The following is a 226,130-nucleotide window of genomic DNA, read 5'->3' on the forward strand; positions in this document are numbered from 1 at the left end:
CTAAAGCACTCGATTCCCCCAAGGAATCCCCCAAGCGTAATTGCGCAACAAAGCCGTTTGCCGGGCGCAGCAGGCCTTGAACGGCAAAATGGAGACAGCCATCGCCGCCATTTTGCCGTCGATATGGAGGTCAGTCGGCAGTCAATGGCGCTGCGAGCGCATCAGCCCATGTCTTGATCACTGCAGCTTCCTTGACCTGCCCCGGCTGGCGGGAGTGCAGCCCGTCGGAGCTGTCATTGGCATAGTCGGCCCAGCGATCGGTCTGCGTCGGATCTTCGACGGCCGCTGCAATATCGACATGGCCCGACAGCCCATAGGCGGCAAAGTTGGTCCTGATTTCGCCGTTGAACGCCTGGCGACCATCGGTTGCGCCGTTGGCATATAGCCCGGCCGGAACATTGGATCCGTTGGTCGATGGCGCCATCGTCGTCCACCATATCCGCACCTGAGGATTGATCGCCTTCGCCTTCGCGACAAAGGTCGCGATGTCCCCCAATATCTGGCTCGCCGTGCGTCCGCTGCTCATGTCGTTGACCGACCAGTTGCACAATATATCGCTGACATAGGTGACGATCCCGATCCGCAGGACCGGCCTGGCAAAGTTGCCTGCGACAAAATCCTGGATCTTGGACCCGGACCGTGCCTGCATCACATGCGGAATGCCTGCCTGTTCCAGCGCCATGCGCGCCGGCCCACCCGCCGTACCGGTGCCGGGGCCTGCATCGCCCGATACGCCGTAAAAGCGACTATCGCCGCCCACCAGCACTGTGGGGCCATGATCGGTGGCAAGGCCGATCAGCACGCCCGGCGCGCCATCGATTTGCGCCCTTGCTCCACCATCGGCAGGAAGTACGCCTGTCTGCATCAACCGGTCGATGCTGGTTGTCGTACCCCTTTGATCTTCACCTGCAGGCGTACCAGGTCCCGTCATGGGAAAGTTGGCGCGGGTGTCACCGACCAGATTATCCTTCATTGATCGGTGCCAGACCGTGGCGCCAGGCGGGAATTCGGACAGGCCAAGCGCACCGGGTACGATATCGTCCGACCAGAGCAGCCCTCCGCCGGGAATCGTGCCGATATCGCTGCCGGACCAGGTTATACGTCCGACCGCCGAGCCGATTTCCAGCGCCCGTTGAATCGATTGCGTGCTGACTGCGGTTTCGGATTGGTCGGACCCGATGATGAATGCCGCATCGGCGTAGCGCAGGGCGGTCATATGTGCGCTGGACAGCATATCCTTTATGCGCCCGCTCGTTCGCGCCGAATTCGACGTCGATACATTGCCGATGCCATAGGCGCTTTCCCCGGCGCGGATGGAGCCAAGGCGCCATAGCGCGGCCGCGCGCGCGGTCACCGGACCGCGCGCGCCATGGCCAAAGCCATATCCCAGCCGCCCCATCAGGCAAGTGCCACGATATTGGCTGCCGTTGTACCCGTGGCGCGGACGTAACGGGCGCGGACATCCAGGACCTGCCCGTCGGCGACGTGGAGGAAGCTGACGTCTGCGGTCCCGTCGACGCCCCGCAGCACGACCGTGCCACCGGTGCCGATATACAGCGCCTTTGGCACGACCGGCAATGCGTTGCTGTCATGGGGAATGACGGCATAGGGCGCGCGCGCCGATGCAATCGGATTGTCGATGAAGCTGGTATAGGGATCGGTCATCTCGCGCCTCCTGCGTAAAGAGGCGACTCACATATACCGAATCATGGTCTGTAGGACAGCAAATAGGATCGAAGTCTTTGCCGAATATATCCTATTCGGTTCAAAGAGAATTTTACTTCCAGGCTGGCGCGGTCGGGACCGGTCGCCGGACTGTGTCCCCGCGCCGACGCGTGCGTTGTTCTTCAATGGCGATGACTTCGAACAATTCGTCGGGGAAGCGGCGTGCGCGTTGACGCAATGTGTCGATGCCCGACGACAGATAGAGCGCGACGATCAGGATCATCATCGCGGACATATCGCCCAGTCCCGCAATATCCCCGGTCGCAATCCGCGCGCCACCGGCGACGATAACCAGGATCAGCATCGCTGCAAGCAGATCGGACCGACGCGAGCGGGGAAATGCGACGAGCAGCATCGGGAAAAGGACCGCGACCATGCTGAGCGACAGCCAGGACATGGTGGAGGACGACAAGTGGGCCCGATCGGTCGCCAATATGACCCCTGCGGCCAGCAGCGCCAATGCCATCAGCCCAAGCGCGCAGCGTGTGGCCAGGATGAGGGATTTTGGATTGGGGAACATGCCGTTGCTTTCGTCGCCTTGTAGTGCGGAAAACGGCATAGGCCCGACTCCCTTAAACCCGAATCACCCGTTAGGGTTAATTGGCTGAAAACCATGAATTGGCGGGGCAGGGTGCCGAGGCGCCGCGCCATATTCATGTATCGATCGGCTATTGGCCAAATTGATCGGCGCGCGAAGCGAGGAGAGCGTCATTTACAAGTGCGTCAATACCAAGTTGCGCCTTCCCAAGGACAGGCCAATCGTGCATGTCCGACCAGTCGTCCGTCACTGAGCGGGCAAGGGGGACGCGGATTGATGATCGACTGGGTGCACAGCCTTGCTGGCCTGCTCGTGGGCTTGCTCGTTGGAATAACCGGCGTGGGCGGCGGGTCGTTGATGGCACCCATCCTCATCCTGCTGGTAGGAGTCGTGCCGGCGACTGCCGTCGGGACCGACCTGTGGTTTGCTGCGATCACCAAAACCGTCGGTGGTGCCGTCCATCACCATTTTGGCAAGCCGGACTGGAGTGTGGTGCGTCGCCTGTTGATGGGCAGTCTGCCTGCGTCCATCCTGACCATCGCCTTATTGTCCAAGCTGCCCCGCAGTTCGTTCCAGAGCGACGTTATTCTTTCGGCGTTGGGCGTGTTGCTGATCATGACGGCGCTCGCAACGCTTTCGCGCCGGCGCATCCACGATTTTGCGCGCGATTTGGAGCCTGAGCGCGCGCAGCGCATTCGGCGTATGCAATGGCCATTGACGGTGCTGGCCGGGTTCATCCTGGGCGTACTCGTCACGCTGACATCGGTGGGGGCGGGCGCACTGGGGGCAACCATGCTGATCGCGCTCTATCCCATGCGTATGAAAGCGGCGCGCCTGGTGGGCACCGATATCATCCACGCCGTGCCGCTAACGGCCGTCGCCGGGCTGGGCCATCTGTGGATCGGCAACGTCGATTTCGCCTTGCTGGGTTCGCTACTGGTCGGATCGATACCGGGTATCATCGTGGGATCGCTGCTGTCGTCCAAACTGCCCGACCACCTGGTGCGGCCCGCGCTTGCGCTGGTGTTGATGCTGGTCGGCATAAAGTTGCTGGTGGGTTGATCGCTGATGCACATCGCGACATTCCTTCAGGACCTGGCGGGCGGCGGCGCGGAGCGTGTGGCCGTTCTGCTGATGAACGGGCTGGTGGCGCGGGGCGAGCGGGTCACGCTGATCCTCGCGCGGCGGGAAGGTCCCTATCTCGACGATCTCGATCCCGCCATCGAACTGGTCGATCTTGGCAATCGCCGTTCGATTTCGAGCATTCGCCCGCTCGCTCGCTGGCTTCGTTCGGCGCGACCGGATATTCTCGTCAGCCATCTCACCCATGTTAATGTCGCTGCCGCGCTGGCCAATCGGCTCGCGCGGGCCGGCATCCCGCATGTGGCTGTCGAACATAATCAGATGGGGCAGAATTACGCGCTGCTGACCAACCGATCGGTCAAGGCGGCCTATCGCCTGGCGCGGTTCGTCTATCCCGGCATTTCGCGGATCGTCAGCGTTTCGCAGGGTGTCGAGGCTGCTGTCCTGGCCTTCACGCGCGGGCGTGCGCACAATCATCAGGTGATCCATAATCCGGTCGTCACCGGCGGGCTGGTGGCGCTGTCCGCCGAAGCCCCCGAACATCGCTGGTTGACCGACGGGGCAGGCATACCCGTTTTGCTGGGCTGCGGGCGTCTGCACCATCAAAAGGGTTTCGACGTCCTGATCAGCGCCGTGCGCAAAGTGCTGGACGATCGCCCGGTCCGGCTGGTCATTCTGGGCGAAGGCCCCCTGCGCCCGCAACTGGAGGCGCAGATCAGGGCTCTGAACCTGGGCGATCATGTCGATCTGGCGGGTTTCAGCCGCAATCCTTTCGCGATGATGCGCGCTGCGGACGCCTTCATATTGTCGTCGCGTTGGGAAGGGTTGCCGACTGTATTGATCGAAGCGCTTGCCTGCGGCGCCAATATCGTTGCGACCGATTGCCCCAGCGGTCCGCTGGAAGTCCTCGATGGGGGCAAGTTCGGACGCCTTGTCCCCGTCGATGACAGCGACGCCTTGGCCAATGCGATATGCGCTGCACTCGATACGCCGTTTGATAGCGCATCGGCCACCGCGCGTGCATCCGATTTCACCCTGGATCGCGCGGTCGATAATTATATGGCGCTGATCGACCATTTGCAGCCGCAGCACGGAAAGCCGTTGCGGGGATAGTCTGCCATCGGTGGGGCCATTTGCCATGCTACCCCATAGATGCCGGCAACATGCTCTGGACACAGGCTTTGTCGCTGACAGCCGCCCGGCACGGCACTGTCGAGAATCGGACCGCATAACGCCCGATTCTCCGTGGGCCTTTTACGATTTCTTAGGCCAATGCGTCCAAATTGCGGTCCCCGGCTATGGAGCCCGCCAATGTCAGTTCGAGCAACCCTGTACAGCGATAATCGCGGCGCGCAGCGAATGCAGCTGGATCGCGCTTCGACCCTGCGCGATGACGACGACAGGCCGTTCGACGTCCAGATCGAGGATATCTCGCTCACTGGCTTTCGCATGCAATTGCCTTTCGAGATTTTGCCCGATCAGGCGATGACCATCGGCGTGCCGGGGGTAGGGATCCGGGCGGTGCGGGTGGTGCGTGTCGAAGGAGCGACCGCCGGCTGTATGTTCGTTCAGCCGCTCAACCCCGCGGAACTCGACACGATTCTCCGCTTCGACAGCGCCGTCATCCAGGAAAACTTCCAACATCAGGCCAGTCCTGCGAAAGTCGTGGAAAAGGACGATTTGCAATTGTCCGCGGAAGCTGCGGGGCTCAGTCCGCCCCAAAAACTGGCGATTGTCGCTGGCGCGGCACTGACCATCTGGTTGCTGATCGTCGCGGCCATTTCCCTCATTTAGGATTGAGGTTGTTCACTGTCGGCTTGGGTGGGGCATTGAGCGTGCGCTGGACAAAGCCGGTCGCGGTGGTGACGCCCATATTGACGGCGGTGTCGAACAGTTCAGCGGCTATGGACGGCGCGCTTTCCGCGGCGAAGGCATAGCCCGGCTGATCCCAGTATAGCCGCCGGTATATCGCCACCGCCGTGGCGCGGGGCAGCGCCCGCATGGCCCCGACAAAAAACATTGGCCTACGCCACGGTGAGGGTAATACCCCAGTTGGTCGGCCCGCCCCGATCAGCGCGATGATTGGAATAACCGCCTCGCGGGCGATAGCCGCGTCAATGAGTGCGTGAATATCTATGTTGCGCCTACGCGTGTAGAATGAGGCGAATCATTTATCCTATATAGTTTGTTGTAGGACAGGGGAAATTTGCAGTTAGCCTAGCCATCGCGGGGAATAGGTTATAGCCGAACGCTTTACGATATTATCGTAATCAGCTGCCTCCGCTATCGATGACGACTATCTTTTATAGCAAGTCGGTTCACGCTTCAGGCAGCAAAAATCGACAGCGCTTTCACCTTAGTTAGGCTGCACGACGGTTCCGCTCACCATTTGCTAAGCATCGCCGCACCACATCAGCCGCAGACACGGAAATATCTTTGACCGACAGATGAGACTTAACCCAATCTGCCGAATAGGCATCAAGCTGGGCTACGATCGAAGCATTCACAAACGATGATGTGACATCGGATATGCCAGCGAACGACAGCACAACTTTGTCACCCTTGCCGAACGCTTCGCGCAGGATGCGACCAATAACAGCGCCATCATCGGCGCTGTAGCACTGCCTAACGTGATCAAAAACCTTGATTACCATTCGAGGTCCACCCTATCTTCTTCGTCGCCGACGAAAAGGCGCGTATCAATGGCGATATCAACCAACGTGCCTGGATAGCTTCCGTTCCCGACACTCGATTGCTTACTCATTCCCTTGCTATCACGGAAACAGTAAAGATTTCCAGACAAAGAATGTAACCGAACCTTTCCGTCACAGCCAGTGATACGATCGATCAGGAGCGCCAAGCCCGCCCCCATGTTATTGGGCTGGCTTTTGGCGGTCACCCCTTCCCTTGATGCCAAGGCGATGGCGGCGGCATCCGTCATTGCTCCAAAGCGCTCTCTGATAGTTGTAGGTATACCCACCCCGAAATCCGACACCGTGATTTTTAACGTCTTGTTGTTCGGGTAGTGCTGAGCGTGAACGAACCCGGTATTTTGCTCTGAGTGGTCAACAATATTGTTGAAAAGCTCCTTCACGCATGTGCGCACACTTGTAAGGCCGTCATAAGAGACGTCGAGGATATTGGACATCCATGGAGACAGGCGCTGCTCAATCCAACCATGAGCGTTTGCGTGCTCGACCGCTGTGCAAGGAATGGTTGTCGACCTGCATGCGGCGGAAGGCCTGAGAGCGTTTTCGAGATACCGCTCAAAAAAGCCACAGTCATCAAGGTATAAGATACCGGGCCGATTCAATTTATTAAAATTTGCAAATTTGCATATGACACCCCGGTTGAGCAACCAACCTAAGGTGTTACTCAAGACCGTATATCCAGTGCCATCGATAAAATTCAGGCGCTCAAAATCGAAGATAAAGCAATCATCCGTCGGTCCGTTATATCCGACGATTTGCCGAGTGAACCTGTAGAGGGCTTGGAGGTCAAAGGTGGCTGGCACCGCCACTGTCGTTGCCATGAGTTGCCTGCCCTTCTGATGCAGTGGCGAAATGCATCCTAAGTAATTTCAAAGATCGCCGTACTGTTATGCCATTGCTGAAACGCAAACGCCGCCCCCTGCATATCGCATTGAGCGGCGGTTTTTCTTGGTCGGGACGAGAGGATTCGAACCTCCGACCCCCACACCCCCAGTGTGATGCGCTACCAGGCTGCGCTACGTCCCGACCGGAGGGCGGCCAATAGAGGCACATTGCGGAAGTTGCAAGGGATTCGATGCGGCTCTTTTGCGCCCGCCGCACATCGCCCTAATCATATTGCCTCCCCGCCTGCATCTGTGGTAGCCGCCGCGGCTTGATCCGTGGGCGCTGTATGCGTTCCGCGGCCGACAGAAACCAAGGCGCGACCTGCTTCAGGAAAGTCCCACCCATGTTCATATCGACAGCCTTTGCCCAGACTGCGGGCGGGCCAGCATCCGGCAGCGGCATATTGGTGCAGATGGCGCCGCTGGTCCTGATCTTCGTGGTATTCTATTTCCTTCTGATCCGTCCGCAACAAAAGCGGATGAAGGCGCACAAGGCCAAGATCGACGCGGTGAAAAAGGGCGACCAGGTCATCACCGGCGGCGGCCTGCTGGGCAAGGTCATGCGCGTGGACGAGATTTACGCCGAAGTCGAAATCGCGCCGGGGATGAAGGTGAAGGCGGTCAAATCGACCCTGACCGATGTGCTCGACCCGACCACCGCCAAGCCTGCGAACGACTGAGCCCAAGATGCTGAATTTTTCGCGCTGGGCGGTCTTTGCGATCATCCTGCCGCTGGCGATAGGCGTGCTGTGCGCCGTTCCCAGCTTCCTGCCGGATTCGGTCGTCAACCGGCTGCCGGGATTCATGCAGACCCGCGTGAATCTGGGCCTCGACCTGTCGGGCGGCAGCCATTTGCTGCTGGAAGCCAGCACGCAGGATGTCGCCAAGCAGCGGCTGACCAATATGGAGGAGCAGGTTCGCACCGAATTGCGCCGGGCTGATCCCCGGATTGCGATAGGCGACATCTCCAGCCGCGACGGGAAGCTGAGCTTCATGGTGCGCGAACCGTCGCAGGTGGACGCCGCGGTCGAGCGCATCCGCCAGCTGACGCAGGGCGCTGCGCTGACCGGCCAGCGCGATTTCAATGTCGAGGTGGTCAACAGCTCCACCATCGTCATCACGCCGACCAGCGCGGGCATCGCCAATGCGGTCAAGAGCGCGATGGAAGTCGCGACCGAAGTCATCCGCAAGCGCATCGACGAAATGGGCACACGCGAACCCACGATTCAGCAACAGGGCGACAATCGCATCGTCGTGCAGGTGCCGGGGTTGCAGGACCCCAAGGCGTTGAAGGACCTGCTGGGCCAGACCGCGAAGCTGGAATTCAAGCTGGTTGATTTTACCGCCAACCCCGCCGAAGTGGCGCAGGGTCGCGCGCCGGTGGGCAGCGAAGTGCTGCCCTATCCCGACAATCCATCGGGCGTGCCGCTGATCGCGGTCAAGCGGCAAGTGATGGTGTCGGGCGAGGATCTGACCGATGCGACGCAAGGCTATGACCAGAGCAACCAGGCCATCGTCAATATCCGCTTCAACGGCTCTGGCGGGCGCAAATTCGGGCAGGTGACGTCGCAGAATGTCAACCGCCCCTTTGCCATCATTCTGGACGGCAAGGTGCTGTCCGCCCCCAATATCAACGAACCGATCCTGGGCGGCAGCGCGCAGATCAGCGGCAATTTCACCGTCGAAAGCGCCAACCAGCTGGCGATCGCCCTGCGGTCGGGCAAGCTGCCGGTCGCGCTGACGGTGGTGGAGGAACGCACGGTCGGGCCGGGGCTGGGCGCCGATTCGATCCGCGCCGGGCTGATCGCGTCGATCATCGCGGTGGTCGCGGTCGCGCTCTTCATGTTCGTGAGCTATGGCCGCTTTGGCATGTATGCCAATCTGGCGGTGGCCATCAACGTGGCGGTCATTTTGGGCGTGATGGGCATGTTGGGCGCGACGCTGACGCTGCCTGGTATTGCAGGCTTCGTGCTGACCATCGGCACGGCGGTGGACGCCAACGTGCTGATCTACGAGCGTATTCGTGAGGAACGGCGACGCGGACGCAATGTCGTCCAGTCGATCGAACATGGTTACAAGGAAGCGAGCCGCACGATTTTCGAGGCGAACGTGACCCACGCCATTGCCGGTGGCATCATGCTCGCGCTCGGCTCCGGCCCGGTCAAGGGCTTTGCCATCGTGCTGCTGATCGGCATCGCGACCAGCGTGTTCACCGCCGTCACCTTCACCCGCATGGTCGTCGCCAACTGGGTGCGCCGCACCCGGCCGACGGACATCACGATATGAATTTGGTGATGCGCCTCCATCCGTTCGCCCTGAGCGAAGTCGAAGGGTTCCACCGAGCGCAGCGAGGTGTCTTCGCCTCCGCTCAGACAAAGGCTTCGACTTCGCTCAGCCCGAACGGGGTTAGGTAACGACTATGAAACTTCTGAAACTCGTCCCCGACAATACCAATATCGGCTTCGTCGCGATACGGAAATGGGCGTTTGCGCTCACCGCCCTGCTGACGGTGCTGGCGGTTGGCGCGACGGCCTATAAGGGTCTCAACATGGGCGTCGATTTTGTCGGCGGCCTGATGATCGAAGCGAAATTTCCGCAAAATGTGGAAACTGACAAGGTCCGCGCTACAATAGCCACGCTGGGCGTGGGTGAAAGCTCGCTCCAGCAGTTCGGCGATCCCAAGACGGTGCAGATCCGACTGCCCTTGCCCGAACAGGGCGGTGCTGGCGCGGCGAACGCCGTGGTGGAAAAGACCCGCAACGCCATGACCGCGCAATTCCCCGGCGTCACCTTCTCCCGCTACGACACGGTGTCGGGCAAAGTGTCGGGCGAGCTGATCCAGAATGGTGTGCTGGCCGTCGTGCTGGCGATCCTGGGCATCGCGGTGTTCAGCTGGTTCCGTTATGAATGGCAGTTCGGCGTCTCCACCTTCGTCGCGATCGTCCATGACGTGTTGATGACGCTGGGCTTTTTCGCGGTGACGCAGCTGGAGTTCGACCTCAACATCGTCGCGGCCGTGCTGACGATCGTGGGCTATTCGATCAACGACAAGATGGTGATCGACGACCGTATCCGCGAAAATATGCGCAAATATCGCAAGATGGACATGAAGGCGCTGATTGACCTGTCGGTCAACGAAACCCTGCCGCGCACGGTGATGACGTCGGTGACGATCATGCTGGCGCTGGGCGCCTTGCTGCTGTTTGGCGGCCATGTGCTGCGTGGCTTCACCGCGGCGATGATGCTGGGCATTATCGTGGGCACCTACTCGTCGGTCTATGTCTCCTCCTCGCTGCTGATCTCGCTGGGGCTGACCCCGATGTCGTCGGAGAAGAAGGCGGGCAAGACCAACATTGCTGCGCAGGCCGAACGGGTCGGCCCGCGTGACGGAGCGCAGCCCTGAGCAGCGACAAGCGCATCGGCATCGAGCTGCGCTGCGATGATAGCGGCCAGGGTCCGATCGTCACCGGCTTCCAGGGACGCGGCTTCCGGGTTCGGGACGATGTGTTCCCGACCGGCCTGCTGCTCAGCCCGGTCCGCGCGATGGCGTGGGACGATGCGCCCGCCATCGACGCGCTGACTCTCACCGCTCTGGGCGATCTGTTCGACGGCGATCCGCGGCCCGAATTTCTGCTGCTCGGCACCGGCGAGGGATTGCGCCAGCCACCTCGCGCCTTCGTCCGCGCGGTCGAGGCGCTGGGGATCGGCGTCGAGGCGATGGACAGCCGCGCCGCAGCCCGCGCCTGGGGCGTGCTGCGCGCCGAAGAACGGTGGATCGTCGCCGCGCTGCTGCCGCTCTGAGCCGACTGCTCAGGCGGGATGATTGTCCGCCATATAGTGCCAGCTCTGCCGGATCAGCGCCTCCAATACGCCCATGTCGATACCCGACAGCCGCTTGATATAGAGGCAGCCCTTGCCGCGCTTGTGCTTGCCCAGCGGCACGCAATCCTCATCCGATATGCCCGACAGATAAAGGACCAGTTCCGCCTTGCGCGGGGAAAAGGCGATACGGGACGCATCGCCTTCACGGCCGCTGTCATAGCGATAATGATAGCTGCCAAAGCCGATGATCGAGGAGCCCCACAGCTTTGGCGGCTCCCCCGACACCGCCTGCAGCAGCGCGACGAGCTTTTCCCCATCCTCGCGCCGTTCGGGCGGTTCGACCGCCGCGAGGAACACCGCTACGTCGCTATCCGTCTCGGTCGTCTTGTTGCTGTCCTTACCCATGGCTTGTCATCCCCACGTACACCGCGTAGAGGCTAGCGCGTCATCTGGGGAGTAGCCAGCCGTTCCAACGCAATAGGAACGGGCCTTATGTCAACATATTTGGCCGAGAGGCCATGGCATGGGGGACGCAGAACAATCTGCGTAAGGCGAGACCAATGGCATCGGCGCTTTTCTGTCCGGCCGGGCGGTAGGCGACGGTGGCATTGCGTCTATCACCTCCGCCCGGCCCCGGATAGTATCTGATGGAAGCCCTCTTTACCTCCGCCGCGCTCGTTGCCCTTGCTGAAATGGGGGACAAGACGCAATTGCTGGCGATGCTGCTGGCGACGCGCTTTCGCAAACCTGTGCCGATCATCCTTGGCATATTGGTCGCGACCATCGCCAATCATTTCCTCGCCGCCCTGCTGGGCCATTCGATCGCGGGCGTGCTGACGCAGGACTGGTTCCGCTATGCCGTGGCCCTGGGCTTCATCGCCATGGCCGCCTGGACTTTGGTGCCTGACAAGATCGACGAGGATGCGCCATTGAAAGCGCCGTCAAAGGCGGGCGTGTTCGTCACCACATTGGTCGCCTTCTTCCTGGTCGAGATGGGCGACAAGACGCAGGTGGCGACGATCGCGCTGGGCGCACGGTTCGACAATCTGCTCGCGGTGACGATGGGAACGACGCTGGGCATGATGCTCGCCAATGTGCCTGCCGTGCTGTTTGGCGAGGCGCTCGCGAAGAAAGTGCCGATGCGCGCGTTGCAGGTTAGCGCAGCCTTGCTGTTCCTGCTGCTGGGGCTGTGGATGATCGCCGATCTGGCGGGCTGGATCGGGTAAATTGGTTGTCAGCGCGACGCGGCTGGGGCAAGGGAATGGGTAGCATATTCCCTTTCAGACGAACGTGGGTCAGGTGATGAAAGACGATCTGGTTACGATATTCGGCGGCGGCGGCTTTGTCGGTCGTCAGGTGGCGCAGGCGTTGCTGGCGCGCGGCGCACGGGTGCGGATCGCGCAGCGTGATCCATCGAAAGCGCTGCGGGTCAAGCCACTGGGCGGGCTTGGCCAGGTGCAATTCATCGCCGCCGACATCCGCAATCCCGCCAGCGTGGTGCGGGCAGTGTCGGGCAGCGACGTCGTCATCAATCTGGTCGGCATATTGAAGGGCGATTTCGACGCCTTCCACCATGGCGGCGCGGCCAATGTCGCCACGGCGGCGGCCGACGCAGGCGTGGGCGCACTGGTGCATATGTCGGCGATCGGCGCGGATGCCGACAGTCCATCGGCCTATGGCCGATCGAAAGCCGCGGGCGAAGCGGCGGTCAAGGCCGCTTTCCCCACCGCCACCATCATCCGCCCGTCGATCATCTTCGGCGCGGAGGACCAGTTCCTCAACCGCTTCGCGCAGATCATCGCCATGCTGCCGGTGGTGCCGGTGATCGGCGGGGCGACCAGGTTCCAGCCGGTCTATGTCGCAGACGTCGCCCAAGCGATCGCCAACGCCGCCGAGCAGCCGGGCGTCCATGGCGGCCAGACCTATGAGCTGGGCGGGCCGCAGGTGCAGAGCATGACGGATATCAACCAGTGGATCGGCACGGCGACCGGCCGCAACAAGCCGCTGGTCGACGTGCCCCATGCCGCGGCGAAGCTGTTGGCCATGCTGCCGGGTGGGCCGATCACCAGCGATCAGCTGGCGATGTTGGGGCGCGACAATGTCGTGGCACCGGGGGCCAAGGGTTTTGACGCGCTGGGCATCGTCGCCACGCCGATGGCCGGGGTCGCCGACAAATGGATGGTCCGCTACCGCAAACATGGCCGCTTCGCCGGACGCGCGAGCGCCTGAATGGAATGATCCTCCCCTGCAAGGGGAGGGGGACCGTCGGCGTAGCCGATGGTGGAGGGGTGTCAGCCCATCGATAAGGCGACACCCTCCGTCAGGGCTTCGCCCTGCCACCTCCCCTTGCCGGGGAAGGACTGAACAGGAGCCTGCCTGCATATGGATCATTATCTGACCGTCATCCTGCTGGGTATTGTCGAAGGGCTGACCGAGTTTCTGCCGGTGTCCTCGACCGGGCATCTGATCCTTGCCAGCGAATTGCTGGGCTATGATGCGTCGACCTGGGCGATGTTCAATGTCGTCATCCAACTGGGGGCAATCCTGGCGGTCGTCGTCCTTTACTGGCGCACCTTCTGGGCGGTCGGCATGGGGCTGTTGCGGCGTGAGCCAGTAAGCTGGCGGTTCCTGCGCAATCTGCTGATCGCCTTCATCCCTTCCGCCATCATCGGCCTTGCTCTTCACGACTATATCGAGATTTTGCTGGGCGCGCCGCAGGTCGTCGCCTGGGCCTTGATCGTCGGCGGCGTCGCAATCCTATTGATCGAGCGGGCGGTCAAGGACCAGCGGTTCCACGGCATCGCTGATATTCCAGCCATCCGGGTGCTGGGCATCGGCCTTGTCCAGTGTATTTCCATGATCCCCGGTGTCAGCCGGTCGGGCGCGACGATCATGGGCGCGCTGATGCTGGGCGTGGAGCGGCGCACGGCGGCAGAGTTCAGCTTCTTCCTCGCCATCCCGACTATGTTGGGGGCGACGGCGCTGGAACTGATCAAGAAGGGTGATCAGATCACCAGCGCGGCGGTCGGTTGGGACAGTATCGCGCTGGGCTTTGTCGTGTCGTTCATCGTGGCGCTGCTGGTGATCCGCTGGTTCGTAGGGCTGGTGTCGAAACATGGATTCGCGCCCTTTGCCTGGTATCGAATCGTGGCGGGAATCGCCGCTTTGGTGTGGCTGGGGACAAGATAGGGCCGAAACGGTCTATTTATGGGGTAAGTTTTTGCGATTGTTTCGCAACTAGACTAGATGCAGGCCAATAATTAGTCAGTTATACTGACCTATAATGCAGAATCCGCGTGACTCCGCGGGTCTTTATGCTATGCGCGCCTCTGCAACTTGAGTCAGGGGCGAGACATGGCCGACAATCCGATGCTGAAATTCGTAGGCAAGGGACAAGCCTATCCCGACAAGCGCGATGCCGATGCCCGCGCCGACGATTTTCTGGAAATCAGCCGCAGCTTCATCCTCGACAAGGCGGAGGAGCAGGCGTCGCGCTGCTCGCAATGTGGCGTGCCTTATTGTTCAACTCACTGTCCGCTGCACAATCATATCCCCGACTGGCTGCGCCTGACTGCCGAAGGCCGCCTGCGCGAGGCCTATGAACTGTCGAACCTGACCAGCACCATGCCGGAAATCTGCGGTCGCATCTGCCCGCAGGATCGGCTGTGCGAAGGCAATTGCGTCATCGAATTTTCCGGCCATGGCGCCGTGACCATCGGCAGTGTCGAAAAATTCATCACCGACACCGCCTGGAAGGAAGGCTGGGTCGAACCGCTGGTCGCGGGCAAACCGACCGGCCAGTCGATCGGCGTGATCGGCGCGGGACCGGCAGGTCTCACCACGGCGGAATATCTGCGCGCGGCGGGGCATGAGGTGCATGTCTATGACCGGCATGATCGCGCCGGCGGGTTGCTGACCTATGGCATCCCCGGCTTCAAGCTGGAGAAGGACATTGTCATGCGCCGGGTCCAGCGTTTGAAGGATGGCGGCATCGTCTTTCACGAAAATTTCGAGGTTGGCCGTGACGCGACGCTGGAGCAACTGCGCGACAAGCATGACGCGATCCTGATCGCCACGGGCGTGTACAAGCCCCGCGACATTCGCGCGCCGGGCGTGGGCGCGCCGGGCGTGGTCAAGGCGCTCGACTATCTCACCGCTTCCAACAAGGCTGGCTTTGGCGACGATGTCCCCGAACATGCCGACGGCACGTTGCTGGCGACGGGCAAGAATGTCGTCGTGATCGGCGGCGGCGATACCGCCATGGACTGCGTCCGCACCGCGATCCGTCAAGGCGCCAAGTCGGTCAAATGTCTCTACCGTCGCGACCGGGACAATATGCCGGGATCGCAGCGCGAAGTCGCCAATGCCGAGGAAGAGGGCGTCGAATTCGTCTGGCTGACAGCCCCGATTGCCTTTGAAGGCACCGAGCATGTCACCGGCGTGAAGGTCACCAAGATGCGGCTGGGCGCACCCGACGCATCGGGCCGCCGCGCACCCGAACCCGATCCGGGCAGCGAACATACGCTGGAGGCGGACCTCGTCATCAAGGCGCTGGGCTATGACCCCGAAGAACTGCCCAAGCTGTTCGGCGCGGATGATCTGTCGGTCACCCGCTGGGGCACGCTGCGCGTCGATCACAAAACGATGATGACCAGCGTGGACGGCGTGTTCGCAGCGGGCGACATCGTGCGCGGGGCGTCTCTGGTGGTGTGGGCGATCCGCGACGGGCGCGACGTGACCGAGCATATGCACCGCTATTTGAAGGCCAAGGCGAAGGCGGCGGGCGAGAGGGTTGCGGCGTGAGGCGGGCAACGCTTCTCACAGCACTGGCAATTTTCGGATTTACTGCCGCAACCGGCTATGCTCAGACAAATCCACCAGCCGTCACTACGCCCGCTCCTGCGCGCTCCGTCCCCGCGCAAGTTGCGCCAACGCCCGAATCACGCGCGCAAGCCTTGAAGCTGGGGCAAGCGCTGAATGGCGAAGAGCTGACGAGGCGGCAGATCAACCGCCTTTATACTGTCACTATGCCAGCAGCGATCAAGCAGAAGGCCGAATATCAGGAGATGGAGAAAGTCTATCCCGGCATATCGGACGTCGCCATTCAGGCTGAGCGCGAGATTGTCGAACCGGCCAGCATGGCTCGTCTGCCTCAGATGCATCAGGCGATTGCCGATGTGTATGCCCAATATCTAACCTCTGACGATATGAACGCTATCTCAGCCTTTTATGCGACGCCAACCGGCGCAAAGGCACTGGCAGCGGCAGCCGAGGGTAGTGATTTTTCGCATATGGTCGAAAAGAATCTGGCTAGCGAAGACTCCAAAATCGAAGCCAGTGACATCAAGACTATGGTGATGGGGCATACCTCAAAGTTTCTTTCGATCCTCGATGATGAGGATCGCAGAAAGCTGGTTGCCTTTGGCTTGTCGCCCGCAGGACGGAAATGGGGCGGCATCCAGCCGGTGGTGCTGGAAACGACGGCCAATCATGCCAATCAGGGAAATGCCGAAGTCATCACGCGGGCCACAGAAAATGTCATCAAGGCCATGACGGATTTCGTGAACAAGTCCGATCAGGCACGCACTGCTAAAAAATGACGGGTCAGTGATCCAATCGGGGGGCCAGCCTCCCAAACTCAGCGGACCGGCGAATATGCGCCGCACTAGAATTGAAGGATGGACGATATGACGTCTCACCATTTCTCCTCCGAGGCCGAACGCGCCCGCATTGCCGAAGTCGGCATGTACCGCCCCGAATTTGAAGGCGATGCCTGCGGCGTTGGCCTGGTCGCCGCCACCGATGGCCGCCCCAGCCGCCGCGTGGTCGCTTCCGCGATCGACGCGCTCAAGGCGGTGTGGCACCGTGGCGCGGTGGATGCCGATGGCAAGACCGGCGATGGTGCGGGGATTCATGTCGATCTGCCGGTGCGCTTCTTTGACGATGCGATTGCGGACTCCGGCCACAAGCCGCTGCCCAATCGCCTGGCCGTCGGCATGATCTTTCTGCCGCGCACGGACCTCTCCGCCCAGGAAACCTGCCGCACCATCGTCGAGAGCGAGATCATCGACGCGGGCTATACCATCTATGGCTGGCGGCAGGTGCCGGTGGACGTGTCGGTCATCGGTGAAAAGGCGCAGCGCACGCGGCCCGAAATCGAGCAGATCATGATCGCCGGGCCGATGCCCGAAGTCCGCGATCAGGCCGAGTTCGAGAAGGACCTCTATCTGATCCGTCGCCGGATCGAGAAGCAGGTGATCGCCGCGCAGATCAACGATTTCTACGTCTGTTCGCTGTCGTGCCGCTCGATCATCTACAAGGGGCTGTTCCTGGCCGAATCGCTGTCGGTCTTCTATCCCGATTTGCAGGATGAACGGTTCGAGAGCCGGGTGGCGATCTTCCACCAGCGCTATTCGACCAACACTTTCCCGCAATGGTGGCTGGCCCAGCCGTTCCGCACGCTCGCCCATAATGGCGAGATCAATACGATCCGCGGCAACAAGAACTGGATGAAGAGCCACGAGATCAAGATGGCCAGCCTCGCGTTCGGCGAGCAGTCGGAGGATATCAAGCCGGTGATCCCGGCGGGCGCGTCCGATACTGCGGCGCTCGATGCCGTGTTCGAGGCGATTTGCCGGTCGGGGCGCGACGCGCCCACCGCCAAGCTGATGCTGGTGCCCGAAGCGTGGCAGGCCGACAGCGGCGAACTGCCCAAGGCGCATCGCGATATGTATGACTATCTCGCCTCCGTCATGGAACCGTGGGATGGTCCCGCCGCGCTGGCGATGACCGACGGGCGCTGGGTCGTGGCCGGGGTGGATCGCAACGCGCTGCGCCCGCTGCGCTACACGCTGACCGGCGACAATCTGCTGATCGTGGGTTCCGAAACCGGCATGGTCGTGGTCCCTGAAACGACGATCGTGCGCAAGGGCCGGATGGGTCCGGGCCAGATGATCGCGATCGACCTGCAGGAGGGCGAAATCTATGATGACGCCGCGATCAAGGACCGGATCGCAGGCGAGCGCCCCTATAGCGAGTTGATCAAGGATTTCATGGCGATCGGCGACCTGACCGACGCGCCGACCGCCCTGCCCGGCTGGGACAAGGCGGAGCTGACGCGGCGGCAGGTGGCGGCCAATCTGACGCTGGAGGATCTGGAACTGATCCTGGCGCCGATGGTCGAGGACGCCAAGGAAGCCATCGGCTCCATGGGTGACGACACGCCGCTGGCGGTCATTTCCGACAAGCCGCGCACGATCAGCCATTTCTTCCGCCAGAATTTTAGCCAGGTTACCAACCCGCCGATCGACCCGTTGCGCGAACGGCATGTGATGAGTCTGAAAACGCGCTTTTCCAACCTGCACAATATATTGGAGCAGGACGCGCAGAACAGCCATGTGCTGGTGCTGGAATCGCCGGTGCTGACCAGCGCCGAATGGGCGCGGTTGAAGGCCCATTTCGGCCCGGCGGTGGCGGAAATCGACTGCACCTTCCCCGCCACCGGCGGGCAGGAACAGCTGCGCGCGGCAATCGCTCGCATCCGCGAGGAGGCCGAACAGGCGGTGCGCGAAGGGCGGACCGAAATCTTCCTGACCGACGAGGGCGTCAGCGAGACACGCGCCGCGATTGCCGGCGTGCTGGCCGCAGCGGCGGTGCATACGCATCTGGTGCGCAAGGGGCTGCGGTCCTACGCGTCGATCAACGTGCGCTGTGCCGAGGCGCTCGACACTCATTATTTTGCGGTGCTGATTGGCGTGGGCGCAACCACCGTGAACGCCTATCTGGCCGAAGCCAGCATCGCCGACCGCCATGCGCGCGGCCTGTTCGGCTCGCTCGATCTGGACGCCTGTTTCGAGCGCTATCGCGTCGCGATCAACGAAGGCCTGCTCAAGATCATGTCCAAAATGGGCATCGCGGTCATCAGCAGCTATCGCGGCGGCTATAATTTCGAGGCGGTCGGCCTGTCGCGCGCGCTGGTCAACGATCTGTTCCCCGGTATGCCGGCGAAGATTTCGGGCGAGGGCTATGCCTCGCTCCATTACAGCGCGATGCTGCGCCATCAGCAGGCCTATGACGCATCGGTCGTGCGGCTGCCGATCGGCGGCTTCTATCGCCAGCGCAACGGCGGAGAGGCGCACGCTTATTCGGCGCAACTCATGCATCTGTTGCAGACGGCGGTGGCGACCGATAGCTACTCCACCTATCTGCAATTCTCGCGCGGCGTGCGCGATTTGCCGCCCGTCTATTTGCGCGACCTGATGGAGTTCAACTTCGCCCGCGAAGCCGTGCCGATCGACGAGGTGGAAGCGACCACCGAAATCCGCAAGCGCTTCGTGACGCCAGGCATGTCGCTGGGCGCGCTCAGCCCCGAAGCGCATGAAACGCTGGCGATCGCGATGAACCGCATCGGCGCGAAGGCGGTATCGGGCGAGGGCGGCGAGGATGCCGCGCGCTTCAAGCCCTATGAAAATGGCGACAATGCCAACAGCGTGATCAAGCAGATCGCTAGCGGTAGGTTCGGCGTCCATGCCGAATATCTGGCATCGGCTGAGGAGATCGAGATCAAGGTCGCGCAGGGTGCAAAGCCCGGCGAAGGCGGGCAATTGCCCGGCTTCAAGGTGACCGAGTTCATCGCCAAGCTGCGCCATTCGACGCCCGGCGTGACGCTGATTTCGCCGCCGCCGCATCATGACATCTATTCGATCGAGGATCTGGCGCAGCTCATCTATGACTGCAAGCAGATCAACCCGCGCGCGCGCGTCTGCGTCAAGCTGGTGAGCCAGGCTGGGATCGGCACGGTCGCGGCGGGCGTGGCGAAGGCCCATGCCGACGTCATCCTGATCGCGGGCCATGTCGGCGGCACCGGGGCCAGCCCACAGACCAGCATCAAATATGCCGGGACGCCATGGGAAATGGGCCTGTCCGAAGCCAATCAGGTGCTGACCCTCAACGGGCTGCGGCATCGGGTGAAGCTGCGCACCGATGGTGGCCTCAAGACCGGGCGTGACATTGTGATCGCCGCGATATTGGGTGCGGAGGAATATGGCATCGGCACTTTGTCGCTGGTCGCCATGGGCTGCATCATGGTGCGCCAGTGCCACAGCAACACCTGCCCCGTCGGCGTGTGCGTGCAGGACGAAAAACTGCGCGCCAAATTCACCGGCACGCCAGAGAAGGTCATCAACCTGATGACCTTCATTGCCGAGGAAGTGCGCGAAGTGCTGGCACGGCTGGGCTTCCGCAGCCTGGACGAGGTGATCGGGCGGACCGAGCTGTTGAAGCAGGTCAATCGTGGTGCCGAGCATCTGGACGATCTCGATCTCAACCCGATCCTTGCCAAGGTGGATGCCCCCGACGACCAGCGCCGCTTCAGCCTGAAGCAATGGCGCAATGATGTGCCCGACAGCCTGGACGCGCAGATGATGCGCGACGCCAAGGCGGTGTTCGAGCGTGGCGAGAAGATGCAGCTGACCTATACGGTGCGTAATACACACCGCGCGGTCGGCACGCGGCTGTCGTCGGCGGTGACCGACAAGTTCGGCATGTCGACCCTGGCCGACGGGCATCTGACCGTGCGGCTGCGCGGGTCTGCTGGCCAGTCGCTGGGCGCGTTCCTGTGCAAGGGGATCACGCTCGAAATCTTCGGTGACGCCAATGACTATGTTGGCAAGGGCTTGTCGGGCGGCATCATCGCCGTGCGCACGACCGTCTCCTCACCGCTGTCGTCCAAGGACAATACGATCATCGGCAACACCGTCCTCTACGGCGCGACCAGCGGTAAGCTGTTCGCGGCAGGGCAGGCCGGCGAACGCTTTGCGGTGCGCAATTCGGGCGCGCAAGTGGTGGTCGAGGGCTGCGGCGCCAATGGCTGCGAATATATGACCGGCGGTACGGCGGTGATCCTGGGCAAGACCGGCGCGAATTTCGGTGCGGGGATGACCGGCGGCATGGCCTTCATCCTGGACGAGGATGGCAGCTTCCCGTCGCGCGCCAATCCTGAAGGGATCGTCTGGCAGCGTCTGGAAAGCGCGCATTGGGAGGCGCAGGTCAAGGATTTGATCGCTCAGCACGCCAAGGCAACCGACAGCAAATGGTCCGGCACGATCCTGGAGGATTGGGACCGCTGGCGGCGCTACATATGGCAGGTGTGTCCGAAGGAGATGATCAGCCGCCTCGCCCATCCACTGAGCGATGCCCAGGCGGAGGTCGTCGCCGCCGAATAAGCGTTTAGGGGAGGGAGCCGCCTGCGGCCGTTGCGACGGTGGTGGGGACGGCTTCCGCCTGCGCGGGTAGCAGGACCGGGGGAGGCGTCGCGGCTTCTCCGGCGGCGAAGCGCGCAATCGGTTCAGGGAGTTGATGGGCCGGTGATGGCGGCGGCGGCGCGGGGAAAGCCGTGTCCGCCTCCTCCCTTTGCGCCATATAGTCGCGCACCACCGGATCGCTCGTGTCATCGATCATGCCGTCTGCGTCCAGCCCCGCCATGTCCAAAGCACTGCGCCGTTCAGCCAGGCTGGGACCGCAACCGGTGCAGCGGATTTCGCTGGGACCCCGATCGGTCGGATTGAAGGCATAATCCGATGCACCGCTGTCACCGGACTCGGTATAGACAGCGTCCGCGTCGCCCGACAGCGCGGACGATTGCGGACTGGTGACATAGGCACCAAGGCCCAGCCCCATGACCGTCGCAGCGGCCACTGTCATGCCCGATAGCATCCAATGGTGCATCGTCCTGTCTTCCATCCTCTCGCGTGCCGCTGTCAGCCCTGCGGCTCACTGCGTCCTGCCCACCGATCAATCATAACGCAGATGCAGATCGGTTGTTGCATGGCGTAAAAGCCTTTGCTAATGGCCAGCGCCTACCAGATGCCGGTCCTGCCGGTTTCCCTTTGAATGTGCGGCCATGGCGGAATTGGTAGACGCGCAACGTTGAGGTCGTTGTGGGCGAAAGCCCGTGGAAGTTCGAGTCTTCTTGGCCGCACCATTCACTTGCCTGATGCTCAGGATCAGTCGAAATTGATAATCCCCCGCCCCGCAAGGGCCGGGATAGTCGTGCATGACCGCAGGGGCTTGCGGGGTTGTGGCTCGACCGCCTATCTGACGCCACTGCGCGGGATTGACCCGCCCGACGATGAAAGGATGCCGCCATGTCCGCCATAGACTGGGACCAGCCAGCGACCATGATCGACCTGGACGGCAAAGCGCCGCTGATTGGCACGATCCGCCAGTGCGCCCAGCATTTCGCGATCTTCAAGGCCGAAGCCAAGGCACAGGCGCGCGTGCTGCTGACCCAGCCAGTCCATCGCGAAGGCCGCCGGACGCGCACCTGGCTGCTGGAACCCGATGAAATCGCCCAACTGGCCGAACGGCTGCGCGCGGAAGGCTGATCGATCCGATTTGGACGGCATAAGGCGCCTGCGCTACTTGCCTTCAGCCCGATATTTTTCCTGTCCTACAACAAACCATATGGGATAAATGATTCGCCTCATTCCACGTAGGGAGGCGCAGCATGGATATTCATAGGCTCATCGACGAAGTTATCGCCCGCGAAGGGGGCTATAGCGACCATCCGGCAGATCGTGGCGGCGCAACCAATTGGGGCATCACCCATGCGGTGGCGCGCGCCAATGGCTATGCCGGGGATATGCGATCCTTGCCGCGCGCTACGGCGGTGGCGATCTACCGGCGGCTTTACTGGGATCAGCCTGGCTACGCCTTCGTCGCAGAAACCGCGCCGTCCGTCGCCGTCGAGTTGTTCGATACAGCCGTCAACATGGGCGTTGGCACCGCGACCGGCTTTCTCCAGCGCGCGCTTAACGCGCTCAATCGCAACCAGCGCGACTATCCCGACCTGACGCTCGACCGGGCGATCGGCGCGCGGACACTCTCGGCATTGCGCGCCTTCCGGGCATTGCGGGGCAAGTCGGGTGAGGCGGTGCTGCTGAAGGCGATCGAGGCGATGCAGGGCGAACGCTATATCGCGCTGGCCGAAAGCCGTCCGGCCAACGAGGCCTTCCTATACGGCTGGCTTGCCAACCGGATCGGTTAAATGACCGTGAACGCAATTGGAAACTTGTCACGCAGGGATGGTGTGAACGTCGCCAGAAGCGCCCATTCATTCAGGATGTGAAACCCATGACAACCGACACCCCAACCAACGATCCCTGGGCCAGTCGCGCGCGGCCCGCCTTTCTCTACGTCATCTATGCGCTGCTGCTCTGGTCGCTGCCGATGGGGCTGATCGCGGGGTGGCGGCCCGACATTGCGGCGGCGATCACGGCAGGGATGCGCGACTATCTCAACGCCCTGCCCGAACCGCTCTATGCGCTGTTTGGTACCGGCTATCTGGGCTACACCGCCGCGCGCGCCTGGGGCAAGGCGAAGGGGGCTGAGCGGTAGCGCCTACGCCGCCGTGCCCCGCTCATACCAGCCGCGCGATCGCTTCACGAGGGCGACGATGGAGAGCATGACCGGCACCTCAACCAGCACGCCGACCACGGTGGCGAGGGCCGCGCCGGAGTGCAGCCCGAACAGGCTGATTGCGGCGGCCACTGCCAGTTCGAAAAAATTGGACGCGCCGATCAGTGCGGCCGGTCCCGCAACGCACCAGGCGACCCGCAAGCGGCGGCTCAGCCAATAGGCAAGGCCCGCGTTCAGATAGACCTGCAACAGGATCGGCACGGCAATCAGCGCGATGACCAGCGGCTGGGCGACGATCTGTTCGCCCTGAAAGGCAAACAGCAGCACCAGCGTGGCAAGCAGGCTGACAAGGCTAACCGGACCCAGCGCGGCGAGCAGCCGATCGAGCGCCGCCTGTCCGCCCGCCCGCAACCGCGCCCGGCGCAATCCCTGCGCAACAATAACGGGAACGACGATATAGAGACCGACCGACAGCAGCAACGTATCCCACGGCACGCTGATCGACGCGACCCCCAGCAGCAGCCCGACGATCGGCGCGAAGGCAAAGACCATGATCAGGTCGTTGAGCGCCACCTGGCTCAGCGTATAGCCGGGATCGCCATCCAGCAGGTTGGACCAGACAAACACCATCGCGGTGCAGGGCGCAGCGGCCAGCAGGATCAGCCCCGCAATATAGGACGGCCCCTGCCCGGCAGGCAGGAATGGCGCGAAGAGATAGCCGATGAAGACAGTGCCGAGCAACGCCATGGAGAAAGGCTTGATCGCCCAGTTGATGAACAGCGTCACCCCCACGCCGCGCCAGTGCCGCCGCACGCTGCCCAGCGCGGCAAAGTCGATCCTTAGCAGCATCGGTATGATCATCAGCCAGATCAGCGCCGCGACGGGCAGGTTGACGCGGGCGACCTCCGCCCCCGCGATCAGCGCGAAGGCGGACGGAAACAGCTGCCCCAGCCCGATCCCCACGACGATGCACAGCGCGACCCAGAGGCTGAGATAGCGTTCAAACAGCGACATCAGGCCGCCCCCACCACGTCGCCATCTTCCTTGACGAAGGGCGTGGGTAGCGGATGGGGCAGCAGGTCCAGCACCGCTTCGGACGGACGGCACAGCCGCACGCCCTTGGGCGACACGACCAGCGGGCGGTTGATCAATATCGGGTGCGCCATCATCGCGTCGATCAGCGCCGCGTCGGACAGGCTCTCGTCGGCCAGGCCCAGATCGGCAAAGGGGGTTCCCTTCTCCCGCAGCAAAGCGCGCGGCGTGATCCCAGCGCGGGCGATGAGCTGTTCCAGCAAGGCCCGCGACGGTGGGGTCTGGAGATACTCGACGACATGCGGCTCGATCCCGGCATGGCGGATCATCGCCAGCGTGTTGCGCGACGTGCCGCAGGCGGGGTTATGATAGATGATGATGTCGGTGGCCAAGGGGGTTTCCTTTGGGTCAGCAGCAGGGGGAGAGTTCAGCAACGATCGGGGCGCACAGGGTGGCGTTGCCCCCGCAGCAATCTTTGAGCAGGAACAGGGTCAGCGCTCCCAGCGCGTCCAGGTCTGCGCGGTAATGGACCGACCGGCTATGCCGCTCCGACCGCACAAGACCTGCACGGGACAGGATGGCCAGATGGGACGACATGGTATTTTGCGGCACCCCGACCAGCCGGGCGATCTCGCCCGCGGGCAGGCCATCGGGTTCATGACGCACGAGCAGTCGAAAACTGTCGAGCCGTGTGGACTGGGCAAGGGCGGCCAGAGCAGCGATGGCGGATTCATTTTCCATATATCCAGATAAATGGATATATAAAGTCAATCAAGTCATTTTCGCAAAACAGCCTCGATGGAGGAGAAACGCAAATGAGAGGGGCCGCCGGGTCAAAGCCCGACGGCCCATCATGTGCATGGTCAGCGGCCGGAAGTGCCGCCCAGGGGAAACGCTTAGTGGGAAACTAAGGTCGCGCTATCTTCTCCACGGGGAGACGGCCTGTATGTCGGCGCGCTTTATCTCGCGATGTGGAGGAAGATCGACGGCGTGGCGTCGCTCAGCGGCGCGTTCCCCGAATGGACTTGACCGACCCCATTGCTGAACCATGAGACATCGGATCACCTCCTTTCGCTATGTTGAAGCCCGTTATGGCCGACTTCGACTGCGCTTCGTGCGGCCACGGGATGGAATGTGAATCAGACGGGCTGCATGATCAAGACTTGTATTATTCTTTTTTCGAATCATACTTTCGCGTCCGCAAGTTCGGCCAATGTCGCTATCCGCGACAATCTTCGATCACGCGCGATACTTCCGGCCAAGCGGGGACGATCAGCGGTTCCAGCCCGACCACCTCGACCGCGAATTTACCCCGGCTGTAGGCGATTTGATCCAGCGCCGTGTCGGCAGCGGCGCGGACGGCGATGGTTTGCGGCGTCGGTGCAATCGATGCGGTTGCGGGCCAGCTGGTCGCGCCATAGCTGGTCCGTATCGTCATCGTCCCCTGACCCGCGCCGGTGCGCATGATGCTGATCCGGCGTGAAGCCCGATCACAGCGGATAGTCAGGCGGGTGTCGGCAGGGGTCGGACCGAACCGGGCGATCGACATGGCTGCGTCGGATTGCCAGCGCCAGTCGCCCGGCGCAGTCGCGCGATACTGCCATTCGCTGGCCTGCGGCGCAGCGGACGTGGCAGGTTGGGTCGGCGCGGGAGTCGGGGTTGGCCGGGGCGCGGGGGTTGGCGCTGGATTGACTTGGCGCGGCGCAGGTCCGACGCAGGAACCAAGCAGGATGAGGAAGGGCGCGGCGAGGGCAAGGTTTGTGGTAAAGCGCATCGCCCACCCATGCCTGCACGACGCGGGCGGCTCAACCGGAAAAGGATGAGCGGAGAAGGGGCGAGGTCAGGCTGGGCTGCTTCAAGGCTTGCCGCTGCCGATATTGACACCACGCACCCGAATCGCTAGGGCGCGGACATCCCGACACGCTGGTGAGCGGCAGTGCTTCGCGCACTGGCCGTCTTTTTTGCGTCCGGGGGTATACATCGGTTGCGCATCCACGCCAAGGATTGCTCAACCCTGACGCTTTGAGATGGGGTGACGCCAATCGCCCCGTGGAGCAGGAGATTTATTGACCATGGCACGTATTGCGGGTGTTAACATCCCGACCAACAAGCGCGTAATCATCGCGCTCACCTACATTCACGGCATCGGCCGCAAGACCGCCGTCGACATCGCCACGAAGCTGGGTATCGACCACAGCCGCCGCGTGCAGGACCTGTCGGACGCCGAAGTGCTGCAGATCCGTGAAACGATCGACGCCGACCTGACCGTCGAGGGTGATCTTCGCCGCAACACCGCGATGAACATCAAGCGCCTGATGGACCTGGCCTGCTATCGCGGCCTGCGTCATCGTAAGGGTCTGCCGGTTCGTGGCCAGCGTACGCACACCAACGCCCGCACCCGCAAGGGCAAGGCCAAGGCGATCGCAGGCAAGAAGAAGTAAGGGTCTGAGGGCGGGCTTTCCAGTCTCGCCCTCCCGGCTTCTTTTATCAGCATTTCGAGTAGGATAGAGCAAAATGGCACGCGAACCCCAGCGCATTAAGCGCCGTGAGCGCAAGAACATCTCGGCGGGCGTGGCACACGTCAACGCCAGCTTCAACAACACCATGGTGACCATCACCGACGCCCAGGGCAACGCGATTTCCTGGTCCTCGGCTGGCATGATGGGCTTCAAGGGCAGCCGCAAGTCGACCCCGTACGCCGCTCAGGTGTGCGCGGAAGATGCCGGCCGCAAGGCCGCCGAACATGGCGTCCGTACCCTGGAAGTCGAAGTCAAGGGTCCGGGTTCGGGTCGTGAATCGGCCCTGCGCGCCTTGCAGGCCGTGGGTTTCCACATCACCTCCATCCGCGACGTGACGCCGATCCCGCATAACGGCGTGCGTCCGTCCAAGCGCCGCCGCGTCTAAATTCGGCTGAGCGATATGGCGGGCGGCGGACGCGCCGCCCGTTACCCGTCTGCATCGGCCGCAACGTCCTGTCGGGTCCAGGATCATAAGCGTTTCGGCCACATCCCCAGGGGAATTACATGACTGTCAACATGAAGAACTGGCAGGAATTGAAGAAGCCCAACGCGCTGGAAATCAAGCCAACCAGCGACGGCAAGCGCAAGGCGACCTTCGTCGCCGAGCCACTAGAGCGCGGCTTCGGCCTGACGCTTGGCAACGCGCTGCGCCGGGTTCTTCTTTCCTCGCTTCAGGGCGCGGCGGTCACCTCGATCAAGATCGAGAACGTCCTGCATGAATTCTCGTCGCTCGCCGGCGTGCGTGAAGATGTCACCGACATCGTCCTCAACATCAAGCAGGTCGCGCTGCGGATGGAAGGCGATGGTCCCAAGCGGCTCCAGCTGTCGGCCACCGGCCCGGCCGTGGTCAAGGCTGGCGACATCAGCGTTGTCGGCGACATTGAAGTGATGAACCCGGACCTGGTGATCTGTCACCTCGACCAGGGCGCAACGCTGAACATGGAACTGACCGCGGATGTCGGCAAGGGCTATGTCCCCGCTGTCGCCAACCGTCCCGCAGACGCGCCCATCGGCCTCATTCCGATCGACGCGCTCTACTCGCCGGTTCGTCAGGTCGCCTACAAGGTGGACAACACGCGCGTTGGCCAGGAACTGGACTATGACAAGCTGTCGCTGACCGTCGAGACCGACGGCACCGTCACGCCGGAGGACGCGGTCGCTTTTGCCGCGCGCATCCTGCAGGACCAGCTCCAGCTGTTCGTCCATTTCGAGGACGCGCTGCCTACCGCCGCACCGTCGCAGGGCGGCCATGCGGTCGCATCGGCTTCGGAAGGCGAAAGCGACACCAACCAGATCAACCGCTACCTTCTCAAGAAGGTGGACGAGCTGGAACTGTCGGTCCGCAGCGCCAACTGCCTCAAGAACGACAACATCATCTATATCGGCGATCTGGTCCAAAAGACCGAAGCCGAGATGCTGCGTACCCCCAATTTCGGCCGCAAGTCGCTGAACGAAATCAAGGAAGTGCTGTCGTCCATGGGCCTGCGCCTGGGCATGGACATCCCCGGCTGGCCGCCTGAGAATATCGAGGAAATGGCCAAGAAGCTCGAACAAGAGCTGCTCGGATAAAAAGCTCCGTCATCCCCGCGAAGGCGGGGACCCATCTCCCGGCCTTGCGCTTGGGGATGGGTTCGGAGATGGGTTCCCGCCTTCGCGGGGATGACGAACAAATGGCGGCCACGTCACCGCCTGGTCTGGGCTACCTGAAACGGGCCCTTAACGAACGAAGGAATGAAATATGCGTCATAGAATGGGTCAACGTCGTCTTCAGCGCGCCACCGGCCACCGCGTCGCCCTGCTGCGCAACCTCGCCGCCTCGCTGATCAAGCATGAGCAGATCCTGACCACCACGCCCAAGGCGAAGGAACTGCGTCCCTATGTGGAAAAGCTGATCACGCTGGCGAAGAAGGGTGGCCTGTCCAACCGTCGCCTGGCCGACGCCCGCCTGAAAGACGATGCGCAGCTGGCCAAGCTGTTTGAAGTTCTGGCCGAGCGCTACAAGGATCGCAACGGCGGCTATACCCGCGTGATCAAGGCCGGCATCCGCGCGTCGGACGCCGCGCCGATCGCTATCATCGAACTGGTCGACCGTGACGTCAGCGCCAAGGGTCAGGACAGCGGCCCGGTGCAGACCGCCGACGAGGATGAATACGAAGCCGCCTGATTGGTGCGGTCCTCCTGAAGGGGACTGGATGCTTTACCGACAGGCCGTGGCTCTTTAGGAGCCACGGCCTGTTTTGTTTGATAAAAAGAGACGGAAAGAGGATGCGCGTCACGGCTCGCTTGTTCCTGCTGCCGCTGCTGCTGGCGGCCAGCCCGGTTCTTGCCGGGCCGGAGGCGGCTGTCATCGACGCGGCCGGACAGGGCTTGCGCTATCCGGTCGCGAAGCGCCTTGATCTGGTCGAGGATCATTTCGGCGTGAAGGTCGCCGATCCCTATCGCTGGCTGGAAAATGACCTGCGCGCAGACCCCGCGGTGCGGGAATGGGTTGCTGAGGAAAATGCGCTGACCCGCCGCTATATTGACGGATTGCCTGGCCGCGCGGCGCTCAAGAAGCGAATGCAGGCGCTCCTCTCGCATGGCCGCTACACTGTCCCGCGCAAGGCGGGCGGGCGCTATTTCTACGGCTATAATAAGGGCCTCCAGAACCAGACCCCGCTCTATGTGCGGGAAGGGCTGGAGGGACCTCAGCGTTTGCTGATCGACCCCAATGACTGGGCGAAGGACGGGGCAAGTGCGCTGGCCGAATGGACACCTTCGCCGGACGGACGCACGCTGGCCTTCGCAGTGCAAGAGGCCGGGAGCGACTGGCGGACGCTGCGGCTGCTGGAGGTGGACACGGGCAAAGTGCTGGACGACCGCATCGACTGGGTCAAATTTTCGACCCTTGCCTGGGACGGGCGCGGCGAGGGCTTCTTCTATTCCCGCTACCCCGCGCCGCAGGGAGACACGGCTTTCCGGTCCGCCAATGAGGATCAGCAGCTATTCTATCATCGCGTTGGCACCGCGCAGGCACAGGATCAGCTGATCTACGCCACGCCCGACCGCCCGAAGCTGAGCCATACCGCGCAGGTCACCAATGACGGACGCTGGCTGGTGATCAGTTCCTTCGAGGGGATCGATCCGCGCCGCGAAGTCCATGTCGCGGCGCTGGACGGCGGGCCAGTAAAGCCACGCCGGCTGGTCAAGGGGCCAGTGCAGGACTGGCGGCTGATCGGCAGCCGGGGATCGACCCTCTTTTTCATCACAGACGATCATGCGCCCCGATTGCGTGTGGTGACGCTCGACGCGGCGCAGCCAAGGCGCAAGCCGCAACTGGTGGTCGCCGAGCGCGCCGATGCACTGGCGGGCGGGTCGCTGGTCGGCAACCGGCTGATCCTGGCCTATATGACGCAGGCCGAAACCATTGCCGAACTGGTCGAACTGGACGGGCGCAAGGTAGGCGATGTACCCTTGCCCGGCATGGGGACGGCAGCTGGCTTTGGCGGGCGCGATGGCGACCCGGAGACATTTTTCAGCTTTTCGGGCTTCACCACCCCGTCCAGCATCTACCGCTTCGATACATCCACCCTGCAAAGCCACCTGTTCGCGCAGCCCGACCTGCCCTTCAACCCCGATGATTTCGGGGTGGAGCAGATCAGCTATGTGTCCAAGGATGGCACCCGTGTGCCGATGACGGTGATCCGCAAGAAGGCGCTGGCCGACAGGGCGATCGCGGCGCCGACCATCCTTTACGGCTATGGCGGCTTCAACATCAGCCTGACGCCGGGCTATTCGGCGACACGGCTGGCCTGGCTGGAGCAGGGCGGGGTCTATGCCATCGCCAATCTGCGCGGTGGCGGCGAATTCGGCAAAGCATGGCATGAGGCCGGACGTGGCCCAAACAAGCAAAATGTGTTCGACGATTTCATCGCCGCGGCCGAATATCTCAAGGCCAACGGCTATACCACGCCCGACGGGCTGGCGATCGAGGGCCGCTCCAATGGTGGCCTGCTCGTCGGCACAGTGGTCAACCAGCGACCCGACCTATTCGCCGCTGCCCTGCCTGCCGTGGGCGTGATGGACATGCTGCGCTTTGATCGTTTCACCGCCGGGCGCTACTGGGTCGATGATTATGGATCGCCGGGCCGGGCGGAGGATTTTCCGCTGCTTTACGGCTATTCGCCCTATCACAACATCCTGTCGGGCAACGATTATCCCGCGATCCTGGTCACCACCGCCGATACCGACGACCGGGTGGTTCCCGCCCACAGTTTCAAATATGCCGCTGCCCTGCAGGCTGCGGACGTGGGCAGCCGACCCAGGTTGCTGCGTGTCGAAACCCGCGCGGGCCATGGTGCAGGCAAGCCGATCGACAAGCTGATCGACGAATATGCCGACAGCTATGCCTTTCTGGCGTCCTTTACGGGGTTGAAGATCAGCACCGATCCGCGATAATCGTTCAGCCGCGCGACAGCCGGACGCGGATAGAGACCGTTTGACCGCAGGAGATAGACATATGGGCAAGACGCGCTGGATGACAGGATCGCTGGTGGGGCTGGCTCTGCTGGTGGGCAGCATCGCTCCGGCGCAGGCGCGTCCGCGCTATGATCGGGGCCATGATCGGGGCTGGGGTCATCACCATCGTGATCGCGGCAATGGCTTTGGTTTCGGCGATGCCGTCGGCGTTGCCGCTTTGATCGGTGCGGTGGCGATCGTCGCCTCCTCCATGTCGAAGGACAAGAAGGCTGCGCGCAATAGCGACGATGCCGCACCCCCGCCCGCCAACGACACTGACTATGGCGCGGATGTCAGGCGCGACGATGATTTTTCCGATATTGCCTCGGCCAATGGCGCTCAGGACCAGATGACCGATGCCTGCGCGGTCGCCGCGCGTGATGAGGCGCAGGGCCAGAATGGCGGCTATGCAGAGGTGCGGCGCATGGATGAACCGCGCGCCGCGCAGGACGGCTATAATATCGACGGCGAGGTTGAATCCCGCGCCAGTTATCGCGCCCCCACCGGCACCACCCGCCGCTTCACCTGCTCGATCAAGGATGGCCGCGTGGCGCAGGTCTATCTGAGTCGCGATGTCGTGATGCAATAGGCCGCAGCGATGCATCGCCATCCTCCGTCGCGCCATGTCCTGGCCTTTGGCCTGGCGGCGCTGGCGGGGATGGTCGATGCCTTGGGGTTGCTCAAGCTGGGCGGGTTGTTCGTGTCCTTCATGAGCGGCAATTCGACCCGGATGGCAGTCGGCATCGCGACCGAGCCGACGCTGGCATGGGCGGCGATCGGGCTGATCGGGGCATTTGTCGGCGGGGTATTTGCCGGTGCGTTGCTGGCGCGGGCCGCCGGGCGATGGCGCAAGCAGGCCGTGCTGGGACTGGTGCTGGCGCTGTTGACCATGGCGGCATCGCTTGCCGGATCGGCTGGCGACGGCTTGACCCTGCTGATGGCGGCGGCGATGGGCGCGGTGAACAATGTGTTCCAGCGCGATGGCGAGGTGAGCATCGGCGTCACCTATATGACCGGTGCGCTGGTGAAGCTGGGGCAGGCACTGGCCAGCGCCGTGGCCGGTGGCCCGGCTCTTGGCTGGCTACCCCATTTATTGCTTTGGCTGGGCCTTGTCGCGGGGGCCGTGGCTGGCGCTTTGCTATTTGGACGGATGGATCTTGGCGCATTATGGGTCGCTTGCGGCTGGTGCGTGCTGTTGCTGGCGTGGAGCCTCTGGTTGGGACCGTTGCCGCGCGCCGGTCGCTTGGCATGACCGCTCAACCGCTCTAGGCGGTGTCCCATGCCCGCCACGCTCCTCCCCCGCCGCAACGCGGCCATTGCCTTCATTCTGGTGACGGCGCTGCTCGACGTCATGTCGATGGGGATCATCATCCCGGTGCTGCCGCAACTCATCGAATCGCTGTCCGGCTCCAGCAGCGCGGCGGGCCTGTGGAATGGCGTGTTCGTGGCGCTGTGGGCGGGGATGCAGTTCATCTGTTCGCCGATCATCGGGTCACTCTCCGACCGGTTCGGGCGGCGGCCCGTCATCCTCGTGTCGGTATGTGGCCTGGCGCTCGACTATGTGCTGATGGCACTCGCACCCAATCTATGGTGGCTGGCGCTGGGGCGGATATTGGCCGGTGTCACCTCGTCCAGTTTCACCTCTGTCTTTGCCTATATGGCCGACATCACCCAACCCGAAGACCGCGCGCGCGGTTATGGCCTGATCGGCGCAGCGTTCAGCGGCGGCTTTGTCGCCGGGCCGCTGCTCGGCGGCATACTGGGCGAGATTTCGTTGCGCGCGCCCTTCTGGGCGGCGGCGGGGCTGTCGGGACTGGCGTTCCTCTATGGTGTGATCGTCCTGCCCGAATCGTTGCCGCGCGAAAAGCGGATGGCCTTCTCCTGGGGCCGCGCCAATCCGTTCGGCGCGCTCACCCTGCTACGCTCCCACCCGGAGCTGTCGAGCCTGGCAATCGTCAATTTCCTGCTCTATTTTGCCCATCATCTCTTCTCTGCCGTGTTCGTCCTCTACGCCGGGGATCGTTATGGCTGGGGGGCGTGGCAGGTCGGCAGCCTGCTCGCCATGGTCGGGTTGCTCGATATGGGCGTGCAGGGCTTGCTGGTGGGACCAGTGGTCAAGCGGCTGGGCGACCGGGCGACGATGGTGACGGGGCTGGCCTTCGGTGCGGTCGGCATCGCCTGCATGGGGCTGGCACCGACCGGGTGGCTGTTCGTCGCCGCGATGCTGCCCAATGCGCTGTGGGGGCTGGCGATGCCAACGATCCAGTCGCTGATGACCCGGCGCGTGTCCGAATCCGAACAAGGCCAGTTGCAGGGCGCGAATAACAGCGTCGGCAGCATCGCGGGCATCGTATCGCCGCTCTTATTTGGCGGCGTCTATGCGCTGTCGGTCGGCGGCAATCCGATGCTGCCCTACATCGGCAGCGCCTTCCTGATCGCGGCGGTCGTTCTGGGCAGTGCGGCGCTGCTGGGATGGGCCGCGGGCCGCGGGCTGGAAGACGACGCGGCCTAGGTCGCGAAAACTGGACATATCGGGGCCGGGCGACTAACCGGGCGCGAATCCCTTCCACCGCTCGACATAAAGGCGATTCGATGACGCTGCCCCTTCAGGATTCCATCCTTATCGTGGACTTCGGCAGCCAGGTGACCCAGCTCATCGCCCGGCGCGTGCGCGAAGCGGGGGTCTATTCCGAAATCGCCCCGTTCAACAGCGCGGAACAAGCCTTTGCCCGGATGCAGCCCAAGGGCGTGATCCTGTCGGGCGGGCCATCCTCGGTCATGTGGGAAGACTCCCCGCGCGCGCCACAGGCCATTTTCGACGCAGGCGTGCCGGTGCTGGGTATCTGTTACGGTCAGCAGACGATGATGCAGCAGCTGGGCGGCAATGTCGAAGGCGGCGAGAGCGGCGAATTTGGCCGCGCCTTCATTGAGGTGAAGAAGCCCTGCGCGCTGTTCGACGGCCTGTGGGCGCCGGGTGAAAAGCATCAGGTGTGGATGAGCCATGGCGACAAGGTGACCCAGCTGGCCGACGGGTTCGAGGTCGTCGCCATTAGCGAGGGCGCGCCCTTTGCCGTCACCGCCAATGAAGCCAGGCGCTTCTACGCGACCCAGTTCCACCCTGAAGTCGTCCACACCCCCGATGGCGGCAAGCTGCTCGCCAATTTCGTCCGCCATGTGTGTGGGCTGGCGGGCGACTGGACCATGGCGGAGTTTCGGGCGACCAAGATCGCTGAAATCCGCGCCCAGGTTGGTTCCGGCCGGGTGATTTGCGGCCTGTCGGGCGGGGTCGACAGCGCGGTTGCGGCCGTGCTGATCCATGAGGCGATCGGCGACCAGCTCACCTGCGTGTTCGTCGACCATGGCCTGATGCGGTTGGGCGAGGCCGAACAGGTCGTCACCCTGTTCCGTGAACATTATGGCATCAAGCTTGTCCATGTGAACGCCGAGGATCGCTTTCTGGGCGGCCTTGCGGGCCTGACCGACCCGGAAAGGAAGCGGAAGTTCATCGGCGGCGAATTCATCGCCGTGTTCGAAGAGGAAGCCGCGAAGATCGGTGGTGCCGATTTCCTGGCGCAAGGGACGCTCTATCCCGATGTGATCGAGAGCGTCAGCTTCACCGGCGGCCCCAGCGTGACGATCAAGTCGCACCACAATGTCGGTGGGCTGCCCGAACGCATGAACATGAAGCTGGTCGAGCCCTTACGCGAACTGTTCAAGGATGAAGTGCGCGTGCTGGGCCGGGAACTGGGCCTGCCGGAGATTTTCGTGGGTCGTCATCCCTTCCCAGGTCCGGGCCTTGCCATTCGCATCCCCGGCGAAGTGACCAAGGAGCGGTGCGATATCTTGCGCAAGGCCGATGCGGTTTATCTGGAGGAAATCCGCAACGCGGGCCTTTACGACGCGATCTGGCAGGCCTTTGCCGTGCTGCTCCCCGTCCGCACCGTGGGCGTCATGGGCGATCTGCGCACCTATGACAGCGTCTGCGCGTTGCGCGCAGTTACGTCGACCGATGGCATGACCGCGGACATCTACCCGTTTGATGCCGCTTTCCTGAGCCGCGTCGCGACCCGGATCATCAATGAGGTGAAGGGCATCAACCGCGTCGTCTATGACTATACGTCCAAGCCGCCGGGAACCATTGAGTGGGAATAAGTCGCTGCAGCGGTGGAGGCTGACATGATCAGCGCCGATCTCGGCCACCCCGTCTATCGGGACATGCCGACCACCATTTTCGAACATATGTCGGCGCTGGCGCGTGAGACCGGGGCGATCAATCTGGGGCAGGGTTTTCCCGATGCGCCGGGCCCAGCGGACATTTTGAACGTGGCGGCCGATGCGCTGCTGAGCCGCTCCAACCAATATCCGCCGATGGCCGGCCTGCCGGAATTGCGCGCGGCGGTAGCGGGCCATTATGCGGCGCATCAGGGGCTGGCGTTGACCGCGCAGGAGGTGATCGTCACATCCGGCGCGACCGAGGCGATTGCCGCGACCTTGCTGGCGCTGGTGCAGCCGGGCGATGAAGTGCTGTTGCTGGCTCCGCTCTACGACGCCTATCTGCCGCTGATCGAGCGGGCGGGCGGCGTGGCGAAGGTCGTGCGGCTGACCCCGCCGGAATGGCGGATTACGCAAACGGCGCTGGAGGCGGCGGCGTCGCCACGCACCCGCTTCCTGCTCATGAACAACCCGGTCAATCCCACTGGCATCGTCCTGCGTGAGGGCGAGCTAGCGCTGCTGGCGCGTTTCTGCGTCGATCGCGATCTGATCGCCATTTGTGACGAGGTGTGGGAGCATCTGACCTATGATGGCGTGCGCCATCATCCGCTGATGGCACAACCGGGGATGCGTGAGCGGACGGTGAAGATTGGGTCGGCGGGCAAGATATTCTCGCTCACTGGCTGGAAGGTCGGCTGGATGTGCGCCGCCCCGCCGATTGCGACGTTGCTGGCGCGGGCGCACCAGTTTTTGACCTTCACAACCCCGCCCAACCTGCAATGGGCGGTCGCCAAGGGGCTGGCCAAGCCGGCCTTATGGTTTGACGCGATGCGGGCGGACTATCAGGCGTCGCGCGACCGGCTGGTGACGGGATTGACCGATGCAGGATTCGTCCTGCTGCCCAGCCAGGCGACATGGTTTGTCTGCGTCGATCTGCCCGCCAGTGGCATCGCCATGGATGACGTCGCCTTTTGTGAACGCATCGTACATGAGGCCGGGGTGGCGGCGATCCCGATCTCCGCTTTCTATCCCGACGAACCCGTCACCCATCTGGTCCGGCTGTGCTTTTCCAAGGCGGACGAAGTGCTGGATGAAGCGGTAGCGCGGCTGGCCGCGTTTCGCCAACGGGCGGTTGCGGCGGGTGGCGAAGGGCGCTAAGTTCCCTTTTCGTTCCAGAAGGGCTGTTCATGGAAATCCTGCCGATCCTGTTGATTGTCGTTGCGCTGCTGGTGGGACTCGGTGTCGGCTGGCTGTTGCGGGGCAAGGCGCTTGGGCCGTTGATGGCGGAAAAGACGGACCTTGTGGGTCGGTTGGACCTGACGACCAGCCAGCGCAACGCTGCGATCAGTGAGCTGGCAGTGGAGAAGGAGCGGGTCGCGCAAGCGGCAGCGGCGGCGCTACGGTTGGAGACGGCGCAGGCTGCCCTGACCCAGCGGCTCGACGCGGTGCAAGCCGAACGCGAGGCGGCGTTGCGCGAACTGGCGGCGCTCCAGTCCGATACGCAGGCGCGCGCGGAAGCGTTCGAGGCGCAGATCGTGGCGCTGCGCGATGCCAAGGAGCAATTGTCGGCCCAGTTCAGCGAGATTGGCGGCAAGCTGCTGGGGGAAGCGCAAAAGACTTTCCTCGACCGTGCGGACCAGCGTTTTGCCCAGGCGAATGAGAAGAGCGAGGCGCAGCTCAAGACATTGTTGTCGCCGGTGGAAACCACGCTCAAACGCTATGAGGAAGGGTTGCAGCGGGTCGAGAAAGACCGCGTCGGCAGCTATGCCGAACTGCGCGAGGCGGTGAACCAGGTCCAGCTGGGGCAGGGGCAGGTCCGCGACGAAACCGCCAAGCTGGTCAACGCGCTGCGCGCTGCGCCCAAGACGCGCGGCCGCTGGGGTGAGCAGCAGTTCAAGAATCTGATCGAGACGGCCGGGCTGTCCCCTTTCGTCGATTTCAGCGAGGAAGTGTCGGTCACGGTCGAAGATGGCCGTCTCAGGCCCGACTTCATCATCCGCCTGCCTGGCGACCAGCAGATGGTCGTGGACGTCAAATGCTCGCTGGTCGCCTATCTCAATGCCGTCGATCAGGTCGATCCGGCAATCCGCGACGCGCATATGGCCGACCATGCCCGCGCGATGCGCACCCATGCCGACGCGCTGGGGCGCAAGGCCTATTGGGAGCAGTTCGACAAGGCGCCCGATTTCGTCATCATGTATGTGCCGGGCGACAATTTCGTCACCGCCGCGCTGGAAGCGGACATGGACCTGTGGGAACGGGCGGCCAAGAACCGGGTCATCATTTGCGGTCCCGCGACCTTCCTGCCGCTGGCGCGCACGCTGGCGGGATATTGGCGGCAGGCCAAGTTGCAGGATCAGGCGCGGCAGGTCGGGCAACTGGGCAAGGAGCTGTATGAGCGGCTGGCGGCGGCGGCGGGATCGCTCAAAAAACTGGGCAACCGGCTGCATGGGGCGGTCGGTGACTATAACGCCTTTGTCGGCAGCTTTGAGAGCCGGGTGCTGGTGACCGGACGCAAGCTGCGCGACCTCAATATCGAGACGGGTGGCAAGGAACTGGAGGAACTGGCACCGGTCGATGCACTGGTGCGCGATCCGGCGTCGGCGGAGGCGCTGCGGGCGCTGCCGGATGCGGTGGAGTAGAATTTGCCTGCACACCGTTCGTTTCGAGCGTAGTCGAGAAACGCGGACACAGCGCAGCGTTTCTCGACTACGCTCGAAACGAACGGATGTTTTGTTAGCCGCCTGTCGTTGCCCCACTCGCCGCCCGCACACCCGCCCGGTTGCGGCGGGCGAGTTCGCGTTTCAGATCTTCCGGGCGCGGGGCGACGAGGAAGCCGAAGCTGACCGTGCCTTCCTTGGTTTCGACCACATGGTGCAGCCGGTGCGCCTGGACGATGCGCTTCATATAGCGGGAGCGGGCGACGTAGCGGTTCTTCACCCGCTGGTGGACGATGATGTCGTGGAAGCCCAGGTAAATCGCGCCATAGGCAGCAATCCCCGCGCCGCAGGCGGTGGCCAGATTGCCCCAGCCCCATTGCACGCCGCCCAGCAGCAGGATGATCGAGGGCAAAGCGAAGATCACGAAGTAGAGGTCGTTGGCTTCCCAAAACCCCAAGCGCGGACGGTGGTGACTGGCGTGCAGAAACCAGCCCGGCCCGTGCATCACCCAGCGGTGCATGACATAGGCAAAGCCCTCCATCGCAGCGACGGTGGCGATAAAGACTAGGGCAGGCAGCAGGATCGACATGGCATCCATATAGGCGGGCAGCGGCGACGGCGCGACCCGTAAAGCTACGGGGTGGCCGAAAGGTCGGGGGCGGGCGATGGCATGGGCGCGGTCGCGGCGTGGATCACTCGCTGGGGATAGGGGATGATGATGCCGTTGTCCCTGAACAAATGCCACAGCCGGTTGAGGACGTCGGACTTCACATTGCTGACGCCGCCCTCCGGGTCGCTGATCCACACCAAAATCTCATGATCCACGCGGCTGTCGCCAAAGCCGATCAGCCAGACATTGGGTTCGGGTTCGCGCAGCACGCGCTGGCAGTCAAGCGCGGCTTGCCGCATCAGGCTCTGCGCAAGCGTCAGGTCGCAATCATAGCCGACCCCCACGGGGATGCGGACGCGGACGTTGCGGTCGGAATAGGACCAGTTCTCCACCTCCTGCGTCATGAGGTTTTCGTTGGGGATCAGATGTTCCTTGCCGTCACGGGTGATGACGCTAACGGCGCGGACGCCGATCTTGTTCACCCAGCCGAAACTGTCGCCCACGACGATGACGTCGCCGGGTTTGATCGAGCGGTCCATCAACAGGATGATCCCGGCGATCAAATTGCCGAAGGTCTTTTGCAGGCCGAAACCGACGGCCAGACCTAGCGCGCCGGAAAAGACGGCGAAGGCGGTCAGGTCGATGCCCAGCAGATCGACGCCGATGAAGAAGGCGGCGACGATGACGGCGATGGCGGCGAGCTTTTGCGCCAGCAGCTTCTGGGTCGGGTCAAAGCCGTCGGTATGGTCGATCGACCGGCCGATCAGCCGGTTGGCGAGGCGGACGAGGGCGAAGAGGGCGACGCAGGTGGCGGCGATCGACAGCAGGCCAAGCAGGGTGACGCGCCGCTTGCCCAGGCTAATGCCCACCGTGTCGAGCATCGCGCCGACCGGGGCAAGGCCGCCGCTGGTGCCGGACACGATGCTGAGGAACAGCAGCAGCGCCAACGGCAGTACCGCCCAGCGCGGGATGGCAAGGGTACGCAGGGCGTATACAGCGAGGAGCGCGACCGAGAGGCCAAGGGCGATGCCGAGGATGAGATGGCCGACTGAATTGTGGGGCCAGAAGGCAGCGGCGATGCCGATCAGCAATGCCGACAGCGCATAGCGCAACATCGCCCGCAGCCGCTCGGTAAAGGCCGGTCCCATGACATGGGTGCGGGGATGCAGGCGCGGGGCGATGAAGCGGGCGAAACCGGCAGCAGCGAGATGGAGCAGCAGCGCAAGGGCGAGGGCGATCAGCGGATGGATGATGCCGCTGTCGTCCGGCACATGGGCCAGCAACCAGTCGATGCCGGGCATCATCCCTAACCCCCGTCGCGGACGGCGCGGAAGCGGGTGAGACCGGCGGCGAGATCGGCGATCAGGTCAGCGGTATCTTCCAGCCCGATATGGAGGCGGACGGCTGGCCCATGTGCCTGCCAGACTGTCGCGCTGCGGTAGCGGGCGGGATCGACCGGGAGGGCCAGGCTCTCAAAGCCGCCCCAGCTATAGCCGATACCGAAATGGGAGAGGCCGTCGATCAGGGCAGCGCGGGCCGCTTCGTCGCCGCCATTGAGGGTGAAGCTGAACAGGCCGGTCGATCCGCTGAAATCGCGTTGCCACAGGGCGTGGCCGGGGCAATCGGGCAAAGCGGGGTGGAGGACGCGGGCGACCTCTGGCTGGTCCTTCAGCCAATGGGCGATGGCAAGGGCGCTGTCCTGATGCTGCTTCAGGCGCACGCCCAGCGTCCGCAGTCCGCGCGAGGCGAGCCAGGCATCGTCGGGGCTGACCATCTGGCCGAAGAGATAGGCGGTCTGGCGGATTTTGGCGAACCAATGGTCGTTGGCGGTGACGCTGCCCATCATGACGTCGCTATGGCCGACGATATATTTGGTGCAGGCCAGGATGGCGATATCGACGCCGTGGGACAGGGCCGGGAAATAGAGCGGGGTCGCCCATGTGTTGTCAGCCAGGGTAACGACGCCATGCTGGCGGGCCAGCGCGGTGATGGCGGGGATGTCCTGCACCTCGAAGGTCAGGCTGCCGGGGCTTTCGAGGAAGAGGGCGCGGACCCGTTCATCGGCTAAGCCGACACTGAGCTGGACAATGTCACAGGGATCGTAAAATATCGTTTCGATACCGTAATTATCAAGCATCTGCGTGCAGAAATTGCGGGTAGGGTCATAGGCGCTGTCGACCATCAGCAATTTGTCGCCGGGCTTCAGCACCGCCATCAGCGCGCAGGCGATCGCCGCGACGCCCGACGGGAATAGCATCGTCCCCGCCGCGCCCGGCTCCATTTCGGTGAGCGCGTCGGCGAGACTCCAGGCGGTCGGCGTCCCCTTGCGCCCGTAGAAGAGCCGCTCATGCGTGCTGCTGCCTGCCGCGCGGCGCAGATGGGCGACGTCATCATAAAGGATGGTCGAGGCGCGCCAGACCGGCGGGCTGACAATCGCGCCGGGCTGGCCGGGCATACCGGTCCATTCGGGCTTGCGGCCCGCCTGCGCCAGCTTCGTCAGCGGCTTGCGGTCATCATCGTCGCTCATGCCGGGCCGGTCGCCTTGGGCGTGGCGGGATCAAAACCCCATTCGGACCAGCTGCCGTCATACAGGGTGACGTCGCGCTGCCCCAGCAGTTCGAGGCCCGCCAGCAGGATGGCGGCGGTGACCCCGCTGCCGCAGGTGGTGATAACCGGGCGATCAAGGTCGATCCCGGCATCCGTGACTAGCTGACGCAATTCGTCGCCCTTCTTCATGCTGTTGTCCGCGTTGAACAGAGCGGAGGAGGGCAGGTTGCGTGATCCGGGGATATGGCCCGACGCCATGCCGGGGCGGGGTTCGGCTTCTTCGCCAGTGAAACGGCCTGCGCCGCGCGCGTCGAGGACTTGGGCTTGGTTGGTGGAGAGGTTGGCGATCAACTCGGCCTTGCTGCGGACCTGACCGGGTGCGCGGCGGGCGATGGCGTTGCCGGGCGTGGGAGTCGCAGGGCCGCTTTGCGTCGCGCGGCCCTCCGCCACCCATTTGGGCAGGCCGCCATCGAGGATCGCGGCGGAGACGCCAAGGCCATAGAGCCGCACCATCCACCAGCCGCGCGCGGCGCTGTGGGTCGGGCTGTTGTCATAGATAATGATGCGGCTGTCGGCGTTGATGCCCAGCGCCTGGGCGCGCTGCGTCATCAGCGCGTCGGGCGGGATCATGCCGGGGGTCGGATCGTCTGGATCGTTGAGGCTGGGCAAGTCCATGAAGGCCGCGCCGGGGATATGGGCGGCCTCAAATTCGGCGCGCGGGTCGCGCGGGGTGCCGGGCAGGAACAGGCTGGCGTCCAGGATGCACAGGTCCGGCTTGCCCAGTTGCGCGGCCAGCCAGTCGGTCGAAACGAGAATGTCCATGCGGTGCCCTTTGGCCTGATTTTCCTATCTGTAGAACGCGCAGGACAGGCAGGGAAGGGGGGTCAGGACGGGACCAGTTCACCCGCGGCGCGGGTGGCGGCGCGGCGATATTGGCGCGGTCCCTGGTCCAGGCGGAAGGGGGCGAGTCGTTCGGCGGGTGGCTCCTGTTCCTGCCCCAATATGAAGGCGCGGGCGGTGCGGCCATGGCCCAGCGGTTCGGCTTCTTCCGGTCCCCAGCGATAGCCCGCGTCAAAGGCGGCGAGCGGGATCAGCAGGCTGCGCTGACCCATCGTCACCGGCACGATCTGGTCGGGCATCAGCCGCAATTCGCCGGTCAACTGGCGCGTTTCGCCGGGCATGATCGATACGGCGGCATGGAGGGGCAGGCCGCTCTGCTGGGCGAAGAAGGACTGGAGCAAGGCCTGTTGCTCCGCGCCTGCATTGCCGATGATGCCGCGTATCAGCACATCCTGCGCGGGCGTGTCGCCGCGATTGTGGAGCAGCAGCCTATAGCCGACCGTCATCCCCATCAGCGAATAGCGCGCCTGGGTCAGGTCCAGCCCCATGTCGAGCCAGGGGCGGCCGGGCGCGTCGGGGATAGCGGCTACGGGCGCGGGTTCGGGCGTCGGCGCGGGCTGCGGAGTGGGCGCGGGTTTGGGCGGGGTTGGAACGGGGACCGGCGCGGGCGGCGCAATCTCACCTTCGGCCTCGTCATAGGCAGGTTTTTGACGGCGGCGCAGCAGGAGGGCTGCGACGATCGCCAGCAGCGCGAGCGCACCCCCGATGATCCAGGGCCAGGGGGTGGCGTCGGTCGGCGCGGGCGAGAGTGGCGCTTCCTCAGGCACCGCAGCGGTGGGGGTAGGAGCAGGCTCCCGTGCGGGTTGTGTCTCCGGCGCGGGGACCGGGCTGCTTTCATTATCGGGCGTGGTGCGTGCCGCTTCTGCTGCCGGGCGGGGGGCGGGCTGTGCCGGGGTGGCGCGTGGCGTGGGCGCTGGCGTCGGAGCAGCGCGCTGCGCCGGGGCTTGTGGCGCAGACTGGGTGGGCGCGGGTGTCGGTGTTGGCGTCACCGTGGGCGCTACCACCGGCGGAGGCGCGGTAGTCGTCGCAGGGGCGCGGAACACGTCCAGTTCCGGGCCTTGCTGGCGGGGATTGGCGGGCTGTGGCGCGCTGGAGGGCGGCAGGGTGAATACCGGCGCGGCCTCCTCCGTCTGCTGGGCATGAGCAGGCAGCGCGAGCAGCAACGGCGCGGCGAACAGGAACGAACGATGATACCCCATGGGCCGAGCCAAGGCACAAGAGCGGCTGAACCGCAAGTGAACAATGAGAGACCGATGACACCAGCCGTGCAATCGCGTAGGGGAGCGGCATGACCGATCCTGCCATGACCCCGCTCCATCTGGGCCAGACCAGCGCCCTGCCCACCCGCCCGGAAGAGGCGGTGCTGGACTATGTTCCCAACCCCCGGCCTGGCCGTACTTATCTGGTGCGCTTTGCCGTACCGGAATTCACCTCGCTTTGCCCGGTGACCGGCCAGCCCGATTTCGCGCATCTGGTAATCGACTATGCGCCCGGCGACACGATCGTCGAATCCAAGTCGCTCAAACTGTTTCTGGGGTCGTTCCGCAACCACGCCGCCTTTCATGAAGATTGCACCGTGGGGATCGGCGAACGGCTGTTTACCGAGATGAAGCCGGTGTGGCTGCGCATCGGCGGCTATTGGTATCCGCGCGGAGGGATTCCGATCGACGTGTTCTGGCAATCGGGTGCGCCGCCGCAGGATTTATGGCTGCCCGCGCAGGATGTGCCGGGCTATCGCGGGCGGGGGTGAACAAACGGATGTTGGGGGGGTGTACCTCCCACTTGTTTGACGAACGGCCAACAGGGTTCGACCAGCGACATTGTAATACCATATCATTGCGTGACCGATGCAGCGAAACCGGTTATTCCGCGTTCATCACGGTGCCGGTCCGATCGGACCCAAGCCTGCCTGACGTGTCGGAGTCTGAAACCCTATGTCGCTTGCCAAAATCCTGCCGCTGCTCATCGCAGCCGCGCCCATCGCCCTTGCCACCCCTGCTTTCGCGCAAGCTGGTCCTGCCGCTGGTATCACCACCCAATTGCCGCGCGGCGCGGTGCCCAGCCATTATGCGATCGAGGTGACGCCCGATGCGGCGAAGCTGACATTCACCGGCAAGGTGACGATCGACGTGACGGTCAGCGCGGCGATGCCCGCATTGGTGCTGAACGCTGCCGACCTGACCTTTGGCGACGTTATGCTGACCCCGGCCAAGGGCAAGGCGATCAAGGGCAGCGCCAAGGTGGATGCCGATGCGCAGACGGTGACGCTGGATTTCGGCAAGCCGCTGGCACCGGGGCAATATAAGCTCGCCATCGCCTATGCCGGTATCATCAACACGCAGGCGAACGGGCTGTTCGCGCTCGACTATGCCAATAGTGAAGGCCAGGCGAAGCGGGCGCTGTTCACCCAGTTCGAGGCACCCGACGCCCGCCGCTTCGTGCCGAGCTGGGACGAGCCAAGCTATAAGGCGACGTTCGATCTGAGCGCGGTCATCCCGACCGGCGAACTGGCGGTCGGCAATATGCCGGTCAAGACGACCAAGGATCTGGGCGGTGGCAAGACCCAGGTGACGTTCGGCACCAGCCCCAAAATGTCGTCCTACCTGCTCTTCTTTGGCCTTGGCGAACTGGAACGGGCGACGAAAATGTCGGGTGCGACCGAAGTGGGCGTGATCACCGGCAAGGGCAATAGCGGCAAGGCCGCGCTGGCGCTGGATGCGTCGGCCAGCATCCTGCCCTATTTCAACGATTATTTCGGCACCCCCTATCCGCTGCCCAAGCTCGACAATGTTGCCGGGCCGGGCCAGAGCCAGTTTTTCAGCGCGATGGAAAATTGGGGCGCGATCTTCACCTTCGAGCGCGCGCTGCTGGTCGATCCGCGCTTCACCTCCGAAGCGACCAAGCGCCGCATTTACGAAACCGTCGCGCATGAAATGGCGCATCAATGGTTTGGCGATCTGGTCACCATGGCCTGGTGGGACGATCTCTGGCTGAACGAGGGTTTCGCCAGCTGGATGGCGACCAAGGTGACCGACAAGCTGCAACCCGGCTGGGAAATGCTGCTGACCCGCGTGGACGGGCGCGAGGCGGCGATGAGCCTCGATTCGCTCGCCACCACCCATGCGGTGGTGCAGAAGATCACCACCGTCGATCAGGTCAATCAGGCGTTCGACGCGATCACTTACCAGAAGGGTGAAGCGGTCATCACCATGCTGGAGGGCTTTGCCGGCGAGGATGTGTGGAAGAACGGCATCCGCAGCTATATGAAGGCGCACGCCTACGGCAACACCGTGACCGATGACCTTTGGAAGGCGGTCGAGGGTGCCGGAGCCAAGGGGCTAGTGAGCATCGCCCATGATTTTACCAGCCAGCCGGGCATCCCGCTGGTCACGGTGGAGAGCGCCCAATGTCAGGGCGGGCAGACCGTGCTGAACCTGTCGCAGGGCGAATATAGCCGCGATGCGAAGGGCAAGACACCGCTCAAATGGAATGTGCCGGTGTTGGCGCAGACCATTGGTGGCGCGCCGCAGCGGCTGATCTTGGCTGGCAAGGGGCAGATGGTGCTGCCGGGCTGCGGTGCCTATGTCGTCAATGCCGGGCAGACGGGCTATTATCGCTCGCTCTATCCCGCCGCCAATGTGCAGGCTCTGGCGAAGGATTTTACCAAGCTGGCGTCGATCGACCAGACCGGCCTGCTGGCGGATAATTTCCAGCTGGGGCTGGGCGGTTATCAGCCGATCGGGCTGGCGCTGGACCTGATCGACGCGGTGCCGGTTTCGGCCAGCCCCGCCGTGCTGGCGGAGGTGCCGGGCTATCTCGACAGTGCCTATGCCATGCTGGAGGGCGACAAGGCGGCGCAGGCGAAGGTTGCGGCCTATGCGTCGGCCAAGCTGACTCCGGCGCTGAGCGCGATCGGCTATGACGCCAAGGCGGGCGAGGGGCCGCAGGTGCCGGTGCTGCGGTCAGCGCTGGTCTCCACGCTGGGTGATATGGGTGACAAGGCGGTGGTGGCGGAGGCCAACCGGCGCTTTGCCGCGCTGGCAAGCGATCCCGCCGCGCTCGACGGGCCGCTGCGCAATGTGTGGCTGGCGATCATCGCCAAGAACGCGGATCAGGCGACCTGGGACAGATTGCGGGTGATGGCCAAGGGAGCGAAGAGCGACCTGGAGAAGAGCAGCCTGTTCGCGCTGCTGGGCGCGGCGAAGGATGAGGGGCTGGGTGCCAAGGCGCTCGATCTGGCGCTGACCGACGAACCGGGCAAGACCACCAGCGCGGCGATCATTGCGCAGGTGGGGGCCGAGCATCCGATGCTGGCGGTCGATTATGTGCTGGCGCACCGCGCGCAATATGAGGCGCTGATCGACGTGTCGGCGCGGAGCCAAGCACTGGCGCGGCTGGGCGGCGGATCGGCTGATCCGGCGATGGCGACCAAGCTGGATGCTTATGCGACCCAATATCTGACGCCCGAATCGCGCAAGGTGGTGGATCGCTCCATCGCCGCGATCAAGACGCGGATCGAGACGCGGAGCCGGCTCAAGGCACCGCTGGCGGCCTGGTTTGCGGGGAAGTAGCACAATCTCCTCCCCTCCCTTTTAGGGAGGGGCTGGGGGTGGGTGGCGAGCGTAGCGAGCCTCTTTCGGAGGCACCCACCCCTAACCCCTCCCTGGAAGGGAGGGGGATAAGATTGATTAAAACCCCAATGCCTTCATAATATCGTCCCACGCGACCAGCTTGAAATTCTGCGCGGCGGCTGCGTTGTGGCCGTCCTGTGCGATGAACAGGCCGCCGGGGAATTGCGGGCCGAAATCGCCCAGCATCAGGTCGATGCCGTCGGTTTCTTCCGATCCGCCAATCGTGCCATCGACCACGCGGAAGCGACCGACATAGGCGTCGTCGGACAGGCGATAGGCGACATAGGCATTGTCGCCCTGGCTGGAGACGAGGACATAGCCGTCCTTCTCGCCCATGGGGGCGATGGCGACGCCTTCGGCATCCATGACCAGATTTTTGCCGTCCGCCGCCGCGATCTGCACCGGCGTGGTTGGGCCGGTCGCGCGGGCGTCGAAGCGCCAGAGGCCGACATCTTCCTCTGCGACATAGAGGCGGTTGGTGCGGTCATCGACGGCGCAGCCTTCCGACTGGGTGCCCAGTTTCAGGGTGCGGACGACGCGGCCCGTGGGCGTCGCCCCGGACGTGTCGAGCGCGACCTGATTGATCGTGCCGTCCTTCAGCACGATGAAGGCATAGAGGCCCGCGGCGTCCGACCCCATGCAGATGCCATAGGCTTCGCCCGCGCCGCCTTCGACCTTGCCCAGCGCAGTCAGCTTGGCGGTGGCGGGGTCGAGCCGGAACAGGGCGATCTTCGCGCTGGTGACGGCGTTGCGGTCGCTGGCGGCCACCAGGATGCCGCGCTGGCCGTTGATGGTCACTCCGTCCTTCAGATCGACATTATTGACCCGGCCCGCGTCCAGAAAGTCGCGCACCTTGCCGTCTAGCCCATAGACATAGAGGCCCGCTTTCTTGTCGGTCCCCACGATCAGGCTGGCGGCCGGGTTCGCCGCGTTGCGCCAGATCGCCGGATCGTCCGCTGCATCGGCATTGGTGGTGCCTACCGGCGTGGTTTCGCCGCGCGCAGTTACGGAGGCAGCAGGCGTGGCATTGGCGATGCGAACAGCGACAGGGACTTCGGTTTCAACAGTGCTACAGGCCGACAATGTAATGAAAGTGAAACAGTAAATCATCGAACTGTAATATTTATTTCGCGATATAGTCACCAATGCCTCCTAGCGGCCCATTCAGACGGGCTAGATACAAGAGATAGTCCGATCGTCAATGTATCTGTTAAATGACAGGGGGACTATATGGTCGCGAATAAGTGGCTGATGCTGGGTTGTGCTTCGCTTGCACTGATGTCGGCACCCGCCGGTGCGCAGGCACCTGCTGCCGCTGAGGACGTTGCGCGGACGGACGGGCCGATCACCCAGGCCGCCGACATCGTCGTCATTGCCGGGATCGGCTATCGCGACCGCACCGACACCCCCGAACCCGTGCTGAAATATGGCACCGACTATTTCCAGCGCTTCGAACCGCTGACCGCCGGTGACGCGCTCAAGCGCGTGCCGTCCGTCACTTTCCTGTCGGACGTGATCGAAAGCGACGCGCCGCGTTTGCGCGGTCTGCCGCCGGGTTACACGCAGATTTTGATCAATGGCGAGCGCGTGCCGGGTGCCAGCGCCGATCGCAGCTTCTTCCTCGATCGCATCCCCGCCGAACTGATCTCCAGCGTCGAAATCGTCCGCTCCTCCTCCGCGCGTCGCACTGGTGATGCCGTCGCAGGCACGCTCAACATCAACCTGCGCGACGGCTATGAGCTGAACGGTGGCTATGTTCGCGCGGGCGGGCTTTATTATGATGACAAGGAAATCGAGCCGAGCCTGGGTCTGGTCTGGGGCGGTCAAGTTGGTCCCGGCCGACTGCTGCTGGGCGCGAATTTGCAGGGGCGGCACAACCCCAAGCAGAAGAAGAGCCTGCGCTATGGCGATTCGCCGGAAAACAACGCCGATTACGCCACCGACGATTTCGACAATCGCGAGGACCAGAGCGATACCCGCGATGGCAAGGATTACAGCTTCAACGGCACATATGAGATTGACGCTGGCGACACCAATTTCAAGCTGAACGGCTTTTATGTAAAGACCGACCGGACGGAAACCGAGCGCAGCTTCGAATATAATAGCGCCACCGGCACGCCGGGGCCGGTCAGCGTCGATGATGAAGATGATACAACCCCGCGTCTGTTGAGCGACAACGCCAATGTCGCCAAGATCGACCAGGAGAATTTCTCGATCGACGGCAAGCTGTCGCATCAGTGGGCGGCGGGCAAGACGTCGGTGCGGGTGGGCTATGCACAGTTCATCGAGGATCGCCGCGAAACCGAATATGAACTCGGATTCGACGAGGACGAGGCCGAAGTGGAGGGCGCGCTTACCCTCAACGACATCAAGGACCGGGAATTTTCGGTCAAGCTGGAGCATGAAGTCCCGCTCGGCGAAACGATGAAGTTCGTGTTTGGCGGCTTTTATCAGGACAAGAACCGCCGCACCGGCATCATCGAAGGCGAGGTTGAAGGGACAGGGGCGTTCGTTTGGGATCAGTTCAGTCAGAACCCGACCGGTCTGGTTGGCGATTTCGAGGATATTGAAACGACCGCCGACGTCCGCATCAAGGAGAGGCGCCGCGATGTCTTTGCCCTGGTCGAGGGGGATACCGGCAGCCTGAAGTGGGAAGCGGGCGTCCGTTACGAGCACACCAAGGTGCGCGTGGCCGACCTGATCAACGACGATGACTTCGCCAACCAGAGCAACAGCTATGGCGAATTACTGCCGTCGGCCTCGTTCAAATATTCGCTGACCGACCATGACCGGATCATCGGATCGTTCGCGCGCACGCTGCGCCGGCCGCAATTCGATTATATTTCACCGGTCTTGTATGAAGAAGAAGTGGGCGACAGCGACCTGCTGGGCAATCCGGCGCTTGATCCGGAAACAGCCTGGGGCTTTGATATCGGCTATGAACATCGCATGGGATCGGGCGGCATTTTCGGCGTCAACTTCTTCTATCGCGACGTCAAGAATCTGATCGAGCTGACCAATACCGGCGAAGAAGGGTCGGAAGGCGAAGGCACATTCGTCTATCAGCCGATGAATGTCGGCAATGGCAAGGTGTGGGGCGTGGAGTTCGACCTGTCGACCGATCTGGGTTTTGTGGGCCTGCCCAACACCGGCATTTTCGGCAATCTCTCGCTGCTGGACAGCAAGATTACCGACGTGATCGGCGAACGGCGGTTCAACGACCAGTCGAAATATGTCTATAATTTCGGCTTTATCCAGGATTTCCCACAAGCAGGCGCGGCGTTCGGCGCGACCTATCGCAAGCAGGGCAGCGCCTTTGGCCGGGTGATCGCGGAGGAAGTGACCACCACCTATGGCGCGGACCTGGAAATCTTCGTCGAAAAGCGGATCGGCAAGACCTTCACGATCCGCGCGGTTGGGTCCAACCTGCTGAACGGGGCCAAGCGCGAGACGTTCAACAAGTTCGACAATCTGGCCGACCAGATCGACCGCGATTTCGACGAATATGAGCTGGAAAGCGAAAAGGCGGGACCCGTGTTCCAGATCATGGCGCGTTACGCCTTCTGATCTTCGGTCTGCTTCGCAAAAAAGGGGGGCTGCGGTGGACGCAGCCCCCCTTTTTTGCGTCAGGCGGCGGTGTTGAGATAGGCCGCAACGGCATCGACGCTGTCGCCCACCGTATCGACCGCTTCCTCCAGCTCTTCGCGCGACACGTCGAACCGGCGGGTCCAGTATTCGACGGCGTCGGCATCATCCAGGCTGACTTGGCTGGCCTCTGACGGCCCTGCCTGGCTTTGGTCGTTGATCATCGTTGCGCCCGTCTGCTGAGTCTTCTCAAAGCATCAGCAATGCACAAATGGCGATCCATGTCCGCTTCCCTTTAGGACAGGTTTTGGCCTTCAGGACAGGGGAGCGGAGGCCCAGCGGCGCAGCTTGAGGTAGAGGCCGCCGATCACCAGCGCAAAGACGAGGATGGAGAGCGGCACCGCCCAATGGCTTTCGCCGACCAGCGCCAGCGGTGCGTCGCTGTCCGTCGCCGCGACGATCCCGGCGAAGGCGACGCCGAACAGGCTTTCGCCGACGATGAAGCCGGTGGCCATCAGCACGCCCATCCGCTCGGCAAATTCCGGGTGCGCCTGACGCAGCGCCCAGCGATTATAGAGGTGGCCGATGACCGCACCGACCGGGATCAGCAGGGTCAGCGCCATTGGCAGATAGATGCCCATGCCGACCGCCAGCGGTGGCAGGCGCAGCTTGCCCGCCTTGCCCAGCAGTTCGTCCACCAGCACCACGACCGCGCCGATGCCCGCGCCGATGCCGATCAAGCCCCAGTCGAGATCGCCGCCCAGCACGCCCTTGGCCAGCGCAGAGATAAGCGCGGCCTGCGGGGCGGGCAGGGCGTTGGGTCCGGCACCCGGAGCACCGGCAAAGCCAAAGGCGCTATTGAGCAGGTCCAGCACGGGTGGGATCACCAGCGCGCCGAACAATACGCCCAGGATCAGCGCGATCTGCTGCTTCCACGGGGTCGCACCGACCAGCTGGCCGGTCTTGAGGTCCTGGAGATTGTCGTTGGAGATGGTGGCGATGCCGAACACGATGGCGGTGGTGAACAGGGCATAGGCGACCAGTGCCTGACTGCGATCCGGGTCGCCGCCCGATCCGTAGATCGCCGCCAGCATCAGCGATGCGCCCAGCACGGCCAGGATGCCGACGCCCGAAATCGGGCTGTTCGACGCGCCGATCAGGCCCGCCATATAGCCGCAGACCGAGGCGATGACGATGCCCGCGACCAGCACATAGGCCAAAGTCAGCGCGATCACCGGAATGGGGTTGGCCGCGATCGGGCCGCCCTGCGCGAAAATCCACAGCAGGACGCCGATAGGCAGCATCGAGGCGATAATGGTGCCGCCGACAATGCCGATCGGCAGGTCGCGCTCGGTCAGTTCCAGCAGCCCGGCATTGCCCGCCTTGCGCGTGGCATTGGCGACAAGGGCGGAGCGGATGCCGCTGATGATGGGACCAAGTATCTTGAGCAGGGTCCAGATGGCGGCGACGCCGATCGTCCCCGCGCCAATGAAGCGCGCCTTCATGCGAAAGGTGGTGCCGACCAGGTCTGCCAGATCCGCGCCCGCTGGGACGGGCGTGGTCAGATAGGGGACGATGCCGACCCAACTGATCAGCAGGCCCACGAACATGGCAACGCCGACCGACAGGCCGACCAGATGGCCGACACCGATCAGCGCCATGGAGAAGCTCGTGGACATCGACGTCGCGCCGGTGCCGAATTTGAAGAAGGTGGCAGCTTCTTCGGCCAGCAGCTTCGTTTTGGCGATGATGGAGAAGGCGGCGGCGGCCAGCGCGCTCAGCAGGATGGCGGACAGGCCGCGCTTATTCTCTTCCTCGCCAAGCCGCGATCCGGCCCCGACTTTGAGCACCTCGGCGGCAGCGACGCCTTCGGGATAGGGCAGGTCCGATCCGGTGACGAGCGCACGGCGCAGCGGCACCGAATACATGACCCCCAATATGCCGCCCAGCGCGATGGTGCAGGCGGACAGCCAGTAGGGGAAGCCCTGCCACCAGCCGATGATGACGAGGCCGGGCAGCACGAAGATGATGGCGGACAAGGTGCCCGCTGCCGATGCGATGGTCTGGACGATGTTGTTTTCCAGGATCGTGCCGGTGGCGAACAGGCGCAGCACCGCCATGGAGATGACGGCGGCAGGAATCGAGGTGGCGAAGGTCAGGCCGATCTTGAGGCCCAGATAGACGTTGGCGGCGGTGAAGATCAGGGTGATGAGCGCGCCGAGGATGACCCCGCGCAGCGTCAGTTCGGCCATCGCGCTGGCCTGTGCCTTCTCCATTGTCACCCTGAATCCCCTTGGCTTGGCGCTTGTCGTTGGAACTTGTAATAATGTTGCTTGGTTTTGGATCAATCGGAAAGTGCGATCGGGCGGTTTATGACGCCTTTCTTGTCGCGCCCGCGCCAGGCGCGACGCGATCGAGCCAATTGTCGATCAGCTGCGTCCAGCGCTGATAGCCCCGTGGGTTCATGTGCAGCCCGTCGGGGCGAAACAGCGAGGCGTCGGGCAGGCCGTCGCGCGCCAGCAGCACGCTGCCGACATCGAGATAGGTGAAGCGATCCGCCCCGGCGCGCTCGGCAATCGCCTGGTTGACCGCCGCCATTTTGGGCCGCAGCGTCCAGCGGATCGGGCTGGGCTTCAACCACAGGAAAGCGATCGGCGCGCGCGGATAATCGGTGCGCAACCGTCTCAGCAGGGTCAATATGTCGTCGGCAACCTTGCCTGGGCTGGCGCCTGCGGCCAGATCATTTTCGCCGACATAGACGATGATCGTGGCGGGTGGGACGGGCGGCAGCAGGCGGCGATAATGGCGCAGCACATCGGGCGTGCTGGCCCCGCCAAAGCCGCGATTGACGGTGGGAATGTCGATAAAGCTGCCCGCTATGTCCCACAGGCGGATGCTGCTACTGCCCAGGAACAGGGTCGCGCCGTCCACCGGCGGGCTGGTGGCATTGGCTTTGGCAAAGGCCTCAATTTCCCGCGCGAAGGGGAAGGCCGGGTCGGCATTGGGCGGCCGGTCCTGCGCCTGCGCGCTGCCCGCGCCGGGCAGCGCGAGCGCCAGCAGCAAGGCTGCGACCGCCCTAGTGGCGATGGAGCGGGCGCAGGCGATATTTGCCGTCCGCATAGGCACCGAACATGCCGGTAATGGCGGGATGATCGACCGGCTCGTCGCTGTCGTCGTTGACCAGATTCTGCTGGCTGACATAGGCGACATAGCTGGATTCGCCATTTTCGGCGAGCAGGTGGTAGAAGGGCTGTTCCTTGTCCGGCCGCGCATGTTCGGGGATGGCGTCATACCATTCCTCGCTATTGGCGAACACCGGATCAATGTCGAACACGACGCCACGAAAGCCGAACAGGCGGTGCTTGACGACGTCGCCAATGCTGAAGCGGGCATGGACAATCGGCGGGGCGGTGACGCCAGTGCCGAAAATCTGAATCGTGTTTCTCATATGTCCAATTTAGGACTGTTCGCCTGTCACACAAGAAAAATACCGACAAGGCTGCTTGGCAAGGCAGGAATCATTCGCTAATGGCCGCGCTCGACCCGGTTGGGACGCGCTTTTCCTGTGCGAAAAGCCGCATGTCCCGGCCTTCTGCGGAGAGGTGGCAGAGTGGTCGAATGCACCGCACTCGAAATGCGGCGTGCCGGTGACGGTACCCAGGGTTCGAATCCCTGCCTCTCCGCCAATAGCCTGTCCTTCCACATCCGTTCCGAATCACAAAACTCCAGCTTTTCTGCGGCTTTCAGGGTGATTCGTATCCACTTGCATCCCTGCCCGTCCACCGGTGACCGATTGGAAATGTGGGAAAGAATGTGGGAGAGTTGGCGGCATGGGAAAGCTCTCCGCTACCGCTGTGAAAGCAGCAACGCGCCCTGGGCGGCTCGGCGATGGCGACGGCCTGTTTCTTATGATTCAGCCCAGTGGCGGCAAGAGCTGGGTGTGTCGAGTGCAGAAGAATGGCACCCGGCGCGACTTTGGTCTGGGCAGTGTATCCAAGGTGTCGCTGGCGACAGCCGGGAGCGGGTACGGGAAATCCGCACCTGGGTCGAGCTTGGACTGGACCCGATATTTGAACGGCGCAAAGCGCGGGAATTCCCACTTTTCGGCAGGCGTCCGCCAGGGTGATTGCTGCCAACAGCAAGACATGGCGGAACGAAAAGCATGAAAAACTAGAAACCTATGTGTTTCCTCAGATCGGCGACTTACGGGTTCATGAGATCGTCGGCCCGATGATCCGGAACCTGTTATCCGACATCTGGCTCACCAAACCAGAGACAGCGCGACGGGGCCGGCAGCGTATCGGCACCGTTCTCGATTGAGCTTACGCCTCGGGCTATCGTGAGACTGAAGCGCCGATGCGCGCGATCACGAAGGGCTTCCTCGACAGCCCAGGCAGGATGGGCACTTCGCGGCTATGCCTTATGCGAAGGTAGCGAAGGCAAGGCAGGCAATGGGCGCTCGATCCTGACCTTGAGCCGACCCTGCGCCGGATGGGCGAGCGTGGCGACATCATCCGCACTCTGAACCGCGCCCTGCGCGAGGCAGGCATCGCCCGGCCGCCGCAGGACCATGCACTGTTCGACAGCTGCGATCCGGCAGCCACACCGATCATCGACGGTATCGATGGCCGTAGCCACTATGCCGATATCGGCTGTCCATGCCAAGGGCGCGATCCTGCGCCTCTCGCCCCGCCCGGCAGACATCCACGCGGTCGATCGTACCGTTGCTGCCATCGCCAGTCAGCATGACGGCAAGTACAGCGTCGATATCCACCTGCGCCATGATCCCGCAATGAGCGAGAGCGGCGCCCAGGCGCATGTCCGCCGCCTTGAAGCCATGCGCCGTTCGATCGGCAGGCCCGAGCTGCTGGCGGACGGGACGTGGCAGGTCGGCCCCGATCATCTCGCCGATGCGCCGGTCCATGAGCAGCGACAGGGGCTTAAAGCACCGGTGATCATCGAGACGCTGACGCACGGGCCGCTCGATCAGCTGCCTGCCCATGATGGCGAAACCTGGCTCGATCGCCAGCTGACCGCCGCCACGCCCGAGCCCTTGCAGCGCGGCTTTGGGGCAGAGGTGCGCGGGGCGATACAGCAGCGGCGGCAATGGCTGGTTGAACAGCAGCTGGCCGAGGGTGAAGAGGGCGTCACGCGCTATCGCCGGAACATGCTGCAACTGCTCCAGCGGCGTGAGCTCGATCGCGTGATCACGGGCATCGAGCAGGACACCGGCCTTGTCCATCGCCAGCTCCATGCCGACGCTCCCATCGAAGGCCTCTGTCGCCGCGCCGTGCAGGTCGGCGACCAGCGCTATGCGCTGATCGAGAAGAGCCGCGAGTTCAGCCTGGTGTCCTGGCGGCCGGTGCTCGATCGCGCGGTCGGCAAATCCGTCTCGGGCATCATGCGTGCCGAGGGCATCAGCTGGACCATCGGCATCGGGACGCGTGGTTGGGCATCAGCTGAACGAGGCTCCCTTGGATGGCCCCTGGCGGCACCACAGAGCCGCTGTCCATCGGCGGCCGCAGGCGCGATCCTGCCAAGCGAAAGGATCGTCGCGCATGAAGGCGTTCAAGAACAGCCTCGCGGCAGGATCGCGTGCTGCCATTGCATTGAATGTGAGAAAGGACGCACTATCTTTGTCCTGTCAGTCTTCCCTCCTTGAGTGACACCTCCCTGAACTTCGGCCCCGTCAGCGCATCGCGCGGCGGGGCTTTTTTTACCTGTACTGGTGGTCGGGGCAGTTAAGATTTACGGCGATAGGTGGGACATTCGCGACAGTCAGCTTTGGACAGATTAACGCACGAAGCAGTCATTATTCACGCCCTGAAAGCGCCGCTGCTCATTGGAAACACTTTCTTGCCATTAGCTTGGCAGAGATTATTGGGCATCAGGTGCGCTTTGTTGGATCGTAACCGCAGCGTCAGACCCTAGCGCCAGCAACAGCAGCGCCGACAGGCTGCACATGGGAATGACTGCCCACAGGAAAATCTGGTAACTTTGCGTCAGATCGTAAATGATATTGGCAGCCATGGGCGCCATGCCGTTGGCGAAGAGCAGAAAACCGTTGATCGCGCCGAACAGCGTGCCGAAGTTGTGCAGGCCGAAATGGCGCGCAGCAAGATAGGCGCAGGCGTCCAGTTCGGTGCCGACTGACAGGCCCAGGATGAGAAACGCCGCCATGGCTGCGCCCGATGAACCGGGCATGGCAAGCAGAAGGGCGACCGACAGGATCGGCGTCGATACGCTAATCGCCGAGATCCTATGCGGGTTCAGCCGATCGAGCAGATAGCCGCCACCTAGGCGACCAACCAGCGACCCAACGCCGATAAGACCGGCAATGGCGGGCGCCTGTGTCGCCATGAATCCCTGCGCCACAAGGATCGGCACGGCATTGGACGTCAGGGCGCAGACCGCCAGCGCATAGAGGGTGACGCCTGTCGCCAATTTGATGAAGGCGGGTAACGCCAATCCCTGCCTGAGGCTGGCTCCCAATGCGGCGATCGGCATCGATCGGGTAGTTGCGCCAGCGCCCCGGCGCGCATCATCCGTCGCGCTGCGCAGGAACAGCCAAGCGAGCGGGAATATGACCGCCGCGTAGATCAGCCCGACGCCGACATAGGCACCGCGCCATCCCTGCTGGATGACCAGAAAGCCGACCAATGGCGGTGTAATCGCGGCGCACAGGCTGGCGCCGCACAAGGTGATGGCCAAAGCAATACCTCGCCGTTCGACGAACAGGCTGGTGACCGCTGCGGTCCAGATGGTGGGAATGACCAGCATGTCGCACAGGCCCAATATGACCCACAGCAAGGCCCATGAGGCGATGTCCGATGTCGCCAATGACAATGCGCCAAGCGCGGTACAGTAAAGCAAGATGCCCGCAAGCCCGATCCGCCGTGGCCCCAATTGATCGACCGCCCGACCGACCAGCGGCGCAGCAAACAGCCCGATGATGGCGATGATCAGCGGCCCGCTGGATATCTGCGATCGGGTCCAGCCAAATTCTTGTTCCAAAGGCACGATCATCACGCCCAGCGAATAGCTATGGGTCGCCGACAGCAAGATGCCGGCAAGACAGGGAATCAGGACGGTCCCATGGCGACGCAGTTCGCCCGCGCCAGATGGTGATTTGGTGGTCATGCCGATATCCCGGATGGAAAAGTGGAGGCCAAAAGCCAGGCGGCCATGGTTCGCGACAATGGGCGAACCGGCAATGATCGGAGAGGCACAGCCGCTTGACGACGACAGGCCATGTTAGGCGCGATGACGGCGAAAGGCGCGCGGGGTCAGGCCGGTCCAGCGCTTGAAGGCGCGGCCAAAGCTGGTCTGTTCGGTATAGCCCAGTCGGTCGGCAACTTCATCGATCGCCATGGGTGTCTGGCTTAGATAGATGCGAGCGAGTTGCTCGCGCTGCTCTTCGACCAAGTCAGAGAAACGCAGGCCATGGGCGGCAAGGCGGCTTTGAAGGGTGCGGACCGAAAGACCCAATTGTTCGGCGCATCGTTCCACCGAACAATTGCCCGCAGGCAACGCGCCCCGGACGTAGCTGCGGGTGCGTTCGCCCATGTCCGCGCGGTTGAGTATCCGCAGGCGGGCGAGATAGCCACCAAGCAGCCGATAGACGAGGCGATTGGCGCTGGTGATCGGCAGGTCCAGCATGGCGGCAGAAAAAACGATGGTGTTGCGTTCGGCACGATGGCTGACCGGCGCACCGATCAGACTTTCGATCTGGAGTAAATCATGGGGGATGGCGTCGATCGACAACTGTACCCCGGCTGGCCGAAAACGCCCTGCGCTGACCACTCGAAGCAAGGTGAGGATCAGCATCATCGCCTGGTAGTTGGCCTGGACATTGAAACCGACATCGGCACGGACCGTCCAGCGCAGTTCAGCGGTCGGGCTCTGCTCCACCAGTTCAAGCTGTGCTTCGGGCGAGTGGGCCACGGGGAGATAATTGATGAGGCACATCATGACCGAGCGCATGTCCGGCGCAGCGCGGCAGACTGCAGTGACACTGCCAAACACATCGGCATCCTGGGTCGCGGCGAGGTGCAGGCCAAAGATCGGATCGTCAAACTGGACGCTGCAATATTCAAACATGGCGGCAACCTGCTGACACGAGACATGGCCGTCAGGATTGGCCAGCGCCCGTGGATCAAGGCCATGCTGCCGGAGGATGCGGTGCGGCGCCCCTCCCCTGCTGCGGATGAATTCGGAAAAACCGCGCAGGTTGGCCGCACGCATGGAGCCGGCAGCGGGCACCGCTTCGAGCGGTCCGGCGAGGCCGAAGAAATAATCCTGGTCCTCCATGCCGATCCTCCAACCCGGACAGCGAAGCGGACATAGCTGCGCTGGTATAATCGGATTCATATCATATCGAAAAAGCTGCACCTAATGCCAATACAGCCGGTCGGTCCTGTGTCATTTTCCCAGCCAAGAACAGAGCAGAAGGAGACGGGCATGGCCAAGGCAACAGCCGCGGAGCTGAAGCGCGATGCTGCGCAATTTGTCCGGTACGAAAAAGATCGGGCGCGCCGGATCGCGACCGTCACCTTCGATCGACCGGAAAAGGCGAACACCACGACGATCGGGATGCGGCTGCTGTTCGGCGAAATCGTCCATAAGGCGAATATCGACGATGATGTGAAGGTACTGGTGATCCGTGGCGAAGGCCAGGATCTTGGATCTGGCGGTGACATTAACGAACATGGCGACATGTATCTGAACCCTGGCGAGGATGATAATTTCCTCCCCGACCTGGAGATTGACGACCCGGACGTGCGCTATCCGCCACCCGGTTCCTATCGCTTCCTTCACGGCCTGACCGACCATTATGCCAAGGGCTATGCCGGCAACCGGCCGTTGCAGGAATTCAAGAAGATCAGCATCGTGGAGGCCAAGGGCTATTGCTATGGCTGGCATTTCTACCAGTGCGCCGACGCTGACCTGATCGTGTCTTCGGACGATGCGCTGTTTGGCCATCCGTCCTTCCGCTACGCCGGATGGGGACCACGCATGTGGCAATGGCTGGAAATGGTCGGCATCCGCCGCTTTTCCGAGATGCTGTTCACCGGTCGCCCCTTCACCGCTGCAGAGATGATGGACTGTAATTTCGTCAACAGCGTCGTTCCGCGTGACCGGCTGGAGGCGGAGACGGACAAATATGCAGATGCCTGCAGCCGCACCCGACCGATGGACGTGGTGGTCGCGCAAAAGACCTTCATCGAAGCCTATAAGCAGTATCGTGGCGAATATATGGGCAGCCTGATGACCGGCTGGCTGGAAGGCATGTTGCCGCTAATGAAGAATGATCATGCGGGCGACATTGATCTGGGCGCGGGCGGTTTCGACCAGGGCATCGCCCATGCCGTCAAGAATAACGACCTCAATTATCCCCCGGAGTGGCGGCTGAGCCGCGCCGGGCGCGCGAAACGCTAAAGAAGAGAGGAGCCTGACCATGATCGAGACCCTCTTTGCGATTGATCGGGGCAATTATCGCGACTGCCAGCGCCTGTTCCGGGGCGAGCGGGAACAGGAATATTATCTGGGCGACTATTGGATGGAGGAAGGCTCCGTTATCGACGTCAGCGCCCGGCGCAAGCCCGCCGGACCCAGCGCCGTCATCCTGCTGCGATCGGCCACCCGGCTGTTCTTCCGCCGGACGCGCCAGCATGTGCGCAAGGATGGCACTGACCTGTCGGTATTGTGGTTCGTCAAGCGTGGCCGCTTGTTGCTGAGCAACCAGATGGGCAGTCGTAGCGCGCAATGCGGCGACATGCTGATTACCCGGTCGATATCCCCCTTCCTGATCGAATGTCAGCCGGATGGGCATGGCGTGCATGAGGTGCTGCACGTGACCGTGCCGACCCATGTACTGCGCGGGCTGATCGACTGCGATGCGAGCGCCGGGCTGCTATTATCGACCCAGCGGCCGGAACTGGCGATGGCGGACGCCATATTGACCGGCCTGTTCCAGCGCGAAGGCGATCTGGCCGAAGAGACGACTCGCATATTGGTCGAGGCGGCGCTGGCGGTGATCGGACAGGGACTGCGTGGCGATAGCAGCGTCATGCAGCCCCGCCAGTCCGTTGCGGAGAAGCGCTTTGCCGACGTGCAGCGCTTCGTCGAGGTGCATCTGTCCGACCCCGGCCTGTCGGCAGCGATGACCGCGCGGGGATGCGGTATTTCGCCGCGCTATCTAACGACGCTGCTCCAGCAGAATGGCACCAGCTTTTCGCAACTGATCTGGGACCAGCGGCTGGAACAGGCGCGCAAGTGGATGGCGCGGGCTGACGCAGGCAGCATTTCGATCAGCGAGATTGCCTATGGCGTGGGCTTCAAGAGCCCGGCCCATTTCAGCCGCATGTTCAAGCGCACCTACAAGCGCAACCCAAGCGACTATCGATTGGACGCCTGCGCGGCACGAGCGATTGCCGCGGCCCCATGCGCTGTTCCATCCGGCGTCCTGCACTGAGGGAGAGCAAGACATGACCGTGCAAGGCGCAATCATCCAACCGCCCGTCATCATCAGCAATGAAGCCTATGTGTCGCAAGCCTATGCCGACATGGAAGCGCAGAAATTATGGCCCAAAGTCTGGCAGATCGCGTGCCGGGAGGAGGAAATTCCGCACGTCGGCGATTTCGTCACCTACGACATTGTGGACGATTCCATCATCGTCGTGCGTGCCGCGCCCGACCGGATTGCCGCCTATTTCAACGTCTGTCGTCATCGTGGGCGGCAATTGACGGAAGGGTGCGGCCATGCCCGCAAACTGGTGTGCAAATTCCATGCGTGGAGCTGGGATTTGGACGGCAATAATATCGGCGTGGTCCGCAAGGATGGCTGGGGCGACAGCCTGAAAGATGATGATCTTCGGCTGCGCGACGTGCGCGTCGACAGCTGGGGTGGATGGGTGTTCGTGTGCATGGACCCGGACGCGCCGTCGCTCGCGGACTATCTGGCACCCGCCGCGGCTATGCTCGATCCGTTCGAGCTGGACAAGATGCGCTATCGCTGGCGGCAATGGCTGCACTTCCCGTGCAACTGGAAGGTCGCGATCGAGGCATTCAACGAGGGCTATCATGTTGCAGGAACTCACCCGCAACTGACCAAATATTCGCCCAAACCGACCTGGAGTGACGGGCGGGGCATCCACGGTGTGTTCGGATCGCAATCGCGCGAAGGCACGGGCGGCGCGACGGCGGGGGCGGCGGGAGCGCCAGACATGCGGCGCGGGCTGGCTGACTCTCTCAACCAGTTGTGGGAGGAAGTGAACGGCACGACCACCGAAACCATGGTGCGCGTCGCCAACCTGCTGGTGGAGGAATTGCCCGAAGGCACGTCGCCGCAGGACGTGCAGATGCACCTGATGAAGCGGACAGTGGAGGAGGACGCCAGGCGCGGGGTGAACTGGCCCCGGATCGATCCGGCGCATTTCGCGGCGGCGGGCAATGTGTGGCATATTTTTCCCAACACCGTCATCATCCACGGGCCGACCTTTGCGCTCTGCTATCGCGCGCGGCCCGACGGGCGCGACCCCAATAACTGTATCTTCGAAGTCTACACGCTGGAGCGTTTCCCCGAAGGACAGGAGCCAAAACCGGAAAACCTGCACAAGCCCGACATAGACGAGGCCAGTTGGCGCAAAGTGTTGTGCCAGGATTTTTCCAACATGGGGGCAGTGCAGCGCGGCCTTCGTTCGCGCGGGTTCGACGGGTTGCGACCCAGTCCGGTCGAGGAACGTGCCATCATCAATTTTCATCGCGTGCTGGCCGATTATCTGGGCACCGGCGCGCCGCAACCGATAGAATGAGGGAGCCATCATGGCCGATATGGAAATGACCAATGCCAGCGCTGTGCTGGACACGAGCGACGTCGATCAATGGGTCGGCAAGCCCGTTATCTTTGCCGAGATGTGGGATCCGTGCAATGCGACCGATATTCGCCGCTGGGTGCAGGCCATGGACTATCCCAACCCGGTGCACTGGGACGAGAATTTTGCGCGCGCGTCACGGTTTGGCGGCATTGTCGCGCCGCAAAGTTTCACCGTGGCGATGGATTATGGCCATGGCTGTCATCCCGCCTGCGTGGGGAAAGTGCCCGGCACGCACCTGATCTTCGCGGGGGAAGAATGGTGGTTTTACGGAACCCCAGTCCGCCCTGGCGACAAGTTGACCCAGAGCCGCCGTTTCGATGGCTATTCGATTTCCGAAACGGGCTTTGCCGGGCCGGCCATGTTCGCGCGCGGCGACACCATCCATCGCAACCAGCACGGCGCACTGGTTGCCAAGGAGCAGGCGACCGCGATCCGCTATCTCGTCGAGGAAGCCAATAAGCGTGGCGTCTATGGCAAGGAAAAGCGCAACCCCAAGCGCTGGGCCAAGGAGGATGTCTTGGAAATCCACAGGCTTCGGCACGAATGGATAATGTCCAATCGCCAGGGCATATCCCCCGCCTATGGCGACGTGAAGGTCGGCGACCGGCTGCCGCGCCGCGTGATCGGGCCGCATTCGGTCATATCCTTCGCCAATGAATGTCGTGCGCACCGTCAGAACATTTGGGGTACATGGCGCTGGAACGTGCCGGAAGGCGTGTATGATCCGGCGCGCGAGGATGCCGGCTTCGGCGCGGACATGAGTTACGACCATGACGCGCGCAAGATTGACCCGCGCATGGGCGACGGCCTTTATCACGGGCCGTCATCGGGCCATATCAATGCCGAGAAGGCCGAAAATGTCGGCATGGGCGGCGCCTATGGTTATGGCGCATCGATGAATGCCTGGCATCTGGACACGGTTGCCTATTGGGCAGGCCTTGAAGGCTATGTCTGGCACAGCAAGACGCAGTTCCGATCCCCCGCCTTTGAAGGCGATGTCACCTATGTCGATGGCGAGGTGGTGGAAAAGATCGACCGTTCGCCCTTCGGGATGCCGGTGGTCAAGATACGCACGGTGATGACGACACAGGATGGCGACGAAATCCTGAAAGGCACCGCCCAGGTGGAGTTGCCCTATTGAGCACGGCGCTTTCCTACGTGCGCGGACTGCCGCTGGGCGAGGAGCCGGGGCAAGCCGCACACACGATTCCGGCCTATCTGGAGGAGGTGCGCGCGCTCTATGGGGCGCGCGATGCCGTTATCATGCGGACCCAGCATCAGCGGATCTGCTGGAGCTATGACGAGCTTCACGCCCGGTCGGTCGCAGTTGCCAAGGCGCTGATCGCGGCGGGCATGGGCAAGGATGCCCGTATCGGCGTGCTGATGGCCAATCGGCCGGAATATCTGGCCTGTGTATTCGGCATCGCCATGGCAGGCGGTGTGACTGTCGCCCTCAGCACCTTTTCCACGCCGGACGAACTGGCGCATCTGATCCGCGCATCAGCGGTCGAGGCGCTGTTTTTCGATACGCGCGTGTTGAAAAAGGACTTTGCAGCGATGCTGGCGCCGATCGATGACCTGCCGTTCCTGAACCATCTGATACAGCTCGACAGTGTGACTGATGCGGCCCCGGCCGCAGGCCATTTTGAAAGCTGGGACGATTTTCTGTCCGGCGGCGCGTATGTCGCCGACAGCATCGTCACCGCAAGGGCAGCCAGCGTGACGCCATGCGATATTGGCGGCATTTTCTTTTCGTCAGGGACGACCAGCCTGCCCAAGGGCATCATCCACAGCCAGCGTGCCTTCTGCATCCAGTGGTGGCGGTGGCCGCGCGTGTTTGCGATGCACGAACCGGTGACGAGTTGGACAGGCAATGGCCTATTCTGGTCGGGCAATATCAGCCTGGTGATCGGGACGGCATTGTCCACGGGCGGCGCGGCAGTGTTGCAACCCGTGTTCGACGCGGGCGCGGCGCTCGCAGTGATCGAGCAGGAGCGGGTCACATTCCTGACCGGACGACCGCACCAATGGGCGCGGGTGCAAGCGGCGGACAACTGGGCCAGTGCGGATCTTTCCAGTCTGAAATATGTGACCAAGGGCGAGTTGATCGGCGAGCATCCCACAGTGCGGACCGACTGGACGACGCCGATGGCGTTCGGCACGACCGAGACGATGACGATCTGCACCGCCTTCGACGCGGAAACGTCAGAGGCCGACTATGCTGGCAGCGCTGGCGCGCCCCTGCCGGGCAATATCCTGAAAATCGTTGATCCGGTGACGCGGGCGATCGTCCCGATAGGTGAGCATGGCGAAATGTGCATCAAGGGACCGACACTGATGTCGGGCTATCTGGGTAAGGCACCAGAGGATTGTTTCGACGAGGATGGTTATTATCGCACGGGTGACGGCGGGCGGGTCGATGCGCAGGGTCGCTTCTTCTGGGAAGGGCGGCTGACCGACATGATCAAGACCGGAGGGGCCAATGTCGCGCCGGAGGAAGTGGACGCTGCCATCGCCGCCTATCCCGGCGTCAAGCGCAGCCAGACCGTGGGCGTGCCGGACAATTTGCTGGGTGAGATGGTGGTAGCCTGCATCGTTCCGATCGACGGCGTCACCATCGTGGAGGACATGCTGATTGCGCATCTCAAGACCCAGATGGCGAGCTTCAAAGTACCGCGGCGGGTGCTGCTGCTGGACGATGCGGAATTTGCGCTGACAGGGAATGAGAAGGCCAAGGCAGCGGATATTCGTGCCGTGGCGGTGGCGAAACTCGCGAGCGTCTAAGGCGCGATTTCGATCGCGTCGCCGTTGATGCGCAGCTGATAGGTGCGGATCGGCGCCTTGGCGGGCGGGTTCATGGCGTGGCCGGTTTCCAGGTTGAAGCGGGCACCATGGACCGGGCAGGCAATCCAGCCCGCGCGGATGCGACCGCAGGCAAGCGGCTCGTCGGCGTGCGAACAGCGGTTGGCGATGGCGAACAGGCGGCCATTGCTATGGCAGATCAGGACGCTTTGCCCGTCAAATTCGACGACTTTGACGGAACCGGGCGGCACGTCGGCGAGATGGGCGACTGGGGTGAAGGTAAGGATGCTCATCCGCTTCTATCACCACAGCACCGCACAAGCCGCAATCAGCGGTAATGGCGTGCGCGCACCGGTGCAAGCCATCCTGCCGAGCCGGTCATTCCGGTTCCCTGCTTCCGCCCCGATAACCGGCGAAGGAGAGTTGCCCCAGGAGAGCCAGAGCCGTGAGTGAGGATTATTATCAGCACGCCTATGTGACCACCGACTGGCGGCGTGCCATGGCGGAGATCGGCGCGATTCAGGGCATTGGCCATTATATGGAAATGCCGGACGCTGAGTTCGACACCGGGCAAAACCGTCAGGCGGTGGCGCATTTTGCGCTGGCCAACCGGCATGGCGTGCAGTTCGAGATCATCCAACCCCTGTCGGGTGATATCAGCGTCTATCAATGGGGGCTGCCCGACAAAGGCTATGCCACGCGTTTCCACCATCTGGGGCGGCATTTTTCTGATCGGGCCATCTTCGATGCCGAAGTCGCGACCGCCAAGGCACGCTGGGCGATGCCGATCGCATGGGATACGATGGGCGGCACTTATGCCTATTTCGATGCGCGGGACGATCTAGGCCATTATCTGGAATATTATTGCTTTCCCGACGGTTCGCATCTCGACGCAGTGCCGAGCTTCTGATGGAAAGCTTCGATCTTGTCGTCGTGGGTTCCGGTGCGGCGGGCGCGATGGCGGCGCTGCGCGGTGCGGAGCTGGGCCTGTCGGTCCTGATCGTGGAGAAGGCGCACAAATTTGGCGGCACGTCGGCGACATCTGGCGGCGTCATGTGGGTACCGGACCACGGCCTGAACGGTGATATGGGCGACAGCGCGGAGGAGGCGCTGCGTTACCTGCATACGGTCATACAGGTGCCGGTCGATGAGGCGCGCCTGAGCGCCTATGTCGCGCAGGCGCCGGCGATGTTGCGGTTCCTGAAAGACAGCGGCGTGCCTGTCGCGGCGGCAGCCTGGCCCGACTATTTTCCCGAAGCGCCGGGTGCACGAGCCGACCGATCGGTCATCTGCCCGACCTTCGACGGGCGTGAACTGGGCGACCTACGCTATCCGCTGATGCGCGAGCAATATAGCCGATTCAAGCTGTTCCACCGCTATGCGATGGACCTGACCGAAACCTTCGCGCTGATGATGCAGCATCGCGGCTGGCGCTTTACCGCTGCGAAGGTGATTGCGCGCTACTGGCTCGACATAGGCGCGCGGCGCGTGTCGGCGCGCGACCGGCGCTTTACCCAGGGTGCCGGTTTGATGGGCGCGCTGTACCGGCAGGTGTTTGCGCGCGGGGTGGAATTGCAGCTGGAGACGGCGCTGGAGTCGCTGGCGGTGGATGAGGCGGGCGTCGTGACGGGCGTGACCGTACGCCGGTTCGGCCAGAGCCGGACGATCAGCGCGCGCCATGGCGTGGTGCTCGCCGCCGGTGGCTTTGAATGGAATCAGGCGCTGCGTGACCGTTTCTATCCGGTGCCTGGCCTCACCCGACACAGTTCTACCCCGGAGGATGCCAATCGCGGCGAGGCGCTGATCGCGGCGGAAACGGTTGGCGCGTCGGTCGCCCATGTCGACCAGGGTTGGTGGATACCGACCATGATCCTGCCTGCCCCCAAGGCGTCCAATTTCCACGAAATCCATCAGGCGGCCTTCGATGTCGGGCGGCCATGGAGCGTATGCGTCAACCGAAACGGCGTGCGCTTCGTCAACGAAGCGACCGGCTATGACCGGTTCGGGCAGGCCATGGTGGAGGACCATTTGCGCACCGGGGCAAACATGCCCTGCTGGCTGATATTCGACGCAAAATTCCGCGCGAAGTTCAGCGCGGGCGGACTAATGCCGACAGTCCACACGCCAGATCGCCGCATCCCCGACCATTGGTGGGACCATTATGTGTTCCGTGCCGGGTCGATTGCTGAACTGTCAGACAAAATTGGCGTGCCGCGACAGGCGCTAGAGCAAACCGTGGAGGCCATGAACGGCTATGCCTTCACCGGCGTCGATCCTGAATTTGGGCGCGGCGGCAATATCTATGATCGCTTCTTCGGCGATCCGACGGTCACGCCCAACCCCAATCTGGGGCCGATCGACACTGCGCCCTATTATGCAGTGCCGATCAACAATGGCGATCTGGGCACCAAGGGAGGATTGCGCTGCGACGCGCAGGCGCGCGTGCTGGACGGCGCGGGGCAACCGATCGCGCATCTCTATGCCGCGGGCAATTGCGCGGCCAGTCCCTTTGGCGATTGCTATCCGGGCGCTGGCGGGACGATCGGCCCGGCACTCACTTTCGGCTTTGTTGCGGCCAATGACATCGCCGCACGGGCGCATAATCAAGGAAAGACAGAATGACGGAATCTCAGGTCGCGATCGTGACCGGCGCAGCGGGCGGCATTGGCGAGGCGATCGTGCGATGCCTGGTCGAACAGGGCGTAGCCGTGGTCGGCACCGGACGCACCATGACGAAGCTGGAGGCATTGGCAGCGACATTGCCGAGTGGCGCGCGTTTCAGTGCCATCGCGGCCGACATGGCGGACGACTCGGCACCGCGTATGATCGTCGATCATGCGATCGCGACATTCGGCAGGGTCGATTATCTCGTCAACAATGCTGGCTCAGGCGCATGGGCCGCCGTTCACGAAACGAGCGACGCGGTGCTCGACGAGGTGATAGACCTGTCGCTGCGCGCGCCGTTCCGCCTGTGTCGCGAAGTATTGCCGCATATGGGCAAGGGGTGCGCAATCGTCACGATCGGTTCGACCTTTGGCATTATGGGTGGCATGGATGGCGGCATTTATTGTGCAGTCAAGGCGGCCTTGACCGGCCTGACGCAGACGATGGCGGCGCAATATGGCGAACGCGGCATCCGTTCCAACATCGTCGCGCCGACGGTGGTGCGAACAGCCATGACCGACGCCGCATGGGAGTATCCCGCGTTTCAGCGGATCAATCAGGGGCTGACCCCCTTTTACCGTGACTGCCTGCCCGATGATGTCGCGAACGCCGTGGCGTTCCTCTGTTCCGACAAGGCCGAATTCATCAATGGCCAGGTGATCGCCGTGGATGGTGGCTGGTCGACGACGCGGATGATCAACAGCCGGTTCCTGCCTCAATAGGCGATTTTGCGGGCCACCAGATCGGCGAGTTCTGCCTCGCCGAGGCCCAGCAGGTCGCCATAGACATAAGCATTATGTTCGCCCAGCAGCGGGGCGCCCCTTTCGATGGGCGCTTCGTCGGGTGCCATGCGCCAGCCCGGACTGATGACCGGGCGCACATCTCCACGCGTGTCAGTGACAAGGCGATATGCGCCGAGCGACCAGAGCGCCTCACTGCCAATAAGGTCGAGCGAGGACTGGCTTTTATAGGCTGGCACGCCCGCCATCAAAAGTGCTTCGGAAAGCGTATCGGCGTCATGTGTGATAGTAATCGCGGCGATGACTGCATCCAGTTCGGCGCTGTGGCCGCCCCGACTAGCATGATCGGCAAACTGGGCGTCCTGCCCCAGCGCGGACGCGCCAAGCGTTTCGACCAGCGCCGTCCATTCATCATCGTTTGCCACAGCGATGCTGATCCATTGGCCATCGATGCAGGGATAGCAGCCATGCGGGGCCATGTCGGCATGGGCGTTGGCCTGCGCACGCGGCAGATCGCCGGTCAGGCCATAGGCGAACAGGCTGTCCCCGATCATGGTCGAGAGGGTTTCGACCGCCGACAGATCGATAAACTGCCCCTCCCCCCTGGTTTCGCGATGGTGGAGCGCGGCGACGATGGCCAGCGCGGCCGATGCGCCGACGGTGGAATCGCCATAGCGGATGTTCATGCCAGCAGGCGTTTCGCCTTCATGGCCGACCAGCGCATTGAGGCCGCCCAGCGCCGCAAAACAGGGCGCATAGCCGGTCTGATAACCAAGCGGACCGTCCGTGCCGTACATTTTGATCGAAAGCTGGATGATGTCCGGGCGAATGGCGCGCACCGCATCATAGGACAGGCCCGATCGTTCCATGGCACCGGGGCGCAAATTGTCGATCAGCACGTCCGACATAGCAATCATGCGGCGGAGATAGGCCATGCCTTCGTCCGACTTCATGTCGACCTGAACGCTCAGCACTTGCTGGTTGATGCTGCGGAAATAGGGCGCGCTGTCGATGTCTACACCGCCATAGGCGCGCATTTCATCGAGATTGGCGCGGCTTTCGACCTTGATGACTTCCGCGCCGAGAAAAGCGAGCAGCTTGCCTGCATAGGGACCAGCCCAGACCTTGGTGATTTCCAGCACGCGGATGCCCGTCAGCGGACCGGTGCGGTTCATGCCGCTTCCCCCTGATGCGCGCCGGGTGCGGGCGCATGGGCGTGGATAAGGACAGGGGATGCGCTCATACGGTAGGGGACGGTCGGATAGGTGATGCCGTCCAGCGACTGGAAATAGCCGCGATGGGCATATTGGCGATGGTTCACAATATCGGCGGCGGTGTTGACCTGCACCAATGGGACGCCCGCCTGCTGCGCCGCGTCCGACACGGCGCCCTTCGGCTGATGGACGATCCATGGGCGAAAATGGTCGCGAAATTCGGCCACGCGATCGGGCGTGCAATGATATTCCAACCAGTCGTCGGGAAAGGCAGTTGCCCAGTCGGGATTGCCCATCAACGCGCACAGGCCGCGCCAATGCGCGCGCGTCGTCATCAACAGATAGACATGGCCGTCGGCGCAAGCGAAGGCTGCGCCCGGACCGCCCATATCATAGCGGGTGCGTTCGGGACCGGGGTCCGCATCGCCCGCGAGCATCCGACCCAGCACGGCGTCAGCCCGCGAAAGCTGGACGGCCACTTCGCTGATGTCGATGGCCTGCCCCTTGCCGGTCCGGCGTCTGGCGAACAGCGAAGCTGCGACGCAGAGTGCCGCTTCGATCCCCGCCTCATAATCGCTCATGAAGCGGCCAGCGCCTTGCAACGGGGGTTTGTTCGCGGAGCTTTCGCTGGGGGTGTGCCAGGCCCAGCCGCCCGCATTCATGACGTTGATCGGACGGGCAATCTGCCAGTGTGATGGCGCGGCCTGACCGAAGGGGGTGATGGCGCAGTGAACCAGATCGGGCAGGCTGCCAAGGGACAGGCTATGGGCGGCAGTCCAGTCGGGCTGATGATCGTCGATCAGCGCATCCGCGCGCGCCAGCAGACGATCGAGCAAGACGCGGTCGCTCGGTCGATCTAGATCGAGCAGCACCGATTTCTTGTTGCTGTTGAGATAGCGGAAGAGCGTGCTTTGCCCCTCATGGAACGGCCCCATGGCGCGAGTTGGCGCGCCGCCTGGGGGTTCGACCTTGATCACCTCCGCCCCGAAATCAGCGAGCAGGCGCGCGCCATATTCGCCGCAGACCCGCTCCGCCGTTTCGATGATCATCATCCCGGCAAGCGCTGTCACGGCTGGTGGACCAGCGCATAGTCGCCCGCATCGTCCACGCGTGCCTGCCAGCCGGGATAGACAACGATGGTGGTAAAGACTTCTTCGATGATCGCGGGGCCGGTAACCCGCGCGCCTGGGACGAGCGCCGGGCCTTTGAAGATGGCGACGTCGGCAAACCCAGTGCCCAAATTGGCGCGGCGATGCCCGGCGGGGACCGGTTCGAGCGTGGAGGCTAAAAAGCCGCCGCTGGCCGGGGGCATGGGGGTTGCGACATGGGCGGCCAGACGGACACCGGTAATTTCCGGCAATTCGCCTTCGCGGATATGGCCATATTCGGCCATGTGTCGGGCGTTGAAAGCAGCAATGGCGCGGTCGGACAGGCTATCGTCCACGAAGGACAGGTCATTCAAACCCGAGCTTTCATGCAAGTCGAAGGTCAGCGCCCAGTTCTGCCCGCCGTAGCGCATGTTGAGTCGCCATGTCGCCTGAATAGCCTCTGCGTCAAAGCCCGCCCCCGTGAAGTGCGCCCCGGCATTGTCGGCCAATTCTCCCCACAATAGACGCAATTGGTCAAGGTCCAACGCATCGACGGGAGCAGTGCAGGAGCGTTCTTCGTCAATGCTGGGATGGGCCACCAGCGTGCCGAGCGCCGAGAATGTGGGCGACGCCTTTGGCACCAGCACATGGGTGATGCCCAGTTCCTGCGCCTGAATCGCGGCAAAGGCAGGCCCGTTGCCGCCATAGGCCAGCATGACCATATCGGCCGGATCGATTCCCTTGGCCGCCGTGGTGCGCCGCACCGCTTGCGTCATATTGGCGTTGACCAGCCGCCAACAATCGAACGCCGCCTGCTCTGCGTCATAGCCCATCTGCGCGCCCATGGCGGCGAAGGCTTCGCGAACGCCTTCATCGCGCAGGCGGAAGCTGCCGCCGGCAAAGCCTTCGCCGGTCGAAAGGATGCCCAGCATCAGCAGAGCGTCGGTGATGGTGGGCTGGAGGCCGCCGCGCCCGTAGCAGATCGGGCCTGGGACAGACCCCGCCGATGCGGGGCCGACCTTGAGTTCGCCCTTGTCAACATGGCAGATCGAACCGCCACCGGCGCCCAGTGTTTCGACCTGCACCATTGGCACGCCGACCAGATAGCGGTGGTGCATGTTCCACCCTGCTTCGGCTGGGGCTGCGCCGTCGATCACCACCGACATGTCATAGCTGGTGCCGCCCATATCGACGCAGAGCAGGTTCCGATGGCCCTTCGCTCCGCCAACATGGGCCGACGCCATGACTCCACCCGCCGGGCCGGACGCCAGCACGCGGATCGGCGCGGCGGCGATATAGTCGCGGGTCATCACTCCGCCCGACGCCTGCATCACCATGAGTTGGTGCGGATAGCCTGCCTGTGCGAGCCGTTCGACGAGCCGTTCGAGATAGGCGTTCACGCGCGGCGCGACATAGGCGTTCACGACCGTGGTGCTAATCCGGTCATATTCCGGCGCGCGCGACAATATGCGGTGGCCCAGCGACACCGGCACGCCGGGCATTTCTTCTTCCACGATCTGCGCGGCGCGGCGTTCATGATCGCCATTCACATGGGCGAAGATCAGGCCGACGGCGACGGATTCGACCCCCTGCTTGCGGAATTTATCACAGGCATCGCGCACGGCCTGCTCGTCCAGTTCCCGGTGGATGCTGCCGTCGGCGAGGACGCGTTCGGGGATGGTCAGGCGGCGGCGGCGCGGGACGATGGGCTGGGGCGGTTCCAGTCGCACGTCCCAGATGCTTTCCTTGAACCCGCGGCGATATTCCATTTCATCGCGGAATCCTTCGGTGGTGAGCAGCCCGGTGACCGCACCGTTCATCTCGATCAGCGTATTGTCGGCTACAGTCGTGCCATGGACGATGGCGTCGCACCGCGCGAGGAAATCGCCGAGGGAAAGACCCTGACCCGCCGCCAAGGTGGCAAGGCCGCTCATGACGCCTTCGGAACGGTCATGCGGCGTGCTGAGATTTTTGTGGAGAATGACGTCGCTGCCCTTGAGCATCGCGAAGTCGGTGAAGGTGCCGCCAATATCTATGCCAATGCGGTAGGTCATGCCGCCATCCGCTCCCCGCGCAGCGCGGCGGTGGCCGCATGGTCCACGTTCAGGCTATAGTCCGTCAGGCTGCCGGTCAGGACGACACCATAGCGGTCGCGCGCGGCATCGACGCTGACCAGTTCGTCTAGTACATCCTCGCACACCGCCTGCGGATCGCGCAGGAGGGCGGGACCGAAGCCCGCACCGCCGCCATGTTGGTAAGCGATCACCGCCCCTGCAGGCAGTTGCGCGCGGGCGGTCAGTTCGACGCGGTATTCCTGGTCCGTCCCGACCTGGAAATGATTGACGTAGGGGGTGCCATCATCACCGCCTTCCAGCCCGCTGATGGGGTGATCATGGCTGACCATCCACGCCATGGCGAGCGCCGGTTCGAGTATCTGCTTGACGTTGCGGCTGCCGGGCATCCCGCGCCAGCGCCCCGCCCCGCCGCTGTCGGTGACGAGTTCGCGACTGGTGTTGATCACCGGAAAACGGCTTTCGCCGTCCTCCGCCTGTGACAGCAGCAGGTTGCCGAGCGAAACCGGGCAACTGCCCCAGCCGTCAATCCCCTGCACCGCCGACACGTCCATAGACCGGCAATCGACGCCCTGATCCATCCACATCTGGCCGCGCGGATCAAAGCCGATGACGGCGTTGGGCATCCCGATCTTATACACTTGCGGCGCGGACCGCTCCGGCGCGACCTTCGACAGGGCGACGCACACCGCTTCGGTAATTTCGCAAGCCGGGTGGAAGGAGCCGAGTGCGGCGGGCTTGTTGGGCGGGGGATGGGCGATGCAGCCTTCGGGCAGGATGATGTCCACGGCGTTGAACAACCCTTCATTCTTGACGATGTCCGGGTCGATGGTGGAGGCGATCTGGGTCATGATATAGCCGCGCGAATTGGCAAAAGTGTTCCACACCCCGACCAGATCCTGCCGGTCGTCCGTGCCGTTCAAGTCAACGGTCAATTGGTCGCCCGCGATGGTGCAGGCGACATGAACGCGGACATCCTTCGTGCCGACCGTGTCATGGTCGATATGAACGGTCGCTTCATAGGTGCCATCGCGCCAGTCTGATACCACTTGACGCATCTGGCGCTCGGATGTCTCGATCGCCTGGTTGACGGCGGCGCGGACGACGTTACTGCCCCATTTGTCGAGTATAGCGCGGATCGAGGCGCTCGCTTTTTCCACAGCGCCGATCATGGCGGCAAGATCGCCTGCAAAGCTGGGAAACCGGTTATTGCGTTCGAGCAAATAGATGGAGTCCCGCCGCTTTTCGCCGCGATGAACGAGTTTTAGGCAGGGAATGGCCAGCCCTTCGGTGAAAATGTCGGTCGCGTCGAGGGTGAAGCCGCCGGGGTCTTTCCCGCCCGTATCCCCCTGATGCGCCTGGAGCGCCTGGATCAGCACCAGTTCGCCCGCCGCGTCATAGACAGGGGCATAGACATTATAGTCGGGCAGATGGCCGCCGCCATGATCGGGATCGTTTCCGACGAACACGTCGCCCGGCCCCCAGTCGAAATTGTCCTGCTGCATCAGGCCGTAGCGCACCGTTAGCTGTGACACGAAGGTCAGATGCGGCGTGCCGATCGACCCCATGGCCAGCCGCCCATGCGCATCGACGATTGCCGCGTTGCGCTCGTTCGACTGGTTGATGATCGGGGAAGAGGCTGCCCGGCCCAAATGGGTTGTAGCCTCATAACAAACGGTTTCCAGCGCGCCGCGAATGATGTTGGCGGTGACAGGATCAATGTTGATGGTGGTGGGCAAAGGCGCGCGTCTGGCGGCCAGCCTGGCGTTCAGTTCGAAGGACATGGGCTTCCTCAGCGCGTAGGACGATGGGGTGGCATCGCGACATAGCGATCGACCGCCTGCTCGAAATGGCGGATACGGATTTCCTGATAATTACCCAGCGTCAGGCCGCGCTTGGCCGACGCTTCCAGCCCTTCCTGCTGAAGGAAGAGGTTGTCGGTGTCCTGGTCCAATATCTTGCCGAAACCGGCATCCATGCCCGGCGCGTCGCAAAAGCTTTGCTCGTCGGTCAGGATGATCGGTTCGGCAGGTTCCGGGCACTGTCCGTCCGACGGTACCGGACGCATGAAGAACACTTCAAAAATGCAGCGGCGGTGATCCCTGGGGTCCGGGCGGAAACGATAGACCATGGGCAGCGATACGCCGGGGAAGAGATAGGTGTTGGGGAAGATCGTATAGGAGAAGCAGTCGAGCATCTCGCTGTCCGAGGTCGCTGACAGATCGCTGCCTGTCGCCTGGCCGAACATGCCGCGGAACATATCCGCCATCGCCTGCCGCGCGGTGCCGTCGCCAACAGTAGGCCGGTCGTTGCTCAGGACGGACGCATCGCCAACCGTGAACTGGTCGAGAATATCCTGTTCGGAAAAGCGCCCCTCCAAATGCGGCGAGGCTACGCCGAGACAGGAGATGAAGCGATTAACATGATCGCCATAGACGTCATATTGGGTGTTGGCGTCCGCGTTCGACGGGGCGACCTGCGGGTGCGTCTCGATCACATGATAGGCCTCCATGAAAGCCTCGACCGTCAATTTCCAGTTGGCCGGAAAGCTTTTCTGCACATGGAGGTGGATATAGCGGTCCTCCAGCTTCCAGGCGCTGATATGGGCGAGCGCATTGGGGCCAAGATACGCCTCAAGGCTGGGTGCTGCAGGGTCCATGTTGATCCAGACAAAGCCGCCCAATGTCTGGACGCGGGCCTGGGGCAGGCTGTTATTGGCGGGATCGACATGGGGGAAGTCCCATGGGCAGACGATGCCCTTGCTGCTGCCGTCGATATTCCAGCTCCAGCCATGGAAGCTGCATTTGAACTCGCTGGCAAAGCCCGCCGAGCCGGATGCGCGCAATTTGGTACCGCGGTGGAGGCAGGCGTTGACATAGGCGCGGATGTCATCGGGCGCGACGCGGGTGATGATCAGGCTGTAGCGCCCGATGTCATAAACCTGATAGTCTCCAACCTCCGGGATATGTTCTTCCCGGCAGGCAAATTGCCAGGTGCGCGTCCAAAGGCTTTCCATTTCTCGACGGGCATAATCGGGGTCTATATAGCGGTCGTTCGATACATCCTCGCTGCCCAGAAAAGCATAGGATTCCGATCGGACCCAGCCGGGCGCGGCGATCCTGTCGCGTGCGATGATGTTCTGTGTGCTGATCGCCGGGCAGCGGGCGTCGCCCGGTTCGATCGGGCCGGATTCCATGTTCATGCAACTCTCCGTTGGTCAGAGGCGGCAGGCGTGCAGAGGCCGGGCGCGATGCTGTGGATCGCCCCGTCCTTCATCACCATCGCCAGCCGGTTTTTGTCTTGAAGGATTGTGACGTCGGCTATCGGATCGCCATCCACCAGCAGCATGTCGGCGAGCGCGCCGGGCGTTAGCGTGCCAAGGTCGCCCTCGTCCCGCATCGCCTGCCCGCCATTGCGAGTGGCGCAGGTGAGCGCGCCGGGCGCATCATAGCCATAATAATCCATCAGCAATTTGATATCGCGGGCATTGGTCCCCTGCCGATTCCAGGCGAGGCCATAGTCGCCGCCGATAAGGTGACGGATGCCGCGTTTGCGCAGCTGGGTATGCGTGTTGACCGATTGCTCGATCAGGGCGGGGATGCCCATGGCTTCGGCCACGGCGCGCGGAATCCACGGTTCGCCATAATGGATCATGCTGTGGAACAGGCCGATGGACGGCGCGATGACAATGCGATCGCGCGCTTCCTCCAGCATGTCGAGCATCTCGTCATCGGCATATTCGACATGGAACAGGCCATCGACCCCGGCGCGGATGCAATGCTTGGTCCCTTCGATAGAGCGGCTGTGGGCGTTCACCTTGCGACCGAAAGCATGGGCAGTATCGACCGCCATCTTCACTTCCTCGAACGACATAGGGGTGACGTGCGCTGGGCTGCCGGGATAGAAGGGATCGCCCGACACATCGAGTTTGATATTGTCGCACCCCTCGCGGATCGCGAGGCGGACAGCCTTGCGCATTTCTTCTGGACCATCGACGATGCAGCTGATGCCGATGCGCGGATTATGCAGCTTGCTTTCGTCGCCCATGCCGCCGGTGACGGTGATTTCGGTCGATCCGGCACGGATGCGGGGGCCGGGAATATGGCCCGCGTCGACCGCATCGCGAACGGCGACATCCAGCTTCAGCTTGGCTGCCGACGCGCCATAGCAACTGGTAAACCCCTGATCGAGCAACCGTTTGGCCATACGCGCGGTGATGAGCGTGTGGGCTTCGGGCGAGGGGCTGATCAGATCCTCTGTGGAAGCCGCGTCGCCGAAGGATATGTGGGCATGGCCTTCGGTCAAGCCGGGCATCAAGGTCAGGCCAGTGCCGTCGATGATCTGGTCGGCCGGGGGGAACGGCGCTGCTGCGCTGGCCATCACTGACCGGATGCGATTGTCCTCAACCAGCAAGACACCTGCAAATGGCGAGGCGCCGGTAGCGTCCCAGATGGTGGCATTGGTGATGAGTGTGGTCGGCAAGATGACATCCTTTCCTGCCGATCAGACTATGCCCTTGCCGCCTGCGGCCCAATGACTGCACGCGTACTTGGCGTTTCCTCTCTGCGCGCGAGAGCCTGCCGCGCCAGTCAAGCCGGTGCGCGGCACCATGCCTTTCCGTGTGTGCTGCCATCAGCCATTCTGCCGGGCAAAAGGAGAATATAGTCGATGGTGCAGGTCACCTTTGTGGATGTGAATGGCTTGGAGCGGCAGGTCGATGGCGGGTCCGGGGACCAGTCCCTGATGGAACTGGCCAAGGCAAACGGGATTGACGGGATTGCCGCCGATTGTGGCGGTGCCTGTTCCTGCGCGACCTGCCTGGTGCATATCGGCCCGGACTGGGTCGAACGAACGGGGCAGCCCGACGATATCGAATTTGCGATGCTGGACATGGTGGCGGACGTCGCGACCGCCAGCAGCCGTCTGGCGTGCCAGATACGCCTGACGGAAGCACTCGATGGGCTGCGCGTCGTAGTGGCACAACAATGAACGAGGATCAGTCAATGACCAACGTAGCGGAACGCGACCTGCTCGCAACCGGATCGATGACCGATCCGCTGATATCGGCACGGCCTCGTGACTTCTACGCAGCGATGCGTCGGGACGACCCGATCCATTGGGACGAGAAGCTGGGCATGTATCTGGTGTCGCGATATGAGGATATCGCGACGATCCAGCAGGATCCAATCACTTTTTCGGTGAACAAGGGCTATCACACGCAGCAGGCCAAGGGGTTCCAGCAGGAATTTCAGGAGATATTGGAGCGTGAGGGCGGCGGTTACTTCCCCGACGCGATCATGTCCGACCCGCCCTATCACACGCGCATCCGCAAGCTGATGGAGAAGGCCTTTACCGCCCACCGCGTGAAGGCGCTGGAACCGCGGATCGAGAAGGTGGTCGTCGACCTGATCGACAGCGTCGCGGCGCGGGGCGAGGCCGACGCCATCCATGATTTCGCTGTGCCGCTGACGGTGCGAATCATCTGCGAGCAGCTGGGGCTGGACTGGGACATGAAGGACCGCATCCAGCGATGGTCGATCGCGGTAACGGCGCAGATCGGGCGGATGCAGGATCGCGAACAGATGCTGGGTCATGCGCGCGAGATTTGCGACCTGCAACATTATCTGATCGCCAAGATGCAGGAACGGCAGGCTGATCCGCGCGAGGACATGATTTCCGATCTGGTGTACGCCCGCGATGCCGATGGCGAGGGGCTGAGCTTTGCCGAGGCGGTGTCGCTGGTTCGCGCGCTGTTGATCGCGGGCAACGAGACGACGGCGACGGCGCTAGGCAATCTGTTCTACATTCTCGCTACCCGACCGGAAATCGCCAAATTATTGCAGGAGTCGGCCGATGACGACCGGCTCATGAACCGCTTTGTCGAGGAATTGTTGCGGATCGAGCCGCCAGTGCGGGGTCTTTCGCGCATGACCACCAGGGAGGTTGAGCTGGGCGGGCGGATATTGCCGGCCGGCGCGCACCTGCTGCTGATGTATGCGTCGGCCAACGATCAGGAGGATGTGTTCCCTAAGCCCCGCGACTTCGACCTGAACCGGCCCAATATCGGGCGGCATCTGTCCTTTGGCGGGGGCGTCCATCGCTGCGTCGGACTGGCGCTGGCCCGCATGGAGATCAAGGTCGCTGCGCGCGAGATCGTCAAGCGCATCGGCGATATCGAACTGGCCATTGCAGAGGCGGATATCCGCTATCTGCCCACAGTGGCGACGCAATCGATCGAGCGGCTACCGATCCGTTTCACGCGCCGGGGCTGAGCATCATGGCAGGAGAATTAGCGGGCAAGGTCGCCATCATCACCGGCGGTGCGGGTGGCATAGGCCGGGCGACAGTGGAATTGTTCGTTGCCGAAGGCGCGAAAGTCGTGATCGCTGACGTTGACGCAGCGGCAGGCGAGGCGCTGGCGGCAGAAATGGGACCGGCCGCGATGTTCCAAGCGACGGACGTGTCGCAGCGCGAACAGGTCCAAGCCCTGATCGACCGTGCCGTTACCGACTTTGGCAGGCTGCATATCCTGTTCAACAATGCCGGTATCAGCTGCGTACCCTTCCCGCACTTCATTGACGACAGGCTGGACGATTTTCAGCGGGTGATGGGCGTCAATCTGCTGGGGCCGATGCTGGGAACGCAGATTGCCGCGCGGCACATGAAGGATCATGGCGACGGCGTCATCTTGAACAATGCGTCTATCGCCGGGATACTCGCAGGGCAGGCGATGATGAGCTATCGCGCGTCCAAAGCGGGGCTGATCCAGTTTTCCAAGTCGGCCGCGATCGATCTGGCCCAATATGGCATCCGGGTGAACTGCCTGGTGCCCGGCCACATCCGCACCAATCTTTCCTCCTTCCGGGCGGAAGGCGCCGAGGCAGATGTTGCGGCAAAAGTCGATGCCGCGATCGACGCGGTCTATCTGTCGAACCAGCCGCTCAAGCGCCGGGGGCAGCCCGACGATGTTGCCCAGGCGGCGCTGTTCCTGGCGAGCGATCGCGCGTTGCAGATTACCGGCATCACTTTGCCGGTAGAAGGCGGCGTTGTTGCGGGCGATCCGGTCAATCATCTAGAAGAGATATTGGCCGCAAGGGCGATCGCCCTGCCCGGATAAGACCAGCGCGCGCCGCCCGTTCCTGCACAAATATCATGCTGTCCGGGCCGTCCCGGCAGGTGCACTGCTGCGTCGTCGGCCAGACAGAATAGCCTTGATGCAGCGGGCATGGCCGCTTGATCAGGCAGGCACTAGTGGGACTTCGCGGTCGCTCACCTCCGACGGCTTGGTAGGGTGGTGCCGGTCCAGACCAAGAAACCGATGGCCAACATCGGCACCCTGGGCCGCTACAGGGAGAGATGCCATGACAATTATACAAGCTTTTCGCGCGCCGCGCGAACATCGCATGACCAGTGCGGCCCTGGCGATGGCCACCGCCTTGCTGACCATGCCCGCCCAGGCGCAGGATATGTCGGCTCCGCAAAGCGGCGGGCTGGAAGAGATTGTCGTCACGGCGCAGCGGCGGGAAGAAAATCTTCAGAATGTGCCGATCGCGGTGACCGCGATTACGGCGGATGCGCTGGAGAGTGGGGGCATCGGCGGCACCACCAGCTTGCCGCAGGCGGTGCCGAGCGTCCAGCTGACCCGGTCTGGCCCGTCGGGCATATTTTTCGTGCGCGGCGTGGGCAACACCAGCGGCGGCACCGGTGAGGAAGGGGCGAATGCGATCTATGTCGATGGCGTCTACCTGCCCGACCTTGGCCAGACCGTCTTTCGCTTCAACAATATCGAACGGATCGAGGTGCTGAAAGGACCACAGGGCACTTTGTTCGGTCGTAATGCGTCCGGTGGCCTGATCAACGTGATTACGCGCGAACCAGGCCGCGATGTCGTAGTGAAAGGGCAGGTCGGGATTGCCAATTATGAAAGCTATAGCGGTCAGCTATATGCGACCGGTCCGCTGACCGATACGCTGAGCGCCGATATAGCGCTAACCGGCACGCGGCAGGTCGATGGCTGGGGCCGCAATCTGGCGACCGGGCGCAAGGTCGGTTTTGGCTGGCACTGGGGCGCGCGCTCAAAGGCGGTCTGGCGACCCAATGACCGGACGAAAATCATGGTGTCAGGGGAATATGGCAAGTCAGACGATGATTTCGCGTCCATCTTTCATATTCCCGAAGGATCGGTCGGTACCGGCGGCACACAATTCCCCGGCGACTATAATACGAACACATCCGCCTATCAGCGTGTGCGCCAGCGCATCTATGGCTTCAACCTGACCGCAGAATTCGATCTGGATTGGGCGACACTGACCAGCATTACGGGATTTCGCGGTAACAAGACCCGCAGCGGGCTTGACCCCGATGGTGCGCAATTGCCGCTGGCGCGCTATGCAATCCATTCCGAGACGGATTCCTTTCAAGAGGAAATCCGCCTGTCGTCCAACGATACCGAACCGCTTAGCTGGCAGACGGGCCTGTTCTTTTTGCGCAACAAGGCCGCATTGGTGAATCAGCAGCAGCGTGGCACAGCCTTTGGTGGCGTGGACGCCGGATCGGACCTGTCGGCATCGATGCGGACGCAATCCTATGCCGCCTTTGCCGAGGCGACCTATGCTGTGACGCCGTCCACCCATGTCACGGCGGGATTACGCTATACTCGCGATGACCGCACCCTGCGTGGCGAGCAGAAGCCTGTCGGGCTGGTGCCGGGAACGCCCCAGTTCATAGGCCAGTCGCTCGCGCCGCGCACGGACTCTCTGACCTATGGCAAATTCACCTACCGGCTGGCGATCCGCCAGGATCTGAACAACGACATCAATGTCTATGCGTCCTATAATCGGGGTTTCAAGTCGGGCCTTTGGGCGTTGCAGTCACCAGCAAATCCGCCGGTCGATCCGCAATTTATCGACGCCTATGAAGTCGGCCTGAAGACCGAATGGTTCGACAGACGGCTACGCCTGAACCTGTCGGTCTATCATTATGATATCAGCGACTATCAGGTCCGCGCCGCGGTGACGCTGGGCGCGCAGCCAACATTATTGAACGCTGCGTCGGTCGATGTGGACGGCATAGAGGCGGAATTCGAGGCCGCGCCGATTGACGGGCTGCGCCTGTTCGGGTCGGCAACGCTGATGCGTTCCAAATTCGCAGATTTTCCGTTTGCGCCCTTCACCTATCCCCGTCCTGCCGCCTGCACGCCGGCGGGTCCGGCAGCCGGTCAGACCACAGGTGCAGCGACGGGCGGCAACCTGACGTGTCTGGGCAGCGCAAAGGGTAATGACACGCCGCTGGCGCCGCGCTTCGCCGCCAATATCGGCGCATCCTATACCGCCGATCTTGGCAATGGGCGCGAACTGCAGCTTTCGACGCTCTACAGCTATAATGATGGCTATTATTTCGAGGTCGACAATCGGCTGCGACAGGAGGCCTTCGGGATCGTCAACGGATCGATTGAATTCCGGCCGTCATCACGCTGGGGTGTCGAATTGTGGGTCAGGAACCTGACCGATGCGCGATATCATGTCCAGAAGCTGGGCAGCGCGCTGGGCGATCTAGCTGTGCCTGCGGCACCCCGCGCTTATGGGCTGAACGTTAAATTTGGTCTTTAGGAAGCGATGAAGGCGAAATCCACTCGCTAGGCAGTCTCCTTTTTCCAACAAGCTGAGATAGGCCAGCCGGACACACTTGGTTGGAGCGCGAAGCCATAGACAGGAGGACTGCCACTTTTTTTAGGGGAAAAGCGAGCGCGAGAGTTACAAAAATGGGGAATGTTCGGTGCTGGAAAGGGGCAATCGCGTTGCTAGCGTCCGGTAAGGGTCGACACCGGTAGGCGGGTCTGGGACATCGCGGCCCCTTGGGAAGCGCGGCATTGAGCAGTTGCAGCCGTCAAAACTTCTCAGGGCCGCCACCTAGACCGCCGACCGTTCATTCGTTCTGACAGCACCTCACTAAATGGGCATGAAAATATGCAAGACGGCCTCTTGAAAGCCCCCCAAGACCGACGCGACACCAGAATATTTTGAGATAATCTCACTTTACAACATATAATATATGAGTATTTCGGAGGCAGGTTGCCAAAGGGTCGCTCATGCAAATGAAGATTATGCGATATGGGGCACCATCTTCCCCGTCGCCGAAACGCGCTTTCGACAATGCCGCCGCCATATTCCTCGACTGGGATGGCTGTGTGATGATCGGCAACACTCTGATCCCGGCGGCGAAGACGCTATTGGAACGGCATGCGGATCGTATCGTCATTCTGTCCAACAATTCGACGCACCTGCCCGAAGATTTCACGCGCATATTGAACCAGGCGAATGTCCATATCCCGCCGGACCGCATCATCCTAGCCGGTGCGGAAGCGGTACGCCTGGCCATGCAGACGCCGGAGGCGCGCACCCTGCTGCTCGGAACGACCCGTATCAAGGCCTATGCACGGCAGATGGGGCTGACACTTGTGCGGGACGAGCCGGATCAGATCTTGCTGACGCGCGACACGCGCTTTACCTATGCGAAATTATGCCGTGCAGGCAACGCGCTGCAGCGAGGCGCGAAGCTGATCGTCGCCAATGTGGATACCACGCATCCCGGACCTGATGGCCATATCGTGCCGGAAACCGGGGCGATACTCGCCGCCTTGCTGGCCTGTGTACCGACCGCCCCAATGGTAACGGTTGGCAAACCCGGCCCCCTCCTGTTCGCGCGCGCTTGCGAAGTCGCGGGCGTCGCCGCGCATCAGGCCGTGATGATCGGCGATAATCCGCAGACCGACGGAAAGGGCGCGACCGATTATGGTGTCTACCCGATACTCATCGGGCCGGATGCCGGGCTGACACTGAACGACATCCTCAACTGGTAAGCTGCGCTGCGCCTCAAAAGCGTTTGATTGACAGCACATCGAACGTCTGGCGCAGCGTCTCTGTCGAGCGTTCATAATCCGCAAGCGCCAGGGCGGCGATCAGCGCATCGACCACGCAGAGCTGCGCGATCCGGCTGGTCATCGCCTCGGTCCGAAAACTAGTCTCCCGCGCCATGGTGAACAGGACCAGATCGGCATAAGCCTGGATCGGCGATCGGGCGAAATTGGTGATGACGATAGTCTTCGCACCCGCTTCCCTGGCCAGCCGCGTGGCCGCAACCGTCTCATGCGTGGCACCGCTGTGCGAGATGGTCAGCACGACGACGTCGGGGTCGCATCGCGATGCGCAGATCGCCTGCACATGGCTATCGACCACCACCCGCGCGTCGAGGCCGATGCGCAGCATGCGATAATGCGTGTCCTCGGCGATCGGTGCGGAGGAGCCGATGCCATAGACCTCCACGCGCTTGGCCGCGCGAATCATGTCGACCGCACGGGACAGCGCGGTGGGATCCAGCACTGACAGCGAATCGCGCAAGGCCTGTATGCCGGAATGAAATACTTTCCGGCAGATCGTGTCCATGTCGTCATCGCGCGTGACATCTTCGTGGATGAACTGGACCGGTTGCACGATTTCCTGGGCCAGGCTGAGTTTCATCTGCTGGAAGCCGGACAGACCGATGCCACGACAGAAATTGATGATGCTGCCTTCGCTCACGCCCGTCTCTTCGGACAGTTCGGTCACCGACATGCCGACGATCTTTTCGGGCTGGGCGAGGATATAATCGGCGATCCGGCTCGCCCCCTTCGCCATGCCCGGCTGGGCCACGCGGATGCGATTGAGCGTGTTGTCGATGGGACCATTGTCGGTGGTCGGAAGGGCACGGCGTTTGGGGGTGGGGGCTGTCATGATAGTCCTGAATGGCGAGCGCGGGCGCACACCACCTCTAACAGCATTTCGTTACCCTGCAAAATTGAGTGTAGTTTAATCGCGTTCAATGCTGCGCCCTATCTCGCCGCAGCAAGCTCATTTTTAACGCGCTATAAAATTGAGTAACATTCATTCAACTGTCACATCGGACTCCTACTTGACCCCTGCAAGCGGTTGACGCGCTGCAGCATCGAGTCGGTTCCAAGACACGCTGCTGCCGCGGCAACCCGAACATTTTGGGGGTATTGTCATGGTGAAACATTCACGTCCTTACGGTCGATCGAAATTCGGCGCGGTGCATCTTGGCCTGTTGCTGGGGGCCAGCCTGCTGCCGACGATGGCCATCGCCCAGGCACCCGCCACTGCGGAAGCAGCGGCCGATGCCGAGGCTGCTGCTTCGTCGATCATCGTGACCGGCCAGCGCGTCGAGGCGACCAAAGTGGCGGCCGATGCCATCGCCTTTGGCAACAATATCCAGATCGTCAGTTCCGAAGCGATCGCTGCAAGCGGTGCCAGCAACTTCGCGGAACTGGCCCAGTTCCTCATCAAGGGCGCCAATATCGGTTATTCGCCGGATGAAGGCGAATATACCATTCGCCTGGACGGCGGCGGCGACCGCGACACGCTCGTCGTCCTCGATGGCGTGCCGCTTTACGACCGTGGCCCGGCGCTGGAAGATATTTGGGGGTCGACGACGATCGACCCGCATATGATCGAACGGGTCGAAGTGTTCCGCGGCGGCAACAGCCTGTTCTTCGGATCGAACGGCGGGATCGGCGTCATCAGCCTGGTCACCAAGCGTCCCGATGGCACCAACAAGGTGGAATTGGGCGCAAGCTATGGCGAGTTCAATTCCCGCGAATTGTGGGGCAATGCCAAATTCGCGCTGGACGCCGAAGGACGGCATAGTGTCATGGTCTATGGCAGCAGCCAGCAGACGGACGGACCGCGCATTTTCGCGCCGGAAAGCTATGTCGACAACGTCGCCAAGGCTGGCGGCATCCAGAAATATCCGCTCAACCGCAACAATATCGGCATCAAATATCTCTGGAAGATCGATGACGACACGAATTTCCGGCTCAACGGTCAATATACCCAGATCGAATTTCAGGATCCGTTCCCGGACAATGAAACCTTCTCGCCGAACCGGGTCCGCTACCCGATCATAGATTTCTCGATCGACCGGCGCTGGTCGGACGCCATCTACACCGAACTGACCGGCTATTGGAGCAACCCACGGCTCAACAATACCGAAACCTTCGCCGAAACCTGCACCAACCGCGCAGGGTGCGTCGATGTAAAGGGCCGGCCGATCCGCTTCGGCGACGCCACGGGCCGGTCGACTCCTTATCCTAACAAGGGTTTCGGCGCGGACTCCAAGGTCGGCGGCTTTCAGGAGCGCGGTCTGAATTTCCGCAATACCTTCACCTTCCCCAAGCTGGTGGAGTTCGTCGCGGGGGTGCAGGTCGTCTCCTACAAGGATGACTCCGATCCGGTCTTCCCGGTCGGCGATGCCTCTACGACGATCACGGGTCTCTATCTGGACGCCCGGCCGGTCATCCCTTTCAGCCCGGACACCAAGATTTCACTCGCGGTCCGCACCGATTTCGCCAAAAGCTTCGATTCCAAGACCATCTGGAAATTCGGCTTCCGCCAGCCGATCGGCCCCTTCTACATTCGCGGCAACGGCGGCACATCCTACAGCCTGCCGCGCACCAACGAACTTTTCTCGGTCAGTCCGACCCAGGTCGGCAATCCGAACCTGCAGACCGAAACGACCGAAACCTATAATGGCGCGGTCGGGTTCAGCAAAGCCTTCGGAGGCGTGCAGATCAATGCCGAAGTTGGGGCGTTCCGCACCGACATCAGCAACCGTATCCAGGGCACCTCCGGCCTGACGCCCAACACATGGTTCAACAACAGCGCCGTCACCGAAATCCGGGGCATCACGGCGGACATGGATTTCATCCTGGGCAAGCAGTTCACGGCCAACATCAACTACACCAAGCAGCGGGCGCGCCTCGCAGGCACCGATCTCCAGATCAACGAGACGCCGGAATATATGATCACCGGCAATGTGGCCTGGCACAGCGCCAATGAACGGTTCCATGTCACCTTGCTGCCGCGCTATCAGGGGCCGGAATATGCGACGGGCGGCGGTAACGTCCGCCAACCCGATGGCAGCATGGCCGCCCGGTTCCGCAACAATTTCGGCAATTATTTCGTCATGAACGGGTCGATCGCCTATTGGGCGGGCGACGAGCGGCAGCATCGCTTCCAGCTTCGCGTCGTCAACATCACCAACACCAAATATGCCGAACGCTATGGCTACGGCAATATGCGCTTCAGTTCGGCGTTCCTGCGCGGCGAAATTGCGTCGAACAGCGACGCCTATTTCTATGGCTATGAGTTCGAGGGCAAGCCCCGCGCAGTCTACGCCTCCTTCACCACCAGCTTCTGATCGCCCGCATGAACGCGCATTCACCGCCATGTCACAGCTCACGCCTATCCCGTCCGCCGCTCCGGCGGAGCGGGATAGGAAGGATGTGCATATGAAACGGTGGATCATCGCGGCGATCTTGGTGCTGATGGCGGGCGGGGTCGGCCTGTTCTGGGCGACCCGGCAAAGCCAGAAGACGGAAGCCTTGCACGTTCTACTCATTCCCGCCGATGGCGGCACGGAAAGCGGCACGCTGGCGGACTACCAGCCGATCTTCAACGCCGTGTCCCGTAACACCGGCCTGACCTTCGACCTGAAGGTCGCGCAATCCTACGGCGCGGTGGTCGAGGGGATGTGCAACGGCGCGGCCGACATCGCCTTTGTCGGCCCCGTAACCTATCTGCAGGCGAAGGATCGCGGTTGCGCCGAGCTGCTGGCGGTCGCCGTCAAATCCGGTGCCTCGGTCTATTATGCCGGATTATTCGCGCGCAAGGATGCCGCTATTGCCTCTACGGTCGACGTGCGTGGCAAGCGCGTGGCCTTTGGTGATGTCAATTCGACCTCTTCCTTCGTCTTTCCGATGACGATGTTGATGGATGCGGGGATCGATCCGGCCAAGGATCTGAAAGAGGTCCGCCTGACGGGCAGCCATGCCAGCAGCCTCGCCGCCTTGTTGCAGGGGCAGGTCGATGTCGCCGCCCTCTCCTTCGAAAGCTATGAAAAGGCGGTGCGGGAGAATGTGCCGGGCGTTCGCGATGTGAAGGTCATCGCGCGCAGCGATCCCATCCCCTACCCGCCCTTGGTCGTGAACAGCAAACTACCGGCCGCTACCCGCAACCAGCTGCAATCCGCGTTCCAGAATATTGCCCATGAACCGGGCATCACGCCAGAGATGATCCGGGGTTATGGCGGCGGTCAGGTCGATGGCTATGACGCCCATTTCCCCGCCGCCAAATTCACCCCCGCCGCGCAGAAGATGGCGATGGTCAGCGATGCGCTGAAGGCGGAAATCCTCAAGAAGTCGGCGCAACGATGATGGATATCCGGTTCGATAACAGCATGGTTCACTATCCCGACGGCACATGCGCGCTGGACGGTGTGTCCTTCACTGTTCCGGCGGGGCAATTTTGTGTCGTGCTGGGCCACTCTGGTGCCGGAAAGTCCACCCTGCTGCGCACCGTCAATGGCTTGTCCGCTATAACCGGCGGGCGCGTAGTGGTGGGCGGCAAGCCTGTCGATCGCAAGACCCTGCCCTTTTTGCGTCGTCGGATCGGCATGGTTCACCAACATTATGGCCTGACTGCCAGGGCCAGCGTGGCCACCAATGTGATGGCGGGCGCGGTGCCTGCCATGCCCTTTTGGCGAGCGCTGTCGGGCTTTTACACCCCGGCCTTGCAGGACAAGGCTTGTACCCTCATCGCCGCTGTCGGTCTGGACGAAGCGCATCTCGCCCGCCGTGCCGATCGGCTGTCGGGTGGCCAGCAACAGCGCGTCGGCATCGCGCGGGCCTTCATGCTGGACCCCGCCATCATCCTGGCCGACGAACCGGTCGCCAGCCTCGATCCCCGGCTCAGCCGCGAAGTGCTGGATCTGTTGCGGACACAGGCGCGCGAGCGCGGCGCGACCGTGTTGTGCAGCCTGCATCAAGTCGATCTGGCGCGCGATTATGCCGACCGGATCGTCGCCCTACAGGGCGGCCGGGTCGTGTTCGACGGGCCGCCCGCCATGTTCGATGACTATGACGCCAAGCGCATCTACGCAAAGCAGGATGCCGCCGCGCCGGTCCAGGCGGTGCTGGCATGACCGCGCAGGCGCGCACCCGCTGGTCCTACCCGCGCCCCTATGGCAGCGGCACGATCCTGGCGCTGATCGGCGCGGCCCTGCTGCTGTGGTACACGGGCCAGCGCGTCGAAATCGACCGGATGGTCATGATGACGACGCAGGCCGTTGCCGTGCAATTCGGCCTGGCCGAGCAATCGCAGGTCGCCGACGGCCTTGGCAACGCCATCGGCCAACTCGTCCCCATCCAACTGTCCGAACGGCAGGAGGTCAGCCGGATTGAGGGTTTCGATCCAACCGACCTGCCATTCCTCTCCCATATAGAGGTCGTCGAACGCCGCGCCGAAACGCTCAATCCGCAAACGATGCGGATGGAAAGCCGCCCGGTCCGCACGACCTATCTGGTGCAACCGCTGGGCTATGTCTGGCTGGTCGCGGCCAAGATGCTGGAGACGCTGGAAATCGCGCTCTGGGGTACGATCGTCGCCATCCTCATCGGCTTTCCGCTGGCATTGCTGGGCGCGCGCAACATGATGCGCTTTGCAGCCATCCGCATGATCGCGCGCGGCATCATCGGCTTTTGCCGCGCCATTCCCGAACTGGTCAGCGCCCTGTTTCTCGTCATCGCCTATGGTTTCGGACCGATCGCAGGCATATTGGCGCTCGGCCTCTACGGCGCCGGGTTCCTGGGCAAATTCTATGCCGACGACGCCGAAAATGCCGACCCCCGGCCGCAGGAAGCCCTGACCGCCATCGGCGCGGGCAAGATGCTGATGTGGCGCTATGCCATCCTGCCGCAGGTGCTACCCCAATATATCGCCTACACCCTCTATATACTCGACCGGAATGTCCGCATGGCGACCGTCATCGGGCTGGTGGGTGCAGGCGGCATCGGTCAGGAACTCAAGGGCCGCTACGACATGTATGAATATGGCCATGTCGGCACCATCCTGATCGCCATCTTCATCGTCGTCCTGCTGCTGGATCGCAGCGCCGGACGGCTGCGCAAATCCCTTTTGTAAATCCCCATCTTATCGATCGGAGCGGCCATGTCCCTGAAGAACAGACGCGATTTCCTCAAGACCGCCAGCGTGGCGGGGACCATGGCGGCCATGCCGGGCAGCATCGGGCGGGCGCTGGCCATCGCGCCCAAGCGCGTGACCGGCACGATCAAGGACGTGAAGCATATCGTCATCCTGATGCAGGAAAACCGGTCGTTCGATCATTATTTCGGCACGTTGAAAGGGGTGCGGGGTTTTGGCGATCGCCATCCTATCCCCTTGCCCGACAATCGCCCGGTCTGGTGGCAATCCAACGGCGCGCGCGATCTGCCGCCCTTCCATCTGGATACGGAGCGGACCAACGCGCTCAAGGTTCCGGGCACGCCGCATAGCTTCTCCGACGCGCAAGCCGCCTGGAATCAAGGCAAATTCGGCCTGTGGCCCAAATATAAGACCGACTATTCGATGGGCTATTACAAGCGCGACGACATCCCGTTCCAGTTCGCGCTCGCTGAAGCCTTTACCATTTGCGACGCCTATCATTGTTCGGTCACCAGCGGCACCGACCCAAACCGCATCGTCTTCTGGTCCGGCTCCAGCTTCGATCCCGCTATCGCGGCCAAGGGCGTAAATTGCCAAGACACGCATTCGGAGCCCAACAATCTGCGCTGCTGGATCAAGGGTGCGCTGCCGGAGCCTGGCTATACCTATGCCGGCAATGCGCTCGAATGGGCGACCATCCCCGAAGTGCTGGAGGCTGCCGGGGTCGACTGGCGCATCTATCAGGACCCCAATGATAACTGGACCGGCGCGATGCACGGCGGCCTGGCCTTCAAGGGGTTCCGCGATGCCAGGCCGGAATCCGGCCTCTACCAGCGCGGCATGAGCGCGTTTTCGCTCGAACGGTTCGCGCAGGATGTGAAGGATGGGACGCTGCCTGCCGTGTCCTGGGTACTGCCGCCCAAGGAGCGATCGGAACATCCCAGCGCATCCACCCCGATCGAAGGTGCAGCCTTCACAGCGGAAGTCCTTGACGCACTGACCGCCAACCCGGAGGTTTGGAGCCAGACTGTCTTTTTTCAGACGTTCGATGAAAATGACGGGCTGTTCGACCATGTGCCGCCGCCAGCGCCGCCTTCCTATAATCGCGACGGTACGATGGCGGGCAAGGCGACGCTCGATCTGGCGGGCGAATATTTCGACGACCATGAGGACAAATATACGTCGCGCGATGACAATGTGAGCGGCACGACGCGCCCTTGGGGGCTTGGCCCGCGCGTGCCCATGTATGTCGTTTCGCCATGGAGCCGGGGTGGCTGGGTCAATAGCGAAATATTCGATCACACATCAGTCGGCCAGTTCCTCGAAAAGCGCTTCGGGATCACGATCCCTGGTATCAGTCCGTGGCATCGCGCCGTCTGTGGCGATCTGACCAGTTGCTTCGATTTCACGCAGAGCGGTGACGCGACCGTCCCCGACCTGCCCGATGTCAGCGCCGCCAGCGCGATCCTGGCCGAGCATCTGACCCGTCCTAAAGCGCTGCCGCCCCGCGCGCCGCAGGATATGTATCAGGAAGCGGGCATCCGCCGCTCGCGCGCCCTGCCTTACATCCTCCACGTCGATGCCGTTGCGACGAAGGACGCACTCACCCTGACATTCACCAATGAAGGACGGGCCGGTGCCGTCTTCCATGTCTATGACAGGCACAGGCTGGATCATATTCCCCGCCGCTACACGGTGGAAGCAGGCAAATCCTTGAATGACCAATGGACGGCCGACGATCAGGGCCGCTTCGACCTCATCGTGCTTGGCCCCAACGGCTTCGTGCGGGGCTTCACCGGCGATCTGCTGCAAGCCGCCGCCGCACCCATCCTCACCGCCCGTTATGATGCAGCGGGCAAGGCCATGCGCCTGCGCCTCGCATCCGATGGATCGACCCCCGCGCGCGTCACATTGGGCAAGGACGCCTATGGGGTCCAGGCCGACAGGGCGATCATGGTGATCGGCGGCAGCAGCACGAGCGAACGCTGGCCGGTGGGCAAGAGCGAAGACTGGTATGATCTGACCGTCGCCATGGCGGGCATGGACATCCGCCTTGCCGGGCGGGTCGAAACTGGACGCCACGGCATCAGCGACCCGCTCATGCGGGCCTGAGGCTGAATAAGGGCAAGCAAGAACGGATCGATACCCACGTCCAACGTCAGCGCGCAAATTAGGCGCGCTGACGCCGTCATTTTTATCACGCAGCGTCGACGAGCACAATTTCGCTGTCTTCGATCGCTGTCACGCGGATCACGTCGAGGTCGCTGATCGCGGCACCGTCGCGTGCGTTGACACGCACGTCGTCGATGCTGATTGCGCCCGTGGCGGGCACCAGATAGGCCTTGCGGTCCCGCCCCAGCGGATATTCGGCGCTTTCACCTGCCTTCAATGTCGCCGCGACGATGCGGGCATCGGTGCGGATCGGCAAGGCGTCGTTATCATTCTCATAGCCTGACGCCAGCGTCACGAACTGGCCCGACCGCTCGCCCCTGGGGAAGGGCTTGGCACCCCAGCTGGGCGCTTCGCCGTCACGGGTAGGGACAATCCAGATTTGGAAGATCCTGGTGGTCACGTCCTCCAGATTATATTCGCTGTGGCGCACGCCCGTGCCCGCGCTCATCACCTGTACGTCACCAGCTTCGGTCCGGCCCTTGTTGCCGAGGCTGTCCTCATGGGTGATCGCCCCTTCACGGACATAGGTGATGATTTCCATGTCGCGATGGGGGTGCGGCGGGAAGCCAGTGTGGGGCGCAATAGTGTCGTCATTCCACACGCGCAGATTGCCCCAGTGCATACGGGCAGGGTCGTGATAGCCAGCGAACGAGAAATGATGCTTGGCGTCCAGCCAGCCATGGTTGGCGCCGCCGAGACTGTCATAGGGGCGAAGTTCGATCATGTCGGTATCTCCAGTGTAGGCGGCGATGTGCCGCCCTGTTGGAGATGCTTTTATCGCTTGCGAGCCTGTCCGCTCAGAGGGATAAAAGCGGACGAAACGTTCGAGGAAATCGAAAAGTGAACAGGCCAGGCACGCCGACCTTCGACCAGCTGCGCATATTTCTGACGATCGTGGACACGGGCAGTTTTGCCGCCGCCGGACGCCGGCTCAACCGCGCCGTATCGGTCATCAGCTATGGCATCGCCAATCTGGAGGCGCAGCTTGGCCTGATTCTGTTCGAGCGGGAGGGCACGCGCAAGCCCGTACTGACGGTCGCGGGCCGGGCGTTGCTGGCGGAAGCACGCAGCATATCGCACGGCATGGACGGGCTGCGCGCCAAGGTGAAGGGGCTGCTCGACGGGCTGGAGGCGGAGGTCGATTTCGCCGTCGATGTGATGCTGCCAGCCGAGCGGCTGGGCAAGGTGTTGCGCGCCTTCGCCGCTGAATTCCCGACCGTGCAGTTGCGCCTGCATGTCGAGGCGCTGGGCGCGATCACCGCGATGGTGCTGGACCGGCGGGCAGTCGTCGGGCTTTCGGGTCCGCTCGCGGCCGGGGTCGATGGGGTGGAGTGCGTCGCGGCGGGATCGGTGCCGATGGTACCGGTCGCCGCGCCCGATCATCCGCTGGGCCGGATGGAACGTATCCCGCCGGGCGCGGGGCGCGATTATACCCAGCTGGTGCTGACCGACCGCTCCCGCTTTACCGAGGGACAGGATTATTCGGTGATGAGTCCCAAGACCTGGCGTCTGGCCGATCTGGGGGCCAAGCACGCGCTGCTGCGCGAGGGAGTAGGCTGGGGCAACATGCCGCTGCCGATGATCGAGCCGGACCTGATCGACGGGTCGCTGATACGGTTGGCCATGCCGGATCACACTGGCGGCATGTATCGGTTCGCGGGCGTGTGGCGGCGCGATACGCCGCCCGGCCCGGCTGCCTCTTGGTTGCTCGACCAGTTCGTTGCGCTGGGCCGCGATGACAAGGCGCTGGAGGGGATGGGCGATGTCTGATCAGAGCAGGGGCGGCGGCATGCCTTCCGGTCGGCTGGAGGCCTTCACCGATGGCGTCGTCGCTATCATCATCACAATCATGGTGCTGGAACTGAAAGTGCCGCGCGACGGCAGCCTGGCCGCGCTGTCCGACAGCCTGCCGATCCTGCTCGCCTATATCCTCTCTTTCGTCAATGTCGGGCTTTACTGGAACAATCACCATCATCTTCTGCACGCGACCGACCGGATCGACGGTAAGGTGTTGTGGGCCAACCTGTTTCTGCTGTTTTGGCTCAGCCTCGTCCCTTTCGTCATCCGCTGGCTGGACGCGAGCGGCTTTTCGCCGATGGCGACGGCCTCCTATGGTGTAGTGCTGGCGATGGCGGCGATCGGTTACGAGCTGACCGAGCGGGCCATCATCGCCTGCAACGGCGCACAGTCCGCGTTGGCCCGCGCGGTGGGATCGGATCGCAAGGGCAAGATCACCCTCGCCCTCTACGCCATCGCGGTGCCAGCCGCCTTCTTCGCGCGGCCGGTGGCGATAGCACTCTACATCTTTGTCCTGCTGCCCTGGCTTGTCCCCGACCGGCGGATCGAGCGCGCGCTGAGCGACTAGGCGGCGGCGCTTTCACCCGCTGCCGGATGCGCCATGCAGGCCAGCGTGCCGGCGAGGACGAGGAAACCGGCAAGCAACAGCGGCAGGACGAGGCCACCATGCGTCACGAGCCACGCACCGATGGCTGCGCCCAGAAAGATCGCCGCGATGCTGCCGATACGCCGCGCCCGGTTGGGGTTTGTACCGCCCGCAAGACTGGAATCGGCGGCCAGTCCGGTGACTGTTAGCGTCAAGACCGTGGTCGTCAGATCCGGCACTTTCAACTGGCGGATGGTCGCGTTGCGGAAACCCATGGCAAGGCCAGTCAGAGCGATGATCGCAAAGACCTTATACCCCGGCGACTGGCTGGCGACATCGAAGCCGACAGCTACACCGGCTGCAATCCATAGCAGCGCCGCCTCCACCAGCGCGGCGACGAACAGCCAGCCGCGCAGCGGCAGTCCCGCATGATGCTTGCCCACTCGCCCCGCCACCAGCGCGCCAATCATGAAAAAGGCGATAGCCGCCAGATAGGGCGCCACGCGAAAACCGGGCGTGCCTGCCGCAGCGAAGCCCAGGAATACAATGTTGCCGGTCATGTTGGCGGTGAACACCTTGCCAAGGCCAAGCACCGAGATGGCATCGACGAGGCCGGTGGTGACGGACAGCAACAGCAGCAGCCAGGGCAAGGGCGAAGCGGTGGATTTGGACGGGGTCATGGCGGTCTCCTGCAACAGATGTTCGGTCGAGACGGGCTTAACGGACCGGATGCTGCCTTCTCAGTCGAATAAGATAATCCGTTATGTTCGATGAATCGGAAAAGATCAGAAGCGAAAATTGCTTTCCAGCCCCAGCATCAGGATGGTCCGAGCTGGACCGGTCTGCCGGATGAAGACGCCCGGCGCGAAGGCGGAGAAGGACGTGGACAATTCCCATTCCGGGCTGGCCTGCCACGCCACCGACATTTCAGCCTCCTCGCCGATGAAGCGCGCATCGCTGTTTCCCGCCGCGCGGATCAGGTTGCCGGGTATGTCATAGACGCCGTCGCCCTGGCTGTAGCGCCAATAGGCCATGGCTGCGACGCTGGCCGACACGCCGCCGCCCAGATTGAAGCCAACACGCGGATTGACGCTGACAATGTTGGTCGGACCGACAGGGGAGAGTTCACCGAAATATTTGCCCTTCGGAAACAGGGCGTTGAAGGTGCCAAGATGACCGTCCGCCGGATCGCGATCCCCGCTGACGATGTTGAAGCGCAGGGTGGCAGCTGGCGACAGCGGCAGCGCGGGGAAATCGCGGCCGACTTCCGTGCCCAGCGTCCAGGCGGCGATGCGCTGGCCATCATAGGTGCCGAACTGGTAAAGGCCCTCGACATTCCAGCGCCAGTCACCGCGCTTGCCATGCGACCGCAGGCCGATGCTGTGCCGACGCTCGCGCCCGGTAATCCCGCCGAAGCGGGCCAACCGGTTGCGATAACCCAAATAATAGATGTCGAGTCCGGGCAGCACCGCATAAGCGCCCCACAGCGCCTTTGTGTCGGAGGTAGCGTCGTCGAAACTGGCGAGGCCCGGCTGGACTGGCTTGACCGCTAGCAAGCTGACGGTCGCCTGGCCGATCCGCACATCGGCGCGCGCACCATCGAAGGCGAGCGGGACGTTGGGACCGTAACGTGTGCCGACGATCCGTTCCGTGCCGAGCGAAAGCATTTGCCGTCCAGCCCGCAATATGACCGGGCCGATCTCCGCTTGCGCAAATCCCTGTAGCAGATCGATGCGGCTCTGGTCGATCGGACCGGCGGAGGGGGCCACGCCGACCGCATAGGCAGCGATCGGCTGCACGAAGGCCCGGAATTTGCCGACATGCAGGTCGGCATAGGGCATCGCGCGCAGCCACAAATAGCTGTCGTTGGGCGCATCTGCGCCGCCCCACAAATTGTTGCGATAGCTTTCGCTGCGGGCGCGCAGTTCGATGCCGGTGGAGAGCCATGCATCGCCGCCCAGTGGGACATATTTGAAATCCTCGGTCCATCGTCCGGCGCGATTGTCGGGATTGGCCAGCTTGCCCCAATCCTCGTCATAGCGGGTGTTGGTGAGCGTGGGCGGCTGCCACGGCTCGCCGCTTTGTCCGAGCGCGGGCGTCGCGACGCAAGCCAGCAGGAACAGCAGGCTACGCACGCGTGCGCAGCCGCCGGGGCGAGAGGATGGCAACAAGGACGAATCCACCGACCAGACCCAGATGCTCGAAAAAGGCGTTGGTCGCCATGAAGCGATCCTGCCCGTCCATCGTCCAGAAGGCGTTGGCGACGATGGCTGCGAGCAGGGTGAATACGCCCAGCTTCCCTGCACCCAGCCACGCCAGTCGATCGGCGAGGATGAGGACTGGGCCGACCAGTTCCACGGCGATCGTTGCGGCGGCGAAGAGCGTAGCGGGCTGCATCCCGAAATGCGCCTGCTCCGCTACCGCGCCCGGCCAGTCGGTGAGCTTCATGATGCCGCCGAGCAGATAAGGACTAGTCAGCGCAAGGCGGGCGAGGAAGGCCGTGCCGGGCCAGTCGAGCAGGACGGCAAGGATGCGGGGATTGTCGACGGACATGGCAATTCTCCTCCGTTCGCGCGGTGTCGATCACAGCGCGTTGACGGCAATGGGTTGGCTTCCTTGGCTCCTCCCTTTCCGGGGAGAGGTGCGTTCAGACGGCCCAGCAGCCGCAGCCGAGCGATCCCCAGAAGCTCTGGACATCGGCGGCAGTGACGTTCGCACCCAATGCGGCGGCATGGTCGTGGCCATGGACATTGCACGATGAGGCGCAACCGCAAGCCGACGCCAGCTTCTTCGCCGTTTCGTTGCGGCGATAATGGCCACCGAAGGTCGCCACCGGCGACCAGTCTGGCATCGCCTTGGGCGCAAGCGGTGCCAACGGTCCGAAATCGCCCTCACCATAGACGATCTTGCCGCCCAGCACGGTCAGGACCGAACGCAGATGCGCGATTTCATCCTCTGCCACGCTGAAATAATCGTCGGATAACAGCGCCAGGTCGGCCAGTTGTCCCGCCTTGATCTGCCCCTTTTTACCCACCTCGTTGGAGAACCATGTGTTGCGCTCGGTCCACAGGCGCAGCGCGGTTTCGCGGTCGAGCCGGTTGCGGACAGGATAGAGCGTCAGGCCACCGACGGTCTTGGACGTGACCAGCCAGGACAGCGAAACCCATGGATTATAGCTCGCAACACGGGTGGCGTCAGTACCGGCACCAACCGGGATGCCCGCCGCCATCATCTTCTTGATCGGTGGCGTCGCTTCGGCCGCTTTCGCGCCGTAGCGTTCGACGAAATATTCGCCCTGAAACGCCATGCGATGCTGCACCGCGATGCCGCCGCCCAAGGCTGCGATCCGGTCGATATTACGATCGCTGATCGTTTCGGCATGGTCGAAGAACCAGTTGAGGCCTGTGAGCGGGATGTCCTTGTTTACCTTCTCGAACACGTCGAGCGCACGGCTGATCGTCTGGTCATAGGTGGCGTGCAGCCGCCATGGCCAGCGGCGTTCGGCCAGCAGGCGGATGACCGGCTCCAGATCGCCCTCCATCTGCGGCGCCATATCCGGCCGCGCGACCCGGAAATCCTCGAAATCGGCGGCGGAATAGACCAGCATTTCGCCCGCGCCATTGTGACGATAGCTGTCGTCCCCATCGCCCGGCTTGATCTGGGTCGACCAGCTGGCAAAATCCTTCAGCTCTTCCTTCGGCTTCTGGGTGAACAGGTTGTAGGCGATGCGCAGGGTGAGTTCGCCATCCTTGTGCAGCTTGTCGATCACTTCATAATCGTCGGGATAATTTTGCGATCCGCCGCCCGCGTCGATGACGCTGGTCACACCAAGCGAGTTCAACTCGCGCATGAAATGCTTGGTGCTGTTGAGCTGATAGTCCTGGGGCAGCTTCGGCCCTTTCGCGAGGGTGGAATAGAGGATCGTCGCATTGGGCTGGGCCAGCAGCAGCCCGGTGGGATTGCCCTGCGCATCGCGCACAATCTCGCCGCCCGGCGGGTTGGGCGTATCCTTCGTATAACCCACCGCCCGCAATGCAGCAGCGTTCAGCAGCGCACGATCATAGAGGTGCAGGATGAACACCGGCGTATCGGGCGCGGCGTCATTTATCTCGGCGATGGTGGGCAGGCGCTTTTCGGCGAACTGATGTTCGGTGAAGCCGCCGACGACGCGGACCCACTGGGGCGGCGGGGTGTTCTCGGCCTGACGCTTGAGCATCGCCATCGCTTCGGACAGGCTCGGCACGCCTTCCCAGCGCAGTTCCATATTATAGTTGAGGCCGCCCCGGATGACATGGATGTGGCTGTCGATCAAACCGGGGATCAGGCGGCGGCCCTTTGCATCAATGACGGTGGCGTCCGGTGCGGCGGCAGCGCGAACCTCCTGCTCGCTCCCCACGGCCAGGAACTTGCCGCCCCTGATGGCGACGGCCTCGGCGATCGGATTCTCGCGGTCGAGGGTCGTGACCTTGGCGTTGACGAGGATGAGGTCGGTCGGGGTCATGGCGAAACTCTCCGTAGCGGTCATAAGGGGGAGGCTGGCGGCGCTGGCTAGCGCCTGTCTGCGGGTCATCATGCGCCGCGGCTCCGGTTGTCGGGCAGGTCGCCCAGCACATGACGGGCACAATCTGTCGCCACGAAACGAGTCAGTTCGGGCAGGCTGGCGAAGCGCTTTCCGACCGGGATCAGCTGTTCCCCCAGCAATATCCCCGCCAACCCGACCAGCGCGATGACCGGCGGGGCGGGAGAACGAACGCCCATCAGGCTATAGACGATGCCAACGACCAGCCCGGCACCCAGTGCAAGAAAATAGGCTTTCATGTCCGTTCTCCCTAATCTTGGCTCAGGAATGGATGAAGGCGAGGATGTCAGCGTTGAGCACGTCTGCATTCATGGTCAACATGCCGTGCGAATAGCCCTGGTAGATTTTGAGCGTGGCGTTTGGCAGGATTTCGGCCTGAAGTACCCCGGCGTTCTGGTAGGGCACGACCTGATCGTCATCGCCATGGAGCACCAGAGTCGGCACGGTGATGGCCTTCAGATCATCGGTCTGGTCGGTCTCGGAAAACGCCTTGATCCCTTCATAATGCGCAAGCGCGCTGCCCATCATGCCCTGACGCCACCAATTGTCGATGACGGCAGGTTTCACGTCTGCGCCGTCGCGGTTGAAGCCGTAGAAAGGACCGGCAGCGACATCGCGGAAGAATTGGGCGCGATTGGCGGCGAGGCCGGCGCGCAGGCCGTCGAACACATCCATCGGCAGGCCGCCGGGATAGCGATCGGTCTTCAACATGATCGGGGGAACGGCGCTGACCAGCACAGCCTTGGCCACGCGCCCCTGCGGCTGGCCGTGGCGGGCGACATAGGCCGCGACTTCGCCGCCGCCGGTCGAATGGCCGATATGGATGGCGTTGCGCAGGTCCAGATGCTCGGCCACCGCAGCGGCGTCGGCGGCATAATGGGCCATGTCATGGCCGAAATCGACTTGGGCAGAACGGCCATGGCCGCGGCGGTCATGCGCAATGACGCGGAAGCCCTTTGACAGGAAGAACAGCATCTGCGCATCCCAATCGTCCGACGAGAGCGGCCAGCCATGGTGGAACATGATCGGCTGGGCGTCCTTGCCGCCCCAATCCTTGTAGAAAATATCGACGCCGTCGGCGGTGGTGACGAAATTGCTCATGGGGAATTCCTTGCAGATAGTGGGATAGGGGCGGCCGGGATCAGCCCCGGTCGCCCGGCCGGATCAGTGCGATTCCGATGCGTTGAACATCGTCTTGGCGTATGTGATGCCAAGGCCATAGGCGCCGCCCCATTTTTTCGCGAAGCCGGTGGTCATGTCGTAGGTTTCTGTCCGTGCCCAGTCGCGCTGCAGTTCGAGCAGATATTGCAGCGAGGTCATCGGCTTGGCGCCCAGCTGGATCATCCGCTCGACGGCACGTTCATGCGCTTCCTCGGAAATGTCGCCACAGGCGTCGGAGATGAAATAGACGTCGAAACCCTGGTCAATGGCCGAGGCGACGGGGCCGACGATGCAGACCGATGTCCACAGGCCAGCGAAGATCACGCGCTCTTTGCCGATGCGGTTGACTTCGTCGATGACGGCGGCGTCTTCCCACGTATTCATCGACGTGCGGTCGAGCAGCATCTGGCCGGGAAAGGCGTCGGTGATTTCGCTGAACATCGGGCCGGAAAAGCTGTCGACGGCGACGGTGGTCAGGATGGTGGAGACTTTGAAGCCAGCGGCGGCATTGGCGACCAGCGCGGCGTTGTTGCGCAACAGTTCGGTGGAGATGGACTTGGTGGCGAAGGCCATTTGCGACTGGAAATCGATCATGATCAGCGTGTGATCATTGGCGGAAATGAGGGACTTGCCGGGCGTCGGGGTGGCGGTGATGGTCATGAGATGTCTCCGTTTTGAAGGGCGGCACCGGGGTTGTTCCGGGTGTGGATACAGCTCTAACGCTCGGCATTGTATCGAAACAGTAGGATAAATCTGTCCCTACATTTCTATTTTCCAGAACGATTGAGCGATGAAGGTTAGCCGCACCGACCATGCGGCCCATATAAGCACACGCCAATATGCCCGCCTGGTCGATGAATGGGTCACGGGAATTGGCTTGCCTAGCGAGGACTACGGCACCCATTCGCTGAGGCGCACGAAGGCATCAATCATATAAGGCGACGGGGAACCTATGTGCTGTTCAGATACTGCTCCGGCATAGGAAGATCGAAAGCACGGTTCGATATCTTGGTGTGGATGTGGAGGATGCTCTGACCTTGGGGGAAGGTACGGAAGTTTAACACTGGCTGGCTCTTTGCAAACCGGGAGCCAGCATTAACAGGTGAAACGGGGTGGATCGGCATCGGCAGTGATTTAAGGGAAAGCTGCCGGTCCGCTCCTGGATGAGCAAAACCGTTCCTTAAACGTCCACACAGGGTCGACCCTGCAAACGCCCGGCCAGAATTATTTTACACGTCGAAAGGGTATTTTCAAGATAACCGCATGAGTTGGCGTGAACAAGCGTCACACCAGCCAATGGCGTATTCCCAGCGACACGAGCAGCAGCGCCGCGACGCTTGCGGTCCATAGCCCCACGAACCAGCCCAGCCGGATCATCCGCCCGCGCATCAGTGATATCCCTCACTGCCGACCTTACCCCTGAACACCCAATAGGCCCAGGCGGTATAGGCCAGGATCACCGGCACCAGCACCGCGCCGCCCACCAGCATGAACAACTGGCTGCGATAGGGCGCTGCCGCTTCCCAGATGGTGACACGCGCCGGAATGACATAGGGCCAGATAGAGATGCCCAGCCCCAGCAGGCACAGGCCGAACAGGGCGAGCGCCCACAGAAAGGGCTGGGCATCCTTGCGCCGCGACAGGCTGCGATAGAACAGGGCCGTTACGATGACCGTCGCCAGCGGCACCTGCGCCGTGGCAAGCACGCCGGGCCAGGAGAGCCAGCGGTTCTGGTAGCTGGCTTCCAGCGTCAGCGTGGCCAGGCTGACTATGCCGATCAGAATGAGCAGCGCGATGCCCAACCGTCCGGCATAGGTCACCACTTGCCGCTGCAATCCGCCTTCGGTTTTCCAGTTGAGCCAACACGCCCCCAGCAACGCATAGCCGACCATCAGCGCCAAGCCGGTCAGCAGCGAGAAGGGCGAGAGCCATTCCCACCAGCCGCCGGAATAGGCGCGCCCTTCCACGCTGATGCCCTGAAGCAATGCACCCAGTGCCACACCCTGCGCAAAGGTGGCGACCGCCGATCCGCCAGTGAAGGCACGGTCCCACCATACGCGGTGCGCCGGGTCGCGCCACCGGAACTCGAACGCGACGCCGCGCAGGACGAGGCCGAGCAGCATCGCAATCAACGGGGCATAAAGCGCAGGCAGGATGATGGCATAGGCCAGTGGAAAGGCGGCGAGCAGACCGCCGCCGCCCAGCACCAGCCATGTTTCGTTGCCATCCCATACCGGTGCGATGCTGTTCATCGCGGTGTCGCGGTCCTTGCCCACCTTGAACAGCGGGAAAAGGATGCCGATGCCAAGGTCAAAGCCATCCATCACGACATAAGCGACGATGGCAAAGCCGATGATCCCGGCCCAGATGACAGTCAGGTCGATCATCCTTCGCCTCCTTCGATGGCGGGTGCAGGGGTGATGCCGGCGGTGCGGATCGGCGCGCCATCCAGCGCGCTTTCATGTGCCTCCGGTGGCTTCTTCATCAGGTGCAGCAGATACCAGATGCCCATGCCGAACACGCTGAAATAGACCAGCACGAAAGCCAGCAGCGATGCCGCAACCGCAGGTGCGTCGAGCGGCGATGCGCTGTTGGCGGTGCGCAGCAAGCCGTAGATGGTGAAGGGTTGCCGCCCCACCTCGGTCACGACCCACCCCGCCAGCACGGCGACAAAGCCTGCTGGCCCCATCAGCAAGGCGGCGCGGTGCAGCCATGGCCAGTCGTGCAGTTTGCCGCGCGCGCGGGCAATCAGGCTCCACAGGCCAAGGCCCAGCATCGCAAAGCCAATCCCCACCATCACCCGGAACGCCCAAAACACGATGCCGACCGGCGGCTTGTCGGCGTCCGGCACGCTGTCCAGACCCTTCATTGGCGCATTCAGATCATGTTTGAGGATCAGCGACGATGCCTTGGGGATGGAAATGGCATAATCGACCCGCCTGTTGGCGCTATCGGGGATGCCGAACAGGATCAGCGGCGCACCGTCGGGATGGCTGTCATAATGGCCTTCCATTGCCATCACCTTGACGGGCTGATGCTCCAGCGTGTTGAGGCCGTGCATGTCGCCCGCGAAGATCTGGATCGGCGCGACGATCGCGGCCATCCACATCGCCATCGAAAACATGGTGCGTGCGCCGGGGTTGGTTCGGTCCTTGAGCAGATGCCATGCGCCGACGCCGCCGACCGCAAAGGCCGTGGTCAGATAGGCGGCCAGCACGGTATGGACCAGCCGATAGGGGAAGCTGGGGTTGAAGATGATCGCGGTCCAGCTTGGGCCAGGCAGGAACTGCCCGTTTGCGCCCATCTCATAGCCGGTCGGCGTCTGCATCCAGCTGTTGACCGAAAGTATCCAGAAAGCGGAAATGAAGGTGCCGATCGCCACCGCGCAGGTCGCGGTGAAATGCAGCTTTCGCCCGACCTTGTTGATGCCGAACAGCATGACGCCCAGAAATCCCGCCTCCAGGAAGAAGGCGGTCAGCACTTCATAGGCCATGAGCGGGCCGATGACCGGCCCGGCCTTGTCGGAAAAGACCGACCAGTTGGTGCCGAACTGGTAGGACATGACGATGCCCGACACCACACCCATGGCGAATACGACAGCGAAAATCTTGAGCCAGTAGCGGAACAGATTGGCATAGACGCCCTTTCCGGTCGCCAGCCACAGCCCCTCCAGCACCATGAGGTAACTGGCCAGGCCGATGGAAAAAGCCGGGAACAGGAAGTGAAAACTGACGGTGCAGGCGAATTGCGCACGGGCGAGAAGCAGGGCGTCAAGGGAATCGAACATGGGCATGTCCTTTCGCGCTCTCTTGTAGCAGGCGCGCGGGATGAGCGGGATGGGTCAGATTGTCATGCCGGGCAGAAAGGCAGCGGCGCTGCGCCAGAGCATGTAGAACGCGACGACGAAGATCAGTACGGCGAACAAGGTGGTCAACCGACCGGTCTTGCCGCCCAGTGTCTCTGCCAGCCGCGTGCCGCCGATGCTGCCCGCGATGCCACCGACGACGAACACCGCTGCGAGAGGCCAGTCGATGAGCCCAGAGAAAGCATAGCTCGCCGCCGTCGTCAGACCAAAGGCGGTCACTGCGACCAGCGACGTGCCGACCGCCATCAGCATCGGCATCCCCGTCGAAGCGACCAGACCCGGCACGATCAGGAAACCGCCGCCAATGCCGAAAAAGCCGGAGAATAATCCCGATCCCAGCCCATAGGCGACGACCTTGGGCGCTTTCTCCCGATTGCATTCTGCCCCCGGATTGCCCGGATTGCCGCGCCCCTTCAGCATGAGCGCCCCGACGAGCAGCATGACCAGCGCAAACAACGCCAGCAGCTTGTCGCCATCGACCATCTTGCCGAAGGTGGACCCGGCGAGCGCCCCGACTATTCCCGCCGCCGCATAGATGCCGCCACAGCGCCATTTGACATGATGAGCGCGGGCATGGCTGGTTAGGCCTGCCGCCGCATTGGCCGCGACTGCTAGCGCGCTGGTGCCGATGGCGACATGGGCATTGGGCACGCCGACCAGATAGACCATCAGCGGCACGGCAAGGATCGACCCGCCGCCGCCGACCAGCCCCAGCACGAAGCCGACCAGCCCGCCGGACAGTCCGCCGAGCAGATATTGCGTCATGTCCATCATGGCCGCGCGTCGATCATCTGGGGTTTGACCATCCACTCGCGCCCCTTGAGCATACCGTGCCAATAGACTGGCGGCAGGATCGTATCCTTGAGCAGCCAGGACAGGCGGGACGGCCGGGTGCCGTCGATCAGCCAATTGGGGAAGCTGGGCATCAGCTTGCCGCCATAACCGAATTCGGCCAGCACGATCTTGCCCGCCTCCACCGTCAACGGGCAGCTGCCATAGCCGTCATAGGTTGCGACTGGCGGATCGCCGTCCAGCGCCGCCAGCGCATTGACCGCCACCACCGGCGCCTGCTTGCGCGCGGCGGCCATCGTCTTGGCATTGGAGGTCGAGCAGGCGTCGCCCAGCGAGAAAATGTCGGGATAACGCGGGTGGCGCAGCGTGGCTTCGTCCACCTCGACAAAGCCGGATGCGCCGGCAAGCGGGCTGGTGCGGATGAAATCAGGCGCGACCTGCGGTGGCACGACATGGATCATGTCGAACGGCTCCGCGACGCGCTTGACGCTTGCGCCGTCCGCCTGTTCGAAGATCGCGGTTTTTGAGGGACCGTCAATCTCGACCAGTTTCGACCCGAAATTGAGGTTGATGCCATAGCGATCGACATAGTCCATCAACGCCGGGACATAGGCCGGGACGCCGAACAATACGCCTCCGGCGGTATGAAACTGCACGTCACTGTCCGCCAGCACCCCCGACTTCTCCCAGCGATGGCACGACAGATACATCGCCTTTTGCGGCGCGCCCGCGCATTTGATCGGCATGGGCGGCTGGGTGAACAGGGCGCGTCCGCCTTTGAACTGCCGCACCAGACGGTTGGTATAGGGGGCCAAGTCATAGCGATAGTTGGACGTCACGCCATCATGCCCCAGCGCATCGGACAGACCGGGGATAGCATGCCAGTCCAGCACGATGCCGGGACACACCACCAGCACGCCATAGCTGATCCGGCGGCCATCATGCAGCACGACCTGCTTGTCGTCAGGCCGGAAACTGCTTGCCGATGCCCTGATCCATTCCGCGCCATGCGGGATCAATCCGGCCTCGCTCCGCCTGGTAAAGCCGCTGTCGAACACGCCTGCCCCCACCATCGTCCAGCCGGGCTGATAATAATGCGCCTCGCTCGGTTCGATGATGGCCAGACGAATGCCACGCCGCCGCTTGAGGGTGCTGGCGGCGGTGGCGATGCCCGCGCTGCCGCCGCCAACGATCAGGACATCGTAATGCGCCACATCCCTGGCCTGCAAAGCGCCCGCCATCTCGGCCAGCTTTTCCGCCCGCGCGCCCGATCGGCAATAGGCCAGCACTGGACCCGGCAAACTGTCGAGGACCGCCCGCATTGCCGCCGCGTCGGAATCCGTCAGTGCGCCTGCCACCGCCGGGACATAAGCAAAGCCCAATCCCGCCGCGCGTGCCGCTGCGCCAATCTCTGCCGCTGTCGGCTGGTCCGGGCCTTCGCCATCCGGCCGATTGCAAAGGATCGCGCGGAAGCCCGCCGCGCCCGCCTGCGCCACTTGGGCGCACGTCAGTTGCGGGGCGACGCTCAGCATCGGGGTCAGTTGCTTGATGTCCATGGGAAACCTCCTCAGTCCGGCGCGGGGCCGGTTATGATTTTATGGTGAAGCGATGGATCGCAATGCCGCCGAGCATGGCCAGCAAGAACGGGGCGACCGCCGAAGGGGCGAGCGACAGGCTGGCGATGGCAGGACCGGGACAAAGCCCGCCAATGCCCCAGCCGATGCCGAACAGGATCGCGCCGAGCGCCAGCTTGCCGTCGATCCCGCGTGTTTTGGGCAGGGTAAAGGCGTCGTCGGCAAAAGGTCGATCGAGCCGCTTCTGCGCGATCCACGCCAACGCCATCGGAATCATCGCCCCACCCATGACGAAGGCGAGCGTGGGATCCCATGGCCCAAGCAGATCGAGAAAGGCCCGCACCCGCATCGGATCGGCCATGCCGGAAATCGCCAGTCCCGCGCCGAACAGCGTGCCCGACAAAAGCGCCAACATGATCCGCATCAGATTGCCCCTGCCAAACGCATCAGCGCCACGGTCACAAAGCCGCTGCCCATGAACAGAGTAGTCGCCACCATCGAGCGACGCGACAGGCGCGACAGCCCGCACACGCCATGGCCGCTGGTGCAGCCCGACCCCAGCCGCGTGCCGAAGCCGACGATCAGGCCCGCGACGATCAGCAGGCCGGGCGCGGGAAAGGTCGCAGGCACGCCGCCTGACAACAATGCCACGATCCATGCGCCCAGCGGCAAGCCAATGATGAACGCTATCGCCACGCCACGCGGCGCACCACTGGTCGACAGGCCCGTCGCACGCGCCGCAAGGCCGCTGACCCCGGCGATCCGCCCCAGCCCCAGCAGCATGATCGCGGCGGCCAGCCCGATCATCAGCCCGCCGATCAGCCCTGCAACCGGCTGCGCCTCTGGAAAGGCGGGGATCATAGCTGGTTCACCGGGATCTTGAGATAGGTGACGCCATTGTCGTCAGGCGGCGGCATATGGCCCGCGCGCATATTGACCTGCACCGACGGCAGGATCAGGCGCGGCATCGCCAGCGTCGCGTCGCGCGCCTCGCGCATGGCGACGAAATCATCCTCGCTCACGCCATCATGGGCATGGATGTTGGCGCGGCGTTGCTCTGCAACCGTGGTTTCCCAGACATAATGGTCGCGGCCTACGGGCAGATAATCGTGGCACAGGAACAGCCGGGTTTCAGGCGGCAGTTGCAGCAGGCGGCGCAGCGAGCGGAACAGAGTGCGAGCATCGCCGCCGGGGAAGTCGGCGCGGGCAGTGCCGTAATCGGGCATGAACATGGTGTCGCCCACGAACACCGCATCGCCGATCACATAGGCGACGCAGGCGGGGGTATGGCCCGGCACATGCAGCACCGTGACCGCCAGGCTGCCGATCATGAACTGGTCGCCATCAGCCCAGAGATGGTCGAAGTCCGACCCGTCGCGCCGAAAATCAGCACCGGCATTGAACAGCGAACCGAACGTCCGCTGCACTTCGCAGATATACGCGCCGATCGCGATCTTCCCGCCCAGCTTCTGCTGGAGATAGGGCGCAGCCGACAGATGATCGGCATGGGCATGGGTTTCCAGATGCCAGTCGACGCTCAGCCCCTGTTCCTCGACATAGGCTATGACCGGATCGACAGCCTCATGCCCGGTGCGCCCGGCGGCGGGATCATAGGTCAGCACGCTGTCGATCACGGCGGCGCGGCGGGTTTGGGTATCATGGACCACATAGGTCACGGTGAAGGTGAGTGCATCGAAAAACGCCTTGACCACCGGTACGCCATTTCGGGCGGTAGCGATTTGGGCGTGGGCTTTGGCAAGCGCAGGGTCGGCCATGCGACTCTCCTTTAATTTCATATTTACATGAATTATGTATTTATATAATTTGTAATAGTCAAGAGCTTGCCATATCCCACGGGCAAATGCAGGAAAGCGCCATGAACGAAGTCATAACCGCCCGCCCCAATGCGCTCCGTATTGGCTCCCTCGCGCCTGATTTCCGCGCTCGTTCAACCATGGGCGATTTTCAGCTGTCGGCGCTGCGCGGCCAATGGGTGATTTTCTTTTCCCATCCGGCTGACTTCACACCGGTATGCAGCACTGAATTTGCAGCGCTCGCGCGGCGGCAAGCGGATTTTGAGGCGCTCAACTGCCGATTAGTCGGCCTGTCTGTGGATAGCCTCTATGCCCATATCGCCTGGGTCCGGGCGCTACGAGAGCTGTTCGACGTCCAGATCGCCTTCCCGATCATCGAAGACCCCAGCATGGCTGTCGGCCGTGCCTATGGCATGATCGACGATGATGCAGCGGACAGTATGACGATGCGGTCGACCTTCTTCATCGATCCGCAGGGTGTGATCCGCGCAAGCACAGCATATCCGCATAATGTCGGTCGATCAGTAAACGAGATGCTCCGCCTGTTGCACGCGTTGCAGCGCGTCGATGGCGGGACCAGCCTGACCCCGGAAGGCTGGGCGCCGGGTCAACCCGCACTGCTCCCCGCTGCCGAAAACACCGACGCTGCACCTGACTGGTTCTGTCGGCTGGAGGCCCGGCCATGAGCGCGCTTTACGAGGATCGCGAAGCCGCCACTGTTGCCGCAGAAAAGATCAAGATTTTTGCCCAACCGCAGCGGCTGATGATCCTGTCCTGCCTGCTACGCGGCGAACGCAATGTTAGCGAGATCGCCGATGTCACCGGCATCGGCCAGCCCGCGCTGAGTCAGCAATTGGCCGAATTGCGCCGCGCGGATCTGGTCCAGACGCGCAAGGAAGCCAAACAGGTCTGGTATATGCTAGCAGAAGACAATGTAGCGCTGTGCGTTGGCAATATCGAGGCGATCTTTGGCGGCGAGGGCAACCCTGAATTGCCACCAGCCGCAAAGCGCATTTTACAGTGGCCACCAGCCGACGGCGTGGCAGGTTTTGCCCGCGTCCTTTGACTTCAGCATTTCCACGCTGCGATCATAAATTGGGCTGAGCCAGTTGAGCAGCGCGTTGCTACTTCAACCCGATGCCCCATTTTAGCTCGGCTGGTTCGATACAAGTATCGCGCGTTCGGTCTTTGGCCATTGTGGCCAAAGGAGAAGTGTCATGGGATTATTGGAATTTGATTCCGCTGCTAACGAACGCAATTCGTGGGATGCAGGCCGAAAAGCTGGCGCAAAGCGCGCACTGAAGCCTCAGCAGATTTAGGCAGTCCGCTTCTTTCTGGATCAGCTTTGCAGGATTTGCGATAGGGTGCTTTTTGATCTGGCTATCGACAGCAAGTTGCGGGGCTGTGATCTGGCAGAGATCAGGATCAGCGATATCGTATGTGATCTGAAGATCCGCACACGGGCAAAGTTGGTCCAACAAAAGGCCGGACGGCCAGATCAGTTTGAACTCATGGATGACGCTCGCGCCAGCCTGCTCAGACGGCTCGATTTGCGCAGCGGTTCACTGGAGGAGTATGCTTTTCCCAGCCGCACCAACCATGCTGCCCAGGCAAGCACACGACAATATGCTCGCTCGGTCGATTAGTGGGTCACGGGAATTGGTTTGCCCGCCGCGGATTACGGAACCCATTCGCTAAGGCGTACGAAGGCCTCGATCATTCACAAAGCGGCTGGAAATCTCCGGGCGGTCCAGATTCTGCCGGGACACATGAAAGCGGACCGCGATGTTTTCTCTCAAGCCCTGAATTCCAGCCCAAGAAGGCGATCAAGCGACCATGCGCCGCCACCGTGCGCGATCAGCGGCAGCAGGATCGCGGCCCAGCTGAGATGGGTCGGCCAAGCGTCGGGATAGACGAAAATTTCGATCACCAGCGTCATGCCGAGCAGCGCGGCCGCAGCCGGACGAGTGAACAGTCCAAGCACGAGCAGGATCGGGAAGGCATGTTCCGAATAGGTAGCCGCATGCGCCGCTATTTCGGGCGACACGAACGGTAGCGCATACTCGGTGCGAAACAGCTCATAGGTGGAAGGCGTGATGGTGAGCACGCCTTCCACCTTGGTGCGGCCCGACAGGAAGAAGATAGCGGCGATGCCCAGGCGCGCGACCAGCAGTAGCAGGCTCTCCGGGATGAGCCGGGTGAACCGATCGCAAACTTTGCCATAGACGCGCATGAGGCTTTTCATCGCTCTTCTCCTTCGATGTGGGGTCTGGATCAGGCCTTGGGGGCAAGCGAACCGAAGCCCTTGGGCGTCTTGATCTTGGTGCAGGTGCCAGCCTTCACCAGCTTCCAGGCGTCGCCCTGATAGGCGATGCGTGAGGTGCCCGCGCAGCTGGTGCCGGCACCGGCCTTGCAGTCGTTCTTGCCGGCCTGGGCGACGCCATAGCATTTCTCCATCGGCTTGGCGGGCGCGGCGGCATGGGCGCTGCCAGCGGCGATGGCGAGAGCCAGGGCGGCGGCAAGGGCGGCTGGGGTGGATGTCATGTTCTGTCTCCGTGAAAGCTTGAAGGCCTCAACTGCGGCGGGAAAGTTGCTGGAACCATCCCGCCGCAGGGCGACCCTGGGAGGCCAAGCGGGCCGGGTCACGGAAGCTTCTTCGTGATGGAGGGGGAAAGCGTTACACCGGTCGCGCAAGTTGGGGCCGCAGCCATTTTCTGCCGCATCGCTGTAACCATCGGGGCCATGCCTGCGAAGAACAGTTCGGGAGTGCGTATGCGGGCGAGCGAAGAACAGCTCAGGTTATGGATGATCGGCGGCCTCGACGGGGACGCCGGTGCCCATGCCGCATTGCTCGGCGCGCTCGTCCCCCTGCTGCGATCCTTTTTCGGGCGCCGCCTCCGCGGCGCCGAAGCGGATGTCGAGGATCTTGTGCAGGATACATTGATGGCCATTCACACACGACGCGGCACATATGATCGGGCACGCCCCTTTGTCGCATGGGCCTATGCGGTCGCGCGCTACAAGATGATCGACCAGTTTCGGCGCACCCGAAGCACGGTGCCGATTGAGGGGCTTGAGGACATATTGATCGCCGAAGGGTTCGAGAATGCCTGCACCGCCCGCATGGACATCGACCGGCTGCTGGGTGGCCTGTCGCCCAAGCAGGCGCGGGCGATCCGCGCGACCAGGATCGATGGCCTTAGCACCGCGGAAGCGGCGAAGGCAGGCGGCCTCAGCGAGGCCGATGTGAAAGTATCCGTGCACCGGGGCTTGAAAGCGCTGGCCGCGCGATTGAAGGGAGACGGTTGATGCAGACTGACGACCTTATTCGATCGCTCTCTGGCCATGTCGCGCCGGTGTCACGCCATCTGGTGGAGCGCCGCGTTGCGTTGGGCGTCGGCGGCGGCTGCATCGTCACGCTGGCGGCGATCACCCTGACGCTGGGATTCCGGCCCGATCTCGGCGCGGCGATGCACAGCTTCGCCTTCTGGACGAAATGGGCCTACACCATGTCACTGGCAGGCGGCGCAATCGCCGTGACCGTGCATCTGTCGCGACCCGACGCGACGCGGTCACAATGGCTGTGGTTACTGGTGCTTCCCTTGGCACTGCTGGCAGCTGTGGCCGTGAGCGAATTGGCGCGCACACCCGTCAATGCTTGGATGCCGCTTTGGCTAGGGCTCAGCTGGAAAAAATGTTCGCTGCTGGTGGCTGGACTGTCCGTTCCGATCTTCATCGGCCTGCTCTGGGCGTTCCGCCAGTTGGCGCCGACACGTTTGCGGCTCACGGGTGCGACTGCAGGCCTGGCATCGGGCGCCTGCGCCGCGACGCTCTACGGCCTTCATTGTCCGGAGGCATCGGCGACGTTTGTGCTGACCTGGTACACGCTGGGCATGGCCATGGCAGCGCTTGCCGGTGCTTTTATCGGCCCGCGTCTGCTGCGCTGGTAGATCGGGTGTAACTATCGGGCAGCGGCCCGCGAAGAACCATTGCCATCCCGGCACCTATTCTTCGAAAGGCTATCTCCATGATCACCATCAAGTCCGGCGTCAGCATCGCCACCACCGCCGCCCTGCTCGCCATCGCGGGCGTCGCTGCATCCGGTCCCGCCATGGCCGGTCATGGCGCGAAGACCGCCCACTGCTACGGCGTCAACAGCTGCAAGGGCACGTCCGACTGCAAGACTGCCAAAAATGACTGCAAGGGCATGAACAGCTGCAAGGGCCAGGGCTTCAAGGAAATGTCCGAGAAGAAGTGCGCCGCCGCCGGTGGCAGCCTGACCGCGCCCGTCGGCCAATAATATCATCATCATCACGCTCCCGCCCCCGACGTCGAGCGTGATATCGAGGCCCGGCATCGTCCCCCGGTCGGGCCTCACTCTTTTCGGAGCGATCCTATGACCGGCGATACGACCACCCCTTTCCATGGTTTCGGCCTTGGCCTGCGCACGCCGCATTATCAGGATTTCCTGACGAACGCCGTGCCGGTGGATTTCGTCGAGGTGATCTCCGAGAATTTCATGATCGATGGCGGCAAGCCCCGCCACATCCTCGACCAGATCCGCGAGCGGCATCCTGTCGCGCTGCATGGCGTGTCGATGTCGGTAGGGTCGGCCGACGGGCTTAACCGTGACTATCTCACGCGGCTGAAGGCACTGGCCGACCATATCGATCCGCTGTTCGTGTCCGACCATCTGTGCTGGACCCGGATCGAGGGGTTCAATTCACACGACCTGCTGCCGCTGCCCTACACGGAAGAGGCGCTGGACCTGGTCTGCGCCAACATCGCGGTCGCGCAGGACGTGCTGCAACGCGCGATGCTGATCGAAAATCCATCGACCTATCTGCAATTCACCGCCGACAGCATGACCGAATGGCAGTTTCTGGACGCGATGTGCGCGCGCACCGGTTGCGCGCTGCTGCTCGACGTCAACAATATCTATGTGAGCGCCGTCAATCACGGCTTCGATCCGACCGCCTATCTCGATGGCGTACCCGCGAAACGCGTGCGGCAGATTCATCTGGCCGGACACAGCCAGGGTCGCGACCGCCTGATCGACACGCATGACCAGCCGGTGCCGCCGCCGGTATGGGCGCTCTATGCCGAAGCGTGCAGGCGCGTTGGCCCCGTCGCGACGATGATCGAGCGCGACGACGACATCCCGCCGCTCGGTGACCTGCTGGCCGAACTGGACATGGCCCGCGCCATCGCTGCGGACGACCGGAGGCGGGCGGCATGACCCTCGCCGCCATGCAGCGCGACTTTGCCGGATGGCTGACCGACCGGCCGGTGTCGATGGCGCCGTGGGTGGACGAAACCACGTCCGCCGGGCTCGCCGTCTATCACAATGCCTATCGCGTGCAGTTGGCCGATTGCCTGCGCGACACGTTCGAAAAAACGGCACTCTGGCTCGGCGACGATGCGTTCATGGCAGCCGCCCGCGTCCATATCGAAAGCACACCGCCGCATGGCTGGACGCTGGGCGTCTATGGCGACGGGTTCGACCGCATGCTATCGCGCCTCTATCCCGACGATCCCGAAGTCGCCGAACTGGCCTGGCTGGACTGGGCGCTGAGCCGGGCGTTCGAGGGAGCGGATGCCGCGCCGCTTGCGCCCGAGATACTGGCGACGGTGGATTGGGACACGGCATGCCTGAATTTCGTGCCAACCCTGCGGATCGGCGTGGCTGCGACCAATGCCGGGGCGATCTGGTCCGCGCTGGCGGCGCAAGATGATCCGCCGATGGCTGCGCCGCTGCCGCAGCCGGGCACCATGCTGGTCTGGCGTCAGGGGTTCACGCCCTGCTTCCGCACGATCGAAACGGTGGAAGCCGGCGCACTTGCCCACGTCTTAGCGGGCGCCCGCTTTGGCGCACTCTGTAGCCTGCTGGTCGAAACCCATGGCGAGGAGGTTGGCATCGCCAAAGCGGGTGCGCTGCTGGGGCAATGGATCGGCGACGGACTGATCGCCTCCATCGTCCAATAATGGCTATCGTCGCCATGCAGGGCCGCAACACAGGAGCAGGGATGGACTGGGCTTAGTCCAGGATGATGACGCTGCCCGCGAGATTGTGCAGCTTGCGCGCCTGGCTGGCGCGGGCGGCGAACGGACTTTCGAAAAATTGGACAGCGGTGGTCACGATGATCGGCGCATCCCAATTTTCCGCGTAGCGGCGCAGCTTGGCCAGGCCCGCAGCGCCCTCCTCTTCCGCGTCACTACCGGTGCCGGGGCGTTCCTTGTCCCAGTCGAAGCTGGAATGATGCTCCAGCACGGCTTCGCCCAGCCCGACATCTTCCCGGAAAATCTTGGCGGTCTGTTCGATGATTGAGGTAAAGGGGATGACGTAGATGATCCGCGCCAGGCCGTGGGTCAGGGCATGTTCCATCGCAAAGCTGAGCGAGGTCAGCGTCTTGCCGCCGCCGGTGGGCACGGTCAGGGTGAACAGACCCGGTGGTAGCGCGGCCTTGCCATTGGCATGGTCGAGTATGTCGGAGCGCAGCTTGTTGATCGGGGTGTCCGCCCAGCGATGACGGGCGAGGAAGGCGCGGACCATGTCGCGATGACGGGGTGTCAGCGTGCCGCCGCGCGGCGGTGGTTCTTCGCCGTTGGCCTTAGCATAGAAGCCTTCGGTTTCGAGGAAGTCGGCGTCGACCAGTGCGGAAAACAGCATGCGGGGCAGGAAGCATGCATCTGGCCAACGGCCGCCGCTCCCGCGATTACTGCATGTTCGTGCATGGGCCGATTGACCCTCGACCTTTTCATCAGGACCGGCGATATCGCCTTATGGTGTCCGATCGTAAAACCGTTGAATTCCTTGTTGAGCAGATGGCAGGCGGCGGCACCGTTTCAGCCAAGGCGATGTTTGGCGAATTCGGCATTTATTGCGATGGGAAAATGGTCGCATTGGTCTGCGGCGACCACCTATTCGTAAAGCCCACGGTTGGAGGGCGGGCATTCGCTGCCGGTGCGGAAGAAGCCCCTCCATACCCCGGTGCAAAGCCCTGTCTCCTGATCGACGCGGAAAAGTGGGATGACCGTGAGTGGCTTGCCGAGATCGTTCGTATCACATCTCAGGAATTGCCTGCTCCCAAGGTCAGGACCAAGCGCAAATCCGGTTGATGCAACGCCTGGCAGAAACCGGTGTTCGTTAAACGAATGTCCCCTTTTGGAACGTGGAGGTGGAGCGTTCAATGCCCGGGAAGGGTCGAAATTCACCGTATTGGAGCTGAAATTGTTCGCTGCCGTTCGCTAAAGCTTCCTGATAATCGAATAGAATTTTATGACCAGACTTATGGCTAATCGGTATAGATCGAGATAAATTGACAGTTAATGGTGGGTTCTATGTCGGACTGCCTCTCCGCCAGTTTCCCATCAAGCCATTGCTGTAACGGGGATTTGCACGATAGGGATGATGGTCCTCATGTCGTCCCTTCCCATCCTCTACAGCTTCCGCCGCTGCCCCTATGCGATCCGCGCGCGGCTAGCCTTGCTGGTGAGCGGGCAGGCGGTCGTGCTGCGCGAAGTGGTGTTGCGCGACAAGCCGGATGCACTGCGGCAGGCATCGCCCAAGGCGACGGTGCCGGTGCTGGTGTTGCCCGACGGGCAGGTGATCGACCAGAGCATCGACATCATGCGATGGGCGCTGGCACGGTCGGACCCGGAGGGGTGGCTGATGCGCGACGATGTAGGGCTGGTCGCGGCCAATGACGGCCCGTTCAAGGCGCATCTGGACCGCACCAAATATCCCGACCGCCATGGCAGCGATCCGGCGGTTCACCGCGCCGCGGCGCTTGACTGGCTGCATAGGCTCGACCGGCGGTTGGAGGGGAGCGATCAGCTATGCGGTGCGACGCGGGGGCTGGCCGATATGGCGATTGTCCCCTTCGTCCGCCAGTTCGCGGCGATCGACCCGGCCTGGTTTGCGGCACAGGCGCTGCCCCATCTGCGCCGCTGGCTCGACGGTCATTTGCAAGGCTCTCTGTTCGCCGCCGCCATGTTGCGCATCGCGCCGTGGCGCGAGGGCGACGCGTCGGTGGTTTTTGCGCCTGCAAAGGACGCGCCCGGCGATTTCTGATCTTTTCTGTGAAATATTTGCAAATGTTCCGGATAAAATCCTAACTTCTGGCAAAATATTCAGCGCAATTTAATAAAATGCCGTAAAAAACCTCGTTTTTCCGGGATTTTTTCAAACTGGCACGCCTCCTGCAAAGCTGTTGGCATGATCCAAAACGGATCGCCAACCATTGTTCAGGGAAGGACATATATCATGAAGACCATCGCTTTCACCGCCGCCATTGTGGCCGCCACCCTCGCCGTTTCGGCTGCCAGCACCCCGGCTTTCGCTCAGTCGCATGGCAGCTTTGGCAAGGCCAAGGTGACCTATGACGCCAAGACCGACCGCTATTGCTTCCGCGAAACCGTGACCGGTTCGCTGGTCCCCGTGACCCAGTGCCAGTCGAAGGCCGAATGGGCACGCAACGGCCTGACCATCAGCCGCAAGTCTAGCGTCCAGCTGGCCCAGCGCTGATGCTATCGCAGGCGCCAGCTCCTGGGGAGCGGGACCTGCCCGTAATGGAGACGGGTGGCCGGTCCTGCCAGACCGGCCTGACCCGATTCTGGCGACCATCGCCTCCGATACCCGTCATGCCCCAACATCCGTCATTTTCAGGCGATAGCCGATCCCCGGTTCGTTGCAGATGATCTGCGGTCGTTGCGGGTCTGCCTCCAGCTTCTGGCGCAGGGTGCGGACCAGTACGCGCAGATATTCGACATGATGGGCATATTCGTTGGGCCAGACCTGGTCCATGATCTGCTTGTGGGTGATCACTCGGCCGGGAAAGCGGGCGAGTTGGGCCAGCACCCCATATTCCTTGGGCGTCAGATGGATTTCCTGCCCGTCGCGGGTGACGATATGGGCCAGCAGATCGATGGCGATATTGCCGGCCTGCACCTGCGCCGCGCCGTCCGCGCGCGCCAGCCGGTTGCGCAGCGCTACCCGCACCCGCGCCAGCAGTTCGTCGGTGTCGAATGGCTTCGTCAGATAATCATCCGCGCCCAGATCGAGCGCCGCGACCTTCTCGTCCGTGGCGTCGCGCGCCGACAGGATGATCAGGGTCGTGTCCGTCTCCTTCTTGATCAGCGGCACCAGTTCCAGCCCGTCGCGATCGGGCAGGCCCAGATCGAGCAGGGTTATCGCAGGACGCACCCTGCGCAACGCCTCCATCCCCTCCCGCGCGGTCGCGGCTTCCACCGTATCATAGTCGGCGCGGGTCAGCGCGGCCTGGACCAGGCGGCGGATCTGCGGTTCGTCGTCGATGATGAGCAGGCAGTGGCGCAGGGTCATGGACTGGTTCCGTCAATGGGGGGGATCGGACAGGATGAGCGGCTGGGGCAGTATCAGGGTGAAGCAGGCACCGACCGGATCGGTCAAGGCCGGATCTGTCATTGTGCGTGCTGCAACGCTCATGCCGATGGCTTGGAGGAACGCCTCGACGATGGCATGGCCGCGGCGCAACTCCGCGCAAAAGCATTTCTGTCCTGCCCCCCAGCATTGCTTGAGCGACGTTTGTCTATAGCATCGATAGATAAGCTGCATGAGTCGGCGCGGAGGATGCATGATCGAACGGCAGGGACAGGATGGGCGCTTTGCCCGGTTGCGCGCGCGACTGGCGCAGGCGCTGTTGCGCGAACCCACGGTGATCCTGCTGGAACGGGACGCCGACGCCTTCATGCTCGCGCGCGGTCAGGGCGACCGGACCGGCCAGCCGTCTGAAGCGATCCGCTGACCCCTTCGCAACCGCAATATCCACCCTATATTGCGCCGGTCTTTCACGTTCATGCAAGGAGCCTTCATGGCCACCAACCCCCGCACCGTGACCCGCGCGGTCGATCCGCTGTTTCTGGAACGCTGGTCGCCACGCGCCTTTGATAGCTCGCCAATCCCGCAGGCGGACCTCGACACGCTGTTCGATGCGGCCCGCTGGGCGCCGTCGGCGTTTAATTATCAGCCCTGGCGCTTTCTCTATGCCCATCGCGGCAGCGCGGACTGGAGCCGGTTTCTCGGCGTCCTGCTGCCGTTCAACCAGAGCTGGGTGCAACATGCCGGCGCGCTGGTCTATGTCCTGTCCGACACGCTGACTGCCGCGCCGGGATCGGACGATTTCAAGCCGTCGCACAGCCACAGTTTCGATGCGGGCGCAGCCTGGGCCTTGCTGGCGTTGCAGGCGACCCGGCTGGGCTATCACACCCATGCGATGAGCGGGGTCGATTTCGACGCTGCGCGCACCGAGCTGGCGGTGCCGGATCGTTTCCGTATCGAGGCGGCAGTGGCGATCGGGCGGATGGGCGACAAGTCGGTCCTGCCCGAAGCCTTGCAAGCCCGCGAAATCCCCAGCGATCGCAAGCCGATAGAGACGTTCGCCCGACCGGGCAATTTCGTGGATTAAGTTCTTTGAGAATGTGCCTTCGCACATTCTGCCGCACCGGCCCGCTCCCCCACCCGGCCACCCACAATATACTGCCGTTGGGTGGACGGGTGGGGGGAGCGGGCCGGTGCGGTTCTAAAACCTCAGCCGGACTCGGCGAGCGGCAGCGTCATATCCTGCGCGACCCGCGCGCCGAGCATCCGGCCTGACAGCCAGGCCAGTTCCACCCGCGGCCCCAGCAGCCAGTCGCCGCACGCGCCCAGCCGAATATGATCGTTCCACAGCGCGCCATTGTCGGTACCGCGCGTCATGGCAAAGCGCCAGCGATGCGCGGTCAGGTGCGCCACAGGCGGCAATCCTGCACTGCCAGTCATCTGCCCCAGCGCATCGAGCAGTAGCGGACCGATGACGTGCGGACTTTCTTCCAGATGCGCCGCCGACCAGGCACCATTGGCCTGCACGACCCAGGCTTCCGGCCCGTCGCGGCCCGGCTTTGCGCTGTTGCGCGCCGCCCATGACAGGATGCCGCCGCCGCTGACATGATCGACCGGCAGATCGACCGGCTCGGCAAAGGCGATCATCGCGGTCCAACAGGGTTGCGAGCGCGCCGTCATCGCCACCCGCGCCATCGCCAGATCATGCAGGCCCAATATGGATGCGGCCTGTTCCGACGGCAGCGCGACGATCGCGGCGTCAAATGGCCCTTCAATGCCGCTGTCGAGCCGCACCCACCAGCCCGCCGAGTCGCGTTGCAGGCCATGGACATGATGCTGAAAATCCACCTGATGGGCTGCCGCCATATGGCGGATCGGCGCATTCATGGCCGGGTTGCCGATCCAGGCGTCGGCGCCGGCTTCGGGCCAGGGGACGACGACTCCGGTCGCAGCCCAGGCATCGACCTGATCGCGGAACAGCGGATCGCGCACGGTGAAATATTGCGCGCCATGGTCGAAACTGGCGGTGCCAGCGGAGGTTTCCACCCGGCGGGTCGACATGCGCCCGCCCGGCCCGCGCCCCTTGTCGAACAGCCGCACGGCGACACCATCTTCCGCCAGCCGGTCGGCGCAGGCCAGCCCTGCCATCCCTGCGCCTATGATCGCCAGCGTCACCCTGTCATGCCCCGTTTCAATAGCCCATCAGCGTAAGCAGTTCGCGGCGGCTGGCGCGATCGTCCAGGAAGCAGCCGAGCAGGCGGCTGGTCACCATGGCGACGCCGGGGGTGCGCACGCCCCGGCCGGTCATGCAGCCATGCTGCGCCTCTATCACCACGGCAACGCCATGGGGCTGAAGATGGTCCTGAATGCTCTGCGCAACTTCCGCCGTCAGCCGTTCCTGCACCTGCAACCGCCGGGCAAAGCCGTGCAGCACGCGGGCGAGTTTGGATATGCCCACTACCCGGTCGCGCGGCAGATAGGCGATCGACGCCTTGCCGGTGATCGGCGCCATATGATGTTCGCAATGCGACTGGAACGGTATGTCCTTCAGCAGCACGATCTCGTCATAGCCGCCCACTTCCTGAAACGTGCGGGACAAATGGCGACCGGGATCTTCCTCATAGCCGGTGCAATAGTCGCGCCATGCCCGGCCGACCCGCGCCGGCGTATCGCGCAAGCCTTCGCGTTCAGGGTCGTCGCCTGCCCAGCGAATCAGCGTGCGCACCGCGTCCTGCACGGCCTGCGGCACGAGCGGGCGGCCTTCATCGTCGAAGGCATAATCGCCAAGCTCGCGGGGGATGAAATTCATGGCCTTTCCCTTTCGTTCATCAGGGGCCTGTTTCAGCCTGCTTGCGGCAGGCGGGGCATTTGGGGCAACATGCCCAAAGGGGCATCGCATCCGCCGATCGCCCGCCAGTCTGTGAGTGACCATGTCCTTGTCCGAAATGATCGCCAACAGCGCGATCGCCGCCGTGATCAGCAACCCGCGCCTGCCCGACAATCCGATTGTCGAATGTAATGAAGCGTTCATCGCGCTGACCGGTTATGCGCGCGAGGAAATCGTCGGCCGCAATTGTCGCTTCCTGTCCGGCCCGGATACCGAACCCTGGCTCAGTGAGACGATCCGGTCGGGCGTGCGCGAAAGGCGGCCTGTGCTGGTGGAGATATTGAACTACCGCAAGGACGGCACGCCTTTCCGCAACGCGGTGATGGTCGCGCCGATCTTTGGCGTGGATGGCGAACTGGATTATTTCCTGGGGTCGCAAATGGCGGTGGAAACCCCGGACGTTGCCGGGGCAGAGCGATCGTCGGGCGCGCGTGAACGGATCGCCGCGCTGACATCGCGCCAGCGCGACGTGCTGATCGCGATGGCGGCGGGCAAGCTCAACAAGCAGATTGCCTGGGATCTGGGCCTGACCGAACGCACGGTGAAGATGCACCGCGCCGCGATGCTGAAAGCGCTGGGCGTCAGGACCGGCGCAGAGGGGATCAGGCTGGCGATCGAGGCTGGCTATTAGGGCGCGCCGCTAAGGGTGCAGACCCATAAATTACGAGGTCGAGATGGAGACGAAAATGGCTGGTGGGAGGGAGAGCGCGCGGCGAGATAGCGGAACTATCTTGCAAGCGTTCGACCGCTCCACCGGCCATTTTCGTCCCACCCCTCTGGGGCAGGATTGTCCGGGTTCTGTGGCGTGTCGAAGCCCTCGAACGGGCAATCTTGCCCGCTCTTCGCACTTCTCCTCCCACAGAATCCCGGACAATCCTGTCTCGATCCTCATAATTTATGGGTCTGCACCCTAATGTGGGTGCTGCTGGGCATTGCGGTGATCGTCGCCGGTTTCGTGCTGCGCTTCAACCCGCTGCTTGTCATCCTCGCGTCGGCGGTCGTCACCGGCATTGCGGCGGGGCTTGATCCGGTCGCCATCCTCGCCGCGTTCGGCAAGGCGTTCAACGAGGCGCGCTATGTCAGTATCATCTGGATTGTGTTGCCGGTCGTCGGCCTGCTGGAGGCGCACGGGTTACAGGAGCGCGCACGCGGGCTGATCGGGCGGATGCGCGGGGCAACGGTGGGCCGGTTCCTGACCGGCTATCTGCTGGTGCGGCAGGGGTTGGCCGCGGTTGGGCTGACATCGGTGGCGGGTCATGCGCAGACCGTGCGCCCGCTGGTCGCGCCGATCGCGGAGGCCGCCGCAGAACGGCAGGCGGGCGATCTGGACCATACGGAGCGCGAGAAGGTCAAGGCGATGGCGGCGGCGACCGACAATGTCGGGCTGTTCTTTGGCGAGGACATTTTCCTCGCCATCGGATCGATCCTGCTGATCAAGGGGCTGCTGGAACAATATGGCATCAGCCTTGAGCCGCTCCAGTTGTCGGTCTGGGCGATCCCGACCGCGATCGCCGCCTTCCTGATCCATGGCTTTCGGCTGTGGCGGCTCGATCGTCGCCTGAACCGGGCGGAACGGCCATGATCACGCTGCACTGGGTCTATGCGCTGGCGGGCGCGATCTTCGCCGCCTTTGCGCTGCTGGGCGTGGCCGACAAAAGCAATAAGCGCGCCCGACGAACGGCTGCTTTTTGGGCGCTGCTGGCCCTGTCGATGTGGGCCGGGGATAAGCTGGGCGACCTTGGCAATGGTGTGCTGGTGCTGGGACTGGTCGGCCTTGCGGCATCCGGGCTGGGCCGGGGCGGCGGCGCGGTGGCGGACGCTCTACGGAAGGAGCGGGCGGGGCGCTTTGGCAACGGGCTGTTCGTCATCGCGCTGGTCATTCCGGTAACCGCGCTGGTCGGTACGCTGCTGTTCAAGGAGATGCCCGGCTGGATCGATGGCAAGCAGGCGACGCTGATCGCACTGGCGCTGGGCGTGCTGATCGCGCTGGTTATGGGGTGCCTGTGGCTGCGCGCGTCGCCGGTTGAGCCGTTGCAACAGGGGCGGCGGTTGATGGACCAGGTCGGCTGGGCCGCGATTTTGCCGCAGATGCTGGCCAGTCTGGGCGCGGTATTTGCGCTGGCGGGTGTGGGCGATGCGGTCGGCGGGCTGGTCAGTCAGGCGATCCCGCAGGGCAGTCTATTAGGCGCAGTGATCGCCTATGGCCTTGGCATGGCGCTGTTCACCATCGTCATGGGCAATGCCTTTGCCGCCTTCCCGGTGATGACCGCCGCGATCGGCGTGCCGCTGCTGATCCGCACCTATCATGGCGATCCCGCGATCGTCTGCGCCATCGGGATGCTGGCGGGTTTCTGCGGCACGTTGCTGACGCCGATGGCGGCCAATTTTAACCTCGTCCCCGCCGCCTTGCTGGAACTCAAGGACAAGCATGGCGTCATAAGGCAGCAGGTCGGCACGGCCCTGCCGCTGCTCGCCGTCAATATCGCCCTCATTTACTGGCTTGCTTTCCCATGACCCATCTGACCCCCGACATGGCCAATGGCTTTGCCACGCTGACCCTGTCCCATCTGGGGCGGCGCTATCCCTATAAGATGGATCTGGTGCTGGCCGGGCCGCAGGATGCGCGCGAACCGGTCGATCATCATCCGATTTTTCACGGCAGTTTCGACTGGCATAGCTGCGTTCATGGCTGGTGGCAGGTGATGCGGCTGCTGCGCCTTTACCCGGACATGCCGCAGGCCGCTACGATCCGGGTGCAGGCCGATACGATGCTGGTGCCGGATAAGGTGGCGGGCGAACTGGCCTTCCTCGCCCGGCCGACCGCCACGGGTTTTGAGCGGCCCTATGGCTGGGCCTGGGCGCTGGCGCTGCATGGCGAACTGGCACGGCATGATGCGCCCTGGGCGGCGGCGGTGGAGCCGCTGGCGCTGGGGTTCGCGGCGCGCTTCCATGGCTTCCTGCCCAAACTCACCTATCCGCTGCGCGTCGGCACCCATTTCAACATCGCCTTCGCGCTGGTGCTGGCACTGGAATGGGCGGAAGCGCGCGATCCTGCGCTGGTGGCGTTGATCCGGGACCGGGCGCTCCACTGGTTCGGCAATGATCGCGCCTGTCAGGCGTGGGAGCCGGGCGGCGACGAATTTCTCTCGCCAGCCTTGTGCGAGGCGCTGCTGATGTGCCGCCTGCTGGCGCGGGCGGATTTTGCCGACTGGTTCCATGGCTTTCTGCCGCATTTGGCGCAGGGCGAACCGGCGACCTTATTCACCCCCGCCACCGTGTCGGACCGCAGCGATGGCAAGATCGCGCATCTCGACGGCCTGAACCTCAGCCGCGCCTGGTGCTGGCGCGCCATTGCCGCGGCGCTGGGACCGGACGACCCGGTTGCAGTGCTGGCGCTCGACGCAGCGAAACGGCATATCGCCGCCAGCCTCCCCCATGTCGCGGGCGACTATATGGGGGAACATTGGCTGGCGACCTTTGCGCTGCTGGCGCTGGAATGAGCGAGACTATCAGTCGCGCAGCAGCTCGTTGATCCCGGTCTTGGACCGGGTCTGGGCGTCCACCCGCTTGACGATCACCGCGCAATAGAGGCTGGGACCGGGTGTGCCGTCGGGCAGCGGCTTGCCGGGCAGCGATCCGGGAACGATCACCGAATAGGGCGGCACTTCGCCCATGAATATTTCGCCGGTCGCGCGGTCGATGATCTTGGTCGACTGGCCGATGAACACGCCCATCGACAGGACTGATCCCTTGCCGATGCGCACGCCTTCGACCACTTCGGACCGCGCGCCGATGAAACAGTCATCCTCGATGATGACGGGATCGGCCTGCAACGGTTCCAGCACGCCGCCAATGCCGACGCCGCCCGACAGATGGACATTCTTGCCGATCTGGGCGCAGCTGCCCACCGTCACCCAGGCGTCGACCATCGTGCCTTCATCGACGAAGGCACCGATATTGACGAAGCTGGGCATCAGGATCGCATTCTTGGCGATATGCGCGCCCGCCCGCGCGAAAGCACCGGGGACGGCACGGAACCCGGCGGCACGGAATTCCGCCTCGCCCCATCCGGCGAATTTGCTGGGTACCTTGTCCCACCAGAAACCGCCACCGGGACCGTTTTCGATCAGCGCATTGTCGTTCAGGCGGAACGAGAGCAGCACGGCTTTTTTGAGCCACTGATTGACCTGCCAGCCGCCGTCCACCGGCTCGGCGACGCGGGCCTTGCCGCTGTCCAGCAGCGCCAGCGCGTCGTTCACGGCGTCGCGCACCGCGCCTTGCGTGGTCAGGCTCACATTGGCCCGGTCCTCCCAGGCGGCGTCGATTGTGGTTTGCAGGTCGGTCATGCGCTTTCCCCAAGGATGCTGGCCAGAAAAGGCCTCAGATGGTCTGTCTCAAAATCGATAAAATCGGGATGATGATCATGATTGCCCGCTTCGGAGCCATTATTGACCCAGATGGTCGCCATGCCGATCGCCTTGGCGGGCCGCAAATTGCGGGCCATATCCTCGAAAAAGGCGGCGCGGGTCGGATCGACGCTGTGAACCCGGCACAATTCGGCATAGCCCGACGGGTCGGGCTTTGGCACATATTGGCAGGCGTGAATGTCGTGGATCAGCTCGAATGCGTCGGTCAGGCCCAGTTTCTCCAGCACACGCCCCGCATAGGTCGCATCGCCATTGGTGAAGATCAGGCGGCGGCCCGGCAGCGCGGCGATATGGGCGTTGAGATCAACGTCGACCTCCAGCCGGTCCATCGAAATGTCATGGACATAGTCAAGGAATTCGCGCGGCTCGATGCCATGATGGTGCATCAGCCCCGACAGGGTGGTGCCATGCTCCATGAAGTAGCGCTTCTGGGTTTCGCGCGCCGCCACCGGGTCGCAGCCCAGCAACCCTTGGATAAATTCGCCCATCTTCACGTCGATCAGCGCGAACAGGTCCGCCTTCGCCGGATAGAGCGTATTGTCCAGATCGAAGATCCAGGTGTCGACATGGGCCAGATCGCCAAGCATGGCCGCGCCCTAGAGCGATGCGGGTTGCAGGGCAAGGCCTCTAACCCTTCTCCCCGTGGGGGAGAAGGATACGCAGCCTTGGCCCGAAGGGCCTAGGCGAAGTTGGAAGAGGGGGATGTGTCGCTCAACACCCCAGCGGTTCGCTATCCTGATAAAAGGCCTGCACCGCCTGCCACGCCTCCTCCGCGCTTTCGACCCAGGTGATGAGGTTAAGGTCGGCAGGCGCAATCACGCCTTCATCCGCCAGCGCCTCGAAATCGACCACCCGGTTCCAGAAGGCCTTGCCGAACAGCAGGATCGGAATCGGCTTCATCTTGCCGGTCTGGATGAGGGTGAGCAGCTCGAACATCTCGTCGAACGTGCCGAACCCGCCGGGGAACACCGCCAGCGCCCGCGCGCGCAGCAGGAAATGCATCTTGCGCAGCGCAAAATAGTGGAACTGGAAACTCAGCTCCGGCGTGACGAAGCGGTTGGGTGCCTGTTCATGCGGCAGGACGATGTTCATGCCGATGGTGGTCTGGCCGACATCGGCTGCGCCGCGATTGGCCGCTTCCATGATCGAGGGGCCGCCGCCGGAACACACAACGAAGTGGCGGCATCCCGCCTCATTCACCGGATATTGCGCCGCGATGCCCGCCAGTTTGCGGGCTTCGTCATAATAATGCGCCTTCTTGCCGAGATTCTCGGCAATCCGCTTCTGTTCCGGCGTGGTCGCAGCGTCGATCCGCGCCTGCACCTGATCGGGTTCGGGGATGCGGGCGGAGCCATAGAAAACGAAGGTCGATTCGATTCGCGCCTCGTCCATCAGCAATTGCGGCTTCAACAGCTCCAGCTGGAAGCGGACCGGACGCAAATCTTCGCGCAGCAGGAATTCGGTATCCTGAAACGCCAGCCGATAGGCGCTGCTGCTGGTCTGCGGTGTGTCGATCGCCTTGCGGGCGTCCGCCGCCTCCTGACTGGCGGGGCGGAATTTACGTTCTTCAATGTCTTTTTTCGTCATCCCCACGACGTAAGGGGCGCGGATGACATTGCCAAGACGGGTTACCTACAGAATCCTCCCTTGCCGCCCATGTCGAAATGAAAATGGTCGTGATGCGCCGCGTTATAATCGGGGCTGAGGACAGTGTTGAACCGCTTGCAGGCGCTGGCATGGACGATTTTCAGGAACTGGCGCGTCTCCCGGTCGCCGCTCCAGCCCTGTTCGACACTAATCCTCCGCCCGTCCGCCAGTACGAAGGCGGCAATGTCGATCGCGTTGCTGTGCGCATGTTCGGATAATTTGCCGCTGCCTGCGATCGGGCGGCAATTATAGGTGCCAAATGTGTCGATCCGCACAATCTCCGTCCCCAATATGGAACGGGCCGCCGGTTGCACGCCATAGCGCGCCCAGGCCGCGAAATTGGCCGCCAACTGGCAGGTCATCGCCCCCAAATTGGTCGCAGGCACGCCAAAGTCGATCAGCTTGACGCTGCCCACCGCGCTGCACCCGCCGCCAAATGTCCGGTCGGGCAGCGGGGTGTAGGCAATCGCCTGCGCATTGAGCTTTGCCAGACATTGGCGCACTTCCATCGGTGGCGGCGCTGCCGGACGGACGGGTTTGGAGACTCGCGCCACCCGGCCGCGCGGCACCAGATCGCCGCCGCACGCGCTCAGCATCATCGCCATCGTCACGGCCAGCGCCGCGCCGCGAAACATTCTCATCGTCATCGCCCGCTCTTCCAACAGCGAGCCATGGTAGCAGGACAAATCTTGCCGATGGTTAACGGCGGCCACGGCTCGTCCTGTTTTTGCAACCAGCTTGACAGTTCAGCCGAAATCTCTAGTGGGGCCAGCGGGCCACGCGGTCCCAACGCCGCGCTGCTCTCTGTAAGGAGACGCTACATGACTGATTTGACTGCCGTTGACGCCACCGTTGCGCCTGCCGTAAAGCCCGCAACCCTTCCGGCCAAAAAGCCTGAGCGTCCCTTTTTCTCGTCCGGTCCCTGTGCCAAGCCTCCGGGCTGGAGCGCCGCTGCGCTCGCCACCGACTCGCTTGGCCGTTCGCACCGCAGCAAGATCGGCAAGACCCGCCTCGCATACTGCATCGACCTGATGCGCGAGCTGCTGAATCTGCCCGACACGCATCGCATCGGCATCGTGCCGGGTTCCGACACCGGCGCGTTTGAAATGGCGATGTGGACGATGCTGGGCGCCCGCCCGGTCACGACCATCGCGTGGGAAAGCTTCGGCGAAGGCTGGGTGACGGACGCTGCCAAGCAGCTGAAGCTCGACCCCACCGTGATCCGCGCCGATTATGGTCAGTTGCCCGATCTGTCGGCGGTCGATTTCAGCAACGACGTGCTGTTCACCTGGAACGGCACGACGTCGGGCGTGCGTGTGCCGAACGCTGATTTCATCCCCGCCGACCGCGAAGGCCTGACCTTCGCCGACGCGACCAGCGCGGTGTTCGCCTATGACATCGACTGGGCCAAGATCGACGTCGCCACCTTCTCCTGGCAGAAGGTGCTGGGCGGCGAGGGCGGTCATGGCGTGCTGATCCTCGGCCCCCGCGCGGTCGAACGGCTCGAAAGCTACACCCCCGCCTGGCCGCTGCCCAAGGTGTTCCGCCTGGTGTCGAAGGGCAAGCTGACCGAAGGCGTGTTCAAGGGCGAAACGATCAACACCCCCTCCATGCTGGCGGTCGAGGACGCGATCTTCGCGCTGGAATGGGGCAAGTCGATCGGCGGTGCCGCTGGCCTGATCGCCCGTAGCGACGCCAATGCCGCCGCTCTGGACAAGATCGTGGCGGAGCGCGACTGGCTGCATCATTTGGCTGCTGAACCGGAATTTCGTTCAAAGACTAGCGTTTGCCTGTTTTTGGCTTTGTTTGATCAGGACATGGTCAAGCGGTTTGCTTCCCTCCTCGAAAAGGAAGGCGCAGCGTACGATGTCGCAGGCTATCGGGACGCACCTGCGGGCTTGCGGATCTGGTGTGGGGCAACTGTCGATACGGCAGACATTGAGGCGCTTGGGCCGTGGCTGGACTGGGCATATGCTACCGTGAAGGCGGAAGAGCAGGCCAAGCACGAGGCTCCGCACTCTTAATTCGTCATTCCCGCGAAGGCGGGAACCCATCTCCCAGCCTGTCGACAGGTGCAATGGTGGGAGATGGATCCCCGCCTTCGCGGGGATGACGAGACTATTTTCCAAAGGAAATGCAGATGCCCAAAGTTCTTATCAGCGACCAGATGGACCCCCGCGCCGCCGCGATCTTCCGTGAGCGCGGCGTTGAAGTCGATGTCATCACCGGCAAGACCCCCGAAGAGTTGAAGGCCATGATCGGCCAATATGATGGCCTCGCCATTCGCAGCTCGACCAAGGTGACCAAGGACATCCTCGACGCCGCCACCAACCTGAAGGTCATCGGCCGCGCGGGCATCGGCGTCGACAATGTCGACATCCCCTATGCCAGCGCCAAGGGCGTGATCGTCATGAACACCCCGTTCGGCAACTCGATCACCACCGCCGAACATGCCATCGCGCTGATCTTCGCGCTGGCGCGCCAGATTCCCGAAGCCAATGCGCAGACCCAGCAAGGCCTGTGGCCCAAAAACGGCTTCATGGGCGTGGAAGTCACCGGCAAGGTGCTGGGCCTCATTGGCGCGGGCAATATCGGCTCGATCGTCGCCAGCCGCGCGCTGGGCCTGAAAATGAAGGTCGTCGCCTTCGATCCCTTCCTGACGCCTGAGCGCGCCGTCGAAATGGGCGTGGAAAAGGCGGATCTCGACACGTTGCTGGCGAAGGCCGACTTCATCACCCTGCACACGCCGCTGACCGACCAGACCCGCAATATCCTGAGCCGCGAAAATCTCGCCAAGACCAAGAAGGGCGTGCGCATCGTCAACTGCGCGCGTGGCGGGCTGATCGACGAAGCCGCGCTCAAGGATGCGCTCGATTCGGGTCAGGTCGCGGGTGCCGCGCTCGACGTGTTCCAGACCGAACCGGCCAAGGAATCGCCCTTGTTCGGCACCCCCAACTTCATCTGCACCCCGCATCTGGGCGCATCGACCGACGAAGCGCAGGTCAATGTCGCGCTTCAGGTCGCTGACCAGCTGTCCGACTATCTGCTCGACGGCGGCATCACCAATGCGCTCAACGTCCCCTCGCTGTCGGCCGAGGAAGCCCCCAAGCTCAAGCCCTATATGGCGATTGCCGAGAAGCTGGGCAGCCTGGTCGGCCAGTTGGAAGGCGACCAGATCACCGGCGTTGCGGTCGAGGTGGAGGGCCACGCCGCCGAACTGAACCAGAAGCCGATCACCGCCGCCGTGCTGGCGGGCCTGATGCGCGTCTATTCGGACACGGTGAACATGGTCAATGCACCCTTCCTGGCCAAGGAACGCGGCCTTGACGTGCGCGAAGTGCGCCATGACCGCGAAGGCGACTATCAGACGCTGGTGCGCGTCACCGTCACCACCGAAAGCGGTCAGCGCTCGGTCGCCGGCACTTTGTTCGGCCATGCCTCGCCGCGTCTGGTCGAACTGTTCGGCATCAAGGTGGAGGCCGATCTGGACGGCACCATGCTCTACATCGTCAACCAGGATGCGCCCGGTTTCATCGGTCGCCTGGGATCGACGCTGGGTGCAGCCGACGTCAATATCGGCACCTTCCACCTCGGCCGTCGCAACCAGGGCGGTGAAGCCGTGCTGCTGCTGTCGGTCGACGGCACCGTCACCGAACCGCTGCGCTGGGAAATCTGCAACCTGACCGGCGTGAAGCAGGTCAAGGTGCTGCGCTTCGCCTAAGCTGCTCTGAAAGCCCTCTCCCCTTGGGGAGAGGGTTGGGAGAGGGGGAGCAACGATGCGGCTGGACCCAACGCTGAAACAGCGCGCCAGACATATGCGCGCCAACCCCACCCCCGCCGAACAGAAGCTATGGCTCGCCCTGCGCGCCAACCGTTTCGAAAACCAGCAATTCACGCGCCAGACCATCATCGCGCCCTATATTGTCGATTTCGCGTCAAAGGCCGCGCGCCTCATCATCGAAGTCGATGGGGATACACATTCCGCCAAAGATCGCTATGACGCCCGGCGAACCGAATTTCTGGAATCGCTGGGGTATCGCATGATCCGTTTTGCCAATCCCGATGTCATCAGCAATATCGAGGGTGTATTGAGCGTGATTGCCGATGCGTTGCGCGTGCCCCCTCTCCCCAGCCCTCCCCCCCAAGGGGGAGGGAGCTAAGGTATGACCATGATCCCGCCCGGCCTTCTTCCCGAAGGATTATCCGACCGCCTGCCCCCGCAGGCCGAAGCCTCCGCCCGGCTTGCGCGCCGCGTTCTCGATACGGTTGCGACCCATGGTTATGAGCGGGTCATGCCGCCGCTGGCGGAGTTTGAGGATACGCTGACCCAGCGGCTCAAATCCATGCGCGCGCAGGATCTGGTCCGTGCGGTCGATCCGGTGTCGCAACGCAGCCTGGCGCTGCGGCCGGACATGACGGCGCAGGTCGGCCGCATCGCCGCGACGCGCCTCGCTACCGCGCCGCGTCCGCTGCGCCTTTCCTATGCCGGGCCGGTGATCCGCCTGAAAGCCAACCAGTTGCGGCCGGAGCGGGAGAAGTTGCAGGTCGGGGCCGAACTGATCGGGTCGGACAGCGTTGCTGCCGCAGTCGAGATCGTCAATGTCGCGATCGAGGCATTGCAGGCGGCGGGCGTCAGCGGCCTCACCATCGATTTCACCCTGCCTGATCTGATCGACATGCTGGCCGCCGGGCCGCTGCCGCTGGCGGCGGATGAACTGGAAGCCGTGCGCACCGAACTCGACGCCAAGGATGCAGGCGCGCTCGTCGCCCTTGGCCCGCAAGCCGCCGCCTATCTCCCGCTGATCGAGGCGACTGGGCCATTCCACGCCGCGATGGAGCGACTGGAAGCCTTCAACGCACAGCTGGGCGGCGCGATAGACAGCCGCATCGCGGGCCTGCGCGCCATCGCCAAACCGATCGGCTGGGACATTACCCTGACGCTCGATCCGACCGAACGGCATGGCTTTGAGTATCAGAACTGGTTTGGCTTCTCGATCTTTGCCGAAGGCTTCATCGGCGAAATCGGCCGGGGCGGCAGTTATGCCATTTTGCGCGCAGACGGGCAGGACGAACCTGCCATCGGTTTCTCGCTCTATCCCGACCCGCTGATCGACGCGGGCTTTGGTGACGAGGCACCCAAGCGCCTGTTCCTGCCGCTGGGGTCTGACGCGACCCGCGCCGCAGACCTGCGCGCCGAAGGCTGGCACACCGTCGCCGCGCTGGTGGGCGATGAGGATGGCGCGACCCTGCGCTGCTCGCACTGGCTCGATGGCGCGGAACTGCGCACTTTCTAACGGAATATCCGCGCGAGCCAGTTGTCCACGATCGCCGTGCCGGGATAGGCCGGATCGCCCATCTGCCGATTGATCTGCATATGGCCGCGCAGCCCACGGCCCTCCAATGCCTGTATCTCCACCGGCGTGCCTGCGCGTTTCAAGGCAGCGGCCAGCGCCTCCGATTGCGCCGCGCCATCGTCCCGGTCGACATGCAGGATCAGGAAAGCCGGGGCGTTGGGCCGGGCGGCATGGCGGGTCGGCGACAGCGCCTGCTGCCGCGCGAAATCCGCGCCGAACGCCTGCTCATAGGTGCCCTTCATGAACCTGAACCGGCCCGATTGCGCCATCTGCGCCGCCACATCATAGGCCGCGCCATCCAGCGGGATGATCCCACGCACGGCATCGGGCGGCAGGCCAGCCTTGGCGAAATAGCGCATGTCCGTCCCCACCAGCGCGACCAGATGCGCGCCCGCACTATGCCCCATCAGCACGATCCGGCCCGGATCGATCCCCAATGTCGCCGCGCGCTTGCGCAGGAAAGCGACGGCATCGGCGACATCCTGCGCCTGCTGTTCTACCGTGGCCCCCGGAACCAGGCGATAGTCGATCGACGCGAAATTATAGCCAAGCTGTTGATAATGAACAGATTTATACCGGCCCGTGGCATTGTCCTTGCTGCCCCGTTTCCACCCGCCGCCATGGACGAAAATCACCAACGGCTTTAATATGTTCGGCTCACTGTCGGTTTTGCCCGGCCAGAAATCGAGCGTCTGCGCCGGATCGCTGCCATAGGCCAGCACTTGCTCTCCAGGCTGCTCCCGCAACGGCGCCCCGTTGGCGGGGGACAAAAGCGACAGGCACAGGGCAAGGATCAACGCTATCCGCACGACACATCTCCACAGACGACGGAAAACCAGGATTGCGCGCCTGCATCGTCCCGTAAAGCCGCTGCCCTGTATCAAAGTGTAATCGCCCGCCGCCTTGACGCGCCCGTCCCGCGCCGCTAACCCGCGCCCGCACCGGGTGCCCCATAATTCTGTCGGGCGCCCAATCGATCCTACCGGCATGTCGAGTCCCGTCGAAGGGCATGGCCGGTCCGCGCGGCGGGCGGAGATCTGTATCCATGGCAAATGTAACCGTGATCGGCGCCCAATGGGGTGACGAGGGCAAGGGCAAGATCGTCGACTGGCTGTCGGAGCGCGCCGATGTCGTCGCCCGTTTCCAGGGCGGCCATAATGCGGGCCACACGCTCGTCGTTGGCGAGAAAGTCTATAAACTCTCGCTGCTGCCATCGGGCATCGTGCGCGGCACGCTGTCGGTCATCGGCAATGGCGTGGTGCTGGACCCCTGGCATTTCCGCGATGAAGTCGCCAAACTGACCGGGCAGGGCGTGTCGATCACGCCCGACAATCTCCAGATTGCCGAAACCTGCCCGCTGATCCTGCCCTTCCACCGTGATCTCGACGGGTTGCGCGAGGATGCGAGCGGTGCTGGCAAGATCGGCACCACCCGGCGCGGCATTGGCCCGGCCTATGAGGACAAGGTCGGCCGCCGCGCCATCCGCGTGTGTGACCTCGCCCATCTCGACGATCTCGGCCCGCAGCTGGATCGCCTGACCGCCCATCATGACGCGCTGCGCGCCGGTTTTGGCGAACCGCCGATCGACCGCGCCGCGCTGATGGCGGAACTGACGCAAATCGCCGACTTCATCCTGCCCTTCGTCAAGCCGGTCTGGCTCACCCTCAACAAGGCGAAGGCGGCGGGCAAGCGTATATTGTTCGAGGGCGCGCAGGGCACGCTGCTCGACATCGATCATGGCACCTATCCCTTCGTCACCTCCTCCAACACCGTGGCGGGTACGGCGGCCAGCGGCACCGGCCTTGGCCCCAATGCGGCAGGCTTCGTGCTGGGCATCGTCAAGGCCTATACCACCCGCGTCGGCTCCGGCCCGTTCCCCACCGAACTGGAGGACGCCACCGGCCAGCGGCTGGGCGAACGCGGCCATGAATTTGGCACCGTCACCGGGCGCAAGCGCCGCTGCGGCTGGTTCGACGCGGTGCTGGTGCGCCAGTCGATCGCAGTATCGGGTGTGACCGGCATCGCGCTGACCAAGCTCGACGTGCTGGACGGGTTCGACACGCTCAATATCTGCGTCGGCTACAAGATTGGCGACCAGACCTACGACTATCTGCCCGCCCATGCGCAGGATCAGGCCAAGGCCCAGCCCATCTACGAAACGATCGAAGGCTGGCACGACACCACCGCCGGCGCGCGCAGCTGGGCGGACCTTCCAGCGCAGGCGATCAAATATATCCGCCGGATCGAGGAACTGATCGGCTGCCCGGTCACGCTCGTATCCACCAGCCCAGAGCGCGAGGATACCATCCTGGTGCGCGATCCGTTCGCGGATTAAGGGCGATGGCCGAGAAATTCGAACGGCATAGGCAGCCCTGGACTCAGGACGAAATCCAGAAGCTGCACCTGCTGGCGAAAAAAGGCATGGGCCTTAAGGCCATCGCCAAGGCGCTGACCCGGACCGAGGAATCGACCAAGGCCCGCGCCAAGGAAGATGGTCTGAACATCGCCAAGCTGCGGTGAACTGTTGCAAATCGTCGCAAGCTTTCATTGATTTGTAGGAAATTTCCCACTACATCGACAGCAATCGAACCCGCCAGGCCTCTATCCGCAAGGATATGCACACTTGGCGGGTCTTTTTTTTCTGGCATATGTGAGACGGATGACCCGTTTCTTCGCAAAGCCCTCCCTGACCATTGATCAGCAAATCGCGCATTTGAAGATGCAAGGTATGACGGTGTCTGATGCAGCGTTGGCGCGTCACTGGCTCCAGCATGTCAGCTACTATCGGCTAAGTGCCTATTGGCTGCCGTTCGAACATCCCAAGGGACAGGCCGGCCCGCGTTTTCAAACCGGGACGTCGTTCAACCTCGTCACGGAATTATATGAGTTTGATCGACAACTGCGGCTCCTGGTGCTTGACGCGATCGAACGGATCGAAGTCGCGGTAAGAGGTGCGTGGGCTTATGCATTGGCCCATCAGGGAGGGTCGCATGAATATTTGAACGCCGCTCTATACAGCGATCGCGGCAAATTTCATGACAATCTGGCCCGTCTGGTTCGCGAGGTCGGGACTTCGCCTGAAACCTACATGGCGCATTACCGTGAAAATTACGATGATCCAGCTATGCCGCCCGTCTGGATGGTGGCCGAACTCATGTCGTTCGGGCAAATCTCGCGCTGGTATTCACTATTGTCCGACAGGGCTTTGCGGAACAACATTGCTGCGCCTTTAGGCCTGCCTGAAGTCATTATGGTGCCTCTGCTCAAACATTTGTCGATCATTCGTAACAGTTGCGCTCATCATGCACGTCTCTGGAATCGCGGTTTTCTGCTGCGGATGCGTGTGCCACAGAAACCCGCCAAACTGGCCGCATCGCTCGTTCCTCATAGCGGCGGCCCGGCACACCTCTACAACGCATTGACGCTGATACATTATATGCTGGATCGGGCGTCGCCGACTTCACTATGGAAAGCCAGGCTGATTACCCTGCTCGATACGCACCCACTCAATGACTTATCGGCCATGGGTTTCCCCGCAGACTGGCGCACACGACCATTGTGGCAGTAAACTGGCAGCTTGTTGCTTATCATATCCCGCTATCCTCCTCACCCGCCGCGATCACTGTCGCCGCGACCAGATCGCCGGTCACGTTAAGCGCGGTGCGGCACATATCGAGCAGCCGGTCGACGCCGAGCACCAGCCCGATCCCTTCAGGGGGGATGCCGACCATGCCCAATATCATCGCCACCACGGGCAGCGATCCCGCCGGCACGCCCGCCGTGCCAATGCCGCCCAAAATGCACATCATCATCACCATGACCTGCTGCGCGATGCTGAGGTCAATGCTGAAAAACTGGGCGAGGAAGATCACCGTGATCCCCTCGAACATCGCCGTGCCATTCTGGTTGGCGGTCGCGCCGATGGTCAGGACGAAGCGGGCGATGCGGCGGGGCAGGCGCAACTCCTCTTCCGCCACGCGCAACGCGGTCGGCAGGGTGGCGTTGGAGGATGCGGTGGCAAAGGCCATGACGGTGGCCTCCTGCACGGCGGCAAAGAAGCGCCAAGGCGATCGTCTGCCGATGAAGGCGATCAGCAGCGAATAGACGCCGAACATCTGGATCGCCAGCGCCAGCAGCACCACGCCAACATAGGCGGACAGGCGAATGAGCAAGTCCCAGCCGAAATGCGCGGCCAGGTTGAACATGAAGCAGGCGATGGCGATCGGGGCCAGGCGGATCACCAGCCCCATCAGCCGCATCGTCACCGCCAGCAACCCCTCCATCGCGCTCAGCAGCAATTGGGTCTGCGGCGTGCGCACCAGCATCAGCCCGATGCCGAAGAACAGGGCAAAGACCATCACCGCCAATATGTCGTTACCCGCCATGGCCGCGACGATATTGTCGGGGACGATCGCGATGAAGGCGGCCATCCCCTGCGGCGCGTCACTGCCCCGGTTCAGTATCGCCTGCGCGCCCGGTCCTGCCTCGCTCAGCATTGCCCGCGCCATCGCCGGGTCGATGCCCGCGCCCGGCCGCAACAGATCGACCACCAGCAGGCTGACGGCCACTGCAATCGCCGACACGACCAGCGTATAGACTAATGTGCGCAGCCCCACGCGGCGCAGGGCGCGGATTTCGCCCATCTCGGCAATGCCGACGATCAAAGCCGACACCAGCAACGGGATGACCAGCATGAATAATAGGCGCAGGAAAATCTGGCCGATCGGTCCTGTAACATAGGTGGTGACATGATCGACCCAGCGCGCGTCGGGCGCGGTCATATAGACGGTCAGGCCGACCACCAGCCCGATGACGAACCCGGCCAGCATCTGCCACTGGAGCGATGCCGCCGCGGTTCTTGTGCCGGTTTCAGCGCTTGGTTCGGGGCTCGTGCCGGTCAATCGCCTGTCCTTATATTACCGTAGCTGTCCAACGGCCCGACCGGGCTGCAAGTTGCACTAAAGGCCAGTCATTTCGCTATAGCATCGAGGGAGCTTTTGCGCGCCTCTTGCGTTAGCGCGGTCCTGTCCTTTGGAGACCAGCATGATCGTCGATCCCGTCCCCAGTTTACGCCGCATGGCGACAGAAGTGTGGAAGCCGCTGACCATCCTGTTCGTGTGGGACTGTGCCGTCACGATCACTTATTATGTGCTGCCGTTCAAGGCGCCCGAACTGCCGCTGACCATCTTCGGCACCGCGCTGGCGCTGTTCCTGGGGTTCCGGTCCAATTCGGCCTATCAGCGCTGGTGGGAGGGACGCACCCTTTGGGGGGCGATGATCAACGCCTCGCGCAGCCTGGCGCGCGCGACCCGCAATTTCCTGCCAGACCCGGAAGGGCGCGATTTGAAGCGGGAGATAATTCGGCGCCAGATCGCCTATGTGAACGCACTGCGCTGCCAGTTGCGCCGCCTGCCGATCGATGACGATGTCACCCGATTTCTGGAGGAAAAGGATAAGGGGCTGGCGCTGGCCCGCACCAACGCGGCCAACGGCCTGCTCGACAGCACCGGGCGGCGCATCGACATCGCCCGGCGCTCAGGGTGGATCGACACGATCCAACAGACCCAGATGGAGGCGGTGCTGGTCGACATCGCCAATGCGCAGGGCGGGATGGAGCGGCTCAAAAATACGCCGCTACCGGTGCAATATCGCTATCTGCCGACTATCTTCACCCATCTCTTCTGCCTCTTCCTGCCGATCGGGCTGGTCGAGACACTGGGGCTGGCGACGCCGCTGGGGTCCACCGTTGCAGGCCTCATGTTCCTGGCGGTGCTGCGGATCGGCGACGATCTGGTCGATCCCTTTGCCAACAGCGTGCATGACGTATCGCTCAACGCCATGTGTCGCACGATCGAGATCGACCTGCTCCAGTCCATCGGCGACCCCGCACCGGAGCCGCTCAAGCCCGTGCGCGGGGTGTTGTGGTGAGGGCTTAAACCCTCTCCCTTGAGGGAGAGGGTGTGGAGACTTGGCAGCTTGCTGCCTAGTCGTAGCTGGGAGAGGGTGTGCTGAGCCAACGCAAGCCAGCCGCCTCTGCGTCGAACCCCCTCTTCCAAGTCCGCCTAAGCGACTGCGTCGCCAAGGCTTCCTATCCTTCTCCCCAGCGGGGAGAAGGGGATTAATTCCCCTTCCGGTCGTCATCCACCATGTCGGGGGCCAGCTCCAGCCCGGCGCGGCCATGCGCGACGGTATGCGCCGGTGCTTTGGGATGGGGGACGTCGATCGGCTCCTCGACCTCCAGCATCCCTTCCCATTTGGTGATGACCGATGTGGCGATGGCATTGCCCAGCACGTTGGTGGCGGTGCGGCCCATGTCCATGAAATGATCGACCGCCAGGATGAAGGCGACCCCCTCGACCGGCAGGTCGAACTGGCCCAGCGTGGCCGCGACCACGACGAGGCTGGCGCGCGGCACAGCGGCGATGCCCTTGCTGGTCACCATCAGCACCAGCAGGATCGTGATCTGGGTCGCAATCGGCAGGTCGATGCCATAGGCCTGCGCAATGAAGATGGTCGCGAAGGTCGAATACATCATCGACCCGTCCAGGTTGAAGCTGTAGCCCAAGGGCAGCACGAAGCTGTAGATGCGGCGCGGCACGCCGAAGCGGTCCAGCTGTTCCAGCATCTTGGGATAGGCGGCTTCGGATGAGGCGGTCGAGAAGGCGATCAATATCGGTTCGCGGACATAGCGGATCAGCGTGAACATCCGCTTGCCGAGGAATATCGATCCCGCCGCGAACAGCAGCAGCCACAGTGCGCCCAGCGCAATATAGAATTCACCGATCAGCTCACCAAAGGTGACCAGCACGCCCAGCCCTTCGGTTGTCACCACCGACGCCAGCGCGCCGAACACCGCGAAGGGGGCGACGCGCATGACATAGCCGGTCACCTGCAACATCAGCTCGACCATCGATTCGATGACGGTGACGACCGGCTTGCCCTTTTCGCCGATCGCGGTCAGCGCGACGCCGACGAACAGCGAGAATACGACGATCTGGAGGATCGAATTGTCCGCCATCGCGCCGACCATGGAGGTCGGAAAGACGTGGAGGATGAAGTCGCGGAAATTGAGCGCTTCGGTATTCACGCCCGATTCCGCGCCCGACCGGACCAGGTTCAGCCCTTCGCCCGGCGCAAAGAAATTGACGAAGATCAGGCCCAAGGTCAGCGAAATCAGGCTGGCGATGACGAACCAGGCCAGCGCGCGCCCGCCGATCCGCCCCAGCGCGGCGCTGTCCCCCATATGCGCGATACCCGCGACCAGCGTGGAGAATACCAGCGGCGCGATGATCATCTTGATCAGGTGGAGAAATATGTCGGCCAGCAGGTGGAAATAGCCAGCCACATCCTTGGCCAGCGTCTTGTCGCTGCCAACCCACAGATTGGCTGCGAAGCCTACAATCACCCCCAGGACCATGCCGGTGAGAATGAAGGCCGTCAGTCTGTTACGCATCCGTGTCCCTCTAGGCCGCAGGAGCCAAGGCTCCGCGCTTCTTTTACGTCTGTCAGGCCGACACCTAACAGGCCCATGGGCCACCGGCAATCGGCGCGCGCCAAGCTGCATCAGGATAGACGAACAAGGCCCGCCTTTCCGCGCCTCGCTTCATCCGAAATGGTGGCGTCAGAAGCGTTTAGGGGTAGAGCAGACCTTCGCTCCAGCTATCGCCCGCGCGGGTGAACAGCCGCCGCTCATGCAGGCGATGCTCGCGATCCTGCCAGAATTCGATCCGCTTCGGCGTGACGCAAAAGCCCGACCAGTGCGGCGGGCGTGGCACCGGCCCACCCTCGAACCGCGCCCGTTCAGCCTCATACCGGTCCATGAATGTCTGGCGGTCGGGCAGGGGGCGGGACTGGTCGGATGCCCTGGCACCCAGCTGGCTGTCGCGGCTGCGGGTCGCGAAATAGGCGTCGGCGGTCGCATCATCGACCGGGCCGACCGGGCCTTCCACCCTGATCTGCCGCCGTGCCGATTTCCAGTGGAACAGCAAGGCCGCATGGGGATTGGCCAGCAGCTCGCCCGCCTTGCGCCCCTCAAAATTGGTGTAAAAGACAAAGCCGTCCGGGCCGTGCCCTTTCAGCAGCACCATCCGCACCGACGGATGGCCGTCGGCATCGGCTGTGGCGAGCGCCATGGCGTTGCTGTCGTTGATTTCACTCTCGCGCGCCTGGGCGTACCAGTCGTCGAACAGGGCAAAGGGATCGGTCATGCCCGGTCTTTAGGGGCGGGACGCGGCCCTGTCGATACGGGCTGACCGAAGGGGAGGGGGTGCCGGCGCGACACCCCCTCCCATCCTCAGAAGCGGAAACCCAGACCCGCCGACCAGCTGGTATAGTCGCCAGCCTTGATCAGGTTGAAGTTCAGCCGGATGAGGTCGCGGGCGTTGCGCGCCGATTCTTCGCGGCCCCTGATGCCCAGCGACAGGGTCATTTCGTGGAATGTGTTATAATAGAGCTTGTCGCCGGTATAGTTGGTCAGCGCATAGCTGGCCCGCACCGATGTATTGCGCCCGAACCCGCGGAATTTGAGCGGCAGGTCATAGGCCAGCCCGTTGCGGAATGCCCAGTTCTTAAGGCCCGGATTGACGTTATAGCCGGTAAATCCGGTGCTCATCGTCGATGTGTAGCCGATCATATTGCCGATGATCAGCCGACCCCGGCCCAGTCCGTCCAGCACATAGCGGCTGGCCACCGTGGTGGAGATCATATGGCCGAGCGAACCCAGCTGGTCCGACCCGGTAATGCCATAGCCGATCCGCGGTTCGAGCGACCAGCGCTGCGCGATCAGCGGAAATTCGACGCCGACGCCGAACTGGGCGGTCGCGGCGCGCGCGCCGTTCACTTCGGAATAGCTGACCGGCAGGTCGAATTTCAGCAGGGCGCGGCCGCCTTCGCTCAGGCGGAAGCTGCGCGCGATCCGGCCGTCCACGCGCATGAAGTCATAGCGACCGCCATCCGATGAACCGCCGCTATAATTGGCGCCGACGATCCACGGGTCGCCCGCCGTGTTGGTGCCGCCATTGGCCGCCTGTTCGATCGCCGAATCGCCCGACGACAGGTCCAGGCTGGAGCGGATCAGGCCGCTCTGCACCGAATTGGGGTTGCCCGCGAGCGGATCGACCGGCGAATAGCGCGCCAGTGATTTGAGCAGCAGGCGCACGAGCCGTTCGGCTTCGGCGCTGTCGACTTCGTCCAGATAGTCGTTGAACAGGTCGTAGGAGGACTGGCGCGTCACCCCGTTAAAGCGGTTCTGGTAGGTTTCGCCTTCCGCATCGAGCGCAGGGATAGAGATGCGGAATACCGAGCTGTTGGCATCATAAAAGCCGTAGATTGGCAGGCCGCGAAAATCGATGACGCCGCTGACCGGCAACAGATCATTATATTGCGCGCCGTACCGTTCGCGCAGGCGCTGCGGATTCAGGAAATCCTGGCCGTCATTGGCGATGTCCAGGCCATAGCTGTCGGTCAGTGTGCCACCGCCCGCCAGACCCAGCGTCACGCCGATGCGGAACAGGCTTTCCAACTGGTCGAGCTGCTCCGGCGTTGGCGGCGGCGGACCGACCTGCGCTTGCGCGGTGGTCGCGATCGGGCCGAGCATCGACAGGGCGGCCACGGCACCCCATGCAAATTTCTGAAACATGATATAACCCCCAAAATACGCGCATTCCCCACGCGCGACAGGCGGCGGCTAGCAATCGGCGGGACGGGGCGCATACCCCAACAGGGTTATGGCGGGCTTGGCACGCATCCATTGCTTGAATGTCGCGCGATCCTCCGCCACATAGTCGCCAAGTGATGCTTTTTCGCAACAGGTAAGATGATGGCCGATCCCTATTCCACATTGGGCGTCGCGCGCGGCGCGACCGACGCGGAGATCAAGTCCGCCTATCGCAAGCTGGCCAAAGAATTGCACCCCGACAAAAACCGGGACAATCCGAAGGCTGCGGAGAAATTTTCCGCCGCGACCAACGCCTATGACCTGCTGTCCGACAAGGACAAGCGCGCCCGGTTCGACCGGGGTGAAATTGACGCTGATGGCAATCCGACCGCGCCCTTCGGTTTTGGCGGCGGTGGTGGTGGCGGCTTTCGCGGCCAGCCGGGCGGCTTTGAAACGGGCGGCGCTGATTTCGGCGATATTTTTGAGGGATTGTTCGGCGGCGCGGGGCGGCGCGCGGGCGGCGGCTTTGGCCGTCAGGCACCGTTACCCAGGGGCGCCAACGTCGCATATCGGCTGGCGGTGCAATTTGCCGACGCGGCCATATTGGCGCCGCAGCGGATTACCCTGCAGGATGGCAAGACCATCGACCTGAAACTGCCAGCGGGGGTCGAAAACGGCACGCAGATGCGCCTGTCGGGCAAAGGGCAGCAGGGACCGGGCGGCGCGGGCGACGCGATCGTCACGATCGACCTGCGGCCGCACCCCTTCTTCACCCGCGACGGCGACAATGTGCGGCTCGACCTGCCGATCACGCTGGACGAAGCAGTCAGGGGCGGCAAGGTCAAGGTGCCGACTGTCGATGGCCCGGTGATGCTGGGCGTGCCCGCAGGCACGGCGTCGGGCAAGACGCTGCGGTTGCGCGGCAAGGGCTTTACCGGCAAGGACGGCACGCGCGGCGACCAGCTCGTTACCCTGATGGTCGACGTTCCCGCCGATGACCCGGCGATCCAGGCGCTGGTGGAAAATTGGCAGGACCGGCGGGCGGTGCGCGCCCATCTGGGCGTCTAGGGCGTTATCGGGCGAATGCCCATGCCTTCGCCCCTGTCGCCTGAATCCCGTCGCCACCGGATGGCGGGTCATATCCACCGCCACATCAACCGCGTCCGCCCCGGATCGCACCCATTCGAGATTTTCAAGCGGGTCGCGGTCGGCACCTATAGCGACGGGTTCATCCATGCCGGGAACCTCGCCTATCTCTCGCTGATGACGCTGTTCCCCTTCTTCATCGTCGCGGCGGCGGTGGCCAGCATCTTTGGCCGGACGCAGGATGGGGTGCAGGCGGTCAACGCCTTCCTGACCACCGTGCCGAGCGGCGTCGCCGATGTCGTGCGCCAGCCGATCAACGATGTGCTGGCCGCCCGCTCCGGCCCCTTGCTGTGGCTGGGCGCGCTGGTCGGCCTGTGGACCGTGGGCAGTCTCATTGAAACGATCCGCGACATTCTCCGCCGCGCTTACGGCACCAAAAGCACCAAGCCCTTCTGGCGCTACCGGCTGGGCGCGGTGGGCATCACGCTCGTCAGCGTGGTCGCGGTGATGTTCGCCTTCTCGTTGCAGGTCGTGATCACCGGCATCGACCAGTTTCTGCAACAGATATTGCCCTGGGCCGACGATGCGATCGCGCTGGTGGCGTCGGCCAGGCTAGTGCCGATGGGTATCGTCTGCGTCGCGCTCTGGTCCTTGTTCGTGTCGCTGACGCCGACCCTGTACAAGGATCGCCGCTTTCCCAAATGGCCTGGTGCGGTCGCCACATCGCTCTGGTGGTATGCAACGACCTTGCTGCTGCCGCCCACCCTGTCGCTGCTGGGCGGATATGACCGCACCTATGGCAGTCTGGCGGGCGTCATGATCACGCTCATTTTTTTCTTCCTAGTCGGGCTTGGCGTGGTAATTGGCGCGGAACTGAATGCGGCGCTGGCGGAATTTCCCGAAGAGGAAGAGGCCGCAGAGCCGGACACCCAAGGGAATGGAACGACGATATGAACGGCTTGATGGCAGGAAAGCGTGGCCTCATCATGGGCCTGGCCAATGACAAGTCGCTGGCCTGGGGCATTGCGAAAGCGCTGCATGAACAGGGCGCGGAACTGGCTTTCTCCTATCAGGGCGACGCGCTGGCCAAGCGGGTCCGGCCGCTTGCCGAACAGGTTGGATCAGACTTTCTGATCGACTGCGACGTTACCGACATGGACAAGTTGGACGCCGCCTTTGCGGAGATTGAGGCGCGCTGGGGCGGGCTGGATTTCGTGGTTCATGCGATCGGCTTTTCCGACAAGAATGAGCTGCGCGGCCTCTATGTCGACACCAGCCTGGAAAATTTCCTGCTGACCATGAACGTGTCTGCTTACAGTTTCGTGGCAGTCACCCGCCGCGCGCGCGCGCTGATGCCCAATGGCGGCAGCATCCTGACGCTGAGCTATTATGGCGCGGAAAAGGTCATCCCCCATTATAACGTGATGGGCGTGGCCAAGGCGGCGCTGGAAACCAGCGTCAAATATCTGGCGATGGACCTTGGCCCGGAAAATATCCGTGTCAACGCCATCTCCGCCGGGCCGATCAAGACGCTGGCCGCCAGCGGCATCGGCGATTTCCGTTACATTCTCAAATGGAACGAGCTGAATTCACCCCTGCGCCGCAACGTGACGATCGAGGATGTCGGCGGCGCAGGCCTCTATCTTCTGTCCGATCTGGCCAGTGGCGTGACCGGCGAAATCCATCATGTCGATGCCGGCTATAACGTCATCGGCATGAAGGCCGAGGACGCCCCGGACATCGCGCTGGATAAATAACTTTGACAGAGAGTTTCGCAGATTATTTATCTGTAGAAGCGCTGTTCGTTCTGTGGCATAAGCACCTCCTAACCTAATGGAGGCGCTTTATGCCTATGATAGAAGTTGATTTTGAGACATTTAAGGAAATAACCAGACGGCGACCTAACGAGGAAGTCTCTGAAGGAGATGTCGTTAAAGAGGCGCTTGGGCTGCTGCCGTTATTGGCACCAGCAACCGTCAAAGCTGCGTCGGCGGATAGCGCGTTTTGGGAAAGTGAAGGCGTCAAATTTCCAGTTGGCACCCGCTTGGAGCATCGCTTTCGGGATGGGCGGGTTGTTGAGGCCATAATATCTGAGCGCGGTGTTGAGGTAAATGGTGCGATCTATTCCGGGTTGTCTCCGGCGGGCGCGGCCATAACTAACCATCAATTGAACGGGTGGCTTTTCTGGTTTGTTCGCGATGCGGATGGTCGATTGGTCGCGGCGGACGCATTGAGGAAACGCTAATGCCGATTGTGTTTCGAGAGGCAGGGTTCCGCTTTCATTTTTACTCTAGCGAGGGTAATCCTCGGGAACCCGTGCACATTCACGTCGCAAGAGCGGGCGGGGATGTTAAGCTTTGGTTGTATCCTGAGGTGCAGATCGCCTATAATAGGCGCTTGGGGCCGAGCGAGTTAAGGGCGGTGCGAGAAATCGTCATTCGGCGGAGACAGGAAATCGAAGATGCGTGGAACAGTTTTTTCTCCAGAAGCGACCAAGGTGGAGTTTGATGAGAGTTCCATGTGGGTGACGTTGGAGGATGGACGGACGATTGGCGTTCCACTCGCTTGGTTTCCGCGACTTTTGAAAGGGAACGACGAATCGCGTGCGCGCTTCTTCCTGTCACCCAGCGGCATCCATTGGGATGAACTGGACGAAGATATTTCAATCGCTAGCCTGCTGAGTTATCGGTTGGAAACGCCTGCACCTTCACAAGCCGCATGAGTTTCAATACCTTCGGTCGCATATTCCGCTTCACCACCTGGGGCGAAAGCCATGGCCCTGCTATCGGCGCGGTCGTGGACGGCTGCCCTCCGGGGCTGGACCTGAGCGAAGCCGACATCCAGCCCTGGCTCGACCTGCGCAAGCCTGGCACGTCCAAATTCACTACCCAACGGCGCGAGGCGGACGAGGTGCGCATCCTGTCGGGCGTGTTCGAAGGGCGGACCACCGGCACGCCCATCAGCCTGATGATCGAAAATACCGACCAGCGATCGAAAGATTATTCGGACGTCGCCAAAGCCTATCGCCCCGGTCATGCCGATTATGCCTATGACGCCAAATATGGCTTTCGCGACTATCGCGGCGGTGGGCGGTCGTCCGCGCGCGAGACTGCCAGCCGGGTCGCGGCGGGCGCGGTCGCCCGTGCGGTCATCCCCGAAGTCGATATTTTCGCTTATGTCAGCGCGATTGGCGGCGATGCCATCGACTATGATAATTTCGATCCGGCGCTGATCGGGCAAAATCCCTTCTTCTGCCCGGATGCGCAGGCGGCGGTGCGCTGGGAAAAGCTGGTCGACGAAGCCCGCCTCGACGGCTCGTCGCTCGGCGCGGTGGTCGAATGTGTCGCGTCGGGCGTCCCGGCAGGCTGGGGGGCGCCACTCTATGCCAAGCTCGACAGTGAACTGGCTAGCGCGATGATGAGCATCAACGCGGTCAAGGGGGTCGAGATTGGCGACGGGTTCGCCGCCGCCAGCCTGCGCGGCGAGCAGAATGCCGATCCGATGCGACCGGGGAATGACGGCCCCATTTTCCTTGCCAACCATGCCGGTGGCATCGCCGGCGGCATTTCCACCGGGCAGCCGGTCAAGGTCCGTGTTGCGTTCAAGCCGACCAGCTCGATCCTGATCCCGGTCGAAACGGTCACGCGCGAAGGCGCGGCGTCGGACATCATCACCAAGGGACGGCATGACCCCTGCGTCGGCATTCGCGGCGTGCCGGTGGTCGAAGCGATGATGGCGCTGGTGCTGGCCGACCAGAAACTGCTCCACCGCGCCCAATGCGGCGAACGCCCCGAAACCGACTGACGCGCCAAAGCGAAGCGATCCTGCGCCGAAAAGGCAAGACGACTCGGCAAATTTAGGATAGGCTCCGTTTCAGGCCCGCCACAGGGCCAGCGGCAGAGCGTAAGCCTGGGGAACGTCACCACGCACAGCGCGGACATGACGACAAAATGTCCCTATACCGCCGCGACACGGGCCAGCCATGCACCCATGGCTGGCCCATTTCGTTATTTGGTGAGGTGCGCGGCCTGCACGGCTTTCTGGAACAGGCCAGCCAGGGCCGCGGACACATCGCTATCGGTCGTGACCTTGTAATACAGGCCTGGCGACGCACAGCTTTGCAGTGGCGGACTGATTTTTTCCGGCGCGTTCAGAAAAGGCGTGCGCACATTGCTGATCGACCAGCCGTCGGAGGCCGACTCCCACAGATATTCCGTATAGAGGACGGCAATTCTGATCCCCCTGGCTTTGATCGTGTCGCACATCGCGGTCGGCATCGGGCCCAGTTTGCGGCCCCCTGCATTTTCATCGCGCATCCCGTCTGTGATCAGGAACATGATGCTTTGGGGCGTGTCATTGCCTTTCTTGGTTCCCGTACCGGGAACGGGCATGATTGTGTTGATGCTGGTCAGGCTTGTCGTGAAGTTGGTCAGCATGTCGCTATCGTTGATGCCGCACACACGCTGGTTATTCTGGCAAACCGTCAGCAGTTGCGCCTGCGAGACCAGCCCCTTGGCCTTATCCAGATTGACAGGCTTGTCCTCAATGGAATGATAGGTCCAGTCGAAATGGCCCAGTGCCATGCGATAGGTCGCACCGTTGGCTTCGGCCGTTTCCTTGGCCACGTCCACCAGATCCTCGACCGCCGACGTTACCAGATCGCTCCGCAACGCCAGCCCCAGATCCGTCTTGGCGACATAATAATAGTCGACATATTTCCCGTTCACCATGCGGGTCTTGCCTGGATTGGTAGAGGAGGTGTTGGTTTGATGGCAGGCGAAGGCGCAGCCCCCGGTCGCGGTCGTCAGCGCCGTTAGTCCGGCCTTTGTGGCAGGCAGAGCCATGGATGGCGACGTGTCGAGCACCATGTAAAAATCGATATTGGGCGCCGTTACGCTCTTGGCGCTGGCATTGCCGCCGATGGCTATGCTGGCACTGGACAGAATAGCGCCGAAAATATTGTTCGACGCTGCTGCATAGGTCACCGTGACGTTGCGTTGCAGGGTGGGTGTGAGCGTTTCAGTAACGCTGATCTTGACGTCCTTGCCATAGATCAGGCCGTTCAGTGCCGTTGCCTGATCTTCAAAAAAGGCATTGGCACGCGTCTTGGTGTCATCCACGCTATTCTTCAACATCGGCGCGCTGACGGCGTAGAGCGCCGTCGCATCCGTGATCGCGTTCATTTTCGTCTGCAACCGCGCCGCGCGCGAATAGTCGATCACCATCCCTGCGCCAAATACCAGCGGGATCAGCGAAAATGCGAAGATCATAATCACGTTGCCGCGTTCCTGCCGCAGCAGACGCCGGGCGATGCGGACGATCCGAAACATAGCAAAATCGCGCATCATCATCTCAATTCATCGGAATGGAATCGGACCGACGCGGCAGCATGTAGATGGTGTCGGTCATGGTGATCTTTCCCAGCATGGCGGATGCCACGACTGGCTTATATTCGTAGCTGATCTCGGCCATCAGCACGCTGGACCCCTCTTCGGAAACGCTGTCCGGCAGATCGATCTTCTTGTTCTTCTTGTAGCCGTCTTTGACGGTCGATCCGTCAAAGCGCCGACTCCAGTCGACTCGTGGCTTGCCTGACGGATTGGTCGACAAATGGGTGATAGTGTAGATTCCGGCCGTCGCATCATAGGGTGCCATGACCTGGCTGGCGGCGCGCAATATGGTGTCGGTGGTCGATTCCGTGACCGAACTATATTGGGATGTCAGATCGGCGAGGGTGCGGGTTGTCACCGTGACCTTGCGCGACGCGGAAATGGCATCGGCAAGCTGGAAGCAGCCAAGATAGAGCAGAATCAGGAACGGCGCGACCAGGGCAAACTCCGTCACCGCGATGGCCCGGCTGTCGATGACGCAATGGCGGCACCATGATAATAAACGGCGCATTTCAGTACGACTCATTCTTGAAAACCAATGTCGAGACAAGCAGACGTCGACCATTTTTCATGTTGGAAAGGGCGAATCCCAATGGCCCCCCAATTGTGGGCATCTGATACATCAGGCGGATAATCACGATGTCGCCGGGGCCACCGGTAATATATTTCCAGCTATTGGTGACATTGTTTGAACTATCATAGGTCAGCGTCAACGCACTGCTGTCTATCTCTGCCATACTGTTTGCCGTGCGCACGTCGATCATAACATTGGTGCAGTCGATATATTTGGGCAGCGTTTTGCAGGTTTCCGTCTTGAACGCGGACTGGCTGATGCCATCCGCCTGGACCTGCCCCACACGAATGGTCCGGCCATTTTTTTCGACCGAGGTTTCAAGGACCTGCTGCGTGAACATGGTCAGCGTGGTCTGCATGACCGCCATGAGCAGAGCGATGAAGGGCGCGGCGATGATGGCAAATTCGATGATGGCGGCACCGCGCTGGTTGCGCAGCAACTCGGTCCGCGCGAAGGCGGAGAAAGATGATACAGACATGCGCGACCCCCAAGGCAATTTTGCCTCTCGAAGGCGCTATCATGTTTCTAAATGGTTAGAATTTGGTGAATTTGGTTAACCATAGCTGGGCGTGCTTGCCATGCGAGGGTATTATCCGCCAGTTCCGCGTGCAACGATGTACGGTTTGCCACGTTGTCGGGACACGCGGCGCCGCGATCCGGGGGACAGATACAGATGCACTTCATCACCGCGTTGCTGGGCGTGTATCGCGCGGAAATCGGCCTGTTGATCCTGGCGTTGATGTTCATCGCTTTCGTGCGCGAACGCTATTCGCCCACGGTGATCGCAGTGGTCGGAGCCTGCGCTTTTGCGCTGCTCGGCCTGCTCGACGAAAATTCGCTCTTCTCGGTCTTTTCCAACAGCGCGCCGCTGACTGTCGGGGCGATGTTCGTGCTGTCCGGGGCGCTGATCCGCACCGGGGTGATCAACCGGGTCGCGGACCTCATCATGGCGCGCGCCAAGAAACATCCACGCCTGGCGCTGGCCGAAGTGGCGTTGGGCGCAGCCGTGCTGTCGGCCTTCCTCAACAACACGCCGGTGGTCGTGCTGCTGATCCCGATCATGTTCAAACTGGCGCAGGCGACCGGCTATCCGGTCAAGAAATTGCTGATCCCGATGAACACTATCTCGGTGCTGGGCGGTTGCCTGACGCTGATTGGCACATCGACCAACCTGATCGTCGCGGGCATCGCCGCCGATCAGGGCATGGCGCCGTTCGGCATTTTCGACATCACCCTCTACGGGCTGGCGGGCGCTGCCGCCGGGATCGTTGCCCTGCTCTGCCTGTCCTTCCTGCTGCCCAGCGATCCGCCTGCCATCAGCGGAGAGACCGGCGGCACCGTGCAGGATTATCTCACCGAACTGGTGGTGCCACAGGATAGCGAACTGATCGGGCGGGAGATTGGCGCGCTCGGCCTGTTCAGCCCCTCGGTCGTCTTGCTCGGCCTCAAGCGCGGCGGAGAGATAAGGCGGCGCGAGATATTGACGGAGGAACTCCGCTCCGGCGACCGGCTGATCGTCCGCGCCGATGGCACCGCCATCATGACGCTGCGCGAATCGGGCGGGTTCGATCTGGGCGTGGCCGCCGATTCCAGCACATCGGCGCGCGAAGGCACGGTGATCGAAGCGATGGTCGCCCCCAGCCATCCTTCCATCGGGGAGCGGTTGCTGGACATTCCTTTCCTCCATGCCCTGCGCGTCCGCATCATCGGCATCCACCGGTCGCGCCATTTGCCCGGCCCTGCGCTGGCCGAAGCGCGGGTGCGCGGCGCGGACCGGTTGCTGATCGCGGGCAGCGACGACGCAATCCGATCGCTGCGGGACAATCCCCATCTGATCGGCGTCGACATCAGCCGCACCCGTGCCTTTCGCCGCAACAAGGCGTGGATCGCCATGGCGGCGATGGCGGCGGTCGTGCTGCTGTCGGCGCTCGACATGGTCGGCATCGGCATGGCGGCCTTCATCGCTGTCGGCATCATCCTCGTGACCCGCTGCATCGACCCCGAAGAAGCCTGGGCGGCGATCGACGGCGACGTGCTGATCCTGATCTTCGCGATGCTGGCGGTCGGCCTTGGGCTGGAACGGGCGGGCAGCGTCGCGTTGATGGTCGGCTGGATCACCCCGTTGCTGACCGTCGCGCCGGTCTGGTCGCTGGTGTTCATCGTCTATTTCTTCGCGCTGATCCTGTCCGAACTGCTCAGCAACAATGCGGTGGCGGCGCTGCTCACGCCGATCACCATCGCGCTGGCGCAGCAACTGGGGGTCGACCCCCGCCCGTTGATCATAGCGCTGATGATCGGCGCATCGGCCTGCTTCGCCACCCCGATCGGTTATCAGACCAATGCGCTGGTCTACGCCGCAGGCGACTATCGCTTTGCCGATTTCGTGCGGATCGGCGTGCCGATCAACATCATCGTCGGGCTGGCGGTGTGCAGCGCGCTCGTCCTACTAGGCTAGGCAGCCAATCGCGCACGGGCGGCCCTGTTCGCTCGCCCGCGCGCCCGGCATCACGGCGCTCTATCCATTGAGGAACCTGCCATGCCCAGCCTGCCTTTCACCCAGGTCGATGCCTTTGCCGACGCGCCATTCACCGGCAATCCCGCTGCCGTCATGCCGCTCGACCAGTGGCTCGATGATGCAATGCTTCAGGGCATAGCGGCGGAAAACAACCTGTCCGAAACCGCCTTCACGATTCCGACGCCCGATGACCCGGACACAGACTATGCGCTGCGCTGGTTCACCCCGACGGTGGAGGTCAAATTATGCGGCCACGCCACGCTGGCCAGCGGCCATGTGCTGATCGGCGATCGGGACGCGATCCGTTTCCGCACCCGCCATGCCGGCATATTGACGGTCGCGCGGGCCGGGGCGGGCTATGAATTGTCGCTGCCCGCATGGGAGACGCAGGCTATGCCGTTACCTGATCTGGCGGCGGGTATGGGCGGCGATGTGCTGGAAACGCGCTGGCGCGACGGCGGCTATGCCATCTTCGTCTATCGCGATGCCGCCGCGATCCGCGCCCTGACGCCCGATTTCGCCGCGCTCCGCCCGGCGGGCGACCTGCTGCTGATGGCCACCGCGCCGGGGGACGACAGCGACATTATCAGCCGGGTTTTCGTACCCGGCGGCGGGGTGGATGAAGATCCGGTGACCGGATCGGCCCATGGCCTGCTCACCCCCTATTGGGCGGCGCGACTGGGCAAAACGGCGATCAGCGCGGTGCAGGCCTCCGCGCGCGGCGGGCGATTGGGCTGCACGCTGGCGGGCGACCGGGTGATCCTGAGTGGCGGGTGCCGGACGGTGATCGAAGGGCGCTTCCTGCTTTAGCTTGGGCCGCTCGAAACGAACGGAGGTCGGGCGGGGGCTAACCCGGAAACAATCCGATAAGCCGGGCCAGCGCCGTCTTGACCGCGACCCGTTGTTCCTTGTGCGGCGACATGCCGATCCGTACGACGGTCAGCCGCTGTGACGGGGAAACCAGTATATATTGCCCATTATGGCCCACGCAGCCAAACAGGCTTGTGGGCGCCTGCCCCGGCATCAGCGCGCTCTCGCTGCTTTCCCGGTTGAGCCACAGATGCGCGCCATAGGCCGGGTTGCGCGCCGATGGCGTGGTCATGATATCGATCCATTTTTCCGGCAATATCTGGTGACCGGTCGGGCTGCGGCCATGGCGGCGGAGCAATTCGCCAAAGCGGCCATAATCGCGCGCGGTCATGTGCAGGATGCTGCCGCCGATCATCGTGCCTGCCGCGTCATATTCCGGGGTCAGGCTGGGCAGCTGGCCCGGCGCCTTCAGCCTGCCGTCGATGAACATCTGCATCGCCCGCCGTCGTGTATCGGGATCGTCGCTGTTGGTCAGCATCCGCGTCATCAGGTCGGTCAGGATCATCGTGCTGCCGGTCGAGTAGGAAAAGGTCGATCCGGGGGCATGGGCCAGCGGCTTGGCCTCGGCAAAGCCGCTCATATCCTGCGCGCCGTCGGCAAACAGCATCCGCACCGTATCGCCCGCGGGCTGCGGATCGCCATCCTCGACATGGTCCAGCCCCGACGTCATCGTCAGCAATTGGCGCAGCGTAATCCGCCCGCGCGGATCGCCCGGCTGGCGCCACGCATCGACCGGCACCGGCGCATCGAGCGCCAGCCGCCCGTCCGACACCATCAGCCCCACCAGCACCGCCGTCACGCTCTTGGCAATCGACCAGGACAGCAATTTCGTGTCCGGGCCGAAACCGGGTGCATAGCGTTCCGCAATGACCAGCCCGTCGCGCATCACCAGCAAGGCGCGCGTGTCGCCCATGTCGTTATCGTCGAACAGCGGGTCGATCGCGGCGCGCAGCGCGCCCTCGCCCACCACCGCGTCGCGCGACACGCGATAAAGCGGCTGCGGATCGGCCGCGCGCACGCTCCAAAGCCCGCCCGCGCCGACCAGCGCGGCCAGGGCCACGCCCAGACCAAGCCGCTTTACGCTGTTCCATTCCCTCTTCATAAGCCGCGGCCTTAGCCATCCCCAACCGAGTCGGGAATATGCCGGGTCGCCGGACGATCATTTATCTTGCCGTTGCGCTGCTCGTGTCGCTGCTGGTCGCGCTCGGCTGGCACTGGAAGCCGCTCAGCGCCCATGCCCAACTGGGCGCAGCCTATGGCGCGCGGCTGACCTGTTCCTGCCGCTATGTCGAAGGCCGCGCCATGGGCAGCTGCGCCGACGACAAGGAACCAGGCATGGCGTTGGTCCGGCTGACCGACCGGCCAGAGGACAAGGCCGTGGACGCCAGCGTCCCCCTGATGGCCACCCGCACCGCCCGCTTCCGCCCCGGCTGGGGCTGCCTGCTCGACCCGGTGGAGTGAACAACCTTCTCCCCGGCGGGGAGAAGGATACGAAGCCTTGGCGACGAAGGCGCCTAGGCGAAGTTGGATGAGGGGGGGCGACGCTGATGCTGCGCGCTCCCGCGAGGCCAGCGCACCCTCACCCAGCTACGACTAAGGCTGCAAGCAGCCAAGTCTGCGCAGCCCTCTCCCTTGAGGGAGAGGGATAAGGGGACGTCCGCTATACCCACCCAACCACCATCATAACGCAACACCCACTGGCCCCACCGCGCCTCAGCCGCTAAGGCTCCCCCGATGCGGCCTGACATTCCCACGCTTCTCCACGACATATTCGGCTTTCCCGCCTTTCGCGGGGTGCAGGAACAGGTGGTCGGCCGCGTCATGGCGGGGCAGCCGACGCTGGCGATCATGCCGACCGGGGCGGGCAAGTCGCTCTGCTACCAGCTGCCGTCCGCCGCGCTCGACGGCTGTTGCGTCGTCGTTTCGCCGCTGATCGCGCTGATGCACGACCAGTTGCGCGCGGCCAATGCTGTGGGCCTGCGCGCCGCCAGCCTGACCAGCGTGGACGCCGACTGGCGCGAAACGCAGGACCGCCTCCGCAATGGCGATCTCGACCTGCTCTATGTCGCCCCCGAACGCGCCAGTCAGGAGGGGTTTCGCAGCCTGCTCCGCTCGGCCAAGGTCGCGCTCTTCGCGATCGACGAAGCCCATTGCGTGTCCGAATGGGGCCATGATTTCCGCCCCGACTATCGCCTGCTCCGCCCGCTGCTGGACGAATTTCCCGACGTCCCCCGGCTGGCGCTGACCGCCACCGCCGACGCCCATACGCGCGAGGACATCCTCGTCCAACTGGGCATCCCGCGCGATGGCCTCATCATCTCCGGCTTCGACCGGCCCAATATCCGCTACGCCGTCCATCCGCGCGACGGCCTGTCCAGCCAGCTTGCTGATCTGGTCGCGATCCACCCCGGTCCCGGCATCGTCTATGCCCAGACCCGCGCAGCGACCGAGAAAATGGCAGAGACGCTGGGGCGCGGCGGCCGCCCCGTGCGCGCCTATCATGCCGGTCTCGACCCGGCGGTCCGCGCCCGCAACCAGGCTGCCTTCATCGCCAGCGAGGATATGGTGATGGTCGCCACCGTCGCCTTTGGCATGGGTATCGACAAGCCCGACGTGCGCTTTGTGGCGCACGCAGGACTGCCCAAGTCGATCGAGGGCTATTATCAGGAATCGGGCCGCGCTGGCCGCGACGGCGAGCCGGCGGTCGCGCATCTCTTCTGGGGCGCAGAGGATTTCGCCCGAGCGCGCCAGCGGATCATGGAACTCGACCCGTCCCGCCAGCAGGGTGAGCGCACCCGCATCGCCGCACTCGGCGCACTGGTGGAGACCGCCACCTGCCGCCGCGCCATATTGCTGCGCCATTTCGGCGAAACCCCGCCAGCGACCTGCGGCAATTGCGACAATTGCCTCTCACCCCCCGCCAGCGTGGACGCCACCGAAACCGCGCGCAAATATCTCTCCGCCGTCTATCGCACCGGGCAAAGCTTCGGCTCCGGCCATATCGAGGCGGTGCTGACCGGCGGCGTCACCGACAAGTTGCGCGAACGCGGCCATGACAAGATTTCGGTCTATGGCATTGTGTCGGGCGATGAAACCGCGTTGCTGCGCCCGGTATCGCGCGCGCTGCTGGTGCGCGACGCGCTGGAGACGACCGAACATGGCGGGCTGATGCTCGGCCCCAACGCCCGGCCCATCCTGCGCGGCGAGGAGGAGGTCCGCATCCTCGTGCCGCCCAGGCGCGAACGCCGCAAGCGCAACGCCCGCAACGGGGCGGAGGCCAATCCGGTCGGCGATCCGCTGTTCGACGCGCTGCGCACCTGCCGCCGCGAACTGGCGCAGGAGGCGGGCGTGCCGCCCTATGTCATCTTCCACGATTCGACCCTGCGCGAAATGGCCGAACAGCGCCCCACCAGCCTGCGCGATCTCGGCACGATCAGCGGCGTCGGGCAAAAGAAGCTCGATGCCTGGGGCGACGCTTTCCTGGCGGCGATTCGGCCGTTTTTATAGAATGGTTCGCGCAGAGGCGCAGAGGACGCAGAGATATAATCATAGATGATATGCCTCTTCTTATCTCCGCGCTCTCCGCGCCTCTGCGCGAACCAAATATCTTGAAAGCTTCGCGTCCCGCGCGCATGGCTGCGGCAAAAGGAGAACCGCCGATGTTCCGTAAACTGACCGACAGCATCCTCGTTTCCCCCCAGATCACGATCGATCAGGTGGCGGAGGCCAAGGCGCAGGGTGTGACGATGATCATCAACAACCGCCCCGATGACGAGGAGCCGGGTCAGGTCAACGGCGCGGAAACCGAAGCCGCAGCCAAGGCGGCGGGCATCGCCTATGTCGCCGTGCCGGTCGCCCATGGCGGCTTTGCGCCCTGGCAACTGGACGGCATGGCCGCCGCGCTGGAGCAGGCAGGGCAGGGCAAGACGCTCGCTTATTGCCGCTCCGGCACGCGCAGCACCTTGCTCTGGGCGCTCACCCGCGCGCGGGCAGGGGACAATGGCGACGTGCTGGCCGCGCAGGCTGCTGCCGCAGGCTATGACATCACCCCGGTGCGCCAGATCATGGACGCGCTTAAGGCGGAGTGAGCGCTGTTGAATTCCTAGGTCAACAGGATTAAATCCTATTGACCTAGGAAAGGGCCATGATGCGCACGACCCGGCAACTCAGCGTTACCTTGCCCAACGACATGGCCGACGATGTGCGGGCCAGAGTGGTGTCGGGCGAATATGCCAGCGAAAGCGAGGTCATCCGTGATGGCTTGCGGGCGTTGCGCGCGCGGGACCGGGCGGTGGACCAGTGGTTGCGTGGCGATGTTGGCCCGGCGCTGGATGCCTATCGCGCCGATTCTGCGCGCGGTATTGCGCTGGACGATATACGCGCCGACCTGACCCAACGGCATGATCAGGCGACCCCGCGCGATTGACCATGTCCTATCAGGTCGTCGTCACGCCCGAAGCGCGTATCCAACTCTACGCCATTTTCGATTATATCGCGACGGCTGCGTCGCCTGATATAGCCCGGCGTTTCACCACCGCCATTCTCGATCATATCGCGAGTTTTGCCGACTTTCCGTTACGCGGCACCCCGCGCGATGACATCCGCCCAGGTCTGCGCACCACGGCCTGGCGACGGCGCGTGACAATGGCCTATGCGGTCGAGGGCGAAACCGTCGTGTTCGTCGGCATTTTCTATGGCGGTCAGGATTTCGAAGCGCTGCTGGCCGACACCTAAGCCTGCGCAATCAGCCTTCCACCGTCACATGCTCCATCCGCGGCAACGTCCGCACCCGCGCCCGGACCCGCGCAACATCAGCGCCCGGCGCCAGGCTGATGATCGACGCATGGGCATGGGGTCCGATGCGCCAGACGTGCAGGTCGCGGATGGTCGCGCCCTCGGCCTCCACCAACGTCCGCACCTTGGCCATCAGCGCGGGTTCGGCGGTATCGAGCAGGATCGCGGCGGTATCCTTCATCAGGCCCCAGGCCCAGCGCGCAATCACCACCGCGCCCAGCAGGCCGACCGCCGGGTCCATCCATCCCCAGCCCAGATAGCGCCCGGCCAGCAGCGCCGCGATCGCCAGCACCGACGTCAGCGCATCGGTCAGCACATGCACATAGGCGGCGCGTAGGTTGTTGTCCGAATGGCCGTGGTCGTGCCCGTCATGACCATGATCATGGCTATGGTCATGCCCCAGCAGCAGCGCGCTGATGATGTTGATGACCAGCCCGACGACCGCCACCAACGTCGCCTCGCCAAAGGCGACATCGACCGGCTGAAAGAAGCGCATCCCCGATTCGATCGCGATGAACAGCGCCATGACGCCCAGCAACAGCGCGGACGCAAAGCCCGACAGATCGCCAACCTTGCCGGTGCCAAAGGTATAGCGCGGGTTGCGCGCGTGCCGCCGGGCATAGCCATAGGCCGCCGCCGCCACCGCCAGCGCGCCCGCATGGGTGGCCATATGAAAGCCATCGGCCAGCAGCGCCATCGACCCGGTGGTCCAGCCCGCGACAATCTCCACCACCATGGTCGCGGCGGTCAGCCAGACGACCCACAGGGTGCGCTTGGCATTCTCGTCATGCCCGGCGGACAGATAGATATGGTCGAAATAATGGCTGTCCTCGCCCTCCGTGGATGTGGAAGGCGGCGCATGGTCATGGCCGTGATCGTCATGCCCGTGATGATGGTGGTCCTTATGCATCGTCATTTCCCGTAGCGGCGGATCAGCGCCAGCATTTCCTCACTTGCAGCTGTGCGCTCGGCATCGGTCAGGCCGGGCCGGGCGACATGCTCACGCATGTGCTGCTCAATCAGCTCCTCCATCAAACTGCCCACCGCGCCGCGCACCGACGCCACCAGTTGCAGCGTTTCTGAACAGCCTGCGTCCCCCGTCAACTGGCGATCGACAGCAGCGATCTGCCCCGCGATCCGGCGCACCCGCGCCAGCAATTTGTCCCGATCCGCGATAATATGCATAGGATAGCCCCCTATCCTATATTTGATACACTAGCTAGAGCCTGATTTGCCAACCTCCGTTCGTTTCGAGCGAAGTCGAGAAACGTCGCGCGCAGGTTTCTCGACTTCGCTCGAAACGAACGGGGACAGGAAAACCAACGCGCGCCCGACGGCGCACCTGTCTCCAGCTGCTTCCCCAAAAACCATGCCGCCGCGCCATTTCCGTCATGGCCTTGTCCTATCGCCTCCCCTAACAGGATGGCATGACCAAGCGGGTGGAATGCGATCTGGCGATCCTTGGCGGCGGCCTTGCGGGCAGCCTGATCGCGCTCGCCTTCGCCGCGCGGCGGCCCGATGTGCGGCTGGCGCTGATCGAGCGTGACGCGGTCATTGGCGGCAATCATATCTGGTCCTTCTTCGATGGCGATGTCGTGCCGGGTGACCGCTGGCTGGTCGATCCGCTGGTCAGCCATCGCTGGCCGCAGGGCCATGAAGTCCGCTTTCCCGGCCATCATCGGCGGCTCGACACCCCCTATAACAGTGTCGCCTCGCCCCGGCTCGACGCCCATGTCCGCGCCATGCTGGGCGATGCGGTGCTGACCGGGGCGGATGCCATGTCCGTGTCACCGTCGGGCATCACCCTGGCCGACGGGCGAGAGATTGCAGCGGGCGCAGTGATCGACGCGCGTGGCGCGGGCGACCTGTCGATGCTGCGCTGCGGTTGGCAGAAATTTGTCGGCCATACGCTGCGGCTCGATGCGCCGCACGGGATCGACCGGCCGGTGATCATGGACGCGACCGTGGATCAGATCGACGGCTATCGCTTCGTCTATCTGCTGCCATGGGACGCGCGCACCATCTTCATGGAGGACACTTATTACAGCAACAGCCCGGCGCTCGACGTCGCCACGATCGGCGCGCGCATCGCCGCCTATGCGCAGGCCAAGGGCTGGCACGGCACCGTCATCCACCGCGAACAGGGGGTGCTGCCAGTCGTCCATGGCGGCGATTTCGACGCCTATTGGCCCAGCGACGATCCGGTCGCGCGCGCCGGTGTGCGCGCTGGCCTGTTTCAACCGATGACCGGCTATTCGCTCCCTGACGCGGTGCGCTTTGCCACCTGGCTGGTGGACCAGCCGCTTGATCGTCTGGCCGCCGTCACCCGCGCCCGCGCCGCTGCCCACTGGCGCAATGGCGGCTATTACCGCCTGCTCGGCAAGATGCTGTTCGGCGCGGCGCAACCCGACCAGCGCTGGCGCATCTTCGCCCGCTTCTATCGCCTGTCCGCACCGCTCATCCAGCGCTTCTATGCCGGACGCTCCACCCTTACCGACCGCATCCGCATCTTGTGCGGACGCCCCCCCGTGCCCATAAGGGATGCCATGCGAACATTGTTGAATCCGCCCGCCTGATGACCAGAAAAGCGATCGTCATCGGCGCAGGCTTTGGCGGGCTGGCGCTCGCCATCCGCCTGCAATCCGCCGGCATAGACACCACGCTGGTGGAGGCGCGCGACCGTCCCGGCGGGCGCGCCTATATGTGGGAAAAGGACGGCTTCACCTTCGACGCCGGGCCGACTGTCATCACCGATCCCGATTGCCTGTCGGAACTGTGGCGTCTGTCGGGGCATGACATGGCGCAGGACGTCACGCTGATGCCGGTCAGCCCCTTTTATCGCCTCAACTGGCGCGACGGCACCAATTTCGACTATAGCAATGACGAAGCTTCGCTGCGGACGGAGATCGCCAAGCTCGATCCCGCCGATGTCGCAGGCTATGAACGCTTCCTCGATTATGCCGCCGGCGTCTATGAGGAAGGGTATCGTAAGCTCGGCTCCGTCGCCTTCCTCGACTTCGCCTCGATGATCAAGGCCGCGCCCGCTCTTGCCAAATATCAGGCCTGGCGCTCGGTCTATTCGATCGTCTCTTCCTATGTGAAGAATGACAAGCTGCGCGAGGCGCTGTCTTTCCACACGCTTCTGGTCGGCGGCAATCCGATGAACACCAGCGCCATCTATGCGCTGATCCACAAGCTGGAAAAGGATGGCGGCGTCTGGTTCGCCAAGGGCGGGACGAACCGTCTGGTGCAGGGCATGGCGACCCATTTCGAGCGGTTGGGCGGCACATTGCGGCTGGGTGACAAGGTGACCCGGATCGAAACCCATGGCGACAAGGTCACCGCCGTCCATACCGCGTCCGGCTGGCGCGGGGAGGCGGACGCGGTCGCCAGCAATGCCGACCTGATGCACAGCTATCGCGATCTGCTGGCCCACCATCCGCGCGGGCAAAAACAGGGCGAGACACTGGCGCGCAAGCGCTGGTCGCCCAGCCTGTTCGTGCTGCATTTCGGCATCAAGGGCAGCTGGCCCGGCATCCCGCACCATATGATCCTGTTTGGGCCGCGCTATCAGGGGCTGCTGACCGACATTTACGATCATGGCGTGCTGCCGGAGGATTTCTCCCTCTATCTGCACCACCCGACCGTCACCGATCCGTCGATGGCGCCCGAAGGCCATTCGACCTTCTACGCGCTCGCCCCGGTGCCGCATATGGGCAAGCTGCCGATCGACTGGGACCAGTTCGCGCCCGCCTATGCCGAACGCATATTGGACGAGATCCAGCATCGCCTGATCCCCGACATACGTTCGCGCATCGTCACCCAATTCCATTATGCGCCGTCCGATTTCGGGCGGGATCTGAACGCGCATCTGGGCAGCGCCTTCAGCCTGGAGCCGCTACTGACCCAGAGCGCCTGGTTCCGCGCGCATAATCGCGATGACGTGATCCCCAACCTCTATCTGGTGGGCGCAGGCACGCATCCGGGCGCGGGTATCCCCGGCGTCGTCGGCAGCGCGAAGGCGACCGCGGCGCTGATGATCGACGATATGGCATCTGCAAGTTAAGTATCTGATATATAATGATAGTATCAGATATGCCATATGTGAATATGGGAAGAGTATGAAAAGATTGGCAGTCTATTGCGGATCGGCAACCCCAGCCGATCCCACTTTCATCGAAGCCGCCCGCCATGTCGGTCGCACCCTGGCCGCGCGCGGCATCGGCGTCGTCTATGGTGGTGGTCGCCTTGGCCTGATGGGCGCGGTGGCGGATGCTGCGCTGGACGCGGGGGGCGAGGTGATCGGCGTCATCCCCGAAGCGCTCGTTGGCGCGGAAGTCGCCCATCGCGGCTGCACGCAGCTGCACGTCGTCCAGACCATGCACCAGCGCAAGCAACTGTTCACCGACCTGTCGGACGGCTTCGTCACCCTGCCGGGCGGCGTCGGCACGATGGATGAGTTGTGGGAAGCGATCAGCTGGTCGCAACTGGGCTATCATCAAAAGCCGGTCGGCCTGCTCAATGTCGGCGGCTTCTATGACCAGTTGATCGGCTTCAACCGCCAGATGGTGGAGTCAGGCTTCATCCGCGCCCAACATGCGGGCATCCTGCTCCATGCCGACGGCATCGACACCCTGCTCGACGCCATGGCGGTCTATCAGCCGCACGAAACCATCTTCGCGATGAAGGCGGATCGGTTGTGATGGATCGCCCCTCCCCTTCAGGGGAGGGGTTGGGGTGGGGGAGTGCCCCAGGTGCTTTTCCCTCCCTGACCCTCGACCGCCCCGCCCTCGTCGCCCATGCCCAGGCGAGCATCGCGCGCGGCTCCAAATCCTTCGCCATGGCCTCCACCCTGTTCGACCGGCAGACGCGCGAACGCGCCTGGCTGCTCTATGCCTGGTGCCGCAAATGCGACGATATTGCCGACGGGCAGGACCATGGCGGTACGCTCACCGGCGTGACCGACGGGCAGGCGCGACTCTCGACCATCCGCGTGCTGACCGACATGGCGCTGCGGGGTGAGGCGACCGGCGACCCGGCCTTTGACGGTTTTGGCGTGGTGATGCGCGAATGTGCGATCCCCGCCCGCTATGCCCATGACCTGATCGAGGGGTTCGCGCTCGACGCCCGCGACTGGCGACCGCGCAGCCAGGACGACATGCTGCTTTATTGCTATCATGTCGCGGGTGCAGTCGGCTGCATGATGGCGGTGCTGATGGGGGTTGATCCTGACGACAGCGCGACGCTCGACCGCGCCTGCGATCTGGGACTGGCATTTCAGCTCGCCAATATCGCCCGCGACATTAGCGAGGATGAAGCGGCCGACCGCTGTTATTTGCCGCAAGAATGGCTGGCCGAAATGGACATCCCGCCCGGCGAGCATATGAAGCCATGGGTTCGCCCGCGCCTGGCCCGGCTGGGTCAGCGTATGGCAGACATGGCGGCGGCCTATGAACAAAGCGCCCGCCACGGCACCGGCGCACTCCCGCCCCGCGCGGCCTGGGCGGTGCTGGCCGCAGCAGGCATTTATGGCGACATCGCCCGCGAAGTGGCGCGGCGTGGCGAACAGGCGTGGGACCAGCGCGTCGTCACGCCCAAATCCGACAAGCTGTTATGGGTTGTGCGATCCGGCTGGCAGGTGATCGGCCGCGCCCGCCGCTGGCCCGCGACCACGCCGCGCCCAACGGGACTGTGGACCCGCCCCACCGCCTGACCCGCTTCTTCAGGACCAAAAAAAAGGCCGATGCTTTCGCATCGGCCCAAGGCATGTTCGCAGGAGGAACATAGTGGGGCGGGCGGGCCTTGTCCCTTTCGGGCGGCCCGCCCTGCCAAGTCTTACATATTATAGGCGCGCTCACCGTGGCTGGAGAGATCCAGACCCTGCTGTTCATCTTCGGCACTCGGACGCAGACCGATGGTCTTGTCGATGATGAAGAAGAGGATCGCGCTACCCACGCCGGACCATACGAGGGTCAACAGGACCGCCTTGATCTGGGTGATGACCTGACCGGAGATGCTGTAGGCCGAGGCATCGAAACCCGCCGGAAAGACGGTATAGTCGAAATAACCCTGACCGCCCAGCGCCGGAGAAGCGACGATGCCGGTGGCGATGGCGCCAACGATACCGCCGACGCAGTGGACACCGAACACGTCCAGGCTGTCGTCATAGCCGAGCTTCCCCTTCACGAAGGCGACGAAGATGTAGCAGATCGGCGAGACAACGAAGCCCAGGACAACCGAGGTCATAGGCGCGCCCAGACCCGCTGCCGGGGTGATGGCGACGAGGCCAGCGACAGCGCCGGTGACGGCACCCAGCAGCGAAGGCTTGCCATGGTGGAACTGTTCGACCAGCGCCCAGCTGACGGCAGCTGCGCAGGTGGCGACCATGGTGTTGATGAAGGCGACGCCGGTGACGGCATTGGCTTCCAGGTTGGAACCGGCGTTGAAGCCGAACCAGCCGACCCACAGCAGGCTTGCGCCGATCATGGTCATGACGAGCGAGTGCGGCGGCATGGGTTCCTTGGGGAAGCCAACGCGCTTGCCGATCATGAGGCAGCCAACCAGGCCAGCGATGCCCGCATTGATGTGGACGACGGTGCCGCCCGCGAAATCAAGCGCGCCCATGCCCCACAGGAAGCCGGTGTCGGTCGGTGCATCAGCCAGGAAGTCGGGGCCAGCCCAGTACCAGACCATGTGTGCGATCGGGAAATAGATCACGGTCAGCCAGGCGACCACGAACACGATCAGCGCCGAAAACTTCACACGTTCGGCAAAAGCGCCGACGATGAGGGCCGGGGTGATCATGGCAAAGGTCATCTGGAACACGACGAACACCAGTTCAGGCAGATAGACGTTATTGCTGAACGTCGCTGCATAAGTGGTGGCATCGACCCCCATCAGGAACGCCTTGGAGAAGTTGCCGATAAACGGATTATTGCTGGTGAAGGCGAGGCTGTAGCCCCAGCAGACCCAGACCAGGCCCGCGACCGACACGATCATGAAAACCTGCATCAGGACCGACAGCATATTCTTGCTGCGGACCAGACCGCCGTAAAAGAGGGCGAGGCCGGGGATCGACATCATCAGCACCAGAGCGGCGGAGATCAGCATCCAGGCGACGTCGCCCTTGTTGACCATGCCGGCCATGGCAGCGGCGTCAGGCGCCTTGATCGGGCCGGCAAATGCCGGCGACGCGGCGAGCAGGGTCAGGCCAAGCGCCCCCGCTACCCCGCAAAGTTTCTTGGAAAAGGTCATTATTTCCCCCTTCTTACAGCGCGGTTTCGCCGGTCTCGCCGGTGCGGATACGCACGGCCTGACCGACATCGAGGACGAAGATCTTGCCATCGCCGATGGCGCCCGAATTGGCGGCCGCCTGTGTCGCTTCCACGACGCGCGGCGCAAGGTCGTCGTCGCAGACCACCTCGATCTTGATCTTCGGGACCATGTTGGTGGAATATTCAGCGCCGCGATAGATTTCGGTCTGCCCCTTCTGGCGGCCAAAGCCCTTAACTTCGCTGACCGTCATACCTGCGATGCCGAGCGAGGAGAGTGCCTCGCGGACATCGTCAAGCTTGAACGGCTTGATGATAGCCATGACAAGTTTCATGTCGCCCCCTGTTACTGGTGTGCGGGGACTACTCAGCAAGAGCCGTGCCAATTTGTTAAACGCGGGTTAACGCGGGCTTGCGGCGCGGTGACCTGATAGACAGCGCCAAAAAAATGGGCAGCGTCGTTTCGATGCTCAAAAAATAGGCAGTATCAGCCTACCATTGCGCGCCTTCCGCAACGGCAACGGCTTCTTCGGGCAGCGTGGATCGCCCCAGCGCGACGTTGCGATGCGGGAAACGGCCAAAGCGGACGATGGTTGCGTGATGCTGCCGGGCAAAATCAATCGACCGGGTATCGCCTGCCCCTTCAAACAGGGTCAGCGACAGTTCCTGATCCTCCAGCGCCTCGCTATGCTGGAACGGCATGTAGAAGAACAGCCGCCCAGCGCCCCCGATCTGGATGTCATAGCCATGGGCAATCGCGCCGCGCGCCACCTCCCGCGCCAGCGGGTCGGTGGCATAGGCCTGCGCCGTATCGCGGGCCATGTTGCGCGGCAATTGATCGAACAGGATGACCGCAGCCAGCGCATCGTCGGCGCGGCCCAGGAAAGCGTCGGCGGGGAGAGCCTGCTTTTCGGCCCATAATGCGTGAAATCTTGCCCTACATTGATGATCAAGCGCGGGGTCATGACTGTACCAGCCAGCCTCGCCAACCTGGTTGAACCAGAAGTCGAGAATCGCCGCCGCCCAGTCGGCGGTCACGGGGTCATGGCTGTCGGTCAGCATGTTCATGAAGCTTATACCGATGACCCGCCCACCCGGTTCCGCGATCCGTAGCGGCAAAGCGTCAGGTCGCCGTGCCGCCGACCGTCAGTCCCTCCATCAGCAGGGTCGGCTGGCCGACGCCCGCAGGCACGCTCTGTCCGCCCTTGCCGCACATGCCGATGCCTTCATCCAGCGCCCAGTCATGGCCAATGCCGACCACCTTGGTCAGCGCGGTCGGCCCGTCGCCGATCAGCGTCGCGCCCTTGATAGGATCGCCCAGTCTGCCATTTTCGACCCTATAGGCCTCGGTGCAGGAAAAGACGAACTTGCCCGACACGATGTCGACCTGCCCGCCGCCAAAGCTTTTGGCAAAAATGCCCGATTTCATGCGCGACAGCAATTCTTCCGGGTCGTCATTGCCGCCTTTGATGAAGGTGTTGGTCATGCGTGGCATCGGGCCATGGGCATAGCTTTCGCGGCGACCATTGCCGGTCGGCTCGACCCCCATCAGCCGGGCGTTGAGCCGGTCCTGCATATAGCCTTTGAGGATGCCATCCTCGATCAGGATATTCTCCCGCGTCGGCGTGCCTTCATCGTCGATGGACAGCGATCCGCGACGATTGGCGATCGCGCCGTCATCGACCACGGTGACGCCCGGCGCCGCGACGCGCTGGCCGATGCGACCGGAAAAGGCGCTGGTGCCCTTGCGGTTGAAATCGCCCTCCAGCCCATGGCCGATCGCTTCATGCACCAGCACGCCGGGCCAGCCGGGGCCAAGCAGCACGGTCATTTCACCTGCCGGCGCAGCGACGGAGCGCAGATTGACCTGCGCCTGCGCCAGCGCTTCGTCGATCGCCCGGTTCCAGACGGCGGGTTCCATCACCTGATCGTAGAGATAGCGCCCGCCAATGCCGAAGCTGCCGGTCTCCCGGCGGCCATCCTCTTCCAGGATCAGTGAGACGTTGAGCCGCACCAGCGGGCGGATGTCGGTGGCGGTAAAGCCATCGGCGCGGACGATCTCCACCACCGACCAGCTCCCCGCCAGGCTGACCGACACCTGCGCGACGCGCGGATCGCGGGCGCGGGCGGCGGCGTCGATCGCGGCGCACAGCGTCACCTTCTCGGCGAAGGGGACGATTTCCAGCGGATTGGCGTCGGTATAGAGATGGCGGTTGGTGCGCTGGGGCGGGGGCGCTGCCGTGGTGGTGGCGGGATCGAGCAGGGTCAGCGTCTGCGCCGCCTTGCGGATCGCGGCTTCGCTGATGTCGTTGGCATGGGCAAAGCCGGTCATTTCGCCCGACACGCCGCGCAGGCCGAACCCGGCATCGGTCGAATAATCGGCGGTTTTCAGTCGCCCGTCATCGAAACCGAAACTCTCGCTGGCGCGATATTGCAGATAGAGTTCACCATCGTCGCAGCTTTTGAGCGCATCGGCGGTCAGGCGACGCGCGCCGTCGGGATCAAGCAGGCCGGGGCGATAGAGCAGGCCACGGGCGTCGGTGAAGTGGGCGGAGAGATCAGTCATGCCCCCGATATAGGGACGACATCATCCAGGCCCAAAGGAAAAGTTAGAGGCTGGCACCCGAAGCGATGTCGGGCAGGTTGCCGACGTCGCCGGTATCGGCAACGCCACCGGCCAGCACGAAGCGGCGGTCGCAATAGCCGCAATCGACATAGCCATGCTCGTCAATTTCCAGAAACACCCGCGGATGGCCGAGCGCGGCTGGAATATCGCCCGAACCGTCGCAGGAGACGCGGGACTTGGAGACTCGGAGGATTTCGGGCGGCTGGATCATGATCGCGGACCTAGCAGCGGCGACGCTGCGCTGCAATATGGGACAGGCGGCTACATCAGCGGCAGGCGCGGCCTTTTGCAGGGATTGTCCGTGCCGCCCTTCGCCGCCTTGGCCGCTGGCTTCCAATCGGCACAATCGCTGGCCGCCATCACCGCCAGCGGCGACAGCATCAGCAGGGCAGGGGCAATGGTGCCGCCAAGAAGGGCTGCAAAAGGCATGGCGCGATGGTGCCGCAGCGATGCTTGCCACAGGATGAACGATACGCAGGCGGTTTGATTATCGGCCTCCGCTCATGCTCGACCGTTTTGCGGGGCAGTGTCCCGAAAAACTGGTGGGCGATGACGGGCTCGAACCGCCGACATTCTCGGTGTAAACGAGACGCTCTACCAACTGAGCTAATCGCCCGCTCCTGCGGAGAAGCGTCTATCTAGGGAAAAATGCCGGGGCGTCAAGCCGGGAGTCAGGCCGTGAGCAGGCGGCGGCTGACCCCGAACCAGCGGATCAGTGCTTCGGCAGCCTCGTTGGCCAGCGCGATGAAGATGCGGCGACCGTCATGCGGATCGGCCTGTCGCTCGACCAGCCCTTTGTCGGTCAGGGTGCGAATCCAGCGCAGCGCAGTGGTGGGCGGCACGGCGGCGGCGATGCACAGGCTGGAAACGGACACGCGCTCATGTTCCAGCCTGGCGGCCAGCAGATCGAGCAGCATGTCCCAGGCGGGATCGGCGAACAGGTCGCCGGGCAGGAAATCGGCGCGGATGCGGCGGGCGCGCAGCAGGTCGCGAACCTGTGTGGCGGTGATGGCTGGCGCGTCGGTGCGCGTCGTTTCGCCGCCGATCGGGGCGAGTGCGGGCATCCCGATATAGTCGCTCGGCCGATCGGAAATACGCTGGCCCAGATCAAAGCTGGGGGTAGCCACCCGCGTCCGCTCCGTCAGCGCGTCGAGGGTGCGGGCAAGGCGACCGACTTCCTCGCTCAATTGTTGGAGCCGGGCGCTTTCGCGGTCGATTTCATGCACCTGGCCCGCCGCTGGCCGACGATCCCCGGCGGCGACCAGTGCGGCGGCCAGTTCGACCCGGTCGGGATCGCACAGCAATTGCGTATGCGGGCTGCGCAGGCAGGCGAAGGCGAGTTCGACCGTATCCCATCCGGCGACCAGGATGACCGCCATGCCAGCCTGGATCGCCTGGGTTTCCAGCTGCACCAGCAACCGTTCCAGCAGCGGGGTCATGGTGGGGCAAAAGACCAGCATCGTGTCACACTGCGCCTGAAGATCGAGCCGCACCGGCGCATCGGCCAGCGCGGTCAGCCCCAGCAGGCGGAAGCCTGCCGCCGCAGCGACCGGCTCCAGAGCGGGGGCATCGATCTGGTCGGCGATCACCAGCAGACTGGCGCGATCATCGCGCGGCGTCAGCGGTGCGCTATGGCTCGTCAGCGGCGAGGCGTAGGAAAAATCTTCCATCATGGTCCGAATCCCGTTCTAGCTTCGTTCTAAAGAATAAAGCAAGAACGGATCGATTCAGCCCTGCATATTCGCCATTTTGGACAGGGTCTGGAGCAATGGCTTCATTTGGTCATGGTAAAGGGGTGGCGGGGGCACATTTTCTGTCCAATTTGGCGGGAGGATGAAGGAAATTTCCTATTATTTTAGGACAGGGCAACATTCTCTCCAAAACGGAGTCAGTTGTCACACGGCGGTCGCGCGGGCGAATTCAATATAGAGCGCGCGTAGCCGCATCGCGACCGGGCCGGGGGTGCCGCTGCCGATGGTCTGGCCGTCGATGGTGACGACCGACTGGCACAGGGTCGATGCGCTGGTGATGAATGCCTCTTTCGCGGCCAGCGCTTGCGCGACGGTAAAGGGGCGGCGGATGACGGCCAGCCCGCTTTCGGCGGCCAGCGCCGTCAGCGCGTCGCCAGTGCAGCCCGCCAGCACCGCCTGCGAATAAGGGCGGGTAATGATGCCTTCGTCGGTGACGATGAAGGCGGTGGAGGAAGCGCCTTCGGTGACGAAGCCGTCCTCGACCAGCCAGGCTTCCTGCGCGCCCGCGTCGCGCGCGGCCTGCTTGGCCATCGCCTGGGCCAGCAGGCCAGTGCTTTTGATGTCGCGCCTTTTCCAGCGCAGGTCTGGCATCGTGGCCACCGCGATGCCGGTGGTGACGGCGGGGACGTTCAGGAAGGGCTTGTCCTGCACGAACAGGAACAGGGTCGGCGCGGTATCGGGCGAGGGCAGGAAGTCGCGGGTCGTGTCCGCGCCACGGGTGAGCTGAAGATAGACAAGGCCTTCATAGAGCGCATTGCGGGCAACGAGCTGCTTCTGCACCGCCTCAATCTCGGCAAGGCTGAACGGCAGGCCGATGCCGAGCGCGTCGGCAGAGCGTTGCAGCCGGGCGAGATGGCTGGCGCTGTCGACCAGCCCGCCATCGATCACCGCGGCGACCTCATAAATGCCGTCGGCAAACAGGAAACCGCGATCCAGCGGCGAAATCCGCGCCTGATCAAGCGGCAAAAAGGCACCATTGAGATAGGCGATCGACATGAAACGGGGCGGTCCCTGAACGGCGAATATCCCCTGCTTTTGCCGGTCGGGCGGGCAGGGTCAAGCGGCTTGGCGTCACATATTTCCTTGGCGCGGGACCGGTGATGGCCGCGGAACTTCGCTAAGTTCGCCCATATCGCGCATGAAGAATAGGCGCAAAGTCGGTCATCCGCTGGTGCGGGTTGGGGAGGGGCGGACGATGGGAAGGAGCCGCAGCGGGTATAGCAGGGGTGAGGGTCTGTAGGACAGGGTGGATGCTCCGTTTTTGCCTTCCCGCCTAAGCCGCTTTCCCCTGTAACGCCTTCTGCCGCCGCCGTTGCACGGACGATCCGATCCCCATCGCCTCGCGATATTTCGCGACCGTGCGGCGGGCTATGTCCATGCCCTTGGCGCGGAGCAGATCGACGAGGGTGTCGTCCGACAGGATGGCATGGGGTTCTTCGGCCATGATCAGCGTTTTGATGTGGCTCTTGACCGCTTCGGCGGACACCGCGCCGTCGCCTTCGGCATTGGACACGCCGCTGGTGAAGAAATATTTGAGTTCGAACTGGCCGCGCGGGCAGGAGAGATATTTGTTCGACGTTACGCGGCTGACGGTGGATTCATGCATGGCGATGGCGTCGGCGACGGTGCGCAGGGTCAGCGGCTTCAAATGCGCGACGCCCTTGCGGAAGAAATCCTCTTGGCAACGGACGATCTCGCTGGCGACCTTGATGATCGTTTTCTGCCGCTGGTCGAGCGCTTTCACCAGCCAGTTGGCGCTGGCGAGGCAGTCGGCGAGCCAGGCCTTGGCGCTCTTGTCCTGCTTGCCCGACGCCAGTTCGACATAGTAGCTGCGGTTGATGAGGACGCGAGGCAGGGTGGCGCTGTTGATCTCGATCGCCCAGCCATCGGCGGTGGGCCGCACGAACAGGTCGGGGGTGACCGGCGCGGCGCGATCGCTGGAAAAGCGCAGGCCCGGTTTGGGATCATAGCCGCGCAACTCGCGGATCATGTCGGCCATATCCTCCTCATCCACGCCGCAGATGCGGCGCAGCTGCGGCAGCGCGCCGCGCGCCAGCAGATCGAGATTGGCGAGCAATCGGGCCATGCAGGGATCGTGGCGGTCGGCCTCTTTGGCTTGCAGGGCGAGACATTCGGAGAGGGATCGCGCGCCAACCCCGGTGGGGTCGAACGTGTGGATGACGCCCAGCACCCGTTCGACATCGCAGAGCGGCAGGCCGAGCGCATGGGCGGTTTCGAGCAGATTGGCCTCCAGATAGCCCGCCGGGTCGATCTGGCCGATCAGCTGGCCCGCGACGATCAGGTCCATGCCCGACAAAGCGGCGCGGGCCTGATCCATCAGATGTTCCTGAAGGCTGGGTTCGGGATTGGCGAAACTGTCGAAATCGAGCGCTTCGCCGCTGCCGCCCGACAGCGCATCCATGCCGCTGCCGGTGCCATGGGCGCTGGCCATGCAATCGCCGGGGCCATCGTCGATGAAGGTTTCCGCGCCATAATCGACGTCGAGCGGGGAATCGCTGCCGCCCAGCCCCTGACCGATCAGGTCGTCGCTCGACCCGGTTTCCGCCGAAAGCGTCGGGCGATCGACATCGCGGTCGATGCCGTCGGGGGCGGGTATATCGTCAGGCGCGCTGCCGCTGTCGAGCAGCGGGTTCTTTTCCAGCTCACCCGCGACGAACGCCTCTATCTCCAGATTGGAGAGCGCCAGCAGCTTGATCGCCTGCTGGAGCTGCGGCGTCATCACCAGCGACTGGCTTTGGCGGATGTCGAGGCGTGGACCGAGCGCCATTAGAATAAGGTCCATTCAGGACAGTGAGCGCGTGCCACCATCATGTCAGAGCGAGAAATTCTCGCCCAAATAAAGGCGGCGGACGTCGGCATTGGCGACCAGTTCGGTCGGGCTGCCGGCAAACAGCATCTGGCCGCCATAGATGATGCAGGCGCGGTCGACGATTTCGAGCGTTTCGCGCACATTATGGTCGGTGATGAGGACGCCGATGCCGCGATTTTTAAGGTCCTTCACCAGATCGCGAATGTCGGCGATGGAGAGCGGGTCGATGCCCGCAAAAGGTTCGTCCAGCAGCACGATCGAGGGGTTGGCGGCCAGCGCGCGGGCGATTTCGCAGCGGCGCCGTTCGCCCCCCGACAGCGCCATCGCAGCCGAATCGCGCAGGCGCGTGAGGCCGAATTCGTCGAGCAGCTGTTCCAGCCGGGCGTCGCGCGCGGCGCGATCCGGCTCGGCCAGTTCCAGCACCGCGCTGATATTCTGCGCCACGGTCAGGCCACGAAAGATCGACGTTTCCTGCGGCAGATAGCCCAGGCCCAATATGGCGCGGCGATACATGGGCAGGCCGGTAATATCCTGACCATCAAGGATAATCCGGCCGCGATCGGGCCGGACCAGGCCCATGACCGAATAGAAGCAGGTCGTCTTGCCCGCGCCATTGGGGCCGAGCAGGCCGACCACTTCGCCCTTGCCCACGGTCAGCGACACGTCGGACAGGACGACGCGCTTGTCATAGCTTTTGGCGATCGAGATGACCGACAGGCCGTCGCCCAGCTCCTGCGGGGCCAGCGGGCGGTGGTCGGCGGCGGGCCGTTCCTGGGTGGTGACGTCGTGCATGGCTCGTCCATATTTGCAGCCAATGGATTGACCGCCGGTAAAAATTGACCCGCCCATGGGGCAGTTGGCATTCTTTGTGCATGGGAATGCCGCCGGGGCAAGGGGGAAAATGCCGGGCGGGGCTTTGGCGCGCCTAGCCGCGCACGGGAAGCGCCGTCTGATATTTGGTGACCGACAGCGCAAATTGCGACGATGCGCCCGCGACGGAGGGATGTTTGAGCAGGGTGCGCATCAGGAAATGCTCATAATCGGCGACGTTGGAGGCGACGACGCGCATCAGATAATCCCACTCGCCCGACATGGAATAGCATTCCATCACCTGGTCATGATCGCGCACGAACATTTCGAACGCGGCGATCGAGTCGCCGGAAAAATCCTTCATCCGCACATGGCAGAAGATGGTGACATCCTGCCCCAGCAATTGCGGATCGGCCAGCCGCACCGCGCCGCGCAGCACGCCTGCCTCCTCCAGCGCCTTCACCCTGCGCCAGCAGGACGGGCCGGTGCTGCCGACCCGTTCAGCGAGGTCTGCATTGCTGAGCGCGGCGTCGCGCTGCAACTCTGTAACGATGCGGCGATCGAGGGCGTCGAGTTCGATAAATTTCGTCATGTAATCGCAATTCTATGAAATGTAGTTACAACTATAGCCGAATAGTCGGTCATTTTGAAAAGCAATTTCGCGCCCGATTTGCGATGCTGTCGCCATGGCCGAAACCCCGCCCGATCATCCCGCGCACGCCGCGGAGGACTGGACCATCCCGCAGGACTGGGACCGCTACAGCGCGGCCGATCATGCGATGTGGGACCGATTGTTCGACCGGCAGGCGCATATGCTGCCGGGGCGGGTTGTGCCGGAATTCATCGCTGGCCTCGACATATTGCGGATGGACCAGCCGGGCATCCCGCGCTTCGACACGCTGTCGGATCGGCTGACGGCTGCGACGGGGTGGCAGGTGGTGGCGGTGCCGGGGCTGGTGCCGGACCGGATATTTTTCGATCATCTCGCCAATCGCCGCTTCCCCGCCGGGCGCTTCATCCGCACGCCGGAACAGGAAGATTATCTGGAGGAGCCGGACGTGTTTCACGACATATTCGGCCATGTCCCGCTGCTCGCCAATCCGGTGTTCGCCGATTATATGCAGGCCTATGGCCAGGGCGGGCTGCGCGCCGACGGGCTGGGCGCGATTGAGAAGCTGGCGCGGCTCTACTGGTACACGGTCGAATTCGGGCTGATCGCCACGCCGCAAGGCCTGCGCCTTTATGGCGCGGGGATCGTGTCGTCCAACGCCGAATCGCATTTCGCGCTGGAAGATCCCTCGCCCAACCGGCTGGGGTTCGATCTCCAGCGGCTGATGCGGACCCGCTACAAGATCGACGATTTCCAGCAGAGCTATTTCGTCATCGACAGTTTCGACCAGCTGTTGCGCCAGACGGTCGAGACCGATTTCGCGCCGCTTTATGCCGCGCTGGACCAGCAGAGCGATCTTAACACCGACACCATCCTGCCCGGCGACCGCATCTTTACCCGCGGGACGCAGGCCTATGCCCATAAGAAAATGCAAGAGGAGCCGATATGACTGCCAGCGCCGACAATCCCCTGGGCCTCAACGGTTTCGAGTTCGTCGAATTCACCTCGCCAGAGCCGCAAGCGATGGCTGCGCAGTTCGAGGCGCTGGGCTTTACCGCGACCCACCGGCACCCGACCAAGAATATCACCCGCTACAAGCAGGGGCGGATCAACCTGATGCTCAACCGCGACGATGCGGGTCGGGTCGCGGCGTTTCGCGGCATGCATGGCCCCTCGGCCAGCGCCATGGCGTTCCGTGTTGCCGACCCAAAGGGCGCGCTGCGATGGGCGCTGGCCAATGGCGCGCAGCCGACCGAGGAGGATGACACCGTCATCATGGGGATTGGCGGCGCGTACCTCTATTTCATGCCGGACGGGGGTGATCCCTATGCCAACTGGGCCGAGTTTCCCGGCTGGCGCGAGGCGGAGGCGCGCAACAATGTCGGCCTCGACCTGCTCGACCATCTGACCCATAATGTCCGGCGCGGGCAGATGCGGGTATGGAGCGAATTTTACCGCACCTTGTTCGGGTTCGAGGAACAGAAATTCTTTGATATTGAGGGCAAGGCGACGGGCCTGACCAGCCAGGCGATGATCGCACCGGACAAGGCGATCCGCATCCCGCTCAACGAAAGCAAGGATGACAATAGCCAGATCGAGGAATTCATCCGCGACTATCATGGTGAAGGCATCCAGCACCTCGCGCTGACCACCGACGATATCTACGCCACGGTCGAAAAACTGCGGGCGCGCGGGGTGCGGTTGCAGGACACGATCGAGACCTATTATGAACTGGTCGACAAACGCGTGCCGGGCCATGGCGAGGATTTGGAACGGTTGCGCGCGAACCGCATCCTGATCGACGGCGATGTCGAAAGCGAAGGGCTGTTGCTTCAAATCTTTACCGAGCCGATGTTCGGGCCGATCTTTTTCGAGATCATCCAGCGCAAGGGCAATGAAGGCTTTGGCAACGGTAATTTCCAGGCCTTGTTCGAGAGTATCGAACTGGACCAGATACGGCGCGGGGTGGTGAGCGTCGACGCCTGACATAAGAGACGCGAGGAGAGGATCGACATGCATTACCTCCCCGGCTGGGGCAATCATCATGTGAGCGAGGCGGTGGCCGGGGCGTTGCCGGCCGGGCGCAATTCGCCGCAGCGCGTGCCGTTCGGCCTCTATGCCGAGCAATTGTCCGGCACCGCCTTCACCGCGCCGCGTCACGAAAACCGGCGCAGCTGGCTCTACCGGCTGCGGCCCAGTGCCGGGCATCCGCCGTTCCGGCCCTATGCGCGCGAAACGCTGATCGCGTCGGGGCAGGTCGACACGCCCAACCGACTGCGCTGGAACCCGCCGCCAGCCGCCGGGGCAGGGGTGGATTTTGTCGATGGGTTGATCACCGTCGCGAGTAATGGCGACATCGGTGCGGGGACGGGCTGCGCGGTGCATCTCTATGCCGCCAGCGCGTCGATGGTCGATCGCGCCTTTTTCAGCGCTGATGGCGAGATGCTGATCCTGCCGCAGCAGGGGCGCCTGCGCATCGTTACCGAGATGGGGGTGCTGGAGGTTGCGCCGTTGCAGGTCGCGCTGATCCCGCGCGGGGTGCGCTTTCGCGTTGAACTGCCCGACGGCGCGGCGTGCGGCTATGTCTGCGAAAATCACGGGCAGCCGTTTCGCCTGCCGGACCTTGGACCGATCGGCTCCAACGGCCTCGCCAACGCCCGCGATTTCGAGGCACCGGTTGCCGCCTATGAAGATGTCGAGCGCCCGACGCAGATCGTGCAGAAATATGGCGGCACGCTCTGGGTCACCGATCTGGATCACAGCCCGTTCGATGTCGTCGCCTGGCACGGCAATCTGACGCCCTGTCGGTATGACCTGACCCGCTTCAACACGATCGGCACGGTCAGTTACGACCATCCCGATCCGTCGATCTTCACCGTGCTGACCAGCCCCAGCGATATGCCTGGCACCGCCAATGTCGATTTCGTCATCTTCCCGCCGCGCTGGATGGTGGCGGAGGATACGTTCCGCCCGCCCTGGTTCCACCGCAATGTGATGAGCGAATATATGGGTCTGCTCCAGGGCCAATATGATGCCAAGGCGGACGGCTTCGCGCCCGGCGGGGGCAGTCTCCACAACAGCATGTCGGGCCATGGGCCGGACGTCGATAGCTGGCGCAAGGCGGTGGATGCCGACCTGTCGCCCCAAAGGATAGAAGACATGATGGCGTTCATGATCGAGAGCCGTATGCCGTTCCGGCCGACCCGCTGGGCGATGGAAACGCCCTTGTTGCAGGGTGATTATGACGCCTGCTGGCAGGGCTTCCCCAAGGCGCAGCTGCCATGACGCGCTGGTGGACGACCGACGAGACGCATGATTCGGCGCGGACCAGTTGGGTCGAGAGCGCGCAGGGTCATGGTGATTTCCCGATCCAGAACCTGCCCTATGGCGTCTTTTCGCCCGCTGGCGGCGAGCCACGCATCGGCACGGCGATTGGTGACATGATCCTCGATCTCGCGGGCTGCGCTGGTGAAGGATTGATCGAAGAGGGCGGCGACACGCTGCTCCACCCCACGCTCAACGCGCTGATGGCGCTGCCGGGCGATACACGCCGCAGCCTGCGCCGGGCGATCAGCGCTTTGCTCTCCGACCCGGCGATGCAGGCGACGGTCACCTCGAATCTCCATGTCGCCCGCGATTGCACGCTGCATCTGCCCGCGCAAATCGGCGATTATAGCGACTTCTATGTCGGCATCCATCACGCCAATAATATCGGTCGCCAGTTCCGCCCGGACAATCCGCTGCTGCCCAATTATAAATATGTGCCGATCGGCTATCATGGCCGGGCCTCGTCGATCCGCCCGTCGGGTGAAGCGCTGGTGCGACCCTGCGGCCAGCGCAAGGCACCCGATGCCGACAGTCCCGTCTATGGCCCGACAGCGCGGCTGGATTATGAGCTGGAGTTGGGCGTGTGGGTCGGGCCGGGCAATGATCTGGGAAGGCCGATCGCGATCGGCGACGCAGCCGATCATATTGCGGGCTTCTGCTTGCTCAACGACTGGTCTGCGCGCGATTTTCAGGCATGGGAATATCAGCCGCTTGGGCCGTTCCTGGCCAAGAATTTCCATTCCACCATCTCGCCCTGGGTCGTCACCGCCGAAGCCATGGCCCCGTTCCGTATCGCCCAGCCAGCGCGGCCCGACGGCGATCCTGAACCCTTGCCCTATCTGGCCGATGCCGACGATCAAGCGCATGGCGCGCTTGGGCTGACGCTGGCAGTCTATCTCACCAGCGGCACGATGCGCGCGGAGGGCATGGCGCCGATGCGGCTCAGCCATGGTCCGGCCAGCAATATGTATTGGACGGTGCAGCAGATCGTCACCCACCATGCGTCCAATGGCTGCAACCTGATGCCCGGCGATCTGCTTGGCACCGGCACCATTTCCGCGCCGCTGCGAGAGGGCTTTGGTAGCCTGATGGAATTGTCGGCAGGCGGCAAGGAGCCGCTGACCCTGCCGACCGGCGAGACGCGCGCCTTTCTGGCCGATGGCGATGAGGTCATGTTGCGTGCGGTCGCGCGGGCGGATGGTTTTGTGCCGATCGGTTTTGGCGAGTGCCGGGCGCAGGTGCTACCGGCACGGGCATAGGAGGACGGCATGATCCTGCATGGCTATTATCGCTCCAGCGCCGCCTACCGGGTACGGATCGCGCTGAACCTCAAAGGCTTGGCCTATGCCGATGCCTACCACCAACTGCGGCTGGGCGAGCAGCGCGCACCGGACTATCTGGCGCTCAATCCGCAGGGGCTGGTCCCCGCGCTGGAGGTGGACGGTGCGGTGCTGACCCAGAGCATCGCCATTTGCGACTATCTCGATGAGGTCCACCCGGATCCGCCGCTACTGCCCGCCGACCCGGTCACACGGGCGCTTGTGCGCGCCTTTGCGCTGGCGATCGCGTGCGACATTCACCCGGTGCAGAATCTGAAGATATTGCGGCGGCTCCGCGCGCTGGGTCTGGATGAGGCGCAGGTGACGGGCTGGGGGCGTGAGACGATCGAGGATGGGCTGGCCGCCTGCGCGGCGCTGATCGCGGGGCGGCGCGGTCCCTATTGCTTCGGTGATCAGGTGACGCTGGCCGACATCTGCCTCGTGCCGCAACTCGTCAACGCCCGCCGCTTTGGCGCGCGCTTCGACTATGGCCGCATCCCCGCGATCGAAGCGGCCTGCCTCACGCTCCCCGCCTTTGCCCGCGCCGCGCCGGAAAACCAGCCCGACGCGGAATAGGCGTCAGTCCGAAAACAGCTTGAATTCGACCAGCCGCGTCGCTTTGCCCGCCGGTTGGGTCAGCAACAGGCGGACCTTGCTCGTGCGCACGACCGGCCAGCGCAGCGGGGTGACGCCATTGGCGATCGGGCTGCCCTTGGGCGTGGCGACGTCCTGCCAGCGATCGGCCATCCACGCCTGAAGCCGATAGGTGCGCGGCACCGCGAAACGCTGGCCATCAGCGAAGAAGGCCAGTTCTGCACGGCTGAGATCGGTGGGCTGGCCAAGGTCGATGGCATAATGTTGCTGCGCCGGGGTAGGAGCGGACGACCAGCCATTGGCCAGTTCGGGAAAAAACCATGTCCGCCCGTCAATCGCGTCATGGACATTTTCGGCGTCGCTGTTGCTGGACGCCGACCCCATCGGAAATTGGCTGCGGACCAGCTGCACCGCGCGGTTGATCGGGCGGGCGATGGTGGGGGCGGCGGCGCGGGGCAGGGGAATTTCGATACGGCCCAGCGTGTCGCGCTGGGCGACTTGCAGACCATCCACCTCGACCGCCAGCCCCTTGCCGCGCCGATAATGGCTGCCATTGGCGTCCCATGTCACCGCGATCCGGTGGCCATGATAGGGAATGTCCTGCACCCGGAACCAGCCGACCGCCTGGCTGTCGGCGGCATCAGGCAGCAGCGGATTGACCTCCAGCACATTGTCGGCGCGGGGGCGGATTCCGACCAGGCCGATCAGGATCAGGTCATTGAAACCGGAATGGAAATAATGGTGGCTGCGGTCCAGTCCGACGATCGGCCGGCCGGTTTCGGGGTGATAATCCTCCTCCAGATCGAGCTTGTCCCCCTGATAATGGAGCGCGGCATATTGACGCAGCAGCCGCATATAAGTGCTGCGCGTGATCGGGCCGGTATGGGTGCTATGGTCCAGCAGATTGGCCATGCCATGCAGCACCTGCGTCGTCTGATAGGGCCAGATGGGACCGTTCCACTGACATTCGGGGTCTTTGCCCAGATAGCGATATTGCTGCATATAATATTCGTAGCTGGCCTCGACGGTGCGCATCCCTGCCTTGCCTGCCAGCGACGCCGGATCGAGCAGATGCGCCCAGGCGGCGGCATATTTCGCATCATCGGGCACGATGTCGAACATCCAGGGCAGATAGCCGACCAGTTCCCGGTTGCGGATCGGCTGCCAGTAGCTGACAAATGCATTCTTGCGCGACTGATGCCGGTCGATGAAATGGCTGAGCCTGTCGCTCCACAGGTCGGCCAATATCCGCTGTTGCAGCGTGTCGGCACGGGCGGTGTAGGCGGCGGCCATGGCGGCGTCGCCGGTCAGCGTCGCCATCTTCGCGATCGCGCGGGCATTGGCGACCATATAGGCGTTGACCGAGGGGCGGAAGGCGTCGCCGCCCCGGAACCCGTCCTTGCCGCCCGATGCGTCGATCGAGGAGATGGTATATTCGGTCGCGTCCAGCAGCGGCTCGACGAAATATAGCCCCTTGTCGAAGTCATATTTGTCGTCCCACAGCCGGTAGATGTGGTTCATGACCGGCAGGTGCCGCACCGCCCCGGCCCGGTCGCCATCGACCAGATAGCGGCCCCAGACCGCGTCCGCCATATGATCGGTGAAATGCCGATCGTTCCCGCCGCTGCGATACATGAAGTTGATATAATCGTCGGCAAAGCGCCGGTCATTGAGCCAGCGCCCCTCGCCCAGATGAAAGCCGGTGGCGTCGTTCAGGCTGGCAAAGGGGTGGCGCTGCCAGTCGACATCGTCCAGAAACTCGGTCGAGATATAGCCGTCCGCGCCCAGATCACGCTGATGCGCACGATAAAGCTGCCAGCGATAATAATAGACCGCGTCGAGTTTCGGGTCGGCGGACTCAAAATAGGGGATGCGATCGCGATACCAGGGCGCGTCATTGCCAAAGTGCCGAGTGGCGATCGCGGCTGTGTCCATAGTCGGCGGAGGCGGCGCGGCCCCGATGCCGACCATCGCGGCCCCGGCCAGCAACAGCATCGTCATCGCGCGCATCGCATCCTCCGCAAAACAAATATGGCGGTCGTTCCGGGGTTGGAGAGAGACCCGGAACGACCGCCAGACATGGAAGGCGGCGAGGGGACGCCGCGTCCCACGGGGCGCTTAATTGAAGCTGTAGCGGACACCCAGAGCGAAGGTGCGCGCCAGCAGGGTGGTGCCCAGGTTAAACTGTTCCGGGCCGCCCACATCTTCAAACTTGTAATAGGTCTGCATCTTCGACCGGGTCAGGTTGACCGCGTCGAAGGTCAGGCCCAGGCGTTCGGTGACCTTGGCGGTCAACTGGAAGTCCAGGCTCTTTTCCGGCGCGCGCCATACGCCGATCGGGTTGGCGAACAGGCGTGCTTCGTTATTGGCCAGAAATTCCTTGCGCCAGACATAGGACAGACGCGCGCCGATCGGTCCACGTTCATAGGCGAGCGTGGCGTTATAGCTCATGTCGGACACGCCGAAGAAGGATGAGCTGGTCTGGCCGGTGACGTTGCCGTTGATGTCGACCAGCGGGATATTCTGCTTGGAATCGAGGATCGTCAGGCTGCCCTGGAACCCCAGACCTTTCAGCGGCCCAGGCAAATAGGTCGGGAAATAGGTCAGCCCCAGTTCCACGCCCTTGGATGCATTTTCCGGTCGGGTGATGAGGAAGCTGTTGGTGTTGAGGCCCGAACCCGGCACCGCGGTCAGCGAGGTGATCGGCACCACCAGCCCGTCAATTTCACGACGGAACAGGGTGGCATAGATCGCGCTGCTGCGTTCGAAATACCATTCCGCCGCCAAGTCGAAATTCTTTGACGTGGTCGGCCGCAGCCCCGGATTGCCGCGCCCGCCGGTGCCGTAACCAACATTGGTCAGGTCGCCGGTCAGCGTATAATTGGGGTTGAGGTCGGCAAAGGCCGGACGACGCAGTGTTTCACCATAGTTGAAGCGCAGGCGCAGATTGTCGAAAATCTCGTAGCGCGCGGTAAAGCTGGGCAGGAAGCGCTGCGTGCCTGATGCCGCCTGCGTCACCAGCGGCGGATTGCTGTAGCGATCGACGAAGGTGAAATTGGTATCGACCGCAACGAAGCGCACACCCGCCTGCAACTGGAGCGGGCGACCGAAGATCGAGACTTCGGCGTCAGCCTGCATATAGGCGGCCAGCGTGACTTCGTTGATGTCGAACACATCGGTCATCGTCATCTGGTCCGACAGCAGGATGCGGTCGGCATAGCGCGGATCATTCTTGTAGAGCTGACGGATGGTGTCGGCATTTTTCGACAGCCAGTAGCCGCTGGGCAGCACCCAGCTGGTCGGAATGTCGGCGCGGCCATCATAAAAGCCGCTGTTGGTGAACAATGCTTCGGCGGGCAGGGTGGACAGGTTCGCGCCCAGGCCGCCGGCATCCTGCGTGCGCACCGAATCGCGCGCCTTGCGATCGTCGTAACGGAAGCCGCCGCTGATCTTGCGGATGAAGCCTTCGTCCCACTCATAATCGCCGTCGAGCATGAAGGTCAGCGCGCTGCCCTTCGACTTGTTGGCGTTGTCGTAAAACTCGCCGATGGTCCACTGGGCGGGGTCCGCCAGCAGCGCGTCATCATCGAAATGATAGGAGGGGATGCCGCCACCGGCGTTGAAGTCGACGTCGATCGCCTTGGCGACGCGGGTGGTGCGCATCGCGATGAAGGACGTCTTGTTGGTGCTGCTCTGATAGGCGAGGTCGGCGACGATCTTGCCGCCTTCGCCGACATTCCACTTGCCGTTCAGCGCATAGACGTAGGAGTCGGTCTTGTTGGTGGCAAAATCGCCGCTGTTGAAGCCGAACACGTCGCCCGCGCGGCGCGACTTGATGATGTTGGTGCCGTCATACAGCTCGAAGGTCGAACCGGGGTTCGGACCCAGGCTGCCCCACCAGTCGGCGAAGCTGAACTGCAACGAGTTGAAGGTGTTGCCCTTGAACCCGTTGTAGAACATTTCGGCGGTATATTCCGAACTGTCATTGGGTGCCCACTGGACCGCAACGTTGAACGCGGGGCGTTCCCGCTTGCCGTACAGGTCGGAGCTGAAAATCGCGTCGCGCGAGAGATAATAGGGGACGTTGATGCCGTTGATGGGCAGCGTCGAACCGGCGGCTGATGAAAGACCGCGTTCCTGACCGGGCTGCCAGATAGTTTGGCCGGGCGCACGGCAATCGCCGGGCTGGATGCGTTCCAGCGGCACGAATGGATTGGGAGTGCCACCGCAGGTATGGTTCGGGCTGACGCTGGGCAGATTGCCTTCCGTGAGGAACGGCACCATCGCGCCCGCAGTCGTCGTCATGTCGCGGAACTTGGTGCGGGTATAGCTGCCGTTGATGAGGATGCCGATGTCGCCGATGCCGGTTTCCCAGCGGTTGCTGATCAGCAGCGCGGCGTTGGGATTATAGGTGTCGGCTTCTTCATTATAGATGCCGCGCGCCAGCGCCGACAGGGCAAAGCCGTCGAAGTCGAAGGGGCGGCGGGTCTTGACGTCGATCTGGCCAGCCAGACCGGTTTCAATCTGTTCGGCGGCGCGGGTCTTGTACACATCAACCTGACGGATCAGGTTGGCCGACAGATCCTGAAGCGCGAACGCCTGACCGGACGCGGTGAAGATGTTGCGACCGTTCAAGGTGGTCAGCGCATCGGGCAGGCCGCGGATCGAAATCGCGCCCGCTTCGCCGCCGGTGCGGTTGGTGACCTGAATGCCGGTGACGCGCTGGAGCGCTTCGATGACATTATTGTCGGGCAACTTGCCGACATCTTCGGCGACGATCGAATCGACGATCTGGACCGATTCCTTACGGACGTTGATCGCGCCGATCATCGAGGCGCGCACGCCGGTGACGACGATGTCGGCCGCGTCATCCTCTGCGGCGATCTGGGGTGCGGGGCTGGTCTGCGCCTGGGCGGTGGCGCCCAGCATCAGCGCGAACATGGATGCGGAACATAATGCGATCGGCCGACGTGCCATTTCAAATCCTCCCCTGCGGCTGGCCCATTCGCCATGCCTCAATTACTCAGACTAATTATTGCTCCGACAAATGGAGTGCAAGCGAAATTTTGTGGATGCGGCCTACAAAGGCGGTCGCGCCGTGACATTATTGCCGCAGGCTAGAGGGCGCGACGTTCCGGGCGCTTCTTGCGCGAAGGATGGGCAGGCGAAGGGCCGACCATCTATCGATGGCCGGCCCTTGTGGCTATCTATTTGTCAGAGCAGGTGAGCCGGTATCAGTCGGCGTGCCAGCGTGCCGCAGCGTCACGGCTGCGGACCAGACGAATCTGGCCATTGGCGACGCCGATCGCCTTGCCCGGCGTAGCGATGGCGGCGAAGCGGACAGTGTCGTGCCGGGCGTCGGTCAGGCGGACAAACTGGCTGCGCAGCGCAAAATCAGCGCTTTTGCTGTCGGGTTCCAGCGTGACCGCCCCGTCCTTGCCCGCGACCAGATAATGGCCGGGCATCAGGATCGGGGACAGCATGACGCTTTGCGGCCCGGCGCGGCCAGGTGTCTGGCGGAACTGGGTCTGGGCCAGAGCGGGGTTGCCCGCGATCAGACGGGTGCCGTCGTGCGCCAGCAGCAGCTTGGCGTCCGCGACCGACGCAAAGCGTTCGGGCAGCGGGCCATTGCCCACCGGCACGCCGAAATCGGGGGTGCCATCGGCGGTGTAATAGAGGCGCTGGACGCGGGTATGGCGGTCCGGGTTAAACAGCGGATCGCCCTGGATCGCCTCATAATCGCGGCCATGATAGACCAATATGTCGCGGCCCTGCTCATCCACGGTGAAGCTGTTGTGACCGGGACCGAACACGCTGGTTTCCCTGCACGTTGTGAAAACCGGCTGGGGCGATTTGGACCAGCTATTGGCGTCGAGCAGGTCGGCATTTTCGTCCGCGGTCAGCATCCCCAGACAATAGCGCGCGTCGGTGGCGCTGGCCGAATAGGTCATGAACAGGCGGCCATTGCGGTGCAGGATGGCGGGCGCTTCGGCGACCTTGTAGCCGCGAATTTCCCAGTCGAGCGTCGGCACGGTCAGGCGGGTCGCCTTGCCCGCCAGCTTCAGCGGCGATTCGAGCTTTGCTATGTACAGGTTACTGTTCGTCTCGATCCCCGGTTCGCGCTGCGCCCAGGCGAAATAGCGCTGGCCCTTGTGAACGAAGCTGGTCGAATCGAGGTTGAAACTATCCCAGGGTGCCTGGAATTGGCCGAGCAGGCTCCACTTGCCAGTTATCGGGTCCGGCCCGTCGCACAGCACCGCATAGGTGCGGATGCGGAACACATCCTCGCCCCCACCGCTGGGACCGGCGGCAAAATACATGATCCACTGGCCATTGATCTGGTGCAGTTCGGGTGCCCAGATGAAGCCGGACAAGGGGCCGGTCTTTTCATGCCGCCACAGCACCGCTTCGGTGGCGGTCGTCAGTCCCGCGATCGTCCTGGACCGGCGCAGCACCAGCCGGTCATATTCGGGTACGGAGCCGGTCAGATAATAATAGCCATCGTCATGACGGAAAACCTGCGCGTCGGCGCGCTGTTTGACGAGCGGGTTTTGCGGGCCGGCGACGGGTGCGTCGGCGACCTTGGCGCGTGCCATCATCGGCACGGCGGACAGGGCGGCGCTGCTGGCAATGAAGCCACGGCGGGACAGGGTGAAATTCATGTCATTCTCTCCGGTCGGTGCATCAATAATCGGCTTGCGGCCAGCCATCCGCGCCCCAGCGGACCGGCGCGATCCGCAGGGTGGGGGTGCCGTTCACTTGTTTGTCATAAGCGTGATAGACGACATAATCCTGGCCGTCCTTGTCATGCAGCCAGCCCGCATGGCCGGGACCACGGAAGCGTTGCTGCTCCTGAAGGTCGGCACGCAGGAAGATGCTGCCGCCGCCCTCCAGCATCGGGCTGCCATCCTTGCCCAGATAGGGACCGGTGATCGCCTTCGACCGGCCGATCACGGTGTAGTAGGTGCTGGCCGCGCCCTTGCAGCAATAATCATAGGAGGCCATCAGCCAATAATAGCCGCCATGGTCGATGATGAAGGGGGCTTCGACCGGGGCCGGGCCACCGGCGGGGGCAGGGCGGCGGGCGATGGCGACCGGCTTGGCCTTGGGATCTTTGGGCTTGCCGCTTTTGGGGTCCAGCTCGAACAGTTTGAGGCCCGTCCAGAAGCTGCCCAGCGAGAGCCAGTGGCGGCCTTCGCGGTCGATGATGAAATTGGGGTCGATCGCGTTAAAATCGTCGCTCTTGTTGGACATGACGACCAGCCCTTCGTCCCGCCACTGATAGTCGGGGGCTTTGGGGTCCAGCGTCGGACTGGTGGCAAGACCAATCGCCGATCGGTTCGATCCGAAGGTAGAGACCGAATAATAGAGGCGATAGCGGCCATCCACGAAACTGATGTCGGGCGCCCACATGCCGTCGCTGCCGGGTATTGCTTGTTTGGCCCAGTCGGGCAGCGCGGTGAAGATCGGTGCGCCTGCGGTCCAGTGAATAAGGTCGGGCGAGGTGCGCGTCTCGATCAGCCGCTTGCCATGGCCGGTGCTGAACACATGATAGATGTCGCCCTGCCGGATGATGACCGGATCATGGGTGGGCGTGAGGTCGCCGGTCAGGCGGCTGTTGAGCGTGTCGCGCGGCTGTGAAGCGGGCGGCTGGGCGCAGGCAGGGGCGGCGAGGAGGGCGATGCCCAGCCATGCCATGATCGTCGGTCGCCTCATGCAGGCCTCTCCCATATTAGGCTCCGTGCTCCCGCGCAGGCGGGAGTCCAGCTCCACGGTTTCGACTAGGCTCCCGCCTGCGCGGGAGCACGTTATTTCAGGCGGGCAGGAGCGGGCGGCGGTTCTTCTAATGTCCGCCCGCTCCAGACTTTTACTGCAACTCCAGCACCACGACCGACTTGGGCGGCAATGTGACGCTGAGAGTCCCACCGCTGACTTGCGCGCCGGTGAAGGCCACGGGCTTGACGGTGTCGGGCGCATCGAATGTATTATGCGCGTTGATCGCGCCCGCCGTCAGGATGCGGCCCGTGACGCTTGCGGCATTCAGGCCATCCAGCTTGACCGTGACCGTGTTGGGCTGGTTCGGGTCCAGGTTGGACAGGCCGACATGGACCTTGCCATCCTTACCCCGCACTGCCGATCCGCTGACCGAGGGCATCGACCATTTATCCTTGTTATACCAAGGGGTGTCGATGCTGATCGGCAATACGGTCGCGTCCTGCCAGGGTTTGTACATTTCAAACACATGATAGGTCGGCGTCAGCGCCATTTTCTTACCGTCGGTCAGGATCATCGCCTGCAACACATTCACCATCTGGGCGATGGCGGTCATCTTCACCCGGTCGGCATGACGCGCGAAAATGTCGAGATGGACCGACGCGACCAGCGCATCGCGCAGCGTATTCTGTTGACGCAGGAAGCCAGGATGCGTGCCCGGATCATCGGCATACCAGGTGCCCCATTCATCGACCGCCAGCCAGATCTTCTTGGCCGGATCATATTTGTCCATGATCGCGCTATGCTTGGTGATGAGGTCGTCCATGCGCAGCGCTTCGGCCAGGGTGTTGGCCCAGCCCGCTTCATCAAACACGGTCGAGGAGGCACGCGGCGGCCAGGAGCCGGGGATGGTGTAATAATGGAGCGACAGCGCGTCGAGCTGACCGCTCGCCACCTTCATCATCGTCTCTGTCCAGTTATAATCATCGACATTGGCACCCGCCGCGATCTTCATGATCTTGGTGCCACGCGGTGCCTTGATGAAGGTAGCGTAGCGGCGGGTGAGGTCGGCGGCATATTCGGCGCGCATATTGCCGCCACAGCCCCACAATTCATTACCCACGCCGAAATAGGGGACCGCCCACGGCTCCTTATGTCCGTTCTTCGCCCGTTCGTCGGCCAGCGTGCCGGCGGGCGAGGTCATATATTCGACCCATTCGGCCATTTCCTGCGGGGTGCCATTGCCGACATTGCCCGCAACATAGGCCTCCGCGCCGATCTGTCGGACCAGCTCGAAAAATTCATGGGTGCCGACCGTGTTCGGCTCGGTCACGCCGCCCCAATGGGTGTTGATCTTGACCGGGCGCTTGGATTTGCCGCCAATGCCTTCCCGCCAATGATATTCGTCGGCAAAGCAGCCGCCCGGCCAGCGCACCACGGGAACCGACAGGTTGCGCAGCGCCGCAATCACATCGTTGCGGAAGCCGTTGGTGTTGGGGATCGCCTTGTCATTGCCGACCCACAGCCCGCCATAAATGCCATTGCCCAGATGTTCGGCGAACTGGGTGAAGATGCGCTTGTCATAGACCGGGCCGGGGGTGGCGGCGTTGATCGTCGCGGTCGTGGGCTTGCCGCCGGTGTCGGCCTGGGCGCTGGTGGTCAGCGCAGTAGCGCAGAGCAGCAGCGCAGCCGTGGTGCGGCGCAGGGCTTTGATCATGTCGTCCTCTCCTATGATCTTAATCGTGAAATGCGTCTGTGGTCTCGCGCCGTCCGCGCAGGAAAGCGTCGGCAACCAGCCGCAGCGGATCGGTATCGACGTCCGATCGTCCGCCCCGGATCAGCGCGGCAAAGCGGCTGTAGAGACCGGGATATTCGACATCTTCGCCATGTTCGGTGCCGCTGGGCAGGTGCAGCACTGCGCCCCCCTGCGACAATTTGAGCGTCCCCGCGTCGGTTTCAACGACAATGTCCCAGCTTTGCGGCCCGGTCTGCCGCCAGTCGAGATCCATGTGAATGGGCGCGCCCCCGGTATCGCGAAAATGCAGGTCCGCCGCGATTGGCGCGGCGCGATTGTCCGGCAGGGTCAGCGTCGCGTCCTTCAGGAAGAAGGGGCGCGGCAAGATATGGGTGACGATCGACAGCGCATTGATGCCCGGATCGAATACGCCCAATCCGCCCGGCTGCCAGATCCATGCCTGACCCGGATGCCATACGCGCACATCCTCCCGCCAGACGATCGACACGCTCTGGATTTTGCGCTCGGCCAGCCAGGCGCGCGCCGGGGCGACGCCAGCGGCAAAGCGGCTGTGCCAGGCGGCAAACAGGGAAACGCCAACCTTGTCTGCCTGCGCCTGCAATGCGCCCACCTCGGCCAGCGTCGCGCCGGGCGGCTTTTCCAGAAATAGATGCACACCGCGCCCCAGCGCCTGCGCCGCCAGATCATAACGGACCTGGGGCGGGGTGCAGAGCGCGATTGCATCCACCGCCGGGCCATCGCGCAGCAGCGCATCCAGACTGGCCAGATGCGGCACCCCGTCCAGCCCGGCATCATGCGGGCTGACGGTCGCGGCCAGGCTGAAGGCGTTGTTGCCCCGGATCGCCGGGACATGCTGGTCGCGCGCAATCTTGCCGATGCCAACGATCGCAATACGGATCGGGTCCATGGGGATCAGAGCGCCTGAATGACCACTTCGACTGGTTCTGCGCGCTGCAACGGATTGCGCACCGGCAGGGTGAAGGGCGCGGCGGTGATTTCAAACACATCGCCTTCCTGCGTCGCGATGCCGTCGCTGAAGGAGAGCGTCGCGGTGCCGAAGAAATGGACATGAACGTCGCCGGGGCGGCGGAACAGATCATATTTGAAATGATGATGTTCCAGATTGGCAAAGCTGTGCGACATATTGCCCTCGCCCGACAGGAACGGCTTTTCCCAGATCGTCGCGCCATCACGCAGGATGCGGCTCGCGCCCTCGATATGTTCCGGCGGCGTGCCGACCAGCAATTCCGGGCCAAGCGCGGCCTGCCGCAGCTTGGAATGGGCGAGCCAGAGATAATTGTGCCGCTCGGTCACATGGTCGCTAAACTCGTTGGCGAGCGCCAGTCCAAGCCGATAGGGCTGGCCATCATCGCCGATAATGTAGATGCCCGCAATTTCCGGCTCCTCGCCGCCATCCTTGGCAAAGGCGGGCATGGCCAGCGGTTCGCCCGGTCCGACCAGCTGCGACCCGTCGCCCTTGTAAAACCATTCGGGCTGCTGGCCGACCGCGCCCGGCGCAGGCTTGCCACCCTCCAGCCCTTCCAGGAACATGCGCATCGAATCGGTCTGCGTTTCGACCGTTGCTGCTTCCCGGTGCATTTTGTCGCGTCCTTCGGCGGAGCCAAGATGGGTCAGGCCCGTGCCGGTCAGCTGAACATGCGCGTCATCTTCATGGTCGATCGGCGCCAGCAATTCGCCTGCCGCAAAGGCGGCTGCAATGTCGATCGCATCGCCCGTGCCGGCCGCTTCGACCGCGGCGCTCAGGCTGATGCCACGGGCAATGGCGTCGAGCGCCAGCGCGCGGATGCTGGCATAGCCCGGCACGATATGGGCGGCATCGCCCTGCGCCGCGATAACGGAGCGGACGCCGCTGGGGGCACGATGCTGCAACAGGCGCAATGTCATGAAAAAACTCTCCTCCCGCACGCCGTTCGCGGCGCTGGCTGATCCTGAATGACGAGTGATCACGCGCTCAGGCGGCTGCTGAAAACAGCGATGCTTGCACGATGACTCTTTCAATTACTCCGACATATTACAGGATGATGGTAATGGCAATGCTTCTATTCTACACCGATCCAAGCCTGATAGGCGCAAGGTGAGAGGAGCCGGAATGGGACAGGATAAGCCGTCAGCAGATGCGCAAGCCGCGGAAAATGGCGGTTCGGCCAAGGTGGCACGCGGGCCGGGCAGGCGATTGCACGGGGCCATCGCGCACAAGCTGGGCACGGCAATCTTGTCTGGCCAATATGCGCCGGGCGATGTCCTGTCGGGCGAAGTCGCCTTTGCCGAGGAACTGGACGTGTCGCGCAGCGCCTATCGGGAGGCGATCCAGGTTCTGACCGCCAAGGGACTGGTCGAAAGTCGCCCCAAGGCCGGAACACGGGTGCTGCCGCGCAATCGCTGGAACCTGCTTGACCCAGAAGTGCTGGCTTGGGCGTTTGCCGGGGAGCCGGACATCCAGTTCGTGCGCGACCTGTTCGAACTGCGCGCGATCGTCGAACCGGCCGCTGCCCGGCTGGCGGCGCAGCGGCGTGACAGGAATGACATCAAGATCATGAAGGATGCGCTGGCCGCGATGCGCCGCCATACGCTGGCGACCGATCTGGGCAGGGCGGCGGACCGCGATTTCCACAATGCGATCCTCGACGCGACCCGCAACGACGCGCTCCAGGTCCTGTCCGCCAGCATCGGCGCGGCGGTCAACTGGACCACCCAATATAAGCAGCGCGCCCGCGCCCTGCCGCGCAACCCGATCCCCGACCATGTCCGCGTGTTCGACGCGATCGTCGCGGGGGATGCAGCAGCAGCAGCGGAGGCGATGGGCGTGCTGGTCGATCTGGCGCTGGAGGACACGGCCAGCGCAATGGGGGGATAATCCTCCGCTACAAAGGGAGAAATGAAAAAGGCCGGAGCAGGTTATCCCGCTCCGGCCTTTTTTCCGAAGTGCGACCCTCGGCTTTATTCCGCTTATTCCGTGACCGGCTGGTCGGGCAGCGCATGGGTCACTTTCGATCCCCATAGCGCGTAGAACAGGATGTAGAGTTCGCACGCCGCGGTCAGCAGGAACGACCATTGCAGGCCATATTCGTCCGCCAGCTTGCCCTGCACCACCACCAGCGCGCCACCGGCGATCGCCATGATCAGCAGGCCGGAGCCTTCCTCGGTCAGCGGCCCAAGCCCCTTGATCCCCAGCGTGAAGATGGTGGGGAACATGATCGAGTGGAACAGGCCGACAAGGATCAGCGCCCACATCGCCATCGGCCCGGTGGTGAACACCGTCACCAGCATGACGATGAACGCACCGATCGAGAAGGCGGCCAGCACATGGCCAGCATCGAATTTCTGCATGATCGCAGAGCCAGCAAAACGGCCAACCATCATCCCGCCCCACAACAGGCTGAGATAATTGCCTGCCTGTTCATGGGTCAGATTGGCGATGTCGGGCTGGCTGACGAAATTGACGAACAGGTTGGCGACGCCGATTTCCGCGATCAGATAGATGAAGATTGCGGGGATGCCGAACACCAGATTGCGATGCGCCCAGAGCGAGTGCTTCTTGCGCTCCTCCTTGCTGTGGCGCGACGTCGCATTGCCCATGGCGGGCAGGGGGAAACGGGCGATGATGACGGCCAGCACCACTAAAATGACGGCAACGATGATGTAGGGCAGGATCACCGACTGCGCGTCGGCCAGACGTTCGGCTTGCGTGAGGACGACATCGCCCTGCGCCGTGCCGCCCTTCGACCGGCCCAGGATCAGATAGGCGCCGAACAAAGGCGCCAGCATCGTGCCCGCCGAATTCATCGCCTGCACCAGATTGAGGCGTGATGAGGCGGTTTCGGGCTTGCCGACCACCGCGACATAGGGGTTGGCCGCGACCTGCAACAAAGTGATGCCACTGGCGATGACGAACAGCATGACCAAAGTCACACCATAAGAAGGGATGGATGCCGCCAGCGTCATACCCGCTGCGCCCGCCGCCATGATTAGCAGCCCGATCACCATCGACTTCTGGTAGCCGACCCGCTCGATCAGCTTGGCAGACGGGATGGAGGCAAAGAAATAGGCGATGAACCAGACCGATTCGATCAGCGTCGTCTGGGTGTAGCTCAGGTCAAACACGCTGCGCAGATGCGGCAGCAGCGTATTGTTGATGACGGTGATGAAGCCCCACATGAAAAACAGGCTGGCCAGCAGGCCAAGCGCCGGGCCGTAGCGCGTGCCGGGATTATGCGTCACCGTTGGCGCGGCGGTCGAGGAAACTGGTCCTGCCATTCATCCGTCTCCGTAAAATTCCAGTGCGGCACAGCCGCTTGAGGGGTTGCATCCGCTTATTTTGTCTGAGTATATTCCCCGAAACCGCCCGTCAATGGGTCACGGTCATAAGAGGAAGCCCCATGCACAACGTCGCCACCATGAAAACAACGCTGTCATATGGAGTAGCGCTTGCGCTGACAAGCGTGTCCGCCCTCGCCGCCGAAGCCAGCCGCACCCCTGCCGGCACGTTGGCGGACGGATCCGCGGTGGAGGTTATCAGCCTGACCAACAATCAGGGCGTAACAGCGAAGATCCTGACCTATGGCGCGACGCTCCAGTCGCTGTCTGCGCCGGACAAGGATGGCAGAATCGCGGACATCCTGCTCGGCTACGACGACCTCAAAGACTATGTCGATCATCCCAATTATTTCGGTGTGACCGTGGGCCGCTATGCAAATCGCATCGCGGGCGGTGCCTTTTCGCTTGACGGCAAAGCCTATCAATTGCCGCTCAACGACAAGACCAACACACTGCACGGCGGCGGCAAGGGGTTCGACAAGCAGGTCTGGAAAGTCGCGTCAGTGAAGAGCGGACCGGTCGCGACGCTGGTGCTGACGCTGACCAGCGCGGATGGCGATTCGGGTTATCCGGGCAAGCTGGATAGCAGCGTCACTTACACGCTGGACGAAGACGGCAATCTCGGCATCATATTTGACGCCAAGACGGATAAGCCCACGATCGTCAACATGACCAACCATGCGATCTTCAATCTGGCTGGCGAAGGATCGCCGGACGGAGCGCTTGGCCATCTGCTGACGATCCCCGCCAAGGCCTATACGCCGGTCGATGCCGCGCTGATCCCGACCGGTGAGTTGAAGCCGGTGGAGGGCGGCGTGTTCGATTTTCGCGCCCCCCGCCGCGTCGCTGACGGCATTCGCGACGGGCGCGATCCGCAGATCGTTGCCGGGCGCGGCTATGACCATAATTGGGCGCTGGACAAGGGCGTGACCAAGACGCCGGAATTGGCCGCGCGGCTGGAAGACCCGGCATCGGGCCGGGTGCTGGAGGTGCTGACGACCGAGCCGGGGGTGCAATTTTACGCGGGCAATTTCCTGGACGGCACGCTGGTCGGCAAGGGCGGGCATCTCTATCGCATGGGCGACGGCATCGCGCTGGAGCCGCAGAAATTCCCCGACGCGCCCAACAAGCCCAATTTCGTGTCGGCGCGGGTTGATCCGGGCAAGCCCTATCATCATGCGATGGTCTATCGCCTCTCAGTCAAGCGCTGATCCATGGCGCAATGGCAGATGATCGAGCGCGATGTGGCTGACACGCTGGGCGAAGGGACGCTCTGGTCGGCGCGCGACAATGCGGTCTATTGGGTCGATATCCTTGCGCCCGCGCTCAACCGGCTGTCGCTTGACGGCGGTACGGTCGAACGCTGGGCGATGCCCGAACCACTGGGCTGGGTCGCCGAGCGGGCGGGCGGCGGCTTTATCGGCGGGTTCCAGAGCGGCTTCGCGACGATCAGTCTAGACCCGCTGACGATCACGCCGATCGGCGACCCGGAACCGGACCTGCCCAACAATCGCATGAATGACGGCAAAGCCGATGCGCAGGGCAATATCTGGTGCGGCACGATGGACATGGCGGAAGAACAGGACAGCGGTTCGCTGTACCGGCTGAACCCCGACCTTGTCTGGCAGCAGATGGACACGGGCTATCGCGTCCCTAACGGTCCGGCCTTTTCGCCCTGCGGGAAATGGCTCTACCATAGCGATACGGCGCGCCGGACCATGTACCGCTTTACCCGCACGGCGGACGGGATCGCCGATCGCCAGCCCTTCATCCATTTCACCGATGCGGACGGCTATCCCGACGGGATGACCGTGGATGCGGACGGGCACATCTGGGTCGCCCATTGGGGCGGCGGACGAATCAGCCGCTTCACCCCCGACGGCGCTCTGGACCGCTCCATCGACCTGCCCGCGCGACAAGTCACCAACATCACCTTCGCCGGACCCGCTCTGGACCGCATGTTCGTCAGCTCCGCCGCCATCGGCCTGGACGCGACGTCTTTTGATGGCGGCTTCTTCGAGGTTGATAGCGGTGCGCGCGGAGTGCCGACTCATCTGTTTGCGGGCTGAGGCGTGATCGATGCATGACCTTATAAAAGGCGATTGAACTGGGCGCTAGAATCTGCTTAATGCGCTTGGACAGCGTTGTCATGTCATCTCCAATGCACATAACGCTGTGATCCCGGACAGCCATGCGGCGAACTGCACGCGCCAAAGGCTGTCCGGGACGATTTTTCCCTTAACATATGTCCAGCTCACTGTCGGTTTATCAGATCCATCGCCAGCGCGACCGCGCCCAGCGGCCCGGCCTGATCCCCCAGCACTGGCGTCCGAACGATCCTCCTGATGCTGCCGGCATCGACGAAGGGCAGGTAGCCGCTCAATTGCGCCACAACCTTTTCTCGCACCCGGTCGAGCAGGTCGCTTCGACCCATGCCAACTCCGCCACCAATCAGCACCTGCCGCGCCGCCGTGGTCAGCAATATCGTGCCGACCAGTTGGGCGATGTCATGCGCCACATCGTCCCAGCGCGGATCATCCGCCGCAATTCTGTCCCCCGACACACCGAAGCGCGTCGCCAGCGCCGGGCCACTCACCAGCCCCTCGATACAATCGCCATGGAAGGGGCAGGCGCCCGCGAAGCTGTCGCCCGGCGCCCGGCGGATCAGTATATGCCCCAGTTCCGGGTGCATCGCGCCGTGCAGTGGCCTGCCATGCAGCGCAAAGCCGCCACCCAGGCCAGTGCCGATCGTCAGATAGCATAGGCAATCGGACGGCGCATCCGCCTCTGCGCCCGCCCCCCAGCGCGCCTCGGCCAGCGCCGCGCCGTTGACGTCGGTGTCGATCGCTGCCGGGCAGGGCAGGGCCGCGCTCAGCACGCCGTAAATATCCGCGCCGGTCCAGCCGGGTTTGGGAGTGGGCAGCATATGGCCGAAATCGGTCGCGTTTCGGTCCAGCCGCAGCGGGCCGAACGACCCGATGCCCAGCGCCGCGAATGGCTCTTCCGCCTGCCAGCGGGTTAGCAGTTCCACCCCCGCGCCCAGCGTTGCTGCCGGATTCGTGGTCGGGATCGTCATCCGATCGACAATCTCCCGCCCGCGCGCCCGCAGCACGACCATCTTGGTGCCGCCCAGCTCGACCCCGGCCACCAGCGGATCGCTCATGCGGCGACCCCGCCGCGATCACCGTCCAGCCAGAGGCGCAGGAAGGGCGCAAAAGTGCCGCCAAAACGGCGCTCCTCACCACCACCCCAATTGTCGATGAAGCTGGTCACGCTCAGGTCCGGCAATACCATCCAGCTATAGCTTTGCGCCGGCGCATTGGCTGGATTGGCGAACAGCAGCCCGCTGCCGTTGACCGGCCGCCAGGGACCGTGCGCGGTCGGGGCAACCATCGCGTAAAGACCGGTGGGACCGGTCGGGCCGTCGGGATTGAACACATGGCGCTGGGTCGACCAGAAGAGATAATAGCTCCCCTGATGAACGACCATATGCGGCCGTTCCAGTTCATTGTTCAGGCCATCGGCTGATAGCAGCGGCGGCGCGATCACCCAGTCATCCGGGGTTGCCGGATCAGCGCAGGCCATGCCGACCACGCCATTATAGGCGCTGGCCGATCCAGCCTGCGACGCGGCGAAGAACAAATAATGGCGGCCATCGGCGGGATCGCGGAAATAGGCCGGATCGCGGAACGCCTTGATCGTGCCGATGCCACCCCCCTCGCGGGTCGACATATAATAAGCCGGATCCATCGTGACGATTTCGGTTAGGTCGTGCCAGTCGGTCAGCCCGCCCGCTTCGCTCAGCCGGGCGCGGGCGCTGAACATCCGCTGCTCGAAACTGGGTGCGGCTTCGTCCCTGCGACCCGCTGCGGTGAAATAGAGGATTATGTCGCCGCTGGCGTCATCGCGTATCGCCGAGCCGGACCATTCGCGGCTGCCAGGCGAAAACCCATCGGGCATCGCCACGCCGACATGCGACCAGCGATCGTCTTGAAAATGGAACAGATGGATCCGCGCATGACCATGGCGCTCGTCAGGGTCGGGAAAATGCGGAGCAGCGAGCGCCATCCACAGCTGCGCCCCGTCCGCCAGTGTGATCGGCGTCCCGTCACGCTGCTGTACCGGCCAAGCATCCCAAATGTCGAGATTGTCGGCAACCGGACGGACATGATGCGCGCCGATCATCGGCGCGGTCGGCGCGTCGGGCGCGATGGCGGCGACATGCGCTGCGGTCCAACTGCTCATTCTCTCAGGCTTCCTCTCAGGGCGAGAAGGAAGGCGCCCTCAAGCGTGCAGTCCTGCCGGCGCCTTCCTCCCCAATTCCAGCCAGATGGGCACCTGACCGAAATGCTCTTTTGGACCCTGACCTGTCGGTGGTTTCGGGCCATGGAGGATGCATATAGCGTTTAGGCAAACGTTTGCAAGAAGAAAATTGCCGCGTGGTTCAGGTACGCCTTCCCGGCGTTGGCGTCGGTGGATCACGACGGGTCCAGCGCGGGGCTACGTGGACCGGCTTCCACAGATCGGGTCCCAGCAGCAGCAGCGTCATCCCCAGGCTGGCGCTGACAAAGGCAGTGGCGGCAAGCGCGAACTGCGCCAATGTGACGCCCACCGACCGGTCGACCAGCTGGTGCAGCAGCCGCCCCTGCGAGCCAAGGCTGGCGATGAGGCCTAGGCCAAGCAGGCGCAGGCCGATCCGCGCGGCGGGACGGGGATGCCAATGGGACATGAAAACCAGCCTCTGCAATGTCGAACAGGAGGCATCCCATTTACCGATGACCGCATAGCAAAACGAGAGCGGGAACGGGCAGGCCGCGTTGAAATTACGTAGGAATGGGCACGTATAGCCATGCTATGGCGCAAAATCATACGCAGATACTATGCCAAAGCGTCGTTCCTGCCATGGAGATTGAATGCATTTCCATGTCATGTCGGCGGTAAAGGGTTGAACAGGGACATATGGCGATGCAATCGCAAGCGGACGGGATTTTGGCCGAGGCGGCATCGGCCGAACATAGCGGACCGCAGGCTGGCCTGCCCACGCTGGCGCTGGGCGCGCTGGGCGTGGTGTTCGGCGATATCGGCACGTCGCCGCTCTATGCGCTCAAGGAAAGTTTCGTCGGCCATCATCCGCTCGCCGTCGATCCGCTGCATATTTATGGCGTCCTGTCGCTGATCTTCTGGACTATGATGCTGGTCGTCACGGTCAAATATGTGTTCATCGTCATGCGCGCCGACAATCATGGCGAGGGTGGCAGCATGGCGCTGTTGGCGCTGATCGGGCGGCGCATGGGGGAGACGCGCTGGACCCCGGCGATTGCGATGCTGGGCGTGCTGGCGACCGCGCTCTTCTATGGCGACGCGATCATCACCCCGGCCATCTCGGTGTTGTCGGCGGTGGAGGGGTTGACCGTGGTGCAGGCCAGCCTGACGCCGCTGGTGCTGCCTGTCGCCATCCTGATCCTGATCGGCCTGTTCCTGATCCAGCGCCACGGCACCGCGAAGGTCGGCGCGCTGTTCGGGCCGGTGATGGTCGTCTATTTTCTGGTACTGGCGGTGCTGGGTATCACAAACCTGTGGCGGCACCCGGAGATCATCGCGATCGTCAATCCGCTCTACGCGGTGCGCTTCTTCACGCTCGATCCGCACCTGGCGTTTCTGGCGTTGGGGTCGGTTGTGCTGGCGGTGACCGGGGCCGAAGCGCTCTATGCCGATATGGGTCATTTCGGGCGCAGGGCGATCAGCCTCGCCTGGCTCTATGCTGCCCTCCCGTGCCTGCTGCTCAACTATATGGGGCAGGGCGCGCTGATGCTGGACGATCCCGCGACGGCGGCCAACCCCTTCTTCCTGATGGCGCCGGAATGGGCGCGACTGCCGCTGGTGATCCTGGCCACGCTGGCGACGATCATCGCCAGCCAGGCGGTGATTTCCGGGGCATTTTCAGTGACGCAACAGGCGGTGCAGCTGGGTTTCCTGCCACGCCTGCGCATCCTCCACACCAGCGCCAGCGCGGCTGGGCAAATCTACCTGCCGCTGGTCAACCGCGTGTTACTGGTCCTCGTCATCCTGCTGGTGCTGGGCTTTGGCAGCTCGACCAATCTGGCCGCGGCCTATGGCATTGCGGTGACTGGCACGATGGTCATCACCACCGCCATGATGGGGGTGCTGACGTTCGCCGTATGGCGCTGGCACCCCCTGCTGGCGGGCGGGCTTACCGGCCTGTTCCTGATCATTGACGGCCTCTATTTCGCGTCGAACGCAACCAAGATACCCGATGGCGGCTGGTTCCCGCTGCTGGTGGCGGCCATCGCATTCGTCATCCTGACGACCTGGGCTACGGGCCGCCGGATCATGCGCGACCGGCTGCGCGACGGGGCGATGGAGCTGGAGCTGTTTATCCGATCGACGCGCGATTCGTTGCCACGGGTGCCGGGCACGGCGATCTTCCTGTCATCTACGCCCGAAGGCGTGCCGCCCGCTTTGCTTCACAATGTGAAGCACAACCGCATTCTGCATGAACGCAACATCATCCTGACGGTGCGGACGCTTGGCGTGCCGCATCTGCCGCTGGATGGCCGTGTGCAGGTGGCGGACCATGGCAATGGCTTTTACCGCCTGATCCTGCGCCACGGTTTTATGGAGGAGGTCGATATTCCCGCCTCGCTCAAGGCGGTCGGCGATTGTGGCGGGCCGATCGGGGTGGTCGACAGCAGCTATTTCCTCAGCCGCCAGACGCTGATCCCATCGCAGCGGCCCGGCATGGCGATCTGGCGGGAAAAACTGTTCGCCTGGATGATCCGCAACGCAGAAAGCCCGATGGACTTCTTCAAGCTGCCTACCAACCGCATCGTCGAACTGGGTTCGCAGGTGGAGATTTGAGATAGGGGCGCAACCCCCTTCCCTGCGCGCGGCTTCCTGCTAAAGCGCGCCCATGCTCAATCTTAACGGTATCACCGTGCGCCTTGGTGGCCGCATCATCCTCGACCGCGCCAGCGCGGCGCTTCCTCCGCGCAGCCGAGTCGGCCTGATCGGGCGCAACGGCGCGGGCAAGTCCACGCTGATGAAAGTCATGATCGGCCAGCTCGATCCTGACGATGGCAGTTGCGACATGCCGCGCGACACGCGGCTGGGCTATATTGCGCAGGAAGCCCCCAGCGGCACGGCGACCCCGTTCGAAACGGTGCTGGAGGCGGACAAGGAACGCGCCGCGCTGATGGCGGAGGCGGAGCATACCGAAGACCCCGATCGTCTGGGCCATATCTATGAGCGGCTGACCAGCATCGACGCCTATACCGCGCCCGCCCGCGCCGCGCGCATCCTGGTCGGCCTTGGCTTTGACGAGGAGATGCAGGGCCGCCCGCTCGACAGCTATTCGGGTGGCTGGAAGATGCGCGTCGCGCTTGCCTCGCTGCTCTTCTCCAACCCTGACCTGCTGCTGCTCGACGAACCCTCGAACCATCTCGACCTTGAAGCGACGATGTGGCTGGAAAATTTCCTCAAAGCCTATCGCGGCACGGTGGTCGTCATCAGCCATGAGCGCGACCTGCTCAACAATGTCGTCGATTACATCCTCCATCTGGAGGGCGGCAAGGTGACCCTCTATCCCGGCGGCTATGATGCGTTCGAGCGGCAGCGGGCCGAGCGCCTCGCCCAGCTTGAATCGGCACGGGTCAAGCAGCAGGCCGAGCGCGAGAAATTGCAGGACTATGTCGCGCGCAACTCCGCCCGCGCCTCGACCGCGAAACAGGCCCAGTCGCGCGCCAAGGCGCTGGCGCGGATGCAGCCGATTGCCGCGGCGATCGAAGATCCCACGCTGGCGTTCAGCTTTCCCAGCCCGCCCGAACTGCGCCCGCCGCTCATCACCATGGACATGGCGGCGGTCGGCTATGGCGAAACACCGATCCTGCGCCGGGTCAACCTCCGCATCGACCCGGACGACCGGCTGGCGCTGCTGGGCCGCAACGGCAATGGCAAGACGACGCTGGCCCGCCTGATCGCGGCGCAACTCGCGCCGATGGAAGGGCAGATGCAAAGCTCGTCCAAGATGCAGGTCGGCTATTTCACCCAATATCAGGTCGAAGAACTGGACGTCACCGACACGCCGCTGGAACATATGACCCGCGTGATGAAGGGCGCGACGCCCGGCGCGGTGCGGGCGCAGCTGGGGCGCTTTGGCTTTTCGGGTGAGCGGGCGATCCAGAAGGTCGGAAGCATGTCGGGTGGTGAGCGGGCGCGGCTGGCGCTGGCGCTTATCACCCGCGATGCGCCGCATCTGCTGATCCTCGATGAACCGACCAACCATCTGGACGTCGACAGTCGCGAGGCGCTGGTGCAGGCGCTCAACGATTATAATGGCGCGGTGGTGATCGTCAGCCATGACCGGCACATGATCGAACTGGTCGCCGACCGGCTGGTGCTGGTTGATGGCGGCACCGCCCAGCCGTTCGATGGCAGCCTGGAGGATTATACCGACATCGTCCTGCGCAAGGCCGACGGCAACAGCAGCAGCGACGCGCCCAAGGTCGATCGCAAGGCCGACAAGAAGGCGGCGGCTGAATGGCGGGAAAAGCAGAAGGCGCTCAAAAACGCCGTCTCGCGCGCCGAAAAGGAAATGGCGGCGCTGATCGCCGAGCGCAAACGGATCGACGCCGTGCTGTTCGATCCCAAGGCCGCGACCGGGGCGGAAGCGAAGATGACCACCAGCGAGTTGATGGTGAAGCGCGCAGGCGTGGAAAAGAAGCTGGAAGCGGCCGAAGAAATATGGATGGAAGCGGGCGCGGCGTTGGAGGCGGGCTGAGCCTTTAGCGCCCGACCAGAATGAACGGTGCCCAGATATAGGGTTGCGCTGCGTCGGGCCGACCTGACCGTATCAGTTTAAGCATCGCCTTTTGCAGGGCGACCGCGCGCGGGGTTCCCCCAGTGGCGGCTTTCACCGTTTCGAGCGTGACGAAGGCGCTGGCATCGTCACGCACCGGCCAGTGCGACACCAGCAGCGATCCTGCCCCGGCATAGCGGAACGCCTGCGCCAGCCCCGAATAGGCCGGTGCCTGCGCGCTGTCGCCCGCCGCTGTGTTACAGGCGGACAGGATCACCCAGTCCGCGCCGATCCGCATCGCCGCGACCTCCGAAGCGGTCAGCAACCCGTCGTCGCCGGTGCCGGGGGCGGGCGGGGACAGGACCAGAGCGGGTTCGGTCACCCCCTCCATCTGGCCACTGACCAGCCCGTGGGTCGCAAACAGGATGACGGAATAAGGGGCCAGATCCTGCCCGCGCAGTGCCGCCTCGCTCGCTTGCGCGCCAACCAGCAGGGTGGCGCGGTCGGTGCCGAAGCGATCCGCCACGGCGCGCAGTTCGGCCAATGATCCGGGCAGCGGCGGCAGTTGCGACAGCGCGGTCGTGTCCGCCGTGCCGCCGCGAAAATAATGGTTGGCGGCGAGCAGGACGGGCGCGGCGGGCTTGGCCGTGGTCGCAAAGGCGTCAGGCGCGCCGACGCCCAGAAAGCTCTGGTTGCGCATCGCGATCCGCTGCGGTGCCGCAGTGCTGGTGGCAAAGCCGGGCTGCACTTCGATCGCGAAGCGGCGGATCAGCCAGGGCGTATTCCGGTCCACCGCCACGACGGGCCGCTGCGGCAGCATCGCAAAGGGCAGCGAGGCGAAGGCACCGGTCGGCACAATCCGCAACGCCTTTGCCTTGCCCAGCCGGGCGAGGATCGTGGGCGTGAAAATCTGGGCATAGAGATTATGCGCCGCCGTCCGGTCGAAGCCGCTGGGGGTCATCGCGCCGCGCAGCCGGTCGACCAGTGCGACCATGGCCGCGCGCCCCAACCTCGTGCGCTCAACGGTCGCGCCATCGGCATTGACCGCCAGCAGATAGACCCCGTCAAAGGCCGGCATCACCGCCAGCAGCGCTTCATCCTGCGCCAGTCCTGCGCGCAAAGTCGCCAGGTCGGGCCGCACGCCGCCGCGCGCCTCGACCCAGCGGGGATAGTCGCGGGCGATGGCGGCGCGTTCGGCCTCGACAATATTCTCCACCGTGGCGCGGGCCAGGCGGGCGGCCTCGACATCCTTGTCGGTCGCCAGCGCCTTGAGCAGCGCGCTGTCCGCGCTGGCCAGCGCCTTCAGTCTGTCCTGCAGGGTGCGGACCCGCGCGGCGAGGGCGGGATCGGCAACGAGACGTTCGGCCACCAGCCGGTTGGCCTGGGCAATGCGCGACCCCGCCAGGATCGCCATCGCGTCCAGCGCCAGCGCCGGGTCATGCGCCTGCACCGCGATCTTGAGGATCGTGTCGAGCGCTGCCCGCTGATCTTCATTCAGGTCGCCATCATCGTCGAGCGACTGGCTTTCGCGCAGCAGTCCGGCCATTTGCCGCGCCGCCGTGACGGCATCGCCCCCCTGCGCCCAGGCCGCCAGCATCGCCGCGTTGGCCAGTGCGAAGGCAGGCGCATTGTCGATCTGCCGGGTTTCGCGCAGATAATCGGCAGCGGCTATCCGCGCAGCGTCCCCCTGCCCGGTCGCGATCAGCGCCGGGACGAGCAGCGGATAGACGCGCTGGCCCATGTCGCGATCGCTGGCCGTCGGGGTGCGGACGCGGGCCATGGCCGTGCGCGCGCGCTCGATCGCTTCGTCCGGTCGTCCCTGTGCAGCGCTGGAGAGTGCCGCGAAGGCCAATGCGCGGGCGCGTTGCGGGCTATTCTCCCCCTCCACCGCCCGAAAGCCGCGCTCCGCCTCCAGAAACAGCGGCTCTGCATCGTCATAGCGTTCCAGCGGCAGCAGCACGCCCGCCATATTATAGAGACCGAAATGGTAGAAGAGGCTCTTGGTCCCCATCGTCTCGCGCTTGATCGCGATGGCGCGCTCCATATAATCCAGGGCTTCGATCCGTCGCCCGGTGCGCGCCAGCAGCAGGCCCAGCATTTCCAGCGACCGATGATAGCTGGGATGCTTGCGATCGACATGGTCGGTCGCGGTGTTGACCGCCAGCCGCGCATATTTTTCTGCCTCTGCCATGCGCGCCGCACGGAACAGCATCTGCGCGTAGGTGTAAGTGGCGGCGACCGTGTCGGGGTGGTTGGGACCAAGGCTGGTGGTCCGCGCCTCCAGACTGGCGCGCTGGGCATCGACCGCTTCGCCATTGCGCCCCAGCCGCGACAGCGCCTGCGCATGGGAAAAGGCGATGTTGGACTTGAGCATATAGTCGGCTTCGCTGAGCGCCTTTGGCCCGACGCGGGCGAAATAGACGTCGGCATAAGCGCTCGCCTGCGCCAGCGTCTCCGCCCCGGCGGCGACATCGCCGGTCATCGACTGGACATAGCCCTTGACCGACATGCCCTCCAGCCAGGGGATGGGATAGGCGTCGCGGAACGGCGCGATCAGCGCCAGCCCCTTATCGACATTGGTGAGGGCGGAGGGGTTCTTGCCCTCAATCTGATCCATCGACCCTAGCTTGATAAGGCCGACGCCCGCCATCGGGTGCGGATGGCCCGCGACCTTGACCTTCATCCCCGCGTCGCGCAGCGCGGCCCAGGCGTCGCGGGTCTTTTGCGACATCGACTGGGCGAAATCGTCATTCTCGAACAGGGTCGTCGCTTTTTGGTCGAGCGCGCGCAAATGGGCGTGGCGCGGATCGGTGGCACTGAAGCCCGCGACCATCTGGGCGGCAACAGGCAGCGACGGCACCGCCGCCAGCGCCAGCATCATGGCTATCCTGCCTGCCCTAAGCCCCATCGCCCGTCCCCCGACTCTGCCCCTGCGACATGCTTTGCGGGCGCGGAGGCTTTGGCGTCAAGTTACAAGCGTTTGCGCCGGGACGTTACGCCAGGGACAGGCGCCAGTCCCAGCGCAGCGGATCGCCATCCATCACATCGACCCCGCGCGCGATCAGCGCGTCGCGTATCTCGTCCGACAGCGCGAAATCCTTGTCGGCGCGGGCCGCGGCACGGCGTTCGAGTTCCGCGTCAATCTCCTCCGGCATGATCTGCGCATCCTTCGGCTGCAATCGCAAGTCAGCGCGGGTCAGGGTCATGAGGTTGAGGCCCAGCGCCGCATCGAACGCCGCGATCAGGCAGAGTTTCTCATCCACCGGCACCTTCTTGAGCGCAATCGCCTCTTCCAGCAGCGGCAGCGCGCGCGGCGTCATCAGGTCGTCGCTGATCGCTGCGTCAAACTGCTCCAGCAGCGGTGCCAGCTTGGGGTGCATGTTGGCGCGCAGATAGTCGAGCCGGGGCGATTGCCACGTCACCCCTTCGGCGCGGGCCTTCAAACCCTCGACGCCCATGACCAGCCGCTTCAGACGGGTCAGCGCCGCGCCGACACCCTCCGCGCTGAATTCCAGTTCGCTGCGATAATGAGCGCCCAGGCAGAGCAGGCGATAGGCCAGTGGATGCACGCCCGCGTCGATCAGCGAAAAGAGGGTGGTGAAACCGCCCTTCGACTTGCTCATCTTGCCGCTTCGATCAACGAGGAAATTATTGTGCATCCACCAGCGTGCGCCGGTGAAGTTCGCTTCCGCCGCGCCCACGTCCGGGCCGCAGCAGGCATGGAAGGCCTGATTCTGGGCGATCTCGTTAGGATGATGGATTTCGCGATGGTCGATGCCGCCGGTATGGATGTCGAACGGGTGACCCAGCACCGCTTGCGACATGACAGAACATTCCAGGTGCCATCCCGGTGCACCCGGCCCCCAAGGGCTGTCCCATTCCATTTGCCGCTGTTCGCCGGGCGGCGACTTGCGCCAGATCGCAAAGTCGGACAGGTTGCGCTTGCCCGCGACCGGATCGATCCGGGCGTGGGCGGCATCGTCCCGCCCGCCAGCCAGCGCGCCATAATCCGGCACGGTCGCGCTGTCGAAATAGAGGCCGCTCTCCAGTTCATAGCAATGTGCCGGTGCGATTCTTTCGGCAAATGCGATCATCTGCGGCACATAGTCGGTGGCGACTGTCCATTCGCTGGGCGCGATGATGTTGAGGTCGGCGATATTCTGCTTGAACGCTTGCGTGTAATGGGCGGCAATGTCCCAGATGCTCTTGGCGCTGGTCCGTGCCGCCGCCTCCATCTTGTCGTCGCCCGCGTCGGCGTCCGATGTCAGATGGCCGACATCGGTGATGTTGATGATATGGGTGACCGACAGCCCCTTCCACAGCAAAGTCCGCCGCAGCGTGTCGGTAAAGACATAGGCGCGCAAATTGCCCAGATGGGCGTAATTATAGACGGTCGGGCCGCAGCTATAGACGCGCGCATGATTGTCCTCGATCGGCGTAAAGGCTTCGATCGTGCGGGTCAGGCTGTTGAACAGGCGCAGCGGCGCGGTGATATGCTGGTCGTCGGACATGGCGCAAAGCGATGGCGCGAAGCAGCGCGGGGGTCAATCCTCCCTGTGCGCCCCGTCCATTTGTAATAAAATGTTGCGTCGGGGGCCGCCCCTTGCACCGGTGCGTTCCTCCCCCAATATGGTTGATGCGGGCCGGGCCCCTCTGACGCGCTGGACTTCCCCCCTTGTCCAGCCGTGATGTCGGACCGCATCGGGTGCGCCCGGTGCAGGTTTTGCGGCAGTTCCCCCCTAAATGCCGCAGCAGGCCGCACCGGGCCACTCGAACCACAATTTGATGGATTGGAGTGACCCCAAGTGAATAATCGCGTTCCTTTGCCGGGCTATGGTGCGACCCGCACGGCGCAGACCGACGCCGGGCTGCGCGCGCACATGCTGGGCGTTTTCCGCAATATGGGCCTGGGCCTGGTGATCACCGGGCTGGTCGCGGCGTTCATCGGCAATACGCCGGTGCTGGCCGCCGCGATCTTCGGCACGCCGCTCAAATGGGTGGCGATCTTCGCGCCGCTGGCATTCGTGTTCTTCTTCAGCTTCCGCATCGAAAAGATGACGACGGCGGGTGCGCGCATGGCCTTCTGGGCCTTTTCCGCCGTGATGGGCGTGTCGCTGGCCAGCATCTTCCTGGTGTTCACCGGCGGCAGCATCGCGCAGGCCTTTTTCTCCGCCGCCGTCATGTTCCTCGGCATGGCGCTGTGGGGTTATACCACGCAGCGTGATCTGACGAAGATGGGCAGCTTTCTGATCATGGGCCTGATCGGCATTATCGTCGCCAGCCTGATCAACATCTTCATCGGTTCGTCGGCGATGGCGATGGTCATCTCGATCCTGGGCGTGGTGATCTTCACCGGCCTTACCGCTTGGGACACGCAGCGGATCAAGTCGGACTATTTCGCCTATGCGGGCCATGAAATGGCGGCGAAGATGCAGGTGATGGGCGCGCTGTCGCTGTACCTCAACTTCGTCAACCTGTTCCAGATGCTGCTCAGCCTGACCGGCGAGCGGGAGTAAGCGGATGCGGGACCAAGCGACCGTATCGGCGATGCTCTGCCCGGTCTGTCATGTCGGACTGGCGATGACAGACCGGCAAGGGGTCGAAATTGACTATTGCCCACAATGTCGGGGCGTTTGGCTGGACCGGGGCGAACTGGACAAGATCATCGAGCGGGCGGCGGGTGACACGGTTGCGCCCGCCCGGCCAGCGCCCTTCGCGCAGCAGAGCTACCGCCCGGACCGCGACTATCGCGACGACGGGCGGGGCTATCCCAGGAAACGAAAGAAGAGCTTTCTGGAGGAGTTGTTCGATTGATGGAAAGGCCGGTCCTGCGGGGCTGGCCTTTCCCCTATCCTCTCCCCCGTCATGCCAGCGAACGCTGGCATCCCACTTCTTCTCAATGCCCGTTGGTCGAGATGCAAGGTATCGAACAAATCAACCCATTTGGGATTGATGCTCTCAATCAATTCGACCTTCCATGCACGCTTCCACGCCTTCATCGCTTTTTCCCGCGTGATGGCGTCCATGATTGTCTCGTGCCGCTCCGCATAGACAAGCCGGTCGAGCCGATAGCGTCTGCAGAAATCCGACCCGGTGCCTTGGCGGTGCTGCATGGCGCGGTGCGGCAGGCTTGACGTCACGCCGATATAGAGCACACCGTAAGCGCGGTTTGTCATGATATAGACCCAGCCGCCCCTCATGGCGGAGAGATTGCGTCAAAAGGCAGGGAGATGCCAGCTTTCGCTGGCATGACGGAACAAATTTCCTTTCCGTCATGCCAGCGAAAGTTGGGATTTCACTTGTTCTTTGGTTCCCAGCATTTCAATGCGCCGCGCCCCAACTCGGCCCGGTGCCAATCTCCACCCCCAACGGCACGCTCAGCTTGACGATCGGTTCTGCGGCGCTTTCCATCACGCTGCGGATGACTGCGCTTGCCGCGTCCACATCGCTCTCCGGTAGCTCGAACACCAGTTCGTCATGCACCTGCAACAGCATCTTGACGCCCGGCAGCCCCGCCGCCTCCAGCGCCGGTTCCATGCGGGCCATCGCTCGCTTGATGATGTCGGCGCTGGTCCCCTGGATCGGCGCGTTGATCGCGGCGCGTTCGGCGCCCTGCCGTTCGTGCTGGATGGATGCGCGGATACGCGGGAACCATGTTTTCCGACCGAACAAAGTCTCGGTATAGCCGCGCTCCCGCGCCTTCTCGATCGTTTCGTTGATATAGATGCTGATGCCGGGGAAGCGTTCATAATATTTGGCGATCATCTCCTGCGCCTCGTCCGCGCTGATCTCCAGCCGTCCGGCCAGCCCCCAGCGCGAAATGCCGTAGAGGATCGCGAAGTTGATCGTCTTGGCCCGGCCGCGCGTGTCGCGATTGACCTCGCCGAACAGCTCTTTGGCGGTGGCGGCGTGAATATCCTCGCCCGCCGCGAACGCCTCCTTCAGTGCAGGCACATCGGCCATATGCGCGGCCAGCCGCAGCTCGATCTGGCTATAATCCGCCGCCAATATGACATTGCCGGGTTCAGCGACAAAGGCGTGACGGATCTGCCGCCCGACTTCGGTGCGGATCGGGATATTTTGCAGGTTGGGATCAGTCGAGGAAAGCCGCCCGGTCTGCGCCCCGGTCAGCGAATAGCTGGTGTGGACCCGGCCCGTATCCTTGTTGATCTGCGCCTGGAGCGCGTCGGTATAGGTGGATTTGAGTTTGGAAAGCTGCCGCCATTCCAATATTTTGCTGGCAATCGGCGCACCCTGCGCGGCCAGTTGCTCCAATATGGTGACGTCGGTGGAATAGGCACCCGATTTGCCCTTCTTGCCGCCCTTATAGCCCATCTTGTCGAACAGGATCGCGCCCAGTTGCTGGGTCGATCCGATCGCGAAGGACTGTCCCGCCAGTTCGTGAATCTCCGTCTCCAGCGCCGCGATGCCAGCGGTAAACTCGCCCGACAACCGCGCGAGATGTTCGCGATCCACCTTGATCCCGCGATGCTCCATCCGCGCGATCACCGGCACCAGCGGCCGGTCGACCAGTTCATAGACCCGGTTTGCGCCCTCATTGGCTACCCGCGTCTTGAACAGCCGCCACAGACGCAGCGTGACGTCGGCATCTTCGGCGGCATAGGCGGTCGCCTTGTCCAGCGGCACTTCGCCAAATGTGATCTGGCTCTTGCCGGTGCCAACCACCTCCTTGAAGCTGATGCACTCATGGCCAAGATGCGTGCGCGCCGCTTCGTCCATGCCATGGCCCGACAGGCTCTGTCCGGCGTCAAGGTCGAAGCTCATGACGATCGTGTCGTCAAACGGGGTGATAGCGATGTCGTGCCGGCGCAGCACGGTCATGTCATATTTGAGATTCTGCCCGACCTTGAGGACCGCATCATCCTCCAGCAGGGGTTTGAGCTTCGCCAGCACCGTCGCCAGCGGCAATTGCGCCGGCTTTTCGGCAAACATATCGCGCCCGCCATGGCCTACCGGGATGTAGCAGGCCTTGTTCGGCCCGGTCGCCATGCTGACGCCGACCAACTGGCACGACACGCAATCGAGCATGTCGGTTTCAGTGTCGACCGCTACGATCCCCTCGGCGGTGGCCTGCGCGATCCAGCGGTCGAGCGCTTCTTCGCTCACCACGGTTTCGTAGAGGCTGCGGTCGATCGGCGGTTCCTGCGGCGCGACCGGCGCGGCGACCGGTTCGCCTGTCGCGGCGGCAGCGGCGGCAACCGCGACGGCAGCGGCAGGTGCGCCGAGCCGGTTGAGCAGTGTCTTGAAGCCATGATGGGTCAGGAAATCCTGCAACGGCTCCTTGGGAATCCCCTTGAGTGTCAGATCCTCCAGCGGTTCGGGCAACTCCATGCTATCGTGCAACGCCACCAGCTTGCGCGACAGCCGCGCCATTTCGGCATGGGCGATCAGATTTTCCTGCATCTTGGACTTTTTCATCGCGGGCGCTGCTTCCAGCGCCGCCTCCAGCCCGCCATATTCGACGATCAGCTTGGCCGCCGTCTTGGGACCTATGCCCGGTACGCCGGGCACATTGTCCACGCTGTCGCCCATCAGCGCCAGCACGTCGCCCAGCAGGTGCGGCTCCACCCCGAATTTGCCGACGACATACTCCGCCCCGCGCCGCTCATTCTTCATCGTGTCATACATATCGACGCCGGGCTGGATCAGCTGCATCAGATCCTTGTCTGAGCTGACGATGGTGACATGCCATCCCGCCGCGACCGCCGCCTTGGTGTAGCTGGCGATCAGGTCGTCGGCTTCATAACCCGCTTCCTCGATACAGGGGAGGGAGAAGGCGCGGGTCGCGTCGCGGATCATGGGAAATTGCGGGATCAGATCTTCGGGCGCGGGCGGGCGGTTCGCCTTATACTGGTCGTACATGTCGTTGCGGAAGGTATGCGATCCCTTATCCAGGATGACCGCCATATGGGTCGGGCCTTCCGCCTTGCCCAACTCCTCGGCAAGCTTCCACAGCATTGTCGTATAGCCATAGACCGCGCCCACGGGCTGGCCATGCTGGTTGGTCAGCGGCGGGAGCTGGTGATAGGCGCGAAAAATATAGCCGCTGCCATCGACGAGATAGAGGTGATTCTGGGTCATGGGGAAGGGGGATAGCGGTTAAATTGCTCCCCCTCCAGCCCGGCTATCGCGGCTCGTGATTGGCTGCGACCGCCTTAGCCACCGCCTGCATCAGCGCCCAGCGTTCGGGGATGCTGACCGTAGTGCTGCCGATCATCACCGCCACCGCATAGCTGGTGCCATCGGGCGCGGTCATGATGCCGATATCGTTGAAGCCGGTGGAACGCGGCGGCAGATCCTGCCCTGTCCCGGTCTTATGCAGGTAGGACCAGCCCGGCGGCACCCCGCCCTTGATCCGCTGCGGCCCTGTCTTGGCTTCCGACATGATCGACAGCAGCAGCCGCGATGAGGTGGCGGACAGCATGTCGCCCTGTTTCAACTTGGCCAGCGCCTGGACGATCGAGGCGGGGGTCGCGCCGTCGGGCGGGCTGGCGAGATAATTGTCCAGCGCCTTCACCCGCGCCGCCATCGGCACTTTGGCGCGGGCGGCGTAGAAATTGCGCCCGATTGCATAATCCTGCCGCCAGTCGAGACCCGCCGTCGCCGATTGCAGCAGCCGTTCGCCCGGCCCGAAGCGAATGTCCTTGATCATCCGCCGCGCCAGAAAGCCGCGCACGGCGTCCGGCCCGCCGACCGCGCGCAGCAGCGTGTCGTTGGCGGTATTGTCGCTCTGGGTCATGGCCCGGCGCATCAGGTCGGAGTAGCTGGTGGTCCAGCCGCCGTCCTTGATCATCGCGGCGGATGGCTGGTGGAACAGGGTCAGGTCGTTACGGGTGATGGTGGTCGTGTCGGTCAGGCGCAGCTTGCCCCGGTCGACCGCGTCCAGGAAGGTCATCGCCACCCAGAGTTTCGACACGCTTTGCTGCGGGAAGAGCGCATTGCCGTTCCAGGCGACGGTCCAGTCCGCACCGATCCGCCGCACGGCAATACCAACCTTGCCCCGGAAGCTCTGGCCAAGATTGCGCACGACGCTGACCAGCGCGGGGGAAGGCGTTTCGGTCTGGTCGATGTCGCGATAGGGCAGCGGCGGATTGGCGACCTCACGGATCGGCCATGTATTGGTCGTTGGCTGCACCCGTTGCGGCGCGGGTGCGGCGGCCTGCGCCGGGCGCGGTTCGGGGGCGCTGACACAGGCGGACAGCGCCGCCATCAACAGGACCAGGCGCGCAGAACCGCCCCGGCGTTCATTCGATCTCATTCCATTCCCCGCACTCTATAAGCGCCATTTAGGGGCAGCCACCCGCCAAGCGGGCAAGGCTGATGCGACGAATGATTCCACAAATGCGATGTAAGGAGGCTGAACGGGGAACCGGATAGAGCAACGTCCGCTCAGTTGCGGTTAAGCGGCGGAGCGGCAATAGAGCGGCATGATGGATCAAGGCATGGACAGGCGGGCGCTACTGGGCGGGGCGCTGGCAGCGGGCGGATTGATGTGGAGCGGGACGGCGCAGGCCGCGCCCTTTGTCTCGCGCCGGATCGCGGTGACTGTGCGGGGATCGGGGCGAGATGTGCTGCTGATCCCCGGCCTCGCCAGCGGTCCGGGCATCTGGAACGGGGTGCTGGGCGCGGTGCCGGGCTATCGCTTTCATCTGATCCAGGTGCGCGGTTTTGCTGGCCTTTCGGCGGAAAGCAATGTCAGCGGCCCGCTGGTCCAGCCGCTGGCCGATGAGATCGCCCGTTACATTACAGCATCGGGCCTCAAGCGCCCGGCGATCGTTGGCCATTCGATGGGTGGTACGCTGGCGATGCTGCTGGGTCTGAAAGCTGTGGCGGGCCGGGTGATGGTGGTCGATATGCTGCCAGCCGGGGCAGCGATGGTCGGCGGCACCGCCAGTGGTCTGGGCTTTCTGGCCGATCAGCTGGGCGGCTATCTGACCGGGACGGTGGCGGGGCGGCGCTATCTGGCGCAGATGGTCGGGCAGGCACCTGGAGCTAAGGGCAGCGATCCCGATGTGATCGCCAGCGCCTTGCGCGATCTGGCCAATATTGACCTTGGCCCGCAACTTGCGCGGCTGAACGTCCCGCTGGAGGTGGTCTATGCGGTCGGCGCGGACCGCGAGCAGGCCGCCATCATCGCCAGCCGGTTCCGCACGGCCTATGCCCCCAAGAAGGATGCGGTGCTGCGGGCGATTGGTCCTAGCGGCCATATGGTCATGGCCGATCAGCCCGCGCGCTTTCATGCGACACTCGGCACTTTCCTCAAGGATATTTGACGCGCGTCAAAGCGGGTCGCGGCGGACCAGGCTAGAGCGGAGATACCGGAAGCGCTTTCAGCGCCTCCCTCCTCCTCCTCCTTCAGGCGCGGCGCCGACCCGGCGACCGCGCCGCTTTTTATGGTGCCAGCACCGTATCCACCGCAGCCTCCAGCGTTTCGGGATAGTCGAGCGTATAGTGCAACCCCCGGCTTTCCTTGCGATGGAGGGCCGAGCGGACGATCAGCCGGGCGACCTCCAGCAGGTTGCGCAGTTCAATGAGGTCCGGGGTGACGCGGAAATTGCCGTAATAATCATCGACCTCCTGCGCCAGCAGGGCGACGCGATGCTGGGCGCGTTCCAGCCGCTTGGTGGTGCGGACGATACCGACATAATCCCACATGAAGCGGCGAATTTCCTTCCAATTGTGCTGGACGATGACCTCTTCGTCGCTGTTGGTAACGCGGCTTTCGTCCCATGGCCGGATCGGCGGCGGGGCGGGCAGTTCGTCCCAATGGGCGCGGATGTGGCTGGCCGCGGCTTCCCCGAACACGAAACATTCGAGCAGCGAGTTGGACGCCAGGCGATTGGCGCCATGGAGGCCGCTTTCGGTCACTTCGCCCGCAGCATAGAGGCCGGGCAGGTCGGTGCGGCCGTCAAGATCGATCACCACCCCGCCGCAGGTATAATGCTGCGCGGGGACGACCGGGATCGGCTCCCTGGTGATGTCGATGTCCAGGTCCAGCAGCCGCGCATATATAGTCGGAAAGTGATGCTTCACAAATTCCGGCGGCTTGTGGCTGATGTCGAGATGGACATAATCCAGCCCCAGCCGCTTGATTTCATGGTCGATGGCGCGCGCCACCACGTCGCGCGGGGCCAGTTCCTCACGCGGGTCGAAGCGCGGCATGAACCGTTCGCCGCCACCTGGTACGCCGGGGGGGAGTTTCAGATGCCCGCCTTCGCCGCGCACCGCTTCGGTGATCAGGAAATTCTTGACCTCCAGATTATAGAGGCAGGTCGGGTGAAACTGGTTCATTTCCATGTTCGACACACGGCAACCCGCGCGCCAGGCCATGGCGATGCCGTCGCCGGTCGCGCCGCGCGGGGCGGTGGAGAAGAGATAGGTGCGGCCCGCGCCGCCGGTGCACAGGATCGTCGCCTTGCCGAGCAGCGCATCGACATGCTTGGTCTTTTTGTTGAAGGCATAGACGCCCCAGACATGGCCGTCGCCCGAATAGCGCTCGCCATGGCGGGAGGTGATCAGGTCGATGGCGATCAGATCCTCGACCAGCGTGATGTTCGGGTTGGCTCGTGCGGCTTTGAGCAGGGCGATCTGTACCGCATGGCCGGTGGCGTCATCGACATGGACGATGCGGCGATGGCTATGCCCGCCCTCGCGCGTCAGGTGCCAGCGGTCGCCAAAATCCTCGCCCGCGTTGAAGGGGACGCCGAGTTTGGCGAGGCGCTCGATTGCGGCGGGGGCTTCGGACACGACGAACTCGACGGTGGCGCGATCGTTCAGGCCCGCGCCCGCGACCATCGTATCTTCGACATGCGCCTCGAAACTGTCACCGGCGTCGAGTACGGCGGCAATGCCGCCCTGCGCCCAGTTGGTGGAGCCGCCATCCAGCGCGCCCTTGGCCAGCACCAGCACCTTGCGATCCTGCGCGAGGTTGATGGCCGCGGTGAGACCGGCGGCGCCGGAGCCGATGATGATGACGTCGTGGGTGGTCGTGGGCATCGTCGTCCTAGATTCTCTTTTTCCGTTCGCCCTGAGCGAAGTCGAAGGGCCGGGCCGAACGGAGTGAGGTTTTGCCTTCGCTACGCTCAGGCGAGGGCTTCGACAAGCTCAGCCCGAACGGAGACTGGAACCGCCCACCCTCACTCGGTCGCCGCCGTCAAATTCAGGAACACATCCTCCAGATCCGGGTCGCGCGTCACCACGTCGACAATCGCCAAGCCGCTGGCCTGTACGGCGCTCAGCACCTGGCCCGCATTGGCGCGGTCCTTGAGATAGGTGATCGTCAGCGTGCGGTCACCCGATTGTTCGACCTTCTCGAAACAGGGGGCGTCAGGCGCGGTCACGATGTCGCGGTCCACGGTCACCTGCACCACCTTTTCCAGTGCCATATCGACCAGTTCGCGGGTCGGCTTGTCGGCGATCAGCTTGCCATGGTTGATGATGCCGATACGGTCGCACAGTTCCTCGGCTTCTTCGAGATAATGGGTCGTGAGCACGATGGTGACACCCAGTGCGTTCAATTCGCGGACATAGGCCCAGAGCTGCTGGCGCAATTGCACGTCGACGCCTGCGGTCGGTTCGTCCAGCACCAGGATCGGCGGGCTATGCACCATCGCCTTGGCCACCAGCAGGCGGCGCTTCATGCCGCCCGACAGGGTGCGGGCATAGGCGTGTGCCTTGTCCTCCAGATGGACGGCGCGCAGCAATTCCATCGATCGGCGCTTGTCCTTGGGCACGCCATAATAGCCAGCCTGATTTTCCAGCGTCTCGAAGGGCGTGAAAAAGGGATCGAACACGATTTCCTGGGGCACGATGCCGATGGAATTTTTCGCGTTGCGCGGGTTGTTGTCGGTATCGAAGCCCCAGATGCGGGCGGTTCCCGACGTCTTGTTGACCATCCCCGCCAATATATTGATCGTGGTCGACTTGCCCGCGCCATTGGGACCGAGCAGGCCGTAAATCTGGCCGCGCGGGATCGACAGGTTGATCCCGTCGAGCGCGCGCTTGCCGCCCTTATAGACTTTGGTGAGGTTGCTGATCTCGATGGCTGGGGCTGGGGCTGGGGCGGGGGCGGGAGTGTCGGTCATGGCTCCACTCTATGGGGATCGGAGGCGGGGAAGGAAAGGGGGCGAAACGTTGATGCCGTGAGGCTTCGACACCCTCGCCCAGCTCCGACTAGGCAGCAAGCTGCCAAGTCTGCGCAACCCTCTCCCTCAAGGGAGAGGGATAAGTCGTTAAAACTCGTCGGCAATATCCATCAGGCCCAGCAGCTTGCGTGGGGCGATCTGCCGCCAGCTGTCGTGTAGCCGCTGCGCGATATGGTCCCAGTCGGTGTCGCCCAGGTCCAGGCGGATGCCGACCCAATCATTGCCGAAATAGGCGGGGCGGTAATAGCGGTCCGGGTCGGCTTCGATCAGGCTGGCCTGTTCTTCGGGGGCGGTGGTTTTTACGAGGACCGCGATGATGCCGTCGCCATGATGGTCGCGGGTGAAGTAAGCGAATTTCTTGCCCTTGACGATGCCGAAGCAGGGCATTCCGTGCGAGACGATCTCGTCCGCCTGCGGCAGGGCCAGCGCGCTTTCGCGGACCTTGTTCAGCAGCCAGTCGGGTTGGCGCTCACGGGTGACGAAGTCGGCAAGGGTGCGGGAGTAGAGCTGATGTTCGGCGATCAGGATGCGGGCGGCGAGGCTGTCTTGCGTGTCGCCGGGCAGGATTGCGACCGGGGTCTGGCCCAGCACCGGGCCGTCATCCAGCTCCGCCGTCACGATATGGACCGAGCAACCGGCATGGCTGTCGCCCGCATCGATGGCGCGCTGGTGAGTGTCCAGCCCCTTATATTTGGGCAGCAGGCTGGGGTGGATGTTGAGCATCCGGCCTTCCCAGCCGCTCACAAATTCGGGCGAGAGCAGGCGCATATAGCCTGCCAGCGCGACATAATGTGCGCCCGCCGCGCGGAGCTGAGCGTCGATGATCTGGTCGAATGCGGCGCGTTTATGGCCCTTGTGGCTGTGGCCGAAGGTGGGGATGCCCTCGGCTGCGGCCAGCGTCAGGCCGGGCGCGTCGGGGTCATTGGCGGCGACCAGCACAATCTCATAGGGGCAGTCGTCGGCCTTGGCCGCATAAAGCAGGGCCGCCATGTTGGAGCCGCGACCGGAGATCAGGACGCCGACTTTTGCCTTTTGCATAACAACATCCGTTCGGTTCGAGCGAAGTCGAGAACCCTGGCGCGACCGTTTCTCGACTTCGCTCGAAACGAACGGAGGGTGGTGATTTTATCCCAGATGCGTGGCGCGCCAGTCGGCCTTGGCGCTCCAGGTTTCGGTCGAGCCGCGCACGGTACAGCCCTTGTCGCCCGCCTGGACTTCGCCGATGCGGTGGACGGTTTCGCCTGCGGCTTCGAGCGCTGTCGTGACGCCCGCGACATGGCCTTCGTCAACGCTAAGCACCATGCCGATGCCGCAGTTGAAGGTGCGCGCCATTTCGCCCGGTTCGATATGACCCTGCGCCTGGAGGAAGGCCATCAGGCGCGACTGCTCCCACGCATCGGCATCGACCATCGCATGGCAGCCATCGGGCAGGACGCGGGGGATATTTTCCAGCAGGCCGCCGCCGGTGATGTGGGCGAGCGCATTGACCATCCCTGCGCGCACCAGCGGCAGCAGGCTTTTCACATAGATTTTCGTGGGCGCCATCAGCGCGTCGATCAGCAGCACGTCCTGATCGAAAATGGCGGGGCGATCGAGCTTCCAGCCCTTGTCAGCGGCGAGGCGGCGGACCAGCGAGAAGCCGTTGGAATGGACGCCCGACGAGCCAAGGCCCAGCAGCACGTCGCCGACCTTGACGCGATTGCCGGTCAGCGCCTTGTGCCGTTCGACCGCGCCGACGCAAAAGCCCGCCAGATCATAGTCGCCCGGCCCATACATGCCCGGCATTTCAGCGGTTTCGCCGCCGATCAGGGCGCAACCGGCGATGCGGCAGCCTTCCGCGATCCCGGCGATGACGCGCTCGGCAACGCCGCTCTCCAGCTTGCCGGTGGCATAATAGTCGAGGAAGAAAAGCGGCTCGGCCCCCTGCACGATCAGGTCGTTGGCGCACATGGCGACCAGATCGATACCCACGCCATCGTGGCGGTCATGGTCGATCGCCAGCTTCAATTTGGTGCCGACGCCGTCATTGGCCGCGACCAGCAAAGGATCGTCATAGCCTGCGGCCTTCAGGTCGAAAAAGCCGCCAAAGCCGCCCAGTTCAGCGTCGGCACCGGGGCGACGGGTCGCCTTGGCAAGCGGCGCAATGGCGCGGACAAGGGCGTTGCCGGCGGCGATGTCGACGCCAGCCTTGGCGTAGCTGTAGGATTCGTTCTCACTCATGGGGGAGCGCCCTAGAGCAAAGGCGGGGAAAACGGAACCTTCGATCTTGGCGGTTGCATCGAACCCCCGTTCACCCCCCGATCGAGTCGGGGGCAGGCTCTGAGCGAAGTCGAAGGGTTCCACCGAGCGCAGCGAGGTGCTTCACTGCGTTCAGCAGAGGGCTTCGACTTCGCTCAGCCCGAACGGGAGGGGGGTGAGGGATAGTGAAGGTTGGCGCTTGGCATCCTGGGCAAATCTCGCCAAAAGGGCGCTCGTGAGCCTGAGCCAGACCCTGAACCGCCTGTCCTTCCAGCCTGGTGCTGTCCTTCGGGCGTTGTCGCGCCCGGTCCAGATCCTTCTCGCCATCGCGATCGGCCTCGCCGCCGCCGCGCTTGTGGCGCAGATGGAAGGGGAGCGGGGCGTGCCGCCGATCGCCAGTGGCGGGGATTTCGAGGTGCGCGGGGTCAAGGTCGACGTCGTAGCCAAGGATGCCGACAGTGCGCGCTATGCCGGGTGGCGGATGGCGCAGCGGCAGGCGTGGCGGATGCTTTGGACGCGCACCCATGGGGGTGGCGGCGCGCCTGCTTTGTCCGATTCGCAGATCGAGGCGATGGTTTCGGGCATCGAGATTGATTTTGAGCAGGCGGGGCCGACCCGTTATGTCGCGACATTGGGCATATTGTTCGACCGCGCGCGCACCGGGCAATTGCTGGGCGTGTCGGGCAATGTCATGCAGTCGCCGCCCTTGCTGGTGATCCCTGTGTTGTGGGATGGCGGTTCGGCCGTGTCCTATGAACGCACCAATGAATGGCAGAAGGCCTGGGCGCGCTATCGTACCGGCGACAGTGCGATCGACTATGTGCGCGTCGCGGGATCGGTGGCGGACCCCATATTGCTGAACGCCGGGCAGACCGGGCGGCGCGGGCGCTTGTGGTGGCGGGTGCTGCTCGACCAATATGGCGCGGCGGACGTGGTGATCCCGATCGCGCGGCTGGACCGGGCCTATCCCGGTGGCCCGGTGACCGGCACCTTCACCGCGCGCTATGGCCCGGACAACAGCCTGATCGGCAGCGTGACGCTGCGCGCGTCGAACGCCAGCGGCATCGCGCAGATGCTGGACGAGGGAGCGCGGCGGATCGATGAGCTGTATATCCGTGCGCTCAACGATGGCCGTTTGCGGCCCGACCCGTCGCTGATCATCGAGGAGCCGGTCGATCCCGATGCGCTGGCGATCGAGAATGCAGCCGATGCGGTGGTAGAGACGGTCGATCTGCCGATGGCGACGGCCACCACCGGCACCACCAGTTTTGCGATCCAGTTCGATACGCCCGATGTCGGGTCGATCGGGGCCGGCGAATCGGCGGTGCGGGCGATCCCCGGTGTGCGGTCGGCATCGACCAGCAGCCTGGCGCTGGGCGGCACGTCGGTGATGCAGGTCAGTTTTGACGGCACGGTCGATATGCTGCGCAACGGGCTACAGGCGCGCGGCTATAATGTCGCCGTGTCGGGGACGACCCTGCGCATCACGCGCAGGCAGGCACCGCAGCCCACGCCCCCACCGCAGCAATGAGCCAGATCAGCCTGCCTTTCGACTGGCACGGCGCGGCCAGCGGCGGGGATTTTCTGGTCAGCGACGCCAATGCCCAGGCCGTTGCCCATCTGGAACGTTGGCGCGACTGGCCTCTGTCGGTGAGCGTGCTGACCGGGCCGCCGCTGTCGGGTCGATCGACGCTGGCACGCCATTTCGCGCAGATGAGCGGCGGCAGCGTGATCGACGATGCCCAAGGGCAGGACGAACATAGCCTATTCCATGCCTGGAACGAGGCGCAGACCAGTCATCGACCCCTGCTGATGATCGGCCATGCGCCACCCGCCAGCTGGACCGTGGCGCTGCCCGACCTGCGATCGCGGCTGGCAGCCGTGCCGCATGTTGCCATCGCAGAGCCGGACGAGGCGCTGGCGCGCGCGCTGATCGAACGCCAGCTGGGGGCGGCGGGGGCACGCTTTGCTGCCGATCTGCCCGACTGGCTTCTCCGCCGGATCGAGCGCAGCTATAGTGCGATTGCGGCGGTGACGCGGTTGCTCGATCGGGCGGCGCTGTCATCTGGTCGTAAGATTTCCGTCGCAATGGCAAAAGACTGCCTGCAAGGCGCTGGCTTTCTGCCTATAATAGCGTCCAACCCTTCCCTCGATCCGTGCGAGTGACCCCAGTGGCCGAAGCCGATCCCGCGACCAGCCTGACCCTGCCCATGGGGCGTTATTTCAACCGCGAGCTGTCCTGGCTGGCGTTCAACCAGCGCGTGCTGGAAGAGGCGATGAACCGCGCCCATCCGCTGCTGGAACGGCTGCGCTTCCTGTCGATTTCCGGGGCTAATCTGGACGAGTTTTTCTCCGTCCGGGTTGCGGGCCTCAAAGGCCAGCAGTTGCAGGATGTCGATATGTGTTCAGCCGACGGGCTGACCGCCGGGCAGCAATTGACCGCCATTGCGGCGGAAACAGACCGGCTGATGCTGGCGCAGCAGAAGGTGTGGGGCATCGTCCATGGCGAGCTGGCACAGGTGGGGATCGAGGTGGTCGGCCCGTCCAGCCCGATCGACCCGCTGGGTGAAGCCTGGCTGCGCGACCATTTCCTGAACCAGATTTTCCCGATTCTGACGCCCCAGGCGCTGGACCCGGCGCATCCCTTTCCCTTCATTCCCAATGAAGGCCTGTCGATCGTGTTCGACCTGCAACGCCTGTCGGACAAGCAGCCGATCCGCGAGCTGGTGATGATCCCCGCCTCGCTCGCCCGCTTTGTCCGTATTCCCGGCGAGCCGGCGCGCTATATGGCGCTGGAGGCCGTGGTGCGGCGCTTTTCGGGCGATCTGTTCCCCGGTTACATGGTGCGCAACAGCGGTGTGTTCCGCATCATCCGCGACAGCGATATCGAGATTGAGGAAGAGGCCGAGGATCTGGTCCGCCACTATCGCAGCGCGATCAAGCGTCGCCGCCGGGGCCGCGTCATTCGCATGGAGATAGAGGAGCGCATCCCCGAACCGGTCGAGGAGATGTTGCAGGACATGCTCCAGGGCCATGAAGCGGTGGTGGTCGAGGTGGAGGGCTTCATCGGCATCGGCGACCTGTCCGGCATCGTGGACGAGGACCGCCCCGACCTGAAGTTCGAGCCTTATGTCCCGCGGTTTCCCGAACGTATCCGCGAATATGGCGGCGACTGTTTCGCCGCGATCCGGGCCAAGGATATTGTCGTCCATCACCCCTATGAGGCGTTCGACGTTGTCGTCGCCTTCCTGAAACAGGCGGCGGTCGATCCCGATGTCGTGGCGATCAAGCAGACGCTCTATCGCGCGGGCAAGCAGTCGGCGATCATCCGCGCGCTCATTGACGCGGCGGAAGCGGGCAAGTCGGTGACCGCCGTGGTCGAGCTGAAGGCGCGGTTCGACGAAGAACAGAATCTGATGTGGGCCGACGCGCTGGAGCGGGCTGGCGTGCAGGTTGTCTATGGCTTTATCGACTGGAAAACCCACGCGAAGGTTTCGATGGTGATCCGGCGCGAGGGCGACCAGTTTCGCAGCTACTGCCATTTTGGCACCGGCAATTATCATCCGGTCACCGCCCGTATCTACACGGACCTCAGCTTCTTCACTGCCGATCCGGCCTATAGCCGCGATGCGGCGGCGCTGTTCAACTACATTACCGGCTATGTGGAGCCGCAGGGGCTGGAAAAGCTGGTCATGTCGCCGCGCAGCCTGCGCGATCATCTGTGCGCCATGGTGGACAAGGAAATCGACCATGTCCGCGCCGGTCGCCCCGGCACCATCTGGGCCAAGATGAACAGCCTGGTCGATCCGGCGCTGATCGAGAAGCTCTATGCCGCCAGCAATGCAGGCGTGCAGATCGACCTGATCGTGCGGGGCATATGCTGCCTGCGACCGGGCGTGCCGGGCATGTCGGAGAATATCCGGGTCAAGTCGGTGGTCGGCCGCTTTCTGGAACATAGCCGCATCGCCGTGTTCGGCAATGGCAAGGCGCTGCCGAACAATGGCGCGAAAGTCTATATCAGCTCGGCCGACTGGATGCCGCGCAACTTCGACCGGCGGGTCGAATTTCTGGCGCCGATCGAAAATCCGACCGTGCATGACCAGATATTGGATCAGGTGATGGTCGCCAATCTGATCGACAGCGAACAAAGCTGGACGCTCGATAGCACGGGCCATTATACCCGGCTCGATCCGGGCGACAAGCCGTTCAACCTGCACCGTTATTTCATGACCAACCCGTCGCTGTCCGGGCGCGGTGCGGCGCTGGACAATGAAGCGGTGCCGACATTGCGCCTGCGCGGGCGGACCTGACGCCCATGAATTCGATGCTCAGCCGGGTCCGCGATGTTGCGCATAATATGGCGACATCGCCCCAGCCGACGACCGGTCGCACCGCGATCATCGACATCGGCTCCAACAGCGTGCGTCTGGTGGTTTATGACGGGCCGCGCCGCATCCCCTTCATCCTGTTCAATGAAAAGGTGATGGCAGGGCTGGGCGCGGCGCTGGCGCGGACCGGACGGATCGAGCCGGAGGCGATGGAGCGGGGCCTGCGCGCCGCCGAGCGCTTTGCCCATCTGTGCCGGCAGATGAAGGTTGCCGATATACGCTGCGTTGCCACCGCGGCGGTGCGGGACGCGACCAACGGGCCGGAGTTCATCGCCCGTGCCGCCGCCATGGGCCTGACCGTGGAATTGCTGTCGGGTCGGCAGGAAGCGGTCGGCGCGGCGATGGGTGTGCTGTCGGGCATCCCTCATGCGGACGGCATCGTCGGCGATCTGGGCGGCGGCAGTCTGGAACTGGCGCGGATCAGCGACGGGCAGGTGCATGACACCATATCCCTGCCGCTGGGCGTGCTGCGCCTGCCGCAGATCCGCGCCAAGGGGCCAAGGCTGCTGGAGCGGCAGGTGACCAAGATGCTGGTCAAGGCAGGCTGGCGGCAGGAGCCTGATCTGCCCTTCTACATGGTCGGCGGGTCGTGGCGGGCGCTGGCGCGGTTCGACATGCAGCTGACCCAATTTCCGCTGCCGGTGGTGCATCAATATGACATGCCTGCCACCCGCGCCGAGCAGTTGATCCGCATCGTATCCCATGTCGATCGCGCGCGGCTGAAAGATATTCCGGGCATGAGCGGATCGCGCGTGCCGACGCTGACCGATGCGGCGGCCTTGCTGTCGGTGGTGGTGCGCCAGCTGCGGTCAAGCCGCCTGATCGTATCGGCCTATGGCCTGCGTGAAGGGTTGCTGTTCGAGGGGCTGCCGCCGGAGATTCGCGCGCATGATCCGCTGCTGGTCGCGGCCGAGGCGGAGGGGGAGGCGCAGTCGCGCTTTCGCGGCCATGGCGACCGGATCGAGCGCTGGATCGCGCCGCTGTTCGCTGATGATGCCGCCGCCGACCGCCGCATCCGCCGCGCCGCCTGCCTGCTGGCCGATGTCGGCTGGCGCGCCAATCCCGATTTCCGGGCCGAACGCGGGATGGAAATTGCGCTGCACAGCAATTGGGTGGGCATCACCGCGGCGGAGCGGGCGATGCTGGGGCAGGCGCTGTTCAGCCATTTTGGCGGTGGCACGGCGATTGCGCCGGGGCTGGAACGGCTCGCCAGTCCGCAGGCGCTGCGCCGGGCGATGCTCTGGGGGCTGGCGATCCGGCTAGCCCAGCGCCTGTCGGGCGGGGTCGAGCGACCGCTGACCCATACGCGGCTGGCGTTGCGAGACGGGCTGCTCCTGCTGGAACTCGATAGCGACGATGTGGCGCTGGGCGGCGAAGTGGTCGAACGGCGGCTGCGGCATCTGGCGCAGACGCTGGGGGTCAAATATCGGCTGGTGCGGGCTGAGGGGTAGGGGGTAAGGCGACGGGTCTAACATCCCAACCCGCCGTCATCCCGGATTGGTCCGGGATCCATTTCATAGCTGACTTTGATCATGCTCTTTCACCGTTGAGCCAATGGATGCAGGGGCAAGCCCGGCATGACGGCAAAGGGTGAGGGGCTGGTTGCAGGATTTGTCCATCCCGCGCCGCCCACCTTCCCCTGCCGCGCAATTGTGGCTAAGTCCCGGCGATGACATCTTCTCCCGCGCCGCTCAGCCGTTCGCTTTTTGGCTTTTCGATCTTTTATGGCGGCATGGTCTGCATCGCAGGCGTGCTGGGCAACAAGCAGGTGACGCTGGGGCCGGTGTCGGCGATCGGGCCTGCATTGGGGCTGGGTCCGCTGGCCGTGGAGGCGGGGATTTTCGCCTTCCTGCTGCTGGTAACGATTTCCAGCGCGGTGGCCGAGCTTCATGGTCGCGCGGTTGCCAACCGGCTGGTGCAGATCGGCTTCCTGCCGCTCATTGCCTCGATCCTGCTGTCGGTCCTGGTCCTGGCCGCGCCTGCCGCAGGCGACATGGACCCGGCGCGGGCGCAAGCCTTTGCCATGATGATGGGCGGCACACCGCGCATCTGGGCTGGCGGGATCATTGCCTATGGCGTGTCGCAGACGCTCAACGTCACCCTGTTTGCGATGCTCAAGGGCCGGGAGGGCAGCCGCCTGTTATGGCTGCGCGCGGCGGTGGCCAGCATATTGTCGCAGATCGCCGATACGTTGCTGTTCGTGACGATCGCCTTTTACGGGGTCTTTCCGATCGGCGAGTTGCTGCTGGGACAGATGCTGGCGAAGGTCGTGCTGTCTGCCCTGCTGGTGCCGCCGGTCATCTATCTGCTGGTCGGGCTGGGGCGGTGGCTGGACAGGCAATCCTGAGCGGCCGGATCGGCTAGTCCGACAGTGAAGCCGACATATGTGGCGATTTTGATATAAGTGATTAGTTAGCAAACTAATTGAATTTCTGTTTCGGGGCGGGCGGTGCAATTTGGCGGGGCGTGCCGATGGCTTCGTTATGGTCATGCCGCGTGGTTCTTGCGCGCTATCGGGTCCTGGAACCTTGCCCAACCGGTCCATTGCCCCTATGCGCCCGCGCATGACCAGTTCGCATGATCCCGTCCCGGCGCTGCTCGCCAAGGCTGAAACCCTCGTCGAGGCGCTGCCCTATATGCAGCGTTATGCGGGCAAGACGTTCGTGGTGAAATATGGCGGCCATGCGATGGGCGACCCGGAGGCGGCGCGCGATTTCGCCGAGGATGTGGTGCTGATGAAGGCGGTCGGCATCAATGTCGTGGTCGTCCATGGCGGCGGGCCGCAGATTGGCGCGATGCTCCAGAAGCTGGGGGTCGAATCGAAATTTATCGGTGGCCTGCGCGTGACCGACGCGGAAACCGCCAAGATTGCCGAAATGGTGCTGGCGGGATCGATCAACAAGGAGATCGTCGGCTGGATCGCCGGGGCTGGTGGCCGGGCGGTGGGCATTTCGGGCAAGGATGGCGGGCTGGTCGTCTGCGAAAAGGTGCTGGGCAAGCGCGAGGCGGACCCCAATTCGGGGATCGAGCGCAATGTCGATCTGGGTTTTGTCGGCGATCCGGTGAAGGTCGACCGGCGCATCCTCGACACGCTGACGCAGGATGGCATCATCCCCGTGGTCGCGCCGGTGGGCATCGGCGCGGACGGCCATACCTATAACGTCAATGCCGATACGATGGCAGGCGCGATCGCCGCGGAACTGGGTGCGTCGCGCTTTTTCCTGCTGACCGATGTGGCGGGCGTGCTGGACAAGAACAAGAATTTGCTGACGGACCTGGACCCGGCAGCCATCGAGGTGCTGCAACAGGATGGCACGATCAGCGGCGGCATGATCCCGAAGCTGGAAACCTGCGTCAAGGCGGTCGAGGGCGGGGTGGACGCTGCCGTCATCCTGGACGGGCGGGTGCCGCACGCGATGCTGCTGGAGATTTTCACCAAGCGCGGCGCGGGCACGTTGATCCGCAAATAGAGCATATATGGCCCGCAAACATTCCAAACATGGTCGCCATGATGACGTGCATCTGGACGAGGAAGAGGCTCCGGCGGTGATTCCGCCTTGTTGGCTGTGTGGCCGACCCACGGGCGAGACGATCATCTGGCATCATCCTGTGCCAAAGAGCCGGGGCGGGCGCGATGTCGTGCCGATGCATCCCATCTGCCAGCAGATGCTGATCAAGAATTTCACCAATTCCGAATTGCAGCGTCACGGCATGGACGTGGACGGGTTGCTGGCCGACCCGGCCGTGCGCAAATTTGTCGACTGGGTCGCGAACAAGGCGCCCGATTTCACTGCGACCATGACGAAGAAGCAGCGCTGAGCGTTTGTCGTTCCCCCGTCGCTGACGGAATGATGATGAAATTCGCAACGATCCCCCATTTGGAGAGCCGATCCATGTCGCTGACCCATCTTCTCGTCCCGACCTATGTGCAGATGCTCAAAGGCCTGTCCGCCTGGCTGGCGAAGGCGCAGGTTGCTGTGGGCGATGACGCTGATGCGCTGCTGTCCGCGCGGTTGGCACCCGATATGTTTCCCTTATCGACGCAGATCCGCTTTGCCTGCGTGCAGGCGCAGGAAGCGGTCTATCGGCTAAAGGGGGAGGATTTCCCGGCCTCGCTTGGCGGGCTGCTCGACGAAGGGCGCAATGGGGCGGAGCATCCCGGTTCGATCGCGGATGCCAAGGTGCGGATCGCGCAAACCGTGGCGTTGCTGGAAGCGCTCGGTCCCGATGCGCTGGATGCTGCCGCTGGCACGATGATCGCCCATGCCCTGCCCAACGGGATGATTTTGGACCTGACCGCTGAGCAATATGCGCGGGACTGGAGCCTGTCCCAATTCTATTTCCACCTGATGAGCGCCTATGCGATCCTGCGGGCCAATGGGGTGGAATTGGGGAAGGCGGACTATGTCGCGCACCTGTTCCCCACTATCCGGCCGGGGACGATGCCGACGGGCTGATCGGGAATCACGGGGCGAGCAGCCATTGCATGGCTTCCGGCTCGGTATCGAAGCAGGCCAATCCGTCGCGATTGAGGATGCGTCGCGCCTGCATCCAGGCCAGTGAACTGCCGGTGACCATGGCGAGCTTGCGGCTTTTGATGTCGCCTTCGCCCAGCACCTGCTGAAAGGCCGCGACGGCTTCCTGCGATTGCAGGCTGCAACCGGAAATGTCGCATAGCGTGACATGCTGGTTGCGCGCGCAGCCAAGCCGGGCGATGACCGGATAACGCGCCGCGCCGAACGCCCGGATCGTTTCGATGTCGAAAAAGCCCGTCAGGGTCATGCGGATCAGGTCATGGGCCGGTT

The 226,130-nt window shown here is 63.3% G+C and carries 216 protein-coding genes, 4 tRNA genes, 5 pseudogenes and 1 riboswitch (1 of these 226 running past the window's edge); of the genes and pseudogenes, 121 read left to right on the forward strand and 104 right to left on the reverse strand.

Going from position 1 to position 226,130, the window contains the following annotated elements:
• Positions 1–130: 130 nt before the first annotated feature.
• The 3 genes from ACODSR_RS07075 to ACODSR_RS07085 form a co-directional block, all read right to left on the reverse strand.
• Positions 131–1,399, reverse strand: a complete 1,269-nt coding sequence (locus ACODSR_RS07075; protein WP_489075043.1) for an SGNH/GDSL hydrolase family protein — start codon at positions 1,397–1,399, stop codon at positions 131–133.
• On the reverse strand, positions 1,399–1,665 hold the full coding sequence (locus ACODSR_RS07080) for a spike base protein, RCAP_Rcc01079 family (RefSeq protein WP_294136535.1): 267 nt from the start codon (positions 1,663–1,665) through the stop codon (positions 1,399–1,401). The genes ACODSR_RS07075 and ACODSR_RS07080 overlap by 1 nt, the downstream gene beginning before the upstream one ends.
• 112 nt (positions 1,666–1,777) lie before the next feature.
• Complete coding sequence (locus ACODSR_RS07085; protein ID WP_489075045.1) at positions 1,778–2,284, reverse strand: hypothetical protein; 507 nt, start codon at positions 2,282–2,284, stop codon at positions 1,778–1,780.
• Between the two features lie 255 nt (positions 2,285–2,539).
• Here ACODSR_RS07085 and ACODSR_RS07090 point away from each other — a divergent pair, with 255 nt between their 5' ends.
• From ACODSR_RS07090 to ACODSR_RS07100, 3 genes are all read left to right on the forward strand, one after another.
• The gene (locus tag ACODSR_RS07090) at positions 2,540–3,325 is read left to right on the forward strand and encodes a sulfite exporter TauE/SafE family protein (RefSeq protein WP_489075047.1); all 786 of its coding nucleotides are present in this window, start codon (positions 2,540–2,542) and stop codon (positions 3,323–3,325) included.
• Between the two features lie 6 nt (positions 3,326–3,331).
• Complete coding sequence (locus ACODSR_RS07095) at positions 3,332–4,459, forward strand: glycosyltransferase (protein ID WP_489075049.1); 1,128 nt, start codon at positions 3,332–3,334, stop codon at positions 4,457–4,459.
• Positions 4,460–4,657: 198 nt separating this feature from the next.
• Positions 4,658–5,140, forward strand: coding sequence for a PilZ domain-containing protein (locus ACODSR_RS07100; RefSeq protein ID WP_489075051.1), 483 nt, complete (start codon positions 4,658–4,660; stop codon positions 5,138–5,140).
• 31 nt (positions 5,141–5,171) lie between these two features.
• On the opposite strand, the pseudogene ACODSR_RS07105 reads toward ACODSR_RS07100, so the two are convergent.
• The 4 genes and pseudogenes from ACODSR_RS07105 to ACODSR_RS07120 all read right to left on the reverse strand — a co-directional run.
• Positions 5,172–5,483, reverse strand: a pseudogene (locus ACODSR_RS07105) (glycosyl hydrolase 108 family protein); the annotation flags it as partial.
• A gap of 223 nt (positions 5,484–5,706) precedes the next feature.
• A complete protein-coding gene (locus ACODSR_RS07110; RefSeq protein WP_489075053.1) occupies positions 5,707–6,000 on the reverse strand; it encodes an STAS-like domain-containing protein in 294 nt (97 codons plus the stop codon).
• A complete protein-coding gene (locus tag ACODSR_RS07115) occupies positions 5,994–6,878 on the reverse strand; it encodes an ATP-binding protein (protein WP_489075055.1) in 885 nt (294 codons plus the stop codon). Before ACODSR_RS07115 ends, ACODSR_RS07110 begins: the two co-directional genes overlap by 7 nt.
• 128 nt (positions 6,879–7,006) lie before the next feature.
• Positions 7,007–7,083 (reverse strand) — tRNA-Pro (locus tag ACODSR_RS07120).
• A gap of 202 nt (positions 7,084–7,285) precedes the next feature.
• Between ACODSR_RS07120 and yajC the strand changes: the two genes are divergently transcribed.
• The 4 genes from yajC to ACODSR_RS07140 all read left to right on the forward strand — a co-directional run bounded on the left by yajC (position 7,286) and on the right by ACODSR_RS07140 (position 10,742).
• Positions 7,286–7,621 carry a preprotein translocase subunit YajC gene (gene yajC / locus ACODSR_RS07125; protein WP_119743427.1) on the forward strand — a complete coding sequence of 112 codons (336 nt, stop codon included), beginning with the start codon at positions 7,286–7,288 and terminating at the stop codon, positions 7,619–7,621.
• A 7-nt stretch (positions 7,622–7,628) separates the two neighbouring features.
• The gene (secD, locus tag ACODSR_RS07130; protein WP_489075057.1) at positions 7,629–9,227 is read left to right on the forward strand and encodes a protein translocase subunit SecD; all 1,599 of its coding nucleotides are present in this window, start codon (positions 7,629–7,631) and stop codon (positions 9,225–9,227) included.
• Between the two features lie 133 nt (positions 9,228–9,360).
• Complete coding sequence (gene secF, locus ACODSR_RS07135) at positions 9,361–10,344, forward strand: protein translocase subunit SecF (RefSeq protein ID WP_489075059.1); 984 nt, start codon at positions 9,361–9,363, stop codon at positions 10,342–10,344.
• Between the two features lie 56 nt (positions 10,345–10,400).
• Complete coding sequence (locus tag ACODSR_RS07140) at positions 10,401–10,742, forward strand: Mth938-like domain-containing protein (protein WP_489075424.1); 342 nt, start codon at positions 10,401–10,403, stop codon at positions 10,740–10,742.
• Positions 10,743–10,751: 9 nt separating this feature from the next.
• Here ACODSR_RS07140 and ACODSR_RS07145 read toward each other — a convergent pair whose 3' ends face one another.
• Positions 10,752–11,168 carry a DUF1801 domain-containing protein gene (locus ACODSR_RS07145; RefSeq protein WP_489075061.1) on the reverse strand — a complete coding sequence of 139 codons (417 nt, stop codon included), beginning with the start codon at positions 11,166–11,168 and terminating at the stop codon, positions 10,752–10,754.
• A 33-nt stretch (positions 11,169–11,201) separates the two neighbouring features.
• Positions 11,202–11,396: riboswitch (yybP-ykoY riboswitch) on the forward strand.
• A gap of 14 nt (positions 11,397–11,410) precedes the next feature.
• Between ACODSR_RS07145 and ACODSR_RS07150 the strand changes: the two genes are divergently transcribed.
• The 6 genes from ACODSR_RS07150 (at position 11,411) to gltB (ending at position 20,986) form a co-directional block, all read left to right on the forward strand.
• Entirely contained in the window at positions 11,411–11,989 is a 579-nt protein-coding gene (locus tag ACODSR_RS07150; RefSeq protein ID WP_489075063.1) for a TMEM165/GDT1 family protein, read from the forward strand.
• A 76-nt stretch (positions 11,990–12,065) separates the two neighbouring features.
• Complete coding sequence (locus ACODSR_RS07155) at positions 12,066–12,992, forward strand: complex I NDUFA9 subunit family protein (protein WP_489075065.1); 927 nt, start codon at positions 12,066–12,068, stop codon at positions 12,990–12,992.
• A 153-nt stretch (positions 12,993–13,145) separates the two neighbouring features.
• Positions 13,146–13,952 carry an undecaprenyl-diphosphate phosphatase gene (locus tag ACODSR_RS07160; protein WP_489075067.1) on the forward strand — a complete coding sequence of 269 codons (807 nt, stop codon included), beginning with the start codon at positions 13,146–13,148 and terminating at the stop codon, positions 13,950–13,952.
• 165 nt (positions 13,953–14,117) lie between these two features.
• Positions 14,118–15,566, forward strand: coding sequence for an NAD(P)-dependent oxidoreductase (locus tag ACODSR_RS07165; RefSeq protein ID WP_489075069.1), 1,449 nt, complete (start codon positions 14,118–14,120; stop codon positions 15,564–15,566).
• On the forward strand, positions 15,563–16,363 hold the full coding sequence (locus ACODSR_RS07170; protein ID WP_489075071.1) for a DUF2059 domain-containing protein: 801 nt from the start codon (positions 15,563–15,565) through the stop codon (positions 16,361–16,363). The genes ACODSR_RS07165 and ACODSR_RS07170 overlap by 4 nt, the downstream gene beginning before the upstream one ends.
• Before the next feature lie 87 nt (positions 16,364–16,450).
• Entirely contained in the window at positions 16,451–20,986 is a 4,536-nt protein-coding gene (gene gltB / locus ACODSR_RS07175; RefSeq protein WP_489075073.1) for a glutamate synthase large subunit, read from the forward strand.
• A 4-nt stretch (positions 20,987–20,990) separates the two neighbouring features.
• Here gltB and ACODSR_RS07180 read toward each other — a convergent pair whose 3' ends face one another.
• Positions 20,991–21,464: a hypothetical protein gene (locus ACODSR_RS07180; RefSeq protein WP_489075075.1), complete on the reverse strand. Its 474-nt coding sequence runs from the start codon at positions 21,462–21,464 to the stop codon at positions 20,991–20,993.
• Positions 21,465–21,657: 193 nt separating this feature from the next.
• Here ACODSR_RS07180 and ACODSR_RS07185 point away from each other — a divergent pair.
• The 4 genes from ACODSR_RS07185 (at position 21,658) to ACODSR_RS07200 (ending at position 23,159) form a co-directional block, all read left to right on the forward strand.
• Positions 21,658–21,744, forward strand: a tRNA-Leu gene (locus ACODSR_RS07185).
• A 163-nt stretch (positions 21,745–21,907) separates the two neighbouring features.
• Positions 21,908–22,147 carry a hypothetical protein gene (locus ACODSR_RS07190; RefSeq protein WP_119743414.1) on the forward strand — a complete coding sequence of 80 codons (240 nt, stop codon included), beginning with the start codon at positions 21,908–21,910 and terminating at the stop codon, positions 22,145–22,147.
• A gap of 122 nt (positions 22,148–22,269) precedes the next feature.
• A complete protein-coding gene (locus ACODSR_RS07195; protein ID WP_489075077.1) occupies positions 22,270–22,809 on the forward strand; it encodes a glycoside hydrolase family 108 protein in 540 nt (179 codons plus the stop codon).
• Positions 22,810–22,895: 86 nt separating this feature from the next.
• Complete coding sequence (locus ACODSR_RS07200) at positions 22,896–23,159, forward strand: 3TM-type holin (RefSeq protein ID WP_489075079.1); 264 nt, start codon at positions 22,896–22,898, stop codon at positions 23,157–23,159.
• 3 nt (positions 23,160–23,162) lie between these two features.
• Here the strand turns inward: ACODSR_RS07200 and arsB are convergent, their stop codons facing one another.
• From arsB to ACODSR_RS07220, 4 genes are all read right to left on the reverse strand, one after another.
• Positions 23,163–24,194 (reverse strand): ACR3 family arsenite efflux transporter, encoded by a 1,032-nt coding sequence (gene arsB / locus ACODSR_RS07205; protein WP_489075081.1) that lies wholly within the window; start codon positions 24,192–24,194, stop codon positions 23,163–23,165.
• Positions 24,194–24,604: an arsenate reductase (glutaredoxin) gene (gene arsC / locus ACODSR_RS07210; RefSeq protein WP_489075083.1), complete on the reverse strand. Its 411-nt coding sequence runs from the start codon at positions 24,602–24,604 to the stop codon at positions 24,194–24,196. Before arsC ends, arsB begins: the two co-directional genes overlap by 1 nt.
• Before the next feature lie 16 nt (positions 24,605–24,620).
• Positions 24,621–24,953, reverse strand: a complete 333-nt coding sequence (locus ACODSR_RS07215; RefSeq protein ID WP_489075085.1) for an ArsR/SmtB family transcription factor — start codon at positions 24,951–24,953, stop codon at positions 24,621–24,623.
• Between the two features lie 478 nt (positions 24,954–25,431).
• The gene (locus tag ACODSR_RS07220; RefSeq protein ID WP_489075087.1) at positions 25,432–25,986 is read right to left on the reverse strand and encodes a hypothetical protein; all 555 of its coding nucleotides are present in this window, start codon (positions 25,984–25,986) and stop codon (positions 25,432–25,434) included.
• Positions 25,987–26,284: 298 nt separating this feature from the next.
• Here ACODSR_RS07220 and rpsM point away from each other — a divergent pair, with 298 nt between their 5' ends.
• From rpsM to ACODSR_RS07275, 11 genes are all read left to right on the forward strand, one after another.
• On the forward strand, positions 26,285–26,653 hold the full coding sequence (gene rpsM / locus ACODSR_RS07225; RefSeq protein WP_006967373.1) for a 30S ribosomal protein S13: 369 nt from the start codon (positions 26,285–26,287) through the stop codon (positions 26,651–26,653).
• Between the two features lie 73 nt (positions 26,654–26,726).
• Positions 26,727–27,116, forward strand: coding sequence for a 30S ribosomal protein S11 (gene rpsK, locus ACODSR_RS07230; protein ID WP_004208752.1), 390 nt, complete (start codon positions 26,727–26,729; stop codon positions 27,114–27,116).
• A gap of 119 nt (positions 27,117–27,235) precedes the next feature.
• The gene (locus tag ACODSR_RS07235; RefSeq protein ID WP_006967377.1) at positions 27,236–28,300 is read left to right on the forward strand and encodes a DNA-directed RNA polymerase subunit alpha; all 1,065 of its coding nucleotides are present in this window, start codon (positions 27,236–27,238) and stop codon (positions 28,298–28,300) included.
• A gap of 169 nt (positions 28,301–28,469) precedes the next feature.
• Complete coding sequence (gene rplQ, locus ACODSR_RS07240; RefSeq protein ID WP_026002152.1) at positions 28,470–28,895, forward strand: 50S ribosomal protein L17; 426 nt, start codon at positions 28,470–28,472, stop codon at positions 28,893–28,895.
• Positions 28,896–28,996: 101 nt separating this feature from the next.
• Positions 28,997–31,168, forward strand: coding sequence for a prolyl oligopeptidase family serine peptidase (locus ACODSR_RS07245; RefSeq protein WP_489075089.1), 2,172 nt, complete (start codon positions 28,997–28,999; stop codon positions 31,166–31,168).
• Positions 31,169–31,229: 61 nt separating this feature from the next.
• Positions 31,230–31,817: a hypothetical protein gene (locus tag ACODSR_RS07250; RefSeq protein ID WP_489075091.1), complete on the forward strand. Its 588-nt coding sequence runs from the start codon at positions 31,230–31,232 to the stop codon at positions 31,815–31,817.
• 9 nt (positions 31,818–31,826) lie between these two features.
• A complete protein-coding gene (locus tag ACODSR_RS07255) occupies positions 31,827–32,480 on the forward strand; it encodes a YoaK family protein (RefSeq protein WP_489075093.1) in 654 nt (217 codons plus the stop codon).
• Positions 32,481–32,507: 27 nt separating this feature from the next.
• Entirely contained in the window at positions 32,508–33,740 is a 1,233-nt protein-coding gene (locus ACODSR_RS07260) for a TCR/Tet family MFS transporter (RefSeq protein WP_489075095.1), read from the forward strand.
• Between the two features lie 80 nt (positions 33,741–33,820).
• Positions 33,821–35,380, forward strand: a complete 1,560-nt coding sequence (gene guaA, locus ACODSR_RS07265; protein ID WP_489075096.1) for a glutamine-hydrolyzing GMP synthase — start codon at positions 33,821–33,823, stop codon at positions 35,378–35,380.
• 24 nt (positions 35,381–35,404) lie between these two features.
• Entirely contained in the window at positions 35,405–36,598 is a 1,194-nt protein-coding gene (locus ACODSR_RS07270) for an aminotransferase (RefSeq protein ID WP_489075098.1), read from the forward strand.
• Positions 36,599–36,627: 29 nt separating this feature from the next.
• On the forward strand, positions 36,628–38,082 hold the full coding sequence (locus ACODSR_RS07275; RefSeq protein WP_489075100.1) for a DNA recombination protein RmuC: 1,455 nt from the start codon (positions 36,628–36,630) through the stop codon (positions 38,080–38,082).
• A gap of 94 nt (positions 38,083–38,176) precedes the next feature.
• Here ACODSR_RS07275 and ACODSR_RS07280 read toward each other — a convergent pair whose 3' ends face one another.
• From ACODSR_RS07280 to ACODSR_RS07300, 5 genes are all read right to left on the reverse strand, one after another.
• Positions 38,177–38,689, reverse strand: coding sequence for a sterol desaturase family protein (locus ACODSR_RS07280; RefSeq protein ID WP_489075102.1), 513 nt, complete (start codon positions 38,687–38,689; stop codon positions 38,177–38,179).
• Positions 38,690–38,733: 44 nt separating this feature from the next.
• The gene (locus ACODSR_RS07285) at positions 38,734–40,014 is read right to left on the reverse strand and encodes a mechanosensitive ion channel family protein (RefSeq protein ID WP_489075104.1); all 1,281 of its coding nucleotides are present in this window, start codon (positions 40,012–40,014) and stop codon (positions 38,734–38,736) included.
• 2 nt (positions 40,015–40,016) lie between these two features.
• Complete coding sequence (metC, locus tag ACODSR_RS07290) at positions 40,017–41,237, reverse strand: cystathionine beta-lyase (protein ID WP_489075106.1); 1,221 nt, start codon at positions 41,235–41,237, stop codon at positions 40,017–40,019.
• The gene (locus tag ACODSR_RS07295; protein WP_489075108.1) at positions 41,234–42,079 is read right to left on the reverse strand and encodes a sulfurtransferase; all 846 of its coding nucleotides are present in this window, start codon (positions 42,077–42,079) and stop codon (positions 41,234–41,236) included. The genes metC and ACODSR_RS07295 overlap by 4 nt, the downstream gene beginning before the upstream one ends.
• 62 nt (positions 42,080–42,141) lie before the next feature.
• Positions 42,142–43,356 (reverse strand): hypothetical protein, encoded by a 1,215-nt coding sequence (locus tag ACODSR_RS07300; RefSeq protein WP_489075110.1) that lies wholly within the window; start codon positions 43,354–43,356, stop codon positions 42,142–42,144.
• A gap of 89 nt (positions 43,357–43,445) precedes the next feature.
• On the opposite strand from ACODSR_RS07300, the gene queF reads away from it, so the two are divergent.
• The gene (queF, locus tag ACODSR_RS07305; protein ID WP_489075112.1) at positions 43,446–43,907 is read left to right on the forward strand and encodes a preQ(1) synthase; all 462 of its coding nucleotides are present in this window, start codon (positions 43,446–43,448) and stop codon (positions 43,905–43,907) included.
• 184 nt (positions 43,908–44,091) lie between these two features.
• The gene (locus tag ACODSR_RS07310) at positions 44,092–46,728 is read left to right on the forward strand and encodes a M1 family metallopeptidase (RefSeq protein WP_489075114.1); all 2,637 of its coding nucleotides are present in this window, start codon (positions 44,092–44,094) and stop codon (positions 46,726–46,728) included.
• 117 nt (positions 46,729–46,845) lie between these two features.
• Here ACODSR_RS07310 and ACODSR_RS07315 read toward each other — a convergent pair whose 3' ends face one another.
• A complete protein-coding gene (locus ACODSR_RS07315; protein ID WP_489075426.1) occupies positions 46,846–47,898 on the reverse strand; it encodes a phytase in 1,053 nt (350 codons plus the stop codon).
• A 120-nt stretch (positions 47,899–48,018) separates the two neighbouring features.
• Here ACODSR_RS07315 and ACODSR_RS07320 point away from each other — a divergent pair, with 120 nt between their 5' ends.
• Positions 48,019–50,355: a TonB-dependent receptor plug domain-containing protein gene (locus tag ACODSR_RS07320; RefSeq protein WP_489075116.1), complete on the forward strand. Its 2,337-nt coding sequence runs from the start codon at positions 48,019–48,021 to the stop codon at positions 50,353–50,355.
• Positions 50,356–50,414: 59 nt separating this feature from the next.
• On the opposite strand, the gene ACODSR_RS07325 is transcribed toward ACODSR_RS07320, so the two are convergent.
• The 4 genes from ACODSR_RS07325 to hspQ all read right to left on the reverse strand — a co-directional run bounded on the left by ACODSR_RS07325 (position 50,415) and on the right by hspQ (position 53,821).
• Complete coding sequence (locus tag ACODSR_RS07325; RefSeq protein WP_489075118.1) at positions 50,415–50,597, reverse strand: DUF3606 domain-containing protein; 183 nt, start codon at positions 50,595–50,597, stop codon at positions 50,415–50,417.
• A gap of 90 nt (positions 50,598–50,687) precedes the next feature.
• Entirely contained in the window at positions 50,688–52,649 is a 1,962-nt protein-coding gene (locus tag ACODSR_RS07330) for an OPT family oligopeptide transporter (RefSeq protein ID WP_489075428.1), read from the reverse strand.
• 94 nt (positions 52,650–52,743) lie between these two features.
• On the reverse strand, positions 52,744–53,493 hold the full coding sequence (locus tag ACODSR_RS07335) for a GDSL-type esterase/lipase family protein (protein ID WP_489075119.1): 750 nt from the start codon (positions 53,491–53,493) through the stop codon (positions 52,744–52,746).
• A complete protein-coding gene (gene hspQ, locus ACODSR_RS07340) occupies positions 53,450–53,821 on the reverse strand; it encodes a heat shock protein HspQ (protein WP_489075121.1) in 372 nt (123 codons plus the stop codon). The genes ACODSR_RS07335 and hspQ overlap by 44 nt, the downstream gene beginning before the upstream one ends.
• Positions 53,822–53,969: 148 nt before the next feature.
• Here hspQ and ACODSR_RS07345 point away from each other — a divergent pair.
• The 4 genes and pseudogenes from ACODSR_RS07345 to ACODSR_RS07360 all read left to right on the forward strand — a co-directional run.
• A tRNA-Ser gene (locus ACODSR_RS07345) sits at positions 53,970–54,059 on the forward strand.
• Between the two features lie 144 nt (positions 54,060–54,203).
• Positions 54,204–54,539, forward strand: a complete 336-nt coding sequence (locus tag ACODSR_RS07350; RefSeq protein WP_489075123.1) for an Arm DNA-binding domain-containing protein — start codon at positions 54,204–54,206, stop codon at positions 54,537–54,539.
• Positions 54,496–54,693 carry a phage integrase central domain-containing protein gene (locus ACODSR_RS07355; RefSeq protein WP_489075125.1) on the forward strand — a complete coding sequence of 66 codons (198 nt, stop codon included), beginning with the start codon at positions 54,496–54,498 and terminating at the stop codon, positions 54,691–54,693. The genes ACODSR_RS07350 and ACODSR_RS07355 overlap by 44 nt, the downstream gene beginning before the upstream one ends.
• 171 nt (positions 54,694–54,864) lie before the next feature.
• Positions 54,865–54,927, forward strand: a pseudogene (locus ACODSR_RS07360) (hypothetical protein); the annotation flags it as partial.
• Between the two features lie 55 nt (positions 54,928–54,982).
• On the opposite strand, the gene ACODSR_RS07365 reads toward ACODSR_RS07360, so the two are convergent.
• Positions 54,983–55,156 carry a hypothetical protein gene (locus ACODSR_RS07365; RefSeq protein WP_489075444.1) on the reverse strand — a complete coding sequence of 58 codons (174 nt, stop codon included), beginning with the start codon at positions 55,154–55,156 and terminating at the stop codon, positions 54,983–54,985.
• On the opposite strand from ACODSR_RS07365, the gene ACODSR_RS07370 reads away from it, so the two are divergent.
• Positions 55,076–56,035, forward strand: coding sequence for a DUF3363 domain-containing protein (locus ACODSR_RS07370; protein WP_489075430.1), 960 nt, complete (start codon positions 55,076–55,078; stop codon positions 56,033–56,035). The genes ACODSR_RS07365 and ACODSR_RS07370 overlap by 81 nt on opposite strands.
• A 215-nt stretch (positions 56,036–56,250) precedes the next feature.
• On the opposite strand, the gene ACODSR_RS07375 is transcribed toward ACODSR_RS07370, so the two are convergent.
• Positions 56,251–57,513, reverse strand: coding sequence for an MFS transporter (locus tag ACODSR_RS07375; protein WP_489075127.1), 1,263 nt, complete (start codon positions 57,511–57,513; stop codon positions 56,251–56,253).
• A gap of 114 nt (positions 57,514–57,627) precedes the next feature.
• On the reverse strand, positions 57,628–58,683 hold the full coding sequence (locus tag ACODSR_RS07380) for a helix-turn-helix transcriptional regulator (RefSeq protein ID WP_489075129.1): 1,056 nt from the start codon (positions 58,681–58,683) through the stop codon (positions 57,628–57,630).
• A gap of 150 nt (positions 58,684–58,833) precedes the next feature.
• Between ACODSR_RS07380 and ACODSR_RS07385 the strand changes: the two genes are divergently transcribed.
• From ACODSR_RS07385 to ACODSR_RS07405, 5 genes are read left to right on the forward strand one after another with little or no spacing between them, the layout of a single operon-like run.
• A complete protein-coding gene (locus ACODSR_RS07385; protein ID WP_489075131.1) occupies positions 58,834–59,811 on the forward strand; it encodes an enoyl-CoA hydratase/isomerase family protein in 978 nt (325 codons plus the stop codon).
• A gap of 19 nt (positions 59,812–59,830) precedes the next feature.
• A complete protein-coding gene (locus ACODSR_RS07390) occupies positions 59,831–60,847 on the forward strand; it encodes a helix-turn-helix transcriptional regulator (protein WP_489075133.1) in 1,017 nt (338 codons plus the stop codon).
• A gap of 13 nt (positions 60,848–60,860) precedes the next feature.
• The gene (locus ACODSR_RS07395; RefSeq protein ID WP_489075135.1) at positions 60,861–62,186 is read left to right on the forward strand and encodes an aromatic ring-hydroxylating oxygenase subunit alpha; all 1,326 of its coding nucleotides are present in this window, start codon (positions 60,861–60,863) and stop codon (positions 62,184–62,186) included.
• A gap of 10 nt (positions 62,187–62,196) precedes the next feature.
• Positions 62,197–63,390: an FAS1-like dehydratase domain-containing protein gene (locus ACODSR_RS07400; RefSeq protein ID WP_489075137.1), complete on the forward strand. Its 1,194-nt coding sequence runs from the start codon at positions 62,197–62,199 to the stop codon at positions 63,388–63,390.
• Positions 63,387–65,033, forward strand: a complete 1,647-nt coding sequence (locus ACODSR_RS07405) for a class I adenylate-forming enzyme family protein (protein WP_489075139.1) — start codon at positions 63,387–63,389, stop codon at positions 65,031–65,033. The genes ACODSR_RS07400 and ACODSR_RS07405 overlap by 4 nt, the downstream gene beginning before the upstream one ends.
• On the opposite strand, the gene ACODSR_RS07410 is transcribed toward ACODSR_RS07405, so the two are convergent.
• Positions 65,030–65,344 (reverse strand): Rieske (2Fe-2S) protein, encoded by a 315-nt coding sequence (locus tag ACODSR_RS07410; RefSeq protein ID WP_489075141.1) that lies wholly within the window; start codon positions 65,342–65,344, stop codon positions 65,030–65,032. The two genes, ACODSR_RS07405 and ACODSR_RS07410, sit on opposite strands and share 4 nt — an antisense overlap.
• A 152-nt stretch (positions 65,345–65,496) precedes the next feature.
• Between ACODSR_RS07410 and ACODSR_RS07415 the strand changes: the two genes are divergently transcribed.
• From ACODSR_RS07415 to ACODSR_RS07425, 3 genes are read left to right on the forward strand one after another with little or no spacing between them, the layout of a single operon-like run.
• Positions 65,497–65,961: a hypothetical protein gene (locus tag ACODSR_RS07415; protein ID WP_489075143.1), complete on the forward strand. Its 465-nt coding sequence runs from the start codon at positions 65,497–65,499 to the stop codon at positions 65,959–65,961.
• On the forward strand, positions 65,961–67,673 hold the full coding sequence (locus tag ACODSR_RS07420) for an FAD-dependent oxidoreductase (RefSeq protein WP_489075145.1): 1,713 nt from the start codon (positions 65,961–65,963) through the stop codon (positions 67,671–67,673). Before ACODSR_RS07415 ends, ACODSR_RS07420 begins: the two co-directional genes overlap by 1 nt.
• On the forward strand, positions 67,670–68,437 hold the full coding sequence (locus ACODSR_RS07425) for an SDR family NAD(P)-dependent oxidoreductase (RefSeq protein WP_489075147.1): 768 nt from the start codon (positions 67,670–67,672) through the stop codon (positions 68,435–68,437). The genes ACODSR_RS07420 and ACODSR_RS07425 overlap by 4 nt, the downstream gene beginning before the upstream one ends.
• On the opposite strand, the gene ACODSR_RS07430 is transcribed toward ACODSR_RS07425, so the two are convergent.
• Genes ACODSR_RS07430 through ACODSR_RS07455 form a run of 6 tightly spaced genes read right to left on the reverse strand, consistent with a single transcriptional unit; the run spans position 68,431 to position 77,311 of the window.
• Positions 68,431–69,630 carry a CaiB/BaiF CoA transferase family protein gene (locus ACODSR_RS07430; RefSeq protein ID WP_489075149.1) on the reverse strand — a complete coding sequence of 400 codons (1,200 nt, stop codon included), beginning with the start codon at positions 69,628–69,630 and terminating at the stop codon, positions 68,431–68,433. The genes ACODSR_RS07425 and ACODSR_RS07430 overlap by 7 nt on opposite strands.
• Entirely contained in the window at positions 69,627–70,721 is a 1,095-nt protein-coding gene (locus ACODSR_RS07435) for a CaiB/BaiF CoA transferase family protein (RefSeq protein ID WP_489075151.1), read from the reverse strand. The genes ACODSR_RS07430 and ACODSR_RS07435 overlap by 4 nt, the downstream gene beginning before the upstream one ends.
• A 14-nt stretch (positions 70,722–70,735) precedes the next feature.
• On the reverse strand, positions 70,736–72,811 hold the full coding sequence (locus ACODSR_RS07440; RefSeq protein ID WP_489075153.1) for a hydantoinase/oxoprolinase family protein: 2,076 nt from the start codon (positions 72,809–72,811) through the stop codon (positions 70,736–70,738).
• Positions 72,808–74,613, reverse strand: coding sequence for a hydantoinase B/oxoprolinase family protein (locus ACODSR_RS07445; RefSeq protein ID WP_489075155.1), 1,806 nt, complete (start codon positions 74,611–74,613; stop codon positions 72,808–72,810). Before ACODSR_RS07445 ends, ACODSR_RS07440 begins: the two co-directional genes overlap by 4 nt.
• A gap of 8 nt (positions 74,614–74,621) precedes the next feature.
• The gene (locus tag ACODSR_RS07450) at positions 74,622–76,031 is read right to left on the reverse strand and encodes an aromatic ring-hydroxylating oxygenase subunit alpha (RefSeq protein ID WP_489075157.1); all 1,410 of its coding nucleotides are present in this window, start codon (positions 76,029–76,031) and stop codon (positions 74,622–74,624) included.
• Complete coding sequence (locus ACODSR_RS07455; protein ID WP_489075158.1) at positions 76,028–77,311, reverse strand: metal-dependent hydrolase family protein; 1,284 nt, start codon at positions 77,309–77,311, stop codon at positions 76,028–76,030. Before ACODSR_RS07455 ends, ACODSR_RS07450 begins: the two co-directional genes overlap by 4 nt.
• A gap of 186 nt (positions 77,312–77,497) precedes the next feature.
• Here ACODSR_RS07455 and ACODSR_RS07460 point away from each other — a divergent pair, with 186 nt between their 5' ends.
• The 5 genes from ACODSR_RS07460 (at position 77,498) to ACODSR_RS07480 (ending at position 83,687) form a co-directional block, all read left to right on the forward strand.
• On the forward strand, positions 77,498–77,818 hold the full coding sequence (locus tag ACODSR_RS07460) for a 2Fe-2S iron-sulfur cluster-binding protein (RefSeq protein WP_489075160.1): 321 nt from the start codon (positions 77,498–77,500) through the stop codon (positions 77,816–77,818).
• 14 nt (positions 77,819–77,832) lie between these two features.
• Entirely contained in the window at positions 77,833–79,101 is a 1,269-nt protein-coding gene (locus ACODSR_RS07465) for a cytochrome P450 (protein ID WP_489075162.1), read from the forward strand.
• Between the two features lie 5 nt (positions 79,102–79,106).
• Complete coding sequence (locus tag ACODSR_RS07470) at positions 79,107–79,946, forward strand: SDR family NAD(P)-dependent oxidoreductase (RefSeq protein ID WP_489075164.1); 840 nt, start codon at positions 79,107–79,109, stop codon at positions 79,944–79,946.
• A 244-nt stretch (positions 79,947–80,190) separates the two neighbouring features.
• Positions 80,191–82,437, forward strand: a complete 2,247-nt coding sequence (locus tag ACODSR_RS07475) for a TonB-dependent receptor (protein WP_489075166.1) — start codon at positions 80,191–80,193, stop codon at positions 82,435–82,437.
• Between the two features lie 485 nt (positions 82,438–82,922).
• Positions 82,923–83,687, forward strand: coding sequence for an HAD-IIA family hydrolase (locus ACODSR_RS07480; protein ID WP_489075168.1), 765 nt, complete (start codon positions 82,923–82,925; stop codon positions 83,685–83,687).
• 13 nt (positions 83,688–83,700) lie between these two features.
• Here the strand turns inward: ACODSR_RS07480 and ACODSR_RS07485 are convergent, their stop codons facing one another.
• On the reverse strand, positions 83,701–84,597 hold the full coding sequence (locus ACODSR_RS07485) for a MurR/RpiR family transcriptional regulator (RefSeq protein WP_037476176.1): 897 nt from the start codon (positions 84,595–84,597) through the stop codon (positions 83,701–83,703).
• A 271-nt stretch (positions 84,598–84,868) separates the two neighbouring features.
• Here ACODSR_RS07485 and ACODSR_RS07490 point away from each other — a divergent pair, with 271 nt between their 5' ends.
• The 5 genes from ACODSR_RS07490 (at position 84,869) to ACODSR_RS07510 (ending at position 91,992) form a co-directional block, all read left to right on the forward strand.
• Positions 84,869–87,079 (forward strand): TonB-dependent receptor plug domain-containing protein, encoded by a 2,211-nt coding sequence (locus ACODSR_RS07490; protein WP_489075170.1) that lies wholly within the window; start codon positions 84,869–84,871, stop codon positions 87,077–87,079.
• A 91-nt stretch (positions 87,080–87,170) separates the two neighbouring features.
• Positions 87,171–88,094 carry a phosphate/phosphite/phosphonate ABC transporter substrate-binding protein gene (locus ACODSR_RS07495; protein ID WP_489075172.1) on the forward strand — a complete coding sequence of 308 codons (924 nt, stop codon included), beginning with the start codon at positions 87,171–87,173 and terminating at the stop codon, positions 88,092–88,094.
• Positions 88,091–88,861, forward strand: coding sequence for a phosphonate ABC transporter ATP-binding protein (locus ACODSR_RS07500; RefSeq protein WP_489075173.1), 771 nt, complete (start codon positions 88,091–88,093; stop codon positions 88,859–88,861). Before ACODSR_RS07495 ends, ACODSR_RS07500 begins: the two co-directional genes overlap by 4 nt.
• On the forward strand, positions 88,858–89,859 hold the full coding sequence (phnE, locus tag ACODSR_RS07505) for a phosphonate ABC transporter, permease protein PhnE (RefSeq protein WP_489075175.1): 1,002 nt from the start codon (positions 88,858–88,860) through the stop codon (positions 89,857–89,859). Before ACODSR_RS07500 ends, phnE begins: the two co-directional genes overlap by 4 nt.
• Positions 89,860–89,886: 27 nt before the next feature.
• Positions 89,887–91,992 carry a phosphocholine-specific phospholipase C gene (locus ACODSR_RS07510; RefSeq protein WP_489075177.1) on the forward strand — a complete coding sequence of 702 codons (2,106 nt, stop codon included), beginning with the start codon at positions 89,887–89,889 and terminating at the stop codon, positions 91,990–91,992.
• An 85-nt stretch (positions 91,993–92,077) separates the two neighbouring features.
• Here ACODSR_RS07510 and ACODSR_RS07515 read toward each other — a convergent pair whose 3' ends face one another.
• A complete protein-coding gene (locus ACODSR_RS07515) occupies positions 92,078–92,776 on the reverse strand; it encodes a pirin family protein (protein ID WP_489075179.1) in 699 nt (232 codons plus the stop codon).
• 116 nt (positions 92,777–92,892) lie between these two features.
• Between ACODSR_RS07515 and ACODSR_RS07520 the strand changes: the two genes are divergently transcribed.
• Positions 92,893–93,822 carry a LysR family transcriptional regulator gene (locus tag ACODSR_RS07520; protein WP_489075180.1) on the forward strand — a complete coding sequence of 310 codons (930 nt, stop codon included), beginning with the start codon at positions 92,893–92,895 and terminating at the stop codon, positions 93,820–93,822.
• Positions 93,815–94,417 carry a TMEM175 family protein gene (locus ACODSR_RS07525; protein WP_489075182.1) on the forward strand — a complete coding sequence of 201 codons (603 nt, stop codon included), beginning with the start codon at positions 93,815–93,817 and terminating at the stop codon, positions 94,415–94,417. The genes ACODSR_RS07520 and ACODSR_RS07525 overlap by 8 nt, the downstream gene beginning before the upstream one ends.
• Here ACODSR_RS07525 and ACODSR_RS07530 read toward each other — a convergent pair.
• From ACODSR_RS07530 to ACODSR_RS07560, 7 genes are all read right to left on the reverse strand, one after another.
• Positions 94,414–95,115, reverse strand: a complete 702-nt coding sequence (locus tag ACODSR_RS07530) for a YoaK family protein (RefSeq protein ID WP_489075184.1) — start codon at positions 95,113–95,115, stop codon at positions 94,414–94,416. The two genes, ACODSR_RS07525 and ACODSR_RS07530, sit on opposite strands and share 4 nt — an antisense overlap.
• A 105-nt stretch (positions 95,116–95,220) precedes the next feature.
• Positions 95,221–96,561: an alginate export family protein gene (locus tag ACODSR_RS07535; protein WP_489075432.1), complete on the reverse strand. Its 1,341-nt coding sequence runs from the start codon at positions 96,559–96,561 to the stop codon at positions 95,221–95,223.
• Position 96,562: 1 nt separating this feature from the next.
• Complete coding sequence (locus tag ACODSR_RS07540) at positions 96,563–96,988, reverse strand: DoxX family protein (protein WP_489075186.1); 426 nt, start codon at positions 96,986–96,988, stop codon at positions 96,563–96,565.
• Between the two features lie 94 nt (positions 96,989–97,082).
• Positions 97,083–99,008 carry an amidohydrolase gene (locus ACODSR_RS07545; RefSeq protein WP_489075188.1) on the reverse strand — a complete coding sequence of 642 codons (1,926 nt, stop codon included), beginning with the start codon at positions 99,006–99,008 and terminating at the stop codon, positions 97,083–97,085.
• The gene (locus ACODSR_RS07550) at positions 99,005–99,253 is read right to left on the reverse strand and encodes a DUF1427 family protein (protein WP_489075190.1); all 249 of its coding nucleotides are present in this window, start codon (positions 99,251–99,253) and stop codon (positions 99,005–99,007) included. Before ACODSR_RS07550 ends, ACODSR_RS07545 begins: the two co-directional genes overlap by 4 nt.
• A gap of 22 nt (positions 99,254–99,275) precedes the next feature.
• On the reverse strand, positions 99,276–100,115 hold the full coding sequence (locus ACODSR_RS07555) for an alpha/beta fold hydrolase (protein ID WP_489075192.1): 840 nt from the start codon (positions 100,113–100,115) through the stop codon (positions 99,276–99,278).
• Positions 100,116–100,178: 63 nt separating this feature from the next.
• A complete protein-coding gene (locus ACODSR_RS07560) occupies positions 100,179–100,835 on the reverse strand; it encodes an isochorismatase family protein (protein WP_489075194.1) in 657 nt (218 codons plus the stop codon).
• Positions 100,836–100,992: 157 nt separating this feature from the next.
• Here ACODSR_RS07560 and ACODSR_RS07565 point away from each other — a divergent pair.
• Positions 100,993–101,236 (forward strand): annotated as a pseudogene (locus tag ACODSR_RS07565) (tyrosine-type recombinase/integrase); the annotation flags it as partial.
• 223 nt (positions 101,237–101,459) lie between these two features.
• On the opposite strand, the gene ACODSR_RS07570 reads toward ACODSR_RS07565, so the two are convergent.
• The 8 genes from ACODSR_RS07570 to ACODSR_RS07605 are packed head-to-tail and all read right to left on the reverse strand — an operon-like array spanning position 101,460 to position 108,181.
• Positions 101,460–101,564 carry a DUF2474 family protein gene (locus tag ACODSR_RS07570; protein WP_489075196.1) on the reverse strand — a complete coding sequence of 35 codons (105 nt, stop codon included), beginning with the start codon at positions 101,562–101,564 and terminating at the stop codon, positions 101,460–101,462.
• The gene (gene cydB, locus ACODSR_RS07575) at positions 101,564–102,562 is read right to left on the reverse strand and encodes a cytochrome d ubiquinol oxidase subunit II (RefSeq protein ID WP_489075198.1); all 999 of its coding nucleotides are present in this window, start codon (positions 102,560–102,562) and stop codon (positions 101,564–101,566) included. The genes ACODSR_RS07570 and cydB overlap by 1 nt, the downstream gene beginning before the upstream one ends.
• Positions 102,559–103,962 (reverse strand): cytochrome ubiquinol oxidase subunit I, encoded by a 1,404-nt coding sequence (locus ACODSR_RS07580; RefSeq protein ID WP_489075200.1) that lies wholly within the window; start codon positions 103,960–103,962, stop codon positions 102,559–102,561. Before ACODSR_RS07580 ends, cydB begins: the two co-directional genes overlap by 4 nt.
• 54 nt (positions 103,963–104,016) lie before the next feature.
• On the reverse strand, positions 104,017–104,814 hold the full coding sequence (locus ACODSR_RS07585) for a sulfite exporter TauE/SafE family protein (RefSeq protein WP_489075202.1): 798 nt from the start codon (positions 104,812–104,814) through the stop codon (positions 104,017–104,019).
• Positions 104,811–106,388, reverse strand: a complete 1,578-nt coding sequence (locus ACODSR_RS07590) for a bifunctional protein tyrosine phosphatase family protein/NAD(P)/FAD-dependent oxidoreductase (protein ID WP_489075203.1) — start codon at positions 106,386–106,388, stop codon at positions 104,811–104,813. Before ACODSR_RS07590 ends, ACODSR_RS07585 begins: the two co-directional genes overlap by 4 nt.
• 31 nt (positions 106,389–106,419) lie before the next feature.
• Entirely contained in the window at positions 106,420–106,830 is a 411-nt protein-coding gene (locus ACODSR_RS07595; RefSeq protein WP_489075205.1) for a DUF6691 family protein, read from the reverse strand.
• A complete protein-coding gene (locus ACODSR_RS07600) occupies positions 106,830–107,267 on the reverse strand; it encodes a YeeE/YedE family protein (protein ID WP_489075206.1) in 438 nt (145 codons plus the stop codon). The genes ACODSR_RS07595 and ACODSR_RS07600 overlap by 1 nt, the downstream gene beginning before the upstream one ends.
• Positions 107,264–108,181, reverse strand: a complete 918-nt coding sequence (locus ACODSR_RS07605) for an MBL fold metallo-hydrolase (RefSeq protein ID WP_489075208.1) — start codon at positions 108,179–108,181, stop codon at positions 107,264–107,266. Before ACODSR_RS07605 ends, ACODSR_RS07600 begins: the two co-directional genes overlap by 4 nt.
• Before the next feature lie 101 nt (positions 108,182–108,282).
• Between ACODSR_RS07605 and ACODSR_RS07610 the strand changes: the two genes are divergently transcribed.
• The 3 genes and pseudogenes from ACODSR_RS07610 to ACODSR_RS07620 form a co-directional block, all read left to right on the forward strand.
• The gene (locus ACODSR_RS07610) at positions 108,283–108,906 is read left to right on the forward strand and encodes a peroxiredoxin (RefSeq protein ID WP_489075210.1); all 624 of its coding nucleotides are present in this window, start codon (positions 108,283–108,285) and stop codon (positions 108,904–108,906) included.
• Positions 108,903–109,286 (forward strand): ArsR/SmtB family transcription factor, encoded by a 384-nt coding sequence (locus ACODSR_RS07615; RefSeq protein ID WP_489075212.1) that lies wholly within the window; start codon positions 108,903–108,905, stop codon positions 109,284–109,286. Before ACODSR_RS07610 ends, ACODSR_RS07615 begins: the two co-directional genes overlap by 4 nt.
• A 151-nt stretch (positions 109,287–109,437) precedes the next feature.
• Positions 109,438–110,010: pseudogene (locus ACODSR_RS07620) on the forward strand (tyrosine-type recombinase/integrase); the annotation flags it as partial.
• Positions 110,011–110,015: 5 nt separating this feature from the next.
• On the opposite strand, the gene ACODSR_RS07625 reads toward ACODSR_RS07620, so the two are convergent.
• The gene (locus ACODSR_RS07625; RefSeq protein ID WP_489075214.1) at positions 110,016–110,465 is read right to left on the reverse strand and encodes a DoxX family protein; all 450 of its coding nucleotides are present in this window, start codon (positions 110,463–110,465) and stop codon (positions 110,016–110,018) included.
• 29 nt (positions 110,466–110,494) lie between these two features.
• Positions 110,495–110,764: a BufA1 family periplasmic bufferin-type metallophore gene (locus tag ACODSR_RS07630; RefSeq protein WP_489075216.1), complete on the reverse strand. Its 270-nt coding sequence runs from the start codon at positions 110,762–110,764 to the stop codon at positions 110,495–110,497.
• A gap of 228 nt (positions 110,765–110,992) precedes the next feature.
• Between ACODSR_RS07630 and ACODSR_RS07635 the strand changes: the two genes are divergently transcribed.
• The 5 genes from ACODSR_RS07635 to ACODSR_RS07655 all read left to right on the forward strand — a co-directional run bounded on the left by ACODSR_RS07635 (position 110,993) and on the right by ACODSR_RS07655 (position 114,205).
• On the forward strand, positions 110,993–111,529 hold the full coding sequence (locus ACODSR_RS07635) for a sigma-70 family RNA polymerase sigma factor (protein WP_489075218.1): 537 nt from the start codon (positions 110,993–110,995) through the stop codon (positions 111,527–111,529).
• Entirely contained in the window at positions 111,529–112,170 is a 642-nt protein-coding gene (locus tag ACODSR_RS07640) for an NrsF family protein (protein ID WP_489075220.1), read from the forward strand. Before ACODSR_RS07635 ends, ACODSR_RS07640 begins: the two co-directional genes overlap by 1 nt.
• 77 nt (positions 112,171–112,247) lie before the next feature.
• On the forward strand, positions 112,248–112,520 hold the full coding sequence (bufA2, locus tag ACODSR_RS07645) for a BufA2 family periplasmic bufferin-type metallophore (RefSeq protein WP_489075222.1): 273 nt from the start codon (positions 112,248–112,250) through the stop codon (positions 112,518–112,520).
• Positions 112,521–112,616: 96 nt separating this feature from the next.
• Positions 112,617–113,459: an MNIO family bufferin maturase gene (gene bufB, locus ACODSR_RS07650; protein ID WP_489075224.1), complete on the forward strand. Its 843-nt coding sequence runs from the start codon at positions 112,617–112,619 to the stop codon at positions 113,457–113,459.
• The gene (locus tag ACODSR_RS07655; protein WP_489075226.1) at positions 113,456–114,205 is read left to right on the forward strand and encodes an HvfC/BufC family peptide modification chaperone; all 750 of its coding nucleotides are present in this window, start codon (positions 113,456–113,458) and stop codon (positions 114,203–114,205) included. Before bufB ends, ACODSR_RS07655 begins: the two co-directional genes overlap by 4 nt.
• Positions 114,206–114,257: 52 nt before the next feature.
• Here ACODSR_RS07655 and ACODSR_RS07660 read toward each other — a convergent pair whose 3' ends face one another.
• Positions 114,258–114,890 (reverse strand): CRISPR-associated helicase/endonuclease Cas3, encoded by a 633-nt coding sequence (locus ACODSR_RS07660; RefSeq protein ID WP_489075228.1) that lies wholly within the window; start codon positions 114,888–114,890, stop codon positions 114,258–114,260.
• A gap of 14 nt (positions 114,891–114,904) precedes the next feature.
• Between ACODSR_RS07660 and ACODSR_RS07665 the strand changes: the two genes are divergently transcribed.
• The 3 genes from ACODSR_RS07665 (at position 114,905) to ACODSR_RS07675 (ending at position 116,747) form a co-directional block, all read left to right on the forward strand.
• A complete protein-coding gene (locus ACODSR_RS07665; protein WP_489075230.1) occupies positions 114,905–115,339 on the forward strand; it encodes a TfoX/Sxy family protein in 435 nt (144 codons plus the stop codon).
• A gap of 301 nt (positions 115,340–115,640) precedes the next feature.
• Positions 115,641–116,294 (forward strand): glutathione S-transferase, encoded by a 654-nt coding sequence (locus ACODSR_RS07670; RefSeq protein ID WP_489075232.1) that lies wholly within the window; start codon positions 115,641–115,643, stop codon positions 116,292–116,294.
• Positions 116,295–116,486: 192 nt separating this feature from the next.
• The gene (locus ACODSR_RS07675; RefSeq protein ID WP_489075233.1) at positions 116,487–116,747 is read left to right on the forward strand and encodes a hypothetical protein; all 261 of its coding nucleotides are present in this window, start codon (positions 116,487–116,489) and stop codon (positions 116,745–116,747) included.
• A gap of 114 nt (positions 116,748–116,861) precedes the next feature.
• On the opposite strand, the gene ACODSR_RS07680 is transcribed toward ACODSR_RS07675, so the two are convergent.
• A complete protein-coding gene (locus ACODSR_RS07680) occupies positions 116,862–117,563 on the reverse strand; it encodes a response regulator (protein WP_489075235.1) in 702 nt (233 codons plus the stop codon).
• Between the two features lie 271 nt (positions 117,564–117,834).
• Between ACODSR_RS07680 and ACODSR_RS07685 the strand changes: the two genes are divergently transcribed.
• Together ACODSR_RS07685 and ACODSR_RS07690 are read left to right on the forward strand one after the other, a co-directional pair.
• Positions 117,835–118,005: a hypothetical protein gene (locus ACODSR_RS07685; protein WP_489075237.1), complete on the forward strand. Its 171-nt coding sequence runs from the start codon at positions 117,835–117,837 to the stop codon at positions 118,003–118,005.
• Positions 118,006–118,071: 66 nt separating this feature from the next.
• Positions 118,072–118,665 carry a nitroreductase family protein gene (locus ACODSR_RS07690; protein WP_489075239.1) on the forward strand — a complete coding sequence of 198 codons (594 nt, stop codon included), beginning with the start codon at positions 118,072–118,074 and terminating at the stop codon, positions 118,663–118,665.
• A gap of 122 nt (positions 118,666–118,787) precedes the next feature.
• On the opposite strand, the gene ACODSR_RS07695 is transcribed toward ACODSR_RS07690, so the two are convergent.
• On the reverse strand, positions 118,788–119,753 hold the full coding sequence (locus ACODSR_RS07695; protein WP_489075241.1) for an NAD(P)/FAD-dependent oxidoreductase: 966 nt from the start codon (positions 119,751–119,753) through the stop codon (positions 118,788–118,790).
• Between the two features lie 16 nt (positions 119,754–119,769).
• Positions 119,770–120,387 carry a GTP cyclohydrolase I FolE gene (gene folE / locus ACODSR_RS07700; protein WP_489075243.1) on the reverse strand — a complete coding sequence of 206 codons (618 nt, stop codon included), beginning with the start codon at positions 120,385–120,387 and terminating at the stop codon, positions 119,770–119,772.
• Between the two features lie 121 nt (positions 120,388–120,508).
• Here folE and ACODSR_RS07705 point away from each other — a divergent pair, with 121 nt between their 5' ends.
• The 4 genes from ACODSR_RS07705 to ACODSR_RS07720 all read left to right on the forward strand — a co-directional run bounded on the left by ACODSR_RS07705 (position 120,509) and on the right by ACODSR_RS07720 (position 123,965).
• On the forward strand, positions 120,509–121,096 hold the full coding sequence (locus ACODSR_RS07705; RefSeq protein ID WP_489075245.1) for a PAS domain-containing protein: 588 nt from the start codon (positions 120,509–120,511) through the stop codon (positions 121,094–121,096).
• Between the two features lie 282 nt (positions 121,097–121,378).
• Positions 121,379–122,047, forward strand: coding sequence for a DUF969 domain-containing protein (locus tag ACODSR_RS07710; RefSeq protein WP_489075247.1), 669 nt, complete (start codon positions 121,379–121,381; stop codon positions 122,045–122,047).
• On the forward strand, positions 122,044–122,979 hold the full coding sequence (locus ACODSR_RS07715; RefSeq protein ID WP_489075249.1) for a DUF979 domain-containing protein: 936 nt from the start codon (positions 122,044–122,046) through the stop codon (positions 122,977–122,979). Before ACODSR_RS07710 ends, ACODSR_RS07715 begins: the two co-directional genes overlap by 4 nt.
• The gene (locus tag ACODSR_RS07720) at positions 122,976–123,965 is read left to right on the forward strand and encodes a DUF2891 domain-containing protein (protein WP_489075251.1); all 990 of its coding nucleotides are present in this window, start codon (positions 122,976–122,978) and stop codon (positions 123,963–123,965) included. The genes ACODSR_RS07715 and ACODSR_RS07720 overlap by 4 nt, the downstream gene beginning before the upstream one ends.
• 9 nt (positions 123,966–123,974) lie before the next feature.
• On the opposite strand, the gene dapD is transcribed toward ACODSR_RS07720, so the two are convergent.
• From dapD to ACODSR_RS07740, 4 genes are all read right to left on the reverse strand, one after another.
• Positions 123,975–124,811 carry a 2,3,4,5-tetrahydropyridine-2,6-dicarboxylate N-succinyltransferase gene (dapD, locus tag ACODSR_RS07725; RefSeq protein ID WP_489075253.1) on the reverse strand — a complete coding sequence of 279 codons (837 nt, stop codon included), beginning with the start codon at positions 124,809–124,811 and terminating at the stop codon, positions 123,975–123,977.
• Positions 124,808–125,479 (reverse strand): pyrimidine 5'-nucleotidase, encoded by a 672-nt coding sequence (locus ACODSR_RS07730; RefSeq protein ID WP_489075254.1) that lies wholly within the window; start codon positions 125,477–125,479, stop codon positions 124,808–124,810. Before ACODSR_RS07730 ends, dapD begins: the two co-directional genes overlap by 4 nt.
• A gap of 124 nt (positions 125,480–125,603) precedes the next feature.
• Positions 125,604–126,479 (reverse strand): LOG family protein, encoded by an 876-nt coding sequence (locus ACODSR_RS07735; protein WP_489075256.1) that lies wholly within the window; start codon positions 126,477–126,479, stop codon positions 125,604–125,606.
• Between the two features lie 41 nt (positions 126,480–126,520).
• Positions 126,521–127,186, reverse strand: a complete 666-nt coding sequence (locus tag ACODSR_RS07740) for an extensin family protein (RefSeq protein WP_489075258.1) — start codon at positions 127,184–127,186, stop codon at positions 126,521–126,523.
• A gap of 174 nt (positions 127,187–127,360) precedes the next feature.
• On the opposite strand from ACODSR_RS07740, the gene ACODSR_RS07745 reads away from it, so the two are divergent.
• The 4 genes from ACODSR_RS07745 (at position 127,361) to ACODSR_RS07760 (ending at position 131,833) form a co-directional block, all read left to right on the forward strand.
• Positions 127,361–128,563 (forward strand): phosphoserine transaminase, encoded by a 1,203-nt coding sequence (locus ACODSR_RS07745; protein ID WP_489075260.1) that lies wholly within the window; start codon positions 127,361–127,363, stop codon positions 128,561–128,563.
• Between the two features lie 116 nt (positions 128,564–128,679).
• Positions 128,680–130,260: a phosphoglycerate dehydrogenase gene (gene serA, locus ACODSR_RS07750; protein WP_217674126.1), complete on the forward strand. Its 1,581-nt coding sequence runs from the start codon at positions 128,680–128,682 to the stop codon at positions 130,258–130,260.
• Between the two features lie 55 nt (positions 130,261–130,315).
• Positions 130,316–130,699: an endonuclease domain-containing protein gene (locus ACODSR_RS07755; RefSeq protein WP_489075262.1), complete on the forward strand. Its 384-nt coding sequence runs from the start codon at positions 130,316–130,318 to the stop codon at positions 130,697–130,699.
• Between the two features lie 3 nt (positions 130,700–130,702).
• Positions 130,703–131,833 carry an ATP phosphoribosyltransferase regulatory subunit gene (locus ACODSR_RS07760; RefSeq protein ID WP_489075264.1) on the forward strand — a complete coding sequence of 377 codons (1,131 nt, stop codon included), beginning with the start codon at positions 130,703–130,705 and terminating at the stop codon, positions 131,831–131,833.
• Here the strand turns inward: ACODSR_RS07760 and ACODSR_RS07765 are convergent.
• Entirely contained in the window at positions 131,830–132,702 is an 873-nt protein-coding gene (locus ACODSR_RS07765; RefSeq protein ID WP_489075266.1) for an alpha/beta hydrolase, read from the reverse strand. The two genes, ACODSR_RS07760 and ACODSR_RS07765, sit on opposite strands and share 4 nt — an antisense overlap.
• 236 nt (positions 132,703–132,938) lie before the next feature.
• Here ACODSR_RS07765 and ACODSR_RS07770 point away from each other — a divergent pair, with 236 nt between their 5' ends.
• The 3 genes from ACODSR_RS07770 to ACODSR_RS07780 all read left to right on the forward strand — a co-directional run bounded on the left by ACODSR_RS07770 (position 132,939) and on the right by ACODSR_RS07780 (position 135,461).
• Positions 132,939–134,228, forward strand: coding sequence for an adenylosuccinate synthase (locus tag ACODSR_RS07770; protein WP_489075268.1), 1,290 nt, complete (start codon positions 132,939–132,941; stop codon positions 134,226–134,228).
• Positions 134,229–134,233: 5 nt separating this feature from the next.
• On the forward strand, positions 134,234–134,413 hold the full coding sequence (locus tag ACODSR_RS07775; protein ID WP_017181657.1) for a hypothetical protein: 180 nt from the start codon (positions 134,234–134,236) through the stop codon (positions 134,411–134,413).
• A 103-nt stretch (positions 134,414–134,516) separates the two neighbouring features.
• On the forward strand, positions 134,517–135,461 hold the full coding sequence (locus ACODSR_RS07780; protein ID WP_489075270.1) for an Abi family protein: 945 nt from the start codon (positions 134,517–134,519) through the stop codon (positions 135,459–135,461).
• A 19-nt stretch (positions 135,462–135,480) separates the two neighbouring features.
• Here the strand turns inward: ACODSR_RS07780 and ACODSR_RS07785 are convergent, their stop codons facing one another.
• Positions 135,481–136,794, reverse strand: a complete 1,314-nt coding sequence (locus ACODSR_RS07785) for a dicarboxylate/amino acid:cation symporter (protein ID WP_489075272.1) — start codon at positions 136,792–136,794, stop codon at positions 135,481–135,483.
• 142 nt (positions 136,795–136,936) lie between these two features.
• Here ACODSR_RS07785 and ACODSR_RS07790 point away from each other — a divergent pair, with 142 nt between their 5' ends.
• On the forward strand, positions 136,937–137,821 hold the full coding sequence (locus ACODSR_RS07790) for a bestrophin family protein (protein ID WP_489075274.1): 885 nt from the start codon (positions 136,937–136,939) through the stop codon (positions 137,819–137,821).
• A 190-nt stretch (positions 137,822–138,011) separates the two neighbouring features.
• Here ACODSR_RS07790 and ACODSR_RS07795 read toward each other — a convergent pair whose 3' ends face one another.
• The 3 genes from ACODSR_RS07795 to ACODSR_RS07805 form a co-directional block, all read right to left on the reverse strand.
• Positions 138,012–139,346, reverse strand: coding sequence for a dicarboxylate/amino acid:cation symporter (locus tag ACODSR_RS07795; RefSeq protein WP_489075276.1), 1,335 nt, complete (start codon positions 139,344–139,346; stop codon positions 138,012–138,014).
• A 178-nt stretch (positions 139,347–139,524) separates the two neighbouring features.
• Positions 139,525–140,100 (reverse strand): pyridoxamine 5'-phosphate oxidase, encoded by a 576-nt coding sequence (gene pdxH, locus ACODSR_RS07800; RefSeq protein ID WP_489075278.1) that lies wholly within the window; start codon positions 140,098–140,100, stop codon positions 139,525–139,527.
• 86 nt (positions 140,101–140,186) lie between these two features.
• Entirely contained in the window at positions 140,187–141,530 is a 1,344-nt protein-coding gene (locus ACODSR_RS07805; protein WP_489075280.1) for a hypothetical protein, read from the reverse strand.
• A gap of 180 nt (positions 141,531–141,710) precedes the next feature.
• Here ACODSR_RS07805 and ACODSR_RS07810 point away from each other — a divergent pair, with 180 nt between their 5' ends.
• From ACODSR_RS07810 to aroC, 7 genes are all read left to right on the forward strand, one after another.
• Positions 141,711–142,616, forward strand: a complete 906-nt coding sequence (locus ACODSR_RS07810; RefSeq protein ID WP_489075434.1) for a DnaJ C-terminal domain-containing protein — start codon at positions 141,711–141,713, stop codon at positions 142,614–142,616.
• A gap of 15 nt (positions 142,617–142,631) precedes the next feature.
• The gene (locus ACODSR_RS07815; protein ID WP_489075282.1) at positions 142,632–143,588 is read left to right on the forward strand and encodes a YihY/virulence factor BrkB family protein; all 957 of its coding nucleotides are present in this window, start codon (positions 142,632–142,634) and stop codon (positions 143,586–143,588) included.
• Positions 143,585–144,391 (forward strand): enoyl-ACP reductase FabI, encoded by an 807-nt coding sequence (fabI, locus tag ACODSR_RS07820; RefSeq protein ID WP_217674137.1) that lies wholly within the window; start codon positions 143,585–143,587, stop codon positions 144,389–144,391. The genes ACODSR_RS07815 and fabI overlap by 4 nt, the downstream gene beginning before the upstream one ends.
• 95 nt (positions 144,392–144,486) lie before the next feature.
• On the forward strand, positions 144,487–144,879 hold the full coding sequence (locus ACODSR_RS07825) for a hypothetical protein (protein ID WP_489075284.1): 393 nt from the start codon (positions 144,487–144,489) through the stop codon (positions 144,877–144,879).
• Positions 144,879–145,142, forward strand: coding sequence for a DUF4160 domain-containing protein (locus ACODSR_RS07830; protein WP_489075286.1), 264 nt, complete (start codon positions 144,879–144,881; stop codon positions 145,140–145,142). The genes ACODSR_RS07825 and ACODSR_RS07830 overlap by 1 nt, the downstream gene beginning before the upstream one ends.
• A complete protein-coding gene (locus ACODSR_RS07835) occupies positions 145,096–145,356 on the forward strand; it encodes a DUF2442 domain-containing protein (protein ID WP_489075288.1) in 261 nt (86 codons plus the stop codon). Before ACODSR_RS07830 ends, ACODSR_RS07835 begins: the two co-directional genes overlap by 47 nt.
• On the forward strand, positions 145,353–146,438 hold the full coding sequence (gene aroC / locus ACODSR_RS07840) for a chorismate synthase (protein WP_489075289.1): 1,086 nt from the start codon (positions 145,353–145,355) through the stop codon (positions 146,436–146,438). The genes ACODSR_RS07835 and aroC overlap by 4 nt, the downstream gene beginning before the upstream one ends.
• A 203-nt stretch (positions 146,439–146,641) precedes the next feature.
• Here the strand turns inward: aroC and ACODSR_RS07845 are convergent, their stop codons facing one another.
• From ACODSR_RS07845 to ACODSR_RS07855, 3 genes are read right to left on the reverse strand one after another with little or no spacing between them, the layout of a single operon-like run.
• Entirely contained in the window at positions 146,642–147,979 is a 1,338-nt protein-coding gene (locus tag ACODSR_RS07845; RefSeq protein WP_489075291.1) for a TadE/TadG family type IV pilus assembly protein, read from the reverse strand.
• Positions 147,980–147,986: 7 nt separating this feature from the next.
• Positions 147,987–148,535: a TadE/TadG family type IV pilus assembly protein gene (locus ACODSR_RS07850; protein ID WP_489075293.1), complete on the reverse strand. Its 549-nt coding sequence runs from the start codon at positions 148,533–148,535 to the stop codon at positions 147,987–147,989.
• 1 nt (position 148,536) lies between these two features.
• Positions 148,537–149,037, reverse strand: a complete 501-nt coding sequence (locus ACODSR_RS07855; protein WP_489075295.1) for a TadE/TadG family type IV pilus assembly protein — start codon at positions 149,035–149,037, stop codon at positions 148,537–148,539.
• A 234-nt stretch (positions 149,038–149,271) separates the two neighbouring features.
• Here ACODSR_RS07855 and ACODSR_RS07860 point away from each other — a divergent pair, with 234 nt between their 5' ends.
• Together ACODSR_RS07860 and ACODSR_RS07865 are read left to right on the forward strand one after the other, a co-directional pair.
• Positions 149,272–151,053, forward strand: a complete 1,782-nt coding sequence (locus ACODSR_RS07860) for an SLC13 family permease (RefSeq protein WP_489075297.1) — start codon at positions 149,272–149,274, stop codon at positions 151,051–151,053.
• Positions 151,054–151,134: 81 nt separating this feature from the next.
• Positions 151,135–151,923: a PhzF family phenazine biosynthesis protein gene (locus ACODSR_RS07865; protein WP_489075299.1), complete on the forward strand. Its 789-nt coding sequence runs from the start codon at positions 151,135–151,137 to the stop codon at positions 151,921–151,923.
• Between the two features lie 37 nt (positions 151,924–151,960).
• On the opposite strand, the gene ACODSR_RS07870 is transcribed toward ACODSR_RS07865, so the two are convergent.
• Positions 151,961–153,085 (reverse strand): serine hydrolase domain-containing protein, encoded by a 1,125-nt coding sequence (locus ACODSR_RS07870; protein WP_489075301.1) that lies wholly within the window; start codon positions 153,083–153,085, stop codon positions 151,961–151,963.
• A gap of 38 nt (positions 153,086–153,123) precedes the next feature.
• Here ACODSR_RS07870 and ACODSR_RS07875 point away from each other — a divergent pair, with 38 nt between their 5' ends.
• The 5 genes from ACODSR_RS07875 (at position 153,124) to ACODSR_RS07895 (ending at position 156,717) form a co-directional block, all read left to right on the forward strand.
• Complete coding sequence (locus ACODSR_RS07875) at positions 153,124–153,444, forward strand: hypothetical protein (RefSeq protein ID WP_489075302.1); 321 nt, start codon at positions 153,124–153,126, stop codon at positions 153,442–153,444.
• A 273-nt stretch (positions 153,445–153,717) separates the two neighbouring features.
• Positions 153,718–155,490: a DNA helicase RecQ gene (recQ, locus tag ACODSR_RS07880; RefSeq protein ID WP_489075304.1), complete on the forward strand. Its 1,773-nt coding sequence runs from the start codon at positions 153,718–153,720 to the stop codon at positions 155,488–155,490.
• 152 nt (positions 155,491–155,642) lie between these two features.
• Entirely contained in the window at positions 155,643–156,071 is a 429-nt protein-coding gene (locus ACODSR_RS07885; protein ID WP_489075306.1) for a protein tyrosine phosphatase family protein, read from the forward strand.
• Between the two features lie 56 nt (positions 156,072–156,127).
• On the forward strand, positions 156,128–156,409 hold the full coding sequence (locus tag ACODSR_RS07890; RefSeq protein ID WP_489075308.1) for a ribbon-helix-helix domain-containing protein: 282 nt from the start codon (positions 156,128–156,130) through the stop codon (positions 156,407–156,409).
• A 2-nt stretch (positions 156,410–156,411) separates the two neighbouring features.
• Positions 156,412–156,717, forward strand: coding sequence for a type II toxin-antitoxin system RelE/ParE family toxin (locus ACODSR_RS07895; protein WP_489075436.1), 306 nt, complete (start codon positions 156,412–156,414; stop codon positions 156,715–156,717).
• A gap of 10 nt (positions 156,718–156,727) precedes the next feature.
• Here the strand turns inward: ACODSR_RS07895 and dmeF are convergent, their stop codons facing one another.
• Positions 156,728–157,693, reverse strand: coding sequence for a CDF family Co(II)/Ni(II) efflux transporter DmeF (dmeF, locus tag ACODSR_RS07900; RefSeq protein ID WP_489075310.1), 966 nt, complete (start codon positions 157,691–157,693; stop codon positions 156,728–156,730).
• Positions 157,690–157,962 carry a metal/formaldehyde-sensitive transcriptional repressor gene (locus tag ACODSR_RS07905; protein WP_489075312.1) on the reverse strand — a complete coding sequence of 91 codons (273 nt, stop codon included), beginning with the start codon at positions 157,960–157,962 and terminating at the stop codon, positions 157,690–157,692. The genes dmeF and ACODSR_RS07905 overlap by 4 nt, the downstream gene beginning before the upstream one ends.
• A gap of 242 nt (positions 157,963–158,204) precedes the next feature.
• Here ACODSR_RS07905 and crtY point away from each other — a divergent pair, with 242 nt between their 5' ends.
• From crtY to ACODSR_RS07925, 4 genes are read left to right on the forward strand one after another with little or no spacing between them, the layout of a single operon-like run.
• Positions 158,205–159,353 (forward strand): lycopene beta-cyclase CrtY, encoded by a 1,149-nt coding sequence (gene crtY / locus ACODSR_RS07910; protein ID WP_489075314.1) that lies wholly within the window; start codon positions 158,205–158,207, stop codon positions 159,351–159,353.
• Positions 159,353–160,843 carry a phytoene desaturase gene (locus ACODSR_RS07915; protein WP_489075316.1) on the forward strand — a complete coding sequence of 497 codons (1,491 nt, stop codon included), beginning with the start codon at positions 159,353–159,355 and terminating at the stop codon, positions 160,841–160,843. Before crtY ends, ACODSR_RS07915 begins: the two co-directional genes overlap by 1 nt.
• 55 nt (positions 160,844–160,898) lie before the next feature.
• Positions 160,899–161,480: an LOG family protein gene (locus ACODSR_RS07920; protein WP_489075318.1), complete on the forward strand. Its 582-nt coding sequence runs from the start codon at positions 160,899–160,901 to the stop codon at positions 161,478–161,480.
• Positions 161,480–162,490, forward strand: a complete 1,011-nt coding sequence (locus tag ACODSR_RS07925) for a phytoene/squalene synthase family protein (RefSeq protein WP_489075320.1) — start codon at positions 161,480–161,482, stop codon at positions 162,488–162,490. The genes ACODSR_RS07920 and ACODSR_RS07925 overlap by 1 nt, the downstream gene beginning before the upstream one ends.
• A 122-nt stretch (positions 162,491–162,612) precedes the next feature.
• Here the strand turns inward: ACODSR_RS07925 and ACODSR_RS07930 are convergent, their stop codons facing one another.
• The 12 genes from ACODSR_RS07930 to ACODSR_RS07985 all read right to left on the reverse strand — a co-directional run bounded on the left by ACODSR_RS07930 (position 162,613) and on the right by ACODSR_RS07985 (position 172,657).
• A complete protein-coding gene (locus ACODSR_RS07930) occupies positions 162,613–164,031 on the reverse strand; it encodes an ammonium transporter (RefSeq protein ID WP_489075322.1) in 1,419 nt (472 codons plus the stop codon).
• Between the two features lie 13 nt (positions 164,032–164,044).
• Positions 164,045–164,383 (reverse strand): P-II family nitrogen regulator, encoded by a 339-nt coding sequence (locus ACODSR_RS07935; protein WP_004209785.1) that lies wholly within the window; start codon positions 164,381–164,383, stop codon positions 164,045–164,047.
• Positions 164,384–164,540: 157 nt separating this feature from the next.
• Entirely contained in the window at positions 164,541–165,116 is a 576-nt protein-coding gene (locus tag ACODSR_RS07940) for a DUF924 family protein (protein WP_489075324.1), read from the reverse strand.
• Between the two features lie 55 nt (positions 165,117–165,171).
• Positions 165,172–166,614: a metalloprotease TldD gene (tldD, locus tag ACODSR_RS07945; RefSeq protein WP_489075326.1), complete on the reverse strand. Its 1,443-nt coding sequence runs from the start codon at positions 166,612–166,614 to the stop codon at positions 165,172–165,174.
• Between the two features lie 43 nt (positions 166,615–166,657).
• Positions 166,658–166,885, reverse strand: a complete 228-nt coding sequence (locus ACODSR_RS07950) for a zinc-finger domain-containing protein (RefSeq protein ID WP_489075328.1) — start codon at positions 166,883–166,885, stop codon at positions 166,658–166,660.
• Positions 166,886–166,935: 50 nt separating this feature from the next.
• Positions 166,936–167,103 carry a hypothetical protein gene (locus ACODSR_RS07955; protein WP_489075330.1) on the reverse strand — a complete coding sequence of 56 codons (168 nt, stop codon included), beginning with the start codon at positions 167,101–167,103 and terminating at the stop codon, positions 166,936–166,938.
• A 111-nt stretch (positions 167,104–167,214) separates the two neighbouring features.
• A tRNA-Val gene (locus ACODSR_RS07960) sits at positions 167,215–167,290 on the reverse strand.
• A 55-nt stretch (positions 167,291–167,345) separates the two neighbouring features.
• Positions 167,346–168,347 (reverse strand): MarR family transcriptional regulator, encoded by a 1,002-nt coding sequence (locus tag ACODSR_RS07965; RefSeq protein ID WP_489075332.1) that lies wholly within the window; start codon positions 168,345–168,347, stop codon positions 167,346–167,348.
• Between the two features lie 222 nt (positions 168,348–168,569).
• Positions 168,570–169,421: a D-amino-acid transaminase gene (locus tag ACODSR_RS07970; RefSeq protein WP_489075334.1), complete on the reverse strand. Its 852-nt coding sequence runs from the start codon at positions 169,419–169,421 to the stop codon at positions 168,570–168,572.
• 277 nt (positions 169,422–169,698) lie between these two features.
• Positions 169,699–171,213 carry an RNA polymerase factor sigma-54 gene (gene rpoN, locus ACODSR_RS07975; protein WP_489075336.1) on the reverse strand — a complete coding sequence of 505 codons (1,515 nt, stop codon included), beginning with the start codon at positions 171,211–171,213 and terminating at the stop codon, positions 169,699–169,701.
• Between the two features lie 45 nt (positions 171,214–171,258).
• Positions 171,259–172,047: an LPS export ABC transporter ATP-binding protein gene (gene lptB / locus ACODSR_RS07980; RefSeq protein WP_489075338.1), complete on the reverse strand. Its 789-nt coding sequence runs from the start codon at positions 172,045–172,047 to the stop codon at positions 171,259–171,261.
• A gap of 133 nt (positions 172,048–172,180) precedes the next feature.
• Positions 172,181–172,657 (reverse strand): Lrp/AsnC family transcriptional regulator, encoded by a 477-nt coding sequence (locus tag ACODSR_RS07985; RefSeq protein ID WP_489075340.1) that lies wholly within the window; start codon positions 172,655–172,657, stop codon positions 172,181–172,183.
• A 94-nt stretch (positions 172,658–172,751) separates the two neighbouring features.
• Between ACODSR_RS07985 and phhA the strand changes: the two genes are divergently transcribed.
• The 5 genes from phhA to maiA are packed head-to-tail and all read left to right on the forward strand — an operon-like array spanning position 172,752 to position 177,897.
• Positions 172,752–173,624, forward strand: coding sequence for a phenylalanine 4-monooxygenase (phhA, locus tag ACODSR_RS07990; protein ID WP_489075342.1), 873 nt, complete (start codon positions 172,752–172,754; stop codon positions 173,622–173,624).
• The gene (gene hppD, locus ACODSR_RS07995; protein ID WP_489075344.1) at positions 173,621–174,661 is read left to right on the forward strand and encodes a 4-hydroxyphenylpyruvate dioxygenase; all 1,041 of its coding nucleotides are present in this window, start codon (positions 173,621–173,623) and stop codon (positions 174,659–174,661) included. The genes phhA and hppD overlap by 4 nt, the downstream gene beginning before the upstream one ends.
• Before the next feature lie 27 nt (positions 174,662–174,688).
• Positions 174,689–175,960: a homogentisate 1,2-dioxygenase gene (hmgA, locus tag ACODSR_RS08000; protein WP_489075346.1), complete on the forward strand. Its 1,272-nt coding sequence runs from the start codon at positions 174,689–174,691 to the stop codon at positions 175,958–175,960.
• A complete protein-coding gene (gene fahA / locus ACODSR_RS08005) occupies positions 175,957–177,261 on the forward strand; it encodes a fumarylacetoacetase (RefSeq protein WP_489075348.1) in 1,305 nt (434 codons plus the stop codon). The genes hmgA and fahA overlap by 4 nt, the downstream gene beginning before the upstream one ends.
• A gap of 9 nt (positions 177,262–177,270) precedes the next feature.
• The gene (gene maiA, locus ACODSR_RS08010) at positions 177,271–177,897 is read left to right on the forward strand and encodes a maleylacetoacetate isomerase (protein ID WP_489075350.1); all 627 of its coding nucleotides are present in this window, start codon (positions 177,271–177,273) and stop codon (positions 177,895–177,897) included.
• A 3-nt stretch (positions 177,898–177,900) separates the two neighbouring features.
• On the opposite strand, the gene ACODSR_RS08015 is transcribed toward maiA, so the two are convergent.
• The 7 genes from ACODSR_RS08015 to araD1 form a co-directional block, all read right to left on the reverse strand.
• A complete protein-coding gene (locus ACODSR_RS08015; protein WP_489075352.1) occupies positions 177,901–179,925 on the reverse strand; it encodes an MGH1-like glycoside hydrolase domain-containing protein in 2,025 nt (674 codons plus the stop codon).
• Between the two features lie 108 nt (positions 179,926–180,033).
• Positions 180,034–182,892 (reverse strand): TonB-dependent receptor, encoded by a 2,859-nt coding sequence (locus tag ACODSR_RS08020; protein ID WP_489075354.1) that lies wholly within the window; start codon positions 182,890–182,892, stop codon positions 180,034–180,036.
• 257 nt (positions 182,893–183,149) lie between these two features.
• Complete coding sequence (locus ACODSR_RS08025) at positions 183,150–184,577, reverse strand: family 43 glycosylhydrolase (protein WP_489075356.1); 1,428 nt, start codon at positions 184,575–184,577, stop codon at positions 183,150–183,152.
• 22 nt (positions 184,578–184,599) lie between these two features.
• On the reverse strand, positions 184,600–185,631 hold the full coding sequence (locus ACODSR_RS08030; protein ID WP_489075358.1) for an arabinan endo-1,5-alpha-L-arabinosidase: 1,032 nt from the start codon (positions 185,629–185,631) through the stop codon (positions 184,600–184,602).
• A gap of 151 nt (positions 185,632–185,782) precedes the next feature.
• Entirely contained in the window at positions 185,783–187,345 is a 1,563-nt protein-coding gene (locus ACODSR_RS08035; RefSeq protein WP_489075360.1) for an alpha-N-arabinofuranosidase, read from the reverse strand.
• A 19-nt stretch (positions 187,346–187,364) separates the two neighbouring features.
• Positions 187,365–188,291 carry a Gfo/Idh/MocA family protein gene (locus ACODSR_RS08040; protein WP_489075362.1) on the reverse strand — a complete coding sequence of 309 codons (927 nt, stop codon included), beginning with the start codon at positions 188,289–188,291 and terminating at the stop codon, positions 187,365–187,367.
• Between the two features lie 5 nt (positions 188,292–188,296).
• Positions 188,297–189,289 carry an AraD1 family protein gene (gene araD1 / locus ACODSR_RS08045; protein WP_489075364.1) on the reverse strand — a complete coding sequence of 331 codons (993 nt, stop codon included), beginning with the start codon at positions 189,287–189,289 and terminating at the stop codon, positions 188,297–188,299.
• A 205-nt stretch (positions 189,290–189,494) separates the two neighbouring features.
• Between araD1 and ACODSR_RS08050 the strand changes: the two genes are divergently transcribed.
• Positions 189,495–190,259 carry a FadR/GntR family transcriptional regulator gene (locus tag ACODSR_RS08050; RefSeq protein WP_489075366.1) on the forward strand — a complete coding sequence of 255 codons (765 nt, stop codon included), beginning with the start codon at positions 189,495–189,497 and terminating at the stop codon, positions 190,257–190,259.
• A gap of 92 nt (positions 190,260–190,351) precedes the next feature.
• Here ACODSR_RS08050 and ACODSR_RS08055 read toward each other — a convergent pair whose 3' ends face one another.
• The gene (locus ACODSR_RS08055) at positions 190,352–191,659 is read right to left on the reverse strand and encodes a sugar MFS transporter (protein ID WP_489075368.1); all 1,308 of its coding nucleotides are present in this window, start codon (positions 191,657–191,659) and stop codon (positions 190,352–190,354) included.
• Positions 191,660–191,781: 122 nt separating this feature from the next.
• Between ACODSR_RS08055 and ACODSR_RS08060 the strand changes: the two genes are divergently transcribed.
• Positions 191,782–192,930: an aldose epimerase family protein gene (locus ACODSR_RS08060; RefSeq protein ID WP_489075370.1), complete on the forward strand. Its 1,149-nt coding sequence runs from the start codon at positions 191,782–191,784 to the stop codon at positions 192,928–192,930.
• Positions 192,931–192,933: 3 nt separating this feature from the next.
• The gene (locus ACODSR_RS08065) at positions 192,934–193,788 is read left to right on the forward strand and encodes an SMP-30/gluconolactonase/LRE family protein (RefSeq protein WP_489075372.1); all 855 of its coding nucleotides are present in this window, start codon (positions 192,934–192,936) and stop codon (positions 193,786–193,788) included.
• 185 nt (positions 193,789–193,973) lie between these two features.
• Here the strand turns inward: ACODSR_RS08065 and ACODSR_RS08070 are convergent, their stop codons facing one another.
• The 3 genes from ACODSR_RS08070 to ACODSR_RS08080 form a co-directional block, all read right to left on the reverse strand.
• Complete coding sequence (locus ACODSR_RS08070; RefSeq protein WP_489075374.1) at positions 193,974–194,882, reverse strand: ROK family protein; 909 nt, start codon at positions 194,880–194,882, stop codon at positions 193,974–193,976.
• Positions 194,879–195,964: a glycoside hydrolase family 68 protein gene (locus ACODSR_RS08075; protein ID WP_489075376.1), complete on the reverse strand. Its 1,086-nt coding sequence runs from the start codon at positions 195,962–195,964 to the stop codon at positions 194,879–194,881. Before ACODSR_RS08075 ends, ACODSR_RS08070 begins: the two co-directional genes overlap by 4 nt.
• A 199-nt stretch (positions 195,965–196,163) precedes the next feature.
• A complete protein-coding gene (locus tag ACODSR_RS08080) occupies positions 196,164–196,448 on the reverse strand; it encodes a hypothetical protein (RefSeq protein WP_489075378.1) in 285 nt (94 codons plus the stop codon).
• 236 nt (positions 196,449–196,684) lie between these two features.
• Here ACODSR_RS08080 and ACODSR_RS08085 point away from each other — a divergent pair, with 236 nt between their 5' ends.
• Positions 196,685–198,598 carry a potassium transporter Kup gene (locus ACODSR_RS08085; RefSeq protein WP_489075438.1) on the forward strand — a complete coding sequence of 638 codons (1,914 nt, stop codon included), beginning with the start codon at positions 196,685–196,687 and terminating at the stop codon, positions 198,596–198,598.
• Positions 198,599–198,650: 52 nt separating this feature from the next.
• Complete coding sequence (locus ACODSR_RS08090; RefSeq protein WP_489075380.1) at positions 198,651–200,516, forward strand: ABC-F family ATP-binding cassette domain-containing protein; 1,866 nt, start codon at positions 198,651–198,653, stop codon at positions 200,514–200,516.
• A gap of 4 nt (positions 200,517–200,520) precedes the next feature.
• Here the strand turns inward: ACODSR_RS08090 and ACODSR_RS08095 are convergent, their stop codons facing one another.
• Complete coding sequence (locus tag ACODSR_RS08095; RefSeq protein WP_489075440.1) at positions 200,521–203,412, reverse strand: CHAT domain-containing protein; 2,892 nt, start codon at positions 203,410–203,412, stop codon at positions 200,521–200,523.
• A 115-nt stretch (positions 203,413–203,527) separates the two neighbouring features.
• Positions 203,528–205,045, reverse strand: coding sequence for a cysteine--tRNA ligase (locus tag ACODSR_RS08100; RefSeq protein ID WP_489075382.1), 1,518 nt, complete (start codon positions 205,043–205,045; stop codon positions 203,528–203,530).
• A 294-nt stretch (positions 205,046–205,339) separates the two neighbouring features.
• On the opposite strand from ACODSR_RS08100, the gene ACODSR_RS08105 reads away from it, so the two are divergent.
• The gene (locus ACODSR_RS08105; protein WP_489075384.1) at positions 205,340–206,050 is read left to right on the forward strand and encodes a Bax inhibitor-1/YccA family protein; all 711 of its coding nucleotides are present in this window, start codon (positions 205,340–205,342) and stop codon (positions 206,048–206,050) included.
• A 4-nt stretch (positions 206,051–206,054) separates the two neighbouring features.
• A complete protein-coding gene (locus ACODSR_RS08110) occupies positions 206,055–206,348 on the forward strand; it encodes a TFIIB-type zinc ribbon-containing protein (RefSeq protein ID WP_489075386.1) in 294 nt (97 codons plus the stop codon).
• A gap of 95 nt (positions 206,349–206,443) precedes the next feature.
• Here ACODSR_RS08110 and ACODSR_RS08115 read toward each other — a convergent pair.
• The 3 genes and pseudogenes from ACODSR_RS08115 to ACODSR_RS08125 form a co-directional block, all read right to left on the reverse strand.
• A pseudogene (locus ACODSR_RS08115) lies at positions 206,444–206,734 on the reverse strand (GIY-YIG nuclease family protein); the annotation flags it as partial.
• A gap of 121 nt (positions 206,735–206,855) precedes the next feature.
• Positions 206,856–209,636 carry a DNA polymerase I gene (polA, locus tag ACODSR_RS08120; RefSeq protein ID WP_489075388.1) on the reverse strand — a complete coding sequence of 927 codons (2,781 nt, stop codon included), beginning with the start codon at positions 209,634–209,636 and terminating at the stop codon, positions 206,856–206,858.
• A 43-nt stretch (positions 209,637–209,679) separates the two neighbouring features.
• Positions 209,680–210,813, reverse strand: coding sequence for a serine hydrolase (locus tag ACODSR_RS08125; RefSeq protein WP_489075390.1), 1,134 nt, complete (start codon positions 210,811–210,813; stop codon positions 209,680–209,682).
• Positions 210,814–210,982: 169 nt separating this feature from the next.
• On the opposite strand from ACODSR_RS08125, the gene ACODSR_RS08130 reads away from it, so the two are divergent.
• Complete coding sequence (locus tag ACODSR_RS08130; RefSeq protein ID WP_489075392.1) at positions 210,983–211,828, forward strand: alpha/beta fold hydrolase; 846 nt, start codon at positions 210,983–210,985, stop codon at positions 211,826–211,828.
• A 118-nt stretch (positions 211,829–211,946) separates the two neighbouring features.
• Here ACODSR_RS08130 and nadB read toward each other — a convergent pair whose 3' ends face one another.
• The 4 genes from nadB to purM all read right to left on the reverse strand — a co-directional run bounded on the left by nadB (position 211,947) and on the right by purM (position 216,919).
• Positions 211,947–213,551, reverse strand: coding sequence for an L-aspartate oxidase (gene nadB, locus ACODSR_RS08135; protein WP_489075394.1), 1,605 nt, complete (start codon positions 213,549–213,551; stop codon positions 211,947–211,949).
• Positions 213,552–213,691: 140 nt separating this feature from the next.
• A complete protein-coding gene (locus ACODSR_RS08140) occupies positions 213,692–214,639 on the reverse strand; it encodes an ABC transporter ATP-binding protein (protein WP_489075396.1) in 948 nt (315 codons plus the stop codon).
• Between the two features lie 147 nt (positions 214,640–214,786).
• The gene (gene purN, locus ACODSR_RS08145) at positions 214,787–215,737 is read right to left on the reverse strand and encodes a phosphoribosylglycinamide formyltransferase (protein ID WP_489075397.1); all 951 of its coding nucleotides are present in this window, start codon (positions 215,735–215,737) and stop codon (positions 214,787–214,789) included.
• An 87-nt stretch (positions 215,738–215,824) separates the two neighbouring features.
• Positions 215,825–216,919 (reverse strand): phosphoribosylformylglycinamidine cyclo-ligase, encoded by a 1,095-nt coding sequence (gene purM, locus ACODSR_RS08150; RefSeq protein ID WP_489075398.1) that lies wholly within the window; start codon positions 216,917–216,919, stop codon positions 215,825–215,827.
• A gap of 253 nt (positions 216,920–217,172) precedes the next feature.
• Here purM and ACODSR_RS08155 point away from each other — a divergent pair, with 253 nt between their 5' ends.
• From ACODSR_RS08155 to ACODSR_RS08190, 8 genes are all read left to right on the forward strand, one after another.
• Positions 217,173–218,468, forward strand: a complete 1,296-nt coding sequence (locus ACODSR_RS08155) for a heavy-metal-associated domain-containing protein (RefSeq protein ID WP_489075400.1) — start codon at positions 217,173–217,175, stop codon at positions 218,466–218,468.
• Positions 218,465–219,103 (forward strand): P-loop NTPase family protein, encoded by a 639-nt coding sequence (locus ACODSR_RS08160; protein WP_489075402.1) that lies wholly within the window; start codon positions 218,465–218,467, stop codon positions 219,101–219,103. Before ACODSR_RS08155 ends, ACODSR_RS08160 begins: the two co-directional genes overlap by 4 nt.
• 5 nt (positions 219,104–219,108) lie before the next feature.
• Positions 219,109–221,247, forward strand: a complete 2,139-nt coding sequence (locus tag ACODSR_RS08165) for an RNA degradosome polyphosphate kinase (RefSeq protein WP_489075404.1) — start codon at positions 219,109–219,111, stop codon at positions 221,245–221,247.
• A 5-nt stretch (positions 221,248–221,252) separates the two neighbouring features.
• Positions 221,253–222,776, forward strand: coding sequence for a Ppx/GppA phosphatase family protein (locus tag ACODSR_RS08170; RefSeq protein WP_489075406.1), 1,524 nt, complete (start codon positions 221,253–221,255; stop codon positions 222,774–222,776).
• Positions 222,777–222,994: 218 nt separating this feature from the next.
• Positions 222,995–223,672 (forward strand): queuosine precursor transporter, encoded by a 678-nt coding sequence (locus ACODSR_RS08175; protein WP_489075407.1) that lies wholly within the window; start codon positions 222,995–222,997, stop codon positions 223,670–223,672.
• A 205-nt stretch (positions 223,673–223,877) separates the two neighbouring features.
• On the forward strand, positions 223,878–224,795 hold the full coding sequence (argB, locus tag ACODSR_RS08180; RefSeq protein ID WP_489075442.1) for an acetylglutamate kinase: 918 nt from the start codon (positions 223,878–223,880) through the stop codon (positions 224,793–224,795).
• Positions 224,796–224,802: 7 nt separating this feature from the next.
• Entirely contained in the window at positions 224,803–225,144 is a 342-nt protein-coding gene (locus tag ACODSR_RS08185; RefSeq protein WP_489075409.1) for a hypothetical protein, read from the forward strand.
• Between the two features lie 74 nt (positions 225,145–225,218).
• Positions 225,219–225,782, forward strand: coding sequence for a DUF1993 domain-containing protein (locus ACODSR_RS08190; protein WP_489075411.1), 564 nt, complete (start codon positions 225,219–225,221; stop codon positions 225,780–225,782).
• Positions 225,783–225,789: 7 nt separating this feature from the next.
• Here ACODSR_RS08190 and ACODSR_RS08195 read toward each other — a convergent pair whose 3' ends face one another.
• A protein-coding gene (locus tag ACODSR_RS08195) for a hypothetical protein (protein ID WP_489075413.1) crosses the window boundary here: on the reverse strand, positions 225,790–226,130 show its 3' portion. 130 nt of this gene lie beyond the right edge of the window; the window shows 341 of its 471 coding nt (coding positions 131–471); the start codon falls outside the window, past its right edge; the stop codon is at positions 225,790–225,792.

The sequence above is a fragment of the Sphingobium sp. FG125 genome (assembly GCF_057809795.1).

Coding starts and splice junctions, on each gene's coding strand:
- ACODSR_RS07075 (WP_489075043.1), bottom strand. CDS start 1,399: ATGGGGCGGCTGGGATATGGCTTTGGCCATGGCGCGCGCGGTCCGGTG.
- ACODSR_RS07080 (WP_294136535.1), bottom strand. CDS start 1,665: ATGACCGATCCCTATACCAGCTTCATCGACAATCCGATTGCATCGGCG.
- ACODSR_RS07085 (WP_489075045.1), bottom strand. CDS start 2,284: ATGCCGTTTTCCGCACTACAAGGCGACGAAAGCAACGGCATGTTCCCC.
- ACODSR_RS07090 (WP_489075047.1), top strand. CDS start 2,540: ATGATCGACTGGGTGCACAGCCTTGCTGGCCTGCTCGTGGGCTTGCTC.
- ACODSR_RS07095 (WP_489075049.1), top strand. CDS start 3,332: ATGCACATCGCGACATTCCTTCAGGACCTGGCGGGCGGCGGCGCGGAG.
- ACODSR_RS07100 (WP_489075051.1), top strand. CDS start 4,658: ATGTCAGTTCGAGCAACCCTGTACAGCGATAATCGCGGCGCGCAGCGA.
- ACODSR_RS07110 (WP_489075053.1), bottom strand. CDS start 6,000: ATGGTAATCAAGGTTTTTGATCACGTTAGGCAGTGCTACAGCGCCGAT.
- ACODSR_RS07115 (WP_489075055.1), bottom strand. CDS start 6,878: ATGGCAACGACAGTGGCGGTGCCAGCCACCTTTGACCTCCAAGCCCTC.
- yajC (WP_119743427.1), top strand. CDS start 7,286: ATGTTCATATCGACAGCCTTTGCCCAGACTGCGGGCGGGCCAGCATCC.
- secD (WP_489075057.1), top strand. CDS start 7,629: ATGCTGAATTTTTCGCGCTGGGCGGTCTTTGCGATCATCCTGCCGCTG.
- secF (WP_489075059.1), top strand. CDS start 9,361: ATGAAACTTCTGAAACTCGTCCCCGACAATACCAATATCGGCTTCGTC.
- ACODSR_RS07145 (WP_489075061.1), bottom strand. CDS start 11,168: ATGGGTAAGGACAGCAACAAGACGACCGAGACGGATAGCGACGTAGCG.
- ACODSR_RS07150 (WP_489075063.1), top strand. CDS start 11,411: ATGGAAGCCCTCTTTACCTCCGCCGCGCTCGTTGCCCTTGCTGAAATG.
- ACODSR_RS07155 (WP_489075065.1), top strand. CDS start 12,066: ATGAAAGACGATCTGGTTACGATATTCGGCGGCGGCGGCTTTGTCGGT.
- ACODSR_RS07160 (WP_489075067.1), top strand. CDS start 13,146: ATGGATCATTATCTGACCGTCATCCTGCTGGGTATTGTCGAAGGGCTG.
- ACODSR_RS07165 (WP_489075069.1), top strand. CDS start 14,118: ATGGCCGACAATCCGATGCTGAAATTCGTAGGCAAGGGACAAGCCTAT.
- gltB (WP_489075073.1), top strand. CDS start 16,451: ATGACGTCTCACCATTTCTCCTCCGAGGCCGAACGCGCCCGCATTGCC.
- ACODSR_RS07180 (WP_489075075.1), bottom strand. CDS start 21,464: ATGACAGTGGCCGCTGCGACGGTCATGGGGCTGGGCCTTGGTGCCTAT.
- ACODSR_RS07190 (WP_119743414.1), top strand. CDS start 21,908: ATGTCCGCCATAGACTGGGACCAGCCAGCGACCATGATCGACCTGGAC.
- ACODSR_RS07195 (WP_489075077.1), top strand. CDS start 22,270: ATGGATATTCATAGGCTCATCGACGAAGTTATCGCCCGCGAAGGGGGC.
- ACODSR_RS07200 (WP_489075079.1), top strand. CDS start 22,896: ATGACAACCGACACCCCAACCAACGATCCCTGGGCCAGTCGCGCGCGG.
- arsB (WP_489075081.1), bottom strand. CDS start 24,194: ATGTCGCTGTTTGAACGCTATCTCAGCCTCTGGGTCGCGCTGTGCATC.
- ACODSR_RS07215 (WP_489075085.1), bottom strand. CDS start 24,953: ATGGAAAATGAATCCGCCATCGCTGCTCTGGCCGCCCTTGCCCAGTCC.
- ACODSR_RS07220 (WP_489075087.1), bottom strand. CDS start 25,986: ATGCGCTTTACCACAAACCTTGCCCTCGCCGCGCCCTTCCTCATCCTG.
- rpsM (WP_006967373.1), top strand. CDS start 26,285: ATGGCACGTATTGCGGGTGTTAACATCCCGACCAACAAGCGCGTAATC.
- rpsK (WP_004208752.1), top strand. CDS start 26,727: ATGGCACGCGAACCCCAGCGCATTAAGCGCCGTGAGCGCAAGAACATC.
- ACODSR_RS07235 (WP_006967377.1), top strand. CDS start 27,236: ATGACTGTCAACATGAAGAACTGGCAGGAATTGAAGAAGCCCAACGCG.
- rplQ (WP_026002152.1), top strand. CDS start 28,470: ATGCGTCATAGAATGGGTCAACGTCGTCTTCAGCGCGCCACCGGCCAC.
- ACODSR_RS07245 (WP_489075089.1), top strand. CDS start 28,997: ATGCGCGTCACGGCTCGCTTGTTCCTGCTGCCGCTGCTGCTGGCGGCC.
- ACODSR_RS07250 (WP_489075091.1), top strand. CDS start 31,230: ATGGGCAAGACGCGCTGGATGACAGGATCGCTGGTGGGGCTGGCTCTG.
- ACODSR_RS07255 (WP_489075093.1), top strand. CDS start 31,827: ATGCATCGCCATCCTCCGTCGCGCCATGTCCTGGCCTTTGGCCTGGCG.
- ACODSR_RS07260 (WP_489075095.1), top strand. CDS start 32,508: ATGCCCGCCACGCTCCTCCCCCGCCGCAACGCGGCCATTGCCTTCATT.
- guaA (WP_489075096.1), top strand. CDS start 33,821: ATGACGCTGCCCCTTCAGGATTCCATCCTTATCGTGGACTTCGGCAGC.
- ACODSR_RS07270 (WP_489075098.1), top strand. CDS start 35,405: ATGATCAGCGCCGATCTCGGCCACCCCGTCTATCGGGACATGCCGACC.
- ACODSR_RS07275 (WP_489075100.1), top strand. CDS start 36,628: ATGGAAATCCTGCCGATCCTGTTGATTGTCGTTGCGCTGCTGGTGGGA.
- ACODSR_RS07280 (WP_489075102.1), bottom strand. CDS start 38,689: ATGTCGATCCTGCTGCCTGCCCTAGTCTTTATCGCCACCGTCGCTGCG.
- ACODSR_RS07285 (WP_489075104.1), bottom strand. CDS start 40,014: ATGATGCCCGGCATCGACTGGTTGCTGGCCCATGTGCCGGACGACAGC.
- metC (WP_489075106.1), bottom strand. CDS start 41,237: ATGAGCGACGATGATGACCGCAAGCCGCTGACGAAGCTGGCGCAGGCG.
- ACODSR_RS07295 (WP_489075108.1), bottom strand. CDS start 42,079: ATGGACATTCTCGTTTCGACCGACTGGCTGGCCGCGCAACTGGGCAAG.
- ACODSR_RS07300 (WP_489075110.1), bottom strand. CDS start 43,356: ATGGGGTATCATCGTTCGTTCCTGTTCGCCGCGCCGTTGCTGCTCGCG.
- queF (WP_489075112.1), top strand. CDS start 43,446: ATGACCGATCCTGCCATGACCCCGCTCCATCTGGGCCAGACCAGCGCC.
- ACODSR_RS07310 (WP_489075114.1), top strand. CDS start 44,092: ATGTCGCTTGCCAAAATCCTGCCGCTGCTCATCGCAGCCGCGCCCATC.
- ACODSR_RS07315 (WP_489075426.1), bottom strand. CDS start 47,898: ATGATTTACTGTTTCACTTTCATTACATTGTCGGCCTGTAGCACTGTT.
- ACODSR_RS07320 (WP_489075116.1), top strand. CDS start 48,019: ATGGTCGCGAATAAGTGGCTGATGCTGGGTTGTGCTTCGCTTGCACTG.
- ACODSR_RS07325 (WP_489075118.1), bottom strand. CDS start 50,597: ATGATCAACGACCAAAGCCAGGCAGGGCCGTCAGAGGCCAGCCAAGTC.
- ACODSR_RS07330 (WP_489075428.1), bottom strand. CDS start 52,649: ATGGAGAAGGCACAGGCCAGCGCGATGGCCGAACTGACGCTGCGCGGG.
- ACODSR_RS07335 (WP_489075119.1), bottom strand. CDS start 53,493: ATGCGGACGGCAAATATCGCCTGCGCCCGCTCCATCGCCACTAGGGCG.
- hspQ (WP_489075121.1), bottom strand. CDS start 53,821: ATGAGAAACACGATTCAGATTTTCGGCACTGGCGTCACCGCCCCGCCG.
- ACODSR_RS07350 (WP_489075123.1), top strand. CDS start 54,204: ATGGGAAAGCTCTCCGCTACCGCTGTGAAAGCAGCAACGCGCCCTGGG.
- ACODSR_RS07365 (WP_489075444.1), bottom strand. CDS start 55,156: ATGGCGCAGGTGGATATCGACGCTGTACTTGCCGTCATGCTGACTGGC.
- ACODSR_RS07375 (WP_489075127.1), bottom strand. CDS start 57,513: ATGACCACCAAATCACCATCTGGCGCGGGCGAACTGCGTCGCCATGGG.
- ACODSR_RS07380 (WP_489075129.1), bottom strand. CDS start 58,683: ATGGAGGACCAGGATTATTTCTTCGGCCTCGCCGGACCGCTCGAAGCG.
- ACODSR_RS07385 (WP_489075131.1), top strand. CDS start 58,834: ATGGCCAAGGCAACAGCCGCGGAGCTGAAGCGCGATGCTGCGCAATTT.
- ACODSR_RS07390 (WP_489075133.1), top strand. CDS start 59,831: ATGATCGAGACCCTCTTTGCGATTGATCGGGGCAATTATCGCGACTGC.
- ACODSR_RS07395 (WP_489075135.1), top strand. CDS start 60,861: ATGACCGTGCAAGGCGCAATCATCCAACCGCCCGTCATCATCAGCAAT.
- ACODSR_RS07400 (WP_489075137.1), top strand. CDS start 62,197: ATGGCCGATATGGAAATGACCAATGCCAGCGCTGTGCTGGACACGAGC.
- ACODSR_RS07410 (WP_489075141.1), bottom strand. CDS start 65,344: ATGAGCATCCTTACCTTCACCCCAGTCGCCCATCTCGCCGACGTGCCG.
- ACODSR_RS07420 (WP_489075145.1), top strand. CDS start 65,961: ATGGAAAGCTTCGATCTTGTCGTCGTGGGTTCCGGTGCGGCGGGCGCG.
- ACODSR_RS07425 (WP_489075147.1), top strand. CDS start 67,670: ATGACGGAATCTCAGGTCGCGATCGTGACCGGCGCAGCGGGCGGCATT.
- ACODSR_RS07430 (WP_489075149.1), bottom strand. CDS start 69,630: ATGAACCGCACCGGTCCGCTGACGGGCATCCGCGTGCTGGAAATCACC.
- ACODSR_RS07435 (WP_489075151.1), bottom strand. CDS start 70,721: ATGATGATCATCGAAACGGCGGAGCGGGTCTGCGGCGAATATGGCGCG.
- ACODSR_RS07440 (WP_489075153.1), bottom strand. CDS start 72,811: ATGACCTACCGCATTGGCATAGATATTGGCGGCACCTTCACCGACTTC.
- ACODSR_RS07445 (WP_489075155.1), bottom strand. CDS start 74,613: ATGTCCTTCGAACTGAACGCCAGGCTGGCCGCCAGACGCGCGCCTTTG.
- ACODSR_RS07450 (WP_489075157.1), bottom strand. CDS start 76,031: ATGAACATGGAATCCGGCCCGATCGAACCGGGCGACGCCCGCTGCCCG.
- ACODSR_RS07460 (WP_489075160.1), top strand. CDS start 77,498: ATGGTGCAGGTCACCTTTGTGGATGTGAATGGCTTGGAGCGGCAGGTC.
- ACODSR_RS07465 (WP_489075162.1), top strand. CDS start 77,833: ATGACCAACGTAGCGGAACGCGACCTGCTCGCAACCGGATCGATGACC.
- ACODSR_RS07470 (WP_489075164.1), top strand. CDS start 79,107: ATGGCAGGAGAATTAGCGGGCAAGGTCGCCATCATCACCGGCGGTGCG.
- ACODSR_RS07475 (WP_489075166.1), top strand. CDS start 80,191: ATGACAATTATACAAGCTTTTCGCGCGCCGCGCGAACATCGCATGACC.
- ACODSR_RS07480 (WP_489075168.1), top strand. CDS start 82,923: ATGAAGATTATGCGATATGGGGCACCATCTTCCCCGTCGCCGAAACGC.
- ACODSR_RS07485 (WP_037476176.1), bottom strand. CDS start 84,597: ATGACAGCCCCCACCCCCAAACGCCGTGCCCTTCCGACCACCGACAAT.
- ACODSR_RS07490 (WP_489075170.1), top strand. CDS start 84,869: ATGGTGAAACATTCACGTCCTTACGGTCGATCGAAATTCGGCGCGGTG.
- ACODSR_RS07495 (WP_489075172.1), top strand. CDS start 87,171: ATGAAACGGTGGATCATCGCGGCGATCTTGGTGCTGATGGCGGGCGGG.
- ACODSR_RS07500 (WP_489075173.1), top strand. CDS start 88,091: ATGATGGATATCCGGTTCGATAACAGCATGGTTCACTATCCCGACGGC.
- phnE (WP_489075175.1), top strand. CDS start 88,858: ATGACCGCGCAGGCGCGCACCCGCTGGTCCTACCCGCGCCCCTATGGC.
- ACODSR_RS07510 (WP_489075177.1), top strand. CDS start 89,887: ATGTCCCTGAAGAACAGACGCGATTTCCTCAAGACCGCCAGCGTGGCG.
- ACODSR_RS07515 (WP_489075179.1), bottom strand. CDS start 92,776: ATGATCGAACTTCGCCCCTATGACAGTCTCGGCGGCGCCAACCATGGC.
- ACODSR_RS07525 (WP_489075182.1), top strand. CDS start 93,815: ATGTCTGATCAGAGCAGGGGCGGCGGCATGCCTTCCGGTCGGCTGGAG.
- ACODSR_RS07530 (WP_489075184.1), bottom strand. CDS start 95,115: ATGACCCCGTCCAAATCCACCGCTTCGCCCTTGCCCTGGCTGCTGCTG.
- ACODSR_RS07540 (WP_489075186.1), bottom strand. CDS start 96,988: ATGTCCGTCGACAATCCCCGCATCCTTGCCGTCCTGCTCGACTGGCCC.
- ACODSR_RS07545 (WP_489075188.1), bottom strand. CDS start 99,008: ATGATGACCCGCAGACAGGCGCTAGCCAGCGCCGCCAGCCTCCCCCTT.
- ACODSR_RS07550 (WP_489075190.1), bottom strand. CDS start 99,253: ATGAAAGCCTATTTTCTTGCACTGGGTGCCGGGCTGGTCGTTGGCATC.
- ACODSR_RS07555 (WP_489075192.1), bottom strand. CDS start 100,115: ATGAGCAATTTCGTCACCACCGCCGACGGCGTCGATATTTTCTACAAG.
- ACODSR_RS07560 (WP_489075194.1), bottom strand. CDS start 100,835: ATGACCATCACCGCCACCCCGACGCCCGGCAAGTCCCTCATTTCCGCC.
- ACODSR_RS07570 (WP_489075196.1), bottom strand. CDS start 101,564: ATGCGCGGGCGGATGATCCGGCTGGGCTGGTTCGTGGGGCTATGGACC.
- cydB (WP_489075198.1), bottom strand. CDS start 102,562: ATGATCGACCTGACTGTCATCTGGGCCGGGATCATCGGCTTTGCCATC.
- ACODSR_RS07580 (WP_489075200.1), bottom strand. CDS start 103,962: ATGTTCGATTCCCTTGACGCCCTGCTTCTCGCCCGTGCGCAATTCGCC.
- ACODSR_RS07585 (WP_489075202.1), bottom strand. CDS start 104,814: ATGATGGACATGACGCAATATCTGCTCGGCGGACTGTCCGGCGGGCTG.
- ACODSR_RS07590 (WP_489075203.1), bottom strand. CDS start 106,388: ATGGACATCAAGCAACTGACCCCGATGCTGAGCGTCGCCCCGCAACTG.
- ACODSR_RS07595 (WP_489075205.1), bottom strand. CDS start 106,830: ATGCGGATCATGTTGGCGCTTTTGTCGGGCACGCTGTTCGGCGCGGGA.
- ACODSR_RS07600 (WP_489075206.1), bottom strand. CDS start 107,267: ATGATCCCCGCCTTTCCAGAGGCGCAGCCGGTTGCAGGGCTGATCGGC.
- ACODSR_RS07605 (WP_489075208.1), bottom strand. CDS start 108,181: ATGGCCGACCCTGCGCTTGCCAAAGCCCACGCCCAAATCGCTACCGCC.
- ACODSR_RS07610 (WP_489075210.1), top strand. CDS start 108,283: ATGAACGAAGTCATAACCGCCCGCCCCAATGCGCTCCGTATTGGCTCC.
- ACODSR_RS07615 (WP_489075212.1), top strand. CDS start 108,903: ATGAGCGCGCTTTACGAGGATCGCGAAGCCGCCACTGTTGCCGCAGAA.
- ACODSR_RS07625 (WP_489075214.1), bottom strand. CDS start 110,465: ATGAAAAGCCTCATGCGCGTCTATGGCAAAGTTTGCGATCGGTTCACC.
- ACODSR_RS07630 (WP_489075216.1), bottom strand. CDS start 110,764: ATGACATCCACCCCAGCCGCCCTTGCCGCCGCCCTGGCTCTCGCCATC.
- ACODSR_RS07635 (WP_489075218.1), top strand. CDS start 110,993: ATGCGGGCGAGCGAAGAACAGCTCAGGTTATGGATGATCGGCGGCCTC.
- ACODSR_RS07640 (WP_489075220.1), top strand. CDS start 111,529: ATGCAGACTGACGACCTTATTCGATCGCTCTCTGGCCATGTCGCGCCG.
- bufA2 (WP_489075222.1), top strand. CDS start 112,248: ATGATCACCATCAAGTCCGGCGTCAGCATCGCCACCACCGCCGCCCTG.
- bufB (WP_489075224.1), top strand. CDS start 112,617: ATGACCGGCGATACGACCACCCCTTTCCATGGTTTCGGCCTTGGCCTG.
- ACODSR_RS07655 (WP_489075226.1), top strand. CDS start 113,456: ATGACCCTCGCCGCCATGCAGCGCGACTTTGCCGGATGGCTGACCGAC.
- ACODSR_RS07660 (WP_489075228.1), bottom strand. CDS start 114,890: ATGCTGTTTTCCGCACTGGTCGACGCCGACTTCCTCGAAACCGAAGGC.
- ACODSR_RS07665 (WP_489075230.1), top strand. CDS start 114,905: ATGCATCTGGCCAACGGCCGCCGCTCCCGCGATTACTGCATGTTCGTG.
- ACODSR_RS07670 (WP_489075232.1), top strand. CDS start 115,641: ATGTCGTCCCTTCCCATCCTCTACAGCTTCCGCCGCTGCCCCTATGCG.
- ACODSR_RS07675 (WP_489075233.1), top strand. CDS start 116,487: ATGAAGACCATCGCTTTCACCGCCGCCATTGTGGCCGCCACCCTCGCC.
- ACODSR_RS07680 (WP_489075235.1), bottom strand. CDS start 117,563: ATGACCCTGCGCCACTGCCTGCTCATCATCGACGACGAACCGCAGATC.
- ACODSR_RS07685 (WP_489075237.1), top strand. CDS start 117,835: ATGATCGAACGGCAGGGACAGGATGGGCGCTTTGCCCGGTTGCGCGCG.
- ACODSR_RS07690 (WP_489075239.1), top strand. CDS start 118,072: ATGGCCACCAACCCCCGCACCGTGACCCGCGCGGTCGATCCGCTGTTT.
- folE (WP_489075243.1), bottom strand. CDS start 120,387: ATGAATTTCATCCCCCGCGAGCTTGGCGATTATGCCTTCGACGATGAA.
- ACODSR_RS07705 (WP_489075245.1), top strand. CDS start 120,509: ATGTCCTTGTCCGAAATGATCGCCAACAGCGCGATCGCCGCCGTGATC.
- ACODSR_RS07710 (WP_489075247.1), top strand. CDS start 121,379: ATGTGGGTGCTGCTGGGCATTGCGGTGATCGTCGCCGGTTTCGTGCTG.
- ACODSR_RS07715 (WP_489075249.1), top strand. CDS start 122,044: ATGATCACGCTGCACTGGGTCTATGCGCTGGCGGGCGCGATCTTCGCC.
- ACODSR_RS07720 (WP_489075251.1), top strand. CDS start 122,976: ATGACCCATCTGACCCCCGACATGGCCAATGGCTTTGCCACGCTGACC.
- dapD (WP_489075253.1), bottom strand. CDS start 124,811: ATGACCGACCTGCAAACCACAATCGACGCCGCCTGGGAGGACCGGGCC.
- ACODSR_RS07730 (WP_489075254.1), bottom strand. CDS start 125,479: ATGCTTGGCGATCTGGCCCATGTCGACACCTGGATCTTCGATCTGGAC.
- ACODSR_RS07735 (WP_489075256.1), bottom strand. CDS start 126,479: ATGACGAAAAAAGACATTGAAGAACGTAAATTCCGCCCCGCCAGTCAG.
- ACODSR_RS07740 (WP_489075258.1), bottom strand. CDS start 127,186: ATGACGATGAGAATGTTTCGCGGCGCGGCGCTGGCCGTGACGATGGCG.
- ACODSR_RS07745 (WP_489075260.1), top strand. CDS start 127,361: ATGACTGATTTGACTGCCGTTGACGCCACCGTTGCGCCTGCCGTAAAG.
- serA (WP_217674126.1), top strand. CDS start 128,680: ATGCCCAAAGTTCTTATCAGCGACCAGATGGACCCCCGCGCCGCCGCG.
- ACODSR_RS07755 (WP_489075262.1), top strand. CDS start 130,316: ATGCGGCTGGACCCAACGCTGAAACAGCGCGCCAGACATATGCGCGCC.
- ACODSR_RS07760 (WP_489075264.1), top strand. CDS start 130,703: ATGACCATGATCCCGCCCGGCCTTCTTCCCGAAGGATTATCCGACCGC.
- ACODSR_RS07770 (WP_489075268.1), top strand. CDS start 132,939: ATGGCAAATGTAACCGTGATCGGCGCCCAATGGGGTGACGAGGGCAAG.
- ACODSR_RS07775 (WP_017181657.1), top strand. CDS start 134,234: ATGGCCGAGAAATTCGAACGGCATAGGCAGCCCTGGACTCAGGACGAA.
- ACODSR_RS07790 (WP_489075274.1), top strand. CDS start 136,937: ATGATCGTCGATCCCGTCCCCAGTTTACGCCGCATGGCGACAGAAGTG.
- ACODSR_RS07795 (WP_489075276.1), bottom strand. CDS start 139,346: ATGCGTAACAGACTGACGGCCTTCATTCTCACCGGCATGGTCCTGGGG.
- pdxH (WP_489075278.1), bottom strand. CDS start 140,100: ATGACCGATCCCTTTGCCCTGTTCGACGACTGGTACGCCCAGGCGCGC.
- ACODSR_RS07805 (WP_489075280.1), bottom strand. CDS start 141,530: ATGTTTCAGAAATTTGCATGGGGTGCCGTGGCCGCCCTGTCGATGCTC.
- ACODSR_RS07810 (WP_489075434.1), top strand. CDS start 141,711: ATGGCCGATCCCTATTCCACATTGGGCGTCGCGCGCGGCGCGACCGAC.
- ACODSR_RS07815 (WP_489075282.1), top strand. CDS start 142,632: ATGCCCATGCCTTCGCCCCTGTCGCCTGAATCCCGTCGCCACCGGATG.
- fabI (WP_217674137.1), top strand. CDS start 143,585: ATGAACGGCTTGATGGCAGGAAAGCGTGGCCTCATCATGGGCCTGGCC.
- ACODSR_RS07825 (WP_489075284.1), top strand. CDS start 144,487: ATGATAGAAGTTGATTTTGAGACATTTAAGGAAATAACCAGACGGCGA.
- ACODSR_RS07830 (WP_489075286.1), top strand. CDS start 144,879: ATGCCGATTGTGTTTCGAGAGGCAGGGTTCCGCTTTCATTTTTACTCT.
- ACODSR_RS07835 (WP_489075288.1), top strand. CDS start 145,096: ATGCGTGGAACAGTTTTTTCTCCAGAAGCGACCAAGGTGGAGTTTGAT.
- aroC (WP_489075289.1), top strand. CDS start 145,353: ATGAGTTTCAATACCTTCGGTCGCATATTCCGCTTCACCACCTGGGGC.
- ACODSR_RS07845 (WP_489075291.1), bottom strand. CDS start 147,979: ATGCGCGATTTTGCTATGTTTCGGATCGTCCGCATCGCCCGGCGTCTG.
- ACODSR_RS07850 (WP_489075293.1), bottom strand. CDS start 148,535: ATGCGCCGTTTATTATCATGGTGCCGCCATTGCGTCATCGACAGCCGG.
- ACODSR_RS07860 (WP_489075297.1), top strand. CDS start 149,272: ATGCACTTCATCACCGCGTTGCTGGGCGTGTATCGCGCGGAAATCGGC.
- ACODSR_RS07865 (WP_489075299.1), top strand. CDS start 151,135: ATGCCCAGCCTGCCTTTCACCCAGGTCGATGCCTTTGCCGACGCGCCA.
- ACODSR_RS07870 (WP_489075301.1), bottom strand. CDS start 153,085: ATGAAGAGGGAATGGAACAGCGTAAAGCGGCTTGGTCTGGGCGTGGCC.
- ACODSR_RS07875 (WP_489075302.1), top strand. CDS start 153,124: ATGCCGGGTCGCCGGACGATCATTTATCTTGCCGTTGCGCTGCTCGTG.
- recQ (WP_489075304.1), top strand. CDS start 153,718: ATGCGGCCTGACATTCCCACGCTTCTCCACGACATATTCGGCTTTCCC.
- ACODSR_RS07885 (WP_489075306.1), top strand. CDS start 155,643: ATGTTCCGTAAACTGACCGACAGCATCCTCGTTTCCCCCCAGATCACG.
- ACODSR_RS07890 (WP_489075308.1), top strand. CDS start 156,128: ATGATGCGCACGACCCGGCAACTCAGCGTTACCTTGCCCAACGACATG.
- ACODSR_RS07895 (WP_489075436.1), top strand. CDS start 156,412: ATGTCCTATCAGGTCGTCGTCACGCCCGAAGCGCGTATCCAACTCTAC.
- dmeF (WP_489075310.1), bottom strand. CDS start 157,693: ATGACGATGCATAAGGACCACCATCATCACGGGCATGACGATCACGGC.
- ACODSR_RS07905 (WP_489075312.1), bottom strand. CDS start 157,962: ATGCATATTATCGCGGATCGGGACAAATTGCTGGCGCGGGTGCGCCGG.
- crtY (WP_489075314.1), top strand. CDS start 158,205: ATGACCAAGCGGGTGGAATGCGATCTGGCGATCCTTGGCGGCGGCCTT.
- ACODSR_RS07915 (WP_489075316.1), top strand. CDS start 159,353: ATGACCAGAAAAGCGATCGTCATCGGCGCAGGCTTTGGCGGGCTGGCG.
- ACODSR_RS07920 (WP_489075318.1), top strand. CDS start 160,899: ATGAAAAGATTGGCAGTCTATTGCGGATCGGCAACCCCAGCCGATCCC.
- ACODSR_RS07925 (WP_489075320.1), top strand. CDS start 161,480: ATGGATCGCCCCTCCCCTTCAGGGGAGGGGTTGGGGTGGGGGAGTGCC.
- ACODSR_RS07930 (WP_489075322.1), bottom strand. CDS start 164,031: ATGACCTTTTCCAAGAAACTTTGCGGGGTAGCGGGGGCGCTTGGCCTG.
- ACODSR_RS07935 (WP_004209785.1), bottom strand. CDS start 164,383: ATGAAACTTGTCATGGCTATCATCAAGCCGTTCAAGCTTGACGATGTC.
- ACODSR_RS07940 (WP_489075324.1), bottom strand. CDS start 165,116: ATGAACATGCTGACCGACAGCCATGACCCCGTGACCGCCGACTGGGCG.
- tldD (WP_489075326.1), bottom strand. CDS start 166,614: ATGACTGATCTCTCCGCCCACTTCACCGACGCCCGTGGCCTGCTCTAT.
- ACODSR_RS07950 (WP_489075328.1), bottom strand. CDS start 166,885: ATGATCCAGCCGCCCGAAATCCTCCGAGTCTCCAAGTCCCGCGTCTCC.
- ACODSR_RS07955 (WP_489075330.1), bottom strand. CDS start 167,103: ATGCCTTTTGCAGCCCTTCTTGGCGGCACCATTGCCCCTGCCCTGCTG.
- ACODSR_RS07965 (WP_489075332.1), bottom strand. CDS start 168,347: ATGATGGAAGATTTTTCCTACGCCTCGCCGCTGACGAGCCATAGCGCA.
- ACODSR_RS07970 (WP_489075334.1), bottom strand. CDS start 169,421: ATGTCGATCGCCTATCTCAATGGTGCCTTTTTGCCGCTTGATCAGGCG.
- rpoN (WP_489075336.1), bottom strand. CDS start 171,213: ATGGCGCTCGGTCCACGCCTCGACATCCGCCAAAGCCAGTCGCTGGTG.
- lptB (WP_489075338.1), bottom strand. CDS start 172,047: ATGCACGACGTCACCACCCAGGAACGGCCCGCCGCCGACCACCGCCCG.
- ACODSR_RS07985 (WP_489075340.1), bottom strand. CDS start 172,657: ATGACGAAATTTATCGAACTCGACGCCCTCGATCGCCGCATCGTTACA.
- phhA (WP_489075342.1), top strand. CDS start 172,752: ATGGCCGAAACCCCGCCCGATCATCCCGCGCACGCCGCGGAGGACTGG.
- hppD (WP_489075344.1), top strand. CDS start 173,621: ATGACTGCCAGCGCCGACAATCCCCTGGGCCTCAACGGTTTCGAGTTC.
- hmgA (WP_489075346.1), top strand. CDS start 174,689: ATGCATTACCTCCCCGGCTGGGGCAATCATCATGTGAGCGAGGCGGTG.
- fahA (WP_489075348.1), top strand. CDS start 175,957: ATGACGCGCTGGTGGACGACCGACGAGACGCATGATTCGGCGCGGACC.
- maiA (WP_489075350.1), top strand. CDS start 177,271: ATGATCCTGCATGGCTATTATCGCTCCAGCGCCGCCTACCGGGTACGG.
- ACODSR_RS08015 (WP_489075352.1), bottom strand. CDS start 179,925: ATGCGCGCGATGACGATGCTGTTGCTGGCCGGGGCCGCGATGGTCGGC.
- ACODSR_RS08020 (WP_489075354.1), bottom strand. CDS start 182,892: ATGGCACGTCGGCCGATCGCATTATGTTCCGCATCCATGTTCGCGCTG.
- ACODSR_RS08025 (WP_489075356.1), bottom strand. CDS start 184,577: ATGAATTTCACCCTGTCCCGCCGTGGCTTCATTGCCAGCAGCGCCGCC.
- ACODSR_RS08030 (WP_489075358.1), bottom strand. CDS start 185,631: ATGAGGCGACCGACGATCATGGCATGGCTGGGCATCGCCCTCCTCGCC.
- ACODSR_RS08035 (WP_489075360.1), bottom strand. CDS start 187,345: ATGATCAAAGCCCTGCGCCGCACCACGGCTGCGCTGCTGCTCTGCGCT.
- ACODSR_RS08040 (WP_489075362.1), bottom strand. CDS start 188,291: ATGGACCCGATCCGTATTGCGATCGTTGGCATCGGCAAGATTGCGCGC.
- araD1 (WP_489075364.1), bottom strand. CDS start 189,289: ATGACATTGCGCCTGTTGCAGCATCGTGCCCCCAGCGGCGTCCGCTCC.
- ACODSR_RS08050 (WP_489075366.1), top strand. CDS start 189,495: ATGGGACAGGATAAGCCGTCAGCAGATGCGCAAGCCGCGGAAAATGGC.
- ACODSR_RS08055 (WP_489075368.1), bottom strand. CDS start 191,659: ATGGCAGGACCAGTTTCCTCGACCGCCGCGCCAACGGTGACGCATAAT.
- ACODSR_RS08060 (WP_489075370.1), top strand. CDS start 191,782: ATGCACAACGTCGCCACCATGAAAACAACGCTGTCATATGGAGTAGCG.
- ACODSR_RS08065 (WP_489075372.1), top strand. CDS start 192,934: ATGGCGCAATGGCAGATGATCGAGCGCGATGTGGCTGACACGCTGGGC.
- ACODSR_RS08070 (WP_489075374.1), bottom strand. CDS start 194,882: ATGAGCGATCCGCTGGTGGCCGGGGTCGAGCTGGGCGGCACCAAGATG.
- ACODSR_RS08075 (WP_489075376.1), bottom strand. CDS start 195,964: ATGAGCAGTTGGACCGCAGCGCATGTCGCCGCCATCGCGCCCGACGCG.
- ACODSR_RS08080 (WP_489075378.1), bottom strand. CDS start 196,448: ATGTCCCATTGGCATCCCCGTCCCGCCGCGCGGATCGGCCTGCGCCTG.
- ACODSR_RS08085 (WP_489075438.1), top strand. CDS start 196,685: ATGCAATCGCAAGCGGACGGGATTTTGGCCGAGGCGGCATCGGCCGAA.
- ACODSR_RS08090 (WP_489075380.1), top strand. CDS start 198,651: ATGCTCAATCTTAACGGTATCACCGTGCGCCTTGGTGGCCGCATCATC.
- ACODSR_RS08095 (WP_489075440.1), bottom strand. CDS start 203,412: ATGCTGGCGCTGGCGGCGGTGCCGTCGCTGCCTGTTGCCGCCCAGATG.
- ACODSR_RS08100 (WP_489075382.1), bottom strand. CDS start 205,045: ATGTCCGACGACCAGCATATCACCGCGCCGCTGCGCCTGTTCAACAGC.
- ACODSR_RS08110 (WP_489075386.1), top strand. CDS start 206,055: ATGCGGGACCAAGCGACCGTATCGGCGATGCTCTGCCCGGTCTGTCAT.
- polA (WP_489075388.1), bottom strand. CDS start 209,636: ATGACCCAGAATCACCTCTATCTCGTCGATGGCAGCGGCTATATTTTT.
- ACODSR_RS08125 (WP_489075390.1), bottom strand. CDS start 210,813: ATGAGATCGAATGAACGCCGGGGCGGTTCTGCGCGCCTGGTCCTGTTG.
- ACODSR_RS08130 (WP_489075392.1), top strand. CDS start 210,983: ATGATGGATCAAGGCATGGACAGGCGGGCGCTACTGGGCGGGGCGCTG.
- nadB (WP_489075394.1), bottom strand. CDS start 213,551: ATGCCCACGACCACCCACGACGTCATCATCATCGGCTCCGGCGCCGCC.
- ACODSR_RS08140 (WP_489075396.1), bottom strand. CDS start 214,639: ATGACCGACACTCCCGCCCCCGCCCCAGCCCCAGCCCCAGCCATCGAG.
- purN (WP_489075397.1), bottom strand. CDS start 215,737: ATGCAAAAGGCAAAAGTCGGCGTCCTGATCTCCGGTCGCGGCTCCAAC.
- purM (WP_489075398.1), bottom strand. CDS start 216,919: ATGAGTGAGAACGAATCCTACAGCTACGCCAAGGCTGGCGTCGACATC.
- ACODSR_RS08160 (WP_489075402.1), top strand. CDS start 218,465: ATGAGCCAGATCAGCCTGCCTTTCGACTGGCACGGCGCGGCCAGCGGC.
- ACODSR_RS08170 (WP_489075406.1), top strand. CDS start 221,253: ATGAATTCGATGCTCAGCCGGGTCCGCGATGTTGCGCATAATATGGCG.
- ACODSR_RS08175 (WP_489075407.1), top strand. CDS start 222,995: ATGACATCTTCTCCCGCGCCGCTCAGCCGTTCGCTTTTTGGCTTTTCG.
- argB (WP_489075442.1), top strand. CDS start 223,878: ATGCGCCCGCGCATGACCAGTTCGCATGATCCCGTCCCGGCGCTGCTC.
- ACODSR_RS08185 (WP_489075409.1), top strand. CDS start 224,803: ATGGCCCGCAAACATTCCAAACATGGTCGCCATGATGACGTGCATCTG.
- ACODSR_RS08190 (WP_489075411.1), top strand. CDS start 225,219: ATGTCGCTGACCCATCTTCTCGTCCCGACCTATGTGCAGATGCTCAAA.